The organism is Candidatus Limnocylindrales bacterium (genome assembly GCA_035571835.1).
Taxonomy (GTDB): domain Bacteria; phylum Desulfobacterota; class Binatia; order UBA1149; family CAITLU01; genus DATNBU01.
The window spans coordinates 1-230,686 of sequence record DATNBU010000008.1 but is presented as its reverse complement, the minus strand read 5'-3'; the positions used below and the strand labels follow the sequence as shown (position 1 = coordinate 230,686).

Genomic DNA, 230,686 nt, shown 5'->3' with positions numbered 1-230,686 from the left:
GCACCTTCATTGCGGTTGTCGCGCAGGTCGAGTCGGCTGACTCGCGCGAGCGCAACAGCTTCGGTCGCCACGAGTCCGACGCCGAAGCCCGTGACGATGCCGTGGCGCGGAGCCGGTGAGCCGATCACCAGCGCGCCGTCGCTTCCGCCGTCTGCCACGCGAATGCCGATGCCGACTCCGCTGCCGTGAAGCTCGAGACCGTCGAGCTCGAGCCGTATCGATTCGGCCATCGCGGCGGCGCGGATTGTCAATCCGTCTAGGGTGCAGCGCGTCGTAACGACGGGATCGTCCGGCAGCAGGCGCGTGTCGGAGACGACCGTATCGCCGCAGCGACAGGCGATGCGCTTTCCATCGACGTCGCCTCCGCACGGAGCAGCGAGAGCGAACGTCGGAGAGGCGAGGATTGTGAAGATACAGAGAAAAACGAATCGCGCCCCGCCCATGCGGCGCAACGTATCGGAGCGGCTCGAGCTGCGTCAACCGGGCGATGCGCGATTCCCTGGTCTTCGCTCATCGAGCGTCCGATGCACTGCTGCTCCCGGCAGACAGCGTAGTCGCTGGTACGGAGCCTTCCTTACGGCCGTGCCGGTAGACCGCGCCTTAGCTCATTACGTAGCGAATCGGCAGCCGCTTCGGCCCGCCGACGAATGTTGCCAGCGTGAACTCCGGATCGCCGTCGAGCTCGACCGACTCGAGACGCGGCAGCAGCTCGCGAAGGAATCCGCGAAGCTCCATGCGCGACAGGTGCGCACCGAGGCAGAAGTGCACTCCGATTCCGAACGCGAGATGCTCGCCGGCGTTCTTTCGCGTCACGTCGAATGCGAACGGATCCTCGAAGACCGACTCGTCGCGATTCGCCGACAGGTACGACATCAGCAGGCCGTCGCCCTTGCGGATCGGTTTGCCGCCGAGCTCATAGTCGACCTGCGCGTAGCGCATGAAGTGCCGCACCGGCGTCGCGATGCGGATCATCTCGTCGACCGCATTGTCGATGAGTGACGGATCATCTTTCAGCAGGCGCAGCTGCTCGGGGTGGCGGGCAAGCAATAGCAGGCCGGTCGCGAGCGCGCTCGACGTGGTATCGTGCCCCGCCGTCGCGACGATCGTGTAGTAGCCGGCCGTTTCGAGCTCGCCGAGCGGCTCGCCGGAAATCTTTCCGTTGGCGATCGTTGTCGCGAGGTCGCTCGTCGGATGCGCGCGGCGGTCGGCCGTCATCGCTGCGAAGTACGTCGCGAAATCCATGAGCGCCTCGATCAGCGCCCGCGTGCGGTCGTCGCCGGCAAATTCGACGTCTTCGTTGCCGAACAGCTGCTGCGTGAGCTGCAGCATGCGCGGCTCGTCGGTGTCCGGAACGCCGAGAATGCTCATGATCACGCGCAGCGGGTAATACAGCGCAATGTCGCGTGCGAAGTCGCAGCGGCTGCCTCGTTCGGCCATGCGGCCGACGAACTCGCGCGAGAGCTCGGCGATGCGCTCCTCGAACAGGCGCTTCAGATTGGCCGGCTTGAACCAGTCGTTGGTCACCGCGCGGTACGCGCGGTGCTCGGCGCCGTCCATGTGAACCAGCGTCTTGATCTCGACGCCGATAGCAGCCCGCTCCTCGAGCGACACGCGCGGGAACAGCACCGACTCCATCGTGTTCCAGAACTTGTCGTGCTGGCGCTCGATCTCGGCGACGTGCTCGTGACGGGTGACCGCCCAGAACGGATCGAAGCCCGGCTCCTCGACGCGGTGCACGGGATCTTCGCGGCGAATCCGCGCCGCCGCTTCGTGCCAGCGTTTCTCGTCGGCATACGCCGTCGGGTCGACGAAAATCCGGCCGGGCCGTTCGGTAAGGTTCGTTGTCATCGCAGTGCGCGACAGAATCATGAAAGCCGGGCTCAGTCGATCCATGGACCGGCACGCGAACGCCTGTGGGAAGTCCGGCGATCTTCGGGTAGAACAACTGACACTTCACTGCCACGCAGTGCGTACGGGAGATACGGAATGGGAAATCGGGGTTTGTCGCTGCTCGCGATTCTGGCCGTCGTTGCATTTGGCCCATCGGCCGGGGCCCAGGTCTGCGGAGACGTCAACGAGACCAATACGGTGACGACCGCGGACGCGCTGAGCGTCCTCAAGTTTGCCGTCGGACAGCCCGTCAGTCTCGTCTGCGGAGGCGAGTGTGCGACGCTCGAGCCGCGCGTCCAGGAGCTCGAGGAAACGCTCGCCAGCACACAGGCGAGTCTTGCCGAGCTGCAGGACGTGGTCGGCGACCTGCAGGCGCTTCTCGCCGGAGTTTCGCGAGCCACCGACACGATCGTGTTCTCGGGTGTCAACGTACAGGTCGTCGACGGAAGCGGCTCGACCGGCGGCACCACCAACGGACTCGGCAATCTCGTCGTCGGATACAACGAGGCGTCGTCGGGCCAGGATCACACCGGTTCGCACAATCTCGTCGTCGGCGAGCAGCACGAGTACACGAGCTTTGGCGGCATCGTGGCCGGCGAACGCAACACGATCTCCAACCGCGCCGCGTGCGTGCTCGGAGGCAAGGACAACGTCGCCTCGGGCCTGAACTCTGCGGTCTGCGGGGGCTCGCAGAACGTTGCGAGCGGCCAGTATGCAAGCGTCGGCGCCGGCTTCGGCAACACCGCGAGCGGCATCAATTCCACCGTGTCCGGCGGATGCGAGAACACCGCGAGCAATACGTTCGCGGCCGTCAGCGGCGGACAGGGCGCGCTTGCGAGCGGTCAGTGGTCGTCAGTCACCGGCGGTTTCACGAACAAGGCGACGGGAACCCATTCCGCCGTCAGCGGCGGCTCGACGCACACCGCGAGCGGCCCGTTCAACTGGAAAGCCGGATCGCTGAGTGAAGACCAGTAACCTCGCGCTCATGTCGTTGACGCTGCTTGCGTGCGCAGGTGCTGCGCACGCCGGGTCCACGACGCTCACTGGTGATTCGACGCTGGCCGAATGGACCGCTGCCAGTGCGGCCGAGCGTTCCGAGGTTGCCGTCGCGCTCGCGAAGAACCGGCTCGCGCCGGATGCGAGCAAGCTCGACGTTGCAAAGACTGCGATGGAAATCAGCGGGTGCCTGTCGGCGACGGCGAAGGATTCGCGCCTGGGCGGGTGGAAGGTCGCGCCGACGGCGACGACCTGCCTTACCGCGCCCGAGCGCGAATCGAAGTAGTCCTCTCAAGCCGCGCTCAGAGCGTGCCTGCCTCGTACCTCGAGGACCAGAACTCGCACTCGGCCTTCTTGTATTCCGAGAGCTGTGCCAGCGGAGCGTCGAGGCGCAGCATCTTCCAGCTCTTCTCCTTGAACTTGGGCCATTTGAAGCGGCCCGCGTTCTTCGGCTTGCCGGTGGTCGCAAGCGACGACCAGTACTGCTGTACGCTCGCCGACAGGATCTTGTCGGTCGCGCCGAAGTCGTCGATCGAGTTGAACACGAAGCCGATCTCGATTCCGTGGAACACGCCGAGATTGAGCGAATCGATCAGGCCGAGGGGCGGCTTGCGGTCAAAGTTGTAAACGAACGTCCGCGCCTTGTTGGCCTTGATGCGCGAGTAGCGCTTCGCCGTATCGTACGTCGAACAGACCAGCGCGGCGTCGCCGAACACGTGGATGAGAGCATCGCGCGGTGAATCGTAGTTCGACGCCGGATACATCGCCTCGACTGCCGCTGCGTCGGTGTCGAACCGGCTGATCAGCTCTGCGGTGTACTCTTCGGGCGTCAGCTCGGGGCTGTTGACGAAGAACAGAGTTCCTTCGTCGGTGTTCGAACCGAGGATGTACGGCTTTCTCGGGATCAGCGTGGTGTCTTCGACGGCGTCGTCGAACAGGTTGATCGGTAGATCCGTGAGGAATCCGCCGTCGACCGAAATCGCCAGATTGGTTCCTTCTCCGACCAGCGCGACGAGCGGCCCGGCATCGAGCAGGTCTCCGGTCGATACGCCGCGCAGGCACGCGAGCCGGTCCTCGGCGTCACCGCAGCCGACGGCGTCGGCAATCACATCGGCCTGATCGATCGACTCCTGATTCGTGTTGACGCCGACGGTGCAGCCGCCGCTCTCGCTGATCGCCTTCTGGAACAGCGGCTGGCTGCCGGCCGAGACGACGTGCGCGCAGACGTCGAACGAACCAGCCGACTCGCCGTAGATCGTCACGTTCGCCGGATCGCCGCCGAAGGCCGCGATGTTGTCGTGGACCCACTGCATGCCTTTGCGCTGGTCGAGAAGTCCCTGGTTGCCGGCGTACGGATAGCCTGGATCCTCGGCGGCAATCTCGGTCAGCCCGAAGAACCCGAAGACGTTCAGGCGATAGTTCACGCTGACGACGATCACGTTGTTGTCCCGCGCCATCCTGTGACCGTCGTAGAACTGGCCGGTGTGACCGGGGAACGGAACCGGATCGCCGGTCGATCCGGACGTGTTCGAGCCGCCGTGGATCCAGAACATGACCGGAAGCGGCGTCGTCGGTGCCGGGTTCGGCGTCCACACATTCAGGTACAGACAGTCTTCGTTCTCGATGCGCGTGTTGTTGTTGGTCAGGGTCGGGAGCTGCGAGCATGCCGGCGGGTAGGCCGTCGCATCGAGCGTGACCACCCACGGCGTCGGATCCTGCGGCGGCTTGAAGCGAAGCGGGCCGACCGGCGGCGCGGCATACGGAATGCCGAGGAACTCGCGAGCGCCGTCGGTGACTTGCCCCTGCACGTTGCCGTCGGCGGTCGCGATCAGCGTCTGCGCCGAGGCGAGCGCCGGCAGTCCGAATGCAGCCGACAGAATGAGCGCGGCAGCGGCAGTTTGCCGCGATACGAAACGTTTCATGATTGGGTCTCCTCCCCTGGTCATCCGGAATGGATGGTCGAAGCGTCGAAGTTGGCCATGGGCAGCAGCCGATGCAACCGCACTCGATCGAGCACTGCGGTTCGACTCCATCGGCGCGCTCGATTACGAGCCACCGGAGGCCTGGCAGGCCGGCACACCGCGGCGACGATCCGGACGCCGGCCGGCATCGCAGCGGGAACGAGCCGACCGCCGAAGCCAACCAGAGCATGCAGACCATGCGTCCGTCCGAATACAAGACCGCGAAAGATGCCGGGAAGGAAGCGGGAATCGACGGCGAGCTCGTCGATTTCGCCGTTCTTTCGGACTGGATGGATCGCGAGGGCCTGCCGGGCGGCCAGATCACCGGCATCCGGCTGCTGGCCGGGGGCACGCAGAACGTGCTCGTGCGGTTTTCCCGCGGCGGCCGCGAATACGTGCTTCGCCGCCCGCCCCGCCACCTTCGTCCGAAGAGCAACGATTCACTGCGACGCGAGGGCCGCGTGCTGGCCGCGCTCGCCGGCAGCGACGTGCCGCACCCCGGTTTCATCGCCGGCTGCTTCGACGAAGCGGTGATGGGCGGCGCCGTGTTCTACCTGATGGAGCCCGTCGATGGCTTCAATGCGACGACGGAGCTTCCGGCGCTTCATGCCGGCGATGCCGGCGTTCGCCATGAAATGGGACTCGAATCCGCGCGCGCGCTGTCGCGACTGTCGCGTCTGGATCCCGCCGCGATCGGCCTTTCCGACTTCGGAAAGCCGCAGGGCTTTCTCGAGCGCCAGGTATCGAGGTGGCTGTCCGAGCTCGAGTCGTACTCGCGGCATCAGGGCTATCCCGGGCCTCGCATTCCCGGCATCGAGCGCATCGCCGCGTGGCTCGAGCGCAATCGTCCCGAGCAGGGAGCGACCGGCATTCTTCACGGCGACTATCATCTCGCCAACGTGATGTACGACCCGGCGAGCGCGCGGCTGGTGGCCATCGTCGACTGGGAGATGTCGACGCTCGGAGATCCGCTGCTCGATCTCGGCTGGCTGCTCGCGACGTGGCCCGACGCCGAAGACGTCTCGGTCGGCGCGGCGTCGCTCTACGTGCAGGCCGGTGGTCTGCCGCGGCGCGACGAGCTCGTGCGGAGCTATGCCGAGGGCTGCAGTCGCGCGCTCGATTCGCTCGACTGGTACGTCGCAATGGCGTGCTTCAAGCTCGGCATCGTCCTCGAAGGAACCCACGCCCGCGCTTTCGCCGGCAAGGCACCGGTCGAAATCGGCGACATGCTGCACGCAATCACGCTCGGACTTTTCCGGCGCGCCGACCGGATCGTAGCGGGCAGCTGAATGCGCATCCTCAGAATATTTGTTGCGCTGGTGGCCGGGCTTCTCGTCGTGGCAGGAACCTGGCTTGCGTGGCAGTGGAACCTGCGGCCGTCCGTTTATGGTTACGCGTCCGAGCTCGCGATCGCGCCTGCGGATTCTGCGGCCGGCGCCGACGGTCTGCGCGTGACGTTCCTCGGCGTGTCCACGCTCCTGTTTCGTGATGCGAAGACCGCCGTGATGACCGATGGATTTTTCACGCGTCCGGGCCTCGTGCGCACCGCGCTCGGCAGGATCGAACCGGATGCGGAGCGGATCGACGCCGCGCTGAAGATGGCCGGGATCGAGCATCTGGACGCCATCGTCACCGGGCACTCGCACTACGATCATGCGATGGACACGGCCGATGTCGCGTCACGGACCGGCGCCGTGATCGTCGGCTCCGAGAGCACGGCCAATACCGCACGTGGGCGCGATTTTCCGGAAAGTCGCATCCATGTGGTGCGCGGCACCGAGACGCTGAGCTTTGGTGATCTTACGGTCACTGTGGTTCCGTCGCGCCACTTTCCCCACGGACAGGGCATGGGCGAGATCACCAGGCCGCTCGCCACTCCCGCACGTGTCACGGAGTATCTCGAAGGCGGAAGCTTCTCGATCTTCGTCGAACGCGCGGGCCGCACTGCGCTGGTCCAGTCGAGCGCCGGCTATGTCGAAGGTGCGCTTGCAGGACGCAAGGCCGACGTCGTGTTTCTCGGAATCGGCCTTCTCGGGACCAAGGACGATGCGTACCGCGATGCGTACTGGCGCGAGACCGTCGCTGCCGTCGGTGCAAAGCGGGTGATTCCGATCCACTGGGACGATTTTACGCGCGGCCTCGAGCAGCCGCTCGTTGCACTTCCGTTCCTGCTCGACAGGGTCGACGTCGCAATGGCGTTCGTGCGCGAGCGCGCCGGCCGCGACAGGATCGACGTTCGCTGGCCGGCCGTCGCCGAGCCGTTCGATCCGTTCGAAGGGCTGGCCGCTGCAGCAAGCAGCGGGAACCCGCCGTGACGTTTCGCGCCAGCCGGCGCGCCGACGCGCTCGTCTTCGCGCTGGTGTTGCTGAGTGCCGGCTATTTCCACCAGGGCGGAGGCTGGAACCAGAACGCGCGCTTTGCGCTGGTGCGCTCGATCGTCGAAGCGCACACGTTCTTCATCGATTCGTATCTCGTCTACGAACGCGATCCGGCGGCGACCGATGCGTTCGTCCGCGTGCCCGTCCGCAGTGGAAACGTTGCGCATGCCGGATCCGAGGTTGCGCTCGCGTGGAGGGGAACCTCCGGGCGCATGCTCGCGATCGATCCCGCCGCCGCCGGCGCACGCAAGCTCGCTGCCGTCGACGACGTGGCCGCCACCGGCGACGTCGCGTACTTCGACGGACACTTTCATCCGAACAAGGCACCAGGCACTTCGTTTGCTGCGGTTCCCGGCTACGCGCTGGTGCGGCTCGTCGGGAGCGTTTTCGGGGCCAATCCGGATTCCTCGGGCGCATTGCGTATCGGCGCATGGCTCGCATCCGTACTGAGCGCCGGCCTCGCGACTGCATTCGCGGCCGTGCTCATCCTGAGAATCGCCCGCTGGCTCGCCTCCGAAGCCGCGGCCCGCGCGGCCGCCCTGGTGTTCGCATTTGCGACGATGGGCTGGACGTACGGAACGATGCTGTTCGAGCACAACCTGATTGCCGCCGCTCTTGTCGCCAGCGTGTATTTCGTCGAGAAGGAGGCTCGCCGACGCGAGGGTGCGACCGACGCGGACGCGACAGCATTTTCGCCGGCGCTCGCTGCCGCCGGTTTTTTCGCCGGTTACGCGGCGATCACCAACTATACGATGGCGCTCGTCGTGCCGGTGTTCGCGCTGTTCCTCTACACGCGGCTGCGGTCGGTGCGCGGCCTCGTCTGGTTCGGAGCCGGCGTTTTCATGCCGCTCGCCGTCATCTGTGCATACAACCAGGCGTGCTTCGGTACGCCGTTCACGACCAACTATGCCTACGAGAGCAAGCTGTTCGTCGGCAGCACCGGCAAACTGTTCGGCATCTTTGCGCTGCCGCAGCTCGACGTCGCGAGCGCGCTTCTGTTTTCGCCGTTTCGCGGCTTGTTCTTTACGTCCCCGGTGCTGCTGGTTTCGGTCGCTGCGCTCGGGCTCCTGTGGCGGGAACGCACGCTGCGGCCGCTGGCCATGCTCGTCGCCGCAGTCGCGGTGTTTCTGCTCATCGTCAACGCGAGCTTCAACGGCTGGGATGGCGGCTGGTGCGCGGTTCCGCGCTATCTCGCGCCGGGCATGGCGCTCCTGGCCATCCCGGTTGCGGCAGGCTTCGACCGCTGGCGGCTGATGACGATCGGGCTTGCCGCCGTATCATTCGTGATCCAGTTCCTTCTCGTCGCCGTCGATCCGCAGGTGCCGATCGGCGACGTCGGAATCTCCGGAATGTCCGTCTCGAGCGTGTTCCTGATCGATCCGATGACGCGCTACGTGGTGCCGCTTTTCACGAGCGGCCGTCCGTGGCCGCTGCTCGAGGACGCCATCGAGCAGAACGTCCAGCAGTCGATGCGCCAGGCTCTCGCACGCGGCGATGCGAAGGCCGACGTCGAGCGCAAGGCGGACCAGCTCCGGCGTGAGCTTCGCGCTCGCATCGAAAGCGGCGAGCGCACGCCGTTCGAGCTTGCCGGCGTCGTCGGACCTGTCTCGGCCAATCCGATCGGCGTGTACGAGGGCTACTACTTCCAGAAATTTCCCGCCGGCAGCGACGAAGCGGCGTGGAACTCGTTCAATGCAGGCGAGTATGTGTTTCCGCGCAGCCGGCTGAGCCTTCTTCCGCTGCTGCTGATCGCCGGCGGCCTGCTTGCCCTTCTGTTCCAATCGGACGACGAAGACACCAGCGAGCCGAGGCCGGTGCGAGCGCCCGCTCCTGCTCCTGCACCGCCTTCGGCCGCATCAGGGCGGCGCACCGAGCCACGACGCACGCGGAGGAAAAAATGAACGTACCCGAACGCAGCGAGCCCGAAGCTCACGGCCAGGTGCAAGGCCACGTCGAACCCGGTTTCGAGCGCGTGCGAGACGCTTTCGAAACCAACTTCGCCGAGGGCCGCGAGGTCGGCGCATCGTTCGCCGTCGAGCTCGACGGCAAGCTGGTCGTCGATTTGTGGGGAGGATTCGCCGACCGCGGCCGCTCGCGGCCGTGGGAGACGGATACGCTTGCGAATGTGTGGTCGACGACCAAGGGATTCAGCTCGCTGTGCATCGCGATGCTGGTCGACCGCGGCCGGCTCTCGTACGAGCAGACCGTCGCGAGCGTGTGGCCGGAATTTGCCGCTGCCGGAAAGGAGCACCTGACGGTAGGTCAGGTCATGAGTCATCAGGGCGGACTTTCCGGTGCAACCACAAAGCTTTCCGCTCGCGACTACGCCGACCATGACGCCATGGCCGAGCGGCTGGCCGCGCAGGCGCCAATGTTCGAGCCCGGACAGTCGGGCTACCACGCCGTCACGCACGGGTTTCTTGCCGGCGAGCTGGTGCGCCGCACCGTCGGGCGTTCGCTCGGGCGTTTCTTTGCGGAGTCGGTTGCCGTTCCGCTCGGCGCCGATGCCTGGATCGGGCTTCCGGAAAGCGAGGACGGCCGCGTTTGCGAGATGCTTCGTGCGCACGTCCTGGCCGGCACGCTGCAGCCAGCGCTTCCGCCGCATCCGGCCGCGCGCGCCGCGCTCGCGAATCCGCCGCTCGACGGCGAATTGCCGAACGAGCGCTGGTGGCGTGCAGCCGAGATTCCTGCTGCCAATGCGCAGACCAATGCGCGCGCGATCGCAAAGATCTACGCGATGATCGCGCGCGGCGGCGAGTCGGGCGGCCGGCGCTATCTGTCGGCCGAAACGATTGCCGAGGCTACGCGCGAGCGGGTGGCCTCGACCGATCTCGTGCTCGGATTCCCGATGCGCTGGGGCGCCGGCTTCCTGCTGAACGACGGCGTGATCTACGGGCCGAACCCGCGGTCGTTCGGGCATTCGGGCTGGGGCGGATCGTTCGGCTGCGCGGATCCGGACGCGAAGCTCGGCATCGGCTACGCAATGAACCAGATGTTTGCCAACGTGCGCGGCGATCCGCGGTCGCTCGGCCTTCTCCAGGCCGTCTACGAGTCGCTCTAGAAGCCGCCGCGCACCGCGCGAACGTAGTTCTGGATCGTCTTGCCGGTCGCGTAGGTATCGCCGTCGTCGAAGTACACGGTCCATGCCGACGATTCGTCGAGCTGATAGGTCGTCGACGACCAGTACGCATCGGAAACCGTGCAGCTGCAGGTCAGGACCGTGCAGCCTGCGCTGCATCCCGTGTTGAAGATCGGAAATACGGCCGGGCTCGTCTCACCCAGGCTGCGAATCGTCTCGAGCTCGTTCTCGTTCGGAAGACGCCAGTCGTTGTGACCGGCGAAGCTCGACGAATTCAATGTGGCGATCTTCTGCGTGAACGCACTTTGCCAGTCGTAGAGACCTTCGTCGAAGTCGTGGATGCTGTCGTCGTCCGAGAGCTTTTCCCACATCAGGCCGGTGTTGTCGTCGGAGATCGTACCATCGCCGTTGTCGGTGAAGCTCTGTGCGACGCCTTTCTTCAGAGCGGCGTCCTGGCCGGTACCCGTGCATGAAATCGCTTCGCCGCCCTGGTCGTAGCAGAGCGTCTGTCCGGTCTCGAGAGTAGTCGCCGCTGCCGGGCACTGGAGTGTCACCGGTTGTCCGACCGCTTTCTTCAACACCGAAAGCGCATCGCTGCTGGTGACCGTACCGCTGGCGTTGACGTCACCGCAGGTATCGGCGGCCTGAGCGCTTGCAGCCAGCACCACAAGAATCGACACGGAGAAGATGTTTCGCAGCATAGTGCTGCGAACGATAGCGCGGCACCGGCAGAGGTACAGCGGCGTTCGCCTCAACGTGGTGCAACCTGAGCGACAAATGTCACTCGCCTGCGGCAAAAAAATTGCTGTGCGCGAGCGAGTCCGGCACGACGCGTGCGCGCTTGGCCGGTTCGATCCGTGGTCAGCGTGGAAACGGCGCGGTTCGTCCAATCAAGAGAACGTGGCGTCCGCCCTTGCCGCTGTCGTGACGCGACGGAAGCTGGACCGACTCGGCGCGAAATCCGGCGCGGGCAAGGGCCTTCTCGAAAGGCTTGCTCGCCGAGGCCGACCACACCGCAAACGTGCCGCCGGGGCGCAGTGCCCTGGCAACCGTCGCAAGCCCGGACGGCGAATAGATTCCGCGGTTGCCGGGCGTCACCAGTGCGTCCGGGCCGTTGTCGACGTCGAGAAGAATGGCGTCGAAGCCATCACCGGGCGATCGCAGGACCTGCTGCACGTCCTTGACCTCGAGGCGCACGCGCCGGTCGCCGAGTGCGTCGTTCGTCAGTGCGGCGAGCGGCCCCCGATTCCACTCCACCACGCACTCGAAGAGCTCGGCCACGACCACCTCGGCGTTCGCAGGCAGAATGTCGAGCGTCGCGCGCAGCGTGTATCCCATGCCGAGACCGCCGATCAGTACCCGCGGCCGGCGGCTGCGCAGCGCAGCATCGAGACTGCGGGCGGCCATCGCCTGTTCGCTTCCGTGAAGCCGGCTCGACATGAGCACTTCGTTGCCGATGCGCACGACGAAGCCGGCGCCTTCTTCGTGCAGCGTAAGCAGCGCGCCGCCCGGCATGACGCCGGATCCGAGGAGTTTACGGGCCTGCAAGCGGGCACAATGGCGGAAAGCGCTCGAGGTAGCGAAGCGGGAGGCAGCAGTGCCGTGGAGCGTGCAGCGTCCGATGGTGCTCGCTGGCCGAAACTGCAAAAAACGCCGGATGGAAGCTCCGGAGGTTTTCTCGTGACCGAGTGTCCTTGTGGTTCAGGTATCGCGCTTGCCGGCTGCTGCGACCGTTTCCTGACCGGAAAGCAGGTGCCCGAGACGGCCGAGCAGCTGATGCGTGCGCGCTACACCGCCTACACGCGGGGTCAGGTTCCGTTCCTGATGGACACGCTGCATTCGACCAACCGGAATGAAGGCGACGAGGAATCGGCGAAGCGCTGGGCTGCCGATTCCGAGTGGCTGGGGCTGGAAATCGTAGACACCGACGGCGGCACTGCCGCGGACTCCGAAGGCACCGTCGAGTTCATCGCGCGTTTTCGCGACAAGAAGGGCGACCTGCAGACGCATCACGAAGTCAGCACCTTCGTGAAGGAAGACGGCCGCTGGCTCTTCAAGGAAGGCCATACGCCCGAGCCGGCCACGGTGCGACGGTCCGCACCCAAGACGGGCCGCAACGATCCGTGCCCGTGCGGCAGCGGAAAGAAGTTCAAGAAGTGCTGCGAGAAAAAAAGCTGAAGCGGCCCGCAGCGCCTCGCCGCATTACGGCATGATGAACGTCCACCCGATGAGCGACGACGGCGACTGCAGCGCGCATACCCGCGTCGTCATGTTGCACAGGTAGCACGCCCAGGTGGTCTGACTGAGCGAGGTCTGACTGAGGCCGTCGCTGCTTCGCAGCACGGTGCCTGCGAGCAGTGTCGTGCAACCATAGTTGGTCGACACACCACCGCCACCCCCTCTGACCGGTTTCTTCGCATCGGCGGTGCCGCCGGCAAGTACGACGGCCAGGGCCGCCAGGATCAGCGTCTTCTTCATATTCATCTCGCTTGGTTCCTTCCGGACGACTCGTCCCGCGAAATCGTCACGGCTGAATGAAATTGAATCGCCGCAGCGTAACGGAGCTGCGTTACCGTGAGCCAGTCACTATCTGACTACAGCAACACACCCATCTGATGGGTCGCGATTTAAATGCTCGACACTACGGCGAATTGTGATGCCGTTCGTCTCCATGGTTCGAAGTTAACCATGAAAGACGACGGTTCCCGCCGTGCGCGTCGAAACCTTCTCGATCAGGTGGTAGTCGATTCGCGCGACGGCACGATGTCGCGCGCAAGGCGACTCGCGCCATCGACAACTGCGGCTTCGAGTGCTCTGGCGAGCACGTCGCTGAGATGTCGTCCGGACGGACTCGTCAGCAGCTGCGCATAGCGCTCGAGCTGCGCGTCGGTAATTTCCCGATAGGCGCTTGCGTACATCTCGACGAGCGCGGGATAGAGGCTTTCTTCCATTCGTGAGCGTGCGGCTTCGAGTCTGTCGCGCAGCTCGCTTTCGCCGGTAGCGGCAAGTCCGGGTTCGACCGGTGAAGCGCCGCGAGCACCGCGAGCGACGAGCGGATCGTAATGTTCGTCGTGACTTCTGCCGAGCGCGATGCTGCAAGGATGGCATCGAGAAGGTCTCTCCTCGTTTTCGGCATCTTCTCGAGCAGCACGATCCCTTCTTTCTTGAGCTTCTCGATTCCTTCGCGCGTGCCCGGCGCGGCGATCTCCGCCTTCGTGACGGCTTTGCCGTCCGGGCTCGCGAACCATTCCCGCAGCGCAGCAACGTGCTGTTCGTTGGTCTGCTTCTCGACGACATCCCTTGCGACGCTGCGAAGCCGTTCGGAGGAGAACGCCGTGTCGATGAGGTGTTCGAGGCGCGCGATCTCGGAGCGTTCCGGTTTCTTCGGGCTCTGTTCGATGAATCCGTGAAGTCCGGATCGGACTTCGTCGGCCACCTCGCCGAGATCCTGCCACAGGCCGCTTTCGCGCATCAGCTCTTCGGCGGTCTTCGGGTCGGTCGACGCAAGCGACAGTGCAAAGGTTGCAGCCACCACGGCTGGAATCACCGCGAGAACGAGCCGAGCTCTGGTGGTCAGGTTGCGCATCGTCGCCCCAGCATCGTATTGCCGCGCCGCCTGGCGGCGCGGGCGGGAATCACGCCGGTTTGTTCTCCTGGAAAAGCCAGCGCATCGCTTCGTCGCGGTCCGAGAAGACGGCGATCTCGTAGTGCGCATTGCTGCCCATCATCGCGTACATCCGGGCCATGCCGTAGGCCGCGGATTGTCTGGGCGCGAGCACCGCTGCCCGCGCACCGTTCAGGCGCTCTTCCATATACAAAGGGAGAGCCCGCATGCGCTGCACGCCGGCGCGGGTCAGGTCCACGACTTCGGCTGTCGTAAGGTCGATCAGGCTGCGCCAGCCCGAGCCGTACCTGGTGTTCGCGAGCATGTGCGCCAGGTAGTCGAACAGGTCGGTATCGCCGACCTCACCTTCGAACGTCGCCACCACAAAACGCCTGCTTTCATCGATGCTGTATCGATACATGCTGCCCCGCCTCCGGGGATCCGGCTTCCATGTGCATGCCGGTTCGAGACCAAAGAGAGATCCACAAACAGCGCAAACCTATAGAATGCCGTAAGAAAAAGCGCTCCGGCCACTTCCGGGCCGAAGCCCGTCCGCTCAGGGGTGCAGGCTATGCGACCACGTCGCGGACGCGCTGGTGTCCCCTGCCCAGGGTTTGGAAAAGCTCACTGTTGTATCGCCCTTCTTCCCGATATCTTGCTGGTGCCCAACCCCGGCGACCGGCCCGCGGTCATAAGGCGACCGGGGGAACGGTACGAAGTGAGGATCTCGAAATGACACGAACTGATTGGCCGGCAGGCACAGCGCGCCGGCGACCGACGCTGGCTGCGGCCTGCATGCTGGTTCTCGCGACCGCGCAATGGGCCGGGGCCGGAGCCTGCGGCGACAGCGTAGACGGAAAGCGCGTGGCCTGCGCCTGCGGCGACAACGTCGTAACCGACACCGTGCTCTGGCCCACCGACCCCGTGGTCACCGAACCCTGTTCGGACGACGGGCTCACGGTGTTCGCGTCGGGCAACGTCGACAGTCTCACACTCAATCTCGGCGGACAGAGCATCGTCGGCCGCGGCCACGGCGCCGGTATTCGCGTTGCCCGCGGCGGTCGTCTCGGCGCGATCATCGTCGGCGGCGATCCGGGCGACACGAGAGCCGAGATCGCGCGCTTCGGAACGGGCATCCGCGCCTCGGGGCGCGACGTACTTCGCGAGGTCCGCTCGATTGACGTTCACGACAATGCCGCCGACGGTCTTTCCATTCACGCCAGCGGCGTAAAGCTCGACGACGTCCGCAGCGAGGGCAACGGACGCGACGGCGCGCGGCTGACCGGCCACGGCAATCAGGTTTCGGGAGTAACGGCCCGCGGCAACGCGCGCGACGGTCTCAAGCTTCACGGCAGCGCCGCCATCGTTGCCGCAGAGACCGCCGATAACCGCGGCAACGGGGCTGTCATCGGCGGTCGCGGCAACCGCGTGGAACACATCGTGACGCAGGGCAACGGCGGAGCCGGCGTCATGGCAACCGGCACCGATCACGAGGTGAGCGGGATCCAGGCTTCGGGTAACGCCGGCGGCGATGTCGCCGGACGCGCGGGAGCTGCCAAGTGAAGCCGCGTAACATTCGGACTGCACCGTTTGCCGCTCGCGCACTCGCGGCAGCCGCGATCGCGATCGCGTTCGCCGCGAGCGCAGCCTCGGCGGGAACTCCCGCGACCACCGCCAATGACGTCTGCCCGAGCAACGCCGACCCGTGCAACGTGACCAGCGTCTTCGACGTCACCGCCAACGCGGTGCTCGACTTCGGTACGCGCGCCGTAAACGTGACCGGTGCCGGCGAGTTCGACTTCGGGACCAACAGCGGAAGGATCACGTGTGGCGCTTTCTCGGCGTCAACGACGAGCCCATTCCTCAATGCGGCCGGGCCGGCGAGCTCGGGAACCAACAGCGGATCGGTGCTGCTGCTCGCGCGTCGCCGCTGCACCTCTTCGAACCCCCTGGTTCCCTGCCTCGACATCGGCGACTGCGAGCTCGGGCCGTGCGGTGTCCGGCGATGCTCGAAGAAGAGCACGAGAACGTGCGGGGCCGACGCCGACTGCCAGCTCGGAACCTGCAGCGCGCTGCACCGGTGCTCCGGCTCGACGACGTTCGTGCGCTGCACCACCAACGCCGACTGCGACTACGGCAGCTGCCCCGCGCAGATCACGTGCACCGGTCGCGGCGATAACCCGCTCAACTGCTCGAGCAACAGCGATTGCTCGTTCGGTACCTGCACGGTCGGCACCGCGTCCGTCAACATCGCCGGACCGATTTCAGGAAGCTCCGACAGTCCGGCGACGATCGTCATCCGCGCCGCTGATTCGGTCTCCATCTCCAAGCCGATCACTCTGAACAGCTCGGCGCTCGATTCCGACGGCGGCAGCCTTTCGGTGGACGCGCGAGCGGGCTCGATCACGCTGACCAACAAGATCAACGCGACCGGAGGCGGCAGCTCGCAGGGCGGCTCGGTCGAGTTCAACGCGGGCACCGACATCGTCGTCCAGGATGACATCAGCGTGATCGGCGGAGACTTCGACGGCGGAACGGTCGACCTGACGTCGGGTCGCGACATCACGATCGGGCGCAGCCTGATCGCAAACTCCGCCTCGGGCGCGGGCTTCGGCGGCGAGATCACCATCTCCGCGGGACGCGACCTGTTCTTCAACGGCGTCTCGGCCTCCAACAAGAGCACGATGGAGACCAGCGGCCATACCGACATCGAGAACTTCGCCGGCGACGGCGGCAGCCAGGAGCTCTACGCGGATCGCAATCTGTTGCTCGATGCGAACACCCGGCTGATCGGAAACGGATCTGCGCCGGATGGCTCCGGAGCCGACATTTCGGTGGAGTCGGGCGCCGACCTCACGATCGACGGCGATGTGACTGCGAAGGCCAGCGGGACTCAGGGCGGCGGCGGCTTTGTCGACGCGACTGCCGACGGCGGAGCGGCCAGCATGGGCTCCACTTCCAGCTTCGACGTCACCGGAGGCAGCAGCGGCGGCGGATCCCTCGACATCGACTCCCTCACCGGAGATCTCACCTTCAACGGCAGCGGCGATGTCAGCGGCGGCAGCGGAGGCAGTGGCGGCAGCGCACTCCTGATGGCGAAGCAGAGCGCGAGCGTGGCAGGAACCCTCGTTCTGTCCGGCGTCAGCGGCGGCGACCTGGGAGTCGACGCATGCCGCGTGACGCTCGCGTCGGGCGGACGCCTCGACAGCACCGGAAGCGGCAGCAGCAACACGATGGTCACCCACGACATGATGCAGCTTCTGTCCGGGAGCACGATGAAGGCCTCGTCGGGCGGCACCAACACCCTGCGGTACCGAACCGCTTCCAAGCCGCCTGTGGTGCAGGGAAGCGTCACTCCGACCGCCAGCCTCGTCGTCGATCCTTCGCTGTCGCCGTGCCCGCTGTGCGGCAATCGCACGATCGATGCCGGCGAATCCTGCGACGATGGAAACATGTCGAATGGCGACGGATGCAACACGGAATGCCAGAACGAGAAGTGCATCGCGCAGACGATCTCGCCTGGCTATCCGACCGTCGCGCTGTGCGAGGACGGAGACGTCTGCACGGACGACGTCTGCAACACGGCACTCAGCGGCGGCACGTGCCAGCATCCGCCCAAGAACTGCAGCGATTCGATCTCGTGCACGATCGACTCGTGCGATGCTGCCGACGGAACGTGCCGGCACAGCGCCAGCGATTCGATGTGCAACGACAGCAACGCCTGCACCGACGATTTCTGCTCGCTGACGACCGGCTGCTCGAACACGGCCAACAGCAGTCCGTGCGACGACACCAACCGCTGCACCGAGAACGACGTCTGCGCCAACAAGGCCTGCCACGGCACGCGGATCAACGGCTGCCTGTTCTGCGGCGACGAGTTCGTCAACGGCCTCGCCGGTGAGCAGTGCGACGACGGCAACAACACCGACGGCGACTGCTGCTCGGCGACCTGTCACTACGAAGTCGCCAACAGTCCCTGCGAGGACGGCCAGTTCTGCACAATCAACGACAAGTGCAACGCCACCGGCACGTGCATCACTGGCATTCCGAACACCTGCGCCGATACCGACGCGTGCACCGCGGACTCGTGCAGCGAGGAAATGGCCCTTTGCGTGAACGCGCCGACGCCAAGGGATGCATCCACCTGCCTGGCCGCGCCGGCGACGAAGCTCCTGGTCAAGAACTCGGCAAAGACCGGCAAGGACAAACTGTCCTGGCAATGGTCGGGCGGCGACGGCTTCGACCCTGCAGACCTCGGCGCGCCGACCACTGCGACGTCCTATACATTGTGCGTCTACGACGAGAGCTCCGGGACCTCCTCCATCAAAGCGTCGATCGACATCGCTCCCTCGGCTACGCGGTGGCAGAGCAACGACCCGAGCGTCGTCCAGTACAAGGACAAGGACGGCCTTTCCGAAGGCGTCGTCAAAGCCCAGCTGCGGGCCGGGGACACAGGCAACACGCGGGTCAAAATCGGCGCCGGCGGTGCCAACCTCGCCCTGCCCGCTCCGGCCGGTGCGTCGTTCTTCAGCGAAGACCCGAACGTGATCGTCCAGCTCATCAACGGCGACGGAATGTGCTGGACCAGTCAGTTCTCGCTCGGCGATACCAAGACGAATACGGACAAGCTGTTCAATGCAGCAACCAAGTAGGAAGCACGACGGGCGCGGCACGCTCGGGATGGAGTGCCCGCGCCGGACGGACACGGGCCGTAGAAGCGGGAGGAGAGATCTCTCATGAAGACATCGATGAAAACGTGGAACGCAGCTTTGGCGGCAGCGGTCGTTCTGACTGCGGGCACTGCGCTGGCCACCCCGTCGGCAGCCGACAAGTGCAAGGCGAGCAAGAACAAGGTCGCCGGAGCATATTACGCGTGTCGCGAAAAGCTCGAGGCCAAAGCGGTCGCCAAAGGCGGTACTCCCGACTACAGCACCTGCACGTCCAAATTTACCGACAAGTGGACGGATGCCGAGACAGAAGGAACCGCGGACTGTCCCGACAACGTTGCGCTGCCCGCAAGCGCCGCCTCGTACATCGCAGGTCAGGCCACCAACACCGCCGGCGTTCTTGCCGGCAACGGCTTCCCGAGCTGCGGCGATGGCGTGATCAATACGGTCGGCGAGCACTGTGACGGCAGCGACCTCGACGGACACACCTGCGCATCGTTCGGCTTTTACGGGACGCTCGCCTGCACGGCGGGCTGCGACTTCAACGTAAGCGCGTGCACCACGACTCCTTCTCCGGCCGTGGCGCCTGCGCAGCAGGCGTCGGCTACAGCCGTGAGCAACGGCGACAAATGCCGCGCCGGGAAGAACAAGGCCGCAGGGGCCTACTACGCATGCCGGAAGAAGGCCGACGCGACGGCACTCAGCAAAGGCGGCGCGCCGGACTACACCAAGTGCGATACGAAGTTCAGCGAAAAATGGAATGCAGCCGAAGAAGTCGGACAGGGAACGTGCCCCGACAACATGACCGGACTGGATGTCGGAAATTACATCTCGGCCCAGGCGACCGAGGTCACGGAGATCGTCGCCGGAAGCACGGACATTCCGGTCTGCGGCGACGGCGTGGTCAATGCCGCCGGCGAGCAATGCGACGGAGCGGCGCTCGACGGGTACACCTGTTCGTCCTTCAACATGAGCGGCACGCTCGCATGCACCGTGGATTGCGACTTCAACGTGAGCGGATGCTCGACGTGTCCGCCTTCCGGCGTCACGTTCGGCGGCGGATGCTGGCTGCTCGGCGCGGCCGCGGCCGACTGCAACAGCACCTGCGCAGCGTTCGGAATGGTTTATGACGACAAGACCAAAACCGTGGCCGGCAGCGCCGGCACGGATTCGAACTGTATCTCGATCCTCGATGCCCTCGGCACCACCGGCGACGTGCTCGACAACCCGGGAGGATCCTGCACGACCGGCCTCGGCTGCGGTGTGAACCTGGAGTACGGATATCGTGCGCGCTGCGGAACTCCCGACACGGATGCGACGAGCGTCTTCTCGGATGTCCATCGCGCGTGCGCGTGCAAGTAATCGGCGGGAGAACCGGGCGTACGGATCGTCCGCCCCTCCACGCGTAAATCATCGATTCGCGAGTGACGGCCCGGGCCGCGCACGTGAGCCCGATCCAGCCGGCCGCCGGGATTTCCGAAAGAAGCGCCGCTTTGCTGATGGCGTGAAACCGGGGATAACCGGCGCGTGCCGCAATCCACGCAAATCCAGGTCTCCCGCCGGTCCTATCCGCTCGTTCTGTTCGTGCTTCTGGTGCTGATCACGATAGTCCTCGGAATCTCGCCGCACGACCGCGCGGACTGGCTTCTCGAGAACGCCCTGATGCTTGGCGGCGTCGCCATCCTGGTCGCCACCAGCCGGTCGTTCCCGCTGTCGAAAGTTTCGTACACGCTGATCTTCGCGTTCCTTTGCCTGCATTCCGTCGGCGCTCACTACACCTACGCGCTGGTGCCGTATCACGACTGGCTCGAGGCGCTCGGCGCCGCACCGGCCGCCGAAGGCCGCAACCATTACGACCGCTTCGTACACCTCTGCTACGGTCTGCTGCTCGCCTACCCCGTGCGCGAAGTCTTCGTGCGCGTGGCCGACGCCAAAGGTTTCTGGGGCTATTACCTGCCGCTCGACGTCGTCATGGCGACGTCGATGCTCTACGAGCTCATCGAGTGGGGCGCTGCCGAATTCTTCGGCGGAGATCTCGGCGTCGCCTATCTCGGATCTCAGGGCGATCCGTGGGACGCGCAGAAAGACATGGCGCTGGCCGCGCTCGGAGCCATCGTCGCAGTGCTCGTCACCGCGGCGATCAACTGGCATTTCCAGCAGGACTTTGCGCGCGCCTGGGCCGAGAGCCTTCGCGTCAAGCACCGCGAGCCGCTCGGCGAGATATCGCTCGCCCGAAACCTCGAGGCGCGCGAACGCTGAAGAATTAACGCAGCGTCACGTGCAGCTTCGGGCTCCCGTCGTAAGGCAATCCATCGATGCCGGTCGCGTCGAGAAGATGAATCCTGAAATCGCGCGCCTCCGGTGGGCTGTGGCGCGAAAAATGGAACGTGCAGGACATAATCTCGGCCGGCCCCTTGAAGCCGTTCAGCGAGATGCTTCCGACCATCAGGTCTGCCGTCTCCGGTGCACCGGCCGCGGAAAAAACGCCCAGCAGGTGGCTGCTGCAATCGTTTCGTCCGTGGTCGTCCCGGAACGTACCGAGCTCGGGCGGGAAGCTGACGGCGAACTGCATTGATCCGAACGTGCTCCGGTCATCGAAAGAAAAGGCGACCGTCGTGGAAGCATCGGCCACCGGCGCACAGGTGCGATGCGGCAGTCCCTGCACGGCAACCCTGAGCGCCATCTGCGCATCGATCACCGTAACCGTTCCATTGCCGTTCAGGTCACAGACGGCGATCGAACACTCGTTGGCGAGGCCCACCGCACAACGAAGGACAGTCAGCGCATCCGACGCCGAGTACGAGGACTGAAACTGGTCATCGTCGCAAAGAGGTACGAACCGGCAGTCGTTCTGACACGGATGGAACGGAATCGGCGGCCTGGCCGGGTCGCATTCTTCCACGCCGAGCGACACGTAGCCGTCGCCGCAAGTCGCAAGGCGGCAACCCGCGACGCAGCCGTCGTAGTCGCTGGTGTTCTGATCGTCGCACTCTTCGTGACCACTCCACAGAAAACCGTCACCGCAGCGCGCCGGCCGGCAGCCGGTCGTACAGCCGTCGTCGTTAGAGGAATTCCCATCGTCGCAGGACTCGATGCCTGCCTCGACGTAGCCGTCGCCGCACTGGGCGCGGACGCAGCCGGGCAGACACGGGCCGTCGAACGTCGTGGCACCGTTGTCGCAGGACTCGACGAACGGAAGCCGGAATCCGTCGCCGCACGTCGCGATGCGGCAGCCTTCGACGCATTCGTCATCGGACAGGTCGTTGCCGTCGTCGCATTCCTCGCCGTCGTTGAGGATGCCGTTGCCGCAGCCGCTGACCGTGCAGTTGCTGTCGCAACCGTCGCCGCTGATGTCATTTCCGTCGTCGCACTCTTCGGCTTGGTCGACGTTGCCGTCGCCGCAGTGGAAGTCCGCGGCGGCGAGCATCAGATTGCGCTCCGTCCATCGGGGCGGCTCTGCGTATTGAGAGACAAACTCGTGGCTCTGCCACATCGCAAGCCACGCACCGTTTTGACCCGCGGCGACGAGGGGCGAATCCTCGATCGCCGAATCGGCGGACGCTCCGGCGTTGACCGCTGCCGGCCAGCTCCAGGTTGCTCCTGCGTCCGTCGAAGTCGCGCGAAGAATATCCGCGTCGGTGCCGATGCGGCCTCCGAGAGAGTCGTAGGATCTCCACACGACCATCGCCTCGCCGGCAGCATCGATGGCAAGCGAGGGACTGTCGTCGGTGGCGCCGTCGGTACCTGCATAGCCGTTGACGGCCAGCGGCTGGGACCAGCTCACACCGTCGTCCTCGGATCGCAGCACGAAAATGTCACCGTCGGCATCGTCGGAAGAGACCGACCTGCTCGCGAAAGAGATCAGCCAGCGGTCAGCGTCGGCATGGCGTAGATCCAGTGATCCCACGGGCACATTCGGACTGAAGTCGAACCACGTGCGGTCGTAGTACCCCAATCCTTCGAGCTGAAGCAGACGCTCGGGGGCCTCCCACGTACGACTCGTGCTCGTCGTTCGAGCGGACCAGATCGCATGGTTCTCGACGGTCTGCCATGCGACGACCCACGTGCCTTGGCCGTTGGTATCGACGCTGATGTCGACGCCGGTCTCCGATTTGCCGAGCCAGATCTGCTGCCCCGGGCTCCAGCTCGCTCCGTTGTCGTTGCTGAAAGCGGCAAACACGGCTTGCTCCTGCAGTCGTGGCCAGTCGCCGCGCTGACTCGCGGACACCACCCATGCGACCGCCCACGTCCCTGAACCGTCGGTCGCGATCGCGCTCTGGCTCGACCAGAAAGAAAACTCTGCGAACGACCACGGAAGCGATGCGGGGACTGCGTACGTCTCGTGGTCCCAGTCAACTCCGCTGCTGCTCGAGATGACCACGCGCACGTTCCCCTCTCCTCTCGCTTCGGAAATCATCGTTGTGCCGTCCGGCGCTGCCGCCATCTCCTGGCCGCTCATATCCAGACTCGCGGGGTTGCCGGGGACCCAGTGACGGCCGTTGTCTCTCGAGCGTGCGAATACGAAGTATCCGTCCAGATGGTCGTCATACGAATGGAAGAACAAAAGCGAGCGGCGCAGCCAATTGCCGGCGCCGTCGGAGGTCAGCAGATCTTTTCCCGCGGGAGCCAACTCGATTCCGATCTTGCGCTCTGGACCGAACTGCGGCGCATCGTCGCTCGGCGGCAGCGTCGTTGTCGTCGTTGGCGGTGCAATCGCGTCGGGATCGACGCTGATGACCCGCCCGACGCGACCTCCCTGCAGCGGCGAATACCAGTACACCGTGAAAAGTCCGGGAGTCTCGTTCGTCGTCGTTCCTGCCTCGTACGTCTCCGCAGCGAATCCGTCGCTTACATCGATCACGGGGCCGAGTACGCTGCCGGCCACGTCGATCATCCGCGCCTTTACGGGTCCGTTACCCCAGTTTTCCGGATCGTTGACGATCCACGTGACGAGCACGTTGCCCGCTTCGTCGATTGCGGGCATTTGCGGCCACGTGCGTCGGTCGTACGGATTGGTCAGACGAACAGCGGAGGTGCGCGGCTCACCGTCGTAGTCGAGCCACTGTCCGGTAACGAGGTCTCCGTCGTCGCCGGTCGTCCATTCGATCGCGAACAGGCCGGCGGTCGCATGCACGGCCATGGTGAAGGTCAGCTGATTCGGCCGGGTCGTGAAGTCTCCGAGTTGCTGTCCGGCTGCATCGAAAGTCCGGATCCGCGCAGTCGTACGGCTGTAGTCCGGCAGCTCCTGTCCGACGAGGAACGTTCCCGCGCGCGTGCAGCGGATCCACGTGCTCCAGACTTCCGAGTCGAGCGGAATCGACGGCAGTGAAGTCCCGGTCGAATCGGTTCGTTCGACGAAAATACGAGCCGGATCACCCGCAGTCTCCGCCGGAATCGAACGCAGGCGATTGGTCGTTCCGTTTCCATCGCGACAGAGCGCGAACGCCTCCTGCGAATCCGGAAGCACGACGTTGCCGGCCAGGAACTCGTCGCCGACCGGTCCGGGTTCGGCTGCGCCCGATGGGCTCGCGGCACCGAGACAAGCAAGAAGCAGGAGCGAATAGTAGGACGACCAAAGTTTCATAGGTTACCGCGTGAGGTGTTTCGCAGCGGACAAAGTCGCGCTTTGTACTACGGCGTCACGCGTCGTCACAAGAGCAACGCCACCCGTGCCGCATTCCCGAACCTGCACGCACGAACTCCTGCCAGCCTCGGTCCGACCGGCAAGTGATCTCGTGCTCAGGCGATCGCAGCCCGGATGGTAGCGATCGACATCATCGACGGACCAAGGATCTCGCCGGGAGCATCGCGCGAGCCCGGCACCACGCGGCAGAAGTCGAGGCCGAGGTCGCGAAGCCGTTCGAAGCGCTCTCGCGCGGCTTCTGCCGGCCCGACGATCGCGAAATTGTCGATGAACTCGTCGCTGAGCTTTTGTGCGTGGTCGGCGTCGGCGCGGCCGTGCCCGCGATGATCGTAACTGCGGCCGAGGTGCTCGGCGGCTTCGCGCAGCGTCGGGTCCATCGACTCGGTCTTCATCCCGCTCATTCCGGAAAAGTGCGCGAACACGGAAAGTCCTCCGCGCACGGCGTCGCGCGCCGCGACGATGTCGTCGTGCACGACGGAGTTGATCCACGCTCCGAGCTCAAGCTCGCCGGGATCGCGTCCCGCGGCAGCTGCCGCGGCTCTTGCGGTCTCGATCGCACGCGGCAGCCGGACTTCGTCGGCGCCGAGCGCAAATACGATGCGGTCGGCATGGCGCGCGGCCATCTCGATGACTTTCCTGCCGGTCGCTGCGACTTCGATCGGAACCTTCGGGACTTTCGCATCCGCGAACCATTCGAGACGGCTCGGCGTGCCGTCGCGGTCGACTTCTTCGCCGCGCAGGTAGGCCTGCAGACGCCGGACGTAGAGCTCGAGCTCGGCAACCGGCACCGGCTCGCGTCCGATCTTGGCGAGCGAGGAGTCACCGCGCCCGATCGCGCACATTGCACGACCGCCGCTCTCGACCTGCAGCGCGAGCGCGGCCGACGCGGTCACTGCAGCATCGCGAGTTCCCGGATTGGTTACGCCGGTACCGAGCTCGATGCGGCTCGTATCGCGCGCGGCCAGCATGAGCTGGCCCCAGACTTCCGGCGTAAGGTTCTGCGTGTCGGCAAAGACGAGGCTGTCGAAGCCGAGACCTTCGACCATCTGCGCGAGCTGGGAGGACGCGCCGGGAGCGGGAAACAGAAGAACGCCGAGTTTCATGGCGGGACTCCAGGGCCGGATGAGGCCGTCGTTCCTAGCATCCGCTCGCGTTGCTGGCGACTGCACAATGGCCCGGCGTCGAAGTCCCGGATGACAGAAGCCTGGCCGCCCTGTACACGCTCATCCCGGAGGGCCGCCATGTCGCACGATGATCGCCCGCTCGGCAACGTCGCCAACAAACTGCTGTTCGAGAACGAGCACGTTCGCGTGTGGGAGATGACGCTCGCGCCCGGCGAATGCTCGGACCGTCACCATCACGATCTCCCGTACCTGCTATGCGTGCTCGAAGGCTCACGGCTCGATGCCGAGATCGACAACGTCGGCCGCGTCGAGATCCCCGTGCAGCGCGGAAGCGTGTTCTTCGTGCCGCCCGGAGCCACGGAGACGGCGATCAATGCCAGCGACGATTTCTTTCGCGAGATCCTGATCGAGCTCAAGCAGGCGACCGGCGGCGAGGCGGAGTACGCGGTGGCGAATGCACCGGAGCCGGGCTCACGCCCGTAGGCAGACGCTGGCAGACGCAATCAACTCCGCGGGCCGTTCGACGATCCGTACACGAAGCAGCGCATGCTCTCCCGCAACGCGAGAGCGCCGTGCATGTATAATCCTGCGAGCCACAGCGGCGCGTGAAAAACGTCGGTGTGACGGTACGCGGCCAGTCCCGTCGCGCCGACGAGGCCCTCCCCGACCATTCCTCCGATTCCCATCAGCAGCGCCAGCAGCAGCAGCCATGCCCGCTCGTAGCTGACGATCCAACGCGCAAGGAATGTCGCGTAGAAGATCCAGCACAGAAACACCGGCTCGCGACTTGCGAATCCGCTGATCAGGTAGAGGCACGCGAACAGCACGAGCGATTCGACAAAGGGCCGCACGCTTCCGGCAGACTGGCTCCGCTGCGTCGGCATGGCCCGCGAGACGCGTGAGGCAAGCAGTATGTATCCGGCCACCATCGCGAGAAACGTCAGAATGAATTCCGGAAACACCCACCATGCCTGGCCGAAGAGCCACGGGTCGCGGTAGGAGATCGTCCCGGTACGGACATGATTGGCATCGCAGAGCGTTGCGACGGTCGCGCCGATCAGGACGACGACGGCAATGCCGGTGCTTCGGGCCATAGATCTCGTCACGCGACCAGTACGCCGATCAGTACGGCGGAGCCTTGCGCTGCCGCTGCGCTTTGGCGGCCTCGATCCACCATACGAGATCGTCGGCGAAGCGCGGGAACGCATGCTCGAGCGACTTGCCGCCGTCGCCGAGCGGTTCGCCTTCAGCGGACAGGCTTTGCGCAATGGGGCCAACCGCGATCGTGCTCGAGATTACGATCATCCCCATCTCCGACAGCGTACCGTGCCAGGCGGTTGCGGCGCGCGCTCCGGCGAAACGACCAGCCGAGTAGCTTGCGATCGCAGCCGGGCGCCAGAACCACTCTTCCAGGAAATGATCCGTCAGGTTTTTCAGTCCGGGCTGCACGCCCCAGTTGTATTCGCCGGTGACGAAGACGAACCCGTCGGCCGAACGGATCTTGTTCGCGAGCTGCTCGAGGGCCGGCGGTGCTTCGCCTTTCGGATACTCCTTGTACATGCGGTCGAGCATCGGCAGGTTGATCGCCTTGGCGTCGATCAGCTCGACATCCTCGCCGCGACGGCGCAGCCCCCGGACCACGAAGTCCGCAAGCCGGATTCCCATCCGGTCGGAGCGGTACGAACCGTAGAAAACCAGAATTCGGTTACTCATGGCAGATGCCCGGTGGCCGCGATTGCGATCGCGTGCGGTTCAGCGGCCGCCGTTGAATCGTACGCGTGCAGTTTCCTATTGCGGCAACGGCTTGCCGGCCTGCTCGTGAACGATGTATTCGGCATACCATTCCGGCCAGTTTGCATCGCGCTTGCCGGTCCTCTTCTCGTGCTCGCCATGCGCTGCCTCGGCGCGCCGAAGCGTGGCCGCCAGGTCGGCCACCGATGCAAAGGTCGTATCCCCGTCCACGCGGCCGGCCAGCCGTTCGGTTACCTCCTGCAGCAGCCAGCCGTTGCCGTCCGGATCGCTGAACGACGCGTACGTGCGGTAGCTGCGACGCCCGGTATCGGGCCCGGCGATCCGGATCCTTCCGAAGAGGTAGGGCTCGTCGTTGCCCGCGTACGCATTGTCTGCGCCGTGAAACGGATCGCTGACCTTCGCGCCGCGCGACAGCAGATCCTTACGCGCAGCCTCGATGTCGGAGACGATCAGGTACAGCCCTCTCGCAGAACCAGGCACGGCCGCAGTCACGTTCGTGCCGAAGATGATCGAGGCGCCCGAGCCTGGCGGCGTAAACTGAATCACGCGCCAGTCGTTGCCGGACACAAAGTCCGCATCGAGTCTCCAGCCGAGGCCGGCGTAGAACGCCTTGGCACGCTCGACGTCCGAAACGGGAATGACGACGACCTCGAGCTTCATGTCGATCGAGCTCGCCGCCGCGGGATTGGTTGGAGTTGTCATGGTTCGCTCCTCTGGTTGGCCCCCGCCCCGGAAGAACAATTGCCTCCCGACCGCCAGACTTCAAGCAGGCGTGCCCCGGGGGCTAGTGAAGCAACAGTTTCGCGCGGTCGATGGTGTAGCCATGGCCGACGCGCCGCAATTCCCGGTTGAAGTCCATGCCTGCGAGCGAAAGTTCATCGACACCCTTGATGGTGTAGAACTGGATCGCGTCCGATTCCGGCACGTACGGCGCTTCGTAGAGCTTCAGGCCCTTGTACGTTTTCCCCTCGCGCGGCTTGCGATCGACGAACTTGCCGTCGCAGACCTCCGGAAAGGTCACCGAACCGATCGGGCCGAAGCTCATCTCGTCGCTGTAGAGCCAGCGGTAGAAATCCTCTCGGTTGTTCTGCGCCCAGATCTGGTTGGCCACGCGTGCGCCCGTGTGGCGAAACGCAATGTAGTACTGGACACCCATGATCTGGTCGTTGCCGTCGCCTTTCGGATCGAACACGTCGTAGCAGTGCGACACGTTGCGGTACGTGACGATGCCCTTCATGCCGTCGGACGTCGACGGCAGCAGCTCGCGCAGCTCGGTCAGATGCCCGTTGCCGATGCGCGTGCACCCGTGCGAGACCGGACCACGGCTGGTCATCGAGACGCGCGTGAAGGGCTTGCCGCTTCGGCTTCCTTCGGTGACCGTCCGCCATTCCTTGGGCAGCAGCGCATGTCCGCCGATCCAGTTGCTGATGCCGGTGTTGTGGATCGCGTTGTACTCGATGCCGCCCACGTACTGGTACGGCAGCATCGGCATGAGCCCGTAGTAGGGCTCCGACGAGATGTAGTCGATCATCCCGAGAAAGCCCTTGCCGTGCATGCGCGGGATCAGCGGCCAGATGCCGCCCGTGGTGATCTCGGGGATGATGTGGCCCTTGTACGTCGTGGTCTTGTCGTAGGTTCCCGCCGGATAGATGACCGTGTACTCGTAGTAGTCGAGCTTGCCGTCGTGCACGGCGTAGATCCCGCCCGTGATGTCGTCGAAGAAAGCCTGCGCCTTCGGGCGGAAGCCGGCCTTGTCATCGGCCTTCGCGAGCCCGACGAGCTCGCCGAGCGCCGCATCCTGCGCCGGCGTCAGACGGTCTACAAACACCCGGTGCGGAAAGATTGCGTTGGCGAGGTCGAGTTTGGCATCGATGCTCGCGGGCGGCTCGCTTGCCTTCAGCAGCGCGGCGAAGTCGTCGAGCATGCGCGTAAAGTCTTTCTGGATGTGAAAGAGCCGGTCCGGCGACATCTGTGCGAGCGTGCGCAGATTCAGCTCCCGCCATTCCTGGGCAGGAAGCGTCGCTTTCTTGCGCGCATGCTCGGTAAAACCCGCCTCGGCAAATCGCTTGTCGTAGGTCTCCCACGAGGTGTTCGTCGTCAGCGTGATGACCTTGGCGTCGATGACCTCCTTGTAGAGATCGTGGCGGGCCACCTGGTCCGGAATGTAGTTGTCGATGGTTGCATCCGAGAGCACGAGCCGCAGGCGCAGCTGGTTGCCGCGCCCGAGATGGATCTTGATCCGGCCTGCCTGCTGCTCACGCGGAACGAAACCGGTGTAGAAGTTGGGCTGGTAGTCGTTGAAGAACACACCGTAGGGCGTGCCGTTCGTCCACCGGTCGCTGCTCAGCGCCTGGGCGTTACCGGCGGAGAGAGCTACCGAAAGAATTGCGACGCTTCCTGCGAGAGTTCCGATGATCGATCGTTTGCTGAGCATGCGTGGGTTCTCCCCGGGATGGCCTGAAATGCCAACTGGGCCGAGCCAGGGCAAGTTCGCGGAAGTTCATAGCGGGCGGACTCGTTACACCAGCATGCCCGACGTCTGCGACTTCCCGAACCGGTCCTCCCGTGCGCCGGCATGTCTGTATCCGTCGTCAAGGAAAGATCGATCGCACCGCCGCCGAATCGAGGTATTCGTAGAGCCGCTCGATCCTGCCTTCGGCGAAGTGCACGACGAGGCATGCCGGAAGCTCGAGCTTCTCTCCGCTCGCGCTCGTCCCGTGCAGAAGATGGCGCTGCACGAAGCCGCCCGCGAAGAACTCGCGCGACTGGATCTCGTAGCGGCGGTCCGTAACGCGCGCGATGAACAGCCCGAGCAGCCGTAGGTTCTCGTCGCGCGTCTGCGTTCTCCGGGTCACGTTGTGCCAGATCTGCGCGTCCGGCGCGTAGATGTCCCGGACCGACTCGAGGTCCCCTCGTTCGATGGCCGCAAAGAATTCCGAAGCGATACGGTCGAATTGTTCTTTCATACGACTCCAGGGCGACGCCCGAAGGAACGTACCAGCGGCGATGCTCCGACACCCGTCGAAAACGGCATCACGGCTCGATCCAGCCACGTGCAGCGCCGGGCCTGCCATCGGCAAATTCAAGAGCGATTCAAGATCTTCTCAAAGTCTCCTGGGCCTCCTGCGGGCAAGCTGTCCTCATCGACAACACCCTTTGGCCCTCTCCTCGAGGGCGGGGAACACGTCCGCCCAAGGAGAAAAGCCAATGAAGTCCCATCGAATGATCCAGACGACCACCATCGCGACGGCTCTCGCGGTCATCACGTTCGCGGCGAGCACTTCGCTGGCCGGCCCGAGCGCCGAGGACAAATGCCAGGCCGGGAAGAGCAAACTCGCCGGTTCTTACCTCGCGTGCCGCGAGAAGGCCGAAGCGGCGGCGGTCATCAAAGGAGGCGCGCCGGACTTCAGCAAGTGCACGGGTACGTTCGGCGAGAAATGGGACGACGCCGAAAACAAGGTGGTCGCAGCCTGCCCGGACAACGTGACGACTACGCCGATGCAGGCATATCTCGACGCGAAGGCGACCGAGGTTGCCGCCATCATCTCGGGCGCGCAGGGCATTCCCACGTGCGGCGACGGCGTGGTCAACGCGGTCGGCGAGCACTGCGACGGAACCGACACGGACGGCTATACGTGCGCGGACTTCGGCTTCGCGGCCGGCACGCTCCTGTGCACGGCCGGTTGCGACTTCAACCGCGTCGCATGCAACCAGTGCACCGGTCTCATGTATTCGGGCAAGTGCTTCTTCTTCGGCGACTACGGACAGAGTTGCGATCAGGCCTGCGCAGCGCAAGGCAAAGTCTACGACGCTGCTACGCTGACGACGGCCGGCAGCGGCGCCGGCGACAACGGGACGAACTGCTCGGACCTTCTCGACCAGCTCAATGCTCCCGGGCCGAGCGATGCGACGGCGACGACGTGCGCGTCCGGTTTTGGCTGCGCAGTAAACCTGACCACTCCCCTCTGGTGTAACAGTCCAGCGACGACGTCGACGGCATCCAATGCCAACGTCGCGCGGGTCTGTGCGTGCCATTGAGTTGATCAGCGAGCTTCGTACTCGCCAACGCGCCGCGAGTCGGTGCGCAACGAACCGCACGCCCGCCACTACCGGCGGGCGTGCGGCGTTACGAGTGGGAAAGTCGCTACGAAACTTCAGCGCGCCATCAGGCCGCGTCCGGTCACGAGCGGCAGATCGAGCGCCGACAACAGGCCCGGCCGCGCGGCGCAGACCGCCGGAATCGCATTGACCAGCCGCGTCGCCGTCACGACCACACCGCCGACCGCGTGGTCGCCCCGCTCGTCTTCGAATTCGAATTCGAGCCGGAGCGCAGGATTGCCTTTGATGAGCACGCGGTAGCTGCCGCGGCCGGTCGGCCACTCCGGCGCAAGATCGTCGTCGATGCGTGTCACGTGCTCGACGACGAGGCGCGCAACCCCGTCCACCATGCCGCTCACTTCGAATCGAAGCGCCCCCATCGTTCCCGTCTCGACCGTGCGCGCGCCGATCGTGACCGGTCGAATGGCCGGTAGCCTTTCGAAGCTCTGCGTCACTTCGTCGAGCTCGACGCCGAGTCCTTCGGCGAGAAGACGAACCGTGCCTCCCCACGCAAACGCGAGCGTTCCGGGCGTGAGCAGGATCGGCGTTGCATCCATCGGCTGCCCGAAGCCCATCGTATCGAACAGGACCTGCGGCTGGTCGTAGGTGGCGTAGTTGATGATTTCCTGGATGCGAATTTCTTCCCAGCTGCCGCACACTCCCGAGAGCACGAGCGGAAGCACGTCATTCGCAAAACCGGGATCGACGCCCGAGGTCAGAAACGACACGCCGCCCTTCTCGCACGCCCCGGCAAGCCGGTCGCGCACCTCCGGAAAGAACGACGCCGGATGGACAAGGGGCACGACCGAGCTCGACACGACGTTCTTGCCCGACTCAAGGATGCGGCAGATGTCCTCGATGGCTTCGAACGGCCGAAGATCGGCTGTGGCGGTGTAGCAGACGCAGTCGGCATCGCTCGCGAGCAGCGAGTCGGCGTCGTTGGTTGCAGCTACCCCGGTCGTGCCGCGACCGCAGAAGCTGCCGGCGTCGCGCCCCGCCTTCGCGTCGCTGTGAACCCACAGGCCGGAGAGCTCGAGGCCCGGATGATCGATGATGTGCCGCAGCGCGTACGCGCCGACGTTACCGCTGCTCCACTGGATGACTTTGATGCTCATGATGTCTGCCTCGAACTTGAACACGCTGCCTAACCGCTAGGCATCGCGGCTGCAAAAAGCTTCGGCACGAAGGCCGTGCCGCGCCTCCGTACCCGCAACTGCCGGGAATTCCAGCATGCGCAGCGCTCTGCACAGCCGCGCGTAATCTGGCATTCCCGTTGCTTTCGCGTCTGCGAACTCTGACCGGGGCCACTGGCTTCAGGTTCAGCAAGCCAGCCGCACCTGCTCGCAAGCGGGGCGCAAAAAAGGAGTAGACCATGAGACATCCATTTCGTTTCCCCCTTGGCCGTCTGCTCGGCGTTGCCGGCATCGCGGCGATGATGGCAATGCTCGCGGCCGCACCGGCGTTCGCCGACGAAGCCGCACCGGTCATCGACAGCGGCGATACCGCGTGGGTCCTCGTCTCGTCGGCCCTCGTGCTGATGATGACTCTGCCCGGCCTCGCGCTGTTCTATGGCGGTCTCGTCCGCTCGAAGAACGTTCTGAACGTGCTGATGCAATGCTTCCTGTCGGCCGGCATCGTCGGCGTGCTGTGGATCCTCATCGGTTACAGCCTCGCGTTCGGAACCGGCAATGCGTGGATCGGCGACCTTTCCAAAGTCGGTCTTGCCGGCGTCTCGCTGGACTCGGTTACCGCCAACTTCGCGACGCCGCCGCGCAACATCCCGGAATACGTGTTCATCATGTTCCAGGCGATGTTCGCGATCATCACGCCCGCACTGATCCTCGGCGCGATTGCCGAGCGCATGAAGTTCAGCGCATGGTGCGTCTTCATCTCGGTCTGGCTGCTGGCGGTCTACTGCCCGATCGCGCACATGGTCTGGGGCAGCGAAGGCTGGCTCTTCAAGGCCGGCGCGATCGACTTTGCCGGCGGCCTCGTCGTGCACATGTCGAGCGGATTCTCGGCGATCGTGGCCGCGATGATGCTCGGCAAGCGCAAAGGCTTCGGCACGTCGCCGATGCCGCCGCACAGCCTTCCGCTGTGCATGATCGGCGCGGGCCTGCTGTGGACGGGCTGGTTCGGGTTCAATGCCGGCAGCGCGCTTTCGGCGAGCCCGCTGGCGGGCCTCGCATTCCTCAACACGAGTACCGCAACTTCGACGGCAGTGGTCGTCTGGGCGCTCATCGAATGGATTCACCGCGGCAAGCCGACCGCGCTCGGCGGCGCGACCGCTGCAGTGGCGGGCCTGGTTGCGATCACGCCGGCGTGCGGCAACGTCTCGCCGCTCGGATCGATGGCGGTCGGCGCCGGTGTGTGCGTGGTTTCCTACCTTGCCTGCACGTTCCTGAAGCCGGCGCTCGGCTATGACGACTCGCTCGACGTGTTCGGAGTGCACGCGCTCGGTGGAGCATGGGGTGCGCTCGCATCCGGCGTCTTCGCGGTCACGCTCGGCTCGGGCGTCGAGACCAACGCGCAGCAGATCCTGATCCAGCTCAAGGGAATCGGATTCGTCATCGTGTTCGCACCGGTGATGACGTTCGGCATTCTTACGGCGATGAAGCTTGCGTTCGGATCGCTGCGCGTCGGCGAGGAAGACGAGTCGACCGGCCTCGACCTGTCGGAGCATTCCGAGAGCGCGTACGCGCTTGCCGGGCTCAGCCTCTCGTCGATTGCGGAACACGAGTACGAGACGGCCGAGCCGGTGCGCGTGCGGACGCAGCAGCTCGCGTAACCGGCAACGAGAACGCACGCCCCCGACTATTGCTCGGGGAAATGACGGGCCGGCGGAGAGATGCGCCGGCCCGTTTTTTTGATTGCTGCGCCGCGCCTCCCGTCACGCGATCGAAGACATGATTCGCAGTCCCCCGGCCGAGCGTCAATGCTCGCGATTCGCTGTTTATGTATTGAGAAAGCGATGATGAACCGTTAGTTGGGCGCCCCGAAATGCGAAGCACGCGAGCTTCGCATTTACGCATCGTGTCGTGGCTGGACGCAGCCACCGGGGGCCGCATGAAACAATCCTTCGTACGCATCACAAGTGCGGCGGTTGCAATCGTCGCGATTGCGACCGTCTCGTTGTCTTCGTTTGAGAGCTGGACGATCGAGAGCGCATCCGCGGCCGCTGGCTGCGCGCCTTCTCCGCTCGGAGCCTGCAACGGCATCGACGGGACGAAGAGCTCGGCGCTGCTCGACATCAGCGCGGCAACCGACGGCAGCGCGTTCATCGCCGGCAAAGGCAAACTCAAGCTGAAGATCAAAGGCCTCGTCGACGCGAGTCTCGAAAGCCTCGGTGCACCCGGCGGCACCAGTTCGGCAGACGCGACGATGACCGACGATCTGGAGGCCTGCATCTACGACCAGGGCGTGCTCGCGCTCGACATTCCGATCGACGCCGGTGCGTCTGGCTGGAGCTGCGTCAAAGACAAAAAATGCAGCTTCAAAGGCACCGAGCCGTCGGGGCTCGCCGGCGTCAGCCTCCTGGCCGATACCAAAGCCGACGACAACGAGAAGTCGGCGATCCAGATTGCTCTATCTTCCAAGGATGCGCCGGGCGGAAGCTCGCTGATCGAAACGCAGAATCCATGGAGCGTCGGCGCGAGCTCCGACGTCTTCGATGGCGTCGCCGGTGACCTCATCGTCCAGGTCGTCAATACGTCGAGCGGCGCGTGCTGGTCCGTCAACGTCGGCGGCAACGGTGCCGGCGTCGATTCGTCCAAGAGCAAGAACACGGGGATCGCGAGCAAAAAGCCGCACCTCAGCGCTAAGGTCAAGATCGTGCCGGGCCTGTGCAGCAATCCGTCCGATCCGCAGTGCCTGCAGTGCCCGGCCGGCTCGCGTCGGGACGGCGCGATCTGCGTAGACTGCACGGCGGTTCCAGGATGCGCGTCGGTGACCTGCACCAGTGGTTCCGATTCGGCCTGCGGCCAATGCCAGGCGGGCTATTACCTGTCCGATGGCAGCTGCCCTGCGTGCACGGATGTCGCGCACTGCATGGGCGCAGAAACCTGCACATCGGCAGACAATTCGCGCTGCAGCCAGTGCCAGAACGGTTACTGGAACGATTCGAGCGGAACGTCCGACTCGTGCCAGCTATGCACGGCGATCGACTACTGTACGAGCCAGATCACGTGTACGGACGCGCTGACGTCGAGATGCGACGCTTGTTCTTCCGGACACTACCTCGACACGACCGCGCGACCCGCATCGGACAGCTGTCCCGCCTGCACGGATATCACCGGATGCACCAGCCAGGAATCCTGCTCGAACGGATCCGATTCCCAGTGCGCGAGCTGCACCGCGGGTAGGTACCTCGACGAATCCGGAACAGCCGACACGTGCCCTGGCTGTTCGCAGATCGCGCACTGCCTGGACGCTTTGATCACCTGCGACAGCAGCACGAGCTCGATGTGCAGCAGCTGCCAGTCGGGCTACTACCGCTTCCAGCAACCGGGCGCGTCCGATGAGTGCCGCGCGTGCACGGCTTCTCCGCATTGCGTCTCGGCCGTGACATGTACGAACGCGTCCGACTCGAACTGCGTCCAGTGTGCAGCGGGCTATTACGTTTCGAACGGGAGCTGCGTCGCGTGTATGGACGTCGCGTCGTGCGCAGTCCAGGAAACCTGCACGTCGGCGACCGATTCGCAGTGCCAGCAGTGCCTGTCCGGCTATTGGCTCGACGGTTCGGGCTCAGCGGACACGTGCACGCAATGCAGCGGCGTCAGTCACTGCACCAGCCCGCTCACCTGCAGCACTGCCGCCGATTCGACATGCACATCGTGCGAGTCGGGCTACTACCTGACAAGCTCCGGCGGAGCATCGGTCTGCGCGGCGTGCACCGCGATTCCTGGTTGCGTGGGGTTCGTCACCTGTACGAACGCATCGGATTCGGTGTGTCACTGATTCGAAACGGGGACAGGCACTGATTTCGGACATCGGGAGCTGTCCCCGATGTTCAGACGGCAGGGTTTGACGACAGCGGCGGTCCCGGGTTACAGGCCGCGCATGGGCGAATACGAAAAGCAGTACCGCCAGTCGCTTGCAGACCCTGAGCGCTTCTGGGCCGACGCCGCGCGCGACGTCCACTGGGACACCCCGTACTCTCAGGTACTCGACAGCAAGGACGCACCGCTCTACCGCTGGTTCGCGGGCGGTACTCTCAACACCTGCTACAACGCTTTGGACGTGCACGTCGAGCGCGGTCGCGGCGAACAGCCCGCGCTGATCTACGACAGCCCGGTCACGGGCGTGAAGCGCACGCTGAGCTACCGCGAGCTGCAGGACAAGGTCGCGCGCTTTGCGGGAGGCCTGCAGGGTCTGGGCGTCGGCCGCGGCGACCGCGTGCTCATCTACATGCCGATGGTCCCCGAGGCTGTGATCGGCATGCTCGCGTGCGCGCGGCTTGGCGCGATTCATTCGGTGGTGTTCGGCGGTTTCGCGCCCGCCGAGCTGGCCAAGCGCATCAAGGATGCGAGTCCGCGCGTGATCCTCTCGGCCTCGTGCGGAATCGAACCAGGCCGCGTGCTCGCGTACAAGCCGCTGCTCGACGAGGCGATCACCCTTTCCGGCGCAGCGCTGGAGCACTGCGTGATCCTGCAACGCGAGCAGCTGCATGCCGAGCTCGGCGCCCGCGACGTGCCGTGGGAACGAGTGGCCGAGGCCGAGCCCGCGCCATGTACGCGCGTCGCTGCGACCGATCCGCTCTATGTGCTGTACACCTCCGGTACGACCGGCGTACCGAAAGGCGTCGTACGCGACAACGGCGGTCACGCGGTCGCGCTCAAATGGAGCCTCCGCCACGTGTACGGCATGCAGCCCGGCGAAGTATTCTGGGCGGCATCCGACATCGGCTGGGTCGTCGGCCACTCGTACATCGTCTACGCGCCGCTGCTGCTCGGCTGCACCACACTCCTTTATGAAGGCAAGCCGGTCGGAACGCCGGACGCCGGAGCGTTCTGGCGCGTGATCGCCGAACACGGCGTGCGAACGCTGTTCACCGCGCCGACTGCCTTCCGCGCGATCCGCAAGGAAGACCCGCACGGCGAGCTGATGCGGCGTTACGACCTTTCCGGTCTGCGCGCGCTTTTCCTGGCCGGTGAGCGCGGAGATCCTGCGACCATCGCGTGGGCGGAGGACAAGCTGAAGATTCCGGTCGTCGATCACTACTGGCAGACGGAGACCGGCTGGCCGGTTGCCGCCAACTGCCTCGGCATCGAGGAGCTTCCGGTCAAGCACGGCTCGCCGACCAAGGCAGTTCCGGGCTACGACATCCGCGTACTCGACGAGGAAGGCGACGAAGTCGCGCGCGGTGAGACCGGCGCGATCGTGATCAAGCTTCCGCTGCCGCCCGGCTGCATGCCGACGCAATGGCGTAACGACGAAGGCTTCAAGAAGTCGTACCTGAGCCACTTCCCGGGCTATTACGAAACTGCCGACGCCGGGTTCATCGATGACGACGGTTACGTGTTCGTAATGGCGCGCACCGATGACATCATCAACGTGGCCGGACATCGGCTGTCGACCGGCGGCATGGAAGAGATCCTCGCATCGCACCCGGACGTCGCCGAATGCGCGGTGATCGGTGTTGCCGACAAGCTCAAGGGCCAGGTGCCAGTCGGCCTCGCAGTGCTCAGCGCAGGCGTTGCGCGCGGCGCCGACGTGATCACATCCGAGTTGGTGCAGCTCGTGCGCGACAAACTCGGGGCGGTCGCGTCCTTGCGGCAGGTGCTGATCGTCAATCGTCTGCCGAAGACGCGCTCGGGCAAGGTGCTGCGCAAGACGATGCGCATGATCGCCGACGGAGAGACCCCGGCCGTGCCGGCCACGATCGACGATCCGGCGATCGTCGGCGAGATTGCCGACGCGCTGAAGGCGGCCGGTTATCCGCAACGCTGACTTTCCCCGGCAGCACGCAGCGGCGCGATGAGCTCGCTTCTGCGCCCGGTTGAAGTCCGGTACCGGGGACGAGCGCTCGCACGCTTACTCCGCGTTCAGACGTCGACTCGCGAGTCACTCGCAACTCGTGCGATGGCGCCTCGCCTTCTCGAAGAGTCGTTGACACAACTCGGACGGCGATGTTAGCGGTGGTTCGCCAAGGCGCACGAGAGCGCACCGCGGGTTGTCGGGAGGAGTAGATGTTGAACAATTCCAATTGCGTCCGGCGTCACATTCTTCTGGTCCTCGTGCCGGTTGTCGCCGTTCTCGCGGGATCCGGCAACGTGGCGCACGCCGCCGACCCGTGCACGAGCACAGCCGTCTCGGCAATCCTGTCCGCGTATCTGCAGCCGCTGGAGCTGGATCTGGACTGTGCGGTTTCGAGCTTTACGCACCCCGACCCGCAATGTGCCACGGACGCGGAATACCAGGCGCTGTACGATGCATTCGCTGCCGGGATCGCCGGCTCGTGCAGCGCCGAAGCCGATCAGTACTGCGCTGGCCGGGCATACTCTCAGTACGCGGATACGAGCAGACTCGCCATCACGATCGGGACGGCTTACGACAAGGCCGTCCTCAAGTGTCGCAAGGCCATGGCCGTCGGCAGCGTGAAGCTCGCAAAAAAGAGCACCGCGATACTGCAGGAATGCAACGAGAGAGCGCTGGCCGGCGAGACTGGCTACGGTCCGAACGGTGCGTCTTGTACCGACTCCCACGGTACGCCGCAGTCGAAAATCGCATCCGCCGAGGAAAAACTGCGCAAACGCATCATCAAAGGGTGCAGTGGTGCCGATCATGCCGTAGGTGGCGGCGATGATGTCAACGCGGTCGGCGACACATGCGCGTACAATCAGGAATGTTCGGCTGTGATCGACGATCTCGGCGATGCTGCCGATTGCGTGGTCTGCAACGTGGGACAGGACGTCGACCAGGCGGTAACCGGCGCGTTCGCGCTCCCGTTACCGGCGTTGACCGCCTGCAGGATCGACCTCGCCAGAAAGTACACGGGTCTTGCGCGAAAGAGCATCCAGTGGAAGTCCGATTGCCAGCACGACGTCATCTTTGACGGGGACGCGCCGCCTTGCCCGACGGTCGAGGTCCTCGCCAACGTGTCGGAGGAAGAAACGAACGTCGCGAGCTTCGTGGGAACGTCGTGCGCCGGCCTCGACCCTCAGGATGACCTCGGATTTCCTGAATCGTGTCCGGCCGTTGGGGACTGTGGCAGCATCGATGCCGCGACACTGTCCGGAACGCTCGATTGCCTGCGCTGCGTCACGTCCGAACGCACCGATGAGCTCGTTTCGAGCGCGTATGCCGCTGCGACGTTCGAAGCAACGTCTGAGCGAAAATACTGCAGGCGGGCCATCGGCGACCTCGCCGACGATTTCGCCCGCAGAAAATTAAGCTTACTCGAGCTGTGCGAAAGCGACCACACATGCGGCCAGACGTCGGCATCCTGCCCCGACGACTTGACGACGAGCGATATCGCCGACGAACGCGCGTACGGCAGCGAAAGCATTGTGGACGCGTGTACAGCGAGCGATCCGCAGGATCTCGGCTTCCCGACCTCGTGCCCGGACGTTGCGGGTTGCGGCGGCATGCCCACGGAAACCAGGGACGAGCTCATCACGTGCCTGACGTGCATCAGTGACAACGTCGTGGACGAGCTTCGCGCACTGTACGTTCCTTAGCAGGCGCGAAGCTCACGCATTTGAGCGTGGCCGCGCAGACGCCGTCCGCGTTCGGCCCGGCCGAACAAAAGACGGCCCGCCTCTTTCCGGAGCGCGGGCCGTTTCTTCACGAGCAGATTATCGCGCGGTGTACAGCGCCGGATCGAGGCGATACGCGCGCGCGGCCGTTGCCGCAAAAAGCTCGCGTTTCTCGTCCGCCGAGTATCCGGCGGCGGTGCGTTTGAGCGCATTCCAGAGCACGCGATAACTGCACGTGTAGCCGTCGACCGGATAGTTGCTTTCGAACATTCCCCTCGCCGGCCCGAACGCTTCGATGCACTCGTCGATGTACGGCTTCCATGCTGCCGCCAGTTCCTCGGAGCTTTTGGGCCGGTTGCCGTACGACCACGGGAAGCCGGCGAACGGCATCGCGAGCCCGCCGAGCTTGACGAAAACGTTTTCGCAGGCCGCGAGCGCGCGCATGCTCTGTTTCCACTCGCCGAATCGCTCGTCGAGTCGCCCGCGATACGCGCCGATGCCGAGCGGTGTTCCGACGTGGTCGAGCACGATGGTGGTGGTGGGAAATGCTCGCGCGAGATCGACGAGATCGGCCAGCTGCGGCTCGAGCAACCAGGCATCGAACGAAAGGCCGAGCTTCGTCAGCGCTGCAAAGCCTTCGCGGAATTTCGCGTCGCGATAGAGTCCGTCCGGCGCGCGGCCGGCAAGCGGCCCGAGGACTGCAAAGTCTTCGTCGAACGACGCACTCTGGCGGATTCCGCGAAAACGCGCGGGAGCTGCGTTGATGTGTGCCTGCAGCACTTCCTCGACTCGCGATCCCATTGTGAGGTCGGCGTGGCCGATGATCGCTGCACACGCGCGCACCGGACCATAGATTCCGCTGGCCGTCATGGCCGCGACGCCGTTTACGAACTCGGTCTCCCCGATGCACTGCAGCTCCGCCGGCCCGTCCGCCCGGTACATCGCTCCGCACTCCAGGTAGACTGTCGCGCGAATGTCGTGGCCGCTTCGCAGGTCGGCGAGCAGCTCGTCGAAGAGATAGCGCGGCACTTCGCGCACGATGTCCATGAACGGATGCTCCATCGGCGGCAGGCTTTTCAGCAGCTCCTCGGGGCGATCCCACAGATGATGGTGCGGGTCGATGATCGCGAGATCGGGCTCGAGGATGGGTTCTTCGTCGTGCATCTGGCTCATCGGTGACTGGTTATCAGGCACCGAACGCGTGGCCAACGACGCTACGCCGGATAAGGCCGGCCTCGAGACAGGCCGACGAGCGCTTTAACTTTAATAAGGGAGCTCCGATGCAGGGACGCGGATGCGTGCGATTTTTTCGTCGAGGCCGGTCGCCAGCGCGGCGCGGCGGTTCTATTCGGGCGCCGGCTTCTCGCGAGCCGCTTCGCTTCCGCGCAGCGGCTCCATTCTGGCGTTCGCATCACTCTGAGGATTTTCGACGCGGCTCTCTACCCTGCTTACGAAGTCGCTGACCGCCGGGCTGGAGTAGACTCCGAATGCATCGGTCAGAGTTCCGCGGACGCCACTACGAGTCTCGATCGCGTACACGATCGACATATCGTCCGGGTCGGAAGCGCCTTCGAATCGCTCGACGCGCCGGATGATGACTTCGCTGGCGTCGAAATGCGCGCCGCTCTCCAGTCCGACGAGCTCTTTGCCGCGTACTGCGAAATGTTCCGTGAAACCCTGTTCGTCGAACGCCGCAATCACGTTCGACAGATTGCCTTCGCCGGCTGCTGTCGATGTTGCCATGGCAATCAGCCTTGCACCGCTGTCGGGCTGGAACCAGCATGCCACGCGACAAAGGGACTCGCTCGAGTCCGATCGCGACAGCGGGGTTAACGCCTGACTAGTGGCACGCGCAGAAACGCGAGAACGAGCTGTTCGTGGCGTCGCCGAGCGTCGGGTTCGTGTCGCGATAGATATGGGGCGGGGCGCCGTTGACCAGACTGCAGCCTACTCCGGTGGAAGTGAACGAGGTGTAGCTCCATGGAGTGGGCGCGGGTGGTGACGTATAGGAGGAGAAGATCGCCTGGGCCAGAGCCGAGCAGTTCTCGGCCGTACCGTCTGATCCGGCAAACGTCTTCGTCGCGGAGTCGTACGACATGCCCACGTTCGCGCACGTGTCCGTGCACGATGCGCCCTGGGCGCCGAATCGCCAGCAGGAACCGCCGAAGTTCTTCCCCGGGCACGCGAAACAGCTGGACGTGCTGGACGTGCAGCCCGCGCCGCACGATACCGTTCCATAGGGCGCCGCACCGGCGGTGGCGCCGTCGCAGGTCTGATCGCCGGGCGCGCCAAAGTCACAGTCCTCGTCCGCATCGATGATGCCGTTGCCGCAGCTGCCCGTAACGAGCTCGCCGCCTGCGAGAGCCGTGGCGATATTGCTCGTATGGCGATCGATCACCGACTTGTAGTCACTGGCGGCAAGTGCCGCGTCGGTGCAGGTCACGCCGGCACTCGATGCACTGTCGATCGCCTTCTGCCACGCTTCCGCGAATTTCGTTTCGCATTTGGCGATGGCGGCGTCGTACTTCGCCGTGTCGCCGGTTGAAACGACGCCTTTCCGGGCGGCCTGGCGACATGCGGCGTATTTTCCAGCGGCGGAATTCTTCGCCGCTTCGCACTTTTTCTCTGCAGTCGGGCCGGCGAGCGCTACGGTCGCGGTCAGTACCATCGCGGCAATTGCCGCCGCCATAATCGGCTTTCGCATTGGGAGCCCCGTTGCATGTGACCGGCCGCTCGGAAGAATTTTTCCGCGGCCACCGAAGCGCCCCATGCATTTCAGGCACCCGACCAGGAAGTGGTACCGAAGATGACGGTTCGCACGCGCGAAAGCGAGTGGAAAATCAGGCGCATCGCGAATCGACGACGGACACGTGCCGCGCTTAGGGACTCGAAGTACCGGCCACAGCTTCGTTATCCCGCCGCTGCCATCTTCTGACGCGCTGCTCTGTCCTCGGCAGGTGTCGCCGGATGGTCGAGCATCGCGGCGACGTCCGCATCGCTCCTGCGCAGCATTGCTTCGCCCATTGCGCGCATCTCATCTGGAAACAGCAGCCCCTCACGCGCTGTACGTATTGCGTGCCCCAAGCGACGCGCGTCCCTACTGAACAGCCGAAGCCGAAGCGCACGGACCTCCGGCCGCCGTCCCCGAAAAGTGGAAGAATGTGCTCGGCGCGAGGATGTGTTCGTAAGAGAACGTGCCGCCGGACAGCGAGGGCTACGGAATTTCGATCTGGCCGATCTGGGCGGGGCCCGGACCTGGGATGACCGCGCTGCCCGCCGAGGATGCATCCGCTGCGGCGGCATCGACGCGATCGGCCGAGCGTGCGTCGTCGTGGTGGATCGCAGCCGGCACGTGCGCTCATTCGCAACAGCGCCGCGATTATTGACACAAATATGGACTTCGATACCGTCGGCTTCACGACTCCGCTTGCGCTTCATTCCGTAGAGACATTCGCGATTATCATTCGTCCATACAGCACGCAGAGTCAGGGGAGGACACACCATGAACAAGGCATTCGTCATCGTCTCTCTCGGCATCGCACTGATGATCGGAAGCGGCGCGAGCGCGCTGGCGGGCAAGCGCGACGGCACGTCGTGCCGTAACAGCAAGAGCTGCAGCAGCAAGATCTGTCAGATCCCGCCGGGGCAGAAGGCCGGTACGTGCTGCGTCCGCCAGGACTGCGCTGCGCAAGCGGCGCAGTGCGGAGTCGTCGACGACGGCTGCGCGGCGCAGATCGACTGCGGAAGCTGCGGCCCGAACTTCGACTGCGTTTCCAACACCTGCCCCGGAACGATGTGCGGTGGATGGCCCGTCATCTCCGGTGCCTATCCGGACGGCAGTTACAAGAACTCCTGCGACAGTTGCAGCGTGGAAAACTGCTTTCTCAGCTGCACTTGTTACGACTTTTCCAGTCAAGGCCACCTTACAACTGTCGACGTCGCCGACTGCCCTGCCGCGACCAGCGACATCTCCAATGAAAACGGAGTGCTCACCTGCAAACCGGATAGCTCAGGCCCATGCCCTTCCGGCATGGTGATCTCCGGCGACCATTGCTGGACGCTCTCGGATGCCTACCAGAGTTGCACCGAAGCTTGTACGGCAAAAAGTTTGACGTGCGACGAGACCGCCGTCCAGGCCGTCGGTTCTTCGGGCACAAATGCGGACTGCAGCGACATTATCGATGTGCTCGTCCCGTCCGGAGCGCCGTGGACGGCCGATGCATACGACCTGACCGGTTGCGGAGACCCGGAGAGGAATTCGATCGGCTGCGTGATCCAGCCGAGCTTTCCCTTCGTGAAGCGAGTGCTGCACTCGATCGCGACCACGTGCAATGCCGACAACGGCGACGCCGGCTGTCTGCTCGGCGGACTTCCGCAGAGAGCGTGTCCGTGCAGCGTGCCGGCGCCGTGACGAAGCGGCTGTTCGGGTAGAGAAGCGCGGCAGGATCCGAGCGGCTCGTGCCGACTCGGGTCACTGCCACGCATCGGGCGGCAGCGACAACGAGTCGAACGACAGCATCGTTGCCGCCTCGGCCGATGGAACCTCTCTCGCCCCAGCGTCATCGACGACGAAGTAGCGCTTCGTCGTCGCGCCCGGCTCGTGCGCCGGCGATTCGACAGTGAAGTGAATCGCCGAGGGCAATGTCCTCACGCGAAGCACAGCGCGCGGCGGCGCCTCCGGCCCCATCTCCTGAGCAATCCGCACGAGCCGCGCAGACCGCACGTCGGGAAGCTCGCGAAGGCGGCGAACGACATAAAGGAGATTGACCGTCGGCGAGAACCCGAGCGACACGGCTGTGTTGCGATCCGGATCGAGAACGACCGTGCAACCGCAGACCTCGTGGCAGAGCTGCTCGAGCCCGGGACTGACGGGAATCGGAAGTTTCTCGATGCGATCGTCGACGAGCTCGAGCGCGTCGATTCTCGACTGAAGCTCCGGAGCGAACTCGACGGCTACCGTCCGCGGGACGTACTCGAAGCTCCAGTCGCTCCCGACTTCCCCGAAAGCGGAGCGCAGTCGCGTACGCGCGTCGAACAGTCGCAGCGCGAGCGCACGCTGCATGTCGTACGGCCACCTCGGACCCGCGGCATCGCGCATGAGCAGGTCCGAGGCTTTCCACATGTCGGGGTCCATGTCGGCGTACGGAGACCATCTGCGCGCGAGCCAGAGCGGGGAGTCGCCGGATGGCTCGCAGTCGTACGGGTCCTGGCGCGCGTTCGCCGAAGGCGCGTCCGGCTCGACGGTTCCGACGGCGTGCCCCCGTTCCCTGCACTCGATTCGCTGCACGTCCATCGCGACGTCCGGAAAGACCGACCAGCCGATCCTCTGGAAATCGAGGATGCCGGTTGCGGCAACATCGCAGGCGCCGAAGTCCGATGGCGCGAAATCTCCGCGAAGCAGAACCTCGCCGGCTTCGGTTGCCGGGGCGTCGCCCGGGTACTGGGAGCGGCGCAGCAACGATATCGGGTTGTCGAGGTGTAGGACCGAAACGGTGAGCTCCTGATCCAGGAAACTCCGCTTTTCGACGGAGAGGTGGCCCGTGAGCCGGGCGTTCGCTCCGACGTAATGAGCCGCTGCGGCCGCGAATGCGCGGGCGCCGGTCACGAGCATCATCGCCGCGGCGAGCAGGCCGGCGGCGCAGGCTTGCCGGCCTTTCGCCGGCACGACGGGACGAGACATCCTGCTACTATTTCTGCGTCAGTCCGGCGGTGCCAGTCGAGGTTGCGCGGCGAGCGAGGAAATCGATTCGCGGCCGTACAGCTACCCAGTTCTTCAGCCTCGCCCCCCGTGTATCCTATCCCCGTGCCGTCTCTCCCAAACTTGCCATTCGTCACGCTAAGAAAGACCTTCCTTAAGTCGGCTGTCCTTCTCGGCCTGCTTCTCTTCGCTCACACGGCAACCGCTGGCGATCTCTGCGTCAACTATCTGTCCGAAGTCAGTTTCCGACCTCGCCAATGGTCTTTCACGTCCTTCAACCCTCGAACCAAAGAATCTGTTGTCGTAGCGAGCATCGATTCGCCTCCGTATGAAGTGAAGTGGGACAAGAACTTTGCCGCACTTACATACACAGCGGCGGGCGGGACGTATCGACTCAACTGGAAGAAGGCTGCTGCTCCAACTCGCATTTCTCGAAAAGTTCAGACGCTCTCAGTACCCGACAAGCCACCACAGCTAGGAAAAGTTTGGGATGCCGATGGGCCGGGTTCCAGCTTCGATGCACCGGGTTCCCACTTCGATGCGCCTGCTCACCGCAAGATCGATGTGGGGTTCGTGGAGGGGTGCAATTACGGACACTTCGGCACCCCGGCAACTTGGGAGAATACCGAAACCGGAGAGAAGAAAGTTTTATATGACGAAGCGGATGGCGATTACTTGAACGGAACGACCCAGCTTCAGATATCGACAGCAGACTCTTTCATACTAATGAGCGTCGAGTACGTAGGTAACGACGCTATCCTCGCAGACATGAATACGGGAGAGATCGTGTTGAAAGCCGGAACGCCAGAGCATCGATCCATGGCGGTGGGCTGGGGACAATGTCCATCAGTAGCTAGCGACCTGAGACTTCCGAAAGCCACAGAAAAGAACCGATGAAACGCCTCGTTGCAATGGCACTGCTCTTGATCGCCAGTACCGCAACGGCTGGCGAACTCTGCGTGAACTACGTTTCTGAGGTCCACGATTGGCGTCCTATAGAAATGGCCTTCGTGTCCTTCAATCCACGGAGTCGAGAATCCCTGACCATCGCCAAGATCAATTTCTTGCCCGCTGTAGTCGCTTGGCACACGCAGTTCGGAGCGGTGACATACAAAGACCCGGCTTATAACACGGCTTTCAAGCTGGAATGGAAGTCAGGCGCTGTTCCTACCCTACTCTCTCGCACCAGCCGCTGGGTTCCGTCGCCCGCAAAGCCAGAACAGGAAGTTGAAAACTGGGACTATGATTCACCGAAAGCGGTCTGCAATGGAAAGAATGGCGCCGACCCTCCGTGTCTGACCGCTCCCGATGTGCCCAATCACGTAGAAATCCATTTTGGAGAAGCCGGAGGCTGTTTGGAACCACTTTCGTTCTCAGGTCCGGTAACCTGGATGAACACGCAGACCGGAGAGAAGAAAAACTTGTACCCAGATGTTGTGGGTCAGATATCGACTGCCGACAACTTCATGCTGATCGCAGGTACCGAGCCGGTCGTTGCAGACTTAAATACGGGGGAGATAGTCCTGAAAGCCGGAACTCCAGAGCATCGTTCACTGTGGGCTGCTTGGGGAAGCTGCCCTACAAAGTGATTCCGTCATCCTCGTCATCCAATTGCCGTCCGGGCGCTTGCTGACGAGACAGTAGCCCCGTCCGTACGCGCCATAGCAATTGCTATCGGACTCGACGACGACGCAGCACGAATCGATGCTGCCACCGGCCGAGAAGGCGCGTCTTTCGTGCCCGCAGGACCGCGGCCGGGCCGGCGCCGGCATCGGTAAACGTGTAAGGAACGTGTAGGTTCGGTGAGGACTCCGGGACGGCCGAGGCGGTAGCTTGCGAACATCCAGACGCACAACGGTGCGTTTTCAAAAGGAGTTCGCCATGAGCCAGCACCCGAGCCTCTCCACCATCACAACCGCCACCGTTTTCGGCAGCATGGACCTTGTGCGGGCCTTCTCGCGCCGGTCTTCCGTCGTCCGAGCCGCGCTCCTGGTCCTTTCGTGCGCCGTCTCCTTCCCGCCTGTCGCGTTCGCCAAGACCACCGAAGTTCCGCCGGGAGCAGGAACCCTGCAGGCGGCCATCGATGCTGCGGCGCCGGGCGATCGTCTCGTCCTCGCGACGTTCGGTCTCTACTCCCCCGGCATCGTCATCGACAAGCCACTCAGGATCCAAGGCAACGGCGCGACAATCGACGCAGAGTGCACGTCGGCGGTCGGAATCGACATCGCATCCGACCGGGTGAAGCTGTCGAAGCTCGGCACCACTCGTGCAACTCAGACCGGGATCCGCATCGTCGACCACACGCGGATCAGCCTGGACTTCGTCAGTGTGTCGCTCTTTACGATCAGGGAAGACTACGCATGCGGAACCGAAGAGACGGCGATCGAGATCGCCGGTTCCGTAGACGACGTGAAGCTTTCCGGCGTCGTGGTCACCGAGGATCAGTCGGCCTTCGAGATCGGGCTCCATCTGCACGACATCCCGGTCGACTCGACAATCCTGCTCAAAGGGAAGGGTCGAGCAATCAACTGGTTCGACGGCACCGAGGCTGGAGTCCTGATCGAGAACTGCGGGGCCGGATCGGCGGTCGGCGGCAGCGGCATTCTCATGCAGCGGAGCGGCCTCCCCGGCGACACGGACGCGCTTCGACTCGTGAACACGGACGGCGTGCTGGTCAAGAGAAACATCTTCTTCGGCGGTGGGGTCTCAATCGATGCGAACAGCGACCTCAACCGGTTCGAAAACAACGACTCCGACACGTCCGTGCCGCTGGACGACCTGGGAACCGGAAACTGCGGCCGAGAAAACCCGTTCACGATGTCGACCTGCAACTAGGCCCCCGGCCGCCGCGCGCGTCGAAGGAGAGACCTCCGTGGGCAGGCGCTTCGCACACCTGCTGCACGCCGAGGCGATCGCGGACCTCGTCGATGCGCGCATGGCGGCCGGCGCAAAAAAACCCGTGGCATCAGCTCCAGGGTCGCGCTTTCCTGCGAGCTCGACGCCCTGCGCAGCGCCATGATCGCCGTGCTCTCGCGGAAAAAAGCGCGCCCGGCTGGATTCGAACCAGCGACCACCGGCTTAGAAGTAAGTTTGAGGGGGATGAGGAACCAGAACAGTAACGAGAGCTTCCAAACGAGACCGCGCGGATAGCTACCCAGCACTTTCCATGGGTTTAGATCAGATACCGCCCGTTTCAATGGCTAACTGACACCGGAATGGATACCGCCCGTTCCCGCTAGATTGAGCCGAGATCAGCGTGGTAATGACAGTCGCCGTGGAATCGGATCGGCGTCACATGGTCAGCATACCGACCCGTGTTCTGCATTACGCCGCCGTCGGCCTTCTGGCGGTGCAGCCGGTTTGCTCCGTCCGCAATGCCCACGCAGCGAACATGGCATCCCTGGATTGCTTCCAGAACGGATACCGCCTCGGGTCGGCCATCAACTCTCTCCCTGCCGAACCTTGGTCCTCCGACGAGCGTCTAGTATACGACGCTCTGGCGACGTCGTCTTCAATCACACAGCTAACCCAACCCGAACTCGATAAGTTCCGCGACGACCTCCTCATGGCGCAGTCGCGCCTAGGCGTCGCTTTTCCAGAAACCCTCAGGTCAGTCGTGCGTCTGGAGTACGAAACGACCAGACTGGTCGTCCACTTCTCCGACTCGGTGCAACAGACGATCAATGCCAGAGGCCCACGCACTAACTTTCCAGTTCCATTCTCGGAACGACTCGAAGCGGTCTGCCGCGAACTTTGCCAGTGCTGGATAGAACCGGCGCGGGACGTCGATAGGACGAACCACGTCTACTTCGGTCGGGGAACCAATCTGCTTTTCGCTGCTCGTGGACTACGAACGGTTCCAGAGGTCATCGCGGCCGGTCTCTCGCGAGGCGTCTACTATCAGCCAGATTACGGTCGCGAAGCAGATCCGTCGCAACGATTGTCGGCTCGCATCACATCGGGCGGATTTCTATTTCAGCTTTCAACAACCGGCACCGCAGCGGCGCCCGGCAGCACCTACTACGAGGTCACCGTCGAGCGAGTGCACCGCCTATCCGCGGCGGAGGTCACAAAAAGGAAGATCGCGAAGCTCTTCGCGATCCCTGATGATGCATGGGCCCCGCCGACGGAGCCCCGAGATACAACGATACCCTGTTCGCCAACTACTGGAGCATCCTCCATTCGACGTTGAACACGTGATGCCCGACGAGTTGATTCAGGGGCGCATCGGAAGGCGATGAGAATTGTCGCGGTCGGGATGGACTGGATGGTTGGCCTCACAACCCTCGGGGGTAGTGCTCTGGCAAACCTCATATGTCCCTTCGGAGGTGTCGCCTTCGTTCAGGAAGTAGGCGCCCTCCCCGCTCGTGCTGCCGGGCATGGAGCACGCCGTCCGCTTACCGGCGCGCACGTCGATCATCGCCGTGGAAACGATGACGTTCCCGCCGTCAGGAACACGATCGAACAGATAGCTGCCAATCCATGATTTCCACAACTCGCCGGTGTTGTCGTACAGATCGGACGAGACGATTCGATACGTCTCCCGGTCCAGATAGATCACTCGCTTCGAGTACACATACGCCGAATCACGAGGTTTCCCTTCGATCATCCAGACCGGGCGGGGCTCCCACGCGGCGTCTACGAAGTAGTTCACTGGTTCGGAACTCCAACGCACTGGGATTGCATCCACGCGAAAAGGAGCGAGCACGGACTTCTCACCGAGCAGTTTCCATTCGAACGTGGCAACCTGACCAGCGAACCCGCCGAAGCTGTCCAGGTCGATGTCCTGTCCAAGCTGCGCCTCCGATCTTTCCGCCGAAGACAGCCTGCGAACTCGACGCAGTTGCGGAAGATATAGCCACGTGTCGGACGCCTTGTCTGCGGCCAGATAGTGGAACGCGTAAATCCCGGTTCCTTTCTGGTCGAACGGTTCGATGAGCGGATACAAGGCCTCCTTGTACCACACTCCATCAGTGTTCGACGACAGCGTCGGTTTCTTGTCAGTGTAGAGACGACCTGTGAAGTTAAGTCGCTGATAGTGCCTTAGCAGGTAGTGGCGATCTGATCGTGCCTGATCCTTTTCATGCAGAAGCGTACCGGTGTCGCATTCAATTCCCGTAACGTCCATGTCATCAACGACGTTGGCTCGCTCAAAGTTGAGCATCAGCTTGGTTGCCGCGAGGAGATCCGATGTCTCGACCGTCGCGAACGGAAGCCCGGCGACGTAGTTCTCCAGCCCGAGCGTCGGCGCAAGTTTCACGGCCCCCGAGTACCGCGCCGTCGCTTCGTCCGTCAGCCTCGGCAGCGTCGCCTTGCGATAGGTGCCGACGTTCAGTTCTCCGCCGTGTCGAACAACCCACGACAAGGAAGGAGTAAGGTGGGCTTCGAAGCGGCTTTCATTCGATTTGCCGACGATGGTGCCGGCCGTCGGCGTCTCGGCCTCTGCCAGGACGATGCGCTCTGACATGAGCCATAGGGCACACATGGCGAACGTCTGGACATATCGCATGCGGCTCTCCGGCATCACGGAGTCAGCTCACTCTCTCGCAGCCGAACGGTGCGGCAAAGACTTTCGAAAACGCACCCGCCGGATTCGAACCAGTGATCACGGAGGCGAGGACCCAGACACCCGGTTTTCACGAAGATCACCGCCAAACGTCGCCGGGAACCGGGAGCGGTTCGAAAGCTCGCTTGGCCTCCGCATCGTCCGGATACACCTCCTGAGCCCGCTGGTCATCCACCACGAAATACCTCTTCGTCGTTTTCGACTCGAGGTCCGTGGATTCGACCGTGAAGTGAAATCCAGACGGTAGCGATTTCACATGGAGCACGCTCTTACCCCTCAAGTCCGTGTATCGTGGTGGACGTCTCACGAGGCGTGCCATTTTGACGTCGGGAAGCTCGCGTAAATGACGGACCATATAGAACAGGTTCGTTGTCCGCGGGACTGACATGGGAACGACGCCGTCTCTCTTCTGGCCCGGCACAACCGTGCATCCACAGACCGACTCGCAGAGCGTTTCAAGCCCGGAGTCGAGTGGAGTCGGCAATCCCTGCGTACGGTTGTAGGGCACCGCGACTGCGTCGAACTGGACCTGAACTCGCGGAGAAAACTGCACTTCCAGCATCTCCGAGTAGTAATCAGGGTCCCACCGGGCGTACGTAACATCGAAAGTAGCAAAAAGACGGGTCTTCGCGTCGGCGAGCCTCTTCCAGAGGTGATCGAGCGAGTAGTCGGACCACCGCGGAGATACGCCTGATCGCATCAGCAGATCGGCGGCGACCCACCTCTCTTCGTCCATATTACCGAACGGGAGTTGACCCGCTGATCCAGCGATATGAATCGCAGAATATCGCGACGACGGTGCACACGTGTCGAACGCCGACCTCCAAGACTGCGGGTCGGACGTAAGGCTAGCGCTCTTCCCGGTCTCCTTACATTCGATTCGCTGCACCCACATCCCTACATCAGCAAGGATAATCCAACTAGCTCTTCCGGAACTATGGAGGGTACCAGTCGCGATGGTCGTACACGACACATACTCCGAGAAGTCGAGATCACCGAGGAGATGAATCTCTGTCGTTTCTTCAGGTCGGGCATCACCCGGATACTTCGACGGGTAGATCAAGGAGATCGGAGCTTCGAAATGAAGGATGGGGACACGGTGACTTGTGCCGATGTACTCACGGTCCTCCATCACGATTCGGCCGGTCACGCTGGTGGTGGCTCCCCATTCGTGATTTTCAGCAGCGGCTGCCAACCCTGCGTAGGAGAACGCAACCGCGGCGGCAAAAATTCCACCAGCCGTCGCCCGAATGCGAACACGGGCTCTCTGACCAATGTCCGCTTTCTTGCTGGCGTTCACACAACCACCTGTTCGCCCATACCATCACGAGTGTCGGCTTACCGTCGCCTCTAAAGTCATACGCCCTCTAAGCGGATAGCCGAATGGATCATTGGCGAGGAATGATCACGGGCCAGTACGAACCGCGCGAGCGTAATAGTCCCCAGCTTTGTTGCCGAGGAACTGGCCGCCGTAGCCCGTACCTGCGATCCATGCATTGAAAGGCCCAGCCACGACAGTCGATGAAGACCAGTAACCACCTCCGGCGTCACAACTGCACGCCGAACTGGTAAGGTCGGTGCAATTGGTCGCGCAGGCCTCCCCGTGAAATGCCACATTGAGCGCCGGTTCGTAGACGCCCAAGTCGATAATACTCACCAGTTCCGTAATGGTCGGTAGCCGCCAATCACGGTGTCCTGCAAAGCCGCAGGGACCGCCCGTGGTGCCGCAGTCGGCATTGGTCGCGCACGCAATCGCTGAGTTACCGCTGCACCTGCTGTTGAGTTGCTCAAGGAAGATTGTCTTCACGGTGCCATTGTAATCGGACGACGGCGACGCGTTCGCCGTCCATGTATAGACGTTGTTCACATAGTGAGGATCGGAACAGATACCCGATTCATCGTTGCAGGAATTCCAAGGAAACCCAGATTGAGCCTTCTTCTTTTCCCACACTAACCCCGTATTGATGTCGGTGATCGTTCCGTCGTGGCTATCGACGAACGCCTGCAATCTTCCGGGCCGGAGATCGCCGTCGTCGCCGTTTCCGTATGACGTAGTCTGGCCAGTCTGAACCGGAGTTGACGGCGCAGGGCACTTCAAGGGGGTCACCTGACCTACCGCGGCTTTCAATACCGCCTGGGCATCGCTGGCCGTCAGGGTGCCGCTCGCATTTACGTCACCGCAAACCGGATCCGCTGCATTCGCCGGCATCCGAAAGAAGAAGAGAACCGTCATAGCTGCGGCCGCCGCAATGCTTCTGATCATGATCGGTAAACCTCGAACGTGTCCGACCTTCGGATTCGACGGATCGGTTCTTGATTGAGAATCACCCCGGCGTCGCGTTAGAGGGTTTCGGGGCGACGATCGTCTCGCACCGATAGTATTGTCGATTTGTGACGTTGTTTCGCGCGAAACAACGCTTGTAGCGGAGACCGCCGTCCGCCAGTGGCTCAACCTCCGTAACAAACGGACCAACCGCCGCCGTCCCGCAGCCAGTAACGACAAGCAATCCGCACACGACAGCGAAAATTCTTGTGGTCATAGCTCACCGTTGATTGTCGGCGGAGCTGACACAAGCTGTGAACGCGTGCCACATCCGCACCGCCCAGCGACTTTGACGATCGAATCTGTTCGGAAGGAGGTAACGCGATGAAGGTGATTCACACCGCAAGGTCGCGACGTGCTCCCACTGCGATGGCGCTATTCCAACGAGCTCAAGCTGGGAATGGAAGGCCGCAGAGGTAACGATGGCGCTTTCCAGGAGTTCGATCACGTGCGGTCAGTTCGATACTCAACTGACACCACCGCGGACACCGTCAGGCTTCTTGGGGGAGTTGATCTGAGAACCGCTCAATACGGAGGCATACACGGCTTACCTTCGTACTCCCAACGCTGCTCCGAATAGCTCTGTCCGTCCGAGCGCTCGACATCTGAACAGGCTCCCGCTTCGTCCCGCTCGCACAAAAGGCGAACCATACTTGCGCGCACGGCGAGATCGACGACTACGCCGTCAACAGTCGTCAAAGGTCCTCCGGCTCAAGGCCGCTATGCTTTGCGATTCGAGCCAGCATCCGCGGCCCGAGCTCTTCCCGTTCGTGAAACGCAAAGACGAAATCGGGCCACCCTTCCCGTTGCAAAGTCTTGTGGGAACCAGACTGGCGCTTGACGCTCCAGCCGATACGAAAGAGGGCCGCAAGGACACGGTTGGCCCGCGCCGACGGCCAATGACTCATGCGACGGCGGGAACGGTGATGCTGATGTCCACAGGCCGAGCCTCGCCGTGTTCCAGGCGTTCGGCCAGCACGCGAAGGGCAAGGACTTCAGCCTTGGACATGGCTTCTTCGGCCGTGGCCGCATAAGCCAATACGCCAGGCAACTCCGGGACCTCCGCGATCCATCGTCCGTCCTCTTCGCGCTCACAATCAATGTTGTATTTCATGCGGGTTTCCCAAGGTGCGGTCGCAAGTGGAATGTAGCGGACGGCCTGCCGAGCGTCCAGCAAGTCATTTACCGGGACGAGACTCGCGGCGGCCCTGCTTGAGCAGCGACCCGAGCAAAAAAAGCGCGCCCGGCTGGATTCGAACCAGCGACCACCGGCTTAGAAGTGCGAGTGACGACGATGATGAAACGCTGGTGTGACAGGCTGTTACGAATGAACACGCGCACTTAGCGATTCGCAGACTTCCACTGGCTTCGATCACGTTTGATCAGTTTCGACCACCAACCGGCACTAGAACCGGCACCAGCCTCAAGCACGGCAGCGCCACCAACGGAGAACGTGTGGAAGTGGCCTCGGCCGCAGCTGGAAGCAACTCCACCTGACAGACGAGGCGACGGGTGCCCGTGCGGCTATTCGAGCGAGCGAACCCGCCTCAGGCCCCTGCCCCTACCCCGGCACCGCCCCCAGCGATTCCGTGTCTGATGCTGAAGCCCCTCGGGTAATCGCGCAGCAAGATTTTGCGCGGAGTTACAGACTCAACATTTGTAATGTTTGTGACTACGGGGATCGTCAGGGCTTCGGCAGCGAGGAACAGCAACGTACGGAATCAGTGGGAAACGTCGCTGCTGGTTCCGTTCGGTCGCGCCACAGCGCACCGCTTTGCAGCGAATCGGGGGCAGAACTGGGTCGGTCGGATAAGTGAGAGTCGCTGATCACTCACTGCTCCCGTTACTGCCTCCGCCACCTTGTGTCTGCGATGCGGGCTGCGCGGGCTGCTGCTGCTGAGTTGACGATTGCGAAGTTGGTTGCGTGGCTACCGGTTGCGTGGGAGCCAGTGATGCCGCGCCGTTGAAGCTTCTCTCGGAGTTCGATGCGGCACTTGGCCTCAGGGCGTTTGCGCCGTGGAACGCCTCGTCCAGTGTTTGTCGGGACCTTACAGGTTCTTTCGCCATCGATCTTTCCTCCATATTCAATTTTTTAGCGCCTGCCACAATTCCAACCGTCAGCGCGAGAACGAGCCCAAGTGCAAAACCACCTACGGCTAGTCTATCGAGCCATTGCAACGCGCGATCGTCGGGTTCCTCGGGCTTCCGCAACAACTGTACGATGTAATCGCTATTTCTCTGAAGCACAGTGATACCGGCCACAATTGCCGTCATAAAGGCAAAGCTATCCAGGATATAAAGCACGAACTCGGTGTCCGTCATCGGCGACCGCGACGTCAGCAGTGTAACGAGGACGCCGACACCTCCCGCTGAGAGGGCGATGATAGTGCGGTCCCGCTCCATGCGGGTTGAAAACCAAGCCTGCACTAACGCACCGTAGTACGCAGCCTCCTTTGCTTCTAACAGCCGCAGATCATGTAGCTGCGCTGTTGCCTCGTCGCTACCAGCGGCCATTTTCGAGCCTTGTATTACGCCCCAGCCCGGTGCAATGGACTGGAACCTAGCCTTTTGCAGTTATGCACACATGACGTATGCGAACGTTCCGCTTGTCGAGGGATTGTCTATCTCCTCCGCCGCAACTTTCCCTGTGATCTTCGCTATCTGCGCGCAAGTGGCTCAGTTTACCCAGCCGCTGTCTTTACGTGGAGCAGTCACTTCTTACTGCCGAACATCGCAAGCAGTACAACCAGACCAATGAAGAGGAAAATGATGGTGCAGCCCGCGTTGAGTGTCTGGAGAAATATGCCTTCCTTTGAAGCCTCACGCTTCCGACCTCTCCACGCTTTCGGGAATATGCCGACTATCGGGTTTCCGCAGCCAGGGCATTCCAACGCCTTGTCGGAGATCTCTCGGCCGCATTCGTCACAAAGAATCAATGCCACAAGCTCAAGCATCATTGTTGGACGCAGTTCACGCAAAGGTTACCCGTGACCGGTCCTATTTGCCTAGGCGACGCGCCCCGGTCGCCTGAGACTGATCCTTACGTCTCTCTGAGAATCGCGCAGTAGGCGCGAGGTGGTCTTTGCAGACGGGAATAGTGCGCGCTGGCGTCAACTCGGGCTGGGGAAGAGTATGCCGCTATGCGGCGGATGCACACATGGGCAATGGGTGCAGCATTCTTACTGACTGCTCGTATTGCGCTACCGGCAGCCCCGGTCTGCGGTGACGTAGATGACAGCGGTTCCGTCACGACCTCGGATGCGTTGTCGGTTCTGAAGAAGGCCGTCGGCCAGTCAGTCGCCTTACTCTGCTCCTTCTTCGGGCAGCCTCTCAGGACTGGCCAGACGACGAGCTTCGGCGCGGGTGACGACGGCGACCTTCAAACCGGCTTGCCGTTTGCCGTCACTGACAATGCAGACGGAACAGTCACCGACAAAAACACAGGCCTGATGTGGGAGAAAAAGATCGGCTTCGTTACCCTTCCTCCGGTGCAATGCGCCGTGGAGGCTGGCAACTCTTGCGCAAATCCGCACGACCCCAGAAATCAATACAGTTGGTCAAGTGGGCCTACTGCGTTCGACGGCTCAGCGCATTCAGTCTTTCTTAACCAGCTGAACAATCGATGTGATCGGAACACTATCTTGAGTTGCACTAAGGATCTTGATTGCCGGCTAGTGGGAGGACGTTGCGGTTTTGCCGGACATCGTGACTGGCGACTGCCGAACATCCGAGAACTGCTTACCATCGTAGACTACAGCAGGTCAGACCCGGGGCCGGGTCCCGCCGTAGCGGGCGCGTTCGACAGTGGCGATAATTGTTCCCTCGTGTGCACAGAGAGCTGCTCCATCGTCTGTACAGACATCTCGGATCCGACATGTAGCTGCGACGCCTCGTCGGGCTACTGGTCCACCACTACGACCAGGAATGGGTCGTCGCGTGCATGGGGTGTTTACACGGATAATGGGCGTACCTACTACGACTACAAGATTGCGTTCCACTCTACCCGCGCTGTTCGCACCGGCTCGTGACAAGATCTCGCAGAGAAGACGATGTCGCACCGCATTAGACAATCGCGGACCCGAATTGGCCGGCAAGGCGCGTCGGTGCGTCTGTTTCTCGCGTGTATCCGTGACTCATCATCGTGAGGCAGCGTGCTCTTTAGCGATCTCGTATCGGACGTCGATTCACTTCTCGCACTCGAGGCTGAGGAATTAGCTGGCTTGGTGTTGCAGTACCTCGCTTCGCCGAAGGTCAAAGCAAACGAATTGCATCGTCAAAACTTCGGTCGCAGCAATGCATTGCAGGGATACCCGCAAGAAAGGCACGATGAGATTTCCCGTGCGATCATGGAGGCTTGGGTGTGGCTGCTTCGCGAGGGCCTTCTGGCACCTACCGCGGAAAGCAGTGGCGACCTTGTCTTCGTCACGCGTCGCGGAAAAGAAGCGGCAACTCCGGCAGGAATTGTAGCGTACAGACATGCAAACCTACTTCCTAAGGGACTGCTCCACCCTGCGCTCGTTCAGAAAGTGTACGCCCCGTTTCTTAGGGGAGATTACGACGTCGCCGTCTTCCAGAGCTTTAAGATCTTGGAAGTTCATATTCGGCAGCAAGCCGGACTTTCCGACACGGACATTGGCGTTACGCTCGTTCGCCTCGCCTTCAAACCAACCACTGGGCCCCTCGCGGACAAACATGCTCTCGTCGCAGAACAAGAAGCACTTGCCAACTTAATGGCCGGGGCAGTGGGTTCTTACAAAAATCCACATAGTCACCGACAAGTAGTGGTCGAGGCACAGGAGGCCGTCGAGATGATCATCCTCGCGAGCCACCTGCTGTTTATCGTCGACAAGCGCCGGGCTGAGTAGACCTGCTTCTTTACAAGTCCATCCACTCAGCAATTCCTGCCAGTATCTCTTTTCCGTCCGAGTCGTGGAATGCCGAAAAGAGCATCTGGAGAATCTGGCGAATTCCGCTCCAGTCAGTTAATTTAACCCTGTCCGGATCTCTTAGACACGCGTCCAAGCGGCTATCGAAACGTTCTCGAATTCTATCTTTAAATAAAACTTCGCCTTGATATTTTTGTAGTGCTGGCTCGTACCCGGTCCACTGTACCGGCAGCAACTCTCCGTTTTCGTCTCGAAGTACGTCTGCACCTAGATAAAGTTCAATACTGGCCGCTCGGCCGTTCACATTCATGGGCGTCGCACCCGACGGTCCAATCGTAGGATACGTCAACAGAAATTCACTGTCGGGTAGTCGTAGGACGCGAATACTATCCGGCAGAGTAACACTCCGAAGGGTAAGCATTGCGGCGTCGCCCGCGGTGTCATTGTCAAAAATTGCGATGGTTTTGTTTACTATTCCGGCACCGGCGAACGCCTTGACCAGATTCGCAAGGTTTCCCGCGCCACCACTTACGCGCGCGTTCTCGAAATCCATGAAACTGAAGTATTCCGCGAGATGTGGGTACAATAATTTCAGCGATTCACTGATGAATCGACTATCGGTTCGACCTTCAGTTAGAATTATCGTCTTCGCGCTCGAAGCGTAACTGCTCGACATCAACCCATCAACATAAGCAACGTAATCTTCCTCGTCCTCCGCGGACGCCTCAGTCCGCACGAGATCGGTGATGTCGTAAATCAACTCGGCGTCTGGCTCGCAAACCTCTAACGCGAGACGAATTCCGACGAAAGGATCGGGGCCTGAACCAAGCCAATCGTGACTAAGCATATAGCCGAGTAGCGAATTGTCAGCCGCGTGTTTTTGCCTACTTGACTGAAGATCTTTGTCATGGATTTCGCGCAGAGCGGAAAACCAAGCAGCGACGGTGGCGTTTTCGAGAGTTGCAACCAATGGTAAAAATATTTCGCCTCGCTCGCATTCACTCCAGTTCTTCGCTCGTACCGCTTCGGCTTGGAGATTTGCAACCAGTGCCGCAGTCGCCAATTCGAGTGTATAGCCCTTTAGCTCTAGACGCTCCCGAATAGTTACAGCTGGAGCACGATAGAAGACGACAGAAACCTCCTCGCCTTCCGGGAGATCGTCACACCAGCGGTGCATCTGAATCGGTATCGCGGAACGGTCTCCGCGGACGGCGACCTTATCTCCAGCCCTTACGAGCTGCATCAGACGCGGGTCTACGTCGTTCTTCGTTGAGCCGACATAAAACGATCCCAGCCAGCACTCTGCGTAACTTCCCACCGATCCTACTCCGGCATTTCAGTCTGCGCCGTCGGGCTTTGCGCGACGCGCTAAGGAATTTGATACTCTACGACAATGTCTTCGAACCTCGTAAGCTATCGGTGGCCGAAACACCACGAATGGTGCGTCGAACAGTGCGCCGCGCTGCACGTCACCACCGTCCTTTCTGTCGTAGACGCCGCCACTCTGGGCCGGCACCGCCCGTGGATCTTCCCCGAGCTGCCCTTCATTCGTCTCATTGCCCGTCCAGGCGGCGCATGCGTTCGTTGGTGGTTTCTATGCCCAGGGTGCGGAGCACGCTGCGAAAGTCTGTATCGCCCCCCGACAGCCACAGCCTTGGAATGGCGCTGCCGTCACTGCCACAGCCTCGTTTACGCTTCTCAGCGGTACGGCTACCGGCACCCACTGCGTAAGGATGCCCGGAACTGGACGCATCGGAAGCGACGGACGGCCCAGCATCGATTGGCGCGCAGCGAGCGCTGGCTCCGGGCCCATCAAGACAGACTACGTCGGGAGCACCAGGCCACCTTGCCCCCGATTACATCGGACGTAGATGTTTCCGTGATGGCGACGGCGATCAAACAGACTCTGGATATACCGTGAGAATCAGGCCTGCGAAGGGAAAGGTAGGCCGACCTCCGGGGCTTCGGATCCTCGACCACGACGGCAATCTCCAAACGGTGCCGAGCGAGGAACTTGCCGATGACTACAATTTTATTCGCTGGAAGATCGCTGCAAGATCCAAGGACGATCCGCGGTACGGCAATCCGCTTCCCAGGGTACAGTCCGCACCACCACTCACACCGGAACTGGTAGGCCGAATCGCCAGTGCAAGTGACGAACTTCTGAACTTCTTCGTTACCAGCTGGGACAGCAAGACGGAGGCGGTTTTTCTACAGCCACGCGCGGCCATGCCCTACCCAAATTTCGTGAAACACATTGACTGGCGGCTGGCACTTGAGCGCTTCTACGGCGACGAGGGGTTCCGCCAGAAGCGTCGTGGTCGCGATGAACGATGGGCGCTTTTTCTTCTGAGCGCACTTGCCGACTCTACGCCGTCGGCGGTCCTACACCAAATAAAAGGGAAAGCGTCCCCGAAGACGTAGTGCACCTTCCGGCAACCGCTCAAATGCGCGAGCCGTAGAACGCTTCCGATTTTGCGATCGCAATATTTGGTCGCAACGTCGAATTTTTGGTCGCACTCCTCCCATCCAGACTATTGCGCGCAATCTCCGCCGCCGCGAAACTCAGACGTGGCGGTACGCGGCAACATCGCCGGAAACCGCGCTGACAGCGATGGAGAATACGCCATGCAGCAGACGCTGCTCACAGTTCAGGACGTCATCGAAGCTACCCGACTTAGCCGAACGGTTGTGTACGAATTGCTGAAGCACGGGGAATTGCCCGCATTGCGCGTCGGTCGCGCGATCCGCGTTCGCAATGAGGACATGCAGAGCTGGATCGAGAAGCAACGCGCGGACACAGCAGCAAATATCAGTGGGGCCCACGCCGGTCCTGGAATCGCCAGCGAGGCATAACTGGATAGGAGGTACTGGAACTCAGCGGGCTTCCGTCACAGCCGTTCGGGAAAGCCCGCCGAGCACAACGAATCATGGACAGACTAACGGACAATCTTGTCGCCGTAAACGACAAAGCCCGGGTAGCGAATGCCCCGGCGGTAATCTACTCGGGACTTGTCGGGCGCGTCGTAGCCGTGTTCGAGCCTCACACTGAGGCGGACCCGCTCGGAATAGCCGCGCAGTTCCTCGTCGCGTTCGGCAGCGCTGTGGGTTCGGGGCCGCATGTCCACGTCGGCGAGACTACCCACTACTGCAACGAATTCCTCGCGCTCGTCGGTGCTTCGGCACATGGGCGTAAGGGCGATGGCCTACGAGTCGCACTGCGTGCAATCGCTGACGCCGACCCCGGCTGGAGATCGGACCGAGTGCTCGCTGGGCTATCCACCGGCGAAGGGCTCATCAACGCCGTGCGAAACTCCGGACCGAGTTCGGAATCAGAGTGGGACCCCGGGGTGGACGACAAGCGCGTACTGGTCACCGAAGCCGAGTTTGCGAAGGTCCTCATACAGGCGACGCGGCTGAACAACATACTATCCGCAACGCTCCGAGAAGCCTGGGACCATCAAGACCTCGGCGTCTTGACCCGCAAGGACGCGCTGCGCGCCACGGCTCCGCACGTCAGCGTAATCGCCCATTCCACGACCGCCGACCTGCTGGCGCACCTCACAAAAACGGATGCTGCCAACGGCTTCGGTAATCGCTTCATATTCCTCGCGGTGGGGCGTGCGAAGCTTCTTTCGAGCCCGGGACGAGCGGATTCTGCTGCCCTCAGCGTGCTTGTGGCTGATGTCCAACGATCACTCGAATTCGCCCAGGCCTGCGGGGAGATGACGCGATCGGATGACGCCACCGCTTTGTGGGACGCGGTTTACCCAGAACTGACGCGCGACTTCCCCGGAATCATTGGCCAGCTGCTAGCGCGGGCCGAGGCGCACGTCCTTCGCCTTTCCATGCTTTACGCGCTTTGCGCGCAGTCGAAGAGAATCGAGGAACACCACCTTCGATGCGCTCTGGCGCTGTGGGAACAAGCCGAACAATCAGTCTTAGAAATATTCGGAGCGACAACCGGCAATATTCTGGCAGATACCCTGCTTGCATGGTTGCCCGAAGACGGCACCGCACTCACGACGACCACAGTCCGAACAGAGATCTTCTCCAACCACATCACTGCCAAGGAACTGAGCACCGCCATTGCGGACCTCAAAGCCATCGGCGCTGTTACGGTGGAGACGGTAAAGACTCGCGGACGCCCCGTGCAATACATCAGCCGGACGAGTTCCGACAATTCTTCTGGCTCCCTCCGGCCTGTCCAGTGGTGCGCGGAAAGCGCGGAAAGCGCGATTACGAGTCTGCCCTGTCAGCACCAGTCGCCCGTTGATGGCGAGTTAGGCGGGGGCGCAAGGACGTCGCTCGCGCGCGCGTCAGGCGCACCACAAAACAACTACGCAGAACCGCCTTCCCTCGCCTCATTCGCAGCCTCGGCGGAAGGAGAGTCATAGCATGCCGCATCGTCCGCATATCCTTGTCGAAGGCCGTCTACTTACCGACGCCGCGGTGGAGCGTTTCAAGGATGCCGAGCGGAACGGCTTTACGTCCTGCGACCCAAGGTGTCATTTCGGCCTGCAAAGCGCTTGGTTTCAGCGCTGCAAACGCATGCGGCGGCCCCGCATCGAAGTCGTACGCCGGAAGGCGACCGCAGACATCCGAATTGACGTTTTCCTGGCGACCGATTCCGAATTCCCGGTCTGGCTTCAAGATCGGATCCTCATGGAGCTGAGGGACGCCGGGGCGCGCTGGTTCTTCATTGGCCAGCAAGGCGCTCTTGGACTGCATGTTCCGCTTTCCACGGCCGACGCGGTGGCGGCCCAGCTCGTGCGGCTCATCCATCACTGGCTCGGCATGGAGTGTCGCGAGGCGGTGCACAGTGCCTGATAAGCTTCTCACTGTCGCGCAGGCCGCCGAGCGCTTAGGTGTCCGGGTGAGCACCATCTACGCGTGGGCATACGAGCGGCGCATTCCGGCCGTGAAGCTGTTTGGCCGTGCGCTACGATTCAAAGAATCGGACATCGACAAACTCATCCGCCAGCACGAACGTCCCGCGCGTAGAACGAATCAGCAACAATGATGCTCGCGCTGGTGGCGTAGGCTGACGGCATTCGTCAAGAACGTAAGACCCAGAATGAAGACACAAACAGGGCCGAATGCCCTTGGCGACAGGCGCAGAGCTTGCGATACTCATCAGGTTCCAAGCCAATGACAAAGCGCACCACCAACGAGAGCACCACAAAGCGAACGGGCTCGGATCGCGGCGTCTTCGAGCGCCCGAAAGGCTCCGGCGTGTGGTGGGTGCGCTACCACGATGAAAGCGGTCGCGAACACCGCGAAAAGATCGGACCGAAAGCACTCGCAAAAAAAGTTTACGCAAAGCGCAAAACCGAAGTTACCGAACGCCGTTTCTTCCCAGAAAGCATCGGCCGCCGCGACACCCTGCTCGCCGACCATATCGACGACGTGATGAAGCGGGCGAAGGGCCGCATTCGCGCATTCTCCGACTACGAGCGCTATGGCCGATACTGGAAGGAAGCTTTTCCGGGCCGCACTCTCGCGCAGATCTCGCCCGGCGACGTCGAGCGCTACCAAGCTGAGCGCATCAAAACATCCGCACCAGCCACAGTGAACCGCGAGGTAAAATTCCTAAAAAGGGTCTTCAACATTGCGATTGCCGACGGGCTGATCGCAACCAACCCGACGAACCGGGTGAAGCTGCACCGGGAAAACAACGAACGCGTGCGGTTCCTGAGCGCGGACGAGGAGACGAAGCTACGCGAAGCCATGAAGCCCGCCGACTGGCCGCTGGTCGCCTTCGCGATCCACACCGGGCTGCGCCAGGGCGAGCAGTTCAACCTTCGCTGGGACAACGTCGACTTCGCCACGGGCATGATCACCATTCCGCGGGCCAAAAGCGGCAAGCTGCGCCGGGTGCCAATGAATGACACCGTGCGGGCGATCCTGCGGGAGCTGCCGAGCCGCGCCCGGTCCGAGCTGGTGTTTCCTTCCAAAGCGGTGGAACTCAAGAACGGCGAGACGGTAGGCGGCGAGAGTCCACGCGATGCCCGCAACTTCCTGCACCGCGCCTACGCGCCCGCACTCAAAAAGGCCAAGATCGAAGGCATGCGCTGGCACGATCTCCGGCACACGTTCGCGAGCCGTCTGGTGATGGCTGGAGTGGACATCCGCACGGTACAAGAGCTGATGGGCCACCAGTCGATCACGATGACGCTGCGTTACTCGCACCTGTCACCAGCTCACCAACTCGATGCTGTGCAACGGCTTAACGCCGCAACCGGCACCTCTACCGGCACCGAGCCAATGACCGCTAGCGAAGCGAAGGAAGTGCCCGCGCAAGCTGTCGGAATGGATAGGAAAAAAAGCGCGCCCGGCTGGATTCGAACCAGCGACCACCGGCTTAGAAGGCCGGTGCTCTATCCGACTGAGCTACGGGCGCGTATCGAGTGCGGACCGGCGTCGCTCGAAGACTGGGAAACCGGGAGCGTCCCGGTTTTCTGAAGCGACGCGGAGCGGTCCGCGAAAGTGGTCGGGGTGAGAGGATTTGAACCTCCGACACCCTGCTCCCAAAGCAGGTGCGCTACCAGACTGCGCCACACCCCGAGTTCCGGGATTCTTTCGCGCTGCGGCGGCGGTTTCAATCGGTCGCACGATGGCAGTCGTCGCCGGTTCGACGAACGCTTCGAAATTGCCTCCGAACGCACCTCCGAAGAACGACTATCGACTATTCGGAACGCCCCCGGTAAAAGAATCCCCGGCCGTTCGGAGGCCTTGGGCTCGAGTCCGAGCCATGCCATCTCCCGTTGCTTTTGCTGAAACGTCGCGCGACGCCGACACGGCCGTCCGACAGGTGCCGCTCGACCGCGCGGAAGCCGACCACAACATTCTGCTGCCGGGGCTGCGCCAGCGAGTCCGCGAGTGCCTGTGGTTCCTCGCCCTCTCGCAGACGATCTACTTTGCGATGCTGCCGTTCTCGGTGAGCGAATCGTTCGAGCTGCGCTTCGCGCTCTGCGGCTTCCGCCTGGTCGTTCTCTATAGCTGCATCTATGCGCTTCGTGGCGCCGGCTCGCGCCGGCAGACGCTCGTCCTCATCACCGTCGGCCTGTTTACCCAGCTCGCCGTCGGCGTCGGGATGTCGGCGGTGCGCCGCGACGTGATGCCGATGGCGCTTCTGACGATCGCGCTCACGTACATCGCATCGGCCCTGATTCCATGGGGCGCCAGGGCCCAGGCCGTTCTCGCAGGCGCTTCGGCGGCCGGAATCGGGCTCGCAACGGCGGCAATGTACTGGCTTTCCGCGCCGGTTCTCGGCCTCGACAACGCCCTCACGCTGCTGACGGGATTCGCCGTCACCATCTACATCGCGCATTCGCTCGAAGGCGCCCGCAGCCGCGTCGAGCAGCATCTGCAGGACGCGCGCCACACCGACGCCGAGCTCGCCGAGCTTCGCGCGCAGCTCGAGCGGCGCGTCGTCGAGCGCACCGCCGAGCTCGAGATGGCCAACCGCGAGCTCGAAAGCTTCAGCCATACCGTGTCGCACGATCTTCGCTCACCGCTGCGCGCGATCGCCGGATTCAGCCAGATGATCGTCGACGAGAGCGGCGAGAAGCTCGACGAAGACGTGCACACGCATCTCGGAAAGATCCGCGCCGCGAGCCGGCGCATGGACGGGCTGATCGACGACATGCTGCGGCTGTCGCGCGTCAGCCGCAGCGCGCTTCGCTATGAAGCGGTCGATCTCGCGGCGGTCGCACGCTCGGTCGCGGAGAATCTGGCGGCCGAGGATCCGCACCGCAAAGTCGAGTTCACGATCGGCGGCGTCCCTAAGGTGAGCGGAGATCTCGGGCTGCTGCATATCGCGGTCGAGAACCTGATGCGCAACGCGTGGAAGTTCACCGGCACGCGCGAAACCGGACACATCACGGTGTCGGGCATCGCCGGGGGCGACGACATCGTCGTCACGATCGAAGACGACGGCATCGGATTCGATCCGCGCTTCCGGCAGAAGCTGTTCCTGCCGTTCGAGCGGATCCACGATCATCCGCACTTTCCAGGCACCGGCGTCGGGCTCGCGACCGTAGCGCGTATCGTCCGGCGGCACGGCGGAAGCGTGGACGCGGTCGGCGCCCCGGACCACGGAGCGAAGTTCTCGATACGGCTTCCGCGCCAGCGCCCGGCCGCTTCGTAAAACGCCGGAGTCTTGCGCTTCACAAGTCGCCGGAGTGTTGCGCTTCGCAAGTCGGCCGGCGACCGGCGCTTCGCAGGGCCCCGTCAGCGCCCGAGCACTTCCGCCACCGACTCGATGACCGCATCGATCACCGTGCGCACCTGCTCGTCGGTCAGGTTGTAGAACACAGGAAGCGAGATCTCGCGCGAGTAGTTGCCGTACGTGACCGGATAGTTCGCCATGTCGTAGCCGAGCGAACGGTAGAAGCTCATCGACGGCACCGGAATGAAGTGCACGTTGACCGAAACGTCGCGATCGAAGATTGCCTGGATGATCGCATCGCGCGCCGGTTCGTCGATGCCGCGGATGCGAAGCGGGAACAGGTGGAACGACGACGTCCGGCCGTCGCGGTCGAACACCGGCAGCTCGGCCCACGCGTGCTTGCCGAGCGCATCGGCGTACGACTCGACGATCCGTCGCCGCTTGACGAGCGTGTCGCTGTCGTAACGCGCGAGCTCGACGAGGCCGATCGACGCGACGATGTCGGTCATGTTCGCCTTGTAGCCGGCTTCGACGATGTCGTAGCGCCAGTTTCCCTTCTGCGTTTTCGCGAGCGCGTCCTTGTTCTGGCCGTGCAGCGTCTTGACGCACAGCCGGCTGTAGATCTCCTCGTTCGAAAACGGCGCGGGAAGGTTGAACGCCACCGCCCCGCCTTCGGCGGTCGTCAGGTTCTTGACGGCATGGAACGAAAACACGGTCACGTCGGTAAGCGCGCCGGTGCGGCGGCCCTTGTACCTGGCGCCGATCGAATGCGCCGAGTCGGCCAGAACGAGGATCCGGCCGAGCTTCCTCTGCTCGTCGGTCGCCGGAACGAATTCCGCGGCGCGCTCGCGCACGAGGTCGTTCAGCTCGTCGTACTCGCAGGGCCACCCGCCGAAATCGACCGGCATCACGACCTTGGTCCGCGGCGTGATCGCGGCAGCGACGGCTGCGATCGAGATGTTGAAGTCTTCCGCGTTGACGTCGACGAACACGGGCGTCGCGCCGCAATGCACGACCACGTTGGCCGTGGCCGCATATGTGCACGCCGGCACGATCACCTCGTCGCCGGGGCCGACGCCGAACCAGCGCAGCATGACCTCGAGCCCTGCCGTGGCGGAGTTCACACAAAGGACAGCCGGAGCGCTGCAGTACGCAGCCAGCTCTTTCTCGAAGCGCTTGGTCTTCGGGCCGGTCGTGATCCAGCCGGAACGCAGCGTATCGACGACTTCGTCGATGATCTTCTGGTCGATTCGTGGAGGAGAGAACGGAATCATTCTTACGGGGTCCTTTTTTTGCCTTTGCATCGGGCGACGCGGAACAGGCACGGATTCCCTTGGGAAACCTGAGCCTGCCAGCGGCGTCGCCAACTTTTGCGGAGCCGGGAGACTAGGACGAACCCGCCGTCGATGGGAGACGCGGGTGCGGAGAACGGCGCTCCTAGTCTGGTGCGCTGCGTCGCAAATCGGGGACAGGCCCCGATTTCCTGAAATCAGTGTCTGTCCCCGATTTCGCTAAATCAGTGTCTGTCCCCGATTTCTGCGTCGGCGGCGCAACGCCGAGATTCGCAACGGTTTTCTTGCTTCGGCTCGGAACGCGGCGGAGAGTCCGGGTTTCACCCGCCATGGACAGAGGCTCGAGATCCTTCGGACTGTTTGCCAACGACGGCCTGTCCGCCGACGCGCTGCGTATCCTGGCCACGATCGCCAGCGTGGCGGGCGCGATCACGCTCGCGATCGGGGTCGCCGGCGTGGCCGGCTGGATCTTCGACATCCCGATCCTGCGCCATTTCATCAATGGGTTCCCGGCGATCCGGCCGCTTTCGGCCGTCTGCCTCGGGCTTCTCGGCGGCGCGCTGTGGGTTTCTCCGAGCAGGCCGGCCCTGTCCGCGACGCTCGCAACGCTGGCCGCAGCGACCGGATCCCTGTCGCTGTTCGGCAGCATGTCGGACACCGAAGTCTTCCTTCGGCAGCTGATCGTCAGCAACCAGCTTCTCGGCGCCGATGCACCGGAGATCGCCGAGCGGCTCGGCGTCACGACGCCGCTCGCCGCGCTCGGCTACGTCTGCCTGGCGTTCGCGCTGCTGCTCGGGCGCTACCCGGAGCTGGTCAGCGCGGCGCAGACGCTCGCCATCAGCGTGATGTTCACAGCCCTCGTCCCGGTGCTCGGCTTCGTCTACCGGATCGACTCCCTCAGCTCTCCGCTTCTTTCGTCGACGCCGTCGCTTCACGGGTCGGTCGGGATCGCCCTGCTCGCCGTCGGCATCCTCTGCACGTATCCGGAGCGCGGCGCGATCGGCCTGCTGGCGGGGAATTCGGCCGCCAGCCGGGCAGCACGCCGCATTCTTCTGTTCGCATTCGGAGTGCCCGTCGTCTTCGGCGGCCTGTTCGTCTACGCCCGTCAGATCGGATCGCTCGACGTCGATGCCGCGGTTCCGGTGTTCGTCTGCGCGCTCGCGGCTACGCTGTGCGGATCGGTGCTGCTGGTGGCGCGCGCCGACGCGCGAATGGAGATCCTGCACCGGCGCGGCGAGCAGCAGCTCAAGTCTGCGGCCGACGCGTCGCCGCTGATCATGTGGATGGCCGACGAGCGCGGCAACGGCACGCATGCCAACGCGGCGCTGCTCGATTTCGTCGGCTTCACGCCCGAACAGGTCCTCGGAGACGGATGGACGAAATACACCCATCCCGACGATGTCTCGGTCGTCCAGGGCGAGATCGCGATGGCGTTCGCCGCCAAGCGTCCGTTTTCGGTCGAGCTTCGCGTGCGCCACACCGACGGCTCGTGGCGATGGGTGCTCAGCACGGGCATGCCGCGGTTTACGCCGACCCACGAGCTCAGCGGCTACACCGGAACGTGGGTCGACGTAACCGCGCGCAAGGATGCCGAGGAAGCGCTCCACCGCTTCGCGGCAAGGCTCGAGCAGAGGGTTGCCGAACGCACGGCTGCGCTCACCGAGTCCAAGGAAGAGCTCGCGCGGCAGACGTTCCTGCTCGAATCCATCGTCAAGAGCATGGGTGACGGCGTGCTGGCCATGGCGACCGACGGCGAGATCCTGCTGTCGAACGATGCGGCCATCCGCCTGTTCGGCGCCTCCACGGCCGACGCGCACACCAACGCCCGGCTGACGGAATTCGGATTCTTCCTGGCGGACGGCGTAACGCCGTTTCCCACGGAACAGATGCCGATGATCCGCGCTCTCAGCGGCGAGAACGTCGACAATGTGATGATGGTCGCACGTCACGTGACGGCGCCCGAAGGCCTTTACGTACGTATCACCGGCCGGGCGATCCGCGACCGCGACGGCGAGATCATCGGCTCGATCATCGTCGGTCGCGACGTGACCGAGTTCGAGCACGCGCTCGAAGCCACCCGCCGCCTGGCAGCCGTCGTTGAATCCTCCGGCGATGCGATTCTGTCGGTTTCGCTCGACGGCGTCATTTCCACATGGAATCGGGGCGCCGAGCGGATGTATGGTTACTCGGCCGACGAGGCGATCGGATCGCCGCTTGCTCGGGTTGATCCGTCGACAGGCACGCAAGGCATCGCGACGATGATCGAAAATCTCAAGCAAGGAGCGCTCGTGATCCGGCGCGACGCCGTCGGACGGCGGCGCGACGGCACGCCGGTCGACATCGCAGCGACGATGTCGCCGATTCACGACGAAGCCGGCCACGTGCACGCGATTTCGGTCGTCCATCACGACGTGACCCATCTCAAGGCCGCCGAGCGTCGCATCCAGGCGCTCAACGACGAGCTCGAAGAGCGCGTGCGCGACCGTACGGCCGCGCTCATCGCCGCCAACCACGATCTCGAGAACTACGCGTCGTCGGTCGCCCACGATCTGCGTACTCCGCTGCGGGCGATCGCCGGCTTCGCGCGCGTCCTCGAGGAAGACTACGCCGAGATCGTCGGGCAGGAAGGCCAGCGCGTGATCGGCGTCGTGCGCAAGAACGCGCAGGACATGGGCCAGTTCATCGATGCGCTGCTTTCTTTTTCCGCGGTCGACCGCCAGCCGCCGAACAAGATCAAGGTCGACGTCTCCGAGGTCGTCCGCGAGTGTCTCGATTCACTCGGCGCGGACTGCGCCGATCGCGAAATTGCATTCCACGTCGGCGACTTGCCGCCTTGCCGGGCCGACCGCGCGTCGCTGAAACAGGTGTTCCTCAACCTGCTCGCCAATGCGGTCAAGTTTACACGCCGCGTCGACAATGCCCGCATCGACGTCGGCAGCCGGATCGAGCCGGGCGGCGCCACGTCGTATTTCGTTCGGGACAACGGCGTCGGTTTTGATATGTCGAATACGCGGCGTCTGTTCGGTATCTTTCAGCGCCTGCACGCACCGGCCGACTTCGAGGGGACCGGGCTCGGCCTGGCCAACGTCGCGCGAATCGTCGCGGCGCATGGCGGGCGGGTCTGGGCGGAGGCCGAACCCGGAAAAGGTGCGATGTTCCAGTTCATCATCGAGCAGCAGCGTGAAGAGCAGCAGCGCGAGCAGCTGCACGAGGGGGAATCATGATCGTCGACGGAATCCATGCAGTGGACATCCTTCTGGCGGATGACAACGACAACGACATCGAGCTGACGATCCGGGCATTCAACAAGCACCGCATCGTCAACAGCATCCACGTCGTGCACGACGGGCGCGAGGCTCTCGAGTATCTGTTCTGCACCGATCGCTATGCGCACCGGTCGATCGCCGACCTGCCGAAGGTGGTGCTGCTCGACGTCAAGATGCCGTTCGTCGACGGCATCGAGGTGCTGCGGCGGATTCGCACCGACCCCCGTACGCACGAGCTGCCGGTCGTGATGCTGACGTCGTCGAGTCTCGATCGCGACGCAATCGAGTGTTACAACCTCGGCGTCAACAGCTACATCGTAAAACCCGTCGACTTCGAGCAGTTCCACGAAGCGGCGCGCATCATCGGGTTCTACTGGCTGTTCCTCAACAAGGCCCGCCCCCACGAAGACGCCGCCGTCTGAGCGCTGCCCACGCCCTCAAAAAATCGGGGTCAGACTCCGATTTCCGGAAATCGGTGTCTGACCCCGATTTCCCACCGAAAACGCACAGCGATTTTTTGCAATTCGGGATCGGTACGGGTTTCGCACTAGTGCGAAACCCGTACCGGTTTGAGAGTGCCGTCGGCCCACCCCGCGAATGCAAAGCGTCCGGCCGAGGGCACAAGGCCGGCGAAGAGAGCACGCACGGCCGTCGCATTTCTTGGCCGCCACGGTTTCGCGGCAGCGAACTGCCTTGATGGCACGTCGGCCGCGGGCCTAACGTCCGCATGTCGGCGCGCCCCAAATCCCGCGCCGCCTGGCGGTTTCCATGAACGGACATCCTGCACATCCGGATCGCCCCACAATCGAGCGCATCGAGGAAGCGCTGCTCGCAGCCAGACACGACCTCGTGCGCGAACGCGCAGACGCCGAACACGGGCTCGACGACATCTCCGCCGAGCGTGAGATCGAGTGGGAAGAGATGGCCCAGGAGGAGCAGAGCGCCGACGTGCTGACGAGGCTCAGTGCCCAGCAGTATGCACGGCTGCGGCAGATCGACGGCGCGCTCGAGCGCATCGACCGCGGCGAATACGGAACGTGCATGAGCTGCGGTCAGGTGATCGACGTCGCCCGTCTGAACGCACAGCCGTGGACCCCGTGGTGCCCTGCGTGCGCCGCCGAGCGCGAAGCGGCGCCGGCATCGCCGTCCGGACGTGCGTCCGACCGTCCGCAGGATCACGACGAGGACATTCCCGACTCTGCTCCCGATGAAGAGGAAGGAGGCGCCGGAAGCCCGCTCGCCCCCGAGCTGAGCGCACTCGACGACGCGGAAGTGGCGGAAACAATCCGTGAGGCTTTTCAGACGGAGGTCGGCGAAGCGCTCGATACGGTTCGCGTGCTCTGTCGAGACGGCGTCGTGATTCTCGCCGGAGAGGTCGCCAACGAAACGCTGCCGGAGATTGCGCGCCGCATCGTGGAAGACGAGGCGGGCTATCGGGTGATCGACCGGCTGCTGGTGACCGATGTCGCAGGTGGGCCTTCCTTTGAACGCAAACGCATTGCGCGTGCGCATCAGCTTCCCGCAACTGCGGTCGACGACGACGAAAGCGACCTGTCCGAAGATGTGCTCGAAGCGGAGGAGGACGGATTGACCTTTGTCCCTCCGACGCGGCCCGTCACCGAACGTTGATGCCGTTCACACGCGGATGCGCCGCGCATCCGCGTCACAATGTCGCTCGCCATCGCGTGCCTACTGGCGGACGTCCGGAAATTTTCTCTAAACTGTTTGCTCGCCGCACCGTCGAACGCGCGTGCAACGAGCGTCCTCCATGTATGTCGTGGCGAAATCCTGGGTGCTCCAAACGAGGCCTCGATGGCTGGGCGTCGCCGGATGCCTGCTGACCGTATCGTGTTCGAAGTACCTGCCGCCGACGCGTCGCGCACCGGATCAGACAAGTAAGCCGGCTGTGGCCGCGACCGCGCCGCGGCCGGAGTATCACCCCGGCGACATCCACGACGACGGCCAGTGGACGATGCCCGCGAAGGACTACTCGAGCACGCGCTTCAGCGCTCTCGACCAGATCACCGCGGCCAACGTCAAGCAGATGCAGGTCGCGTGGACGTTCTCGACCGGCCTCAATCGCGGCGCCGAGGCAGCGCCGATCGTTGCCGGCGACACGATGTACATCACCACACCGTACCCGAACACGCTTTTTGCGCTCGATCTGTCGAAGCCCGGTGCACCACTCAAATGGAAGTACGATCCCGAACCGAAGAGTGCTTCGCAGGGGGTCGCGTGCTGCGACGTCGTCAATCGCGGCGGCGTCTATTCGAACGGGCGTTTCTTCTACAACACGCTCGACGGCAACGCCGTCGCCGTCGACGCCGCGACCGGACGCGAAGTCTGGAAGACGAGCCTCGGAGACATCAACAACGGCGAGACGATCACGATGGCGCCGCTGGTGGTCAAGGACAAGGTCCTCATCGGAAACAGCGGCGGCGAGATGGGCGTGCGCGGATGGCTGACGGCCCTCTACACCAGCGACGGCAAGGTCGCATGGCGAGCATACAACACCGGTCCGGATTCGGATTGCCTGATCGGCGCCGACTTCCATCCGTTCTACGCAAAGGATCGCGGCAAGGATCTCGGCGTCAGCACGTGGCCGCCCGATGCGTGGAAGATCGGCGGCGGCACGGTGTGGGGATGGATCTCATACGATCCCGAAACCAACGCGATCTTCTACGGCACCGGCAACGGCGGTCCGTGGAATCCCGACCAGAGACCGGGTGACAACAAGTGGACATGCGGCCTGTGGGCGCGCGATCTCGACAGCGGCCAGGCGCGCTGGTTCTACCAGTTCAGCCCGCACGACCTGTACGACTGGGACGCGATCAACGAGCAGATCCTGACCGAGCTCGAGATCGGCGGTACCAAACGCAAGGTCCTCATCCGGCCGGAGCGCAACGGCTACATCTACGTGATGGATCGCGCGACCGGCGAGCTCCTGTCGGCGACGGGATTCGTCCACAACACCGCGACCAAGGGCGTCGACCTCAAAACCGGCGAGCTGCTGCACATCGACGAAATGAAACCGGTCATGGGCAAGGTCGTGCGCGACATCTGCCCGGCCGCGCCCGGAGCGAAAGACTGGAATCCATCGGCGTACTCGCCGAAGACCGGGCTGCTTTACCTGCCGCACAACAACCTCTGCATGGACTTCGAAGGCATGTCGGCCAACTACATTGCCGGCACGCCGTACGTCGGCGCCGAAGTGCGCATGCATGCGGGGCCCGAGGGAAACCGCGGCCTGTTTACCGCGTGGGATCCGGTCGGTGCGAAGGTCGTGTGGCAGATCAAGGAAGATCTGCCGGTGTGGAGCGGCGCGCTCGTGACGGCAGGCGACATCGTTTTCTACGGAACGATGGAAGGCTGGTTCAAGGCGCTCGATGCGCGCACCGGCGAGCTTCTGTGGCAGTTCAAGACCGGCTCCGGAATCATCGGACAGCCGATCACTTACCGCGCACCCGACGGTCGCCAGTACGTTGCTGTACTTTCGGGAGTCGGCGGCTGGTCCGGTGCGATCGTCGCCGGCGACCTCGATCCGCGCGATCAGTCGGCCGCGCTCGGTTTCGTCGGCGCGGTGCCCGACCTCCTCGACAAAAGCACAAAAGGAGGCACGCTCTATGCGTTTGCGCTTCCATAGCCGCGACTCGCGTGCCGCGGCCGGCTGCGACGCACAGTGCATGCTCAGCGGCGCGCTGCTCGCGGCAATGCTTCTGTTCATCCAGGGATGTCCGGCCGAGCCCGACCAGCCGTCGCCTCCCAAACCGCCATCCGTATCGGTCAAGCGCGAGCACCTTCGCGTCTGCGCCGATCCGAACAATCTTCCGTTTTCGAACGAGCGCGAGGAAGGCTTCGAGAACCGCATCGCGCGGCTGATCGCGGCCGACCTCGGCATCGACGTCCAGTACACGTGGTGGGCGCAGCGCCGCGGGTTCCTGCGCAACACACTCAAGGCCGGACTCTGCGACGTGGTGATCGGAGTGCCGTCGGCGCTCGACATGGTGCTCGCAACCGCGCCGTATTACCGGTCGATCTATGTCTTCGTCTCGCGCGCCGACCGCGGTCTCGACATCCGCTCGTTCGACGATCCGAGGCTTCATGCGCTTCGCGTCGGCGTGCAGCTGATCGGCGACGACGGCAACAACTCGCCGCCGGCACACGCACTGGCCAGGCGCAACGTCATCGACAACATCGTCGGCTACACCGTCTACGGCAACTACGCCGAGCCGAATCCGTCGGCGCGCATCGTGCGCGCAGTCGCTGCTTCGGACGTCGATGTCGCGGTGGTCTGGGGGCCGCTCGCCGGTTATTTCGCAAAGACCGCTTCGGTTCCGCTGGCGCTCGCCCCCGTCTCTCCGCAGGTCGACCAGCCGTTCCTGCCGTTCGCGTACGACATCTCGATGGGCGTGCGCCGCGGTGAGGAGCCGCTGCGCGACGAGCTCGACCGGATCCTCGTGCGCGAGCGCGGTGCGATCGGTCGCATCCTCGACGATTACGGCGTGCCGCGCGCACCGGCGCCTGTCGCGCCCTCTCCGACCGGCGCCGATCTTCTCGTCCGCGATCATGCGGTCAATGCGGACCACCCGGGGAGCGGAGGCGGCACATGAGGACCTGCGGAGGCGCGGCGATCGCGATCTGCCTCGTGCTCTGCGCGGCATGTAAGCGCGAGGAGCGCTCGTTCCGCGTCGAGCCGCCCGACGCCGCGCGCATCGACGCGAAAAGGCTTTCCGAGCTGCATCCCGGCTCACCGCCGCCGCCCACGCCCGTCCACAACGACTACGAAGACAACGCGTTCGCGATGAGCGAGGGCAAACGGCTTTTCAACTGGATGAACTGTTCGGGCTGCCACGCGCAGGGCGGCGGCGGCATGGGACCGCCGCTGATGGACGACAAGTGGATCTACGGCGCGGCGCCCGAGCAGGTCTTCGCGACCATCGTCGAAGGCCGTCCGAACGGTATGCCGTCGTTCAAAGGAAAGATCCCCGACAACCAGGTCTGGGAGCTGGTCGCCTACGTACGGTCGCTCAGCGGCAATGTTTCGCGCAATGCGGCGCCGACGCGCGATGACCACATCAACGTCAAGCAGCAGGAGCAGTCCACGCCGGTGCAGCCTCCGGTCGCGAGCGCGCCGCCGCCGCCGCCGGCGGGGAAATGACGATGCGCTGCGCGATCCGACATGGCCTGGGCATCGCGTGGTCGGCTGCTTTCACTGCCCTCTCGGTGCGGACATCTGCGGCGGCGTCATCCGTTCTGGAACCGGCCGGTGCAGGGGCGCGCCTCGCGTCGAAGCTGTGGTGGTGGATCGGCGGCACGCTGTCGGTTCTCTATGTTCTGATCGGCGCGCTGCTCGTCTTCGTCATCGTGCGGCGCGCGACTCGCGTGGCGGACGGCTTCAGCATCCCGCCGCCGGATGAGCCGCGCGAGCGCCGGCTCGCAAAGATCGTCGCCGTAAATGCCGTGCTGACCACTCTGCTTCTCGTGGTGTTCCTGGCGGTCAGCCTTTCGGTCGGGCACGCCGTCGTCGCGCTGTCGTCCAATGTCGACGTCCGCATGAAGGTGACCGGTCACCAGTGGTGGTGGGAGATCGAGTACGAAGATCCGGTCGCGTCCAACACCTTCGTGACTGCCAACGAGTTTCACGTGCCGGTCGGAAAGACGGTGGACCTGCATCTCGTCTCGGCGGACGTGATCCACAGCTTCTGGATCCCGAATCTCACAGGGAAACGCGACCTGATTCCGGGCCGCAACAACCACGTGGTGATCCGCGCCGAGCGTGCCGGCGAATATGTCGGGCAGTGCGCGGAATTCTGCGGCCTCCAGCACGCGCACATGCGCATCGTCGTCGTTGCCGAGAGCGACGAGGACTTCGCGCGCTGGCTCGTCCACGAACGCGAGCCGGCGCCGGAGCCGACCGGAGAAAAGGAGATCCACGGACGCCAAGTCTTCACATCCGGCCCGTGCGTCATGTGCCACACGGTGCGCGGCACGATGGCCGCAAGCCGCGCCGGGCCGGAGCTCACCCATCTTGCAAGCCGCCGCACGCTCGGCGCCGGAACCATCCCGAACACGCGCGCGCACCTGTTCGCGTGGATCACCGACTCGCAGTCGGTCAAGCCCGGAAACAGGATGCCGCAGGTGCCGATGCAAGGCGCCGATCTCGACGACCTCGCCGCGTGGCTGGAGACACTGCGATGAGCGCCGCAGCCGCCGAACCGCTGGTCGAATTCGACGAGGCCGAGCTCGAGCGTACGTGGCGCCGGCCGCCGGGCCTGTGGGGCTGGCTGACTACGGTCGATCACAAGGAGATCGGGATGCGCTTCATCGTGACCGCGCTCGTCTTCTTCGCGCTCGGCGGCGTGCTGGCGCTGATGATGCGCATCCAGCTCGCGCGCCCCGACAACCATTTCGTCGGCCCCGACCTCTACGATCAGATCTTCACGATGCACGGCACGACGATGATGTTCCTGTTTGCCATACCGGTCATGGAAGCGATGGGCCTTTACCTGGTGCCGCTGATGATCGGCACGCGCAACGTCGCATTCCCGCGCCTTGCCGCATTCAGCTACTGGCTGTTCCTGTTCGGCGGGATCACGCTGTTCACGTTCTTCCTGCTCAATATCGGGCCGGACGCGGGCTGGTTCATGTACGTGCCGCTGGCCGGGCCTGCGTTCTCACCTGGCAAGCGCGTCGACATCTGGTCGCAGCTCATCAATTTTACCGAGATCTCGGCGCTGGCCGCGTCGATCGAGCTGATCGTCACGACGTTCAAGATGCGCGCACCGGGAATGTCGCTCGGCCGCATCCCGATCTTCGTGTGGGCGATGGTCATCACGTCGTTCATGGTCGTGTTCGCGATGCCCGCCGTCATGACGTGCAGCCTTTTCCTTACGACCGACCGCCTCGTCGCGACGCACTTCTACAATCAGGCCGAGGGCGGAGACCCTCTCTTGTGGCAGCACCTGTTCTGGTTCTTCGCGCATCCGGAGGTCTACATCGTCTTCATTCCGGCCACCGGGTTCGTCGCCGCCATGCTGCCGGCATTCACTCGACGTCCGGTGTTCGGATACCCCGCGATCGTGAGCGCCGCATCCGCCGTCGCTTTTCTCGGCTTCGGCCTGTGGGTGCACCACATGTTCGCAACCGGGCTGCCGCAGCTCGGAACGAGCTTCTTTTCGGCATCCACGATGGCGATCGCCGTGCCGAGCGGGGTGCAGGTGTTCTGCTGGACCGCAACGCTCTGGAGCGGTCGCATCGTGCCGCGGGTTCCGATGCTGTTCGTGCTCGGCTTCCTGTTCCTGTTCATCCTCGGCGGTTTTACCGGCGTGATGCAGGCCAGCGAGCCGCTCGATCTGCAGCTGCACGACACCTATTTCGTCGTCGCGCACTTCCACTACGTGCTGATCGGCGGCTCGATGTTCCCGCTGTTCGGCGCGCTCTACTACTGGTTCCCGAAGATGACCGGCCGGCTCACGAACGAGACGCTCGGAGTGACGAGCTTCGTGCTGCTGTTCGCGGGCTTCAACCTGACGTTCTTTCCGATGCACCTGCTCGGCCTTCACGGCATGCCCCGCCGCGTCTACACGTATCTCCCCGAAACCGGCTGGGGCACCGACAACCTGATCGCTACGATCGGCGCGACAATCCTTGCGGCCGGCGTGCTGGCGATGGTCTTCAACATGCTGTGGAGCCTGCGGCGCGGCGCGCCCGCGGGCGACAATCCATGGATGGCCGACTCGCTCGAATGGTCGGTGCCGTCGCCGCCGCCCGTGTACAACTTCGCATACCTGCCGTACGTGGGCTCGCGCGCGCCGCTGTGGACGAGGCGTGACGACGACCCGGTAGTGACGGGCCTGCGCACCGATTGCCGCGAGGTCCTGCTGACGCACACCAGCGACGCCAGCCCCGACAGCGTCTCGCTGCTGCCGGAGCCGAGCATCTGGCCGATGATGCTCGCGCTGTCGGCTACCGTCACGTTCATCCTGAGCTGCTTTACGCCGTGGGCCGTGCCGCTCGGCGCGGTGCTCGTCTTCATTTCCCTCGTCGGATGGGCTTCGCCGGGAGGCAGCGAAGGGCGGTGCCGCATGAAACCGGTCGCCCGCATGACGCGCGAGGAGCTCGCGCGGCTGAGCGAGATCGCGGCATGAACGGCGCGCGCGACATCGACGTCTCGCGCCTGACGCGCGTCGCCTTCGACAGCCGGAGCCTGTTCTGGTGGGGCATCCTCGGCTTTCTCGCGATCGAAACGACGATGCTCGTGATCTGCCTCGTCAGCTACTTCTACTTCCGCAGCAACGAGGTCCACTGGCCTCCGCCGCCGACTGCACCGCCGAACCTCGACGCCGCAACCGTCACGCTCGGACTCCTGCTGCTCAGTGTCCCGGCCATGATCTTCACCGAACGGGCCGCACGCCGGTTCGACCTTCGCCGGACGCTGGCCGGACATGTCGTCTGCGACGTGCTGGGCATCGCATTCGTCATCTCGCGCTGGATCGAGCTCGACCGGCTCAACGTGCGCTGGGACGCCAACGCGTACGGTTCGGTGGTGTGGGTGATCATCGGGCTGCACACGTCGCATCTTTTCGCCGAAGTCGTCGAGACCGTCTACTTCACGTACTTCCTCGCGCGCCATCCGCGGCCGAATTACTTCACGGACGCTACCGACAACGCACTCTACTGGTACTTCATCGTCGCGATCTGGGTCCCGTGCTACGTGACGCTCTATCTCGTTCCGAGGATGGGCTGAGCGATGACGTCGCTGCGCCGCATCGCCTGCCTCGGACCTGCCGCGCTGATGCTGCCCGCTGTCGCAGCCGCGCACGGAGACGTCGACGAGCACGCGGCGCATCTGTCCGACCTTCCGTGGAGCAGCGAGTGGTGGATCTGGATCCCGCTTCTCGCGAGCCTCGCCCTCTACATTGCGGGTATGCGCCAGGTGTGGTCGACGGCATCTGCGCCTCGCCTTCCGGCTCATCGAAAGGAGGTTGCCGCGTACATGCTCGGTTGGCTCGCGCTCGCGGTCGCACTGGTCTCGCCGCTTCATCCGTGGGGACGCCTGCTGTTCTCCGCACACATGGCGCAGCACGAAATCCTCATGGTGGTTGCGGCGCCGCTGCTCGTGCTCGGCCGGCCGCTGGTTCCGTTCTCGCGTGCGCTGTCGCCAGCGATCCTTCGCGGCCTGGCAGCGTTCGTACGCTCGCGGCCGCTCGGTGCAGTGCGACGCCTGTGGGCGTGGCTGACGCTGCCGCTCGTCGCATGGGTCGTTCACGCGGCTGCGCTGTGGATCTGGCACGTTCCGCGCCTGTTCGAATCGACGATCGACAACGAGTGGATCCACTTCCTGCAGCACGCCAGCTTCTTCGGGACCGCGCTGCTGTTCTGGTGGGCGATCGTCCGTGAACGTCCGGGCACGGCAGGATACGGCGCGGCGGTCCTCTACCTGTTCACGACTGCTGCACACAGCGGAGCACTCGGCGCGCTGCTGTCGCTCGCGCGGCGCAGCCTCTATCCGGCGTACGCAGGCACCACTGCAGCGTGGGGCCTGACGCCGCTCGAAGACCAGCAGCTCGGAGGCCTGATCATGTGGGTGCCGGCGGGTGCGATTTATGCGGCGGCGGCGCTCGCGCTGCTGCTGGCGTGGCTGCGCGACTCCGAGCAACGCATGGCTGCGCGCGAACGTCTCGCGGCCGCAGCAGCCGATGCTTCCGCGGAGGCGCAGGTATCATGACCGGCATGACCGGATCGGCCTCCATGCGTCTGCTGTCATGGGCAGTGCTGCTGCTGTGCGGCTGCCACGCGGCGCCCGCAGGTCCGCTCGTATTCGTAACCAACGAACGCGACGGAACCGTCTCGGTCATCGACGCGGCGACCGACCGCGTCGCGGAAACGCTCGACGTCGGCTCGCGGCCGCGCGGTGTCGGCCTCGCCGCCGACGGGCGCAGCTTCTGCATCGCTCTCAGCAAGACGGCGACCGCCCGCACCGGCAGCGAAGAAATCCTGTGCCTCGACGCCCGCTCCTTCCGGCCGGTGGCGCACTACCCCGCGGGCACCGACCCCGAGTGCTTCGCGCTCGGGCGCGACGGCCGGCGGCTCTACGTCGCCAACGAAGACGCCGGCACCGCATCGATCATGGACCTTGCGACAGGACGGGCGGTGACGCGCTGGATCGGCCTCGAGCCCGAGGGCGTCACCGTCAGCCCCGACGGCCGCTGGGTCTACGTGACGTCGGAATCGAGCAGCACAGTCTCGGTCATCGACACCACCAGCGACGAAGTCGTCAAGTCGTTCCTGGTCGGCGCCCGGCCGCGCGAGAGCGCATTCAGCCCGGACGGTGCGTTCGCGTTCGTCAGCGCGGAAAACGGTGCGTCCGTCTCGATCGTCGATACCCGTACTCACAGCGTCGTCGATACGATCGCGCTCGATGGCGCCGATTCACAGGCGCAAGGCGTTCTGGTGCGACCGAAAGGCGTCGCGTGCTCGCCCGACGGGAAGCGTCTTTATGTAGCCACCGGACGCGGCAACAGCGTTGCGGTCGTCGATCTCGATGCCCGCCGCGTGCGTTCGCAGATTGCGGTCGGCCAGCGTCCGTGGGGCATCGCGCTCACGCGCGACGGCAGCAAGCTCTATACGGCCAACGGCCTTTCGAACGACGTTTCGGTCATCGATACGAAGAACGAAACGGTCGTAGCCACGATCAAGGCTGGCGACGGTCCGTGGGGAATAGTGGTAGCGGAGTAGCCCGATGCACCAGATTCCACATGCGACCAGAACGATCCTTCGCTCCGTCGCCGTCCTCGCGGTCGGAGCCGGCGTGTGGTCGCTCGCCGCCGGCGCCGGCGGGCGCGAACAGAAGATCGCCATTGCGACACGTGAGATTGAAAGCGCTGCACACGAAGAGTGCGCGCTGGCCGGTCTTGCAGGCGAAGGCCGCCTGACGCGAGACTTTCATGCGACCGAGGCGCGCCTCCTCGATGAGAAGATCACGGATGCATCCGGGCGCGTGCGCAAGCAGGACCCCGACGGCCATGCGCTGAAAAAAGCCCTGGCCGAACGGCGCTGCGCCGGCGGTGAGCGACCGCGGTGAGCAAGTTCCTCGAAATTTTCCTCGGCATCCTGACGGCGATGGGCGGATTCGTCGAAGTCGGCGAGCTCGTGTTTTCGGTGCAGGCCGGTGCGAAATTCGGCTACAGCCTGCTGTGGGTCGTGCTCCTCGGCACGATCGGCATCATCGTCTACGGCGAGATGGCCGGGCGCATCGCGGCCGTGACCAAACAGCCCGTCATGTCGATCATCCGTGCGCGCACCGGGTTTCCGGTCGGCATCGTCGTGCTCGTCGCGGCAAATCTCGTGAGCCTGCTGACGTGCACCGCCGAGATCGGCGGCATGGCGATGGTGCTGTCGCTTCTCGTCGCGTGGCCGCACGCGCTGCTGCTGGTGCTGTCGGTGCTGGCGCTGCTCGCGTCGGTCTGGCTGCTTTCGCTGCAATGGATCGAACGCGTCTTCGGTCTGCTCGGCCTGCTGCTGATCGCTTACATGGTGACCGCCGTGCGTCTCGATCCCGACTGGACCAAGCTTCTCGCAAGCTTCGCTCCGAACATTCCACAGCTCGGCCCGGGGCACAGCGGCATCACCTACGCGTATTTCGTCGTCGCACTCGCGAGCTCGATCATGCTTCCGTACGAGACGTACTTCTATGCGTCCGGTGCCATCGAGGACGGCTGGAAACCCGAAGACGTCACCACCAACCGCATGGTCGCCGGCATCGGCTTCGTGCTCGGGTCGGTGCTTGCCGTGGCGCTCGTCATCGTCGGCGCGGACTTCCTCGCACCGAAAGGTATCGATCCGGAGCTGCCCGGCGCTGCTGCACTGGCGCCGGCATCGTTCTATGGGCAAGCGGGCCTTCTGACGGCTCTTCTCGGGATGCTGTTCGCGTTCGCCGGCGCGGCCATCGAGAACGCGCTCACCGTTGCATACAACCTTGCGCAGTTCTTCGGCTGGCCGTGGGGCAAGGAACAGCGTCCGCAGCAGGCTGCCCGCTTCACGTCGACGTGGATCGCCGTCTTCGTGATCGCCGGTCTCGTCATGCTGACCGGCGTCGATCCGATCAGCCTCGTCGAGTATTCGATCGTGTTCGCGGTCGTCATCCTGCCGCTCACGTATCTGCCGGTACTGATGTTCGCGCGCGACCGCAGGGTGATGGGTTCGCACGTCAACGGCCGCCTCGCCAGCGGGCTCGGATGGTTTTACCTGGCGGTAGTGTCGCTTGCCGCGCTGGCGGCCATTCCGCTTCTCATTCTCAGCCATGGAGGTGCCGTATGAGCCTCGATCTGGTTCGCATGGTGCTCGATCACCAGCTCGTCGACGTCGATGGAATCGATTGCGGCAAGGTCGACGACCTCGAGCTCGAACAAGCGGGCGGAAAGCTCCGCGTGCGCGCAATCGTTGCCGGGCCCGGAAGCGCCGCAACCGAGCTCTGGCCGTTCGGCGGCTGGATCATCCGCAAGCTCTTCGGCACGGCCGCCACGAAGATTCCGTGGCACGAGGTGGTCACCGTCGATTGCAAGGTCGAGCTGCGGCTTCACGCGGAGTCCTTCGGACTTCTCGCAGCAGAACGAAGAGCGGCGCGCTGGATCTCGCGGCTGCCGCTTTCGGAGTGAGCAGTGCGATGCGGCTGAACGAAATCGCGGGATCGGAAGTCGTCGACGAAAGCGGCCGCCATCTGGGCCGTCTGGTCGATCTGCGCTGTCGCGGCGAGCACGGCCCATCTCCGATGGTCGTCGACGAGCTCGTCTTCGGCGAAGCGGGATGGCTCGAGCGGCTAGGTTTCCGCGCGGTGCATGAGCGAACCTGCCCCTGGTCGTCGGTGCGATCGTTCAAGACGGGGCGGATCGTAGTCGCCGCGTAACGCTGCGGTCGTCAGTCGCGAAGGCGAGCGAGCAGCTCGCGCACCGCCGCTGCCCGGTGGCTGCGCGCATTCTTCTCGGCCGGCGACGCCTCGCCGAACGTGCAGCCGAGATCCTCTCGGAAGAAGATCGCGTCGTAGCCGAAACCGTTCGCGCCGCGCTCCTCGTATGCGATCGTGCCTTCGCAGCGGCCTTCGACGACCGTCTCCGAGCCGTCGGGAAGCACCAGCGCAAGCACCACGACGAATGCCGCACGGCGATCGGAAACGCCGTTCATGCGCTCGAGCACCTTGAGATTGTTCGCGTGGTCGTCGCACGGCTCGCCCGCGTAGCGCGCCGACCGTACGCCCGGCTCGCCGCCGAGCGCGTCCACGACGAGACCCGAATCGTCGGCCAGCACCGCCCGATCCGGCAGCGCGGCCGCAAACGCCCGGGCCTTGATCAGCGCGTTTTCGATAAACGTGGATCCGGTCTCTTCGACGTCGAGCGAGACGCCGTAGTCTTCGGGGAGCTCCACGCCGACGCCCGAGCCTTCGAGCAGCAGCCGGAAGTCCCGCAGCTTTCCTTTGTTGCTGGTGGCGAGCACGAGCGATGCGATCTTCATCGGCGCCACTTGCAACGGACACGTCCTCCAAGCAAGAGCACGCGATGCCTGCAGCGCGCGCAGTCGGTCTCCTCGTCGCGCTGGCGTTCGTTCTGCGAGTTGCCGCGAACCTGTGGCTGACGATTCCGACTCCGGTCCTTCATGCCGACGCGCTGTGGTACCACCTGACGGCTGCGAACCTCGCCGCCGGCTACGGCTACATCCATCATTTCACCGGAAAACCGACAGCCGCGTGGCCGCCCGGTTATCCTTTTCTCCTTTCGGTGCTGTACCGGACGCTCTCGCCGGATCCGGCATGGGGATTCGCGCTCAATGCGGTTGCCGGAACGATCACGTGCTGGCTGACCGGGCTCATTGCGAGATCGCTGTTCTCGACGCGTGCGCAGGTCGTGGCGACTGCGCTGATCGCCGTCGCACCGAGCCAGATCCTGTTCTCGTCGCTGCTGCTGACCGAGACGATCTTCACGACGATGATGACGGCGCTCGTGCTTGGCGCGATCGTCCTGCTCGACCCATCGAGGCAGCGCTCGCCGGTGCTGTGGATTCTGTGGGGCGCCGCGGTCGGCCTTGCCGGCCTGCTGCGCGCCGAAGCGGTGTTGCTGCTGTTTGCGCCGGTGCTGGTGCTGCTCACGCAGCGCATGCGGCGAACGGCCGCGATCGCGGTGCTTGGGTGCGCCGTCGCCGGCGCCGTTGCCTGTCAGACGCCGTGGCTGGTCCGCAATGCGCGCGTGTTCGGGCGCATCGTGCCTGCGTCAACCAGCTTCGGGCGCACGCTTCTGATCGGACACAATCCGGTCGCCGACGGCGGCATGAATCTTTACAGCCCCGACCCTGCCGCCGACCAGCGCGATCTCATCGCCGGCGGGCCCGAGCGCGAGCTCGCCGTCGACAACCGGCTTCGCGATGCCGGCGTGCGCTTTGCGCTCGAAAATCCGCGCGCGGAGCTCGGACTGGTCTTCCGGCGGCTCTATCGGATGTATCACGGCGATCGCGTCTGGAATGAGTGGTACGCCGAGCCTTCGGCTTCTGCTGGCGGCTCTGCACCGCATCCGCCGATCGGAGAAGCTGCGATGGAGATGCTCGGTCGCGCGAGCAATCTCTTTTACTGGCTGTTGCTGCTGGCCGCCGCTCCGGCGGCGATGGGCCTGGTGAGCACGGATCGCTCGTCGCAGAACGGCCCGCGCAGCGGTTACTGGCTCGTCCTGAGCGTTCTTGTGCTCTGGAGCGCTTTCTACGGAGTCGTTCTCTACGGCTCGGAGCGCTTTCACTTCGCGCTCATTCCGCTTGCGTGCGTGCTGGCGTCGGCGACGATTTCGGCGGGCGTCGAGAGGATGCGGTCAGATGGACTGCGCTAACCGACCGATTGGCTAGCCGCTGCAGGCGGTTCCAGCCGACACACCTTGCTCATTCTTTTTAGTCCTGTTGTGCGCTGTATCTCGTTCGTTCACACGCAACACGTTTCTCAGTAATCGAACACAGGGTGTTTGCGACTCGCCGTCGCTGCCGCAGGAAAACGGTCAGAAGAGTGACGGTTGTCACGTCCCAAGGCTGGGATGTCGATCGTGCCGAGTAATGCAGATTGTAGCGACGAGGTTCACCATGCTATCGACGCACGAGTTCTTCGGCCAGCCGGCTTTACTAAGAACAAGGAGGATGAATATGCCGCGTCTTGTCTGGATCGCGACGATCGTCGCATTCGTTCTTGTGGCGGAGCAAGGGATCGCAAAATTCCACGCGTTTACTCTGTCGAGTAACATAAAAGAGGGCCTCGTCATTCCGCCGAGTGGATGGAAGATCGCGATCCCAAAAGGCTGGATCGGCTCGGCTCCCGATCCGAATCCGGACGAAAACGAGCCGGACATGAGTGCATGGAAGCTCTTCGCAGAGATCAACAAGACTTCCCCGTCGCAACATCAGGTGGGACCGTCAAAGGCTACGACCAATGATGCGATCTGGGAAACCTGGGCTGACAACGAGCTTACATTCCCGGCGTCGCCAGACCCATTACATCCGCCGAAATGGCCGAGTGATGCCAAAAATTTCCCTTTGAAACGTTTGGCACCACCCGCTCAGAATCTGTTGAGACAGCATCTCCAGAGCGGCCAGCCGTTTGACCGGAAAATTCTGCGCGCACCATCGAATAGCAGGACGTTACTCGGTGGCGAAGGCGACAAGACGATACATATGCTTTCCAGCGTCGGCGGTACGGAGGAGGTCCGACGCAACAAGAAGGATTTCGAATTCATTGCCGACAACAAGCTGTTCTATCAGGAGGGCCTGGCGGCGGCGTTTGCAGCGGCGAAGCCACTGGTGTTTCCGGTGGAGTCGATCGAGATCAAGGCTCGATGGAAGCCTATTCAGGAATCCGACAAAGCAAACTATCACTGGAACTACGATCGGAACGGCGACCTGTTCGGTCTCGTTGCGCTCCACATCATGAGCAAACGGCTTCCCAACTGGACCTGGGCGACATGGGAATGGGTCGGTAATGCTGGCCGTTGCGACTACACGGGATGTCGAGACGAGTTCGGCGTAACTCCCCACGAGGTCCAGGCGAATACACCGCTCGGCGGTGTCTATCCGCCAGAAACGTTGACGTCAGCCCTGATCTCGCTCTTTTCGAGCGCAGGGCTTTCTGACGAATGGAAGAACTACCGACTCAAAGGCACGCAGACGCTGTTCACGGATACGACCGGCCAGCCGACGCTTCTCGGGAACTCCGTTACTGAAAACGGCTTTGTGCAGAGCTCTTCTTGTATCACGTGTCACGGGCAGGCATCTGTGGACAGTGGTGGAAATCCCAATCCTTCCGTCGGATTTACCACGAGTAAACAGAGTACGAATGGCCCGCTTCTACCCACCATGTTCTCGAAAAACGGCAAATTGCAGTATTTTCCAATAGATTTTATCTGGTCGATCCTGGAGGCACAGCCAGCATCCTGAAGTGAGAATACTTCGCTCACGAAGCAGACCAACTCCGTGGTTACAAAAATGGGGGCTGGTGAGAGATCTCACCAGCCCCCGTTTTAATTCCGTCTCATGGGTCCTGACGCACTTCCCGCAAGCCAGGTGGTGCGGTAAAGGCTCGCACGTATCCAGTCACTGAACAGAACAGTTTCGACTGAGAAACTCCCTACACTTTCGCTTCGGCGAAGCTTCCGGGACCCTACGGAGCTCAGGGCATGGCCAAGACGTACAAGGTTCACCCTTCCATCGGCATCGCGCGACTCGGCCGAAGTCCCGAATGGTTTCCCGGGCCAACGACTCCGGGAATGATTGCCGATACGGGTCGAACGCGGGCCGGCAACATGACTTACCGGGACGCCAGTCAGCGGCTTCTCTCCCAGGCGGCAGAGTTCTGGGTATTTGAGTACGACGATCAGGACCCGACAGCAGAACCGGTGCTCGTCCAGCTCGGCGGCCAGCAGGGCGTAGCGAGCATCGAATGGACAGTACACCTCGCGAACAAGAAGGCGTACTGGTTCAAGTTCGCGGGCGTGACGGGTTCTGCCGATATCACGAATCCGCCTGGGTTTGGCTATGCCCCGGCTCCTGCGTCTCTGCGAAACAATCACATCACGAGCTCAGCTCAGCGGCGCAGCAAGCTGATCGTGGATTTCGGACCGCGAACGGTTGCGGCTCCTGGTGGCAATGCGGACGTCAGTCGCGCGTCATCTGCCGGATATCCATTCACCGGCCCTGCAGCCGGAACCTTGAGCAACGCCGTCGGTCCCGCCGACATCGACGCACTGGGATCGCTCATAGGACAGCCCGATGGCTCGCTTACCGTCGTGCCTGCGCCTGGTGTGTCGGCAAGCGTGGGGGGCATCGCGATTCAGAGTTTTGCCAACAACAAGGACTGGTTCGACAGCACCTCCGACGGGCCGGTACGTGCCGTCCTTGTCTTCGCCGATGGATCGAGACGCGAGGTCGACTCGCCGGCGTGGGTAGTCATTGCACCGCCGGATTTTGCGCCGGCTGTCACGAACATCGTGACGCTGTACGACGTGTTCCTCGATACTGCGATCCGCCACATGGGATTACGTCCGGACATTTTCCTCGGACCGAGTCCCGTCACGCTCGACGATTTCACTTCCGACTCGCCTCCGTTCAACCCTGCGTACGCGCCATCCTATCGGGATGAGATTTATCCGATCATCTCGAGACCCGGCATGTATCGATGGGTTCAAAAGCGCGTTGCGAGGCGGCACGGCTGGAGCTTCGATGCGCTGGCACAGACTCCTTTCGTGCGGCCGGATCCCGCGCACCCGACTCCTGCGGAAATCTTTGACCGGCTTCGTCGACCGGAGGACTGGAACAACTCCGACGACACGTTCATGCCGGTGCTGCTCGGCGATCTGGACAATCCAACGTGGCTGACGCTGACGCCTACGCAGTATCACCTTCTGCGACAATGGACTCTCGGAAATTTTGATGCTGCAGGTTGGGTCTGGCCGCCGGTCGCGCCGGCACCGGATATTCCTCTGCGTGCGCACGGGCTGGACAGGGCCTCGCTCGAAGCAACCGCTGGCGGTGGCTTCTATCCAGGCATCGAAATCGGCTGGATCGCGCGCGAGCCGCGTGTCCTCATGGAACCCTTTCGATTCCGATGCGCACCGTTAGGGGCGAATGATCCTCTAGGGCTCGACCCTGGAGCGGTGCCCGACGCTCTCTACCCTGGAGATGTGAGCAAACGCATGGCTTGCCCGTGGCAAGCCGATTTTTTCAAGTGCAACACCAATTGGTGGCCTGCGCAGCGGCCCGACGAAGTCGTGCTCAATCCTGCGACGATGACCAGGGCGAGTTGGGGGCGCGGTGTCGCATCTCATGACCAGCTCGCGGTCGACTGGGATCGCCTCGGCGTGGTCAGCGAAGCACCGGGGCTCAGTGGAATTTACATAGAAATCGATCGGGAGCTCTAGCACTTGTCGGCATCCGCGTGCGAAGTGCTGGTCGTCGGCTGCGGGCCGGCGGGTGCCGCGGCGGCCATCGAGTTGGCTACAGCCGGCTTGCGGGTGACCGTTCTCGAAAAGTCCTCGTTCGATCGCCGCAGAATCGGCGAGACTCTGGCACCGGATGTGAGTCCGTGGCTCGCAAGGCTGCGAGTGATGGATCGCATTCGGAGAATCGATGGAATCGATTCTCCTGGCGTGGTTTCGTCGTGGGGTGGTCGCACCACCGTCGAGACGGACTTTTTCTTCAACCCGTACGGCTCCGGACGTCACATCGTTCGAAAACAATTCGATGAGGTGATGGCTGGAGCCGCCTCGGAAGCAGGAGCACGGGTCGTTCTTGCAGCTACCGTCCACGCGATCTCAAGAGACGAGAACGGATGGTTGGTGCACGCCAGACTGAGAGGGAAGTACACGCAGCTTCGCGCAACGTGGCTTGTCGACGCGACCGGGAGGCGCGCATCCCTGGTTCGTCAATTGCATGGCCGGCCCGCGGCGCAAGACAGGCTCGTCGCGATCGTCGCAACCGTTACAAATGCAGGCCGGGAGGATCGGCTCTCCATCGAAGCCGCAGCCAATGGATGGTGGTACTTCGCGCCGCTGCCGCACCAGAAAGCGATCGTCGCGTTTCTGACGGATGGTGATCTGTTGGGCGAGAGCCGCAACCGTCACTCCTCGTTCGAATTGTCGCGGTCGTCGACGCGGCTCATGCGTCGTCTTTGTCTCGGATCCGCCGAACGCCTCATCACCTGCGATGCGTCGATGAGATGGTCGGGCAAGGTTGCCGGGACCGGCTGGATCGCGACCGGAGACGCCGCGATTTCACTCGACCCGCTCTCCGGCTGCGGCATCTGGCGAGCGTTGGAGTCCGGCTGCTTCGCTGCGCAGACCATTCGTCGAGCAAACGATGGCGACGTCAGCGCGCTGCCGGAATACCAGGATCGCATGCAGACGCAGTTCGCGACGCAGCTCGCTCAACAACTCGGAATCTACGCCCTCGTTCCCGACTGGTCCGACGAGATTTTCTGGTCCCGCCGGGCGACCGATCTCTCCGTGCCGAGCAATCCCGGACGCGGCCGGCTGGCCGCGACAGTAGAAGCTGGAGAACATGGAGAACATGCATGACACGAACCGCGCTTGTCTCAGGAGTCTTCGTCGCACTGTGGGTGATGGGGTCGGACGTTGCGCAAGCCGCGCCGGCGCCAACGGTCAGCTCCGTGCTCCCCGATGACGTCGCCATCCCGAACGGTTTCGGCGGAAATCCGATCGAATTCTTCGACGACTTCTCGTGGAGGAGTTTCATCGCATTGAACTGGCCGGCGCAGACTCCCGGGCCCGCGGGTGCCACGAGGGGTGTGGCCGATGCAGCAGCCGCCTTCGGCGATACGACGAAGCCTCTTCTATGGGAGAGCTGGAAAACGGACTGGGAGATGATTCCGGGGGCGAATTGCCTGGGTGATGCCGCAGGCTGCGCGATCCGTCCCTGGAACGAAATGGGAGAGAATCCGTGCGGTACGCCCAGTAGTCCGGACACCAAAGTGCTGGCCGCTTTCTCGACCTTCGAGAATCTCGCTCAAGCAGGATTCGGAAATCTCGAGGGGCCGATCGTCGACCAGGGAAAACACTACGCGCGCTTTGAGATTCACGTGAATCGTCCAACCTTCGAGCCGATCTTTCAACGCAAGCTCTTCCTGCGTGCGAATCTGCCGACTCCTGCAAATCCGGTGGTCTTCGCTGACGGAGCAGGCGGCAACCCGCACAGCGTTCTGGTCAAGGCGGCTTGGCGGGATCTGACCGGACTCGCGCCAGAGAAGCGTGCGCGCTTCCTGGTTCGATCGGCACTCGTCTTCGATCCTGTGGCGCTGACTTGCGCGCAACGGGACGTAGGCCTGGTCGGGTTTCACATCCTCCAGAAGACGATCAGTCGTCCGCAATGGATCTGGTCGACATTCGAACACGTCGACAACATACCGGAGTCATCAGCCTCTGCGCCGGGGGAAGTAAAAGGTGAGGCGCCGTTTTCTTTCAATGATGGAGCCGGATCGCCCAAATCGCCCAAGACGACGCCGCTATCCGCGACGAATCTTCCCGTGGACCAACCCAACCCCACACAGATTCTGCGTGAGAAGAAGATTCACGCATCGACCGGCGGAACCAATGCGCTGTATCAGAATGCACCCGGGGTCAGCACAACCGTCTTCCGCTTTTACAGGCTCGTGATGACGCAATGGCCGGTAGTCGTGAAAAATCCGGACGGGACCGAAGCCCGCGGCGTACCTGCGAATACGTTTCCGGGAGCTGGCAGCGATCAGACAGCATTCTCGAACAGCGTCATCGAGACATTTCGCCAGAAGCCGATCGTGAACGGCTGCATGAACTGTCACGATCTGGCGACGCAGGATGCCTCGAGCGACTTCGTCTGGTTCCTCACAACCCGGGCAATTCCCGCCGTCGGATCACCGGCCCCAGCGCCGCCCGCAGTGGCTGGCGGGACGCTCGGCCTGGCTCCAGCGGTCGTCGAGGAGCCGCGCCTCGACGGTCTCGAAAAGCTGATGAAGGAACACTGACGCGTCCGGATGACCGTCTATGCTGTCGATGCGCAGGGTCGCGGTCCGCGACGACGCAACCTCATTCATTTCGATGGGCCGCTCGCGCCGGCGCCAGCGTGAACGAGATCGTCGTCCCCTTCTCCACCTTCGCGTCCGCCCATACCCGCCCGCCATGGCGCCGCACGATGCGCTCGACGGTCGCTAGCCCGATGCCGGTGCCTTCGAACTCAGAGACCAGATGCAGCCGCTGGAACGGATGGAACAGCTTGCCGACGTATTCCATGTCGAAACCGGCGCCGTCGTCGCGCACGAAGTAGACCAGCTCGGTCCCTTCCAGCCTTACACCGAACTCGATCCGCGCGGTGGCGTGCTTGCTCGTGTACTTCCACGCATTTCCGAGCAGGTTTTCCATGAGGATGCGCACCATCGACGGGTCGCCGGCCGCCGGCGCCGCTGCGGCAATGACGAACTCGACGTTGCGCTCCGGCTGCGACCTCCGAAGGTCGTCCGCGACCAGGTGCGCGATCGCCGCAAGATCCACGTTGCGGCGCTGGATCGCGTTGCGCGTGATGCGCGACAGGTTGAGCAGGTCCTGGATGAGCTGCGCCATGCGGTGGCTGCTCGCACGCACGCCTTCGACGTAATCGCGCCCGGTTGCCGTCAGCGTCGCGCCGAACTCGTCGAGCAGCAGCCGTCCGAAGCCTTCGATCACGCGCAGCGGCCCACGCAGGTCATGCGAGACCGAATAGCCGAACGCCTCGAGCTCCTTGTTGGCGGCTTCGAGCTCGGCGGTGCGCTCCTTCACGCGCTGCTCGAGCTCTTCGTTGAGCAGGCGGATCTCTTCGGCTGCGCGCCTGCGCTCGGTCACGTCGCGGGCAACGCCCTGCACGGCAACCGGCACGCCGTCGCGCAGCACCGGCCGCGCGCTGATCTCCAGCGTGAGGCGCCGGCCGTCCTTGGTGATGATGTCCGACTCCATCGCCGACGGCGGCTCGAAGCCGGCCATCACGCGCATCATCTGTTCGACGGCGCGCGGCAGGTCTTCGGGAGCGACGATGTCGCCGAGATTCTTCTGCAGGGCTTCGTCGCGCATGTAACCGGTGGTCTGTTCCGCAGCCCGGTTGATGGCGAGGAAACGGCCCGTCAGGTCGTGCACGTAGACGAGGTCATTGGCGTTCTCGATGAGCTCCCGGTAGCGCTCTTCGCTTTCGGCAAGGGCACGCGCGGCGCGATTGTGCTCGGTCAGATCGTGCATGACGACCTGCACCGAATCGCGGCCTCCGTACATGATCGGCATCGCGATGATCTCGACTTCGCGCGTCATCCCGTCGAGACGCACGAGACGACCTTCGACCTGTTCGATGGTCCGCTCCTCGAGCACCCTTCGCAGTCGCTCCTCCAGGCGGGCGTTGTCGCCGGCATGCATGAAGCGAAGGCTCGGCTGTCCGAGAATTTCGCTGGCGTCGGCCGCGCCCACCAGGCGCACTCCGGCGCTGTTGACGAAGACGATGCGGCGATCCGAATGTACAGCGATCCCGTCGGGCGAGAATTCGACGAGCTGGCGGTAACGCCCTTCGCTCTCGAGCAGCGCCAGCTCGGCCGCCTTGCTCTCGCTGATGTCGGTCAGCGATCCGGTAATTCCCGCCGCGCGGCCGTCGACCACGTGCCTGCGGCTCGAGCTGCGCACCCAGCGGATCTCGCCGTTCTTCGCGAAGACGCGGAATTCAATCGGCTCGCGCGTACTTTCGAGCACGCGCGCGAAGCTTGTCCGCAGATGGTCGAGATCGTCCGGATGGATGAACGCGGCGAACGGCCGGCCGATCAGCTCCTCGGGGGAATGTCCTGTCAGCCGTGCGACCGCCGGGCTGATGTAGGTGACGATTCCGCCGGTGCCGAGCGTAAAGACCACGTCGTTCATGTTCTCGACGAGCGAACGGTAACGCTCCTGGCTCTGGCGCAGCTCTTCGGCGATCTGGCGGCGCTCGGAGTTTTCACGCTGCAGGTCAGCGGCCCGGCGCCGCGCTTCCTCGAGAAGAAGCGCGCTGCGAAGTGCGCTTGCGGCATGTGCGGCGAACATCGACAGCAGCCGCACGTCGGCGTCCGAATAGGTCCTGCCGGTGGTGTACTCGCTGACGCCGAGCGCACCGACGAGCTCGCCGCCGCACATCATCGGCACCATCAGCACCGCACGAACTCCGGTCGCCGCGAGCTCGGGAATACGATGCTCCCAGTTCTGGTAGTCGTTGACGACGATCGGCTGGCGCGAGCGCGCCATGCGGCCGGTCATGCCCTGGTCGAGCGCGAAGCGTTGACCGACGTTGAGGGTGCTGTAGCTGGTCGCAGCCACCTCCACCTCACCCGCCTTCATATCGTAGAGAAACACACTCGCCGACGAGCATTGGAGCAGCCTGATCACGCGTTCCATCAGCGTGCGGAACAGGGACTCCAGATCGGGCTGTACGGAAAGGTCGCGGGAGGCTTCGTAGAGGGCCGAATATTCTTCGGCACGCCGTTTCAGATCATCGGTCGGGATGTCGCGGGCCTGCTGCTGGGTCCAAGAGGTCATTTCCGGCGTCCCGCCTCCCGGAACTGCGGTTCACCTGCTGCGGCGCTCCCTGCGGGAGCTGCCGCCGAGGCACGACGGGTTATGCCACGCGACCCGGGCTCACGGAAGGCCGCCATTCCTCCGGGGTCGGCTACTGGGCCTCGCCGAGCATCTTCATCAGCGCGGCGGGAGCAACCGGTTTGACCAGGTGCAGGTCGAAGCCGGCCTCCATCGACTTGCGGCGGTCGTCGTCCTGGCCCCAACCGGTCAGCGCGATCATCGTGATGGCGCTTCCCCACGGTTGTTTGCGGATCTCCCGACACGCGTCGTAGCCGTCCATCTTCGGAAGGCCGATATCGAGCAGGATTACGTCCGGCCGGAACCTGGCAGCCTTCTCGATCGCGTCGAGGCCGTCGTGCGCCAGCTCGGTCTCGCTTCCTTTCATCTTGAGCAGCATTGCAAGGGTCATGGCGGCATCTTCGTTGTCGTCGACGACGAGGATGCGGCGGGCGGGTCGGGTCGAATCTTCCATGAGCGGTACCTCTTCGTGCTGTTTTTGTGCCTGCGCCGTAGCGGCTTCCGCAAGCGGGAGTCGCACGGTGAAGGTGCTTCCGCGCCCCGGCCCGGCGCTCGTCGCCGAAACGCTGCCCCCATGCAGCCCGACGAGACGCTGGACGATCGCGAGCCCGATGCCGAGCCCGCCCTGGGATTGTACCAGCGAATGATCGATCTGCGTGAACATCTCGAACACGTGCGGGAGCTTGTCCGCTGGAATCCCGACGCCGTCGTCGCGTACGACGGCGACGGCCTCATTTCCGTCGCGGCGCACCTCGAACGCGATCGTTCCGCCGTGACCGGTGTACTTGCTCGCGTTCGTCAGCAGGTTTCCGAACACCTGCGCAAGGCGGACGGCGTCGCCGTCGAGAACCATTGGTTCCGCGGGCATCGAAACCTCGAACGTCTGGCCGGCCTGATCGAAAAGCGGCCGGCTGGTCTCGGCTGCCTGCTCGACGACAGACGCAAGCTCGAGCCGCTCGCGGCGAAGGTCGAGCTTGTCGCGCGTGATGCGGCTTACGTCGAGCAGGTCGTCGATCAGCCGTACGAGATGCGCCACCTGACGTTCCATCAGCGTGCGCGCGTTCTCAAGCATGGCGGCATCGCTGCCGGCGAGCCTCATGATGTCGAGAGCGTTGCGCACCGGTGCCAGCGGGTTGCGCAGCTCGTGGGCGAGCGTCGCGAGGAACTGGTCCTTGTTGCGATCGGCTTGCTTGAGCGCCTCTTCGGCATTCCTGCGTTCGGTGATGTCGATGTTGATGCCGAGCATTCGCAGCGGTTTGCCGTTCTTGTCGAAGAACGCCGATCCGCGCCCCGCAACCCAGTGGACGCTGCCGTCCGGCCACAGGATGCGCCATTCATGCTCGAACTGTCCGGTAGTCATCGATTCGACAGTCTTGCGGATAACTTCATCGCGATCGTCCGGATGCACGACGTCATGCCATACGAAGCCTTTGCCCGAGATATCCGCGGTCGTGCGTCCGTACATCGCCGCAAGCTCGTCCGTCCATTGGTACTCGTTGGCCTCGATGTCCCATTCGAACGTGCCGATGCGGGCAATGCCCTGCGCGAGCCGCAGGCGCTCCTCGCTGCGTCGCAGCACCTCGAGCGCCTGGCGCGACAACGTTCGCGCGCGCCGCATCGCCTGGCCGAACCCGATGATGATCGCGCACGTGGCGAGGTAGAGCAGCAGGCCGATGAAGTTCGCCGCGCTGCCGAAAGCCAGACCGCCGCGCGGCTCGATGAAAAGACAGGAGGCGGCAAGATAGCCGACGATCGCGACGGTGATGGATTCGAGCCGCCCACCGGCCCAGACCGCCATCGCCACCGCCCCGAACACCGTGATGAAAGGAAACGAGGTGCCCAGGACCGGATCGAGCAGCAGGCGAACCGCCACGGCCAGCGACAGGGCGACGAGCGATATCGCCCAGGAATTCGCGGTGCCAAGCTGCGCCGTGCGGTGTGGCTGATCCATTGTGACTGCTCGCGTGACTGCTCGCGTAACTGCTCGCCGGAACTTCTCGCCGGACTCTTTGCAGGATGCCTGCACGGCCCGCGATGCGTGCGGGCAACGACGCTACCCGGTCGAGGAGTAACGTGTCGATCCGGCAGGTGGCGCGACCGGACTTGAAGCTGCATACCGATGCTCGTCGGTAACCGCCTTGCAGCTACGGGTCAACTCAATTCCTGCCGGTTCTGGCGAGCCGCTTCAGGTCGTCTCCTGGAGCACCCGCTGCTGCGCGTCGAGGAGCCGGCGAATGCCCTTCCATGCAAGATCGGCCAACTCGTCGAGCTGTGACCTTCGAAACGTGCCGCCCTCGCCCGTTCCCTGCAATTCGACGTACTCGCCGTCGTTCGTCATGACGACGTTCATATCGACGTCCGCGCGAGAGTCTTCGTCGTAGGCAAGGTCGAGCAGCGCCCGGCCGTCGATGATGCCGACACTGACGGCCGCAATCGCCTTGACGACCGGGCTGCGTTCGACGAGCCCCTCGCGCTCGAGCTTCCTGCACGCAAGCGCGAGCGCAACCCATGCGCCGGTGATCGACGCCGTACGCGTGCCGCCATCGGCCTGGATCACGTCGCAATCCAGCTTGACGGTGCGCTCTCCGAGCGCGTGCATGTCCATCGCGGCGCGAATGCTGCGGCCGACCAGGCGCTGGATCTCCATCGTGCGGCCGCCGAGCTTTCCGCGCGCCGCTTCGCGGTCGTTGCGGGTATGGGTCGAGCGCGGGAGCATTCCATATTCGGCGGTCACCCAGCCCGTGCCCCGTCCTTTCAAAAAGCCCGGCACGCCCTCTTCCACGCTCGCCGTGCAGATCACGCGGGTTCGGCCCATTTCGATCAGGACCGAGCCCTCGGCGTGCTCGATGAAGCCCGGATGGATGTGGAGCGGGCGCAGCGCCTCGTCGCTTCGGCCGTCGCTTCGGCCCGTGGCTGCTGTGGAATCAGTGGTCGCGGTCGATGACATTGTTTTTTCCTTGCACGCCTCGGTGCTTTTACGTTGGCAGTCGGCCACGCGGGGGTGTTACAAACCCGCCTGGCTTTCAGCAGCCCGCCCACGGCCCGACCGACTCGCAATCTTCGGTTCCGGGGGGAACCCGGAAATCGGGGACAGCCACAGCTCTCGTGCTCGAAAACTGTACCTGTCCCCGATTTTCGTCACTCGCTCAAAAACCTTAAAACCCGACCGTTTACGTCATCCGGCTTCTCGCAATGGACGAAGTGTCCTGCGCCGTCGATGACCGCCATCGAGAATCCTCGAAGGAACGAGCCCTCCATTCCTTCGGCAACCTCGACGCCCATGCAGCCGTCGCCTCTTCCGTGAATGTACAGGGTCGGTACGTCGATCGGCTCGAGGCCGATCCGCATCTGGTCGGACGCGAGCGACGGGTCCTGCAGCGCCGGATTGAACGTGCAGCGGTAGTAGCCGAGCGCCGCTTCGAGGACGCCTGGCGCCGAAAGCGTTTCGAGCACCGGCGCGATGTCGGCTTCGGTGAACTTCCACTCCGGCGACCAGTCGTGCCAGAGGTTGCGGATGAAGCGCAGGTCGTCATGGACGACCGCCATTTCGGCCAGGAACGTCTGGAAGAAGAACATGTACCACGAGCGTTTCTGCTGCGCGTAGCTGGTCGTGAACGCCATCTGGACCTGCGGGCCGTACGGAACCGCGGCCGTGATCAGCTTGCGGATGCGCCCGGGCGCGAGCAGCGCTCCGCCGTACGCGGCCAGAGCGCCCCAGTCGTGCCCGAAGACCACCGCCTGGCCGTCCGGCGACAGCGCTTCGATGAGCGCAGCGACGTCATGGCCGAGCGCCGCCGTCTGGTACGTGCCGGTCGGCGACGCCGATGTCGGCGCATAGCCGCGCATGAACGGCGCAACGACGCGGTAGCCGGCCTTCGCGAACACCGGCATCTGGTGGCGCCACGTGCGTGCGTCGTCGGGAAAGCCGTGCAGGCACAGCAGCAGCGGCCCCTCGCCCATCGCAAGCGCGCAGAAGTGGATGCCGTTGGCGTCCAGCTCGATCCTGGTCGGCTCGGTCATTGGTTCCCTCCCGTTCCACCTGCTCCGGCTTTCATGCGCGCGGCGGCGGCACGAAGCGCGGGGTTCAGGCGCTGGTCGTTGTACGTTTTCATCTGACGGTAGAGCTTGAAGTGGCGGCGGCCGGCCGCGAAGTCGTCGAGCAGCCGCGCGAGGCACGCGGCAAGATCGCTGCGCTGCCCGCGCAGCACCTTCGCCTTTGCGCGGCATTCGAGCTCGACCTCGCGATCGGCGTCGGCCGACGCCGCCGAAGCAACCGCGTCGAGGTTGTGAATCCTGAGCGCAAGGATGCTCAAGCGATCGATCATCATCCCCGCGGTTTCCGAATGAAGCTCGGAGCTTCGCAGGTCGACGTTCGCGTAGCCCGCGAGGATCTCCGCATCGATCGCTTCCATCAGATCGTTGCGCCGCTGGTTCCACGGATCGATCGCGCGCTTGATCGCGGCAATGCGCGCATCATCCACGTCGCGGCGGCGTGCCTGGTCTTCGAGATGCCAGATCGCGCAGTTGGCGGCATGCCCGGCCTCGACGAGCGCGCGAAGATCGCCCGACGGGAGCACATCCGCAGGCGCCGCAGCAATGGCGTCCGACGACTGAGGACTCTGGCGGGCGGGCGCGAGGTCGTGCAGCGCAACAATGTCGGACGCCGAAAGCTCCATCGAAAAATCCGGCCGGACCCTACGGCAGGAACACTGACCGCGCGAGCGGGAAGGTCAGATGACCGCGCGAGCGGGAAGACCAGATGACCGCGCGAGCGGGAAGTCCAGATGCCACGCGCGAGCGGGAAGCCGGGATGGTAGCGCGCGAGCGGGAAGGATTACGGGGCGAGCAACTTCAATGCAGCGGCCACGACTTCGTCCACCTCGACTCCTTCGATCGCGCGTTGTGCCGCCGTTCCCCGAAGCTTGCGCGAAGGCTCGGCCCCACCGGCCGACAGCATGATCGACGGCACCGGCGCGAGCGGCCGATCGGTGCGCCACGGCCGGCCGCCGACCAGCACGACCGACGCAACCTTCTGCATCCAGGCCATGTGAAGCGCCGCCGTATTGCTTCCCACGTACAGCCGGAAGTGTCCGAGCAGGGCCATCATCTCGGCGAGCGTCGTCGGCGGTGCGACCGCGCACCCGCCGGTCCCGCCGGCGATCGCGCCGGCCATCTCCATCTCGCCCGGGCCCCAGAGGACCATCGACCGCACGTTCGCATCGGCGAGGCGGCTGGCGACGTCGCGCCAGCGTTCGGCCGGCCAGCGGTCGTACGATCGCGCTCCGCTGGTGGCTGCAAAGATCGCGACCTCGGGTCGGCCGGCCTCCTCATAGATGCGGGCGCCAACTGCCGCGGCGGCCGGCGGTATCCATAGGGCGGCCTCGATGCCGGTCGCGCGCGGACTGCATTCGAGCCCCAGCGGGACCAGGAGCCGCTGAAATCGCAGCACTCGATTTTCGTAGTGGTCCTCAAGCCTTACGTGCTCATTGGTAAACAGAAAGTTTGCTTCTCCACCGGACTTTCGGTCGAAGCCGATCCGGCGCGGCGCGCGGCTGGCGAACGCAAGCACCCCGCTTTTCAGCCGCGTGTGAAAGTCGATCGCGACGTCGTAGCGCACGGCCGCGAGCTCGCCGCCCACGCGCCGCAACTCGCCGAGTGCCGCCAGCGGGCCGCCCTTCATTTCATGCCTGCGCACGACGTGGAGCCGGTCGATTGCCGGGTGACCTTCGAAAAGCGGCCGCGCAAGGTCCCCGATGACCCAGCCGATTTCCGCATCGGGAAACGCGGCGCGCAGGCGGACGACGGCGGGAAGAACCCTCAGGCAGTCGCCGATTGCACCGAGCCTTGCGACCAGGATCCGTTTGGGTGTCGGCATGCGCATGCGAGGCAGTTCACTCGGGGACCAAGCGGCAGGCGGGCCCCTCTTGACGGGCCAACTAGCGAACGGCGCTCCGCAACGCTATTGGAACGGCAGCTATCGCGAGTCCGGCCGTGCGACGCGAGTCGAACGAACGAAAGCGCGGTCCGGCGGGGGGCACGGAGACGCTCGGTGCTGGCGGTGCACGACAGGCGTGCTTCGGTCCTCCATGGAAAGAAGAGCCCGCGCGAAAGAAAAGCCCGCGATGGAAGAGCCCGGCCTGTGCGGGCGCAATCTTGGCAAAGGGAGCATCGGATACGTGAGGCCGAACGTGGCAGGAACCTTTGCGCAGATTGCCCTGCTCGCCGCGCTCGTGGCGGTTGCCGGCTGTTCGGCCGGCCGCCCGGGCGCCGGTACGCAGGACAACGCGAACCTGTCGCCGGCCGATCTCGCCCGCGCGTCGCTCAGTGCCGGTAATCTCGTTCCCGCCGAAACCATTCTTGGCGAGGCGCTGAAGCCGCGCGCCGGCACCAGAAAGACGGCGGCTCAGACACCGGAGACGGCAGAGCTGCTGCTGCTGCGCGCCGAGCTGCGCATCCGGCAGGGCCGTTATCCCGAAGCCGAATCCGATGCGCTGACCGCGATGGCGCTGGTGCCCGCAACTCCCGACGTCGAACCAGCGCCCGCATCGGCGCCGGCGCCGCCAGCCGGCGCAAAACCGGCAACGCCGCCACCGCCGGCGAAGCCACCGCTCACGCAGCGCGCAATCCATCTTCGCATGGCGAAGCTTTACGAAGACGTCGGTCGCGATCCGTTCGCCGAGCATCACATCCAGTCGGCGCGCGATCTTTGCCTTGCCGACGCTGCGCTCGTCGAGAAACGCGAATGCGAGCGCGAACGCGAAGCACTGGTGCGCATCCGCATCGCCCGCGGGCGCTGGGCCGACGCCGAGCCGCTCGTGCTTGCCAACATCGCCGAGGTGCAGTCGCGCTACGGCCCCGAAGACATCCGGCTTTCGGTTGCGCTGTGCGAGGCCGCGCGTTTTTACGCGCGCCAGGGAAGCTACGCGTTGTCGGGACCTCTGTTCGCGCGCAGCTTCAGCCTCTGGAAGGTTTCGCACGAAGAAGCTCTGGCCGAGCATCGCCAGGCCATCGCGCAAGGTCAGCCGAGCCCGTTCGACGCCGAGTTCCTGCGGCCGCGCGCGGGCAACATCGTGTTCGCGGCGCCATGCGGCCTGCAGGAACAGCCCGGCATCCTCTACAAGCTGGGGCTGGCCACCGCGGCTGCCGACGCTGCGCGCTACGAACAGCACCTGTGGGCCGTCGACACGGCCGGCGCCGAGATCGCGGTACGCAACCTCGACGCGCTCGTCGCCCGCAATGCCAGCCCGTTCGAGATGGCCCCGACGCGAAACGCAATCGCTTTCGTCGCCCGCAAAAAAGGCGACCTGACGCGCGCCGAGCAGGAGCTGCGCCTCGCCACCGAAGCGTACGCCGCCGCGTGGCCGACTCTTCCGATCTCCGAACGCCGATACGTCGCCCCGGATTACCTCGAGGCGCTCGAAAGCCTGGTCGAGATCCTGCGCGGTTCGCAGCGTTTTCCCGAGGCAATCGAGCTCGGGGAGCGCGCGATCGAAGTCGCGGCGGCCGCCGTCGATGCGTACGACTCGCTGCGTCTCGACACGCTTCTGTCGCAGGCCATCACGTACCGCGAAATGCGCGACGCGGAGCGGGCCGAAACCGCGGCCGGCGTCTATCTTGATGCCGTACGAAAAGCGCGGGGCGACCAGTCGGCCGACTACGCGTGGGCTCTTCGAACGATTTCGTTCGCGTACCTGCTGCGAGAGGAGCTTGATGCATCCCAGAGAATGGAGATGCAGGCCAAGGCGATATGGGCTAAACAGGGCGCCGTCGCGCCCGAGTTTTCCGAGGGACAGGAAGTGCCGAGGGCACCGAGGCCTTCTCCAGAACAAAGGCGCACGACGACCAGCAGCAGCCGGGGACGGGCTGCGCGGCGTTAGGCAGCGGATCGAGACCTACGCGGCGGTCAGGGGAAGGACCATCGCGCACGGACAGAACAGGGGAGACGGCTTTCGCGATTCGTGACACGGGTTCATGGATCGCGGGGATCGATCTGGGGGCAGTGAAAGGGGATCGCGGTGAGCGAACAGTCGACCAAGATTGGTCACGTCATATCCGTTGCGGGCTCGAAGGTTTCTGCGCTTCTTGTCTACGCGACTCCGAACGCCGTCACGGCGGCGGCCGAGGCCGCGAGCACGGCGAGCAACAACGGCGTCGCGCGCTCGGCCGTGCAGGTCGGCGCGATCGCACGCATCCAGACCGGGCACTCGACGGTCTTCGGAATGATCTCGAGCCTTCGCACCGAGAATCCTTCGTTCCCGCCGGTTGCCGACGAAAAACACTTCTTCGAGATGGAGCTGCTCGGCGAGGCGATGCTCGACGTGGGCACCGGAAGCGAAGGCACGTTCCAGCGCGGCGTGTCGGTCTATCCCGGCCTCGGCTCGGAGATCTACACGGCAACGCGCGCCGACCTCGAGCGCGTATACGCGCGGCCGGCCGCTTCGAACGTACGCGTCGGAGCGATTCACCAGGACCGCAGCCTGCCGGCGTTCGTAACCACCGATCACCTGGTCGGAAAACATTTCGCCGTGCTCGGAACGTCCGGTTCCGGAAAGTCGTGCACGGTGGCCCTGCTCCTGCGCGCGATCCTCGACCAGAACACGTGCGGCCACATCGTGCTTCTCGATCCGCACAACGAGTACCGCCAGGCATTCGGCGAGCGCGCCGAGGTCGTCTCGCCGCAGAACATGGAGATGCCGTACTGGCTGCTCAACTTCGAGGAGACCGTCGAGCTGCTGATCGGAAAAGACGGCATGAGCCAGGAGACCGAGGTCGGCATCCTCAAGGGCGCGATCCTCGAGGCCAAGCGCCGCTACGTGGGCGAGGGCCGCGACACCAGCTACATCACCGTCGATACGCCCGTGCCGTACCGCATGGCGACGCTGCTGCAGTATCTCGACCGCCAGATGGGCCGGCTCGACAAGCCCGATTCGGCTGCGCCGTACCTGCGCATGAAGGATCGCATCGAGACGCTCAACGCCGACAGCCGCTACAGCTTCATGTTCTCGGGCATGTTCATCTCCGACAACATGGCCAAGATCCTGAGCCGCATCCTGCGCATTCCGGTGGCGGGAAAACCGATCACGATCGTCGATCTTTCGGGCGTGCCGTCGGAGATCGTCGAGGTGCTGGTCTCGATGCTCTCGCGCATGATCTTCGATTTCGCGCTGTGGTCCGAGCGCAGCAAATCGGTGCCGGTGCTGCTCGTCTGCGAGGAAGCCCACCGCTACGTGCCGAAGGGCGAAGCCGCGTTCCCGTCGGCCAGAAAAGCGCTCGCGCGCGTCGCCAAGGAAGGCCGCAAGTACGGCGTCGCGCTGTGCCTGATCACGCAGCGCCCGTCGGAGATCAGCCCCGAGGTGCTCTCGCAGTGCAACACGCTGTTCGCGCTGCGCATGAGCAACTTCCCCGACCAGGAATTCATCGCCAAGACGCTGCCCGACAGCGCCGGCGGACTGATCAACGCGCTGCCGGCGCTTCGCACGCAGGAAGCGATCGTGGTCGGCGAAGGCGTCAACGTTCCCGTGCGCCTTACGATGGACAATCTTGCCGAAGAGTTCCGGCCGAGAAGCGGATCGGCGAAGTTCGCCGCCGCGTGGAAGCAGGAGACGACCGCGCAGGGATTCGTCGAGGCGACGATCGAGCGCTGGCGCCGGCAGCAGCGCGAGTAAGCGCGCGTCGCGCTACTTCGGAATGAACCCGAAGCGCCCGAAGATCGCCTTCGCTTCGGACGAAAGCAGGAAGTCGCGAACCGCCCTCGCCTCCGGCCGGTCATGGCCGGCGACGATCGCAAGCGGATAGATGATCGGCCGGTGACTCGTCTCCGGCAGAAGACCCACCACCACGACCTTCTTCGAAGCCAGCGCATCGGTCGAGTAGACGACTCCGGCGCGGGCTTCGCCGCTCTCGACGAGCTCGAGCGAAGCGTGCGCGTCGGCTGCGCGAATCAATTTTGGCTCGACGGCCTGCCAGACGCCGAGGCTTGTCAGAGCTTCCTTTCCGTAGCGGCCGACCGGCACCGAGTCGGGATCGCCCATCGCGAGCTTGCTGTCGTCCAGAAGCTCGGCCAGCGGCAGCCCCGGCTTCATCTCCATCTCAAAAGGCCGCGCCGCCACCGCCACGAGCGCGAGCTGATTTGCGAGAAAGTCGACGCGGCTGCCGAACCCGACGCGGCCGTGCGCGACGAGGGTATCCATCGACTGCTCGTCGGCGGAGATGAACAGATCGGCCGGCGCGCCGCCGTCGATCTGCTTTGCCAGGAGAGATGACGCGCCGAACGTAAGGCTCGGACGCTGCCTGGCATGGGCTGCATACGCGTCCGCGGCCGCCGTCAGCGAAGCCTGAAGGCTCGCCGCCGCAAAGATGATCGCGGGAGCTTCCGCGGCAAGCTCCGGTGATGCTCCGTCGTTCTGCCCGCGTGCAGTCTCAGGCGCACACGCCAGAACGACGACGAGCGCGGATACGATGATCCGTGGAATAAGCGACAACTGCCCTCCTCCGACCGCTGTCACGGCGCCGATATGGCCCACCGGATATATCGGAAATGAGACTCTGTCCACAAAAATAGTGACTGGTCAGGTGTCACTAGTTGTGGAAATACTTGCGCCCGGATGGTCACGCTTCGAATCAAGACCCAGATCTACGATGGCGACGAGATCGCAATCGGCCCGGGCAAAGCCGATCTGCTGACGGCGATTGCAGCCACGGGCTCGATTGCCGGCGGCGCACGGGAGATGGGCATGAGCTACCGGCGCGCGTGGCTGCATGTGCTGACGATGAACGATCTGTTCCGCACGCCGCTCGTCGACGTCGTGCGCGGCGGATCGGGGCGCGGCGGAGCAACGCTCACATTGCTCGGGACCAGGGTGCTTGCCCGCTACCGCGCGCTGCAGGCTGCGGCCGAGAAAACCGCGGCGCCGCACTTCCGGAAGATCTCGTCCGAGATGGCTGCGCGCAAGTAGCCGCGCGCTTCAGCCGCAGTCTGCGAAAATCTCCGCGAGCGGAATCTCGAAGTCGGAAAGAACGGACGAGCGGACCGAGCCGCTGACGATGTCGAGCGGGCTCGTAAAGCGTCCGTCGACCAGGCGCAGCACGCTCACGTGCCGCGTCTTCGGGTAGATGAGCCAGTATTCGGCGACTCCGTTCTTTTCGTAAATGCGTCTCTTCTCGACGGTGTCGCGGCGTGCGCCTGTCTTCGAGACGATCTCTACCACCAGATCCGGAACGATCCGGAAGAAGCTGCCAGGTTCCGGCTTGCGACCGGCCTTGAGCGTATCGGCAGTGACAAAGGAAACATCCGGCTCGACCGTATCGCCACTCGGCAATTCGTACCCTGCGGTCGCATCGCTCACGAGACCGAGGCGTAGCGTACGCACGTGCTGAAGAAGCGCCGCCGAGATACGCACGCCGATCATCGAATGCGGGTATCCCGCCGGCGGCGTCATGACGATGTGCCGGTCAAGCAGCTCGTAGTGGTGGATATCGGACGACGGCCGCGCCGCGAGCCATTTGAAGAACTCGGCCTGCGTGAACTTCTGTTCGGAACGGAATGCCGTCTCCATCGCCATCGTCCTCCGATTCTAGCGTCCGGCATGACCGAGACAAGTTACCGCTGCGCCACTCGGCATCGCGACGACAGCAGTGGAATAAAGCGAGGTCGCCGCGTCCGATGCCGTTGCAATACTGGTATGTCCGCACAGCCTCGAAATGACATCCACGCGATTGAGACTCGTCATCGGACAGTCCTACGGGTGCTGCGCCGCCAGGCGCTGCGGAGGTGACACATGACGAAGCCGTTGCGCTCGCCCGCCTCCCCCGCTAACTAGCCGCCATTCGCAACGTCCCGTCCTCGCTCAAAGGAGACAGCCCATGGCCACAACCACCCTTCGCGGAAACCCCGTCACTCTTTCCGGCACCATGCCGAAAGTCGGCGACAGCGCGCCCGACTTCAACCTTACCGGTGCCGACATGGCGCCGATCACCAAGCAGTCGCTGGCCGGCAAGAAGAAGGTGATCGTCACGCTTCCGAGCGTCGATACGCCGGTGTGCCAGACCGAGACGAGGACATTCAACCAGAAGGCCACGTCGCTCGGCGACAACGTCGTCGTCGTGATCGCGAGCTCCGACCTTCCGTTTGCCGGCAAGCGCTTCTGCGCCGCCGAAGGCCTCGACCGCGTAAAGACCGGAAGCGACCTTCGCGACCGCGACTTCGGCAAGCGCTGGGGCGTCGCGATCGCCGACGGTCCGCTGCAGGGCGTGACCGCGCGCGCGGTCTTCGTGGTCGACGAGAACGACAAGATCACCTACGCCGAGATGGTGCCCGACATTGCGCAGGAGCCGAACTACGATGCGGCGCTTGCGGCGCTCAAAAGCTGACGCGGAAACCTTTCGCGATCGAAATGGCCTCGCTGCGCATTCGTGCAGCGAGGCTTTTTCTTTGGATCTGCGTGATTCGTGTGGGTCCCTGTTTCGGGGGTTTCGATCAAACGGGGTCCGTCAGATTGGCGACGGCATCATCGTCAGCAACTTCAGCCTCTCTCCTCGTCAAGTATACCAACATTCCGCGGGGAATGTCGGTGATGGGGACTGTTCATTCTGCACGAAAATCCCCGGAGAGCATTTCGGTGATGGCGACGGGTCATGCTGCAGGAACATTCCCCGGCGAATGTCGGCGATGGCGAGTGTCATGCTGCACGAACATTCCGCGGGGAATGCCGACGATGGTGACGGGTCCGAAAAGTTTCGTCGGATAACACGCGCGCGGCGCGTCGGGCGCGGACCGCGGCCAGCTATGCTACTTTTGTTATGGAAGCGCCGTCGCGATGTCGATTTCGCTTGACGCGATATTTCGCCGTTTGACGTCGCGTATGGCGAAGCGAAACGGAGCGTGCCGCTTTTTTCGCGACTTCGCGCGTTACGCCGCTCGGATCTCGCGGCTTGTCGCGACAGGCGCATGTCTCTGAGCGGTCGCGTCCTTGCGGCGAACCACGCCTGAAAAACCCGTGTTACAAGGGTCGTCATGACGACATCCTTCGATAGCATTGCAAGACTCTCCGAAAAGGAACTGCTCGATCACTTCGAGTGCCTCGTCGCCCACGACCGTCGTACGACCGCGGCGCTTCTCGTCGCGATCGCCGAGATCGACGAGCGCAAGCTCTGGGCCAGGCATGCCTGCTCCTCCATGTTCAGCTTCTGCATGGAGCGCTTCCACATGTCGGAGCAGGTAACGGCCAAGCGGCTTTGGGCTGCGCGCACGGCGCGCCGCTTTCCGGTCGTGCTGGACCTGGTCGCACGCGGCGAGCTGCATCTCAGCGCGATCCATCTGCGAGGCATCTGACCACCGAGAACCACCTGCGAGTGCTCGAGCGCGCCAGGCACAGGAGCTCGCGCGAGGTCGAGCGTCTGGTTGCCGAGCTCGCGCCGCGAGCGGATGTGGCGTCGCGTGTTCGTGCGATGCCCGGAGCTCGCGGTGCGAACGCGGCAAACAATGGACCGGCGGTGCCGGCTGACGCGACTTCTTGCTCGAGTAATCGGCCGGCCTCCACGGCCTCGCCGGCCTCCGATGTCGTCGGCCTCGCGATCGCTCCACGGTCAGCGCCGCCGGTAACGGTGACCAAGCCGATCGTTCCGCTCAGCCCGCGCCGCTACAAGATTGAGATCACCGTAGACGAAGAAACGCACGACAAGCTTCGGTCGCTGCAGGATCTGCTGGGCCGCTCGGCGACGGGTCGCGACGCGGCCGCGATCATCAGTCGTGCGATCGACGTGCTGCTCGTCCGGACACTCGCGCGCAAGGCAGGCTGCACCGATCGACCGAGGTCGACGACGCCGACGAAAGAAAAATGCACCGATCGGCCGAAGCCGACCACGTCGACGAACGCGGAATGCACCGATCGACCCGCCGCAACGCCCACCGCCGATACGACGGAATCGCAGCGAGGACAGCGATCCCGCACCATCCCGGCGGCCGTGCGACGCGAGGTATGGCGGCGCGACTCGGGACGCTGCTGCTACGTAGACGCACGAGGACGTCGCTGCCGCGAAACGGGCAACATCGAGTTCCACCACAAAGCTCCGTTCGCGATGGGCGGACCTCCTACGCCCGAAAACATCGAGCTGCGCTGCGCGGCACACAACCAGTATCAGGCGGACCTCGACTTTGGCCGCGCCTTCATGGATGCGAGGCGCGGCAATCTCGCCAATGCGCGAACATTCCCCGGGGAATGTCGGGGGATGGCGGCCGCGCCGTGAAGGCGTCGTCGGAGCTCGACTCTTGTCGATGCGGATGGTCCTCGTCTGGGCCGGAATCAGGCGGGTGCGCGCGGCTCAGAACCCCGAAGCACCCACACAAACCCGAGAAGAGAGCCTTTCTTTAGCAGCGCGATCCGCTCTTCGATCCCCGGCCGTCGTGGATTCGTCATTTTATGCGACGCTTCCGCAAGGGCGCCTCGTCGCCAAGGCCTGCCAGGAACAGGTCGAGGCCGCTGCGAAACTCCGATTCGGGTTTGCTCGTGGTCGCCGCCTTGGCGATTTCGCGAAGACGCGCATAGCGATCCTCGGGCAGCGCGCGCACGCGTGCGATCACCTCTTTGGCCTTCTCTTTCCTGCCGGTAATGAGCGGCGCCGCCAGCTCGACCTGCGCGAAGCCGGTGACGATCGCGGTCAGCGCGCGAAACGCGATCAGCAGCTGGCGACCCGAGCGGCCGCTTCGCGCGAGCGCAGCAAGCAGCGCCTCGGACAAATCGAGCACCGCCGGTGAGCTGCTCCGGCGTGTGAGGATCAGCGGAATCGTTGCCGGATGCGCGCGCACTGCGCGCCACATCGCGATTGCGATCTGCCGAACGTCGTCGCGCCAGTCGTCGTGCTCTACGCCCTTCCAACGCGTGCCGGCGATGACGGCCTCGACCACCAGCATCTCGAGATCCTCGCGATGCTCGACGTGGTTGTAGAGCGTCATCGCGCCGGTGCCGAGCTCGGCCGCGAGCGAACGCATCGAAAGGCTCTCGAGCCCGTCCCTGTCGACAAGCGCGAGGGCCGCCGCCTGGAGCTGCTCACGCGAAAACTTTGCCGGCCTTCCCATGAAACCTCTTGACCTTTGCTTGCATCGGACTATTTAAGTACACCGTACCTAAACGCTCGGCGCGATGCCAGCGTTGCCATGAAAAAACCCCCGGCAGTCGGGGCATGCGAGACGACGGAGTCGAATGATGAACGGAACTTCCGCAGGTTTTCTGGCGATCGCGCTCGTCCTTGGCCCTGGCGTCCGCTGGCTCTGGTTGATGCAGCGCGTGCGGATTCCGAAAGACCGCACGGCCTATATCGCGCCGAGCGTTGCCGGCGCGCTTGTCGGGGTCTTCGCGCTGAGCGCGCACCCTTCCCTTGCGGCCGGCATCTCAGCAGGCCTTGCCGTCGTATCCGGATCGGTGTTCGCGCTGCTGTGCGCGGCGAGCCGCCAGGCACCGAATGTGCCCGCCGTCACCGTCGGTCGCCCGATTGTCGACTTCACGGCGCTCGACGATGAAGGCCGCCCGTTCGACCTCGCGAGCCTTCGCGGCCGGCCGTTCCTGCTCAAGTTCTTTCGCGGCCACTGGTGCCCGTACTGCGTCGCCGAGCTCAGGCGGTGGAACGAGCTCGAGCCCGAGCTCGACGCGCACGGGATCCGGATCGTCACGGTTTGCTCGGACAGCGCCGAGCAGATCCGCAAGGGCCGCACGAAGCACCGCCTGAAAGCGAACATGCTGCCCGACCCGGACCTTGCGATCACCGACCGCTACAACCTGCGCAATCCGAAGAACTTCGCGCCGAAGCCGGGCGTGGTCATTCCACTGCCGATTCCGACGACGATTCTCGTCGATGCGAGCGGCATCGTGCGCTGGATCGATCAGTCGACGGATTACATGCAGCGGTCGGATCCGGAGACGGTGCGGACGGCCATCGCGCAGACGCTTGGCACGCGCCAGGCATCAGGATCGGCCTCAGCGTCCGCGGCGCTCATGCCGGCTTGAACGCGCGAAGGTGCGGCGTCACTCGCGACGCCGGTTCGCGCGGAGCGATTGCAAAGGCCACCGGATCACTGGCTGATGACCGCATGACAGATCAGCCCGCCGCGACAAAGCCTGCGGACAAGCAACCCATGACGGCTGGGCAGCGCATCATCATCACGATGACCGTGCTCGGGCTTTGCGGGATGATCCTCTTCTTCCTCGGCCACAAATCGGTAATCCACGGCACGCGGACCGCCGCTGGCCAGCCGATGAATGCGACGGTGGACAACAGCTTCCTCGGTCTCATCCCTCTGGGGCAGAACGATTTCCCCGGATTGAAGAAGGCATCGCTCGGCGTGACTCATGGCGGCAGGAACAACACGGTCAGCTACAATACCTGGGTCGACTGCGATCGCGGCTATGTGGCGCTGATCTCGGTATCCGGCGGCAGTGAGGATTCGCACCTCGCATTGATCCGGGAAATCAATGCGGCCGTTGACGACCCGGTGGTTCTTGCCTTCTCGGCGGTCTACGGTCCGCATCCGCTGTTCAACCTCGCCCTGATCCTCGTGGCCAGCGGCGTGATCGTATCCGCAGTGGTGATGCGGCGGACGACCGGGATCGGATCGTAGCAATCAGTCATTCGGCGAACCGTGGACCGCAATTCCCAGACAGGTTGGACAAGGAAGTCGCTCCTTCGCGCGGCGGCGTTCGCCATCGGTCTCCTCACCGTTGTTCTGATTGCCCATGCGCCCATCCTGAAAGACCTGATCCACTTCCTCCGCCTTCCCGAGCTGTCGTCCGCTGCCACCGACACGGCCACGCACTACCTGCGCGTCCGGGACGCTCGCGACCTTTATCTTCCTTCGGGACACCGGCTCGGCTGGGACCCGTACTGGTTTCAGGGCTACGTCCCGTTCCTCCTCTACCCTCACCTTACTTATGTGCTGCTCGCGCTGTGCAGCATGGCCGTCCCTGTCGACCTCGCGCGCCTGTTCAATGCCTATGCCGTTGTCACCTACTTCGCGCTGCCGATTCTCGTCGCTGTCGCCGTCCGGCGATCCATCGGCTGGTCTGCTGCGCTTGTCGTCGCGGCGTGGCTTTCGGTGCTGTCGACGTTCGGCGCGGGCTTGAAGGGAGTGTTCGTGATCGGTCTGCTCTCGCAGCAGGTCGGGACGCTGGTCTTCGCTGCGCTCGCGCATGACCTGATCATCGCGCGCCGCATCGATCGCGCGGCGATCTGGCTCGGTCTCATTCCGCTGATCCACGTGCACACCGCACTGATAGCCGCCGTTGCGTGGCTCGGCGCCGGTCTTCTGGCGCTCGTCGACGGGAACGGGAGGCGCAAGGAACTCGCAGGCTGGTTCATGAGCAGCGTAATCGCGCTGCTGATCGCATCGCCCACGCTTCTTACCGCCGTACAAGGTTGGGGACAGGTAGGAAGCTCCACGTCCTTCGGAGCACTTGACGATCCGATCTGGCGGCTGGTGTCGGGCACGCTCGTGGCGCCGTGGCCCACGCTGCTGGCCATCATTCTGTGCATCGGGATCGCTGTGTTCAGGACTCCGGGCACGGAACGGAAGCGCTTCGCAGTCTGGTGCGGAGTCGGATCGCTGCTCGTCGCCGTCTCGGTACACAAGTGGACCATCGACGTGCCGGCAATCGACCGTGTGATGGTGTCCATGATCTACCTGCGAACCTTGCCTTTTGCGTTCGTGTGGACGGCTCTCCTCGGCGTTGCGATGTGGAATCGCCTTCCATCGCTGGCGAGGGGTGTCGTAGTTGCTTTCACGGTCGCCGGAATCGTCGGTGCGTGGCCGATGCAGAAAGCGCCCGCGGAGAGAATTCGATCGACGTGGGAAGAAGACTGGTCTGCAAAAGACCTGTCCGTCGAGGACTATCGCTCCGCTCTGGACTGGGTTGCGTCGGACGTCGACGATCAGGTTACGACCCTTGCCATTTCGGCGCCGCGGCCACACGCGCGTGCGCTCGTTGCCGCCATCGAGTTGCTTCGACTTCCGCTGATCGGCGGTCATGGGGCGGAGCTGGCCAGCGTGCACAACGGTCGCCTCGTGGAAAATGTCGTTGACCTCCCGTGCGAGAATCTGCGTCGACAGACCAGGGACTATGCGGTCGGATACATGGTCGGCGTCGACGGCGAAGACGCCCGGCACGTCGAGGAGTGCCTCGGAAATCCTCCCGCCGCGCAGTACGGCGACTGGTGGGTGTTCGCGACCGGCTATCGCTGGGGAACGATTGCCGGCGGAGCGATCTCATTCGTGAAAAACGAGACCTGGACGGAACTGAGCTGGAGGTTTCAGAAGCGGCCGAGCCCGGCACGAGTCCGGCTGCCTGTTGCCAACTCCGCTCCGTGGACGGCAGAGGTCGACGGTACGCCGGTAGCAATTTCTTCGACCGCCGATCGAATGATGACCGTCACGATCCCGGCCGGCGCAAAGCAGTTGAAACTCCGCTACGACGGATATGCAGGCGAATGGGCGAGCGTCGCGCTGGCGCTTACGGCGCTGATGTATGCGGGCTTCCGTTCGTACCGCCACACGCTGCCTGAGCTTGCGAGTCGAGGTGACAGCGGCTGACCACTACGTGCGGAATTACCGCGGCGCACTCGGAATCAGCACTTCCTTCAAATACCCGTCGATCGTCTCCTTGCTCGGCGCGAGCGGCTCGAGCATCCCTTCGCTCAGCTTGCTCGCGCAATTGCCCGCCGTCAGCGCCACAGGCGCAAGCCCTGCGTCGTCTTTCAGCGTGCGGACTTCGACGGTTCCGTCGAGCGAACAGATCGCATCGACTTTGGTGTCGCCCCACAGCGTCGTGCCGCGCACACCGGCTACGGCGTTCGGCGTCGTGATCTCGTAGCTGCTCGGCCCTTTCTTCCACTGCGTGACGTGCAGCCAGAATTTTCCGATCGCGACCGACAAGCGGCCGGTGCGGCTTCCGTCGGCGTCGAGCAGCAGCGACGAAACCTCGATCGTCGTGCCGCCGCCGATCGCGACGACCGAGTGATCGACGAGCGTGACCTGGACCTTTCCACCCTCGCCGGTCTCGAGCCTGTCACCGGCCATGACCGGATAGCCGGCCGTCGCTGCGATGCGCTGGTCGCCATGAATCAGCACGGCTTTGCCGTCGAGCGCATCGATCCTGCCAATGCGGACGGCTGCTGGATTGGCATCGTTGCCGCCTGTTTTCGCCTTACCGCGATCTGGCGGCGGAAAGCAGCCGGTGACCACCAGCGCGAATACAGCCGCAGACAGACCGAGCCTCGAACATCGACGCGAACGCACGATACGGATTCCCCTCGGCGAAGACCGCCGCCACCGTTAAAGCACGCAGATGTTCGTGACGCGAAGGCGGACGTTCGTGACCATCCCTTCCAGGACTTCGACTTTCCGCCTCGAACCCTCCCAGCAGGAGAAGTCGCCTTGCTCGCGGATGCGGGCCTTTACGCGGTAGAGGCCTGGCGCGACCTCGATGCCGAAGTGTCCGTCTTTCGGGAACAGTCTCGCGACGAGCGTGCGCTCAGGAAGCTTCTTGATGATCACGACGAGGTTGTCGCCTTCGTATACGGGAAAGGGTTTCGGCGGGATGCTGCACGGGCCCGGACAGGTGGCATTCAGCACCACGCCGGAAATGCCGCTGGCCGTGGTGCCGGCGTACGCCACGGATGCGATCAGCATCGCGGCCAGCATTGCAGCGGGGATCTTTGAGCGCGTCATCGCGGACAACTGTACGCCCGTTCGGCTGACGCGGGCAATGCCCACCAGGCTCAAAGCGACGCGTATACCGCCCGGATCAGGTTCCGGTTGGTCGGATTGTTGTAGCGCGGCCCCATCCGGTTCATCACGTAGCCGAAACCGATGCCCGCATCCGGATCGGCAAAGCCGAGCGCGCCACCGGCGCCGAAGTGCAGCACGGCCGACGGACTGGGTATGACAGGCTTTTCCGGCAGCGTGAGCTGAAAACCGAGACCGAAGCGCGACGGACGCCCGAGCACGGCATCGATTCCCGACGAATGCTCGCGGCACGCTTCGGCGACGACGTCGTGGCCGATCAGGTTCCTGCCTTTGAGCGTGCCGCCCGCCGCAACGATGTCGTACAGACGCGCAACTCCGAGCGCCGTCCCATGACCGTTGGTCGACGGATACTCGGCGCGCCGCCACTCGACGCGGTTGACGGTACCGTGTCCGGACGCGCCCGCAGGATTGAAGTACGACTGGAACACCATCAGCTCGTCTTCGGTGAGCCTGGCGGGATCGATCCTCGGAACCTCGGCAAGCTCGGGCAGCCAGACGAACTCCGCCACGCGCGCGTCGTCTTCCGGCGCGACCCCGATGTGAAAGTCCGCCGCGAGCGGTCCGGCAAGCTCTTCGCGAAGGAACGTGCCGATGCTCGCACCGCTCACGCGGCGAACGATCTCGCCGACGAGAAACCCGAACGTGTTGATGTGGTATCCGTGGCGCGTGCCGGGCTTCCACCACGGCCGTGTACGAGCGAGCGCGCCGGTCATGAAGTCCCAGTCGAACATTGCGTCGGCGGCGAGCGCTTCGCGTACGGCCGGAAGGCCGGCCTGGTGGCTGAGCACCTGGCGAACGGTGATGAAGTCCTTGTCGCCTTCGGAAAATTCGGGCCAGTAGTACGAAACCGGCAGATCGAGGTCGACGAGGCCGCGGTCGACGAGCACGAGCAGACACAGCGCCGTGATTCCCTTGCCCACGCTGAACGCATTGACGAGCGTGTCGTGCTGCCACGGCCGGCGGCGCGCTTCGTCGGCGTATCCGCCCCACAGGTTGACGACCTCGCGGCCGTCGACCGTCACGGCAACCGCCGCGCCGAGCTCGTCGTGCTTGGCGAAGTTGGCGGCGAAAGCGTTTCGTACCGGCTCGAAACGCGCGTCGCAGCGGCCTTCGATGCGGATCTCCGTCACCGCGGCGCTTCTACTGCATTCCGGTGCGGCGCCAAACGCCCGTCAGAACGGCGTTGCGCTCTCGAAGCGGATCGTCTCACCCGTTGCCGGATGCACGAGCTCGAGCGATTCGGCGTGAAGCTTGAGGCGCTCGCCCTCGCGGCCGTACAGGCGATCGCCGGCAATCGGATGGCCGATGCCGAGAGGATGCGACGCGTGCACGCGAAGCTGATGCGTCCTGCCGGTTCTCGGGAACATCGCGAGCCGCGAGCCGCCAGGCTCGTGCGCGAGCAGCTGCCATTCGGTAACGGCGCTGCGGCCGTGCACCGGGTCGTGGATCTGGCGCGGCCGGTCGGTGAGGTCGACGCGGATCGCAAGATCGATCCGGCCCGACCGTTCGTGAACGACACCGTCGACGACGGCGATGTATCGCTTCTTTACGCTGCGGCTGCGGAACTGCTCCTGAAGGGCTTTGTACGTCACCGGGTCACGCGCGGCGACGACGATGCCCGATGTATCGAGGTCGAGACGATGCACGAGCGTGAGGCCCGGCTCCCCGTAGCGCGCACGGAGCCGCGCCTCGACCGAATCGGAATTGCCGGGTGATCGCGTGCCGCCGGTGTCTCGTGCAGGTACCGACAGCAGCCCGGAGGGTTTGTCGACGACGACCATCCACCGGTCCTCGTACAGCACTCGAAGCTCGAGCGCCGCGGCATCCGGCCGCGTGAACAGGTGCGGCTCGCGCACGTCGAGGCCGGCCAGCATGAAGCCCAGCAGCGGATCGCACTTGTCGCGGCACGCCGGATAGAAATTGCCGTGGACGCGCCCGCCGCCGGGCGGCGGTGCGCCCCACCAGAATTCGGCGAGCGCGAGCGGTGTAAGCGCGTTCGCGTAAGCAAAGGCGAGCAGCTTCGGCGCTGCGCAGTCGCCGGCTCCCGATGGCGGCTCGGCGTCCGGAAACAGCGAGCGCAGCGCACGCAGCTCGCCGCGAGCATTGACGACGCTATAGGTGTCGTGAATCTGCCGCATGAGGCTGCGCGAAACCATCGCACAGAGGCGCGCATGGGCGGCGAGCTTCGCGGTCGTGCGCGCAAGTGCAGCCTCCGGGCCGCGTCGTTCGTCGCGATGAGCGGCTTCGAGATCGCGGCGCTCGCGCTTGTCGCGACGGCTCTCGGCGGCAAGCTCTTCGAGCATCCGTTCGCGAGCGTCGGCGTTCATCTCGGACTGCAGCCGCCGGGCACGACGCATCTTCCGGCGAGTTGCGTGCTCGCGGCGGAGAGCTTCGAGCTCGCGTCGATGGCGTTCGGCAACCGCAGCCGCCTCGGCGCGGATCCGTGCGACCTCGGACGATGCGGCGTACGCGGCGGCACGCAACGTCAGCCGTTTTACGACGCGCTCTCCGGGCGTCTCGATGGCCAGCCTGGCGTCGCGATCGAAGATCGGCGGGACAAAGCCCGGAACGTCAAAATGCCCGCCGAGCGTTCCCGAGAACGCGCGCAGAAAAACGATCGTTCCGTCGGGCGAGCGCGCGACCAGCACGCCGAACATCTTGCCGCCGCCCGGAAGGTCGAGCTTCGCGCCGACGGCATCGAGCTCGCGCTGCAGCATTTCGGCGGCGCGGCGCGCCAGCGGATGCGGCCCAGGCTCATCGAACGGGCTCGGGAAACGATCGGGAACGTCCTCGGCATCGTCGAGCACGCTCCAGAGCGCGGCCGACGGATCGCCGGGGCCGTCCGTCAATCGAGCCGTTCGCGATGCTGCCACAAAAGGTATGCCGCGCCGCTCGAGACTCCGACGGCGCTCAGGATGTACGGAAGCGCAAAGATGAGGGGCGCATCAGCGCCCTCGGGCTTGCGGAAGTTCCACAGCACCAGATTCGCGATGACGTAGATCGCATAACCGATCCCCAGCATCAGCGCGAGGCGCTTCTCGTTCCAGATGCTGACCGCATACGCGGCAAGAAGCCCGGAGAACACGAGCGCAACGATCGTGTTCGCGCTGCCGGCCAGCCGCTGTCCGAAGAAAACGAATCCGACCTCCGGCGTATACGCAAAGGGCTTGAGCAGATCCGACAGCGCCATGAGCGCGAACAGCAGCGCGAACGAGCGCAGCAGGATGCGGCCGGGAGCGCGCTCGAGATTGCCGAGACCGCTTCGGACCATCACGGCGACCGCTCCCCACGCGCCGCCGAGCGCGAAGATCATGTAAAGGGCGCCGAAGAGCCGCGCGTTTCCGGTCGGCGCAGGCTGGCGGAGCGTGAACAGAAAGAGATTGGCGCTCACGTAGCACGCGTAGGCGATCCCGAGCGGAAGAGCGGAGGCCCGCTCGCGCCACAGCGACAATGCGTACCATGAAAGGAATACGCCGAACGCGACGCCGGCGATCAGGTTCGGCGTCTCGGCAAGCCGCCTGCCGAGAAATACGAATCCCGTGTGCTCGTCGGCGGTGATCGGCTTGAGGAAGTTCGAGGCAGCGAGCAGTCCGAAGAGGACGGCGAAGGCGCGAAGCGGTTTCATCCTGCGGTTCTAACCTGCGGATGGCGTCCGGAAAAGCCCGGCGCGCGAAACTGCCTCCCGAGCCGCGAAGCGACGTGTGTGGACTTCCATGGTCGCTCCGGCACCATGAGCGCACATCATGCGCTCCCATTCGACGATCCCCCTGCGAATCTTTGCGGCGCTGGCCGCGACCGTCTGTTTTCCGCTGGCAGCCCGCGCGTTCTCCCTCGACGACGTCACCGTACGGGCCAAGGCCCTGTCGGTCGAGGAATACCGCGACCATCGCCACGAGGTTCCCAAATGGATGCTGGCGCCGGATCGCGGCGGCGCGACCACGTACGACCAGTGGCGCGACATCCGCTTCGACCCGGCGAAGTCGTTGTGGCGCGGCGAGAATCTCCCGTTCGAAGTCCAGTTCTTTCATCCGGGCCTCTACTACGACCGGACCGTCGGCATCAGCACATTCGACAAATCGGGCGCGCGGCCGGTGCCGTTCGACATCAAATCGTTTGATTACGGCAAGAACGATTTCGCGTCGCGCATTCCGGCCGACATCGGTTACGCCGGAATTCGCGTCCATGCGCCGATGCGCAGCAAGCAGTACTACGACGAGCTGATCGTCTTTCTCGGTGCCACGTACTTCCGTGCGCTCGGGCGCGACAACGTCTACGGTCTTTCGGCGCGCGGCATCGCGATCAACACCGTCGAGCCGGCGGGCGAGGAGTTCCCGCACTTCGCCGAGTTCTGGCTGGAGAAGCCGGCGCCGAACGCGGACCACCTGACGGTCCTCGCATTGATGGAAGGGCCGAGCATCACCGGATCGTACAGGTTCGACATCCGGCCGGGGGCGCGCACCGTGGTCGACGTCGAATCGCATCTTTTCGCGCGGCGCCCGATCGGCAAGCTCGGCATCGCGCCGCTGACGAGCATGTTCTTCTTCGGCGAGAACTCGCGCCGGCATTTCGACGATTTTCGTCCGGAGGTGCACGACTCGGACGGGCTGCTGCTGCGTTTCGACGCCGGCGAGTGGCTGTGGCGTCCGCTCGACAACCCGGCGACGATCAGCGCGAGCGGGATGCAGATGCACAATCCGCGCGGCTTCGGCCTGCTTCAGCGCGATCGTGCGTTCGCGAATTACCAGGACCTCGAGACGCATTCGGAGCTGCGCCCGAGCACGTGGGTCGAGCCGCACGGCGACTGGGGCGACGGTCGCGTCGAGCTCGACCAGATTCCGTCCGACAGCGAGCTCGTCGACAACATCGTCGCGTACTGGGTGCCCGCGACGGCCGTGCAGCCCGGCCAGAAGCTCGACTTCTCGTATTCGGTTTCGTTCTACACCGACGATCCGCAGACGCCGCCCGGCGCGCGCGTCGTGGCAACGCGGCAGGACAGCGGTCCGAAAGGAACAAGCCGCCGTTTCGTGCTCGATTTTTCCGGAAAGGAGCTCAACGCCCTGCCCGACTCGGCGCCGCCGGTTCCGGTCATCACGACGTCACCACCGCAGTCGGCCGAGCTTCTCGACTACCACGTGGTGCGCAATCCGGACACCGGAGGATGGCGCCTCGCCTTTCAGATCAAGCCGACCATCGCACCGCCGATCGAGCTGCGCGCGTTCCTCAAGAACGACAAGTCGGTGCTGAGCGAGACGTGGTCGTACGCGGTGCTGAAGTAGGCGAACGCGGCTGCCGGCGCGCTAACCGTTTCGACCGGCGCGCGAGCGGCTCCGACCAGGATGCGGGACGTCGCGGCTAGCTCGGAAGCCGCCGCGAAAAGATCTCGAGCGAATCGAAAAGGCCCGCGTGCTCGCGCGTCTCGCCGTTGTCGTCCTGGAAGCGGCAGCGCACGATGCCGAACGTCCAGCGCGACGCCTGCCCCTGGCCGAGCGGCCGCCACACCGGCACGCGCGCGACGATTTCGGCTTCGCGAAACGGCAACTCCGGCACTCGCGCCCGGATCGTGCCGAATGCCGCGTGATCGCGGTCGAGCTCCAGCATGTCCGTCCGTTCGTCGCTGCGCGCAATCGTGACTTCCTGCGCGGACGTCGCAACCAGGATGCGAAGCCGTTCGCGGGGCGGCTCGCTGCGCCGGCTTCCACGATCGAAGAACGCGACTGTCTCCACCACCAGATCGATGTCGCCGGCGCGAACCGTGCCGCGAAGAGTGCCGTGCTCGCCCGACGTTGCCTCGAAGACGAGGTCGATGTCGCCGTAGGCGAGCTCGGATCCGGACAGGCCGCGCTCGAGATCCAGATATGCCTCGTGCGTCCGGTAACGAATGACCGGCGCACGAACGCGGATCGTCATGCGCGTGCCGCCGTCGCCGGCGTGCCACGAGAATCCGTCGAGCTCGTAGCGCCCTCGCGCACCGGTCCAGCTTCCTTCGGCCACGAGCAGCATCATCGAGCCGTCGGTCGACACGAGCGAGAAGCGCACCACCATCGAATGAGGGCCGGTCGCTTCGACGCCGCAGAACGTTGCGACATTTCCGTCCGGATCCAGGACAGCCTGCAGGGAATAACCCGGCTCGAGGCCGTCGGGATGTTCGTCGCCGGCGGTCGCCGGCAGATCCCAGCCTGAGCGTACCGCTGCTTTTTCAACGCGCGTTTTTGCGTCGCGCGCCATTGCATCGTCTGCTTTCGCTTCGCTCGGCAAGCTCGCGCCGGGTTCCGGGGGTGGAGTCGCATCGGGCTCCCGCGGCAATGCCGGCGACGCCGCGCCGAGAGCTGCGACAAGCCCGTCGATCAGCGCATCCCGCAGCGGCCCCGGCCAGCGCAGCGAGATTCCGAGCTCGAGCTGAGCGGCATCGACGCGGCCTGCCGCCGACAGCATGCCGAGCTCGGCGACGACCGGGTTCTCGCTCGCCGAGTGCCGTCCGCTGAAGAGCTGCGCAGCGTTGTCGCGCCCGCTCGCTGCGTAGCGCCGCCCGATATCGGCAGAAAGTCCGCGCGCCGAAAGCTCGCGCTCGATGCCGGCGATCGTCGTCTCGAGGCGCGTCCGGCTGAGCGTCGGAAAGCGGCCGGTGAGCCTTCCTGCAGGCCGGCGAAGCCCGATGCCGATGTCGCAGCACGACGTGACCATGTTCCAGCCGTGCACGAAGACGACGATCGGTACCAGGCCGCTGCGTGATGCGTGTCCGATCGACGACAGCAGGAGCGAAAGAAACTCCGGCGCGCGCGTGGTGAGATGCTCGATGCGGTTGAGGTCGATGTCGTTGCGATCCAGCGCGTGATTGACGATCGCGTGCGCGTCGAGGCGTTCGGCAAGCTCCCACGCGATCGCGGCGGTATGAAGGTCGTTGACGCTGTCGCCGGGGCGGATCGGACGCATGCGGCGGCCGCCGTGCGGTGCAACCACGATGACCGCAACGTTCCCCTCGCGCAGCGCAAGAAACTCCGGCACGGGGATGTCTTCGGCCCAGCGCGGAATCGCCGTGCGCGACCACGGCGCGTGCTGCGCTTCCTGTGCGGGTTCCTGCTGCAGTTGCTGCTGCCGTCCTTGCGCAGAGCCGGACTCGGGATCCTCGATCCGCATCGTCATTGCAGCGCAGCAGGAGTTCGTGCGCGGATGATGCGCTCGGCAACCCACGCACCGATGGCCGCGGCGACCGCAAAGACCAGCGGAATCATGAGCGCGATGCGGAGGCTGCCGGTGCGATCGGAAAGCCAGCCCACGAGGAACGGGCCGAGCGCAGCGCCGATCCCCGACAGAAACAGCACGTGCACGGCGCACGTCAATCCGAGCCGGCGCACGGGAACGATCTCGGCGACCATCGTCTGAAGATTCGGGAACGACGCGAAGATTGCGAACGGCCCGAGCACCGCTGCGCCGAGCAGGATGGCATTGGGAACGTCGTCGACCAGCGCAACGCCGACCAGCGGCGCCGTAACGAGCGCCGTCACGGCGGCCACCGTCATCTGCCCGGCGAAGCGGCGCCGTCGGAACACGTCGCCGAGATATCCGCCGAGCAGGCTTCCGGCGACTCCTCCGAAGAGCTGCGCGATGCCGAAGACGACGCCGATCTCACGCACGTCGAAGTGCAGGTCGCGCTCGAAGTAGCTCGGCGCCCACGTGATCCAACCGGTTGCTGCGGCGATCAGCAGCGCGCCGGTCGTCCAGATCGCGAGCAGCCGCACGTCGCCGAGCGCTCCCGCAACGATACGCAAGGCCGGCTCGTGCACGATGTCGGCCTTCGGCGTGTCGCGCTCAGGCTCGCGCAGCAGCAGCAGGAGCGGCAGCACCAGCAGCCCCGCCGAGCCGTAGAGGAAAAACACGTTGCGCCAGCCGAGCCAGCTGACGAGCGCTCCGCCGAGCCCGATTCCAAGTCCGCCGCCGAGCGCCGTCGACGCACCGAACAGGCCGATCGCGCGCCCGCGACGTTCGGCCGTGAACGCATCGGTCAGTAGCGACATCGCACACGGATAAAGAGACGCCTCGCCGAGGCCGGTGAAAAAACGCGCGGTGAACAGCCCGGCAAAATCGTTGGCGAAGCCGCTGGCGAGCGTGGCGACGCTCCAGCAGACGAGGCCGAACAGCACGACGTTGCGACGCGAGCTCCTGTCGGCGAGAAAGCCGAACACGAACGCGGAGACCGCGTAGATCAGCGAGAACGCGATTCCGCTGATGATGCCGATCTCGGTATCGGAAAGACCGAGCTCGTTCTTGATCTGGGGCACCAGGATCGGAACCACCTGGCGGTCGGCCCAGTTGATGGTGTTGACGAGCGTCAGCGTGACGAGCAGGAACACCGGCCCGCCGCGCCAGGATGCGGTCATCGGTAGAACTTTCCGCGGTCGGGCTTCTCCCTCGCGCCGAACGCGCGGCCAAGCTCCTTGCTTTCTTCGCTGCGGTAGTAGTTGGGCGTCAGCAGGTCGAGCGATACGCGCGACAGTCCGGCTACGCCGCTGTGTCGTGCGTGAAACGAGGACTTGACGGCGGCCAGCGCCTGCGGCCCGCGGTCGGCAAGCTCGTCGCAGACCGAGATGACGTGCTCGCGAAGTTTGTCCGGCGCGACGACTTCGTTGATCAGGCCCATCGCGAGCGCGTCGGCAGCCGGATACTTGCGATTGAGCATCCAGATCTCCTTGGCCTTCTTGCGGCCGACGGCTTCCTCGAGGTACCAGGTGCCGAAGCCCGCATCGAAGCTGCCCATCATCGGGCCGACCTGGCGGAACGTCGCGGTCGACGACGCGATCGTAAGATCGCACATCAGCGCGAGCACGTTGCCTCCGCCGACGGCAAATCCGTTCACCATTGCGATGACCGGCTTCGGAGTCTTGTCGATCAGGTCGTACAGGTCGACGACGGGGAAGATGTTGCCGTAGTGGATGCGGTCGTCGTGCGGCTCGCCGGAATGGTCGTGATCGCCGCCGATCGAGAAGAAGCGCGCACCGGCACCGGTAAGAACGACGGTGCGGACATCGGCGTCGCGGCGCGCGACCTCGAGCGCATCGATCATCTCGTGCAGCGTGCGCACGCGAAACGCGTTGCCTTTGTCTTCGCGGTTGATCGTGATCCACGCCGTGCCTTCGGCATGCTCGACCAGGATGTCTTCGTAGCTCATGCCGCGTCCTCTCGCACGAACGCTCCCGCAGGACAAAATCGGGGACAGACACTGATTACGGGAAATCGGGGACAGACACCGATTTCGGGCGACAGACACCGGGTTCGGGAAATCGGGGTCTGACCTTGATCTCCTCAGTCGAAGCGCGGAGTGCCGGTGCGGGCGTTGACGCCGCCGTCGGCGACGACCACTGCACCGGTCACGTACGAAGCCTCGTCGGAAGCCAGGAACGTCGCGACGGAGGCGATCTCTTCCGGCTCGCCGATGCGGCGGGCGGGAATCTGTTTCGCGAACAGCTCGGCGCCGCCGGGAATCGCGCCGAGCCACGCCGCCAGCGGAGGCGTCGCGATCGGTCCCGGACAGATGCAGTTGACGCGCACGCCGCTCGCCGCGTTCTCGACCGCCGCCGTCTTGGTTAGGTTGATGACAGCCGCCTTGGCCGCGCCGTACGCACCGAGCATGACTTCGCCGCCGAGACCGGCACCCGAAGAGATGTTGAGGATGCTGCCCGATCCCTGCGCGATCATGCACCTGAGCGCCGCGCGCACTCCGTAGAACACGCCGTCGAGCGTCACCGACATCACGCGCCGCCAGTCGGCGTCGGTAGTATCGGCGACCGCTGCGCCGTGCGGAGCCGCGGCGTTGTTCATCATGATGTCGAGACGCCCGAACTCGCGCACCGCAGCGCGGACCAGTGCGTCGACTTCGGACGCGACCGATACGTCGACCGTCTTTGCGACGGCATGACTGCCGCCGTCGCGGATCAGTCTGGCAACGTTGGCGACGTGCGTCTCGTCGATGTCGGCGACGACCACGGCTGCTCCTTCGCGGGCGAATCGGAGCGCGGTCGCTTTTCCGATCCCCGACGCCGCGCCCGTTACAACCGCCACCTTTCCTGTCAGCCGCCCTTCCATCGTTTGCCTCCCTTAAGGATCCGGAACCGGGAACAGCCCCGGGGTTCAACGTGAAGTCCCGCGAAAAGCGCGGACTGTGCCGCTTCGTCCGCGACAGACCCGATCGCGGCATCCTAGCCGCACGGACGTGCCCTTGCACGGACAATGGAACACGTTCTATATGGGGCCGAACCGCGCTTCCTGGCGGGCGAGATCGTCGCCTGCCGCCCGGGGCGACAGCTTCGCCACTGGAAAGGAAAAGCGCGTCGACTTCGCCCTGCGTCAGGAGGTCCGCCATGCCCAGATTTCCGTTCGGAATCCCCAACAGCTGGTACGAGGTCTGCTATTCGGACGAGCTCGCCAAGGGCGAGGTCAAGACCGTGCACTATCTCGGCCGCGACATCGTGCTGTTCCGGGGCCATGACGGCAACGTCGGCGCGCTCGAACCGTTCTGCCCGCACATCGGCGCGCACTTCGGCTACGGCGGCAAGGTCGAAGGCAACAACATCGCGTGTCCGTTCCACAGCTGGCAGTTCGACAGCACCGGCACCTGCAAGCACATCCCGTACACCGACAAGATCCCGGCCAAGGCCAAGGCCGGCGCGTATCCGGTGCTCGAGCGCAACGGTCTCATCTTCGTCTGGTATCACGAGCAGGGACTCGCGCCCGATTTCGAGATCCCGGTGATCCCGCAGTTCGGCGCCGACGACTGGACGTCGAGCTACGACAAGTACTCGTGGGATGTCCGCACGCATCCGCAGGACATCATGGAGAACGCGATCGACTGGCCGCACTTCAACTTCGTGCATCTGATGGACGCACCGAAGAACCGCAGCCACGAGTTCCACGACCGCATGTTCAAGTGGGCGATCTGGACCCGCAAGGACGTGCAGACGATGGGCGGCGTCAGCGACGAGTTCAGCATCCAGGCCGAAAACTGGGGCCTCGGATTCGACTGGCTGCTCTACACCGGGATGTTCACGACCGTGATCGTGGCCGGACTCACCCCGATCGACGACACGACGACGCGCATCCATTTCGGCGTGATCGGCAAGAAGGACGGCCGAACCGAGGAAGAAACCCGCGCGCTGCTCAAGGCTTACATGGACGACCAGTCGCTGGCGATCCAGCAGGATTTCGGCATCTGGGAGCACAAGGGATTCCAGATCCGTCCCGCGCTCTGCGAGTCGGACGGCCCGATCGGCGAGTACCGCAAGTGGACCAAGCAGTTCTATTCGAAGGACTGGGCGGCCGCCGCAGCCTGACAGCATCGTGAGCACCGACAATCGTGACGACAGTGGCACCGGCCGCGCCGGACGCCGGGTTTCGCGCCGCGAGTTCCTGCGCCTTGCCGGCGTAGCCGCAGCCGCAGCGGGAGCGACCACACTTCCCGGCGTTCGCGATGCGCGCGCCGAGGACGCGCCGAAGTTCGACATGGAAGTCGACGTCGTCGTCGTCGGCAGCGGCGCCGCCGGTTCGGTGGCCGCGATCTTCGCGCACGAAGCCGGAGCCAAGGTTGCGCTCGTCGAAAAAGCGCTCCTGTTCGGCGGCACCACGTCCAAGTCGGGCGGCGTCTACTGGATTCCGAACAACCGTTTCCTGCGCGAGCGCGGCGTCGAAGGTCCACGCGAACAGACGATCGCCAAGATGGCGCGCTTTTCGTACCCGACGCGCTTTCGCGAAGGCGATGCACCGTTCGGCCTCGCCCAGCACGAGTACGATCTGCTCGCCGCGCTCTACGACAACGGCCCGACGATGGTCGACGAGCTCGAGCGCCTCGGCGCGCTCGTCTCGATGCCGGCCGACAAGCCGTTCGGCGCAATGCCCGACTACTTCGACGAATCGGTCGACGACAAGGAGCCGATCGACCGCCGCATGTGGTCGAAGAAGCCCGACGGCTCGTTCGGCCTCGGCGCCGAGATGGTCCGCCAGCTGAAGGAAGCCATCGACAAGCGCCAGATCCCCGTGCTGATGGGCCATCGCGTGGTGGCCGTGCTTCGCAACTCGCACGGCGAAGTCGTCGGCGTCGAAGCCGAAAAGATCGACAAGTCGACGATCCGCATCCGCGCGAGCCGCGGCGTGATCTTCGGAAGCGGCGGCTTCACGCAGAATCCGGACCTCGTCGAGCAGTTCCAGCCGGGACCGGTCTTCGGCGGCTGCGCGGTGCCGACCAACGAAGGCGACTTCGTCTACATCGCTGCGGCCGCGGGTGCGCGCCTCGGCAACATGAGCTCGGCGTGGCGCGCGCAGATCGTGCTCGAGCAGGCCCTGCAGTTCTCGAGCACGCCGGACGACGTCTTCATGCCGCCCGGCGACTCGACGATCCTCGTCAATCGCCTCGGCCGCCGCGTCGTCAACGAAACCGCAAACTACAACGAACGCACGCGCATCCACTTCGCGTGGGATCCGTCCCGCCACGAATGGATCAACATGCTGCTGTTCATGATTTACGACCAGCGCGGCGCCGAGCTCTACGGCGGGCGCTTCCCGATCCCGGCTCCGGGAACGCAGGCGCCGTACGTCGTCACCGGCGCCAACGCGAACGAGCTCGAGGTCGCGATCAACCAGCGTCTTGCGAAACTGGCGCCGAAAATCGGTCACGTGCAGCTCGAAGAGAACTTCGCCGGCTCGCTGTCGACGACGGTCAAGCGATTCAACGAATTCGCCGCGCGCGGCGCCGACGTGGACTTTCATCGCGGCGAAAAGCTCTACGACCGGCTGTGGCATTCGCACGTGTGGTCGTACCCGAATCCCGGCACCACCCACGCGCTCGGCAAGACGCCCAATCCGACCATGCATCCGCTCGATCCGGCAAGCCGCCTGTACGCGATCATCCTCGCGTCGGGAACGCTCGACACCAACGGCGGTCCGATGATCAGTGCGCTCGGCGAAGTGCTTTCGACCGACGGCAAGCCGATTCCGGGCCTTTACGGCGCGGGCAACTGCATCTCGTCGCCGACCGGTCATTACTACTACGGCGGCGGCGGCACGCTCGGCCCGGCGATGACGTATGCATATCTCGCCGCAAAGAGCGCAGCCGCGGCGCCGGTCAAGGAACTCGACTGAACACTTCCCGGATGGCCGAATCCGCGATCGATGACACAGGCGACTCCTGTTCGCTCGTGACCGCACGGGTAGACGGAGCTTGCGGTGCGCGGCTGCCGCTCGTGGTTGCGCTTCACGCCCGCGGCGGTGACGCCGCTTCCGAGACCGAACGCGTGCGGCTCCGCTTCGGCGCGGGGCCCGACATCGTCGCGCTCGGCGCCGCACGCCCGTGCAATCCGATGCAGAGCAACCTGCGCTCGGTCGCGGCCTACGCGGGCTTCTCGTGGTATCTCGGCGACGATCCGGCGCGGCCCGAGGCCGCGAGCTTCGGCGACGCGCTCGCACAGGTCGAGGCGTTCGTGCGCGGGATCGGACGGCCGTTCGTCCTTGCCGGCGACGAACAGGGCGCCGTGCTGGCGATCGTGCTTTCGCTGTTCACGCCCGACGGTCTGGTCGGGGCTCACACGGTGCGCCTGTCGTCTCCGACGATCGACGGCTGGACGCCGCCGTTCGCGCGCATGGATGGAATCCACATCGTGATCGAGGACTCCGGCGATACGTCGAGGATCGGACTCGAGCTCGAACGACGCGGCGCCGTCGTCGATGTGCGCGATCGGCATGCAGGGCTCGAGCGCTGGCTCGAGTCGCTGCCGGCGGACGAAGATGCGCGTGACTGAGCCGCGGAACGAGTCGATGCCGATGCGTGCGCGCCTGCTCGCGCCGCATGCGCTCGCCGTTGCCGTGGCCGCCATCATCACGTTCTCGGCTGTGCAATCGTTCGCAGCGTCCGCGGGCCCGCAGCCTGCAACCACCGGCGTGCCTGCGTTCGGAAGCGAGCCGGCCGAAGGCCTTTGCATCCAGTGTCACAACTCGTTTGCGCTCGATCCCGACGCGACCGGAGCTCTGGCGGTCGAAGGCGTACCGGCCGAGTACGAGCCGGGTCATTCGTACACGCTGACCGTCAAGCTCGCGTCGACGGACAAGACGGTGCTTCGCTGGGGATTTCAGATGACCGCCGTCTCAATGAAGGACGGCGCCGGCGCCGGGGAGTTCGTCGTCACGGATCCGCAGAAGACGCAGGTGATTTCGGCGATGACCGGCACGCGTTCGTACATCGAGCACAGCTACGGCGGCACTGCGATCGGACAGGCCGGCGGCACGTCGTGGAGCTTCGACTGGAAAGCTCCGGCGGCTTCGGCTGGCGCAATCGGTTTCTTCGCAGCCGGCAACACCGCCAACGCCGACGGCTCGAACCAGGGCGACCGGATCTACTCGCGCTCGCCGGCGCCGCTCGCGCAGACGATGCCTGCGCACTGAGCGCGGATCGATCGCGAACAGCGCACTGGCGCGCAGCGCTTCCCGCTCACGCCGCCTGCGATGCGAGCGACAGATTCTGGAATTCCGCTTCGTCGGTCACTTCGCGCACGACGAACGGCGTGAGCCAGTCGGGAATGCCGACTTCCTGATCCGCCGAGGACAGCTCGACTTCCGCGAGCACGAGGTCGCGATCGGCGAATCGATCGATCTCCCAGACAAGATCGCCTTCGCAAACGCGGTAGCGACGCTTCGCGATCCGGCAGCCTCGGGTCAGCGGCCACATGGCTGCGAACACCTCCGCAGTCGTCTCGTCTTCGATCTCGATGCGTTCGATGCCGGAGCCCAGCTTGACGGTGCGGAAATAGCGTTCGCCGCCGTCGTCGCGCATTCGCCGGATGCGTTCGCGGAGCTGTTTTCCCGGGAGCCAGCCCTGCTCGATCTCTGCGGACGGCGACTCGGACGCGAGCGGCGGCAACGTCGAAAGCAGGTACTTTCGTTCGCGCTCGACCGGCAGCTTCTCGTCCCCCGAGTCAGCAGAAGCGAGCGCATCGGCAAAGCGATTGACCTCGTGAAGCACGTCCTTTGCGCGCCTCGCCAGCCACTGCTTCTCGAGCACGCCGAAGAGCTCGTCGCGCTGCGTGCGCGCCCTGGCTGCAAGCGACACGAGCCCGAGCCGCTCATCGCGGCGCCGTTCGCGCTGCAGGACCGACTTGTCGCCGGCGAACGCGAGCTGGCGAAGGTGCGCCGCCTTCTCTCGCGACGCTTCGTCGAGCGCCGTCTCGAGCGTTGCCTCGAGGACGTGCACGTCGTGCAGCTCGCCGAGAAGGTCCTGGATCGCCTTGAAGCTGCGAACCAGAGCCTTCGCGTCCGCAGTTTCGCGGCGGAGCGGTTCGAGGAGATAGCGCAGGCGCTTCGCACAGATTCTCGCTTCGTGAACGGACTTCTTGTCGCCCGGCGAACGGATGGACCCGAGTCGCTTCGCGAGATCGTGGGCATGCTCGCGGAGAAGCGCGGCAAGCGGCGCCCGCAGCGGGGGCGAGTCGCCGGACATCTCTGCGAGACGCGCACGCAGAGTTTCCGCCGTGCGTTCGAAACTCTCGCGAACGTCCTGGCGCGCCGACGCGTACGCATTGCGGCGGGTTTCGCGCAGACGCCGGACGATCCAGTTGAGCCCGGAGCGCTCTCCTCGCGACAGAGATCCGCGGGCGACTTCGAGCCACGCGATCTGAATCTCCGCGTCGCGCGCGGTGTTGGTCGCGTCGCCGATGTCGCGAAGGCCGTGGCGGATCTTTCGGCTGGCCGCGCTGCGCAGCCACGGCCGGTATGCGCGCAGGCTGCTGCGAAGGCGGCGAATGGCGACGCGGAAATCGTGCATCGCCTCGGTGTCGCGCCGATCGGCGAGGCGGGCGATCGCGCGAGCGGCGTCGTCCAGCAGATCGCACGCGAGGCCGGCAACGACGGTCGATGCGGGAAGCTCGAGGAGCGGGGGCCCGGCGCTCATCGATTATGCCGCACCGCGCGATGACTGTGATCGAACGTTCATGTTGATCCGGCGCCGGCCCAGCCGGCGCCGCCGCAGCGACCTTACGGTCTTTCGTGCGCTGAAGGAACGCCGCGCGCCGGGCCGCAACAGCCGGGAAACTCGACGCATCTCGCGTGCAGGTCGACCGCCGCCGGCCTTGGAATCCGCGACGCACGAAGCCCGCGAACTGGTGAACGTAATGCGCTGAATTCATCCATAAAAAAATATGAATCGCTGTCAGTGACAGTCGCGTTGACAGTGCCTGCACGGTGCATCAAAAGGCAGCTCGCATTGACGCAGATGGGGGCCGCCGGGACGCGGTTCCGGCTGTCGAAAAGGGGACCCAATGAAACTTTCCAGACCAACCAGCTCGACCGCCCTCGCCGCGGCCTGCTTCTCGCTTCTTTGTGCCTTCGCGGGCGTGCCGGGGCGCGCAAATGCCGCCGTCTCGTGCGAGGTCAGTTTCGTTCTCCAGACCAACACGACGCTCGGATCCCTTCAGTTCGACGCCGACTATTCGGCGACGTCGGGACATTTCGTCGGGTTGGGCGGAAACGTCGACTGCACGACGGACGTCGACCAGTCCGTTTCCGAGCAGAACGACGAGGGCGGTCCCAAGGTCCTGCACTGGGGCATCTTCAATAGTGCGATCGGGATCGACGGCCCGACGAGCATCGGTCACTGCAGCTACAGTGGTCCTGACGTTCCGGTGGCGAGTGACTTCGTCGTGACCGAAACGGATTCCACAACTTTCGGAACCGGTGCTGGTCTTAATGCGAACCTGTGCGGCGCGCCGACGACGGGCACGTCTCCGCCGTACTCGCGGGACGCCTGGGTCATCATGCGCAAAGCCCTCGACCCGTCGGTAATCTGCCAGCCGTGTGAATGCGACACCGACAACAACGGACTCATCACGTCCACTGACGCACTCAGCGCCCTTCGCCGCGCCATCGGTCTCAGCGGCACAAACTCCTGTCCTGCCTGCGTCGGACCGCCGGTACCGCACGCGCCGTTCACGACGGGCGTCTCCCTGCAGGCCGTCGTCGATTGCGCGGGTCCGTGCCAGCCGACCGCCGATCCGAGCTGCGGCACCGGCACGAAATCGTCGGTGATCGTCGCCGACAGCGCCGACGACTTCAACGACTCGATCAAATGGAAGCTCGGCGGCGGACCGGAAACGACGCAGATCGACCTTGGTGATCCCGAGTTCTCGAACACCACGTACTATCTCTGCGTGTACGACACTTCTGGCGGAGGTCAGTTCCTGGCGACGCAGCTTACGATTCCCGCAAGCGAGAACTGGTCGAACAAGGATCCCAAGGGCCTTGGCTACAAGGACTCCGAAGGACTGTCCGACGGCGTGACCAAGATCGGCATCAAGACCGGCGCGGCCGGCTCTTCCAAGATCCAGGTCATTGCAAAGGGCCTGAGCCTTCCGATGCCCGCGCCCGCGAGCGGCACGGCATTCTTCAACGCGGCAGGTCCGATCGTCATGGAGCTTCGCAGCACCGCGTCGCCGGCCTGCTGGTCGGCGTCGTTCCCGACCCCCACGGTCAACTCGGTGACGAAGTACAGCGCGAAGACGCCGTAACAGACCGGCGAGCGCTCGCGCCCGGACAGCATCAGCCGGCCACGCCTCGCGGCATGTTCCGGCAGGCTTCGGCAATTCGTTCGAGCGCATCGGCCGAAAGACACGTCTGCGCAGTTTCGAAGACCTCGCGCTCTTCGTACCGTACGTGCGCGTCGAGCAGGATGCCGAATCGCTCCACCTCGCCGGCGCTCGCAAACGCGATGCCGGCAAGATCCCGCAGTGCCGCATGCTCGACGCGGATCCTGTCGACCAGCGGCTGCTGGCCGGCCTGCTCGAGCGCGGGAAGCAGGCAGGCTTCCTCGATCTGAAAATGCGGCTCGAGATCTCTCGCGAACACTACGCGAACCTGCTCCCAGACCTCGTGCGTACGCTGTTCGTTTGCGGCGGAAGCGGACACCCTGCAACGCCGCGCGAGCACGAGAGCATGATGATGGTCGTGCGAAAGCGACTGGAGCTGGGAGATACGCTGCATTGGAACGAAACGGGCCGCGGCAACCGGTAGTCAGGCCGCCGGCCCCTGATACACCTCGAAGAAGCGCCCGAACATCTCCTGCGGGATCGAAAGATTCGCGTCGCGGTCACTGCGGATGCAGACGACGCTGGGCCCGTCCGCGCCACGAGACGCCGTGAGAGCCGGCGCGAGGTCTTCGATCTTCTCCACGTACGATGCTGCGCAGCCGAGGCCTTCGGCGACTTTGTCCCAGCGGACGGTTCCCATCGCCGTGCCGAACGTCCGCCCGTAGAGCATGCGCTCGTTCGGCTCCTCCATCGTCCACGAGCCTTCGGCGAACACGATCGTCGTGATCTTCAGATTCTCGCGCGCAGCCGACTGCATTTCCATGAAATGGAAGCCTGCGGCTCCGTCGCCGGTCACGCACACCACATCCCGCGCCGGCGCTGCGAGCTTCGCTCCGATCGCCGAGGGAATGCCCGTCCCAAGCATGCCGAGCTCGAGGATGCTGTGGTACGAGCGCGGTCCGGTCGCAGGCAGGATCGAGTGAGCCCACAGCGAAGTGTTGCCCCCGTCGGTCACGTAGACCGCGTCCCGGCCGAACGCCTCGCCGATCGCGAGCATCGCGTGCGCGGGATGGATGCCCGGCCCCTGCCAGCCTGCGATGGAAACCATCTGCTGCTGCCGCCACTCGTCCTGCACGCTGTGGTAGCGGTGCATGTCGGCCGATCCGTTCGGCTTGCTGCGCAGCGCACGCAGCTCGTCGAGCAGCGCCGGAGCCGCGCCGGCGAGATCGCCGACGATCGAGAGCTCGACCGGGCGCGACACACCGACGCTGCGCTGGTCGATGTCGATGTGGATGAGCTTTTGCGTGGCGGGATCGCCCCAGTATTTGTCGTACGGAAGATCGAGGTTGCCGACGCGCGAGCCGAGCACGGCAATCACGTCGGCTTCTTTGCGCGCGAGATCGCCCGCCGGTCCGTAGCCGTGCAGCCAGTTCGCATGATCGACGGGGAACGACGCGCGTCCGGCCATCGTCGTAAGCACCGGACAACCGAGAAGCTCGGCGATCGCAAGCACCGCCGCATTGGCACCGGCGCGATCGACGCCACTGCCGGCAACGAGAACCGGACGGCGCGCTTCGTGAAGAAGCCGGGCCGCGTGGCGAAGCCGCGACTCGGGAGCCTCCGGACCCGCAGCGCGTGTGGCAGACGGCGGAAGAATTCGTGCGGACGATTCCTCGCCCGTCGCGTACATGACCGGCGCCGGGATCTCGAGCTGAACCGGCCCCGGCCGCCCGCACCACATCTCGCGGAACGCGAGCGCAGTCAGCTCGGGAATGCGGCCCCACTCGAAGATCGGACCGCCCCACTTCACCGCGGGCTTGAAGACGTCGAGCTGGTCCTGCCCCTGGAACGTCGCGGGCGTCGACGGATAGACGATGCCGAGGCGGTGCTGGGCCGTCAGAACCAGCACCGGAACGCCTTCGTGACGCGCAGTGATCACGCCCGGCAGCAGGTTGGCTGAACCCGGGCCGGGATTGCCGAGCACGACGGCAACCTGCCCCGTTGTCTTGTACAGCCCCTCGGCCATGTGCACGCCGGCCGCCTCATGGCGAACCGGAACGAGCCGGATGCCGTGGGCTTCGAGCGCCGCCAGGATCGGATCCACCTCCGGACATGGCAGGCCGAAAACGAAACGAATGCCTTCATTGGCGAGGCACCGGACGAGAAGCTCTCCACCAGTAATCTGACTCATTGGTTTTCCTCGATTCGAGCCGGGCTTCGAACGGAATCACGCGTTGATGTCATGGTGCCGACCAGCGCTGATGCCGAGCAATGTTCAGGCCATGGCAACTCGGCGCGGACAAGTGCGGAAGCATGGCGCTTCTCGACGTCGGCTGGCGCGAGCTTTCCCGTCGCTGCGAAAAACGGGTCGTCCGGCTCCCGATTCGGGAACCGCGAACACGCGGCGTGCCGTAAACACGCGGGATTCTCCGCATGTCCGAGCCGGAATACGAGCGATCGCAACAGGCAAGCATCTTGCATTCGCAGACTCCGAAAAGGCGAACGACATGCATGTGACGAATCTCGAGACCCCAGCCAGCCCTGGAGGCCATCCGCATGGCGGCGGCCATCCTTGTGGACATCCTTCTGGACATGTTGGCGGCCATCCGTCGGACCAGGCCGAAGCGCGCACGCGCTACGACGACTCGCCGCGGCGCGTGTACTGGGAGCTCACGCGCGCATGCGCCCTGGCGTGCAGGCATTGTCGCGCCGAGGCCGTGCATCATCGCTCGCCGGACGAGCTGACCACCGACGAAGCGTTTGCGGTGCTGCGCTCGCTCGCGGCGGCTCGCCCTGCGCCGGTTGTCGTGCTGACCGGAGGAGATCCTCTCGAGCGACCCGACTTCTGGGAAATCCTCGATCACGCGCGCGCGCTCGGTCTTCACGTCGACGTCGCGCCCAGTGCGACACCGAAGCTCAGCCGCGAAGTGATCCTTCGGCTCGCTGCGCGAGGCGTCGGAGCGATGTCGCTCAGCCTCGACGGCTCCAACGCTCGCCGGCATGACGGCATGCGCGGCATCGCTGGCTGCTTCGATCGTACGATGGAAGCAGCCCGGCATGTCTCCGAAGCCGGCATCGCCCTGCAGGTGAATACGCTGGTCACCGCCGACACGTTGTCGGACATGCCGGCCATCTGCGATTGCGTCGGTACGATGCACGCGCGGCGCTGGAGCCTGTTCTTTCTGGTCACGACGGGCCGCGGGAGCACGCTGCCGCAGATCACTGCGAAACAGGCCGAAACGCTCCTGCGATGGGCCGTGCGGCTTGGCCGAAGCAAAGGCTTCGTCGTCGCAGCGACCGAAGCCCCGATGTATCGGCGCGTGCTGCTGCAGATGCGCGGCCTTGGTCCGGACGCGCCGGTTCCCGGCGCCGGAATGCGCGACGGCAACGGCATCCTGTTCCTGTCCGCGCGCGGCGATGCGATGCCGTCGGGTTTCCTGCCGATCGTGATCGGCAACGTGCGCGAAACCGACGCGCTCTCGCTCTATCGCGAGTCGCCGCTGATGCGCGACCTTCGCCGGCCGGAGTCTTTCGGTGGACGCTGTGGTGCGTGCGAGTATCGCGAAGTCTGCGGCGGGTCGCGCGGGCGTGCGTTTGCAGCGACGGGCGATCCGCTCGGCGAAGATCCGCTTTGCGTCTACAGGCCATGATGCGCGTGCAGCCCGCCCTCCACGAAGAAAACCCCGGCCGGAGATGATCCGGCCGGGGCTTTTGACGAACCCACCAGCACTGATCCGAAAGGTCTGCCTTACGGAGTTGCCGGGTTCTTCGTCGACAGCGCCCATCCCATGCGCTCGTGGCCGTACTGGTTCCAGATCGGGTTCTTGCCGCCGGTAAACGACGTGTAGCGCGCAGCGCCGGTTCCCGTCGTGCCGCCGAACAGACCGGCCGTCACCGTCCCGCCGTTGTAGGTGGGATGCGTATCGTCGGACTGGATGTAGTCATAGCTGGTCGAGGAGGTCGCGAAGTGCGTGTTGGCGTCGCGCAGCGTCGACTTCAGCGTGGACGTGATGCGCGTGACGTACGAGGACTCGCTCTCGCCGGGCACGTACTGGAGCGCGGCCGAATCGATCTGGCCGTCGCCGTTGCTGTCGTAGTCGGCACCCATGTACTCGGCGAAGTCGTCCACGCAGGCGAAACCGTAGCTGGCCGCCGTGTTGCAGGCCCGCCAGTTCATCTTCGCGATGTACGGCAGGAACTTGTCCCTGAGGTTCACTTTTGCGCCCGTCGTGGCGTCGGTGCACGAGCTGAGCACGTTGTCGGCGTTGTAGCCGGGATAGTACAGATTCGCGACGACCTTCAGCGTGGTTCCCGCGTACGCATTCGCATTGATGTAGGACATCGCTGCGTTCTGGTATGTCGTGCAGTTGTTCAGCGCCGTATCCATGACGCCGTAGTTGCAGGTTCCGGTCTGGCCCTTGAAGCTGCTGCGCGCCTGGAGGCCGTCGTTGCCGCACATTTCGAACGTGACGACGCGAGTGTTCGTCGACTGCATGTAGGAACGCTCGGAGACGATCTTGTTGTTGTAGATGTCCGAGGCGATCGCGCCGGATTTGCAGCGACGGACGTTTTCGATGTCCGCGTTCCACAGGGCAGACAGGTACTCGGCATCGACGGTGGTCGCGGCGTTCTTCGCGGCGCTGGTGATCGAGCCGTTGTATCCGGCATAGATCGAGTCGCCGTACGCCGTGATGCGGTACTTGGTGGTCGTACCCGAGCGATCGATGGTCCACGAGACGTTCTGCGTCAGAGTGCTGGCCATGGCCTGCGATGCGACGAGGACGCCGACGATCGAAAAGAGCGCGACGCGCCTTTTCAGAGCGAACTGATTGGTCATTTCCTTTCCCTCCGCCAGGTTTTGAGTTGCAGTGAGCAGCCGACGAATCGTTTTTCGCGGCGGCGGCAACTTAGCATCGTGCGGGCGAAACCGACGTAACCCACGTGGGGCAAATCCGCACATTTATCTTCCGATTTCTGCTACGACGGAGCGCGTCGTGAATGACAAGGGAGTTTAACCCGGCGCATATGCGTGGGCATTGCGCTCAACGAGAGCCCGTTCCGAGCCGGACGCCGCGCTATGTCGGAAGTGAAATCAAGGAGCCGCGAATGCCGAGCGCCACAATCGTCAGCTTCAACATCGGCGACCTTCCGTGGCCATTTAAGAAACCCGAGCTCGCGGCGATTCCGGATCGCATCGAAAAAATACGCGCCGGGCTCGTTGCTTACGACTATCGACTCATCCAGGAGGACTGGTTCCAGCGCATCGACGGTCACGCGTGCGGACACTGGTACTGGCTGCCGAGCGGTCTCACGCTCGGCGCACCGGCTGCGCATCCGCTCGCGAACGATTCGTGCACCCGCCACCGCCATGCGGGCTTTACCTCGGGCGACGTGCTGGCGCGCAAGGGGTGGCAGATGGCCACTTCGCAGGGCGTGTTCTTCGCGCACACGCATCTCGATGCCAGCGATGCCGACTGGTCGTATCGGCAGGAGCAGGCGCAGGACATCCGCAACTCGCTCCCTGCCGCAGGGCCGCTCGTGCTGGGCGGCGACTTCAATACCGAGAACAAGGTCGAGCGCGCGTGGATGGACTCGAAATTTGCGGAGATCGGGATGGCGCGCATCCCGATCGTCACGAACAAGGGAAAAGATCACCTGTACACGCGCGGGCTGACCACGCTCGCGTTCGGCGAGGACGCTGCGCTGAGCGTGCTGAGCGATCACCCGGCCGTCTGGGCCAGCGTGGAGTGGATGTAGGGTCTGGCGGCTCGACGCGAATGCGTACCGCATTCTCGCGACGGCCCTAGGGCACGAACTGTTCCTTCAGGATCCGCTCCTCGAGCCCGTGCTCCGGATCGAACAGCATCTGGAGCGCAATGCTCTTGTTCTCGCGCACGGTCACCTCGGCGATCGAGCGGGCTTCGGTGGTGTCGGCCGTCGCGCTCACCGGCCGGCGGGTCGGCTCGAGAACCTCGAACTTCACTTCGGCTTCGCGCGGAAGGATCGCGCCGCGCCAGCGGCGCGGCCGGAACGCGCTGATCGGCGTCAGCGCGACGACATTCGAGCTGACCGGCAGGATCGGGCCGTGCGCCGAAAGGTTGTAGGCCGTGCTTCCGGCCGCCGTCGCGAGCAGCACGCCGTCGCAGACCAGCTCGTCGAGGCGCACGCGTCCGTCGATCGAGACGCGGATCTTCGCCGCCTGCCGGCTCTGGCGCAGCAGCGCGACTTCGTTGATCGCGACCGCTTCGACGCTGACGCCGTTGGTGCAGACCGCGTGCATCGCCAGCGGATGGATCGAAGCCGGGATCGCGCCGCGGATCCGTTCGAGGAGGCCGTCCTCGGCGTAGTCGTTCATCAGGAACCCGACGGTTCCCTTGTTCATCCCGTAGATCGGCACCGGCCGCGTGATGTGCGTATGCAGCGTCTCGAGCATGAAACCGTCGCCGCCGAGCGCGACGATCACATCGGCTTCGCCGGCGGGAACCGACGGGTAGCGCGCGCGGAGCCGCTCGAGAGCTTCCTTCGCCTCCGGTGCCTCCGACGCAGCAAATGCCAGTTTCTCGCGAGCCATCGGGCGACCATAGCCGCCGAGCGCGACGATGGCCACACGCGCGCCGGTTTGGAAACCTCGCGGCTCGTGGCAACATCCGCCGCCACTGCGCGACCGGCATGCGCTCGCGGCAGGGTTCACATCGCGATGGCCGTTCTCGAATTCTTCTACGACTGCTCGAGCCCGTGGACCTACCTTGCATTCCACCGCATCGAGGACCTGGCGCGCCGCTGCAACGCGACGCTGGTCTGGCGGCCGTTTCTCGTCGGCGGCGTCTTCAACACCGTCAACGGCAGCGTCTACGAGCAGCGCGCGAATCCGGTGATGCCGAAGCTTCGCTGGTACGTGAAAGACCTGCAGGACTGGGCAGCGTTCTACGGTATCCGCATCGGACAGCCGCCCGTGTTTCCGGTCAACAGCGTCAAGGCCATGCGCGCCGCGCTGGTCGTCGAGCCCGACGGCCTGCTGCCCACCTGGTCGCGGCGGGTGTTCGAAGCCTACTGGGGCGAGCTTCGCGACATTTCGCAGGACGACGTGCTGCGATCGATCGCCGTCGACGTTGGGGTCGATGCGGACGAGCTGCTCAAAGCGATCGCGGAGCCTGCGGTCAAGGACCGGCTTCGCGCGAACACCGAAGAGCTGATCGCGCGCGGCGGCTTCGGCTCGCCGACGATGTTCATCGACAAGGACGACATGTATTTCGGCAACGACCGGCTCGTGCTCGTCGAGCACGCACTGACCCGCCGCAGCGGCAGCAAGGACCAGACAACGTGAAGAACCTGTTTTCGGTAGAAGGAAAGACCGCGCTCGTGACCGGCGGCTCGCGCGGCATCGGCCTGATGATCGCGCGCGGCTACGTCGAAGGCGGTGCACGCGTGTACGTCGCGTCGCGTAAACAGCAGGCCTGCGACGAGACCGCGGAAGAGCTTTGCAGGATCGGCGGCGAAGGTAGCTGCGTTTCCCTGCCGGGCGACATCAGCACCGAAGACGGCGTCAAGGCGCTCGCGTCCGACCTCGCGGCGAAGGAAGGCAAGCTCGACATCCTCGTCAACAACGCCGGGACGAACTGGGGCGCGCCGCTCGCCGACTACACCGACGATGCGTTCCAGAAGGTCCTCGCCACCAACGTCAAGTCGGTCTTCAACCTGACGCGCGAGCTTCTGCCGATGCTGCGCGCCGCCGCGAGCAAGGACGACCCGGCGCGCGTCATCAATATCGGCTCGATCGACGGGCTGCACGTGCCGGTGCTCGAGACGTACGCGTACTCGGCGAGCAAGGCGGCCGTGCATCACCTGACGCGCGCGCTCGCCAAGCAGCTCGCGTCCGACCACGTCACCGTCAACGCCGTCGCGCCCGGTCCGTTCCAGAGCAAGATGATGAAGGAGACGCTCGAGCGTTTCGGCGACATGATCGTCGCGCAGGTCCCGCGCGGCCGCATCGGCGAGCCCGAAGACATGGCCGGCATCGCGATCTTCCTGGCGTCGCGCGCCGGAGCGTACATCACCGGCGCCGTGATTCCGGTCGACGGCGGGATGTCGACCTGCGTCTGACGCGGAAGCGTTGCGCCTCAGTCTTTCTTCGGATGCTTTTCCCAGTAGGTCGCGGCGCCGCGCGTCCATGCGGGGCCGTTTCCCCAGTTGTTGCGCGTGCACTTTTTGCGATGCTCGGGATCGAGCTGCTTGCGCAGCGTCTCGTACTGCTCGGTCGTCTGCGTCGCGGCCGGCACGGCCCAGAAGTCTTCTTCCTTCGACCACTTTCCGCCGCCGGCGTACTGAAGAATCGTGATGCCCGGGAAATCGAGCGTCCCCTCGCCGCCCGGACGATCGCGGCGATTCTGCATGTAGACGATCGCGCGACCCGACGGCTCGACCATGTGCCACTCGTAGACCGTGTACAGCTCGCCGTACTGGGCCATGATCGGCTTGATCCACGCGCGGATCTCTTCGCGTCCGTGGAGGTTGCCGAGGACGTGCTCGACGTAGAGCGCGTCTTCGGTGAACAGGTCCGCCCACGCGTCCCAGTTCTCGCCGACCGCGCCGGTCTGCCAGTACGTGCGAAACGCGGATTCCACTTCGTCGATCGGAAAGGTCGTCATGGGCGCGACTTCTACGGTCCCGCGCGTGCCGATTCCAGCCGCACGGGCGTGGTTGCCTGCGTCCCTCGGCGGTGAGAGGACGCCTCGGGCGATGCTGCGGCTTTTCCTTCTGCTCGTGAAGTTGTCGCTCGGGCTGGCCGGCGCCGCAGTGATCGCGGTCGCTCTGCTTTCGTTCGTGCCGCCGCCGACGAGCGCGTTCATGATCGAAGCCTCGATCGCCCGCGGCGGCCTCGTCGAGTACGACTGGAGCGCGGAGGTCTCTCCCGACCTTCTCGTCGCCGTCGTCGCAGCCGAGGACCAGAGATTTGCCGAGCACGCGGGCTTCGACTTCGATGCGATCGAGGAAGCTGCGAAGCACAACCGGCACGGCGGAAGCATCCGCGGCGCGAGCACGATCTCGCAGCAGGTCGCGAAAAACCTGTTCCTGTGGCCAGGGCGAAGCTGGCTGCGCAAGGGCATCGAAGCCGCCCTCACAGTGACGATCGAAAAACTGTGGACGAAAAGGCGGATTCTCGACGTCTACGTCAACATTGCCGAATTCGGCGACGGCATCTTCGGCGCCGAGGCCGCCGCGCGACGCTTCTTCGGCAAGCCGGCCGCGTCGCTTTCGGCTTCGGAATCCGCGCTGCTGGCCGCCGCGCTTCCCGATCCGCACGACCTTCGCGTGGATACGCCATCGCCCTACATGCGGCGCCGCCAGCAATGGATCCTGCGGCAGATGTCGGCGATCGGCGGAGAGATCTTCCTGCGGCGCCTGCACTGAACAAAGCGACGTCTTCCACCGAGCGCTGGCGACCCGTTCGATTTTAGGCAGCTCTCTCCCGAGCGCGGCGACGTCTCAACGCATCGATGCCGGCGTCTGGCGCTCCATGACGTCCGCAGCCACGCACACCGTCACGGTTCGCGGCAGGAAGCGGTTGACGTTCGCACGAAGCAGGTTGAACCATCCGGTGACGACCGACGGCTGCTTGCCGAGTGCGTCGAGCGCGGTCTCGACGACCGACTGCGGGCTCTCGTCGGCGGAAGGATCCGGACGCGTCTCGCCGGCAATCGCCTCGAACTCGGTCGCGACCGGACCGGGCTGAACGACCAGCACATCGACGCCGCGATCGCGCACTTCGGCCCACAGCGCCTCGCCGAACAGAAGCTCGAAGCCCTTGGTCGCCGAGTACAGACCGTGCATCGGAATCGGCTGCCGGCCGGCGACCGATCCGATGATCAGGATCGCGCCGCGCCGGCGCGCAAGCATGCCCGGAAGCATGCGTGAGACGAGCGTGACGTTGGCCGTGCAGTTGAGCGCGACCATCTGCTTGAGGCGCGCGAGATCCTGCTTGTCGAAGCGCCCCGCGTAGCCGACGCCCGCATTGCTGACGAGCATTCCGATTTCGAGATCGTCGACCGCGTCGGCAAGCGTTTCCGGCCCGTCGTCGGCCGCAAGATCGACGGTGACGGTGCGGGTGCGGACTCCGTGCTGGGACTCGAGCTCTTCGGCGACGGCCGCGAGCCGGTCACTGCGGCGCGCGGCCAGCACGCACGAGACGCCGCGCGCCGCGAGCGCACGCGCGAACTCGAGGCCGATCCCCGCTGTCGCACCGGTGATGATCGCCCACTCTCCGTAGCGCTTCGTGTATTCGGGCGGTGCTTCGCGAAAGGCATCCCTCGCCCGCCAGATCGCGAGCGCGAGCGCACCAAAGAAGCCGCCGGAGACCAGGCCCATCAGCCAGCCGCGAAATCCGCCGAAATGCGCGATCGGCCACACGAACATCGAGAATGCCATCTGCGCGACATAAAGCGCCGCCCACGGCCGCATCCAGCGACGCATCCGCCAGAACCCGTAGAGCCCGATCGCATAGACGACGAGATGAAGGACGTCACCGATCTTCGCCGCCCAGCCGGTCAGGGTGATGCCGAACCAGATATCCTGGTCGGTCGCGACCGGCTTCACGAGGATGTCCCACGGCGAGTAGACGAAGACCTGGAACGCGGCGAAGACCATCAGCGCGTTCATCCATGCAGGGCGCGCGGAGAAGCGATGACGGAGCCAGCTGGCAAAACGATTCATTCGGAGCCCCCTGTCGGCGAACGGAACATGCCGGACGAGCATGGACCGGCCGAAGCCGGCGCACCTTAACACAGCATCCGCCGCAGACACGAAAGCTCAGTGCCGGCTCTTGACGATGCTGCGCGCGAGCAGCCGCATCTCGTCGGCGCGAGACGATCCGCGGCGCCAGACCAGACCGATCCTTCGCCGCGGCGCCGGCTTCCGGAACGGCCGCACTTCAACGCCGCTTCCCTTGCCGGCCATCGATCGCACGGCAATCCCGGGCAGGAGCGTGACGCCGTCGCCGCCGGAAACCATCGGAACCAGCGTGGCGAGGCTCGTCGCCCGAAGATCCGCGTTCTCGTCGGCGCCGGCGCGGTTGCACACGGCGAGCGCCTGGTCGCGCAGGCAGTGTCCGTCTTCGAGCAGCAGCACGCGTTCGCCTTCGAGGTCGCTCTCGCTCACCTGCTTCTTCTTCGCCAGCGGATGGCTGCGGGCCATCGCGAGCACGAACTCGTCCTCGAACAGAGGCTCGCAGTCGAGCCGGTCGGTGGCGGTGTCGAGCGCGAGCAGCGCAACGTCGAGCGTGCCCTTCTCGAGCATCGACACGAGCACGTCGGTTTTCTCCTCGCGCAGCGTGAGCCGGAGCTCCGGGTAATCGCGCCGCACCATCGCAAGCGACGACGGCAGCAGGTACGGCGCGATCGTCGGGATCACTCCCATGCGGAGACGCCCGACCAGCGGGCGTGCACGGTGGCGCGCGGCCTCGACGAGGTCGCGCGCCGATTCGAGCAGCGTGCGCGAGCGGCGGACGATCTCGTCGCCGGCCTCCGTCACGAGCACGCCGCGCCGGTCGCGTTCGAAGATGCGGACGCCGAGCAGCCGCTCGACTTCGGCAACCTGGAGACTCAGGCCCGGCTGCGACACGTGACAGCGCGCCGCCGCGCCGCCGAAGCTGCGCTCATCGGCGACGGCCACCACGTACTCGAGCTGCCTCAGCGTCGGAAGCGAGGTCCCGGACGGAAGTTTCATAATCACAGGCTATGCAAGATAACAGAAGGATCAATTTGTTCAATGCTGACGACCGGTCCAGTATCCTTCCCAAGGAGAACAACACCGATGCTGTCCAATCGAGAAAACCAGAGAGTACCCGACGTCACGTTCCGCACCCGCGAGGGCGGCGAATGGAAGGACGTGACCACCCGCGAGCTGTTCGGCGGCCGCACCGTCGTCGTTTTCGCGCTGCCGGGCGCATTCACGCCGACGTGCTCGGCCAGCCATCTGCCCCGCTACGAGGAGCTCGTGCCCGCGTTCCGCAGCGCCGGCGTCGACGAGGTGGTCTGCATCTCCGTCAACGACGGCTTCATCATGGAGGCGTGGCGACGCGACCAGAACATCGAGCATGTCCGGCTGATCGCAGACGGAAACGGCGACTTCAGCCGCCAGATGGGCATGCTGGTCGACAAGCGTGACCTCGGCTTCGGCGAGCGCTCGTGGCGCTATTCGATGCTGGTTCGCGACGGAGTCATCGAAAAGATGTTCATCGAGCCGGAAGTGGCCGGCGATCCGTACGAGGTCTCCGACGCCGACACGATGCTCCGCTATGTGGCGCCCGCACGGTCGACCGCAAACGTCGTCGTGTTTTCAAAGACGGGTTGCCCGCACTGCGCACGCGCGAAGAGCCTGCTCGATGCCGAGGGCATGCCGTTCCATGAGATCGAGATTTCAACGGCCGGCGGTCTCGGTGCGCTTCGCGCCGTGAGCGGCGCGGTCACCGTGCCGCAGGTCTTCATCGACGGCGTGCACGTCGGAAGCGCCGATGATCTCGAGCGGCACGTCGCGAAGGCCAGGTCCCAGGCGGCCGGTTCCCGCGAGATCGAGCCGCCGGACCACGCCGCGTAAGCACGCCGACTCTGGACTCCGTCCCGCTTCGCCTCTACAACGCCCGCTCGCCGAAGCCTTCTCGCTTCGGCGGGCGCATCGTTCGGAGCATCGCCACACGCGGTGAGCACGATAGCAGGAGGAGTTTCGATGGCAGGACGTCTCGACGGAAAGGTCGCCGTGATCACCGGCGGCGGAAGCGGCATCGGCCGCGACAGCGTGCTTCGCTTTCTCGCCGAAGGCGCGAAGGTCGTCGCGAGCGACATCAACGAGCGCACCGGCAGGGAGACGCTCGATCTTGCCGCAGCGCAGGGCCTCGGCGCCAACGTCGTCTTCCAGAGAACCGACGTATCCGACGAAGCGCAGGTCGCCGCGATGATCGATCGCGCAAGAAGCGAGTTCGGCCGTCTCGACGTCGTCTTCAACAACGCCGGCTACCCCGGTGCGCTCGGCAAGGTCGACAAGATCGACACGGACGCATGGGACAAGACGTTCCAGGTACTGGTGCGCGGCGTATTCCTCGGCATGAAGCACGGCGCGCGCGTACTGCTCGAGCAGGGCGACGGCGGCTGCTTCATCAACACCGGCTCGGTCGCCGGTCTGAGCGGCGGATGCGGACCGATCGCCTACACCGCGTGCAAGGCCGCCGTCGTCAACATGACGCGCGCGGTCGCCGTGCAGATGGCCAGGCACAACATCCGCGCGAACACCGTCTGTCCGGGCGGAATCAACACCCCGCTCGTGCACCGCGGCAACGAAGAATCGATGGACGGCGTGATGGCCAACGCGCAGCCAATGAAGACCGCCGGGCGCGGCACCGACATCGCCGCAGCCGCCGTCTACCTCGCGAGCGACGACGCCCGCTTCGTCACCGGCATCGAGCTGGTCGTCGACGGCGGCCTGATGGCAGCCGGCCCGCACGCCTACAAAGGCGAGTTCGAAGCCGCCTTCCCGAGCGGCATGGACATCGGCACCTCCGAGATGTGAACCCGCCTGCGTGCCCGCGTGCGAGTCGTCATCCGCCAACCCGCGGGCGGTGTGGGCATGCCGGCGGGCGAGTCGTTCCGCAGCGAAGCGAGGACTAAAGCGAGCGCGCCGGCATGCCCATGCCGGACGCGCGCTCGAGCATTACCCGACCTTCCGCCAACCCGCGTCCGGCGTGGGCGTGCCCGCGGGCGAGTCGTTCCGCAGCGAAGCGAGGACTAAAGCGAGCACGCCGGCATGCCCATGCCGGACGCGCGCTCGAGCATTACCCGACCTTCCGCCAACCCGCGTCCGGCGTGGGCGTGCCCGCGTGCGAGTCGTTCCGCAGCGAAGCGAGGACTAAAGCGAGCGCGCGGGCATGCCTATGTCGGACGCGCGCTCTACCGGAAGTCGTTACATAGCGTCCGCGAGCGCACGCAGAGCATTCGGATCCTGCGTTCCCGCGAGCAGCTTGGTCACCGGACTTTTCTTCCACGCGTCGAGCCGTTCACGAATCCGCCCCGGCGGACCCACGAGCGAGATCTCGTCCGCCAGCTGGTTCGGCACCGCGTCGGCGGCTTCCGCGCGCTTGCCTTCGAGGAACAGGCGCTGGACCTCGGCCACTTCCCGCTCGAAGCCCATGCGACCCATGATGTTCACGTGGAAGTTCTTGTCCTTCGCGCCCATTCCGCCGATGTAGAACGCCAGCATCCACTTGACCGGGATCAGGCACGATTCGACGTCGTCGCCCACGACGACCTGCACGGTGCACGCGACTTCGAACCCCGGCCGGATCAGCGCGAGCGACTCGGCATAGACGTCCGTGCGATACGGCGAGAAGAACAGCGGCAGCCAGCCGTCGCCGATCTCCGTCGCAAGCTTGACGTTCTTCGGACCTTCGGCGCCGAGATAGATCGGAATGTGTTCGCGCAGCGGATGCGTGATCAGTTTCAGCGGCTTGCCGAGACCGACCGATCCGGGGCCGTTGTACGGGAGCTGGTAGTACTTGCCGTCGTAGCGGACCGGCCCTTCGCGCTTCCAGATCTGTCTGAGGATCTCGATGAACTCGCGCGTACGCGTGAACGGCTTGGCAAACGGCACGCCGTACCAGCCTTCGACCACCTGCGGGCCGGAGACGCCGATCCCGAGGATCAGCCGTCCGTTCGACATGTGATCGATGGTCGCGGCCGTCATCGCCACGCACGCCGGCGTGCGCGCCGAGATCTGCGTAACTCCGGTTCCGAGCTTGATGCGTGAGGTCTGTGCGCCGATCCAGCACAGCGGAGAAAACGCATCCGAGCCGTACGCCTCGGCGGTCCACACCGACTCGAAGCCCAGGCTTTCCGCCTGTTGCGCAAGCGAGACGAAATCCCACGGCCCGCCGCCCTGCCAGTATCCGACCATCAATCCGAGTTGCATGCGCTGTTCTCCGTGCGGGCTGTTTCCCGCTGGTTCACCGAGGCACCGTCACTTCGGCTTCCACCGGCGGGCTCTCATGGCGTCGCGGCTCAACGGAGGCAAGCGCGCGCCCGGAACGATCGCCGTTTCCGCCCGGCACGTAATTTTCGGACGGAATGTCCTTGTTCACGCGGCCGGCCGGACGAAAATGCTCGCAATGCCGGCCGGAAGTCAGACCTGGCCTCGCCGCATCGCGGCGACGGCCGCCCTTTACGCAGTTTGCGCCGGACTCCTCACGCTCATCGGTTGGGCCGCCGAAATTCAGCGGCTGACGGCCTGGAAGAACGACGGGATCTCCATGTTCCCGAATACCGCGTTCTGCGGCGTAGCCATCGGGCTCGCGCTGCTCGCGATACACTGGCGGCGGGAACCGGGCGTCCTCGTGTCTCGCGTGCTGTCCGCGCTCGTCGTCACCGTCGGCCTGCTCACGCTGGTCGAGCACCTCACCGACCTGAATTTCGGCATCGACACGCTGCTGTTCGACCGGCCATGGGGACAGTCCGCGGCCGCTGCTCCGATGCGCATGGGACCGCCGGCATCGTTTTCGTTCGCGCTGCTCGGCCTGGCCATGCTGTTGCTGCCGTTGCGATCGAAGTCACGCAGCGCGGCCGTCGTGCTCGGCATTGCCGCGGCATCGATCGCCATGCTCTCTCTGATCGGCCACCTCTACGGCGCGACGCAGATGTTCATGCTGCCGCACCTGACGGGTATCGCGATGCAGACGGCGTCGGTGATCTTCGCGCTCGGCCTCGGCGTGGTGGCGAGCATCCCCGAACGCGAGCCGATGCGGACGATTCTCGAGGACAGCGCAGCAGGCATTCTCGCAAGACGGTCGCTGCCGGTGGTGGTCGTGCTGGCGCTGTCGCTCGGATGGATTCGGGTCCGGCTGCAGCACCATGGCATCGTCGATACCGCGTTCGGGACTGCTCTTCGTACGCTCGTCGAAATCGTCCTCCTCACCGGGCTGTTGTGGCGCGCGCTCTCGATGATCCGCGTCCATGAGACGGCGCTGCACGAGAGCGAGAACGAGGTGCGCCGACAGGCCGGTCAGCTCGGAGGATTCCTCGAAACCGCGGCGATCGCGCTGCATCGCGTCGCCGAAGACGGAACGATCCTTTGGGCGAACGATGCCGAGCTGAAAATGCTCGGTTACACGCGTGAAGAGTATTTCGGCCATAACATCGTCGATTTCCACGCGGACCGCGCCGCCATCGAAGGCATGATGAACCGCCTGCGGGCCGGAGAACGCCTCCTCGCGCAGCCGGCGCAGATGATCTGCAGGGACGGCTCGATCAAGCACGTCCTGATCGACTCGAGCGTGCTGCGCGACGAGGGGCGTTTCCTTCACACGCAATGCTTTACGCGCGATGTCACCGACCAGCGGCGAAATGAGGAGGCCCGCGCGCTGCTCGCGTCGATCGTCCGAGCCTCCGACGACGCCATCGTCAGTAAGACCCTCGATGGCATCATCACCAGCTGGAACCGCGGCGCGGAGCGCATGTTCGGATATTCGGAAGCGGAGGCAGTCGGCCGGTCGGTCGAGATGCTGATTCCGCCGGAGGGGATCGCCGCGGAACGCGCCATTCTGGCGCGGCTCCGCCGCGGCGAAGGCATCGAGCACTACGAGACCGTGCGGCTTACGAAAACCGGAAAACGCATCGACATCTCGCTTACGGTCTCGCCGATTCGTGACGTGGCCGGCAACCCGGTCGCTGCTTCGTCGAGCTCGCGCAACATCTCGGACCGCAAGCAGGCCGAAGCCGAGCGCGAGGAAGCCAGCCGCCGCAAGGACGAATTCATCGCGATCCTCGCGCACGAGCTGCGCAACCCGCTCGCTCCCGTCCGCAACGCAGCTTACTTCCTCAAGAGCATTCCGAATCCCGAGATCCAGCGACCGGTCGAAATGATCGAAAGGCAGGTTGCGCAGATGTCGCGACTGATCGACGACCTGCTCGACGTCTCGCGCATCTCGCGCGGCGTGCTCGAGCTTCGCAAGGAGCGGGTCGCCTGCGGAGAGATCGTCGACGCCGCGGTCGAGGCCTGCCGCGAGGAGCTCCAGGCCAAGAAGCACAAGCTGCAGATCGACGTTCCGAGCCCGTCGCTCACGTTCGAAGCCGACCGCGAGCGGCTCGTCCAGGTGCTGTCGAATCTTCTCGGCAATGCCGCAAAGTACACTCCGCCCGGCGGAAACCTCCGGCTGACCGTCGGCACGTCACGCGGCATGTTCGAGATGTCGGTCAAGGACGACGGCATCGGAATCCCGCCCGAGAAACTGTCGCAGATCTTCGAGCTGTTCGTACGGGTCGACCAGTCGCTCGAACGCCAGGGTGGGCTCGGCATTGGCCTTACGCTCGCCCGCCAGATCGTCGAGCTGCACGGCGGAACGATCGAAGCGCGCAGCCGCGGCGTCGGTCGCGGCAGCGAGTTCATCGTGCGACTCCCGATCGTGGCAGCCGTACCGGCGTCGGTCGCTTCGCACGAGGGCAACGGCTCGATGCGTGTGATTCCGCGCCGCGTGCTGATCGCCGACGACAACCAGGACGCGGCCGAGAGCCTCGCAATGCTGCTCCAGTTCGAAGGACACGACGTGCACACGGCGTTCGACGGCGAAGCGGCGCTGCGGTCGGCCGAGCGGCTGCTGCCGGACGTCGCGCTGATCGACATCGGCATGCCCAAGGCCAACGGCTACGAAGTCGCCCAGCGCATCCGCGAGGAGTCGTGGGGCAGCAGGATCTATCTGGTGGCGCTCACCGGCTGGGGCCAGGAAGCCGATCGCCAGCGTGCAAAAGACGCAGGCTTCGACCTTCACATGCTGAAGCCGGTTTCGCCGGAAGCCATCGAAGAGCTTCTGACGACGCTGCCCGACACATAGGCGCTTCGCCGCAAAGCCCGCCTCGCGGCCGTCACTCCCGGCAGACGATGCGCATCAGCAATTCGCGATGGCGGCCGAATCCCATGCGCTCGTAAAGCTCGAGCGCGCGCGTGTTGAAGCTCATCACGTGAAGGAACGGCACGAGGCCGCGCCCGATCTGCAGCCGGATGAGCCTGTGCATCAGGCCGCGCGCAAGGCCGCGCCCCTGCGCTTCCGGACGCGTGCAGACGCCGCTGATCTCGCGCAGGCATCCGGCCTCCATGCGTTCGCCGGCCATCGCGACCAGCTTTCCGTCCTCGAAGACCCCGAAGTAGTCGCCGAGCTCGATCGTGCGCGGCCCGAACGGACCTGGCTGCGTGAGCGCAACGAGCTCGAGCATCGCATCGACATGCGCGTCCGTTAGCGCGATCGCATGCGGCGCCGCATCGTCTTCCGGAACTCCGCCGTTCCAGACCATCTGTACGGCCGGCACTTCGGCATCGACGCGCCATCCGGCCGGCGGAGCGCCGGTCCATGCTCCGCAGAACAGGTGCTCGCCGATATCGGCATGCGCGGCGAGCGCGTCAAAATCCGGGCGCGCGGGATCGGCAAACCCGGTGAGCGGGCTGAGCCCGCGCGCGTAGCGCCGCGCGGTTTCGCTTCCTGCAGCGAATCGGCGCTGCGGTCCGGAAAGGCTGTGCCAGACGATGTTGTCGAGCAGATCGAGGGACGCGGCGGCGGGCATCAATACTGGAGCTTCGGATACCAGCCGGTGCCGCGACCGCCCGGCGTAAGATCGAGCACCTGCCACAGCGGCCACAGCAGGTCGATGTGGCGCGCATCCTTGCCGGCATCGTTCTTCGCGAACAGCAGCTCGGTTGCGTAGAAATGCCGGATCGCTCCGTCGTCTTTGACGAACACGTTGAGCATCGGAAGCTGCGAGCCGTCGGGCGCCTCGCCGAGGTAATCGCGGTTGTAGTCGTTGTCGTGCGACGAGAGCAGCGTCAGGTCCGACCATCCGCGCCGGCCGGCGTGCTCCATGATGCGTGCGATCGGCGACTTCGCGATGACCACGAGGCTTACGTGCTCGCGAATGTGCGGCGCTTCCCCGTCGAGGCCGTCGAGCATCGACGTGCACAGCGGGCACGCGTGCTCCATGTTCGGGCCGTACATGAAGCTGTAGGCAACGAGCGTGTCGCCGCGCGTGAAAAGCTCCGAAAGGCGAACCGGGCCGCCGGCTCCCTCGAAGACATAATCTTCCGGCACCTTGCCACCGAGCGGAAGCTTGCGGCGAAGCTCGGCGACGCTTTCCATCTGGCGGCGCAGCGCGACCTCGGCCTCGAGCAGACGCTCGCGCGCCGCGCGGTACTCGCTGGTTTCATTCGGGAGACGGCTTGCGGTCGACATCGCAGGGAAACCTCCGTGCGTTCAGCCCTTCTTGCGCAGCAGGGAGAGCCCGTCGCCGATCGTCAGCATGACGGCTTCGACGCGCGGGTCGTTCGCGACGAAATCGTTGAACTTGCGGATCGACACCACGTCCTCGCCCGTTGCCGCCGGATCGGCCACGGTCCCCATCCACAGCACGTTGTCGACGAGGATCACGCCGTTCGGACGAAGCCTCTTGAGGATCTCCTCGTAGTACGCAAGGTACCCGCCCTTGTCGGCGTCGATGAATGCCATGTCCCAGACCGGATCGGCGGGCAGGGCCGAGAGCGTCTCGACCGCCGGTGCAATGCGCAGGTCGATGCGGTCGGCGACTCCCGCCTTCTCCCAGTGGCGCCGTCCGATCGACGTCCATTCCTCGCTGATGTCGCAGCACAGCAGCTTGCCGTCCTTCGGCAGCGCGCGCGCAAAGCACAGCGCCGAATAACCGGTGAACGTGCCGACCTCGATGATGCGCTTCGCGCCAAGCAGGCGCGCCAGCTGCTCCATGAACGCTCCCTGCTCGGGCGAGATCTGCATGATGGAGATGAAGCCGAGCTGCTCCGTCTCGGCGATGAGGGCCTGCTGCACGGCGTCGATCGGGGCGCTGTGCTCGACCACGTAACGCTGGATTTCGGGCGTCAGGTGAAAGGCCTTCGGCATGTCCGACATGGTGTGCTGCTCCCGATCGCCGGTTCGAGGGGTTTTTGCGGCCCCGGCGAGGCCTAGAACGTGTTCTTGCTTAAAGTTGCGTGTCGAGGGTAGCATCGGCGTTCGTCCAAACCAGCCGGTCCCCGGTCCTCACCACGCGCAGCACTTCAAGGAGAATCCGCAGACGATGGGAGCCTCGCCCGAAGCCAACAAGAAACTCATTCGCGACTACTTCGATGCCGTACGGAGCGGCGCGTCCGACAAGGTCGTGGCCGCGTTTGCCGACGACGTGGTGTGGTGGGTTCCGCCGTCGTCGCCGATGGCCGGCACGTACCGGGGCAAGGAAGCGGTGCTCGGCATGTTCGCCAAGGGCGTCTCGCTGTACGCGCCCGAGCCGATGAAGATCGAGATCCTCGGCATGGTTGCCGACGACAGCAAGGTTGCCGCAGAGATCCACATCACCGCGACTACCGCCAAAGGCGCCGAGTACTCGAACTACTACCATTTCCTGTTCGAGATCGCCGGCGGCAAGATCGCCGGCGTCAAGGAATACGTGGACACGCTTTACGCCCAGAGGACCCTGTTCGCATGAAGTCGATGAACTCCTGGTTCCATCTGAGCAAAGGCCAGGTTTCCCGGCAGGCGCATGTCAGCGTCCCGGGCGGGCTCAAGGAAGAAGAGATCGGCCGCGGCGGCTTCCAGGGACGCGTTGCCGAGATGTACCGTCGCAACGAGCCGACCGGATGGCTGCGCGTCGAAGGCGACTTCGCGCCGCTCGATCTCGACGGCCAGCAGATCGGTGCGTCGGACGAGACGAACGTGCGCGGGCTTCCGACCCGCTGCTTCTACAACGACGATCTCGTCATCTCGGTCAGCCGGCGCAGCGAGCCGATGCCGTACTGGTACCGCAACGCCGACGCCGACGAGATCTGGTTCACGCATCGCGGCGCCGGCGTCATCGAGACCGAGTTCGGCCCGCTCGACTTCAAGGCCGGCGACTACGTGGTGCTGCCGAAAGGCGTCACGTTCCGCGTGGTTCCGTCGACCCGCGACAACTACTTCCTGCACATCGAGAGCACCGGCGAGATCTCGCTCGCCGAGCACACGCTGCTCGGTCGGCACAACCCGTACGACCCTACCCTTCTGATGATTCCGGAGCCCGCGGCATACGAGAACGACGGACGCCCGGAGTACGAGGTGCGCGTCAAGCGCGCCGGATCGTTCACGTCGTTTTTCTATGCGACGCATCCGCTCGACGTGGTCGGCTGGAAAGGCGACCTGTTTCCGTTCCGTTTCCACAATCTCGACTTCCGGGCTGTCGTCAGCGACCGCAACCACGTCCCGCCGACGGCGTTCGCGCTGTTCCAGGGTCCGGGCTGGATCATCTGCAACTTCGTGCCGCGGCCGGCCGAGATGGAGCGCGGCACTGCGCGGCTCCCGTACTACCACCGCAACATGGACTACGACGAGATCGGGTTCCTGCACGGAGGCACGATGATGGGCGCGCCGATGCACAAGGCGACGTTCATGGTGCATCCCCGCGGCGCAGTCCACGGTCCCGGCGAGGATGCGCGCGCGATGGCCGAGCAGCACTGGGACGCGATCTCGTATTACGACCTCGAGGCGGTCAACATCGACGCGCTTCGTCCCCTCACCATCACTGCCGAGGCCCGCGCCACGGCGCGCAGCGCGGTTCAGCTGATCAATCCGAACCGGCCGGACGAGTCCGGCCTGATGCCGAACCGGCCGGACGAGTCCGGCCTGATGCCGGACCGGCCGGACGAGTCCGGCCTGATGCCGGACCGGCCGGACAATAGCCCGGCCTGATGGGCGGATAACCGATGGCAATCCAGCTTCTTCGCTATCCGCAGCTCGGCCCCAGCCTGTGGTCGTTCGATACGCTTCCGGCCGGAGTCCGCACCGAGAACATGCCGCTCGTCGCCGAAGACCGCGGCGAGTCACACGGCGTGCTCTACACGCGCGGCGGCGAGCGCACTGTCGTCTGCATGATGCATCCGCGCGGCGACATGAGCCGCCACTACGCGATTCCGGCACTGCTCGAGGCCGGTTACGCGGCGTTCGGCCAGGCCGGGCGCTGGCTCAACAACGACGTCGGCCTCATCCACGAAATGCTGATCGTCGACGTGGCCGCGTCGATGAAGGAGCTGAGGAAGCGCTTCGAGAACGTCGTGCTGCTCGGCAACAGCGGAGGCGGCGCGCTCTACACGTTCTACCAGTCGCAGGCCACGACGAAGCCGCCGGGGCGACTGACGACCACCGCGGCCGGCGATCCGTACGACCTCAACGCATTCGAGATGCCGGAGGCGGACGGGATCGTTCAGCTCGCGACGCATCTCGGCCAGGGCGTGCTGATGCTCGGCTGCATCGATCCGTCGGTCGTGCGCGAAGACGACGCGCTGTCGATCGATCCGTCGCTCGACATGTTCAATCCGGAGAACGGCTTTGCCGAGCCTCCTGCATCGAGCAGCTACAGCGCCGAGTTCCTGCAGATGTATCGCGCGGCGCAGCGCGGACGGGTCGCCCGGCTCGATGCCATCGCCAGGAACTGCATCGTCGTGCAGCGCCATCACCAGCGGGAGATGGCGGACGAGGCGTTCGAAGACCTGACGTTCAAGCAGAAGCAGTTCGTCTGGCGGCGGGCGTTTCTCGGCCGCTACATGGAGATCCATCGCACCGAGGCCAACCCGGCGTACTGCGACCTTTCGATCTATCCGTCGAAACGCGATTACGGATCGTTCTTTTCTCCGCGGCCCGACATCTTCAATTCGATCGAGGCCGGGTTCGGAAAGCTGCATACGCCGCGCGCGTGGCTTTCGACGTGGTCTGGGCTGAGCTCGCGCGCCTCCACGCTCGAATGCATCCCGAAGATCCGGCAGCCGACGCTGGTCATCAGCTATACCGGCGACAACGTCGTCTGGATCCCGGACCTCGAGGCGATCCATCAGGCGTCGGGAGCCTCCGACAAGCAGATTCACTACGTCGACGGCGATCACCTCGGCCTTCCGCCGAAGTGCAATCCGAACGCTCCGGGGCGTGACGGCGCGATGAAGATCGTCACGTCGTGGCTGCGCGAACGCTTCGCGGCGGCGTAAAGGGCCGGCGATGTCCGTCATCCGCTTCGGCCACCTCGGCATCTGCGTGTCGAGTCTTGCGAAATCCGTTCCGTTCTACCGTGACCTTCTCGGCTTTCGCGCGCTCACCGAAGTCGAGGTTCGCGGAGCGGATGCCGACCGCCTGCTCGGCCTTTCGGGCGTCGACCAGACCACGGTGTTCCTCGAGCGTGACGGCGTGCGCCTGGCGCTGTTCGAGTTCCGCTCGCCGAAACGCGAGGGCGCGTGGCGGCCCAGGGCGTTGAACGTTCCCGGCATGGCCGCGATCATGCTGCGCGTGGACAACCTCGATGCGACCCTCGCGAAGATGCGCGAAGCCCGCGTCACCGTGCTCGACGATACGCGCACCGATTATCCCGAATACAACTCGCGGCTGGTCTTCCTGACCGATCCCGACGGAACGATGATCGAGCTCGTGGAGATTCCGGGCGACCCGTACGCGCCGTTCGGCAAGCCGTACTCCGGCGCCTGATCCCCGCGCCGATGCCGGCGCCGCTGGAATTGCCCGCGGCGGGCTTGTAGAACACGTTTCAGTCCGCTACGAAAGTCGCTTGCCGGCGCCGGATTTGCGCCGGAGCGGCCCGCAGCCACTGGCCTGGCCGCGCCGCCCGCAGAAAGGAGACCAACTTGAAGCTCGACCTCTTCGCGATGCCCACCATCCCCTCCACGAACGAAGAACGGGCGCAGCTTCGTCCGATCGGTCGCAGCACCGAGCGCTACCAGATGATGCTCGACGAGCTGAGGCAGCTCGTCATTCTCGCCGATGAGCTCGGCGTCGATGCGTTCTCGACGACCGAGCACCACTTTCATACCGAAGGCGGCGAGGTCTCGGTCAACCCGGTGCTGCTCTATGCGGACTTTGCGGCGCGCACCAAGCGCATCACGTTCGCGCCGATGTCGATCGTGCTTCCGACCGCCGACCCGATTCGCGTCGCCGAAGACATCGCGATTCTCGACCAGCTCACCAAAGGCCGCGTCGCCGTCGCGTTCGCGCGCGGCTACCAGAAGAAATGGATGAAGGTGCTCGGCCAGGGCGCCGAATCGGCGACCGGCCAGGGCGACAAGGGCGATTCGGCCAACCGCGACATCTACGACGAGAAGCTCGAGATCGTACAAAAGGCATGGACCGAAGACTGCTTCTCGTACAACGGCCATCACTACAAGGTGCCGTTCCCGTACGAAGGCATCGACGGCTGGGCGGCGCCGGAGTGGACGCGAAACTACGGCGCTCGCGGCGAGATCGACGACGCCGGAGTCATTCGCAAAATCGGCGTCGTGCCGAGGCCGTACCAGCAGCCGCATCCGCCGATCTGGGCGCCGTTCACGCTGTCGGAAAAGTCGCTGATCGACTGCGCGCATCGCGGGATCATGCCGTGGGTGTTCGAATCGTCGCCGGAAGGCTTCCTGAAGTGGGCCAATCTTTATCAGAACGAAGCCGCAAAGGGCGGCCACAAGCTGAAGCTCGGCCAGCGTCTCGGCGCGGTGCGGGCGATCACGATCGGCAAGACGCGCGAGGAAGCGTTCGAGCTGGCCGCGAAGACGACCGGTTACGAGTACCACCACTACTTCAACCTGTTCGGTTTCGGTGAGGTGTTCCGTTCCCCGGAGGACGATACTTCGATGCGCCCGCTCAAGTTCAAGGACGAGCATGTGGCGACGCAGCGGATGATCGACAAGGGCTACCAGCTGTGCGGCACGATCGACGACGTAAAGCGGCAGCTGGCTGCGCTCGTCAAGTGCCACGGCGACGGCGATCTCGAATGGATCTCGTGGAACTTCTTCTACCAGGGCACGGTGCCGTGGCAGGTGCAGGCCGACCAGCTCGAGCTGTTCGTCACAAAAGTCCTCCCCGAATTTCACTACTGATTTTAAATGGGGACAGGTACATTTTTTCTGCGCAGGCTGATTTCTCTGCGGAAAATTAAATGTACCTGTCCCCTTTTTGTTTCCTGAGGCAGAACGCATGGAGCGGGTACGCGAGATCGCGGCGAAGGTTTCGAACTGGGGGCGGTGGGGGGCGGAGGATGAGCGCGGGACGCTCAACCTGATCACGCCGGAGGTCGTGCGGCGCGCGACGGCGTGCGTGCGGCGCGGCGACATCTTCAGTCTTGGCCTTTCGCTCGGTGCCGACGGTCCGCAGAGCGGAACGGTGATCGGCCGCTTCAATCCGCAGCACTACATGACGGCAATCGGCACGCTGATCGGCGAGGATCCGCGCGGCTTCTGCTACTCGGACGACGTGCTGACGCTTCCGCTGCAGTGCTCGACGCAGTGGGACAGCCTCGCGCACGTTCACTACGACGGGAAGCTCTACAACGGCTATCCGGTCTCCGACCATCTCGGCGTCGGGGGCGCGACCAGGAACGGCATCGACAAGCTGGCCGAAGGCGGGATTCTGTCGCGCGGCGTGCTCGTCGACCTCGCGCGGCACCGCGGCGTCGAACGACTGGCCCCGGGAAGCGCGATTCGTCCGTCCGAGCTCGACGACGCGCTCGCAAAGCAGGGATCGAAGCTGCTGCCGGGCGACATCCTCGTGCTGCGCACGGGCCATCTTTCGGTGTTCACGAAGGACGGCGACCGCGAGACGTATCTGTGGCAGGGCCCGGGCCTCGGCATCGACGCGGCGGAATGGATTCACGCGCACGACCTCGCAGCGGTCTGTTCGGATACAACGGCCGTCGAAGTGATGCCGTGCGAAGACCCGTCGCTTCTCTACCCGCTGCACCTGCTCGCGATCCGCGACATGGGCATGCCGTTCGGCGAGATGTTCCAGCTCGACGCGTTCGCCGAAGACTGCGCGGCCGACGGCTGCTGGGAGTTCCTGCTGACGGCGCCGCCGCTCAAGGTGACCGGCGGCATCGGCTCGCCGGTCAACCCGCTCGCCGTCAAGTAGTGCGATCTATTTCGGCTCCGCAGCCTTCGCCGCGGGCGGCGCGAACGTTCCCGTACCGGACAGGTAGTGCGAGATCAGCGCGCTCAGCCAGCGGCGGAAACGCTCCTCGACGCCGGTGTCGTCTTCGATCCCGCAGCTGAAGCGCATCGCTTCGCCGGCAACACCCGAGCCGAGCGCCGCCGTGCCGACGAGCATGATCGTGAACAGCATGTCCTCGAACTCGAAATGCCGTCCCTCGGTCCAGCCTCCGGAAATCATGCGCACGTGCGCGGCTTCGGCGAGCGCACGCATCAGGCGCGACTCGTCGCGCGAGTTCTTTCCTTCGAGGATCAGCCAGGCGACCAGGCGGGCGTGACCGCGTTCCGCGAGGATCCCGAAGACGGCGTCGAGAATGGACGGAATATCCACTTCGCGACGCATGTGCTGGCGAACCTGGTCGAGCGTCGAGTCGCGAAGCGTATCGAGCGCACGCCGCACCACGGCTTCGACGAGGCCGTCGCGGCTGCCGAAGTGATGCAGGATCGCCGGATGGGAAACGCCGACGTCGGCCGCCAGCTCCTGCAGCTTGATTCCGGCCGGCCCGAGCTCGCGCAGCCGGCGTTCGGCCGCGTCGAGGATCATCACCTTGGCTTCTTCGGCGGTGCGCCGGACGCGCTTCGGCTTTTTGTTTGGCACCCTCAGCTCCTGAACTTCGAGATCACGTCGTCGGCAAAACGCTTGAGCGAATCTTTCTTCTCTTCGAGCGAGTTCGGATCTGCACCGTAAAGGACCCACGGAGCGGTCGTCAAGGTGGTTGCGCCCAGGTCCTCGATACGGCGATAGCCGTCGACATCGAAGACATCCGTGCACGCCACCACGGCCTCGAACGGTTTTGCGTCGGTTCCGAATTCCTTGCGCAGCGCGCCGAGCTTTCCGAGCAGCTCGCGAAGCTCTTCGGTCGAGTGCTGGACCGCGATCCAGCCGTCGCCGGTGCGCGCCGCGCGCCGCAGCGCTGCGTCGCTGACGCCTCCGACCAGGATCGGAACCGGCTCTTTCGGTACGGGGCTCATCTCGAGACGATCGAAGTTGTAGTGCTTGCCGTGATACTCGACCATCCCTCCCCGCCACAATGTGCGAAGTATATCGATCTCCTCGTCCATGCGTTTTCCACGTGTGTGGAAATTCACTTCGAGCAGCTCGAATTCTTCCTTCATCCATCCGGTGCCGATGCCGAGCGCGACGCGTCCGCCCGACATGTACGCGACGGTCGCGATCTGCTTCGCGATCAGCACCGGATTGCGCACCGGCAGGATGTAGATGTTGGTCATGAAGCGCAGCCGCTTCGTGACGGCGGCCATCGCCGCGATCGCCGTCCACGGATCGGGCCACGGAGTCGACGTCGACCAGTACGGCTTGCCGTCCTTGGCGTACGGGTAGGCGCTGTCGAGCTTCTCCGGGAATACCAGGTGGTCGGAGACGGCGAACCAGTCCCAGCCGCATTCGTCCGCGGTGCGGGCCATCTCGGCAAAATGGAGCGGATCGTTGAAGGCCAGTGCGGTCGCGAATTTCACGTCGGGAGTCCTCCGGGATTGCGGGAGCCGGGACCGGGAAATCGGGGACAGACCCCGATTTTCGGAAATCGGTGTCTGTCCCCGATTTCTCGGCGGGGCGGCCAACCCACGGTCTTTTCTGTCAAAAACGGCAAGCTGAGCGAAGCGCGGCGTCAGGATTCGCGCAACGAAAGCGCAGCCTCTGCACGGGCCACGACGAGCCCTGAAATTGCCGTGTCCGGACCGAGGCACGCCGTCACGACGAATCCGATCCCGGAGTGACGGCCGGCGGCCTCGGCAGCGAGCCTCGGAACATCGATTTCCGAATGCCGCCCGGGCGCGAGGAAGTAGAGCGCGACGACGACGAGCGAAGCGCCCGCTGCCGCCGCGCGATCGAAGGCTTCGGCGATCGTCGGGCTCGCGAGGTCCATGTGCGCGGGAAGCACGGCAATGTAGCGATCGCCGGCGAGGGCCGCGATCTCGCGGACCGCGGCGTCGAGGCTTGCATTGGAAGCCTCGTTGCGGCTGCCGTGGTCGACGACGATCAGAGCGATCCGCGACCGGTTCCCGGCCCGGGTCTCCGGCGGTTTGCTGTCGCGCTCCGCGGTCACCGTGCGCGAGACTGCCAGCAGCGGCGCGCCCGAACCACCACGAGCTGCGCCCGCGTGGTCTTTGGCTGCGCGCAATCGGCACGTTAAGAGGACCGGCATGAGCCTGGATCTTCGAGGACACGTCGCGCTGGTGACGGGCGGAAACGGTGGAATCGGCCTCGGCATGGCCAGCGGCCTCGCGAAGGCCGGCGCGGCAATCGCGATCTGGGGCCGCAATTCCGTCAAAAACGACGAGGCGAAGGCCGCGCTCGAGCGGCTCGGCGCCAAGGCCCGCGCGTATGTCGTCGACGTGACGAGCGAGGAGCAGGTCGCGGAGGCGATGAAGCGCGCCGTCGGCGACCTGGGGCGGGTCGACTCGTGCTTCGCGAACGCCGGGGTCGGAAAGGCCGCGGCCTTTCCGGAGATGACGCTCGCGGACTGGAATGCGGTCGTCGACATCAACCTGGTCGGCGCGTTCCTGACGTTCCGCGAGGCGTCGCGCCACATGATCGAGCGCGGCGGCGGCGGCAAGCTCGTCGGCATCGCTTCGATCGGCTCGATCCACGGAATGCCGCGCCAGGCCCAGTACTCGGCCAGCAAGGCCGGCCTGACGGCGATGGTCCGGTCGCTGGCCGTCGAGCTCGCCCGCCACGGGATCCAGGCGAACACGATCCTGCCGGGCTGGATCGAAACCGACATGACCGAAGGCGCGCGGTCCTGGGACAAGCTTCGGGAAACGGTCGTTCACCGGACGCCGGCGCGGCGCTGGGGCACGCCGGCCGATTTCGAAGGGATTGCGGTCTATCTCGCGTCCAGGGCGTCGGATTTCCATACCGGCGATACGATCCGGATCGACGGCGGCTACGCGGTGTTCTGATTTTCACATCACCGGCGCCGTCCGGATCGGCAGTCGTTACGCCGGATTCTCATGGTTTCCTGCGACCTTGGCTGCCGGGCGCGGCGCGGTACTGGTGGCGCCATCCATAGTGTCGGGGAGACGCCCGGCTGCCCGGTACTCCTGTCCAATTGGTAACAACGACCTTGCTGCCACGTCCGGCTCGACCCCGAGCCTCCCGCCGTCCTGCTCGGCCGTCTCCCGTCGTGGCCGAAATCAATTCTTTGACGCAGCGGCACACGCGGCATCTTGATCGCTGAGTCAGCCTTAAGACGCACAAAAACCGTAATTTTCCTTTGCATCCGAGGGTATTTCCGGGGACTTTGTGCGCGGGGAGTCAGGTCGCCTTCTGCAAGGGAAGGCGGGAACGGCTTTGCGGCAGACGTCGCAAAGTAAGGGGACAGTCGATGAAATTCGTGTCGTTCGGTGGCACTGCCGCCAGGATCGCTGCGTTCGTCTTTGCTGCCGTGACTTTTGTCACGCCGGGTGTCGCAAGTGCCGCACCGCAACTGACGATCAACATGCTGACGTGGAACATCGTCGGCCTCGACAGCAACAACCCGCTGAATCAGGGGCCGTACGAATTCCTGTCCGGTGCCCGTGTCTGCAACACGGGCACGAGCGCGGCAAACGACATCTCTGTCAATTACACGTTCGACACGGCGAACCAGTACATCAACATCTCGCCGCGCGGCACCAGCGTCGAGACCGACCCATTGCTGCTGGCCGGCGACTGCAACGACTACTACTTCCTGATCCGCGTGACGCGCACCCCGCTCGCGTACAACACGACCCGCAAATTCCACATCACTGCCAGCGCCAGCAACACGGCGAGCGTCAGCACCCCGCTCAATCGCGAGCTCTACGTCGAGCACCTGATCTCGCAGAACCGCAACGACGTGATCAGCGTGGACGGCCCGAGCAGCGTGTACGTGGGCCAGACCGTCAACTACGTGGTTCACTCGAACACCGCGACGCAGGGATACGAGCAGCTCTCGTCGTTCCTCGATTTCCCGAACCTTCTGTTCCGCGTGATGTCGGTGTCCGCGACCTATTCGACCGGCGGCACCAACGACCGGGTCTATTCGGATGCCTGCACGTGGGATCCGGTCATCGGCCCGACGCCTCCGACCGGCACCTACCGCTCGTGCCTCTCGACCGGGAAACAGGGCAACGAGGTCGTCACGACCTACAGCGTCCGCTTCATGTCGGCCGGCTCGTCGTCCCTGATCGAGACGATCTACGACTTCTCCGGGTCGAGCTACCACTACAATGCCGACATCGGGCTCAACAGCGTCAACATCACGACCCAGGACCAGCTGGCGACCGTCAAGCTCAACAAGCACTGCCAGCCGGCGCCGGCGACTCCCGGCTCCGCGATCACGTGCACGATCGAGTACGCCAACACGAGCACGACGACCACGTACACCGGCGTCGAGATCCGGGAGACGTACGATCCGCGCATGATCTACGTGTCGGCGGCGCCCGCACCGACGACGAGCAACAATGTCTGGTCGATCGGGAACCTCGCGCCCGGCGCGCACGGCGTCATCACGGTGTCGCTCACTGTCGCGAACACCGGCGTCGTCGATGGCGATAACCTCGTCAATCACGTCGAGATGACCGACACCGTCGCGCGCGCCAACGATTCGCAAGGCGACCCGGCCGGCATGTTCGCAGTCGCTGAGGACACCCTTCCGATCGCGGTGCAGGTCGCCAACACCGCGCTGCTGCGCGTGACGAAGACCGGCGCGCCCGATCCTGACGTCGCGTCCGGCGGCACGATCGTCTACACGATCAACTACCAGAACCTCGGTCCGGCAACTTCGTACAACACGGTGCTGACCGACACGCTGCCGTCGGGCTTGACGTTCTTCTCGTCGTCGCCGGCGCCGACGACATCGGCCGCACCGGTCTACACGTGGAACGTAGGCAACCTCGCGTCGGGTGCGTCCGGCAGCATCACGATGACCGTGACGACCGGCTCGTCGCTGCCGACGGGAACGATCCTGACCAACTACGCCGCGCTTCAGGGCCAGACCGGCGCCGGCACCATCTCGAGCGCCGGCCTGTTCGCGGATGTCGAAGAGTCGCAGTTCGCAATCGGCGGTGCGCAGGCCCAGGCCGACATTTCCGTCACGAAGACCGATTCGGATCCGGTCGGCGGCGTACCGCAGGGCGGCATCCTGACGTACACGATGTCCGTCCAGAACGCCGGCCCGAACGTCGCCACGAACGTGGTGTTCACCGATACGCTCGGCGCCAACAAGACCTTCACGTCGTCCTCGCTTGGAACGGCCTGTACGAACGTTTCGGGCACCGTCACGTGCTCGCTCGGCACGATGGCGGTCGGCGCGTCGACGACCTTCACCATCAACGTCGTCGTAAGCCCATCGGCGCCCACCGCCGGCACGCGGGATACCAACACCCTGCCGTGCAACGGGACCGAAGACATCTGCAACAACGTCTCCGTGACCGCCGATCAGTCCGATCCCAACACGGCGAACAACACCGCCGACGAACCGACCAACGTCGTCGCGGTGGCCAGCGTCTGCGATCTCAGCATGACGAAGACGCATGCCGGAGGGACTTACGCGCCGGGTGCGACGATCACGTACAACCTCTCGCTGGCGAACGCGGGACCGCAGGCGACGGGCAGCTCGACGACGAGCTTCGTCGACAAGCTCCCGACCGGCGTGACGTACGTCAGCAGCAGCTTCACCGGCGGCGGCAGTTGCGGGGTGCCCGACGCGAGCAACACCATCATCTGCAGCTTCAACGGCAACGTTCCGAGCGGCGGCAACCGCACCGGAACGATCACGGTCTCGGTCAATGCCAACGCGCCGAGCGCCAACTCCCAGACGACGGGGGCCTGCACCGGCAGCGAAGACCTCTGCAACCAGATCGTCTCGATGGGCAGCACCGGCTGCAGGGACACGAACCAGGCCAACAATACGACGAGTGTCGCGGCCGACGTGGCACGGCCGTCGGCCAACCTCGGCCTGACGAAAACCGACAGCCCCGATTCGATCGCGCAGGGCGACACGCTGACCTACACGCTGAACGTCACCAATGCGGGTCCGGCTGCGGCCACCAACGTGGACGTCGTCGATACGCTGCCTTCCAACGTCACTTACGTCAGCAGCACGGCGTCGGGCGGATGCACGCTCGTCGGCAGCGCGCTTACGTGCCGGGTCGCCGATCTTGCGAACGGCGGCTCGACGAGCTTCACGATCACGACTCGCGTCAATTCGACCGCCAGCACCATTCTCACACCGGGCACCGGCGCCGTGACCGGTGCGTGCACGCCCGCCAGCGCGGACTTGTGCAACTCGGCGACGGTCAGCAGCTACGCGACCGATCCGACTCCGGCCAACAACACCGCCACGCAACCGACGAACGTGACCGCCACCGTGGCGGACCTGTCGCTGACGAAGACCGACAGCGGCGACCCGCTGCTCGAAGGCGGCGTGCTCGTTTACACGATGACCGTGAGCAATCTCGGCACCGGCACGGCTCGCAACGTGACCGTCGTCGACACGCTCGGCGCCGGCGAATACTACCTCGAGAGCACCGCGTCCGGCGGCTGCGTCGAATCACCCGCCGGCACCCTGACGTGCTCGCTCGCCGACATTGCGAACCTCGGATCGACGAGCTTTACCGTCACCGTGTTCGTGCCGACCGGCGCACCCACGGCCGGTACGACCCAGAACGATCCGTGCACGGGAAGCCCGACCACCGACATCTGCAACACAGCCGTCGTTTCGTCGTCCACACCGGACCCGAGCTCGGCCAACAATACTGCGGTCGAGCCGACCAACATCCTGCCGGCGTCGGCCGACGTGCAGATCACGAAAAACGACACCGGTTCGGATCCCGCGGCGCTCAGCGGCACCGTGACGTACAACGTCCACGTCGCGAACCCGGGCCCGCAGGACGCGCAGGACGTGACGATCACCGACGTGCTCGACTCCGACACCACGTACGTCAGCGACACGTTCGGTTGCGTGCAGGGTCCGGCCCATACGCTCACGTGCGATATCGGCGCGCTGCTCGTCGGCCAGAGCTACGACTTCACGGTCACCGTGACGGTGAACTCGAACGCTCCGACCACCAGCACGCAGATGACCGGCGCGTGCGCGGGCAGCGAAGACATCTGCAACAACATCAGCGTCTCCTCGAGCACGTCGGATCCGACTCCGGCAAACAACAGCGCCCAGGTGCCGACCAACGTGCTGCCGAACGTCGCCGACCTGTCGGTCGTCAAGTCGGATGCAGGCTTCGATCCGGTGCTGCGCGGCGGCACGCTGACGTACGGCGTCACGGTCACGAACAACGGACCGAACACGGCGACCAGCGTCGTGGTGACCGACAACCTGTCGGCGAGCACGACGTACGTGAGCAATACCGGCGGATGCTCGCACTCGGCCGGCGTGCTCACGTGCAACCTCGGCTCGCTCGCGAGCGGCGCATCGACCTCGTTCACGGTGACGACGACCGTTTCGGCCAGCGCGCCGATGAACGGCACGCTGTCGTCGGGCAACTGCAACGGCAGCGAGGACATCTGCAACAGCGTGTCGGTGACCGCCGCCGAGTCGGACCCGACTCCGGCGAACAACAGCGACAGCGAGCCAACCGACGTGACGCCGAACGCGGACGTGGCCGTCGACAAGACGGGCCCTGCGTCCGTCGTGCCCGGCAACAACGTCGTCTACACCGTGACCGTCACGAACAACGGTCCGGGCAATGCGACCAGTGTGAGCGTGGCCGACCCGACTCCGAGCGGTCTCACGTTCGTGTCGAACAGCGGCGACTGCACGACCGCGTACCCGTGCTCGCTCGGCACGCTCGCGAGCGGCGCCACGCGCACGATCACGTCGACGTATTCGGTACCGGCCACGTACACGACGCCGACGCCGGTCGTGAACACCGCGACGGTGTCGACGACGTCGAACGACACCAACCTCGCCAACAACAGCGACGGTCACTCGGCTCCGGTCGCGCCGCAGGCGGACCTGCGCATGTCGAAGGACGACGGCACGGCAACGTACGCGCCGGGCGGAAACCTCACGTACACGATCACCGCGTCCAACTTCGGCCCGAGCAACGTGACGGGCGCGACCGTGACCGACACGTTCCCGGCCGCGCTCGACAGCATTTCATGGACCTGCTCGGGCACCGGCGGCGGCACCTGCCCCGCTTCGGGAACCGGCGATATCAGCACGTCGTCCGTGAACCTCCCGGTCGGTGCGACCGTGACGTTCCTCGTGAGCGTGGACATCATCGCGGGCACGAGCGTCAATCCGCTCATCAACAGCGCGACCGTCTCGGTGCCATCGGGCACGACCGACCCGACGCCGGGCAACAACACCGACGACGATCAGGATGCGCCGGCCGCTGCGGCTTCGAGCATCGGCGACCGTGTCTGGCTCGACGAAGACGGCGACGGTGTGCAGGACGCGGGCGAAGACGGAATCGCCGGCGCAACGGTGCAGCTGTACGACTCCACCGGAACGATCCTGCTGGCGTCGACGACGACCGACACCGACGGCCGCTACATCTTCACGGGCCGCGCGGCCGGCACCTACGTCGTGCGCATCCTCAGCACCTCGCTGCCGGCCGGGCTGTATGCGAACCCGACCTACGACTACGACAGCGGCACGACGACGCCGAACGCCTCGACGACGATCACCGTCGCAGCAGGCGTGAACGAAGACCGCATCGACTTCGGCTTCAACTGGGTTGCGCCGGCGACCACCTCGAACCCGGCGCTGAACGCGACCGGCACCATCGGCGACCGCATCTGGAACGACGCGGACTCCGACGGCGTGCAGGATTTCGGCGAAGCGGGAATCGCGGGCGTCCAGGTGCGGCTGCTCGTCGATACCAACGGCGACGGCACGTTCGGCGGTGCGGGCGATGCCGCGGCGGTCACGACGACCACCGATGCGTCCGGTCACTACATTTTCGACGGCATCGCGCCGGGCGCGTACGTGATCAACGTGAACACGGCGACTCTGCCTGCCGGCTTCACGACCACGCCGACCGGCGATCCGGACGGCGACTTCAACAACACGACGAACCCGATTCTCGTGGCGCCGGGCGACGTGTTCGTGAACGCCGACTTCGGCTATCCGCTCCCGACCGGGCACACGATCGGCGATACGATCTACGTCGATGCGGACGCCGACGGCGTGCGCGACGGCGGCGAAGTCGGCATGCCGGGCGTGACGGTTTCCCTGCTGGACAACGGCGGCCAGATCGTCGCGTCGACGATTACCGACGCGAACGGCAACTTCCTCTTCCCGGGCCTGGCGAACGGCACGTACTCGGTGGTCGTGACCGACGTGTTCAACGTCCTCGCGAACACGCCGACCAACACCGGCGATCCGGACGGCGGCTTCGATCGCATCAGCACGGTGGTGCTCGCGGGCGCCGACAACCTAGTCCAGGACTTCGGCTTCGCACCGGGCGGACACGAGCCGGGCGACGGCCTGATCGGCGACACGATCTATCTCGACCGCGACAACGACGCCGTCTTCGACGCCGGTGAAGGCCTCGAGGGCGTGACCGTCAACCTGTACGCCGCCAACGGCACGACACTCGTCGCAACGGTCTACACCGACATCAACGGTCGCTATCTGTTCGGCGGCCTCGACGCGACGAAGACGTACGTCGTGCGCGTCGATACCACGACACTGCCCGGCGGCGGCGCCGGCATGACCAACACCGTCGATCCGGACGGCGGGATCGCGAGCCAGTCGATCGTCGACCTGACGCTGTTCGCGGGCGCAACGACGTTCACGCAGGACTTCGGCTACCGCCCGAACACGCCGAACACGATCAGCGGCACGGTGTTCAACGACGCCAACGGCAACGGCACCAAAGGCGCCGGCGAGACGACCGGCTACGCAGGCGTGACGGTGATCCTGCGCGATGCGAACGGCAACATCGTGGCCACCACGACGACCGACGCATCGGGCAACTACTCGTTCGCCGGCATTCCGAACGGCACGTACACGGTCGACGTCTCCGAGACCGCGAACGTGCTCGGCGGCAAGACCAAGTCCGAGGGCCCGAACCCCGGCGCCGACAACAACAGCCAGGTCCGGGGCTACAGCGTCACGGTGACCGGCGGCCAGACCAACACGACCGCGGACTTCGGCTACTACACGCCGGTGTCGGTCGTCGGCGACTTCGTCTTCAACGACACCGACAACGACGGCATCCAGGACGCCGGCGAGGTCGGCATCGCGAACGCAGTCGTCACGCTGACGATCACGTATCCGAACGGAAACGTCGTGACCGAATCGACGGTGACCAGCGGCACGGGCGCGTACTCGTTTACGAACTTGAGGCTCGACGAGAGCTACGACGTGACGGGTGCGACCCAGCCGACGTACTCGATCACTGTTGCGACGCCCGCCAACTTCACGCCGAGCCCGATCGCACAGGGCGGCAACGTCGCCCTCGATTCGAACAATCCTGCGGGAGCGGGCTTCACGCCTACGCAAGGCGCGACGGACGCGACGGTCGACTTCGGCTTCACGCCGGTGACCAACCTCGTCGTCGACAAGGCGGGCCCGGGCGCGGTGACGCCGGGCAACAACGTGGCCTACACGATCACGGTTTCGAACGGCGCTTCCCCGGCACTGGGCGTCGTGCTGGCCGATCCGACGCCGGCCGGCCTGACGTTCGTTTCGGCCAGCGCGCCGTGCGCCGGCGGCTTCCCGTGCGCGATCGGCACGATCGCGGCGAACAGCTCGGTCGTCGTCACGGCCACGTTCAACGTGCCGGGCGGCTACACGACGCCCGATCCGATCGTCAACACCGCGTCGGCGACGACGACCACTTCGGAGACGAGCCTCGCCGACAACAGCGACAGCGCTTCGACCGCGCTTTCGTTCACCGCGGCGGACATCCTCATCACGAAGACCGGACCGGCGTCGGCCGTTCCGGGCCAGAACGTCGTATTTACGCTGCACGTGCAGAACAACGGCCCCGACAACGCGACCAACGTCGTGGTGAGCGACGTGACTCCCGGCGGCATCAGCTTCGTGAGCGTTTCGGGCGGCGGCTGCTCGGCCCTGCCCTGCACGATCCCGAGCCTGCTCAACGGCGGCTTCGTGAACCTGACGCTGACGTACGCGGTACCGGCCGGCTACACGGCGCCGAACCCGATCAGCAATACAGCGAACGCGTTCTCCAACGACCAGGGAGATCCGAACCCGGCCAACAATTCGGACACCGAAACCGTGCCGCTCGCTCCGTCCGCCGACCTCGAGCTGACCAAGACCGGTCCGGCTTCGGCCGTGCCGGGCACCAACGTCGCGTTCACGATCACCGTGACGAACCACGGTCCTTCCGATGCGCAGAACGTGAGCGTTGCCGATCCGACGCCGGCCGGCCTCGGCTTCGTGTCGAACTCGGGCGCGTGCGCGACCGCATATCCGTGCTCGCTCGGCACGCTCGCATCGGGAGCATCGGCCACGATCACGACGATGTATTCGGTGCCTGCCGGTTACACGGCGCCGAATCCGATCAGCAACACCGCGACCGCAAGCTCGACGACGCCGGATCCGGGCGTGTTCCCGAACAGCGACACCGAGAACGTGCCGCTCGTACCGTCCGCCGATCTCGAGCTGTTCAAGTCCGGTCCCGCCTCGGCAGTGCCCGGCAATAACGCCACGTTCACGATCACCGTGATCAACCACGGTCCGTCGGACGCGCAGAACGTGAGCCTGGCCGATCCGACTCCGAGTGGTCTCGGCTTCGTCTCGGCGACCGCGCCGTGCGCCGGTGGATTCCCGTGCTCGCTCGGCACGATCGCGTCGGCCGGCTCGGCGGTGGTCACGGTGACCTACTCGGTGCCGAGCGGCTACACGTCGCCCGACCCGATCAGCAACACCGCAACCGCGAGCTCGACGACGCCGGATCCGGGCGTGTTCCCGAACAGCGACACGGCGAACGTGCCGCTCGCTCCGTCGGCCGATCTCGAGCTGACGAAAACTGCTCCCGCATCGGTCACGCCCGGCAGCAATGCGGTGTTTACGGTGACGCTCACGAACCACGGGCCGTCGGCCGCGCAGAACGTGAGCATCGCCGATCCGACTCCGTCCGGCCTGACGTTCGTCTCGGCGACGGCGCCGTGTGCCGCCGGCTTCCCGTGCTCGATCGGCACTCTCGCCGCAAGCGCAACCGCAACGATCAACGTCACGTACTCGGTGCCGTCCGGCTACACCGCGCCGAATCCGGTCAGCAACACCGCAACCGCGAGCTCGACGACGCCGGATCCGGGCGTGTTCCCGAATGCCGACACCGCGACGTCGCCGGTCACGCCGACCGCCGATCTGTCGATCACCAAGGATGACGGCAGCGCCGTCTACGTGCCGGGCGGAAGCCTCACCTACACGATCACCGTTTCGAACGCCGGACCCAGCAACGCGACCGGTGCGAGCGTGAGCGACGTGTTCCCGCCGCAGATCTCGGCGATCGCGTGGACGTGCTCTGGCACCGGCGGCGGCTCGTGCAGCGCATCCGGAAACGGCGACATCGCCGACACGGTCAATCTGCCTGTCGGAGCGAGCGTCACGTATCTCGCCAGCGTGGACATCGTGCCGGGCGCAACGGTAGACCCGCTCGTCAACATCGCCACGGTGACTGCGCCTCCAGGAGTCACCGATCCGGTGCCGGCAAACAACAGCGACGACGACCAGGATGCGCGCGCCGCAGCCCCGTCGTTCATCGGCGACCGCCTGTGGCTCGACGAAGACGGCGACGGCGTGCAGGACGCCGGCGAGGACGGCCTCGCGGGCGTCATCGTCCGTCTCTACGATGCGACGGGCACCGTGCTGATCACGGCGACCACCACCGACACCGACGGGCGCTACATCTTCGCCGACCTGGCCGCGGGCACTTACGTCGTGCGAGTCGATACGACGACGCTGCCGGCAGGGCTTGCCGCGAACCCGACCTACGACCTCGACGACGGCACGACAGCGCCGGACGGCGAGACGTCGATCACCGTGGCCGCGGGCGTGTTCAACGACAGCGGCGACTTCGGCTTCAACTGGGTTGCGCCGGGCACGTCGACGAACCCGGCGCCGGGCGCGACGGGCATGATCGGCGATCGCATCTGGAACGACGCGGACATGGATGGCGTCGAGGATTTCGGCGAAGCCGGAATCGCGGACGTGACGGTGCGGCTGCTGAGTGACGACAACGGCGACGGCGTGTACGGCGGTGCGGGCGACAACGCCGCGCTCACCACGACGACGGATGCTGCCGGTCACTACTACTTCGACGGCCTCGCTGCGGGCGCGTACGTGATCGACGTGGTCACGTCGACGCTGCCGGCCGGCTACAGTTCCACGCCGACCGGTGATCCGGATAGCGACGGCGACACTACGTCGAACCCGATCGTGCTCGCACCGGGCGACGTCTACGTGACCGGCGATTTCGGCTTCCCGCTGCCGGGCGGCCACACGATCGGCAACACGATCTACCTCGATGCCGACGCCGACGGCGTGCGCGATCCGGGCGAGCCGGGCATCGCGAACGTGACGATCGTCCTCGTCGACGCGAGCGGCAACGTCGTCGCGTCCACCGTGACCGACGCCAACGGCGAGTACACGTTCCCGGGCCTCGCCGACGGCATCTACTCGGTGGTCGTGACGGATTCGGCCAACATCCTCGCCGGCGCCTCGGCCAACACCGGCGATCCGGACGGTGGCAACGACCGCCTGAGCACGGTCGTGCTCGCGGGCGCAGACAACCTGACGCAGGACTTCGGCTTCGCACCGGCGGGCCACGATCCGGGCGACGGCCTGATCGGCGACACGATCTTCCTCGACCGCGACAACGACGGCATCGCCGACGCGGGCGAAGGCATCGAAGGCGTTACGGTAAACCTGTACGCGTCCGACGGCACGACGCTGATCGCGAGCGCCGTGACCAACGCGAACGGCCAGTACGTGTTCGGCGGTCTCGATTCGACTGCGACGTACGTCGTCGCAGTCGATCACGCGACGCTGCCTAACGGCGGCGCCGGCATGACGAACAGCGTCGATCCGGACGGCGGCTTCGACGAGGAAGCAACCGTCGATCTGACGGCCTTCGCAAACGGAGTCACGTTCGATCAGGACTTCGCGTATGAAGCCGCCACGCCGAACACGATCGGCGGAACGATCTTCAACGACGCGAACGGCAACGGCACGCGCGGCGGCGGCGAAACCGGCGGATACGCCGGCATCACCGTGATCCTGCGCGATCAGGACGGCAACGTCGTCGGCACGACGACGACCGACGCGTCGGGCAACTACAGCTTCGGCGGGCTTCCGGACGGCACCTATACCGTCGAAGTGTCCGAGGCCGGCAACGTGCTCGGCGGCCTCGTCAAATCCACCGGGCCGAACCCCGGCGCCGACAACAACAGCCAGGTCGCCGGCTACTCGGTGACGGTAAGCGGCGGAGCAACGAATACGACGGGCGACTTCGGCTACTTCGCGCCGGGCGCGGCGTTCGGCAACTTCGTCTTCAACGACACCGATGGCGACGGCATCCAGGATCCGTCCGAGACGGGCATTGCGGGCGTCGCCGTCACGCTGACGATCACGTATCCGAACGGCGACGTGACGACCGTCGTCACCGTGACCGACGCGCAGGGCGCGTACTCGTTCGGCAACCTGCTGCTCGACGAGAGTTTCGACGGCGTCGGCGCCGGCGAGCCCACGTACGAGGTCACGGTCGCGACTCCGGCCGATTTCGTCGCAAGCCCGGTCGGAGCCGGCGGCAATCCGCAGCTCGACTCGAACGATCCGTCCGGCGCGCCGGTAACGCCCATGCAGGGCGTGACCGACACGACGGACGATGCGCTTGCCACGAGCGGCATCGACTTCGGCTTCGTGCCGGTGACGAACCTCGTCCTCGACAAGACCGGACCGGGCGCGGTGACGCCGGGAAGCAACATCGTCTACACGATCACCGTGACCAACGGCGCGCAGCCTGCCGCGAACGTGGTCATCACCGATCCCACGCCGACCGGCCTCACGTTCGTGTCGGCGTCGGCGCCGTGCGCTTCCGGATTCCCGTGCTCGGTGGGAACCATCGCGGCCAGCGGCTCGGTCGCGATCACGGCCACGTACTCGGTGCCGGGCGGCTACACGACGCCGGACCCGATCGTGAACACGGCATCGGTCTCGACCTCGACGCTCGAGACCAGCCTCGCAGACAACAGCGACGGCCAGTCGACGAACATCTCGTTCGTGCAGGCCGACCTGTCGATCGTCAAATCCGGGCCCGCTTCGGCGATGCCCGGGCAGAATGTGGTCTTCACGCTGCACATCGCGAACGCGGGACCCGCCGTCGCGACCAACGACGTCGTCACGGATCCTACGCCGGGCGGGCTCACGCTGGTCTCCGTCACCGGCGGCGGCTGCTCGACGCTGCCGTGCACGATCGCGAGCCTCGCGGTCGGCGGATCGGTCGACCTCACGGTGACGTACTCGGTGCCGTCGTCGTACACGTCGCCCGATCCGATCAGCAATACCGCGAGCGTGTTCTCCAACGACGTGGCGGATCCCGATCCGTCGGACAACACGGATACGGCCACCGTGCCGATCAGCCCGACGGCAGACGTAGAGATCGTCAAGAGCGGTCCGGCGCAGGCCGTAGCGGGTGCGAACGTGGTGTTTACGGTCGTCGTGACGAACCACGGACCGTCGAACGCACAGAACGTGGTCGTCGCCGATCCGACTCCGTCCGGTCTGCTGTTCGCGAGCAACTCAGGCGCTTGCGCAACGGCGTATCCGTGCTCGCTCGGCACGCTCGCCTCGGGAGCGACGCGCACGATCACGTCGACGTACACGGTTCCGGCCGGATACACGTCGCCGGATCCGATCGTCAATACGGCGACCGTCTCGTCGACGACGCCGGATCCCGTCCCGGGCAACAACAGCGACGATGCGTCGGTGCCGCTTGCCGCCACGGCCGACCTCGCGGTCACCAAGAGCGACGCCGGCGCGACCGTCGCGCGCGGCAGCAGCGTCACCTACACGATCAACGTGACCAACAACGGGCCGCGTACGGCGACCAACGTGACGGCCGTCGACACGCTCGATCCGAACACCACGTACGTGTCCGACAGCGCGGGCTGCACGCAGAGCCCGGTCGGCAGGCTCACGTGCAACGTCGGATCGATTGCGTCGGGTGCCTCGGCAAGCTTCACGGTCACGGTCCTCGTCGGGCCGACTGCGCCGTCGAGCGGCACGCGTGAGAACGGCACGTGCACCGGTGCGGAGGATCTCTGCAACCGCGTGACGGTCAGCTCCGACCAGGTCGATCCGGTGCCGTCGAACAACTCCGACAGCGAGCCGACCGACGTCGCGACCGTCGACCTGCGCCTCGTCAAGAGCGACGCCGGTACCGGCGTCAACCTGAACGAGGACTTCGCGTACACGCTGATGGTCGCCAACGACGGCTCCGGCACCGCGACCAACGTGACGGTCGTCGACGTGCTCGACTCCGATACGTCCTACGTGAGCGACGATCTCGGCTGCACCGAGACGCAGCCGAACACGCTCACGTGCCCGATCGGCTCTCTCGCGCCGGGCGCCTCGCTGACGTTCCACGTGATCGTCCATACCAGCGGCACGGCGCAGACGTCGCGCTCGCGCGAGAACGGCGTGTGCAACGGCAGCGAGGACCTCTGCAACAACGCAACCGTTGCCGCGACCGAAACTGACGCGTTCCCGTCGAACAACAGTGACAGCGAGCCGACCAACGTGCGCACGATTGCGACCGATCCGGCCGACCTGTCGATCACGAAGACCGACGTGTCGAGCCCGGTCCAGGCCGGAGCGTTTGCGACGTACACGATCAGCGTCACCAACAACGGCCCGGATGCCGCCACCGGCGTCCAGGTCGTCGACACGCTCGACGCGTACATGACGTACGTCGGCGGCACGCTCGCGTGCACCGAAGCTCCGACCGGCATGCTGACGTGCCCGATCGGCGACATGGCTGCCGGTGAGACCGTCGCGTTCGACATCGTCGTGCGCGTCGATCCGTCGGCGCCGACGGCGAGCTCCGCCTCGGGCGTGCCGTGCTCGGGCGCCGAGGACATGTGCAACCGCGCATCGGTCAGCGCCGACCAGACCGACCCGGATCCGTCGAACAACGTCGCCGACGTCTCGACCGACGTCGTCACGACCACGACGTCGTCGGCACTGTCGCTCGTCAAGAGCGATCTGGCCGTCGAGCCGGTGCAGCCGGGCGATGCGGTCACGTACCAGATCGTCGTCAGCAACGCCGGACCGGATGCCGCGACCGGCGTCGTCGTCTACGACCTGCTCGATCCGGAAATGACATACGTCAGCGACGATGCGGGATGCACGGTACGCTCATCGAGCATCGGCACGTCGCTGACGTGCCCGGTCGGCACGATCGCGAACGCCGGCTCGGCGACCGTGAACGTCGTCGTCACCATCGCTGCCGACGCACCGGTCGACTCGACGAGGCAGGACGGCGACTGCGACGATCTCGAGGACGTCTGCAACGATGCGTTCGTGGCCTCTGCATCGGCCGATGCCGTGGTCTCGGACAATTTCGACAGCGAGCCTACGGACGTGAGCGCGAGCGCCACGTGCGAAAACGGTATCGTCGACGCCGGCGAAGACTGCGATCCGCCCGATGCCGAGATCTGCAACAACGGCATCGACGACGACGGCAACCTCGCAGTCGACTGCGCCGATCCGGCCTGCCAGGTCAGCGGATTCCAGAGCTGCGACGGCAACTGCCAGCTCGCTCCGGCGTGCGTCGCGATCCTCAACGACCCGGCCCGGATCAGCAACACCCGGATCAAGATCCACGGGCGCTTCATCCCGTCGACGGACGCGAATCCGACCGACGACGGCATCAAGTTCACACTGTCGAACTCGACGGGCCTCATCTACTCGGTCGAGCTCGATCCGGGCGTGATGGTCGAAGGCGTGCGCGGTGAGCTGAAGCGCTGGGTCTACAAGGACACGACCGTGAAGAATCAGCCGTCTCCGTACGGCATCTACCGTCTCGGCATCCACCAGCGCATCGAGAAGGACGGCGCGACGTCGTACCCGTTCACGATCATCACGTACGGTGACCTGACGGTGGCGACCGAGGCGACGATGACGTCGCAGATCTACATCGGCGACGACACCGCGTACCTGACCGCCGACTGGCTCGGCAAGCCCGGCGCGTGGTACCTGACGATGCAGCAGGCGTACGGGCAGTAGCGAAGCGTCTCAGCGCGTCTCGACGACGAGGGTCGGCAGCGGATCGAGCGCCGATCCCGTCGACGAGGTCGCATGCTGCACGGTCAGCTGGAAGTCGCGCAGCGACGGGCCGGAGACCGGATCGTACGAGCACTCGACGAGCGTCGCCGGTCCCTGCACGCCGACGACCGAGACGATGGAGACCGCCACGACCTCGTGCCGGTCGTCCCATCCGATGGCGGAAAGCGTCGGTGCACCGACCTTGATCGTACACCGCGGCTTGCCATCGCCCTTCGCGGGAATGAATCCGGCCGCGTCGGCGAAGCGCAGGGAAAACTCGACGGCGCCGAGCTTCTCGTCCGACGTCATTCGCACGACGAGGCCGGTCGGCAGCGAGCAGCCCTCGGCGAACAGGCCGACGGCGGAGCGAAGCGCGGCGAGCGCATCGCTGGCGGTCACGCGATCGTCGCCGTTGCGATCGCAGTTTCGCAGCGGGCAGCGCGTCGCGAGACCCGTCGCCCGCTTGAGCACCTTGAGCGCATCCGTTGCCGTCACACGCAGGCCGGAGCGGCTGAAGAACCCGCAATCCGGATCGAGCACGCACCGGCTCGTGCAGCCGTCGCCGTCGGCGAGGTTGCCGTCGTCGCATTCCTCGGGACCGATCTCGACGTAGCCGTCGCCGCAGACCGGAAGGCTGCAGTCGGACAGGCACGAGTCGTTGTTGCCGCTGGTATCGCCGTCGTCGCACGTCTCGACGCCGGCGCGAACCACGGCATCGCCGCACCTGGCCACCCGGCAGTCGTTCAGGCAGCCGTCACCATCGACATCGTTCGCGTCGTCGCATTCCTCGTGTCCGGCTTCGACGAATCCGTCGCCGCAGAAGGCGTCGCGGCAATCGACGCACGAGTCGGTGTCGGTCGTGTTGCCGTCGTCGCATTGCTCATCGCCGGTCACGACAAAGCTGCCGCATCCCGTCGGGCGGCAGGTGCGATCGCATCCGTCGGCGTCTACGTCGTTGCCGTCGTCGCACTGCTCGGGCTCGTCGGGCTCGCCGTTGCCGCAGCTTCCGCGCGTTCTCGCGAACCGGATCACGTTGCTCGACGACTCTCGCGCACGCCACGCGACGCCCCATGCTTCGCCCGCGCGGACCAGCTCCGGATTGAGATCCTTGGCCGGATCCTCGCGCGCCTCCGGATCGACCAGCCGCGGGCCCGTCCAGGACGCTGCGCCATCGTGCGAGAACGATGCGACGATATCCGCATCGAGGCCCGCGCCGGCCGAATGCGACGACCACGCGAGGCCGAACAGTCCGTCGCCGGCGGCCTCGAGCGAAGGATAGAGGTCGCGCACGGGAGTCTCGCCGTTCCACGGTGCGATGCCGGCAGGATCGCTCCATTCCCCGCCGCCGCTGTCGCGCCGGGAAACATAAATGTTGGAGTTCAGCGAGGCGGTCACCTCATCCCAGTCGGCGCGTGCGAATGCGATGACCCATTGGTCTTCGTCGGCCGCGACCGAAAGAGCGCGCTGAGGCAGGCGTACGTCTGCAGCTATGACTTCCTGCTCCGACCAGGTTTGTCCGTTGTCGGACGACCACGCTCCGGCGACCGAGTCGGGTCCATCCCAATGCCAGTCTCTCCAGATCGCGAGCCACTGGCCGTCTTTGTCGGTCGCGACGGCGAGGTCGCGCTCGCCGCACACGCCGGCGGCTATCGTCGTCGCTTCGGTCCATGACGATCCCGCATCGAACGAGCGTGCCGAACGCAGCGCGCAGATGAGCACTTTGTCCTTGTAGTCGATGCAGCCGGGATCCTCCCAGCAGGACACGTACTCGACGACGGCTTCGCTCCACGTCGCGAGCCAGACGCCGTCGCCGCCAGGGGTCAGCGCGATGTCGGAGATCCCGACGTACCCGCCGAAGAAGCCCTCGACGAAGCCGACCCCGGCGTACAGAACCGAATCCTCGCTCCACGTCTGACCACCGTCGGCCGACTGGCGCAGCAGGATCGCACCATCCCGGCGCGGCCATGCGGCAAGCGCCACGCTGTCGCCGTCGGTCGCGATCGTTGCGCCGAGCCGAGAATCGTAAGGGTCGAAATGAAACGTTTCGGAAAGGGACCATTGCAACGCGCCGTCGCGCGAGCTCGCGATGCTGGTTTCCATCTCATCGTATTCGTCGGCTGGGCTGTAATCCGGCCATGTCGCTGCCCACCGGCCGTGCACGTCGCCGATCAGTCCGGGCCGCGCCAGGAAGTACGTGTCGTCGCCGGCTGGCGTCGTACCGAGCGAGATCGGCTTTTCGAAGACCTCGGCGTCGGGCTCGAGCGTGGTCGTCGTCGTGCTCGTGGTCGTCACCGGGGCATCGCCCGACACGATTCGGCGTGCAACCCAGCCGGCCTGCTCCGCAACGTTCTGCCATGCAACGATGCTGCGATCGCCGTCTTCGCGAACGAGCACGAGTGGAGCAACCTGATCCAGATATGGAAATTCGCTTGCGGGAACCGGCGGATCGGCCGTTCCGCCCGGATGCACCAGCATCGCGGAGACTGCCGAGGTGCCCTCGCGCCATGCGACGACGATGCTGCCGTCCGATTGAAGAAGGCCGTTGGCCGCCAGCAGGACGGACAGGCGGTCCTGCTTGAAAAGAAGACGTGGCGCAGTCGTCGCCACGCCGTCACCGCCGAACGAACGCCCGACCAGGCCGCGGGTGTAGTCGCTCCACATCACGAAAAACCCGTCGTTCGTCGCGGTCAGCGCGAACGGTCCCCAGCAAGGGCCGCCGCCACAGATCGCAGTGGAAACTTCGAGGAAGCCGTTGCGGTCGATCAATCGAAGATAGCCTTCTCGCAGCACCACGATCCGGCCGTCCGCAGCGCAGTCGTACGGAATCCCGGACGAGCCGTACACCATTCCGATCTCGATCGGTTCCGCGACGGCGTTGCCGTCGGCCGAACGCCATGTGGCAAACAGTGTTCCAATGTTCGGATCGGCGCAGTGCCCGGGCTGCGATTCCTGGCAACGGAACTCGACGAAGCCGGTGGTGCCGTCTCCGGCCGGACATGCGAACTCGCGCGTGCGCTCGTCGGTCGTCGGCCGGAATTCATGACCGATGGCACGGAGCGCGGCGTGCGAAACGCACGGAGCGAGTGCAGCAACCAGGCCGGCAATGAACGCCGAACGTCTTCGCGTAAGCGTGCGCAACGAGGCGACCATGCCTGACGTCGATGCGCCGGTCCAGAGCCGAATGCCGGCAACCGTCGCTTCGGATTGCGTCGACGACTCACGATGTAGCTTCGCTCACACATCGATGAGCGCGCCATGCGTACCGCGCTGGACGATCTCGACCGAAACATGGCGCCGTAGAGGAACGCGAACGTCGACGAGCGGGCGTCGGTCGCCGGTGACCAAAAGCGCGTGCCGGCTCAACGTCGTTTGCGAAAGCAGCCCGGAATCGCGGGCGGCGGCCAGGATTTCGCCTGGACTGCGTCACGGGGGACAGGCGGCCTTGTCTGTCCAGGTAGAACGTGTTCTCTTCTGGCCCTGGCGGGCCGGTTTTTCCCGGCTTCGGCGCGGCCGGCATGCGCGGAGAAGGGCAGTAGCCGGGCGCAACGACGCTGACCGGGCCAGCCCGGCTGCGGTCGCGGAAGGCCGAAGACCCGCCGCGACCGAAGGAGTCACGCGATGACCGAGCTCGACTACCTCAGCTTCGACGGCGACAACCACTACTACGAGACGCGTGACGCGTTCACGCGTCACATCGAGCCGAAGTATCGCGACCGCGCGGTCCGGTGCGTCCAGACCAGCGACGGCGCCGAATCGATCCTGATCGGCGAGCGCCCGTTCACGTTCCTGTCCGACATGGAGCTCAACTACGACGTGACGCTGCGGCCGGGCTCGCTGCGCGATTATCTCCGCTACCTGACCGGCGAGAACGCGGCCAGCGACGACGGCGTCAAGCAGCCTGTCGAGCCGGCGTTCGTGCATCGCGATGCGCGTCTCAAGCGGATGGACGAGCAGAAGCTCGAGAGCGCCCTGCTCTTCCCGACGCTCGCCGTCTGTGTCGAGCACTTCATGAAGGACGACGTCGAGCTCAGCTATGCGAACATTCGCGCGTTCAACCGCTGGCTCGACGAGGACTGGGGTTTTGCATTCAAGGATCGCATCTTCGCCGCACCGATCCTGTCGCTGCTCGACCCGGTCGAAGCGGTAAAGGATCTCGAGTGGGCGCTTTCGCGCGGCGCGCGCATCATCGGCATGCGCCCCGGGCCGCAAGGCGGCAAGTCACCGGCCGATCCGGTCTTCGATGCGTTCTGGTCGCGCGTCAACGAAGCGAAGCTCGCGGTCGCGTTCCACGTCGGCGAGTCGGGTTACAACGAGATGATGTCGGTCGCGTGGGGCGAGCAGGCCAATCCGAGCTCGCACAGCCAGTCGGCGTTCCAGTGGTGCAACTTCTACGGTGACCGTCCGATCATGGACACGATGTCGGCGCTCATCTTCCACAACCTGTTCGGACGTTTTCCTGATGTGCGCGTGGTCAGCGTGGAAAACGGCTGCCTGTGGGTGCCGTACCTGCTGAAAGCGATGGACAAGATGAAAGGCATGGGGCGCAACGGCCCGTGGATCGGCGGACGCTGGTCGGGGCGGCCGAGCGAGGTATTCCGCCGGCACATCTACGTGTCGCCGTACCATGAGGAAGACATCCCGCATCTGGCGAGCCTGATCGGTACCGAGCACGTCGTATTCGGCTCGGACTATCCGCATCCCGAGGGCCTGGCCGATCCGGTCGACTTCGCGCACGGCTGCGAACCGCTCGGTCCCGCCGCAACGCGGATGATCATGCGCGACAACCAGCGGCGGCTCGTCGGCCTCGACGCGTAGCGGGCAGAGAACACCGGCAACACCAGGCGCGCCGATCCGGGATCGGCCACGCTCCACGACCATCGCGATCATGCGGATGCCAGGACAATCCCTGATCGGCCAGATGCAAAGACCGACCGCGAAAAGGAATCCATGCCGAAAGACTTCGTGAACAAAGTTGCGCTCGTGACCGGCGGTGCCGGCGCCGGGATCGGAAGCCACGCGGCGCGCAGGATCGCCGAGGAAGGCGGAGCGGTCGCCATCGTCGACATCCACGAGAAGCGCTGCCGCCTTGTTGCGGAAGAAATCGCGCGTGATACCGGCGCGCGCGTCGAAGCGTTTCCCGGCGACATTGCCGATCGCGCGCGCATGCAGGCCGTGATCGGCGAGATCGAGGGCTCGCTCGGACCGATCGACGTGCTCGTCAACAACGCCGCCGAGAACGTCCTCGCACCGATCCGCGAGTTCACGATGAAGGACTGGGACCGCGTGATCGACGTCGACATCACCGCCGCGTTCCACCTCGTGCGGCTGATCCTTCCCGGCATGATCGAGCGCCGCCGCGGCGCGATCGTGAACATTTCGTCGATCGCCGGCTGGCTCGGCGATGCGAACGAGGGCCGCGAGGCGCCGTATGCGTGCGCAAAGGCCGCGCTGTTCGGTCTCACGCGAAGCGTCGCGTTCGAAGGCGGGCCGTTCGGCGTGCGCTGCAACGCGATCGCGCCCGGGCTGATCTGGAGCAAGTTCGTCGCGCGCTACGCCGACCAGTTCCAGCCCGAGGTCGACCGCACGCCGCTGCGCCGCTTCGGCCAGCCGGAAGAAGTGGCCGAGCTCGTCGCTTTCCTCGGTTCGGATCGCTCGGCGTTCATCACCGGCGAGGCGATCAACATCAGCGGCGGCTGGTACATGCGGCCGTGAGCACGCACGGAACGCCGGCTTGAGCGATCTCGGTCCGCAGAACGCGAGCAGCGCGTCGCGGGACTTCTGGCGCGAGCTCGAACGCGAGCATCATCTCGTCGCCTCCGCGCGCCCTGCGATACCCGGCAACGGTCCGCAGAACGTCGCGGAGATTCTCGCTGGGCCACTCGCGCGCTGCCCTGACCGCGTCGCGCTCGTCGGCCGTCACGCTCGCTACACATATCGTGAGCTCGACGACGCCGTCGCACGCGCTGCCGGCGCCCTGGCCGCGCTCGGCATCGGTCGCGGTGATCGCGTGGCGGCCTGCACGCCCAATCATCCGGACATCGTCATCGCGTACCTCGCCACGATGCGGCTCGGCGCGATCTGGGTCGGCATCGCGCGTGCGCTCGCGGCCGTCGAAAAAGCCGCGCTGCTCCGCGACGCCGGCGCGTCGGTTTTCATCGGCGACCGCGCCGCGTGTGCACAGATCCAAGCCAACCCGGTCGCAACGCTGCGGCACACTCTTGTTAGCGAGGCCGGCGACGCAAGCTGTTCGTGGGCATGCGCAGTCGCCGCGGCAAAGACGGACGCCGCCGCGCGCGTCGAGATCGATCCGTACGCACCGGCGGCCATCGCGTACACGAGCGGCACGACGGGATTTCCGAAAGGCGCCGTGCACAGCCAGCACAACCTGCTTCTGCCCGGCGCCGTGGCTGCCGCGACCGGCGCGTATCCGAACGGACAGGTCCAGGGCGTACTGCTGCCGCTTACGGTCCTCAACCTGATGGTGCTTGTGCCGACGCTGGTGTTCCAGATCGACGGCACGTGCGTCTGCATCGACCGCGTCGATGCGCTCGGGATTGCAGAATGGGTGCGCACCGAGCGCGTCGCGCATTTCGCGGCCGTGCCGGCGATCTACCACGATCTTCTTACGCATCCGGAAGTGCGCGGTGAGGATCTCGCGTCGCTTGCGACGCCGGAAGTCGGCGGCGCCGAATGTCCGCCGTCGTTCCTTCGGCTCTATCGCGAGCGTTTCGGAAAGAACGTCGCGATCGGTTACGGAATGACCGAAGCGCCGACCGCCGTCACGCGTTCGCTCGGCGATCGCGAGCCGGAGCCCGGACTGATCGGCCAGCCGCTGCCGCAGATCGCCATCGATCTGATCGACGAGGATGGGCGCAGGGTTGCCGACGGTGAAGTCGGCGAGATCTGCGTCGCCGCAGCACATGACGGCGCGTTCGCCGGCGTCTACACGCCGATGCTCGGCTACTGGGACAAACCGGATGAGACCGCCAGGGCGCTGCGCGGCGGCATGCTCCACACCGGCGATCTCGGCATGCGCGATCCGGCAAGCGGCCAGCTCTACATCCGCGGCCGCAGGGGCGACCTGATTCTTCGCGGCGGCGCCAACGTGTATCCGGCCGAGATCGAGCGTGTGCTGCACGGCGATCCGCGAGTCGCCGCGTGTGCCGTGCTCGGCATACCGGACGAGCGGCTTGGCGAACGCGTGATCGCGGCGGTGCAGCTTGCGGACGGCGCCGATGTCGCAGAAGACGAGCTCAAGGAAATCTGCGCGGCAAATCTCGCGCGCTACAAGATTCCGGAACGATTCCATTTCGTCGCGAGCATTCCGCGCAACTCGATGGGAAAGATCGTCAAGCGCGAGCTTCGCGCACAGCTCGGCCTCGACGACTGACGGGAACGGTCGAAATCTTGCCGACCATACCGTAGGCAACCTACGCATTAGTCGTGCAGTTGGTGCCCCAGGTCGCCCAACGCCGATTTCGCCTCACGGCTCCGGATACGCCATTCGATAGAGGGAGCTCGCCGTCGTGACGTACAGCGTTCGTTGCAAGCCGTCACCGGCGACGGCGCAATTGGTGACTGGCTCCGGCAGGGCGACGGTTGCCCATTTCACCGCTTGCCACGAGATGGCGACGAGGCCGTCCGGCATACCGACGAACAGCGTTCCCGAAGCCGGATCGCTGCAGATGCCCGACGCACCGGAGTAGCCGGCGTACCCGCGTTCCAGGTACGAAAAGAGCGGCTCTTCGATGTGATAGCGACGCAGCAACGCGTTTGCCGGATCCGCGACGAACAGATGGGTGCCTCCACGGGTCAGCTCGATCCCCACGGGTTGTTCGGGAGAACGGAACGAATCGATCCGTTCCAGCGTCCCGTCGACCTCCAGGCGATAGACCTGATTGAAGAACTGTTCGCGGTCGGCATCAGCAACGCCAAAAGACGGGTCGCTGAAGTACACATGGCCGGCGCCGTCCGTGGCGACGTCGTGTGGCGAATTCAGCCGCAGGTCCTGATAACGATCGGCGAGCACGGTCGTCGTTCCGTCGGCTTCGGCGCGCACGAGGTCGCGTGCGCCATACTCGGCGGCGAGCAGCCGTCCGTCGGGATCGAGCGCAAGGCCTGCGGCACCGTTGAGCCCGAGCGCCAGCGAAGAGATCGTCTGCGCAATGGGGTCGAATTCGTAGACCGCGTCGTTCGCGTGATCGGTCAGGAGAAGCGTCTGCGTCGTGTCGCGCCAAAGCGGGCCATCGGCGGCAACAAAACCGGATGCGACCACTTCGGCCGGCCCCAACCGATCGAGCGGATTGCGGGCGCTCTGCACCGCGATGTCTTCGAGATAGACTATGCCGGCCTCGGCGCCATTGTCCGGCGTAAGCGAGCTGAACGATTCGAATGCGATCCCGTCCGTAACCTGGAGGCCCGCCGACGAGTCGAGGGCGTCGACCTGCCACGAATCCGGTTCGTAATTTCCCGGCATGAACGAGCTTGCCTGAAGCCTCGCTGCGCCGTGCTCGGTCGAGATGCGGAAGCGCGCCCACTCGTGGGCATCGTTCCACAACTGCAGCTCGATTCCGGCAAAAGAGGCGAGATCGGTGACGACCCCGCCGAGAACCCGCTGCAACCGGAGCACCGGCACGCCACCTTCTTTGCGCAGCTGCACCCGGTACGCGTTGCCTGCGCCGTCGTCGCGCAGGCTCAGTCGCCATCCCTGGGTTTCTGCGTCGGTGACGCGAAAATGGATGCGCACATCCACGTCGCGTCCGATGTTTGCCGCATACATCCGCGCTTCTGACGGATGAGCGAGGCGCGGCTCGAGCCTTGCTGCGTCCTCGCCGGTGTCGGCGAGTGCAGGTTCGGCGGCTGCGACCCACGGCGATGGCCACGCATCCTGCGGCAGGCCGTCGAAATCCTCGGCGTAAAGGACGCGCGCACTGCCATCGCCTCCGCAAGCGGCGTCGAGCGGACCCGCCCAGGGAGCGGCGATCTGCATTCCGCAGTCGACCATCGATTCGGTGACGCACGACGCGCAGCTGACCAGATCGGAGACGCTGGCGACCGTCCGGTAACAGCGCCCGGTGACGGGACTCTCGACACCGATGCACGTGGCCGGCATGCCGATTTCGCCTGCCGCAATGTCGTCGCTGCCTCCCGACCCCGCGACACCGCCAGCTAGGCCGTCGCAGCTTCCATCGGGCCCGCCGCATGCGCCACAGACCTTCTTCACGAAGCTCGTGCGGTACTTGTCGAGCAACGTCGAGAGGCTCGAGCCGGGACTCGCACGACATTCGGATACCAGAGGCCCGTCGACCGATTGTCGCAGGCATTTCTCGATCGCCTTCGATCGCTTCTGCAAGTACTTGTTCGATGCGCTCGCGAGAACCTGCTGGCAGCGCGCTACGCCGCCATCGGGAGGCTGGTTGACGAAGTTTCTGTAGAACAGAGACGAGAGGATCCAGCCCTGCGATTCACCCTGGCACTGCGCACACGTGCCGATCCAGCCGGCCGCAGGCAGCAGGATGCCACGCGTCCAGTCGGCGTAGTACTCGAAATCGCACGCGCCATGGATGGACGCGTTGCACGAAAAATCGGTCGACCCGAAATCGTAGATGGTCGCGGCTTCGCTGCCGGTCGTCGTGGAATCATCCCACGGGCATGAGTCCGTACGGAGCTTTTCGAAATCGTCGTAGACCTTCGAAAATGCGTCGTAGTAGTCGAAGCTGTTGCAGACAGATCCGACCGTGCCGTTCTCTTCCTGCTCGCGCTGCAGGCATTCGGTCCAGACCTGGTTCGACCCGCGCAAGAACTGCGCACTCGCCTTGAGAAGCCCGGCACGGCACGAGCGCGCGACGGCAGCGTGCGGAAACATGGACACTGCTGCAGTCACAGCAGCAACACACGACAAATTGACGAAGCGTTTCAAGATCCACCCCCGGCTTTGAAGCGGCGGAATATAAGGGGCGTCCGGACTAGCGGCAACAGCGACAACCCGGTCAACTCGCCTTCTGGCAAGCCCCCGATATTGCGGCCTTTTGCGGCGGGGTGCGCCTGCGGTGGACACGGCCCGGCCGGCGCCTATAATGCGCGACTGGAACACGTTCTAGCTGCCGCCCGAAGCGAATGCGCAGCGGTTACAGCGGAAATCCGCGAACCAGGAGACCATATGACGCCCCAGCAGACCGCGACTCCCGCACCGAGCACCCCGCGCATCTCCCTGCCGCCGTTTCCGAACGGCTGGTTCAACGTCTGCTATTCGCACGAAGTCCAGGCGGGCGAGGTCAAGGCGGTGCACGCGATCGGCCGCGACTTCGTCGTGTTTCGCGGCGACGGCGGAGCGGCGCACGTGCTCGACGCGTACTGCCCGCATCTCGGAGCGCATCTCGGCGTCGGCGGAAAAGTCGAAGGCGACAACATCCGCTGTCCGTTCCACAACTGGTGCTGGAGCGGCGAGACCGGCGCGTGCGTCGACGTTCCGTACGCGAAGCGGATTCCGGCGAAGGCGCAGATCGGCAAGCCCGTCGTTCGCGAGCAGAACGGGTTCATCCTCATCTGGCATCACGCCGAAGGCATCGCGCCGGAGTGGACGCCCGAGATCGTTCCCGAAACACTCTCGGACGACTACTACGTGCATGGCCGCCGCCAGTGGGAGCTGACGGCCCATCCGCAGGAGCTGTACGAGAACGGCTTCGACGTCGCGCATTTCGGAACGCTGCACGGAATGAAAGTGCGCGGCGTCGTCTACGACACCGAAGGCCCGATCTGCAAGCTTCATCTCGACTTCGAGCGCGATTCGGTGCAGTCGAGCGCCGAAGGCATGGCGACGATCCGCTCGTTCATGTTCGGCCCGGGGCTCTCGCTGACGCGCGTCAGCGGCATGATCGACGGGGTTTCGGTGCAGTCGCTGACGCCGCTCGACCCCGAGCGCATGGTGCTGACGCACAACTACTATGTGCATCGCGACTCCAACAAGGAAGCGGTCGCCGATTTCTTCGACTACTACGCGAAGGACTGGGAGCTCGACATGCCGCTGTGGAACAACAAGCTGTTCCGCGAAAAGCCGAACCTTGCCGAAGGCGACGGCGACATCTCGCGATTCCGCCGCTGGTACAAGCAGTTCTATTCGACGCCGGTCGAAGTCGCGTTCTGAACCGGGGTGAATTCATCAAGATCAGCATCCGTGATCCGGAAGGTCTTTTGTTCGCGGTTCCCGCAGGCGCAACGACACCGTGAGAGCCTGCTCGAGAATCATTTTTCTGGCCGCCGCTCTTCTCGGAGCCGGTCTGCCTGCATGGTGCCTGGCCGATTCCGACCTCGCGGTGCGCGTGGAACCCGCGGCACCGTCGTCGTTCGAGCCCGTCGCCATCGTGATCGATGCGGTCTCGCCGGATCTCTGTGTTCCGCAGCTCTCCAGCGTGAATAGAACGGGGAGCGGGATCGACATCGTCCTTTCGGAGCCGCTCGCCCCGTGCGCGGCAGTCGTGACCCCGTGGAAGGTGCGCGCAGAGCTCGGTCTCCTCGCTCCGGGATCGTACTCCGCCAGCGTGCGCCTGGAACACCCACCGCAAATCCCGCCGCAGCCGCTCGGCGACATCGCATTTGCTGTCATCGACCGGCTTGGCGGCTCGCTTCATGGAGCAGACCTGCGCCGGACCGTCTGCAGGAACCGCACGACCGGGCAGCGGGTCTCCGTTGCCGGCAACGCCAGCTCGGCGAACTGTGAGGCCGCCGGACTGATTGTCCGGGACGGCGACCGGATCGCAATTCGTTTGCTTGGACGAATGCCGCGCTACGAAATGTGTGCCGGCATCGCAGGCCTGGAGTGCTCCGCCGGCAACTGCGTGGACGATCCGCGCGACGATTGCGAGCCGGACATCAGCGCCGACTGCCCGGGAATCTGCGTCGGCGCGCCGCCGAAGTAGCGACGTCCGGGAAACCCTGCGGCTACGAGCGCCGGAGCAGCTCGACGTGCAAAAAGCTTCCGACCCTGGCCTCTTACCGTTCTGAGCAGCTCTCGATTTCCGCCCTGCACGTTTCGCGCAGGCACGTAAGAAGCAACGGCCCGGTGCACGGCGTACACGAGCCGCCTACGACCGCGGGGCAGACGAATGAACAGCACGAGTGCAGGCAAGCGATCGTTTCGTCATACTCGATTCGGTCGACGTCGCAGAGATCCTCGGGATGAGCCAGCCCGATCAGAGCGTCCGCACACGGCGCGCAGGTTTCCAGCGTGGTCGTTGTCGAATCGCACGGCGGGCACGCGAGCTCGCCTTGTCCTCCGATGGCAACGCGAAGACAGCGAAGTGCATCGGAAATCTCTATCGAACCTGACCCGTTGACGTCGCAGACACATTCGCTGCACGGCCTTGATCCTATGCTGGCCCTGGCGATGTAGAGACAGTCGGCGATAGCCGGTTTGTCTCCGTCGGTGATCGGCCGGGCGCACGCATCAGCCGCAGCCGCGGGCGAGACGAGCGCAAGGGCAAACCCCAAAGACCAGATCGCGCGGGCCACCATGGAAGTCATGGAGGCATCCTCACCCGCCGACGCGGCAATCGTCAAGTGCGGAGCGCCGGTATCGCAATTGGCGGCCACAGCGGGATAGCACGTACCGTTGCAATCCTGGGATTGGAGGCAGCAATTCGCGCACGCTGCAATCTCGTTGACGCCTACGGCTCTTCGGCGAGAAACGGATCCGTGTCGACCGGGCCTGTCACATGGCTCTGCGGATCCATCGTGCACCAGTAGTTGTTCTCGGCCTTGACGGTCGCGGTCGTCACGTTGTGCACTTCGCGGCTCGTGCCTTGCGGGCTCACGTTGTCGCACAGCACGTTGCGACCGGGGCTCGTGACGAGCTGGCCGTCGATGGTGAGGCTGCCGCCTCCGAGATCGAGCTCGGCCGTATCGGAAACACCGACGCCGCCAAGACCGGCCTCCGAAGTCGCGAGCCCGCCGTTTCCGCGCACGATGTTGTCCCACATCGACACGCGCGCATTCGATGTCGCGAGCAGCCCGCGGAACTCGTTGTTGACGAGCGTATTGCCCCAGACCAGAGCCTCGACGTTGCCGCCGACGCGCACGCCGTTGTCGCAGCCGTCGAGCTCGCATCCGGTCATGTGAACGACCTGAGTATCCCCGGCACTGGTGCTGAAGCGCGGACCGAGGCAGCGGAAGATTCCCGACGCGTAAAAGCCCTCCATTCGCGTGTATTCGATGCGGTAGCGTCCGGCATTGGTCATGCGGATCGGCTGCTGGCAATCGGTGAACAGACTGTCGCGCACGATCGCGTTGTAATGGTCGCGCAGCTTCGGATCGGCCGCGGTTGCCGAGATGACGCCGTAGTTCTGCATGCATTTGCCGCAGGCTGTCCGGGCATGGATGCCGGTGTAGAGATTGCCGACGCCGGCCGTATTGCCGGTCGCCTCGTCGCAGACGCGCTCGAAGTCGACGTTCTCGACGGTGTTGTCGTTGCCGCCGGTCTTGATGCCGTCGAAGAAGTAACGCACGGCAAGGTTGCGCACCGTCATGTTGTTGCCGTTGAGGGCAAGGAAGAGCGTGCCGCTGTTGACGTCCGGACACGAGCACGTGCCGTCCGCATCGAGCGCCACGCGGCACTGGTCGGCCGGGATCGCGCGGCCCCAGCACTTCGGGTTCATTTCGAACGTGATGCCGCGATTCATCCCGTCGATCACCAGATTGTTGCAGCTCGTCTGGCGCGGACCGTTGCTGGCGTCCGAGATGAGAATCGTCGTGTCGGTGCAGTTGAACGTGATCGCACGGCCCGGGCCGCCGCAGCTCTGCAGTGCCGCGTGGAAGGCAGCCTCGGTGCATGCGATCGGGCAGGAGTACGTGCCGGGCAGGTTGTCGCACGGATTTGCGCCGCACGGGTTCGCCGCGCACTCGTCGATGTCGAGGCAGGTCGATCCGGCGAGCGTGTATCCGGCATTGCATACGCACGCCGAGTACGCGGCGTTAGGGCTGGAGCCAATCGGGCAGTACAGGCATTTCGCCGTGCCGGCGACCAGGCCGCAGGTCTCGCGATTGCACACGGGCGAGCAGCCGTCGCCCGCGATGGTATTGCCGTCGTCGCATTCCTCGATCGTCTGACGCCGGCCGTCGCCGCAGTCCTGAAGCTGGCAGCTCGCATCGCAGCCGTCGCCGGCCTGGGTGTTGCCGTCGTCGCACTGCTCGCCGGCCGTCACGTTGACGACTCCGTCGCCGCAAGCGGCCGCAGTGCAATCGCCATTGCAGAACGTTGTCTCGCCGCGGCCGTCGCATTCCTCGCCGGCAAGTTCGTTGAGCGTTCCATCGCCGCAGACAGCGCGCCGGCAGCTCGCTTCGCATGAGGCCGACTGGCCGGACGCGTCGCACTGTTCTCCCGCCGCAAAGTTGACGAGCCCGTCGCCGCACGCAACGGCGGTGCAGTCTTCGTCGCAACCCGCGGTCTGTCCGCCGTCGTCGCATGCCTCACCGGACTGCACGACGTCGTTTCCACACTCTTCGAAGATGCAGGCCCCGTCGCAGTCGTCGCCTCCCAGCAGATTGCCGTCGTCGCACTGTTCGAAGCCCGCACGGATGCCATCACCGCAGGCGACATGCAGCAGTGCAGCCTGGGAGCGAATGGCCTGTTCGAGGCTTGCAACCACGGAGGAGAAGTCGTCCGACGTGCACGGCACGACGAGCGAGGCTTTCGTCCACCCGTCGGCGAATTTGGTACGCGCCCGCTCCGCACACGCATCGAGCTCCTGCACGGAAATTCCGAACCCGCGCCGCACGCAGGAGGCGTACTTCGTCGCATACTTCGACAGCGCGCGTGCGCGCTTCTGTACGCAGACATTCGGCAGCGCGTTTGCCTGGAAGATTGCCGACGACACGAGCGTGTCCTGCCACGGCGACGTTCCGTCGAGAGCGAGACTCTGCAGATCACCGGGGCAGTCGAAACCGGAGTGGGCGACACTCGCATCCGCCGACTGGATGCGCGAATCGGCGCCGCCTGCTGCGGCGGCAATACACCCATCGAACTCCGAAACGGGACCGCCTTTGGCAAGACCACCGTGACAGCGCCCTAGGCTCTTCGCGTGATAGACCGACGCTCCCATCTTGCCGGCGTAACACGCAAGCTCCTCGCTCGTCTGCGCGACGACCGAAGTCGCACCGGCGAGTGCGAGCACGCTGTGAACAGCAATGCTCGCGAACAGTACCTGCCGGTACCGCCGCGCTATGCGTATCCCGCGTTCGAACATCGTCCCCCCAGGCTGTGGTTTACGCGTGATCGCCGCTGGCGACAACGCAAGAAAACCGGAATCGGCATGAAAAGGGGCACGTGTCGCAGTGCGTAACGAGCGGCGCGCATATTCTGCCGGCGCCGATTGCTGCAGATCTCAGTCGTCGAGCAGCGGTCGAGCTGCGCGCTCTAGCAACTCCGCGCAGCGTTCCGGGTCGAGCTCGCGAACGGTGCGCAGATGTTCCCACGCTCCAAACGACAGAATGGCCGACAGCATCTCCCCGCGCAGGAGTCCTTTTTCGCCGGAAAGCTCGTCGGGAAAAGTGGCCGTAAGGTGTGCGCGCAGCACAGACTCGAGCTCCTTGCGGTCCGCGCGTGCGCGCGCAGCTCCTCCACGCTCGCCGATCGGAGTCGCGCGCATGCCGGGCATCACGATCTCGAAGACTTCCCGCCGGCACGCGACGACCGCCCGCAATCGCTGCTCGCGCGAGCCCGTGGACGGCGGTGACTGCAGGATCGGAAGAATCCGGCCGAGAATGTGCTCCCGCATCGCATGCGAAAGTCTCGGGATGTCGCCGAAGTGGCGGCGGATCGTGCTGAGGCTCACGCCGGCTCGCGCCGCGATGTGTTCCGGGGTCACGTCGAGGTCCGCATCCGCGAAGACCTCATAGATCGCGTCGAGCACGCGGGCCCGGCTGCGGCTGGACCGCTGGCGGCGGCCGTCGGCGGTCTGGTCATCCTCGTGCACGGATTTCGTTGACATCAGTGCCCCATTCCGGGTAATTGAACTATTGGAACCCGAAACACCAATATATTGCTCCGGAGATTATTATGCGAATGGCCCTGGCCACACTCTCGATTCTGCTCTTCGGCCACACTGCCGATGCCGCCTATCTGCTCGAGGTCCGCGAGCTGACCGCGGAGAACCCGCCGTTCTCGCGAAACGTCTACGTCTGCAAACCCGAGTGCACTCTGGAGCAGTTCGAAGCGGTCACGCCTCCGCCCGGGTTCGAAAAGGCGCCGGCAAAGCTTTTCCTGCCGACGGAAGTGACCGCGAACCTGCCGACTGCTCCGCCTGGAGTAGCCCAGTCTCTCGACCTTATCCCGGAAGTGCCCGGCGACGATTTCGTCTTTGTTGCCCAGCTCGTCTCCGCCACCGTGGTCGGTAACGATCCGACGTTCGGCATCTTCGCGGTCGCGAGCATTGCGCGCGACACGCGATATCGATTCGCCGCAGGCGAGGTCATTCACGTCGTGACCGACACGCGGGGCGATCGCTACGTGCTGCAGGCCATCGCCGTCAGTCTGCTCGGGCAGTACGATCCCACCGTCGTCGGCGGACTTGCCGGCAGCCCGCTGCCGGATGGCTGGACTTATTCGAGCGAGCTGCTCTCCACCGATCTCGTCGCGGAATCGGAAGGCCTGGCGACGGTCTTCGCCCAAGGTCAATACGCGACCTGGCAGCGACTGCCGCGACATTCCGTCTGCACTCCGACGCCCGCCGACTGCCGCAACCCGCTGCAGGCAGGGAAGTCTCGTCTGGTTTTGATCGACGATGCCGACGACCTCTCCGACCGGCTTTCGTGGAGCTGGCGAACGGGACCGGTGTCACCACGCGACGATTTCGGCGATCCGACCGCAACCGACGGTTACCGGCTGTGTGTTTATGAGGACGGCACCCTGCTCGACAGCTTTCCGATCCCTCAAAGCAATCGTTACTGGACGAGCAGGAACGACGGATTCGCGTACGACAATCCGGGAGGCTCGACGGGTGGGATCACGTCACTGCGGCTGAAAGAGGGCGTGGTCGACGGCAAGGCGCGCATCAGCATGAAAGGCAGCGGCGAATCTCTGGCACTTCCCGATCTGTCGCAGATCAGCGGCGTTGTCGACGTGCAACTGCGCAACGATGACGACATCTGCTGGGGAGCCGTTTTCTCGCCGCCGTTTCAAAGACAGCGATCCGGACGACTCGCGGCCATCTCGGATGAAACGCTGCCCTGAACTTCCGCCCGGGCCGGTCGGCGCGCTTGCGGATCGCTCAATGCGTCGGCGATCGGCACGGCGCCCGCGCTCAGTAATCGTTGCGGTCGCTGACCTCGAGATCTACCGTCGTCGTGTTGCCTTCGGAATTCGCTCCATCATCCACGGCGGGATCGGTGTCGAGCGCGACCACGGAAACGTCGAACGAGCAACGATACGGGTTGTGCGAGTCGACCGTGGTCACGTTCTGGAGCTTCATCGTCGCGACCAGCGACGCGCTCATGTAGCCGCCGAGGTCGACCGCTGCAGTAGCCTGCAGGCCGTCGGTGCGCGTGTCGGCATCCACCTGGGAGACGACACCACCGCCACAGCTGCCGCTGGTGGTCGTGATCCGATAGGACCGCGACGGCGGCGCGCCGGCGCCGAACTCGGTGTTGGTGATCTTGAACGTCAGGCGTCGCGAGCCCGCGAAATCGCCTGGCGAAATCGTAATCCTTGCGGGCCTGGCGGCCGCGATTCGAAGGTCGGGGCCTTCGGCGCGTGTGGTCGCGATTCCGTCGGCGCCCGAATTCACGACGACATCGGTTGCCGCACAGGGCATGCCCACGGCCGTGACCTGCACGTCGTCGCCGGCGCCTGCATTGTTGGCCGACGTGTCGACGACGAGATTGGGCCCGCACAGCACGACCGCGGTGTTGGGAGCGGCGCCTCCGGCAGCGAGAACCTGCGAATCATCGCCCAGCGGTGCCGTCGTTTGCGCAACTCCGTCGGCACCGGTCATCACGCAGGCCTGATTGGCCGGTGAGACGCCGACCACGATCGTCTGCGTGTCGTCGCCGGCGGCGGTCGTGTCCGCGATCCCATCGTCGCCGGTATCGATGATTGCGGTCGTGGTGTTCTTGCAGGCAGCTCCGAGCGCGATCAGCTGCACGTCGTCGCCGATGGCCAGCGTTTCGACGACCTGGTTGGTCCCGCAGCGGATCTCGGTGCGATTGGGGCTTCCGCTGCCGACAGCGGCGAACTGCAGGTCTCCGTCGGCTGCAGTCGTGTTGCAGATGCCGTCGGCGCCGGTGTCGATCACGACCGAGTTCTGCTGCCCGGTTCCGGGCGCGATCTGCTGTTCGTCGCCTTGCGCCGTGACGACGCTCGCGACGATCGATCCCGTGATCAACCAGATCTTCACAACATGAGGATTTCGCATGGAAGCTCCTTGCGGCGCCAGGAGAATTCGGCGCCGTCGTCCTGCAGTCCGAATTGTCGGCGCTCGCGTCCTCCTCAGCAAGAGCTTCCGGGCAAGACCTTCTGTCGCCGGTCGCGCAGGAACGATGCTCGCCGATGATCTGCGCGATTCGGGTCCCGGATGCGCCACTGCGTCGACGTTCGCCCGCGGAAACCAGCGGAAACATCCGCCGAGACCCTGGGCTCCCTGACGAAAAAAAGGCGGGGACCGATGTCGCCATCCGTCCCCGCCTTGCAACGCCGATTCGGCGTCAGCGTGGCGGCATTCTCAGCGCACCGTCGAGCCGGATCGTCTCGCCATTCAGATACGGATTCTCGATGATCGCGCACGCGAGCTGTCCGTATTCCTTCGGCTTGCCGAGGCGCTGCGGGAACGGAATGCCTGCGCCGAGTGCCTTGCGATTCTCTTCCGGGAGCAGCGCGAGCATCGGCGTGTCGAATGTGCCGGGTGCGATCGTGCAGCAGCGGATGCCGTCGCGCGAAAGGTCGCGTGCGATCGGGAGCGTCATGCCCACGACGCCGGCCTTGGATGCGGTGTAGGCCACCTGCCCGATCTGCCCGTCGAACGCGGCGACCGATGCGGTGTTGATGATGACGCCGCGTTCGCCTTCGTCGTTCGGATCGTTGCTGAGCATGCGCGTGGCCGCGAGGCGCAGCACGTTGAACGTACCGATCAGGTTGATCTCGATCGTCTTCGCGAACAGCGCGAGCGGAAACGGGCCGCCCTTGCCGGTCGTCTTCATCGCGGTGCCGATGCCGGCACAATTGATCGCCGCGTTGATCTTGCCGAATGCGGCGATCGCCGCATCGAGAGCCTTGTTCACGTCGTCCTCGCTGGCGACGTCGGCGGGCGTGAAGATCGCATGATCGCCGAGCCCGGCAGCCACCTCGACGCCGTTCGAGCGTTCGAGATCGAGAATCGCGACGCGGCCCCCGCCGGCAAGAATCGCCTCGGCCGTGGCAAGCCCGAGCCCGGATGCACCGCCGGTCACGACGGCGACTGTTTCGGAAAGACGCATGATAAGATCCTCCTTGGAGTTGCTTGAAGCTGCTTGAAGATGGGGTGCCGGTGTCCGGCGCGCCGCGCGTACTTACCAATCAGCGCACCCGGCGCAAGCGCGAGCAGTCGCTTCGTGCCTGCAGTGACCCGCCGCGTTCCGGGGAGCGATCGGCATGATCCGTCAAAGCGCAGCGACGGGAACCGCCGGAGCGCTGGATGGCGGATCGAGGCATTGATAGCAGGTCGCCGTGCCCGTGTTTCTGCTCGCCATCCTGCTGTCGCTGACGGCCTCGTGCTCGACGCTCGGCGATCGCGACGTCGCCAACAGCCCCACGCCCACGGCGGATACGGCCGACCTCGGCGCGACATCGACGCCGATCGCACGACGCACCGGATTCGCGAAAGCCGACGACGGCACCCGCATCTACTACGAAGTCTGCGGCAGCGGACCGGCGATCGTTTTCGTGCACGGCCTTGGCGGCAATCATGCGGTCTGGTTCCAGCAGGTCGCTTCGTTCGCCCGCAGGTACACGGTCGTTACGCTGAGCCAGCGCGGCTTCGCACCGTCGGGCGAGAGCGGCGGATTCGATTCGCGGCGACTCGCCCGCGACGTCGTCTCCGTGATGGACGCCGCGCAGGTGCCGACTGCCGTGCTGGTCGGCCAGTCGATGGGCGGCTGGACTGCGCTGCGCACGGCGCTCGATGCGCCCGCCCGCGTGTCCGGCCTGGTGCTCGCCGATACGACCGGCGGCATCAGCGACCGGCAGATTGCTGCGCATCTTCGCACGATGACGGCGCAAGCCGAGAAACTGCGGGCAGCGCCGCCACCGCTCGGAATCCATCCGGCGCTCGATCCGTCGTTCAGCCGCGAGCATCCGGACCTCGCGTACCTTTACCAGACGCTGTCGACGTTCGGCTCGCCGGCTCCCGACGCGATCGCGAAGCAGCTTGCCGCGCAGACGGTGCCGTTCTCCGAGCTGAAAGGCCTTCGCGCGCCTGCCATGTTCATTGTCGGCCAGCACGACCACCTGTTTCCGCCGGACCTCGTTCGTCACGCGGCTTCGGGAGTGCGCAAGGTCGAGGTTTCCGAGCTCGGCGGCACGGGCCACTCCGGATACTACGAAAACCCCGGGCTCTGGAATGCCGTGGTCGGCGGCTTCATCCGGCGACGAGTGCACTGACATGACCGAAATCGCGCGACAGACGGTATCGGCCGTCGCAGACGACGGCGTCCGCATCTACTACGAGTCGTGCGGCAGCGGGCCGGCAATCGTTCTGGTGCACGGTCTCGGCGGAAACCATGCCGTGTGGTTCCACCAGGTCGCGCATTTTGCGCGCAGCCACACGGTGATCACGCCGAGTCAGCGCGGGTTCGCACCGTCGGGCGGCGATCAGCACCGCTACGACGTCGCAGTCGTCGTTCGCGATCTCGAAGCGGTCTTGAACGCAGCATCCGTGACCAAGGCCGTGGTCGTCGGGCAATCGATGGGCGGCTGGACCGCGCTCGGAACGGCAATGCGCGCGCCGGAGCGCGTCTCCGCGCTGGTGCTCGCCGATACGCTCGGCGGCATCAGCGACGATGCGATCGGTGCGCACATGCGGGAAGTGTCGGCGGCAGTCGCGAGCCTTCGCGGTGCGCCGCCCGCGCTCGGCGTCCACCCTGCCCTGTCGAAAGGTTTCTCCGACCAGCATCCGGAGCTCGGCTATCTGTATCAGACGCTCGCGACGTTCGGCTCGCCGCCGCCGGACGGGATGGCGCGGCAGCTCGGCGCCGCGCGCGTTGCGGGCGAGTCGCTGAAGGACCTGCGCGTGCCGACGCTGTTCGTGGTCGGCACGGAGGACCGGCTTTTTCCGCCGGCGATTGTGCGCAAGGCGTCCGCGTACATTGCCGGATCGGAGGTCGCCGAGATCGCGAACGCCGGTCACTCGCCGTACTTCGAAAATCCCGACGCGTGGAACGCGGCGGTTTCACAGTTCATCGAACGCCACTGATCCGTCGAGCCTGGAGCGAGCCGTACGCCAGAAAAAGGCCGTTGCGCGAAGCCGCCGGCTCGAACGCACGGCGGCCCGTCAGGCGTGCGTCGCTTCGTCGCGCTGCCGTTCGCGCTCCCTGCCGATCAGCACCGGCGCCGTCACGGTCGTGTGCGACGGAGCACGCTCACCGCGCGCATAGACGCTGAACTGCATCAGCCGGAGACGCACGACGGCACCGACCACGAAGGCCGGCACGTCGTGGTGCAGGTGCGGCAGATCGACGTTGAGGGCTACGCGGTCGGATGTCGTTTCAACGCTTGCCCGCACGACCGGGCCGGTACGCTGAATGCCGGTCACGCGAACTTCGACGCCCGCACTGCCGCGGTCCGCGAGTCGCAGATCGCCCGGTCTTACGTAGACGTCGACGAGGCCACTTGGATGAATGCTGTCGGTCGAGATCGGCTGATCGGAACCTGGCAGGAAAACGCTTCGGCCGCGCACCGCGGCCGCAAGCACGTTGGTCTCTCCGAGAAAATCGAACACGAACGGCGTCGCCGGCCGCTCGTAGAGATCCTCGGTCGAGCCGATCTGCTCGATGCGTCCCTTGTTCATCACGACGATGCGGTCGGCCAGCTCCATCGCTTCTTCCTGGTCGTGCGTGACGAAGATGCTGGTCACGTGCAGCTCGTCGTGCAGCTTGCGCAGCCATTGCCTGAGCTCCTGGCGCACCTTCGCATCGAGCGCACCGAACGGCTCGTCGAGAAGCAGGACCTTCGGCTCGGCGGCGAGCGCACGCGCCAGCGCGACGCGCTGGCGCTGGCCACCGGACAGCTGCGCCGGATAACGCGCGCCGAGTCCTTCGAGCCGGACCAGGTTGAGAAGCTCTTCTGCGCGAGCGCGACGCTTCGCTTTCGCGACGCCGCGCACCCGCAGGCCGTAAGCGACGTTGTCGGCCACCGTCATGTGGCGAAACAGCGCGTAGTGCTGGAAGACGAAGCCGACGTTGCGCTCGCGCGCGGACTGCTCGGTGATGTCGTCGCCCTGCAGCAGCACCGTGCCCGAATCGGCGATTTCCAGTCCGGCGATGATCCGAAGCAGGGTCGTCTTTCCGGAGCCCGACGGGCCGAGCAGCGCGAGCAGGTCGCCGTCCGGAACCTCGAGGCTCACGTTGTCGAGCGCAGCAAAGCTGCCGAACGCTTTGGAAACGTTTTCGATGAGAATGCTCATGCTTCGATTTTCTCCAGCGCCGGCTCGAGGCTCGTCATCGACGGCGCCTTTCGCTCGAGCCTGTACTTTGCGACCAGCGTGACCATGGCGAGCAGCGTCAGCACCGATGCCACGGCGAACGATCCGGCCATGTTGTATTCCTGGAACAGCTTTTCGATCCGCAGCGGCATCGTATCGGTCAGTCCGGCGATGTGCCCGGAGACGACGTAGACCGCGCCGAATTCTCCAACCGCGCGCGCGTTGCAGAGGATGATCCCATAGACGAGACCCCATTTGATGTTCGGCACGGTGACGTGCCAGAACATCTGCCAGCCGCTCGCGCCGAGGCTGACGGCCGCCATGTCCTCGTCGGGCCCGACCGCTTCCATCACCGGGATGAGCTCCCTCGCGACGAACGGAAACGTGACGAACGCCGTCGCGAGCACGAGCCCGGGAAGAGCGAAGATGATCTTCAGGCTCTGGTTGTGCGGCCACACGTCGAAGTGCAGCTGCACGAACACGAGCAGCGCAAACACGAGCGCGCTACCTGCCGACACCACCGGCCACGGATGATTCCACAGCGCATGCCGCGCCTTCGATCCACTCGGACGAAGCAGGAAGAACATCAGGATGAAGACCACCCCGGCCAGACCCGCGATCAGCCACGGCATGATGGAATAACCATCGTCGCGCAGGAACTGGCCGAGGTAACCCTGCAGTCCGAAGATCAGCACGAACATCAGTCCCGCGACCACCGGCGATACCGCAAACGGAAGGTCGATCAGTGCGATCAGAAGAGTCCGCCCGCGGAAATCGAAGCGCGCGACAGCCCACGCCGCGGCGACGCCGAAAATGATGTTGGCAACCAGCGCGATCGGAACCACCGTCAGCGTCAGGATCATCGACTGGCGCGTGTCGGGGTCGGCAAACAGGTTCTGCAGATACACGCCGAGACCCGGGGTCAGCGCCTGGACGAAAATGTTGACGACTGGAATCACGATCAGTACGCCGACCACGAGCAGCACGAACGCGGTCAGGCCCCACCGCACCCAGGCCGGATCCTGCTGTGCCTTGCGGAATCTTCGCGGCGGCAGCACCGCGGCGGTCGCCGAAACTTCAGTGCTCATGGCGCATGCTCCAGCGTTCCAGCCGGTTGGTCAGGATCAGCAGCGCAAACGAGACGACGAGCAGCACGACCGCGATCGCGGTAGCCTCCCCGTACGCAAACTCTTCGAGCCGCGCGACGATCAGGATGGGGGCGATCTCGGTCTTGTACGGCATGTTGCCCGAGACGAAGACGACCGAGCCGTACTCGCCGATGCCGCGGGCGAACGCGAGAGCGAAGCCCGTGATCAGCGCAGGCAGCACGGTCGGAAAGATCACGTGGCGGAATGCCTGCCAGCGCGTTCCCCCGAGGGAAGCGGCGGCCTCTTCGCACTCCGGATCGAGATCTTCGAGAATCGGCTGCACGGTGCGCACGACGAACGGCAGCCCGACGAAGACGAGCACGAGAATGATCGCAAAGCGGCTGTATGCGCCGTAGATTCCGACGGGCACCAGGTACTGGCCGAGCCATCCTTTCGGCACGTACAGCGCGGAGTAGACCAGGCCCGCCACTGCCGTCGGCAGCGCGAGCGGAAGATCGACGAGCGAATCGACGATCCGCTTTCCCGGGAACGTGTAGCGCACCAGCACCCACGCAAGCACGAGTCCGAGCAACGCGTTGACGAGCGCGGCGACGAACGCTGCGCCGAAAGTAAGGGCGTAGGCAGCGCGCGCGCGCTCGGTCCAGACCGCGCCCCAGAACTCATCGAAGCTGAGCGAGCCCGCCTTGACGAAGCACGCGGCGATCGGAATCAGCACGAGGACGCCGAGGTAAAAAATCGTATAGCCGAGGCTTACGTGGAACCCCGGCAATACCCGCCGACTTACCGTTGCCATGACTGCGTAGCCTCCCCCCGAAACGTGATGGTGCGCAGCCGCCGTGCTTCGCGCGCGACGCGGCCGCTGCGCTCGTCGAGATTCATTTCGGTTTGTAGATGGAGTCGAACACGCCGCCGTCGGCGATCAGCTGCTTGTGCGCGTCGGGAAAGTCTTTCGCGATATCCGTGATCGGGAAGAGCCGGATGTCCGGGAAGTTTGCCTTGTACTTCTGCAGCACGGCTTCGCTCACCGGCCGATAGAAATGCTTCGCGATGATGTCCTGCGCCTCGTCGGTATACAGGTACTTGAGGTAGGCTTCGGCAGCCGGTCCAGTGCCTTTGCGTGCCACGTTGATGTTCACGACGGCCACATGCGGCTCGGCGCGGATGCTGATCGGAGGATAGACGAGCTCGAGATCGCCGCCGGCTTCCTCCACTTCGAGCCGTGCTTCGTTCTCCCATGCGAGGTGAACGTCGCCGATTCCCTTCTGCACGAACGTGGTGGTCGCGCCGCGCGCGCCGGAATCGAGAACGGGGACCTGGCCGTAGAGTTTGGTGACGAAGTCGATCGCGTCCTGCCGCGACCCGCCGCGCAGGATCACCGAGCCCCACGCGCTGAAGAAGCTCAGGTATCCGTTGCCCGACGTCTTCGGATTCGGCGTGACGATCTCGAGACCTGGCTTGACCAGATCGGGCCAGTCCTTGATGCCCTTGGGATTTCCCTTGCGCACGACGAAGATCACCGTCGACGTGTAGGGAAGCGAGCGGTTCGGGAGTGCGTCGACCCAGCCTTCCTTGATCAGCCCTTTCTTCGCGATCGCGTCGGTGTCGAGAAACGATGCGAGCGTGACAACATCGGCATCGAGCCCGTCGATGACCGCTCGCGCCTGCGAGCTCGATCCGCCGTGCGACTGGTTGATCGTCAGCTTGTTGCCGGTCTCTTTTTCGTACGCGGGAATGAAGTGGCTGTTGATGTCCTTCCACAGCTCTCGCGTCGGATCGTAAGACACGTTGAGGAGCGTGATGTCCCCGGCCATCGCCAGCCGCGAGACGGCGGCGGCGGCGATCAGCAATGCAGAGACAAGCAGCACACTGGGCTTCATGGGAGCAGCTCCTGGGAGTGCCGCTCGAGCTGGAGCCCGGCGACGATCTCGCGGGCGGCATTGAGCAACCCACGTGCCAGCAGCTATCTCATTGAAAAACCAGTCTTTGCGTAGGGCCCCGTGATCGCAGCCGTCAAATACGACGGGCCCGCGTCAGCGAAACCGTGATATTGCCGGGACCAGCAAGTCTGCCGGAAGCGTCGGACCGGCCCGCACCCGGTCGTTGCCCGGCGTCCCCGGCCCTCAGTCTCCCGAAGCTGCGCCGCGGAACTTTCGCCAGTCGATGCCGAGCTTTCGCATGCGCGCGCGCAACGTATGCGGATTGATGCCGAGCCGCTCGGCGGTTCCGCCGTGCCCTTCGATGCGCCCGCGGCACGAGCGCAGCATCGACTCGATATGCTTGCGCATCGCTTCATCGAGAGCCGCCGATCCGCGTGATGCGTCCGGTGCTGCCGGCGCCGACGTACCGCGCCGGTGAAGTCTCGGATCGGGACTGCCGAGTGCGGCCGCCAGCTCGAGGCGCTCGCCTTCGCCGAGGATCGCCGCGCGGTCGATCACCGAGATGAGCTCGCGCACATTGCCCGGCCAGTCGTACTCCGTCAGCAACTCGACGTCTTCGGCAGCAAGACGCGTCGGACGCAGGCCGAAATGCCGGGCGGCACGCGCGGCAAAATGCGCGGCCAGCGCCGGAGTATCCTCGCGGCGCTCGCGCAGCGGCGGTAGCACGATCGGAAACCCCGCGATCCGATACCACAGGTCCTGGCGGAACTCGCCGTTCTGGATCATCGCCGGCAGATCGCGATGCGTGGATGCCACGATGCGCACGTCGACGTTCACGCTGCGCTCGCCGCCGACGCGCTCGAAGCTTCCTTCCTGAAGCACACGCAGGAGCCGGACCTGCGCGGGCAGCGGCAGCTCGCCGACTTCGTCGAGCAGCAGCGTGCCGTTGTCGGCGCGCTCGAACCATCCGCGACGCGACGACGTGGCGCCGGTAAATGCGCCTTTTTCGTGGCCGAACAGCTCGGAATCGATGAGCTCCGGCGGGATGGCGCCGCAGTTCACGCGGATGAAAGGTCCGCGGCTTCGCGACGACGCTTCGTGGATCGTGCGCGCAATGACTTCCTTTCCGGTTCCGGTCTCGCCGAGCAGCAGCACCGGAACGTCGAGGCGCGCAACGAGGTTCACCCGCTCCATCACCTGCCGCAGGCCGGCATCGGCTCCGATGATCGTGTCGCGCAGGTCGTCGCGTCCGAGGCGTGCGAGAGCCGAGCGCTTGTCGGCCTCGGCTGCCTCGCGAAGTGCGGCCAGCTCGTGAAGACGGCGGTCATTCTCGAGCGCAGCCGAGAGCGGTTCGAGCAGGGCTTCGAGCATCCGCTCGTGCGTCACATCGAAATCGGCGTCGGGCTTTGCGCGCAGCACGACGACGCCGGTCGGACCATCGTCGCTGCGAAGCGCGCCGATCATCCAGCTCGCATCCGAATGCGACGGCAGCAGCAGCTCGTGGATATGCGTATCGGAGGCGGAGGATGCGGAGGCCGCAGCGGCACTTCGGTGCAGCACGCGCGAGCTGCGCGCCCAGCTGAGCAGCAGTGCTTTCTCGGCGTCGCTGAGATTTCGGTCGAGCGCCGCCGGGCGACCGCCGTCGCCCAGCCCGCCGGCGCGCTGCTGAACGCGGGCCCGGTTCCAGTCGATCGCGAGCACGCCGATGTGGTCGATCGGAAGACGCGTCGAGACGAGGTCCGCGATCGTCGCGGTCGACGTTGCGATGTCGGTGTGGCGACAGGCTTCGCGCCACACTTCCAGCAAAAGGGCTCGGAACTCGTCCATGCGGCCTCCACAGGCCCGTGATGGCCTGAACCCGTCAAATATAAAGGCCGGCCGTGAAAACAAACGAGGTGTTTCCAGCAATGTTCACGGCGCAAAGCTAAAAGCAGCGCGGGTTACCAACAAAAACTTCATGAAATCGAGGCGTTAGTGGATGCCGGCCCGTGAGGCACGGCCATTGCTCAGGCAGCGGAGTCCGAAATCGGTCCAGTCGACGTGCCGGATGGAAGCATCCGCCCACAAAAGGAGAAAGAACCGCCATGAAGCCGCCAGGAACCATCTACCGAGCTCGAGCGTCGCTTGCCGCCATCGCAGTCGCCTGCGCGTGTGGCCTGATGCCCGCGAGCGCGCTGGCGGCATCGCCGACCAAGGAGACAACCAACGCTGCGCTTCTCGAGCGCATCGATGCGCTCGAAGAGGAGATCAAGCAGCTCAAGAAGGATACGCGCGTGCTCGAGGTCTCCGACGAGAACCGCACGAAGGCGAAGCCGGTCGCCGGCTACCAGGACGGATTCTTCGTCGGTACGGCCGACGGCAAGTACAAGCTGAAGGTCGGCGGCTACGTGCACGCCGACAGCCGCTGGGCCACGGACCACGCGGACAACCCGACCGTCGATTCGTTCACGATCCGCCGCGCGCGGCTCGACATTCGAGGCACGCTCGCCGAGCGGTTCGAGTTCCGCCTGATGCCCGACTTTGCCGGCAGCTCGCTCGTGCTCCAGGATGCGTATCTCGATACCAGGTTCGCGCCGTGGGCCGTGCTGCGCACCGGCAAGTTCAAGACGCCGTTCGGCCTCGAGCGACTGCAGTCCGCGACCAATCTTCTGTTCATCGAACGCTCGCTCGTCGACAACCTGGTGCCGAACCGCGATCTCGGCGTTCAGGTCTACGGAGACGTCCAGCAGGGACTGCTCGGCTACCAGGTCGCGGTGCTGAACGGTGTCGTCGACGGCGGAAGCACCGACGCCGACGTGAACGACGCCGTCGACGTTGCAGCGCGGGTGTTCTCGCATCCGTTCATCAACACGTCGATCGTGCCGCTGCGCGGGCTCGGGATCGGTGTTGCGGCAACCTACGGTGAGGAACAGGGTTCGGCTTCTTCGCCGCAGCTTCCGCAGTTCCGTACGTCGTCGCGTAACACGTACTTCCGCTACTCGGCCGACAACCCGTCGACTCCAGGCGGAACGACCATCGCCGACGGCACGCACTGGCGCGTCTCGCCGCAGGCGTACTACTACTTCGGGCCGTTCGGCTCGATGTTCGAGTACGCGTACTCCTCACAGGACGTCAAGAAGGATCCCGTCGAGGGAACGGTCGATAACAGCGCATGGCAGGTGCGCGCGTCGTACCTCGTGACCGGCGAAGCTGCCAACTACAAGCAGATCGTGCCGAACAACAACTTCGGGTTCGGAACAGGCGGCTGGGGCGCGTGGGAGCTGGCGCTTCGCTACGCGAGCCTGGACGTCGACAACGATGTCTTCGACAAAGGCTTTGCCGACAAGACCAGATCCGTCACCGCGATGGATTCGCTCACGGCGGCCGTCAACTGGTATCTCAACAAGAACGTGATGTGGGCGCTCAACTTCGAGCACTCGACGTTCGCAGGCGGCGACAAGGACGGCGGGGATCGCCATGACGAGGATGTCTTCCTGACGAGGGTGCAGTTCGTATTCTGATGGGCCTTGCCGACCGGCTGCGAGACCAACCGGGCGGACGCATCCCGCGCGTCCGTCCGGCTCGAAGCCGGCATTCGGGATGCATCGCGCGCTGCGACACTCCTCCGCAGCGCGCGATGCATCTCTGTTTTGGCTTCGCGGGTTGGTGTGCGTCCTTCGAGGTCCTGAGCCGCGCGCAATACAGATCACTTTCAGCGCTGATGCAGGGACGAGACCTGCATCACATTCCGCGCGGAATGCTCGTGCACCAGGGATGCCGCCGCCAATCTGACGGATCCCGTTCGATCAAAAAACCCCGAAACAGGGGCCCACACGAACCCACGAAGTCCCTTTCGGAGACACGTCGTGACGAGATGGTCAGGCGGTGCCGACCCGTCTCGGTCGCAGCCGAAGATCAGAACATCGCGCGCGGCAATCTCTACCAGGTATTCATCCGAAGCGCGTTGTCGATGCGCCCGAGCGATCGCAGCTGGTTCGATGCTCCGCTGTACGCACCGTTGCTGTTGGTGCAGCGAGTGCCGAAGTCGCCGCAGCCGGGAAGCAGGCACGATCCGCAGCAGCCGTATTTGAATGCGGTTCCGCTTCCATTGCCGTCCTGGCGAAAGACGTCGGTATCCGCCGGACCCACGCCCTTGCCGGCGTTGAAGTATTCCTCGTGCCCGTAGCCCGGATTCGCATAAACGGCCTTGTGGTCGGCGCCGTTCCACGTCGAGCTTTCCGGCGAGACGATATCTCCGGTGAGACCATGGCACTTGATTTCGAACCCGCCGATCGCGGTCCAGTCGGTTCCGCCGGTGCCCGCCGGATGGCTGGACAGTGACGTCAGGAAGGTGCTGCCGACCGCCATCTGGCTGGTCTGGAAATCGTCGCAATCCCAGCCGTTCAGCGTCGGATTGATTCCTCCATGCGGCGTCGAAACGGTCACGACGTCTTCGATCATCAGCGATGGCGGGAAGTCCGCGTGGCCGGCCTGCACTTGCTGTAGCGCGTAACGAATGACGAGGCCTCCCATCGAATGTGCCACGACGTCGACGGATTCCCCGTTCGATGTGTACTTGTTGTAGATGGCCCAAGCGACGTGGTACGCGAGATGCCGGATGTCGCACTTGCCCGTATGCGACCAGTCGGCGTCGCCTGACCACTTCACGTGGCAGCCTGTCCGGTCGAAATGCAGATTATGGTTGCTCGTATTTCCGCTCGCGCTGCCCTTCCAGTGCTTGAGCGCCCACACGTCATAGTTGCTGGCGCCGTTGACGGTATACGTGTCCGAGTAGTAACCCATCTTGATGACGCTGATGCCGCTGCCGCTCCAGCCGAGCGACTCCAGCGTCGAGTCCGCATTGCGCCACCAGTCGGTCTGCATGTGGTTCTTGTCGTTCGACGTGTAGTTGGCGTGGCATTGCCGCCCGTGAAGCAGAAGCACCTTGCTGTCGCGGCCCGCTGTGTAGGCGGAACTGTCGCCGGGCAGCGCGACGACGCCGAGCGCCACGGCGATCGAAGCCCAGACGCGAAATGTACCCTTGGTCATCGGGATCCCTCCTTCCGGGAGACATCCTTATAGCCCGGTTTCCGACTCGCGGTCCTTACGAAGGGATTACGGAAGCGCCGCACGCCGCAGGAGACGAGTGCCCGCGGTCCAGTCCAAAGGTCGGCGCGACGAAGCCCCACCTCTCGCCTCGCCTCGAACGCATTTCCCGTTCGGCCCGAGCGCCAGCGGCAGCACACGTGAAGCGGGTCACCGCGAACCGCACGCGTGGAAGGAGCTCCGCAGTCTTGGCCGGCCCGCCTCTCCGGCCGCTGCCGCGTGCCGGCCACAGATGCGGGCGGATGGTGCCGGCCGGTGCTTCGCAACTCTCGGCGACGTGGCGCCGGCAGACCCCGGCGTGCGAGAGCTCGACCGGAAGAGCCGAGACCGTCGGCGCGACCCTGCGCATCCATCGGTTTGGCCGCGTACCAGACGTTCGTCGCCTGACTCGAAGATGCAAACTTGCACGATTTTCGTTGAGCGCGATTTCCTGACTCACGGAAGTCGATATCCGCACGACGGTCTTTTACTCGCGCGAAATACCCAGCACACTCCGCATCTTGAAGGGAGCAGGCGCGATCCGAACTGCACCGGAATCCCGACGGCGATCGTGCAACATCGCACGACTCCAGCAAGGAGAGAGACAATGACAAGCCCAGAGCAGACTAGTGAATTCCAGGACGATCAGCGCTTTGCCCGCATGAATGCGCTGTACGACGCATACCTTGGTAACGCAGCTTCGGACCGACCGGCCGTGTCGGATGAGATGAACCAGGACCTCATCGAGGTCGCATGTGAGCTCGCGCCCTCGGTGCGCCGCCGAACGCGACGCGTCTCGCACTGATGTCGCAATCGCGTCAGCCAGGCGGCTTGTGCGTCGGCGGCTGACGCACCGGCGTGGCATCGCCATCGCCACATGCGCCGTGGCCTGATGAGCCGGCCTGGGCCGACCGCGAAACTGCAGAGGCTGCGTCCCCGCCCGAGCCGTTGCGGCGAGCATCCGCGGCACGCGTCGCGCTACCACACGGCGGTTTTTATCGAGCTCCGTGCGGCCCAACGTTATCCCACATCGCAGAAGCGAAATGCGCCCTTTCGCTGTTTTCGGAGCGCGGCAAGAATTGACTTGTGAGCGATCGATGCGCGTCGAGCGCATCCAATTGTAAGCGGGCGACTCTGGTTCGCGCGGAGCTGCGGTTGCACGGAGCGCGTCCGCCTCCGCACAGCGCGGAGGCGGACGCGCACGCTGCGTCAGTGTTTCAGATCTTCCTTGGCATCGTGGGCGGCGTCCTTGATGTCGCGTTTTGCGTCATGCGCTGCGTCTTTCACGTCGTGGGCGGCGTCATCGATTTTCTCGCCGACGCGTTCGGCGGGACCATCGTGGTGCCGCTCGCAGGCGGTTACTCCCAGACCAAGTGTGAGTGCGAAAAGCAGGGCGCTGAGGGTTCGGGTAATCAACATCGTGTTCTCCTGGCGAGTCGGGAATGGTCATCCCGGCGGCTCGTGCTGCCGGTGCCTCCCGAATTGCTCGCGAGCATGACCCGCCTCCGCCCGATCAGCCACGCCCCGGCGTGCTTTTCCGCCGCGAATGCGCCGTTCTTCCGCCACATCCGTAGAAGGTGGGCGCGAGCGCCCGGTCCTTGACTGCCCGCATCTCGCGTTGGAAGGTGCGCGGGCTGCGTCGCCCCGTCGAGTTGACGATGCTGCGAGCGGCAAAAGCACCTGCGAAACGCGGCCGTCGCCGCGTCGCAAGCTCAGAGTCAGCAAGTTCAGAGTCAGGGGGATCGGTTCACTGGAAAAGCTCGACAAGCCGTCGTCCGACCGGCGTCCCGGGTCGTTCGATCAATCCGGCGAGGAATCCGTCGCGCCGCAGGGCAAGCGCTGCCCGCACTGCGGAGCCACTGTTCGAAGGAATGCGGTTACGTGCGATGCGTGCCGCACGTCCCTGATCGGACGCGGCAAGAAAACCGCCTTCGCAGCGATCGTCCTCGTGTTCGTGCTCGGCACGGTCGAGCTCGTGCTGCGCGCATACTTCGCAACGCTGCTGGGACCGAGCGTGTTCTGGTTCGGCACGAGCGTCCAGCGCCTTCAGATCGGCGGCTCCGTCGAGAGCTCTCCGCTACTGCTCAGCCTCTACCAGAGGCGCCTGCGCGGCAGCGACGACGAATACCACAACGTACGCCAGCACACCTTCGTCGCCGGCAACTACACCAAGTACTTTCCGAACGAATCGCGATTCACGTACGACGCGGACACCGGCGAGGTCTATCGCGCGACGATCAACGCGCGCGGATTCCGCGGCCCGGAAATCGTCGAGGCCAAGCCGTCGGGCACCATCCGCGTCGTGACCCTCGGCGCGTCGTCGACGTTCGGCTACCACGATCCCGACGACGGCACGTACCCGGCCACGCTCGAGCGCGTTCTGAACCAGCGCTGCTCCGCCGGCACTCGCTACGAAGTGGTCAACCTCGGCATCCCGCACCTGACTTCGAGCGAGATCGCTTCGCTGTTCGTTGCCGAAGGTCTGCCGCTCACGCCGGACGTCGTCACGTTCTACGAAGGCATCAACGACAGCTCCGAGGGCGTCGAGGGCGACCAGTCCGCCGCGACCAAACAGCGCAGCGTGACGAGCGAGATCAAGCACTGGGCGCGCGAGCATTTCCTGATCTCGTTCCTGTACCACGAGATGGTCACGGACCCCGCCGAGAGCTTCGATGCCGCACACGTCGAGAAGGTCGCAGCCGGCCGTCCCGAGCATTTCGTGGAGAATCTGGCGCGGGTTCGCGACGAGTGCCGGAAGCGCGGCATCCTGCTCGTGGTCGGCAAACAGCAGGCGCGGTCCCTGCTGGTTCCGCGCGAGAAGATCAAGGGCGTGACGTACGCGGACGAGATTGCGCGCGTACGCGAGAAGCTTTCACGCGAAGGTCACGTGAGCCGGATGGAGATGAACTTCCTGATCCACGAGCGCGTGCTTGCAGCCGAGGAACGCTGGGCGCGCGAGAACGGAGTTCCTGTGGCCGATATCGTCTCCGCGCTGGATCACGATCGCGACCTGCTCGTCAGCTGGGTGCACCTCAATCCGCGCGGCAACGCGATCGTTGCCGACACGTACGCACGCGAGATTCTCGGACGAACGTGTCCGGCTTCCGGTCAGGGCACGTCGTAGTCTTTCTGCCTGAGGACCCAGTGGCCGGGCTCGCCGGTCCATAACGCCGTCACGTAGCCGACGTCGTCGCCGAAGTAGACCTGCGTCGTCATCAGCGCGAGCGTGGCCCGCGAGAAATCGCCGATTGCCCGGACACGGAACGCGTAGCCGACCTGGCCGCCGTAGGTGCGTTGCTGAATGCTGAGCTTTGCGATCCCGCCGTCTCTTGCCACAGCGCCGAGATCGGTCGCGTAGTACCGGAACCGCTTTCCGTCCGCCCGCAGGCGGCTCGGATCCAGCTCGGCACGGTAGATCACGCCGTTGTCGTTCGAGAGCGTGAGGACGAAGCGCTCGCGGAGCGGATCGATCTCCGTGGTCGGAATCAGCCTTGCGTGGAAACTGAACTGGCCCGGGGGGCCGGCCGACCGTTCGCCGCTTCCGTCGGAGCTTTCGGACGTCGCCTCGGTGCCGCCGAAGGAAATCAGGGCAGGATCGTTTCGCAGCGGCTGGCACGGCGGAACCGGATGGCAATTGTTGTCGCAGGTCTCGAAGACAAGGTTCGCACAGTCCGGATCCGCGCAGTCGATGAGGCCGTCGTGGTCGTCATCGATGTCGTTGTTGCAGATCTCGCCCGTGACCGGACCGTCGTCGCAGACTTCTCCGCAGACGCCGTCGATCACGCCGTTGCCGCAAAGCGTGCCGTTGGGCTCATGAACGCAGCGGTCGATCGTTTCGTTGCAGGAATCATCCGTGCAGACGAGCACGTCGGCGCAGATCGGAGGCGTACCGGGCTGGCAGCCGGTTAACGGGTTGCAGACCTCGACGCCGTCGCAGAACTGACCGTCGGTGCAGAGCTGGTTGTTCGGCTGGTGCACGCAGGCGTTCTGGTCCTCCGAACAGAAGTCCGTCGTGCACGCAATGGTGTCCGCGCAGTCCGGCGGCGTTCCGAACGTGCATCCGAGCGTCGGGTTGCAGACTTCGGAGCCGTCGCAGAACAGGCCGTTGCTGCACGGAAAGTCGTTCGGCATGTGCGCGCAGGTGTCGGTTTCCTCGACGCACACGTCGACCGTGCACGGGATGGCATCGGCGCAGTTCGGCGGCGTTCCGTGGTGGCAACCGATCAGGATGTCGCAGATTTCCGGCCCGTCGCAGAACTGGCCGTTGCTGCAGGCCGTGTCATTCGGAGTATGGCTGCAACCGTGCGTGGCCTCGATGCACTGGTCGGTCGTGCACGGGATGTTGTCGGCGCAACTCGGCGGCGTCCCCGGCTGGCACCCGAGCGTCGGGCTGCAGACTTCGACACCGTCGCAGAAGATGTTGTTGCTGCAGTTGCTGTCGCGCGGCGTGTGCTCGCACGAATCGGTGGTCTCGACGCATCGGTCGCTCGTGCAGGTGACATTGTCGCTGCAGTTGGGCGGCGTTCCCGGCTGGCAGCCCTGCGTGGGACTGCAGATCTCGACGCCGTCGCAGAACAGTCCGTCGCTGCACGGAGCATTGCTCGTCGTATGCGAGCAGACGTCGTTGGTCTCATCGCACGCGTCGGCCGTACAGAGCACGTTGTCGTTGCAGTTGGGAGGCGTTCCGGGACGGCAGCCCTGCGTCGGGCTGCACGTCTCGACGCCGTCGCAGAACAGTCCGTCGCTGCACAAGGCGTTGTTCGCGACGTGCGAGCACGTGTCGTGCGCCTCGTCGCACGAGTCGGCCGTGCACGGGATGTTGTCGTTGCAGTTCGGCAGTGTCACCGGCCGGCAACCGGAGGCCGGATCGCACGTCGAGGTGCCGTCGCAGAACAGGCCGTTGTTGCACACGGAATCGTTCGGCGTGTGCGCGCAGACGTCGTGCGCCTCGTCGCAGAAATCGGTCGTGCAATCGACCTTGTCGCCGCACTTCGGCGGAGTTCCGTCGATGCAGCCGCGAGTGGCGTCGCAGATTTCCTTTCCGTCGCAGAACAGGCCGTTGCTGCACAGGGAATTGTGCCTGGTGTGCGTGCAGCCGAGCTGCGCATCGCACTGGTCGCCGGTGCACGCGATGTCGTCGTCGCAGTCGGGAGGCGGTGCGTCCCGGCAGCCGTGCGCGTGCAGGCAGAACTCGACGCCGTTGCAGAAATTTCCGTCGTCGCACTTGCCGTCGTTCGGAATCAGCACGCAGCCGATGTTGTCGGCGTCCGGATCTCCCGGCCTGCAGATGCCGTCGTCGCACGGTGTCCGGCCCGGATCGCACTGCGCCGCGCGGCCCGCGCAATCCTGGTTGTTCGAACAGGTGAAGTTCGCCCGTGCAGTCCCCGGCCAGGCGGCAGCGCAGAGCGCTGTGGTCAACGTCGCTGACAGGAACCCGGACCGAAACAGAATCGAACCTTTCCAATGCGCTATCGCGGTCATCGCTTCCCTACCCTTACAGCGGCGTGATCATCCCTGGCTTGCCCGGCTTGCCCGGCTTGCCCGGCATGGCATCGCAGCGCAGCCCCGCTGCTGCACTGCGAACGAACTTCGACATTTCAGTCGGACCATAGAGGAAAGATGGCTCTGTGAATAGCGCTAACGCGGCGCGCCAGAAGCTGTGCACGCCTTGCTGTCGCCGGCGCGGGCCGAAAAACATCCCTGTCGTCAATCCGGCGCATTCCATAGGAAACGCACGTGACGAGTCTTCGCACGGATGTGGTCGTGGTCGGTGCAGGCCTGGCCGGCCTCGCGGCCGCGCGGGCACTTCGAAAAGCCGGATGCGACGTCGTCGTGCTCGAAGCGCGCGATCGAGTCGGCGGAAGGATCTGGAACCGCATGCTCGAAGACGGGACCGTGCTTTCGGCCGGCGGTACCTGGCTCGGTGCCGGGCAGCATCGCATGTTCGCGCTCTGCGACGAGCTCGGCCTCGAGACGTACCCGCACTCCCACGCCGGAAGCAAGATTCTTCGCATCGGCGGCAGGAACCATCGTTACGCGGGCCTGCCGCCGGGCATTGGCGCGTTCGCGCTCGTTTCGCTCGGCGTCGCGCTCAAGCGCCTCGAGCGCATGGCGATGAGCCTGCCGCTCGACCGTCCGTGGGATGCACCAAAGGCGCATCGCCTCGACTCGCAGACCCTCGGCGCGTGGATCGACGCGCGTCGCAACGTGCCGTCGCGCGCGGCGCGCGAGCTTCTGGCAACCACAATGACGCTTCTGTTCAGCGTCGATCCGCGCGAGGTTTCTCTGCTTGGCGCGCTGGTGCTCGCCCGCGGCGGCAACGGCTTCGACTACTACATCGAAAGCACGAAGACCGAGACGCACCTCGTCGACGGCGGCGTGCCCGAAGTGGCGACGCGCATGGGCGCAGCTCTCGAAGGCTCGCTGCACGTCGGCTGTCCGGTGCACCGCATCCGTCAGGACGGCGGCGGCGTCGAAGTCTGCTCCGGAAATGTCCGCGTGACGGCCGCACGCGTTATCGTGGCGGCACCGCCGCCGCTGGCCGCGCGTATCGATTTCGAGCCCGCGCTGCCGCCCGCGCATTCGGCGCTGCTTGCGCGCATGCTTCCCGGCACGATGATCCGCGTGCAGACGGTCTATACCGAACCGTTCTGGCGCGCCGACGGCCTCAGCGGCGAAGCGGCATCGGTCGGCTCGCTGCTTCCCGTCACGATCGACCAGACGCCGCGCGCGGGACGTCCCGGCGTGCTCAGCAGCTATGCGTTCGGACCGGGTGCGGTCCGTGCCGCCGCGATGAGCGCGGACGCACGCCGGCGCTCGTTCCTCGCCGCGCTCGCCGACTGCTTCGGTGCGCGTGCGGCCGAGCCGGTGCATTACCTCGAGACCGACTGGCAGGCCGAGCCGTGGTCGCTCGGAGGCATGATCGGCCATTTCGTTCCTGGTGCGCTGACCTCGTTCGGCGAGGCGCTGCGCGAGCCCGCCGGGCGCGTTTACTGGGCCGGAGCTGAGCGAGCGACCGAAATGCACGGGCTGATGGAGGGCGCGGTCCGGTCCGGCGAACGGACGGCCGCCGAGGTGCTCGCGGCCGGCTGAAAATCGGGGACAGACACCGATTTCCGGAAATCGGTGTCTGTCCCCGATTTCCGCTACGCGAACCTGCAGCAAACCCGGGCGAAAAACCGGATTGCCGGTTGACTGAGCGGGGTCCCGCCGGGATACAAGTGTGTTCCAGCCATGACCGGATCGTCGCGGTGTGGGACCGCAAGTGTCCGGCCGCGCTCAACAACGCATCCTCGGGGGATCGGACTTGAAACGCATTTTTACCGCTCATCGCGGGCTCTCGCTTCTGGCCGCGCTGTCACTCTTTTCCATTGCCACGCCGTCATCGGCCGTCGTGGAGATGATCAACGGGTACGACCACGGCCTGCCGATCAAGCTGTTCGACGAGCACATGGTCCTGCAGCGCGACGCGAACGATCCGGTGTGGGGCACGGCGGCTCCCGGCGAACACGTCACCGTCACCATCGCCTCCCAGACCAAAGAGACGGATGCGGCCCCGAACGGAACCTGGCGGGTCGTCCTCGATCCGGTTTCGGCCGGCGGGCCCTACGAGATGGTCGTTGCCGGAGCCAGCAATACGCTGACGTTCGGCGACATCCTGTTCGGCGACGTCTGGCTCATGGCCGGCCAGTCGAACCTGATGATCCACCGCCCGTTTCCGGGCGTGATGGCCGACAATCCCGATTCGCGCGTGTTCAAGCGCACGTGGTTCGACCGCGTCGGCGGCATCCCGTTCCACTTCGCAAGGTCGATGACCGAAGAGCTCGGCATTCCCGTTGCCGTGCTGCAATGCACCGCGCGCGGTTCGTCGGGCCTTGCCCGCACGTGGATCGCCCCGGAGGGAGCCGACCTGGGCGATCAGGTCATCGCCGACATCATTGCGACCGGGAACTTCGGGCAGAGCTACGAAGCCTCCGTCGTTCGCGACGAAGGTTTCAAGATCAAGGGATTCATCTGGTGGCAGGGCGAGAGCGATACGCGAAGCCGCAACGATCCGGGCGAAGAGTACGCCCACGTGCTGCCTGCCGTCGTCCAGTCGTGGCGGCACATGTGGCAGGACGACACGCTTCCGTTCCTTTTCATGATGGAGCCGGTCGGCGGCGGCATGCTTGCCGAGCAGACCGTGCCCGATCCGCTGCCGGATCCGAACTACACTCCGCAGCAGTCCGCGCACATGCGGCAGGCGTTCATCCGCGCGCTACGGATCCCGAACACGCAGGTCATCACCAACGCCGACCTGGTCGCCGGGCTGCACCCGAGAGATCGCGAGGGCTACCTGCAGCGCATCGTCGACGCGGTCATGGGCTTCGTCTACGGCGCGCCGATCATCTTCGCAGGTCCGACGTATCAGGGCATGTCGATCGAATCCGGGAACCATGTGCGGATCCGTTTCCGCCCCGGCACCGCGACCGGGCTGCAGGCTCGCGGCGGGCCGCTTCAGGGCTTCTCGATCTCGGGAGACGGCGTGACGTTCACGTGGGCGACGAATGCGCAGATCGAAGGAGAGGAGGTCGTCGTGTGGAGCGATGACGTTCCGTCACCGACGATCGTGCGTTACGGCTACCACAAGGAATACGGGTTCGCGAATCTTGCGAACGGCGCCGGCATGGGCGCACCGACGTTCACGACCGACGCAGAACCGTACGAGTAGACTCAGGCGTGAAGCAGAGATGCGGACTGCGGCCGCGTGCAATTGCCTCCGCGCAATTGCATGAGCAGCAGCCGCATCGGCTTCAGTGAACGGTCGAACGGGTTCAGCACCAACGCAAGGCTCTCCAGCGTCACTGCGCCGACCAGGGCCACGTCTCCCGCTTCTCCGAGGATGACCGGCGACGGAGCCTCGATCCCTTCGTAACAGAACCGGCAATCCGAAATTGCACGCGCGATGACCGTGCCGTCGGCGAGCGCGAACTCGCACGTGCGACTCGGTTTCAGGCCGAGCGCTTTCCAGTCCACCTCCGGCAGTAGCGACCAGACCGCACCCGAATCGACGAGCATGCGTACGGTGCGGCTGCGTCCGCGCGTGCCCTTGACGAGCATCGGCACGTGCACGAGTCCCATTGCGAAAGGTTCTGCCACCACCCCGGAATCAGGACAAGACTCGACAAGCCATAAACGGGCAACGCGTCAGTCGCCGCGATGGAACGGCAGCTCGACGGCCTCGGTCAGAAATTCCATGAACGGCGCCAGCGCCTCGAACGACTTCGCGACTTCGCGCACGAAGTCCTTCGACTGGATCACGTCGGGCTTCACCGTCTGGACTGCGAAAAAGCTCGTACGCTTGAGATCTTCGATGGCCGGATGGTCCGGATCGAAGCCCTGCGGCGGCCTCTTCAGGCTGTCGCCTTCGACGGCTCCGAAGCGGCGGCGGAACGCCGGCGCGCGCGTGATGCTGTTCCAGCGTTCGGGATCGGCCGCGATCGCCTCGCGCACCTGACGAAGCTGCGGTCCCGGCGGACGCCAGATGCCGCCGCCGAAGAAGACTTCCTTCGGCTCGAAGTGCACGTAAAAGCCGGGCGCGTGCGCGTCCTTGCCGGCTTCATGCCGGAACTGGCACGCAGCGTGTTCCTTGTAAGGCTTCGCCTCATGGAAGCGCATGTCGTTGTAGATGCGGAAGATCGAGCGCGTGTCCGCAACGAAACAGTCGGCGAACCTGCCGAGCGGCACGTCCATGGCGATGACGAACGAACGCAGCGGGGCCTGGATCGAATCGAGATAGCGCTGCTTGTTGGCGGCAAACCACGTCCGCTCGTTGTTCTTCGCGAGCTCGCGGAAGAACGCGAGGAAGTCTTTCGGGAACCCGGCGAACGGCGGCGCGGCGACGTTGCCTGCCTTTCGCGGCGCCGCCGGTTTGCCGGGCTTTCGCGGCGCGGCGGCCGCCGGCTGCAGCTTCTTCTGTTCTGACTTCTTCGCAGGCGTCCGGGCGGGCTTCTTCGAGGGTTTGTGTGCCGGCTTCGCGGGCATCGTCGCTTCTCCTATTTCCCCTGGTTCGTATGGTCGGTATCGCCGCGCGCGAACAGCCGGTAGGCGGGATTTCGTGTCTCCTCGAAATACTCGAATCCGAGATCGTCGAGGCGACGCCGGAACGCCTCGTGGCTGCCCGCCGCGCCGACCTGCACGCCGACCAGCACGCGGCCGTAGTCCGCGCCGTGATTGCGATAGTGAAAGAGCGAGATGTTGCAGCCCTGGCTGACGGCCTCGAGGAAGCGCGCGAGCGCGCCGGGCCGCTCCGGGAACTCGAAACGATAGAGGACTTCGTCGGGCACCACGGCGCGGCCTCCGACCATGTGACGGATGTGCAGCTTGCTCGTCTCGTCGTCGGAAAGATCGAGCGCCGGCAGGCCGGCGCGATGCAGCATCGCGACCAGCGCGGATCGTTCGCTGCCGTCGCTGATCTCGACACCGACGAACACGTGGGCCTCGCCGGGATCCGAGAACCGGTAGTTGAACTCGGTGATGCGGCGTTTGCCGAGCAGCGTGCAGAACGCACGGAAGCTGCCGGGCTTTTCCGGAATCGTCACGGCGAACAGCGCCTCGCGCTGCTCGCCGACGTCGGCGCGCTCGGCGACGTGGCGGAGCCGGTCGAAGTTCATGTTCGCGCCCGACGCAATCGCGACGAGGCGCCGTCCGCGCACGCCTTCGCGATCCGCCCACACCTTGAGCCCGGCAATCGAAAGCGCACCGGCGGGCTCGAGCACCGTGCGCGTGTCCTCGAATACGTCCTTGATCGCAGCGCAGATCGCATCGTTGCCGACGACGACCACATCGTCGAGGACTTCGCGGCAGATCCGGAACGTCTCTTCGCCGACCTGGCGCACGGCGACGCCGTCGGCGAACAGGCCGACCTGGTCGAGCACGACCCGCTTTCCTTCGCGGATCGAGCGCGCCATCGAATCCGCATCGTCGGGCTCGACGCCGATCACGCGCACGTCGGGCCGCAGGCGCTTGACGACGGCACCGACGCCGGCCGCGAGGCCGCCGCCGCCGATCGGAATGAACACGGCATCGAGACGCCGTCCGGCTTGGCGAAGGATCTCGAGCCCGATCGTTCCCTGACCGGCGATCACGTCGGGATCGTCGTACGGATGCACGAACGTGAGTCCGCGCTCGGTGGCCATCACGAGCGCATGGGCAGCGGCGTCTGCATACGTCTCACCGACGAGCTCGGCATTCGCGCCGCGTGCGCGCACGGCGTCGATCTTGATCGTCGGCGTCGTCACCGGCATCACGATCCACGCCGGGCATCCGAGCCGCTGCGCAGCCAGCGCAACGCCCTGCGCATGATTTCCTGCCGACGCGGCAACCACGCCGCGCGCGAGCGCCTCGGGCGAAAGCCGCACCATCTTGTTGTACGCGCCGCGAACCTTGAACGAGAAGACCGGCTGCGTGTCCTCGCGCTTGAGCAGGACTTCGGAGCCGGCGCGCACCGACAGCCTGGTCAGAGGCTCGAGCGCGGTCTCGATCGCGACGTCGTAGACGGCCGCGTTCAGGCTGCGCTCGAGGTAGTCGGAGAGCGAAGCGCTCATGCCACTCGGAAATCCAGCGGCGCCTGCACGACGGTCGCCCAGTTTTCGGGGTCGTGGCCGTAGACCATCGTCGCGCCGGCCGCGCGCAGCGCCGCGAGCTTCTCGAGCGACGCGGTCATCTGCCGCTTGCTGAAGACCACGCTCGGCAGCATCATCTCGTCGAGGTTGCGCTTGAGATAACAGGCGTCCGAGCACAGCACGACGTCCGTGCCGTCGTCCATGCGGATGCGCAGCGACTGATGTCCCGGCGTATGCCCGTGCGTCGGAATGCAGACGACGCGACCGTCGCCGAACACGTCGTGCTCGCCGTCGACGAGCTCGACGTCGTGGCCGAGGTCGTAGTCCTTGCGATCGAAGCCGCAGCGCGCGGCAAGATCGGCGTCGCCGCCGGCTTCCCACTCGCGGCGCTGCACGACGAGGCGCGCATTGGGCAGCAGCTCGACGCCGCCGGCGTGATCGAAGTGCAGGTGCGAAAGAATCACGCGGTCGACGCGCGCGGCGTCGACGTCGAGCGCCGCCAGGCGCGACGCGACGTTCTCGTCCTCGCCGAAGAACACGTCGAACATCGGCGACAGCGCGCCGAGACGCGTGTCGGGGTCGGTGCCGGCCGCCGGATGCATGCCGGTATCGAACAGCACGCGGCCTTTCGGATGGTCGATCAGGAATGCCGGCACGGGCACCTTGACGCGGCCTGGAGCTCCCGCGACGAATCCGGCCATGTCGCTTGCCAGCCAGCCGCACGAAAATGCGTAAACATGCATGCGGTCGGATCCGTGCGCCCTCGTCGCCTTGCTCGCACTGTCGGACATCTCCATCACGCTTCTCCTTTTCCGTTGCTGGTGCCGCTGCCGGGCAGTCCGGCACCGGATGCGGTGTTCGCACCGGCATCCGGCCGCAGCAACCCAGCCTCGGCGAGCCGCTCCTCGAGCAGCGGCATCCGGTCGTGGCCCCAGAACGGCTCGCCGCGAAACACGAAGATCGGAACGCCGAAGATGTGGTCGCCCGCAGCCTCCTGCTGGCAGGCCTCGAACTCGGCGGGCCCGCTGCCGGCGAGATACTCGCGATACCCGGCGCCGCTCTGGCCGAGCTCGTCGATCAGCGCAGCCACGTCGTCCGGCCGATCGATCTCGAGCCGTCGGTCAAAGAACCGGGAGTAAACCTCGTCGGTGTAGCGGCGGAAGAAACCGTGGCGCATCGCGAAGAGGCCGCCGATCAGCGACGGCACCGAGTCGTAGATCTTGAGCGGCCCCTTGATCGGGAACCCTCCGCGGCGATTCGCCCAGCGCCGCGCGTCCAGGTACGAGTAGCGCGCCTTGTACTCGGAATAGATGCTGCGCTCGCCCTTGCCCTTGATCCTCAGGATGAACGGGATCCAGCGCACGGCCAGCTCGAAGCGATTTGCCAGCTCGAACGCAGGATCCTTTGCGAGATAGGCAAATGGACTCTTGTAATCAAAGTATAACTTTACCTCTTCCACGGATCCCTCCGGCGGCGCGGGAGTACAGCAGAGGTCGATCGGAGAGAAAACCGGCACGCTCCGGGATCGCGTAGAATCCTCGCTCCACAGGGCCGGCGTGAGTTCGTTTCTCCCGTCCCAATGTTACGAACCCTTGACCAGCAGTTAGCAGTTTCGTAAGGTTCGGCCACGTGAAACCGCGGCCGAAAAGCGTTGTCCTCGACCTGCTCTCGACCCTGCGAGGGCGCTCGGCACCGGTACGCTTCCTCGTCGCCGCCGCCGAGATCTTCGACATCGATTCCAATGCAACGCGGGTCGCGATCACGCGCCTGCTTTCCTGCGGGTTGATCGAGCGTGACGAGCGCGGCGCGTACCGAACCGGCGCCGCCGCCGCTCCGATCCTTCGCCGCCTCACCTCCTGGCGCAGCATCGAGAAGCGCACGCGCGACTGGGACGGCACGTGGATCGGCGCAACGCCCGATGCCTGCTGCTGCTCGAAGGATGCCCGGGCTGCCAGCGTGCGCGCGCTCGAGTTCACCGGAATGCGCGAGTTCTCGAACGGCCTGTGGATCCGGCCGGACAACCTGGACGGCGGCCTCGTGGCCGCACGGGAAGCGCTGCAGGGTCTGCGCCTTCCCGAAGGATGCCCGGTCTTCCGGATCGAAGACTTCGACGAAGCCGGCGAAGCCCGCGCCCGCGCGCTGTGGGACGCCCGCCGGATCTGCGAATCCTACCGCTCGCTCGCCGAAGAGCTCGAAAAGAGCGCCGCCGCGCTCCCCGGCATGGACGAGCGCCGTGCGATGTCCGAAAGCTTTCTGCTCGGCGGCGAGGCCATCCGCCGCATCGTTCTCGATCCTCTTCTTCCCGACGCGATCGTCCCGACCGGTGAGCGCGACGCGCTGATCCGCGTGATGAGCGCGTACGACGAAGTCGGGCGGCGCTGCTGGGCGCCGTTCCTCAACCGTTTCGGGGTGCTCGTCACCGAATCCCCGATGGACCGGCAGATCTGGCGAAGCGCCGCTGCCGTCAGCTATGTCACGCGCTCCGGAGAACCGTCATGACAACTTTGTTGCGGCCAGCAGCCCTGCAGCCGACTGCCGACGATACGGCGAGCCCGAACGAATCCACGACGACGAGCGACGGCGCGCGCGTCGAACGCACTGTCGCCGCCGAGCGCTGGCTCGACCGCTTCACGCGCGCCGAGATCGTCGAGCTGCTTCAGTTCGAAGACCGGCATTCGTGGGCCGCGTTCGCGGTCAACTGGGGCCTGGTCTTCGCGTCGATGGCGCTGGTTGCGCGCTGGCCGAATCCGCTGACGATCGTCTTCGCGCTGTTCGTGATTGCCGGCCGCCAGCTCGGCATGTCGATCCTGATGCACGAGGCCTCGCACCGCACGCTGTTCAAGGACCGTCGGCTGAACGACTTCATGGGAAACTGGCTGGCCGCTTATCCGGTCTGGTCCGATCTTGCGCCGTATCGCCCGTACCATCTCAAGCACCACGCCAAGAACTGGTCCAAGGACGATCCCGACCTCGACCTCGCGACGCCGTTTCCGATCACGCGCGCGAGCCTCCGGCGCAAGATCTGGCGGGATCTTTCCGGACAGACCGGATGGAAGAGGTTCAAGGCGCTGCTGCGGCGCGACCTTGGAATGAGCGCCGGAAAGAGCAAGCGCCAGGCGACGAGCGCAAGCGAAGCCCTGCGCGGAGTCATCGTCAGCAACCTCGTGCTGCTGGCGATCCTCACGGCCTTCGGGCATCCGGCGCTGTATCTTCTGTGGTTCGGAGCGTGGATGACGACGTACAGCCTGGTGCTTCGCATCCGCGCGATCGCCGAGCATGCGATGCCGAAGGACCCATCTGATCCTTTTCACAATGCGCGCACGACCATGGCGAGCTGGTGGGAACGTTTGTTTCTGGCACCGAACTACGTCAATTTTCACCTGGAACATCACCTGCTGATGACCGTACCGCACTACAAATTGCCGACGTTTCACCGCATGCTTCGCGATCGTGGCCTGCTCGCCAACGCGAACGTTGCGCACGGCTATCTCGGCGTCCTGCGGGTCGCTTCTTCGAAGGCCGAAACCTGAACAACAGCGTCAAGATGCTCAGCGGCTGGGGTCGCTACCCTGTCGCGAGCGCCACCGAGCTCGAAGATCCCGACCTCGAAAAAATTACCGACGGGGCCGTGCTGACGCGCGGCCTCGGACGTTCGTACGGCGATGCATCGCTGCCACCGGCGGGCCGCGGACCGGTTGCATCGAGCCTTCGTGCCGATCGAGTCCTCTCGTTCGACGAACGCTCCGGCGTGCTGCGCGCCGAGGCCGGCCTTCGCCTGGACCGCCTCATCGAGATGTTCCTTCCGCGCGGCTTCTTTGTTCCGGTCACTCCCGGCACGCGCTACGTGACCCTCGGAGGCATGGTTGCCGCCGACGTGCACGGCAAGAACCATCACGCTGCGGGCACCATCGGCGCGCACGTGCGGTCGATTCGCATGCGGTTTCCCGACGGCCGCGTCGAGGACGTCACGGGAGAGACGCATCCGGAGATCTTCTGGGCAACTCTCGGCGGAATGGGGCTTACCGGTCACATCCTCGACGTGACGCTGGTTCTCGAGCGTGTGCCGTCGAGCTCGATCATCGGCACCTCGCGGACGTTCGTCGACCTCGAGTCACTGATCGATGCGCTCGAGGATGCGAGCCACCGATGGCCGTTCACGGTCGCGTGGTCGGACCTGATGGCGCGAGGCGGGTCCTTCGGTCGCGGCATCCTGTTCTACGGCCGCTGGGCAAGCCCTGAGCAAGCGGCTCTGATTCACCACCGGGAGCTGCCGCGTGTCGTGGTTCCGCGCCGGGTGCCCGCCACGTTTCTGAGCAACGCGACGATCCGCGCCTACAATGCGCTCCGCTACAATCTCGCGCGCCAGTCGCACGCGCGCGATGGCGCGGACGGCACCGTCGGCAGCGCGTTGTCGTTCTTCTATCCGCTCGACATCGTGGAGAACTGGAATGTGCTCTACGGGCGCGGCGGGCTGACGCAGTATCAATGCGTGCTGCCGCGCGACGCAACGATGCGCAGCTACCGCCGGATCGTCGACATCGCCGGTAGCGGAGGCCCGGGCCCGTTCCTGGCGGTGATCAAGGATTACGGCGCCGAGGGCAAAGGCATGCTGTCGTTTCCGATGCCTGGCATTTCCTTTGCGCTCGACTTCCCGATCCACGCCGGGACGGCGGCGCTCGTTTCGCGTCTGAACGAAGCGGTGATCGATGCGGGCGGCCGCATCTATCTGGCGAAGGATGCCTTCACGACCGCCGAACAGTTCGCACGAATGGAGTCGAGACTGGAGCGCTTCCTCGATGTGCGCCGCCGGATCGATCCGGACGGCACGATCGCGAGCGGTCTTTCCCAGCGCCTGTTTCCCGACCGACGCGCTAGCTGAACCGCTGCCTCACGAAAAACGGCGCAGGATCGCGAGCACGCCCTGCTTGATCGCCGACTTGTGCGGCGACGCGGTGCTGTCGGCGAGCACTTCGGCTTTGTGCCGGATGTACCAGTCGTAAGACTCGCAGATCATCTCTTCGTTCGACCACCGCGACTTCCAGTCGAGCTCGCGCTGCGCGCGGCTGGTGTCGAACCACAGGCTGCGTCCGTACATCATCGAATGATACGGTCCGAGAGGCGACAGCCCGAGCATGCTCGTCACCTGCATCGCGGCCACCGCGAGCCCCATCGGTACCGAATAGACCTTGCTGCCGGTGCCTGCGTGGCGGCAGAGCGCCTCCAGGATCTCGCGCATCGTTCCGAAACGTTCGGCTCCGATGTTGTAGACCGCAAAGCCCGGCCGTCCGCCCGCGCGGATGCAGGCGTCGGCAAGGTCATCGGCGTGCACGAACTGGTAGAGGTTGTCGCCCTTGCCGAGGACCGGAATGTTGCGGCCTTCCTCGATCCAGTTGAACAGGATCTGGAAAATGCCGAGGCGGCCGTGGCCGACGATCGTGCGCGGGCGAATGATCGTCGCGTCGATGCCGTGCTCGGCCACGTGACGGCGCACGAGATTCTCGGCCGCGAGCTTGGCCTTGCCGTACTGCTCCATCGGCGTCGGTTCGGTCGACTCGTCGACGGGATTTTTCTTCGGCACGCCGAATATCGCGCTCGACGACGTGTTGACGATCTTCGCGACGCCGGCCGTGCGCGCCGCGTTCAGCAGATTCTCGGTGCCGCCGAAATTGACGGACCAGAACGCCTCGCGGTCCTTGGCGAGCGGCACCTGCGCAACGTTATGGTAGACGACGTCGACGTCTTCGCAGGCCCGTGCGATCGCACCCGTGTCGCGAATGTCGCCCTGGATGAATTCGACCGACGCGGGCCGGTCCTCGACGTCGACGAGATCGAACACGCGCACCGTCTCGCCACGCTCGACCAGACGGTCGCGCAGAAGGCAGCCGAAGTAACCGGAGCCTCCGGTGATGAGCGACAGGCGAGCCCTTGATGGTTGTTTGTCCTGGTTCATATCCGTTGGCCGTTGGCGAGGCACCACTCGATCGACGCACGCATGCCGCCCTGCAGCTCGTAATTCGGCTCGTATCCGAGCTCGGCACGCGCCTTGTCGATCGAGCAGGCAATCGACTGGTGCATCTCGCCGAGCACGTGAAATTTCTGATGGTAAAGCCCGACGCTCTGCAGAGCTGCGTCGATGACGCGCGCAGTTTCCCCGACGATGGCGGGAAGGCGGACCTGCGATCCCTTGCAGTGGAAGCCGAACGACTCGAGGACTTCGGTCACGGTCGCGACGACCTCGTTGATCGAGTACGGGCGCGCATCCGCGATCCAGTACGTTTCGCCGTTCGCCTTCGGGCTGGACGCGGCGAGCAGCAGGCCCTGGCAGATGTTGTCGACGTAGGCCATCGAGCGCTTCTGATTGCCGTCGCCGAGAATCGGGAACCGTCCGTCCTTGATCATCGTGAAGAACAGCGTCTGACGCGGCGGCTGGTGCGGCCCGTAAAACCACGGCGGCCGGATGATGACCGTCTCCATCCGGCCGCTCGCCTGCACGTCGTGCACGAGAGCCTCGGCACGGGCCTTGGAACGGCCGTAGCCCATGTACGGATTGTACGGTGATCGCTCGTCGAACAGGTGATCCGGAGACGGATTGCAGCCGATCGGCGAATTGGACGAGACGACGACCACGCGCCGCACGCCGGCTTCCTGTGCCGCAGCAAGAAGATTGCGCGTGCCTTCGAAGTTGACGCGATCGAAGTCGCGAACGAAGCGCTCGGGATGAATGAGCCCTGCCGAATGGAACAGCGTTCCGCCTTCGGCGCCGCGGCAGAACTCGCGCAGCGACGCAGGATCGGTGAGGTCGCCGGCCGCGATCTCGAGGTTGTCCGAAAGTCCGGCGAGTGACGACGGGTCGTCGGACGGTCGCACCAGACAGCGCACCGTGCGCTCTGCCGGGCCCGCCAGGTTCGCGCTGCCCGGCGACTGCGCAGCCGACGAATCGTCCATGCCGCGGACAAGGACCTCGACCAGGCGCGTGCCGAGCCAGCCGGGCGCGCCGGTGACGAGCACGTCGGCACGACCCGGAGGTTTTGCGACCGTGCGCGGCATCGTCCTCTGCTTTGCTTCCATGAAGTGCTCCGCGTTGCGGAACGCAATCGCCATCGTCGTGCCCTGCGGGTTGACGCCCGGTGCATCGGGAATCAGGCTGGCGTCGTTGACGAAGAGATTGCGGAATCCGTACACTTTTCCATACGAGTCGGTCGCACAAATGTCGAGATTCTCACCCATCGGACACGTGCTGAACGCGTGCACGTTCGAAAGACTCATCGACGTGATGGGAATCTGCTGCTGGCCGAGCCCGCGACACTCGTCGGCCGAGTGCAGGATCGGTGAGCCGGCGACGGACGGATACACCGCCTTCGCGCCCGCAGCGAACAGGAGCTCACCGAGCCTTGCGAGACCTGTCGTGAGATTGCGCTCGTCGGCCGCCGACGGTTCGTAGCGAATGACGACTCCGTCCTCGACGCCGGGCACCGCGCGAATCGACCCGCGTCCCATGCTGCGCGTCGTCGCGTAGTAGAGCGCCATGCGTGTCCAGTCCTGCATGGCGTGCTGATACGGTGTCCAGTTGTCCGACAGCGTCATCGCGAGAAAACCAGGGCTGAACACCGCGCCGCCGAGCGAGATCGTCGGCCAGAACTCCTTGACCTGGTAGACCGGCAGCGCGGCGTCGTGGGCCTCGACCTCTTCGTCGAACAGCGCGGCCGCCTTGATCATCGGATGAATGCAGAGCCTGTCGCCGACGTTTTTCCGGATTCCGCTGCGCCGGAGCAGTGCCGGCGTCTGAATCGCACCGCAGCACAGAAAGACGGCGTCGGCGCGTACTTCGAAGCGCCGCCGGGTGCCGTCGGTATTCTGCGTGACCTCCACGCCGCGCACGTATCCGTTCTCGTGGACGATTCGCGTCGCCTTGCAGTCGGCAAGCAGGCGCGCTCCGGCCGCGATCGCTCGTGGAATGTACGTGCGCTGCATCGACTGCTTCGCGCCCGGAGCGAACTGGCTGCCGGACTCCTTCTGGCAGCGCGGCACCTCGACGTACTTCCAGCCGAGTCGCTCGGCGCCTTCACGAAACAGCACGGAGCTGCGCGGAATCTGTTCCGGCCGCATGTGGGAAACCGACAGGTCCGCTTCTATGCGCTCGAAGTACGGCGTCATGATCTCCGCCGTGAAATCGGCAAGCAGCTCGTTGGCTTTCCACCGCAGGTACGTGTCTTCCGGCAGACGGTGCCAGAAGCCGCTGTTGATCTCGGTCGACCCGCCGACGCAGCGTCCTTCGACGAATGCGGTCGACTGGCGGCCAAGCATCGGCGTCATTCCACCGTTGCGATAGAGAAGCGAGATGGCGTCCGTCGAGTTGGACGCGATACGCGAGGTATCTACGTTCGGGCCTTCCTCCAGGATCAGCACTTCGCAGCCGGCTTCGGCCAGGGCGGTCGCCGTCGCAGCGCCGCCCGCGCCCGAGCCCACGATGAGGATCTGCGTCGTCATCGCGGCGCCTGCATCGCTTCGCTTCATGCGGGTTCTCCGATGCTTTCCCGGGAACCTTCTCCGCCGGCTTCGGCTTCCAATGCCTCGAGCAGGAGCGGGTGGTCGTAGTACGCAAGCAACGCGCAACCGCGAATGAGCTTGACGAAGTTCCGCATCGCGCCCACCGGCGAGTCGCTCCAGAGCGCGATCCAGGCGGCTTGCCTGGCCGCGTCGAGCGCCGTGAACGGCCGGCCCCACCGGACGACGGCGAGCCATTCAAAACCGCTCAGCGCCATTTTGTATGGAGGTCGCAGGAAATCCGGCAGTGCCTCGATCTGCGATGCGACGAACCGGGTGACATCGGCGAAGACGACCGTGCGCTTGCCGGAATCGAGCGGCGGGAATGTCGGAGTGATGGACTCGACAATTCTCGCGACGGTGGCTTTGTGTCGCGCGCCGAGCCGGCGTGGTGCAGTCATCGACCCTGGTACTTCGCTGCTCGAGTTAATCGGGCGCGCCGGTTCGAGCGCGATCGAAGCGAATAGCTACCACAGGAGATAGCAGGATTCGATCGCACTGCGGTGCCGATGCCGGTGGTTGCGGGCCCGATTGACGCGCCGGGCAATGAGGACGCCGGCTTGCGGCACGGAGAAATCGTCGGTAAAGCGTGGCTGACCCGATTCCCACCTTGCGGTCCGCATCGAGCGCTTTGGCAATGATTTCACGCCCCATCTCGACCTCCGCCGAGCCGCCGCTCTGTGTCGACATGGACGGAACGCTCGTCAGGACAGACACACTGTTTGAGTCCGTCCTTCTTCTGCTCAAGGCGAATCCGCTCCTGATCGCGGCGTTGCCGATCTGGCTGGCCGGAGGCAAGGCCAACCTGAAGCGCCAGATCTCGAGAAGAGTCGAGCTCGACCCTTCGACACTTCCGTATCATCAGGAGTTCGTCGCCTTCCTGCGCGACGAGCATGCCGCGGGTCGCAGGATCGTGCTCGTATCTGCGGCCGACGAGGCCATCGTGCGGCCCGTCGCAGACTACGTCGGCGTATTCCACGAGGTCATTGCGAGCAACGGCACGAACAACCTGAAGGGCGCAAACAAGCGCGCCGAGCTCTGCGAACGCTTCGGCGCCGGCGGCTACGATTATGCAGGCGACCATGTTGCGGACCTCGACGTCTGGTCGAGCGCGCGCAACGCAATCGTCGTCAGCTCCGACGCTCGCCTTGCCGGTCGCGCCGGCGAGCGCGTCACGCGCACATTCCCGTCGCCGCCGTGGAGCTTTCGCACGCTGGCACGCGCGCTGCGAGTTCAGCAGTGGGTCAAGAACCTGCTCGTCTTCGTTGCGCTGCTGATGGCACCGGAAGCGCGCGATCCGGAACTTTTCGTGAACGCATTCCTTGCATTCGTCGCATTCAACCTGTGCGCGTCCTCGGTCTACCTCGCCAACGATCTGCTCGATCTGGCGGCCGACCGCAGGCATGCCACGAAGTGCAGGAGACCGTTCGCCTCGGGCGACCTTCCGCTGGTGGCCGGATTCGCCATGGGGCCCGTCTGCCTGCTTTCCGGCCTCGCTGTGGCTGCGCTGCTGCCGCCGTCGTTCCTGGTGGTGCTGCTGATCTACCTCGCCGCCACGACGGCGTACTCGTTTCGTTTGAAGCACGTGCCGCTCATCGATGTGCTCCTGCTCGCCATGTTGTACACGGGACGCGTCATCGCGGGCGGCGCGGCGACCGGAATCGTTCCGTCTCCATGGCTTCTCGGGTTCTCGCTGTTCTTTTTTCTGAGCCTGGCGTTCGTCAAGCGCTACTCGGAGCTCTACGGAGTACGGCAACAGCAGCAGCCGGACGGGCTGAAGGTGCGCGGCTATTACCATTCGGACCTGGAGCTGATCGCAACCAACGGCGCCGTCAGCGGCTATATTTCGGTGCTGGTTGCCGCCCTCTACATCAACAGCGACCGCGTCGTCGGACTTTACGCGCATCCCGCGGCGCTCTGGCTCATCTGTCCGATGCTGCTCTACTGGATCAGCCGCATCTGGCTGCTCGCGCATCGCGGCGTGCTGAAAGACGATCCAGTGCTCTTCGCCATCAAGGATCCGTCCAGTTATGTCGTAGGCGCGACCATCGCAGTTCTGCTGCTTGCCGCTCGCCTGTAACCGCGTCCTGCGAGAACCTGGATGCCACGGCGTCGATTGTGGACCCCCGGATGCACGGGTATGAATCCGATATGGATTTCTTAGCGCCCGGGCAGGATCCGTCGTGACGCCCGGAAGCGATCGCGTCAAAGAATTTGCGATGCTCGGCCTGCTGGCGGCCGTCGTCGTAACGTTCGCGACCGGACTGGCCGGCCGCAACGCATTCCCGTCCTTCGACGTATACGCAGCGCACTATCCCAACATCCTCTATGCGCTCAACGCGCTCCGCGACGGGCATGGCCTGCTCTGGAACGCATTGCAGAATTGCGGCCAGCCGTTTCTCCCGAGCACCCTGCTCGGGATGTTCTATCCGCTCAACTGGCCTCTTTTCTTCATCGACCTCGATTTCGGGTTTCGCCTGCTCGCCGTCGTTCACATGGCGATCGGCGCGGTCGGAGCCTATCTGTTATGCCGGCAGCTGGGTGCTGGCCGCGTCGGAGCACTGGTCGGCGGTCTGTGCTTCGGAGTCGGTGGGCCGATGGTGGAGCTGGCCATGTGGCAATCCACCAACATCCTCGGGATCTACGTCTGGACACCGTGGGCACTCTGGCGGTGCGAACGCATCCTCGCCGCTCCGACTGTCGGAAATGGTGTCGTGCTCGGCCTCGTACTGACGCTGCAACTCTTCGGCGCATACCCGCAGATCCTGTTGTTCACTTGCCAGGTCATCGGCCTTCGGGTGCTGTGGGAGCTCGCCACCGGTCACCTGACGCGGCCGCTGCGCACGTTCGGGGTGCTGGCGCTCGCCGTAACGATCTGCGTCTGTCTCGGCGCGATTCAACTGCTTCCGATGGCAGAATTCGCTCACTTCTCGGTTCGCAGCGGACCGCTGGAGAACGCGGATATACGAGTCGAGAAGTGGGACTGGCCCATCTTTCGCGACCATGTCACCCGGCAGGTCACGGGCCGCGGCACCCCGATCCCGCTGCTGCCTCTTGGACTGCTCGTGGCGGTCGTTGCATCGCGTCAGCGCCGAATGGGCTTGTTCTACGCGCTGGTGGCCATGCTGTATCTCGCGCTGAACTTCGACAACTTTCTGTATACCGCCTACCAGGCGCTGCCGGCGGGGAAGTTATTCCGCGAGCCCAACCGTTTTATCTGGGTGTCGAGCTTCGCCGGCAGCATTGCCGCAGGGCTCGGCGTGGGCGCACTCGTCGACGCGCCTCCCGGGAAGTGGAGCCGATTGACGGCGTTCGTCGCAATCGGGATCGGCGTGGCCGCGCTGCACATGGTGACACTCACCGGCCTGCGGGTATGGGAGTGGCAGCTCGCCGGTGCGATCGGCGCGGTCGCCGCCGTCTCCATGCTGCCCGCCGGCGCACGGATCGCCGCAACGATCCTGCCCGTACTCGTGCTCGTGAACCTGGTCGCCGTGAACTCCACACCGTTCCTC

At 64.9% G+C, this 230,686-nt stretch carries 184 protein-coding genes and 2 tRNA genes (1 of these 186 cut by a window edge); 96 read left to right on the top strand and 90 right to left on the bottom strand.

The window, feature by feature from the left end; translation table 11 throughout:
* Both VN634_02695 and VN634_02690 read right to left on the bottom strand, forming a co-directional pair.
* Positions 1 to 443 carry the 5' portion of a hypothetical protein gene (locus VN634_02695; protein HXC49771.1) on the bottom strand. It extends 373 nt beyond the left edge of the window, so the window shows 443 of its 816 coding nt (coding positions 1-443); the start codon lies at positions 441 to 443; the stop codon falls past the left edge of the window.
* 157 nt (positions 444 to 600) lie between these two features.
* Entirely contained in the window at positions 601 to 1,848 is a 1,248-nt protein-coding gene (locus tag VN634_02690; GenBank protein ID HXC49770.1) for a cytochrome P450, read from the bottom strand.
* Between the two features lie 138 nt (positions 1,849 to 1,986).
* Here VN634_02690 and VN634_02685 point away from each other — a divergent pair, with 138 nt between their 5' ends.
* Both VN634_02685 and VN634_02680 read left to right on the top strand, forming a co-directional pair.
* Positions 1,987 to 2,865 carry a hypothetical protein gene (locus VN634_02685; protein ID HXC49769.1) on the top strand — a complete coding sequence of 293 codons (879 nt, stop codon included), beginning with the start codon at positions 1,987 to 1,989 and terminating at the stop codon, positions 2,863 to 2,865.
* Complete coding sequence (locus VN634_02680) at positions 2,852 to 3,172, top strand: hypothetical protein (GenBank protein HXC49768.1); 321 nt, start codon at positions 2,852 to 2,854, stop codon at positions 3,170 to 3,172. The genes VN634_02685 and VN634_02680 overlap by 14 nt, the downstream gene beginning before the upstream one ends.
* A gap of 16 nt (positions 3,173 to 3,188) precedes the next feature.
* Here the strand turns inward: VN634_02680 and VN634_02675 are convergent, their stop codons facing one another.
* Entirely contained in the window at positions 3,189 to 4,808 is a 1,620-nt protein-coding gene (locus tag VN634_02675; protein ID HXC49767.1) for a carboxylesterase family protein, read from the bottom strand.
* 71 nt (positions 4,809 to 4,879) lie between these two features.
* Here VN634_02675 and VN634_02670 point away from each other — a divergent pair, with 71 nt between their 5' ends.
* Genes VN634_02670 through VN634_02655 form a run of 4 tightly spaced genes read left to right on the top strand, consistent with a single transcriptional unit; the run spans position 4,880 to position 10,286 of the window.
* On the top strand, positions 4,880 to 6,136 hold the full coding sequence (locus tag VN634_02670) for a phosphotransferase family protein (protein HXC49766.1): 1,257 nt from the start codon (positions 4,880 to 4,882) through the stop codon (positions 6,134 to 6,136).
* Positions 6,137 to 7,162 carry an MBL fold metallo-hydrolase gene (locus VN634_02665; GenBank protein HXC49765.1) on the top strand — a complete coding sequence of 342 codons (1,026 nt, stop codon included), beginning with the start codon at positions 6,137 to 6,139 and terminating at the stop codon, positions 7,160 to 7,162.
* Positions 7,159 to 9,126, top strand: coding sequence for a hypothetical protein (locus VN634_02660; protein HXC49764.1), 1,968 nt, complete (start codon positions 7,159 to 7,161; stop codon positions 9,124 to 9,126). Before VN634_02665 ends, VN634_02660 begins: the two co-directional genes overlap by 4 nt.
* Positions 9,123 to 10,286, top strand: coding sequence for a serine hydrolase domain-containing protein (locus tag VN634_02655; protein ID HXC49763.1), 1,164 nt, complete (start codon positions 9,123 to 9,125; stop codon positions 10,284 to 10,286). Before VN634_02660 ends, VN634_02655 begins: the two co-directional genes overlap by 4 nt.
* On the opposite strand, the gene VN634_02650 is transcribed toward VN634_02655, so the two are convergent.
* Together VN634_02650 and VN634_02645 are read right to left on the bottom strand one after the other, a co-directional pair.
* Positions 10,283 to 10,984, bottom strand: a complete 702-nt coding sequence (locus tag VN634_02650; GenBank protein ID HXC49762.1) for a DUF1566 domain-containing protein — start codon at positions 10,982 to 10,984, stop codon at positions 10,283 to 10,285. The two genes, VN634_02655 and VN634_02650, sit on opposite strands and share 4 nt — an antisense overlap.
* A gap of 181 nt (positions 10,985 to 11,165) precedes the next feature.
* Positions 11,166 to 11,819 carry a hypothetical protein gene (locus tag VN634_02645; protein HXC49761.1) on the bottom strand — a complete coding sequence of 218 codons (654 nt, stop codon included), beginning with the start codon at positions 11,817 to 11,819 and terminating at the stop codon, positions 11,166 to 11,168.
* Between the two features lie 165 nt (positions 11,820 to 11,984).
* On the opposite strand from VN634_02645, the gene VN634_02640 reads away from it, so the two are divergent.
* Positions 11,985 to 12,482, top strand: a complete 498-nt coding sequence (locus VN634_02640) for a YchJ family protein (GenBank protein ID HXC49760.1) — start codon at positions 11,985 to 11,987, stop codon at positions 12,480 to 12,482.
* Between the two features lie 24 nt (positions 12,483 to 12,506).
* Here VN634_02640 and VN634_02635 read toward each other — a convergent pair whose 3' ends face one another.
* The 3 genes from VN634_02635 to VN634_02625 form a co-directional block, all read right to left on the bottom strand.
* Positions 12,507 to 12,788 carry a hypothetical protein gene (locus VN634_02635; protein ID HXC49759.1) on the bottom strand — a complete coding sequence of 94 codons (282 nt, stop codon included), beginning with the start codon at positions 12,786 to 12,788 and terminating at the stop codon, positions 12,507 to 12,509.
* 370 nt (positions 12,789 to 13,158) lie between these two features.
* The gene (locus VN634_02630; protein HXC49758.1) at positions 13,159 to 13,890 is read right to left on the bottom strand and encodes a hypothetical protein; all 732 of its coding nucleotides are present in this window, start codon (positions 13,888 to 13,890) and stop codon (positions 13,159 to 13,161) included.
* 49 nt (positions 13,891 to 13,939) lie between these two features.
* A complete protein-coding gene (locus tag VN634_02625) occupies positions 13,940 to 14,329 on the bottom strand; it encodes a hypothetical protein (protein HXC49757.1) in 390 nt (129 codons plus the stop codon).
* A 311-nt stretch (positions 14,330 to 14,640) separates the two neighbouring features.
* Here VN634_02625 and VN634_02620 point away from each other — a divergent pair, with 311 nt between their 5' ends.
* The 4 genes from VN634_02620 to VN634_02605 all read left to right on the top strand — a co-directional run bounded on the left by VN634_02620 (position 14,641) and on the right by VN634_02605 (position 20,834).
* Positions 14,641 to 15,471, top strand: a complete 831-nt coding sequence (locus tag VN634_02620; GenBank protein HXC49756.1) for a hypothetical protein — start codon at positions 14,641 to 14,643, stop codon at positions 15,469 to 15,471.
* Positions 15,468 to 18,560, top strand: a complete 3,093-nt coding sequence (locus VN634_02615) for a hypothetical protein (protein ID HXC49755.1) — start codon at positions 15,468 to 15,470, stop codon at positions 18,558 to 18,560. Before VN634_02620 ends, VN634_02615 begins: the two co-directional genes overlap by 4 nt.
* 84 nt (positions 18,561 to 18,644) lie before the next feature.
* Positions 18,645 to 19,937, top strand: a complete 1,293-nt coding sequence (locus VN634_02610; GenBank protein ID HXC49754.1) for a hypothetical protein — start codon at positions 18,645 to 18,647, stop codon at positions 19,935 to 19,937.
* Between the two features lie 165 nt (positions 19,938 to 20,102).
* Positions 20,103 to 20,834, top strand: a complete 732-nt coding sequence (locus VN634_02605) for a DUF2238 domain-containing protein (GenBank protein HXC49753.1) — start codon at positions 20,103 to 20,105, stop codon at positions 20,832 to 20,834.
* Between the two features lie 4 nt (positions 20,835 to 20,838).
* On the opposite strand, the gene VN634_02600 is transcribed toward VN634_02605, so the two are convergent.
* Together VN634_02600 and VN634_02595 are read right to left on the bottom strand one after the other, a co-directional pair.
* A complete protein-coding gene (locus VN634_02600) occupies positions 20,839 to 24,159 on the bottom strand; it encodes a DUF4215 domain-containing protein (GenBank protein HXC49752.1) in 3,321 nt (1,106 codons plus the stop codon).
* A gap of 155 nt (positions 24,160 to 24,314) precedes the next feature.
* Positions 24,315 to 25,322: an LLM class flavin-dependent oxidoreductase gene (locus tag VN634_02595; protein HXC49751.1), complete on the bottom strand. Its 1,008-nt coding sequence runs from the start codon at positions 25,320 to 25,322 to the stop codon at positions 24,315 to 24,317.
* Between the two features lie 138 nt (positions 25,323 to 25,460).
* On the opposite strand from VN634_02595, the gene VN634_02590 reads away from it, so the two are divergent.
* Positions 25,461 to 25,826, top strand: coding sequence for a hypothetical protein (locus tag VN634_02590; protein ID HXC49750.1), 366 nt, complete (start codon positions 25,461 to 25,463; stop codon positions 25,824 to 25,826).
* Between the two features lie 20 nt (positions 25,827 to 25,846).
* Here VN634_02590 and VN634_02585 read toward each other — a convergent pair whose 3' ends face one another.
* The 5 genes from VN634_02585 to VN634_02565 all read right to left on the bottom strand — a co-directional run bounded on the left by VN634_02585 (position 25,847) and on the right by VN634_02565 (position 30,061).
* Positions 25,847 to 26,437: a hypothetical protein gene (locus tag VN634_02585; protein ID HXC49749.1), complete on the bottom strand. Its 591-nt coding sequence runs from the start codon at positions 26,435 to 26,437 to the stop codon at positions 25,847 to 25,849.
* 28 nt (positions 26,438 to 26,465) lie between these two features.
* Positions 26,466 to 27,056 carry an NAD(P)H-dependent oxidoreductase gene (locus VN634_02580; GenBank protein ID HXC49748.1) on the bottom strand — a complete coding sequence of 197 codons (591 nt, stop codon included), beginning with the start codon at positions 27,054 to 27,056 and terminating at the stop codon, positions 26,466 to 26,468.
* A 75-nt stretch (positions 27,057 to 27,131) separates the two neighbouring features.
* Positions 27,132 to 27,797: a VOC family protein gene (locus tag VN634_02575; GenBank protein ID HXC49747.1), complete on the bottom strand. Its 666-nt coding sequence runs from the start codon at positions 27,795 to 27,797 to the stop codon at positions 27,132 to 27,134.
* Between the two features lie 82 nt (positions 27,798 to 27,879).
* Positions 27,880 to 29,529 carry a hypothetical protein gene (locus tag VN634_02570; GenBank protein ID HXC49746.1) on the bottom strand — a complete coding sequence of 550 codons (1,650 nt, stop codon included), beginning with the start codon at positions 29,527 to 29,529 and terminating at the stop codon, positions 27,880 to 27,882.
* Between the two features lie 157 nt (positions 29,530 to 29,686).
* Entirely contained in the window at positions 29,687 to 30,061 is a 375-nt protein-coding gene (locus VN634_02565) for a nuclear transport factor 2 family protein (GenBank protein HXC49745.1), read from the bottom strand.
* Positions 30,062 to 30,302: 241 nt separating this feature from the next.
* Between VN634_02565 and VN634_02560 the strand changes: the two genes are divergently transcribed.
* Positions 30,303 to 31,133 carry a hypothetical protein gene (locus tag VN634_02560; GenBank protein ID HXC49744.1) on the top strand — a complete coding sequence of 277 codons (831 nt, stop codon included), beginning with the start codon at positions 30,303 to 30,305 and terminating at the stop codon, positions 31,131 to 31,133.
* Positions 31,134 to 31,249: 116 nt separating this feature from the next.
* Here VN634_02560 and VN634_02555 read toward each other — a convergent pair whose 3' ends face one another.
* A complete protein-coding gene (locus VN634_02555) occupies positions 31,250 to 32,308 on the bottom strand; it encodes a hypothetical protein (GenBank protein ID HXC49743.1) in 1,059 nt (352 codons plus the stop codon).
* Between the two features lie 257 nt (positions 32,309 to 32,565).
* On the opposite strand from VN634_02555, the gene VN634_02550 reads away from it, so the two are divergent.
* The 4 genes from VN634_02550 to VN634_02535 all read left to right on the top strand — a co-directional run bounded on the left by VN634_02550 (position 32,566) and on the right by VN634_02535 (position 39,871).
* Complete coding sequence (locus VN634_02550; protein ID HXC49742.1) at positions 32,566 to 33,981, top strand: ammonium transporter; 1,416 nt, start codon at positions 32,566 to 32,568, stop codon at positions 33,979 to 33,981.
* 278 nt (positions 33,982 to 34,259) lie between these two features.
* Complete coding sequence (locus VN634_02545) at positions 34,260 to 36,149, top strand: hypothetical protein (GenBank protein HXC49741.1); 1,890 nt, start codon at positions 34,260 to 34,262, stop codon at positions 36,147 to 36,149.
* Between the two features lie 102 nt (positions 36,150 to 36,251).
* On the top strand, positions 36,252 to 38,141 hold the full coding sequence (locus tag VN634_02540; protein ID HXC49740.1) for a propionyl-CoA synthetase: 1,890 nt from the start codon (positions 36,252 to 36,254) through the stop codon (positions 38,139 to 38,141).
* Between the two features lie 242 nt (positions 38,142 to 38,383).
* A complete protein-coding gene (locus tag VN634_02535; protein ID HXC49739.1) occupies positions 38,384 to 39,871 on the top strand; it encodes a hypothetical protein in 1,488 nt (495 codons plus the stop codon).
* A 117-nt stretch (positions 39,872 to 39,988) separates the two neighbouring features.
* On the opposite strand, the gene VN634_02530 is transcribed toward VN634_02535, so the two are convergent.
* The 4 genes from VN634_02530 to VN634_02515 form a co-directional block, all read right to left on the bottom strand.
* Positions 39,989 to 41,062, bottom strand: a complete 1,074-nt coding sequence (locus VN634_02530) for an amidohydrolase family protein (GenBank protein HXC49738.1) — start codon at positions 41,060 to 41,062, stop codon at positions 39,989 to 39,991.
* A gap of 171 nt (positions 41,063 to 41,233) precedes the next feature.
* Positions 41,234 to 41,632, bottom strand: a complete 399-nt coding sequence (locus VN634_02525) for a hypothetical protein (GenBank protein HXC49737.1) — start codon at positions 41,630 to 41,632, stop codon at positions 41,234 to 41,236.
* 97 nt (positions 41,633 to 41,729) lie between these two features.
* The gene (locus VN634_02520; protein HXC49736.1) at positions 41,730 to 42,593 is read right to left on the bottom strand and encodes a hypothetical protein; all 864 of its coding nucleotides are present in this window, start codon (positions 42,591 to 42,593) and stop codon (positions 41,730 to 41,732) included.
* Positions 42,594 to 43,103: 510 nt separating this feature from the next.
* A complete protein-coding gene (locus VN634_02515) occupies positions 43,104 to 43,241 on the bottom strand; it encodes a hypothetical protein (protein HXC49735.1) in 138 nt (45 codons plus the stop codon).
* A gap of 150 nt (positions 43,242 to 43,391) precedes the next feature.
* Between VN634_02515 and VN634_02510 the strand changes: the two genes are divergently transcribed.
* Positions 43,392 to 44,300, top strand: a complete 909-nt coding sequence (locus VN634_02510; GenBank protein HXC49734.1) for a hypothetical protein — start codon at positions 43,392 to 43,394, stop codon at positions 44,298 to 44,300.
* Between the two features lie 60 nt (positions 44,301 to 44,360).
* Here VN634_02510 and VN634_02505 read toward each other — a convergent pair whose 3' ends face one another.
* Positions 44,361 to 45,569 carry a hypothetical protein gene (locus VN634_02505; protein ID HXC49733.1) on the bottom strand — a complete coding sequence of 403 codons (1,209 nt, stop codon included), beginning with the start codon at positions 45,567 to 45,569 and terminating at the stop codon, positions 44,361 to 44,363.
* A 123-nt stretch (positions 45,570 to 45,692) separates the two neighbouring features.
* Here VN634_02505 and VN634_02500 point away from each other — a divergent pair, with 123 nt between their 5' ends.
* The 3 genes from VN634_02500 (at position 45,693) to VN634_02490 (ending at position 48,422) form a co-directional block, all read left to right on the top strand.
* Positions 45,693 to 46,484 carry a hypothetical protein gene (locus VN634_02500; GenBank protein HXC49732.1) on the top strand — a complete coding sequence of 264 codons (792 nt, stop codon included), beginning with the start codon at positions 45,693 to 45,695 and terminating at the stop codon, positions 46,482 to 46,484.
* A complete protein-coding gene (locus tag VN634_02495) occupies positions 46,481 to 47,176 on the top strand; it encodes a hypothetical protein (protein ID HXC49731.1) in 696 nt (231 codons plus the stop codon). The genes VN634_02500 and VN634_02495 overlap by 4 nt, the downstream gene beginning before the upstream one ends.
* Before the next feature lie 292 nt (positions 47,177 to 47,468).
* A complete protein-coding gene (locus tag VN634_02490) occupies positions 47,469 to 48,422 on the top strand; it encodes a hypothetical protein (protein HXC49730.1) in 954 nt (317 codons plus the stop codon).
* Between the two features lie 1,381 nt (positions 48,423 to 49,803).
* On the opposite strand, the gene VN634_02485 is transcribed toward VN634_02490, so the two are convergent.
* The 6 genes from VN634_02485 to VN634_02460 form a co-directional block, all read right to left on the bottom strand.
* On the bottom strand, positions 49,804 to 51,096 hold the full coding sequence (locus tag VN634_02485; protein HXC49729.1) for a DUF1329 domain-containing protein: 1,293 nt from the start codon (positions 51,094 to 51,096) through the stop codon (positions 49,804 to 49,806).
* 136 nt (positions 51,097 to 51,232) lie between these two features.
* On the bottom strand, positions 51,233 to 52,453 hold the full coding sequence (locus tag VN634_02480; protein ID HXC49728.1) for a hypothetical protein: 1,221 nt from the start codon (positions 52,451 to 52,453) through the stop codon (positions 51,233 to 51,235).
* Positions 52,454 to 52,558: 105 nt separating this feature from the next.
* Positions 52,559 to 53,416 carry a DUF1566 domain-containing protein gene (locus VN634_02475; protein HXC49727.1) on the bottom strand — a complete coding sequence of 286 codons (858 nt, stop codon included), beginning with the start codon at positions 53,414 to 53,416 and terminating at the stop codon, positions 52,559 to 52,561.
* Positions 53,417 to 54,171: 755 nt separating this feature from the next.
* Positions 54,172 to 54,384 (bottom strand): type II toxin-antitoxin system HicA family toxin, encoded by a 213-nt coding sequence (locus tag VN634_02470; protein ID HXC49726.1) that lies wholly within the window; start codon positions 54,382 to 54,384, stop codon positions 54,172 to 54,174.
* On the bottom strand, positions 54,381 to 54,590 hold the full coding sequence (locus VN634_02465; GenBank protein HXC49725.1) for a type II toxin-antitoxin system HicB family antitoxin: 210 nt from the start codon (positions 54,588 to 54,590) through the stop codon (positions 54,381 to 54,383). Before VN634_02465 ends, VN634_02470 begins: the two co-directional genes overlap by 4 nt.
* A gap of 713 nt (positions 54,591 to 55,303) precedes the next feature.
* The gene (locus tag VN634_02460; protein ID HXC49724.1) at positions 55,304 to 55,990 is read right to left on the bottom strand and encodes a hypothetical protein; all 687 of its coding nucleotides are present in this window, start codon (positions 55,988 to 55,990) and stop codon (positions 55,304 to 55,306) included.
* A gap of 1,637 nt (positions 55,991 to 57,627) precedes the next feature.
* On the opposite strand from VN634_02460, the gene VN634_02455 reads away from it, so the two are divergent.
* Entirely contained in the window at positions 57,628 to 58,341 is a 714-nt protein-coding gene (locus VN634_02455) for a TIGR02391 family protein (GenBank protein ID HXC49723.1), read from the top strand.
* 10 nt (positions 58,342 to 58,351) lie between these two features.
* Here the strand turns inward: VN634_02455 and VN634_02450 are convergent, their stop codons facing one another.
* Positions 58,352 to 59,680: a HEPN/Toprim-associated domain-containing protein gene (locus VN634_02450; protein ID HXC49722.1), complete on the bottom strand. Its 1,329-nt coding sequence runs from the start codon at positions 59,678 to 59,680 to the stop codon at positions 58,352 to 58,354.
* A gap of 599 nt (positions 59,681 to 60,279) precedes the next feature.
* Between VN634_02450 and VN634_02445 the strand changes: the two genes are divergently transcribed.
* From VN634_02445 to VN634_02425, 5 genes are all read left to right on the top strand, one after another.
* A complete protein-coding gene (locus VN634_02445; GenBank protein ID HXC49721.1) occupies positions 60,280 to 60,786 on the top strand; it encodes a hypothetical protein in 507 nt (168 codons plus the stop codon).
* A 147-nt stretch (positions 60,787 to 60,933) separates the two neighbouring features.
* Entirely contained in the window at positions 60,934 to 61,218 is a 285-nt protein-coding gene (locus tag VN634_02440) for a helix-turn-helix domain-containing protein (GenBank protein ID HXC49720.1), read from the top strand.
* 494 nt (positions 61,219 to 61,712) lie between these two features.
* Positions 61,713 to 62,759 (top strand): hypothetical protein, encoded by a 1,047-nt coding sequence (locus VN634_02435; protein HXC49719.1) that lies wholly within the window; start codon positions 61,713 to 61,715, stop codon positions 62,757 to 62,759.
* 1 nt (position 62,760) lies between these two features.
* Positions 62,761 to 63,192 carry a hypothetical protein gene (locus tag VN634_02430; protein HXC49718.1) on the top strand — a complete coding sequence of 144 codons (432 nt, stop codon included), beginning with the start codon at positions 62,761 to 62,763 and terminating at the stop codon, positions 63,190 to 63,192.
* Entirely contained in the window at positions 63,185 to 63,385 is a 201-nt protein-coding gene (locus VN634_02425) for a helix-turn-helix domain-containing protein (GenBank protein ID HXC49717.1), read from the top strand. The genes VN634_02430 and VN634_02425 overlap by 8 nt, the downstream gene beginning before the upstream one ends.
* Before the next feature lie 113 nt (positions 63,386 to 63,498).
* Here the strand turns inward: VN634_02425 and VN634_02420 are convergent, their stop codons facing one another.
* The 4 genes from VN634_02420 to VN634_02405 form a co-directional block, all read right to left on the bottom strand.
* Positions 63,499 to 63,900 (bottom strand): hypothetical protein, encoded by a 402-nt coding sequence (locus VN634_02420; protein ID HXC49716.1) that lies wholly within the window; start codon positions 63,898 to 63,900, stop codon positions 63,499 to 63,501.
* A gap of 180 nt (positions 63,901 to 64,080) precedes the next feature.
* A complete protein-coding gene (locus tag VN634_02415; protein HXC49715.1) occupies positions 64,081 to 64,521 on the bottom strand; it encodes a hypothetical protein in 441 nt (146 codons plus the stop codon).
* A gap of 170 nt (positions 64,522 to 64,691) precedes the next feature.
* Positions 64,692 to 64,765 (bottom strand) — tRNA-Arg (locus VN634_02410).
* Between the two features lie 87 nt (positions 64,766 to 64,852).
* Positions 64,853 to 64,929: transfer RNA gene (locus tag VN634_02405), tRNA-Pro, on the bottom strand.
* 187 nt (positions 64,930 to 65,116) lie between these two features.
* On the opposite strand from VN634_02405, the gene VN634_02400 reads away from it, so the two are divergent.
* Entirely contained in the window at positions 65,117 to 66,514 is a 1,398-nt protein-coding gene (locus VN634_02400) for a HAMP domain-containing sensor histidine kinase (protein HXC49714.1), read from the top strand.
* 83 nt (positions 66,515 to 66,597) lie between these two features.
* On the opposite strand, the gene VN634_02395 is transcribed toward VN634_02400, so the two are convergent.
* Positions 66,598 to 67,809 carry a DegT/DnrJ/EryC1/StrS aminotransferase family protein gene (locus VN634_02395; GenBank protein ID HXC49713.1) on the bottom strand — a complete coding sequence of 404 codons (1,212 nt, stop codon included), beginning with the start codon at positions 67,807 to 67,809 and terminating at the stop codon, positions 66,598 to 66,600.
* 347 nt (positions 67,810 to 68,156) lie between these two features.
* Between VN634_02395 and VN634_02390 the strand changes: the two genes are divergently transcribed.
* From VN634_02390 to VN634_02320, 15 genes are all read left to right on the top strand, one after another.
* Positions 68,157 to 71,051, top strand: coding sequence for a PAS domain S-box protein (locus VN634_02390; protein ID HXC49712.1), 2,895 nt, complete (start codon positions 68,157 to 68,159; stop codon positions 71,049 to 71,051).
* Positions 71,048 to 71,515: a response regulator gene (locus VN634_02385; GenBank protein ID HXC49711.1), complete on the top strand. Its 468-nt coding sequence runs from the start codon at positions 71,048 to 71,050 to the stop codon at positions 71,513 to 71,515. Before VN634_02390 ends, VN634_02385 begins: the two co-directional genes overlap by 4 nt.
* A 346-nt stretch (positions 71,516 to 71,861) precedes the next feature.
* Complete coding sequence (locus VN634_02380) at positions 71,862 to 72,722, top strand: TraR/DksA C4-type zinc finger protein (GenBank protein ID HXC49710.1); 861 nt, start codon at positions 71,862 to 71,864, stop codon at positions 72,720 to 72,722.
* 277 nt (positions 72,723 to 72,999) lie between these two features.
* The gene (locus VN634_02375; GenBank protein HXC49709.1) at positions 73,000 to 74,736 is read left to right on the top strand and encodes a methanol/ethanol family PQQ-dependent dehydrogenase; all 1,737 of its coding nucleotides are present in this window, start codon (positions 73,000 to 73,002) and stop codon (positions 74,734 to 74,736) included.
* Complete coding sequence (locus tag VN634_02370; GenBank protein ID HXC49708.1) at positions 74,717 to 75,703, top strand: substrate-binding domain-containing protein; 987 nt, start codon at positions 74,717 to 74,719, stop codon at positions 75,701 to 75,703. The genes VN634_02375 and VN634_02370 overlap by 20 nt, the downstream gene beginning before the upstream one ends.
* A complete protein-coding gene (locus VN634_02365; GenBank protein HXC49707.1) occupies positions 75,700 to 76,251 on the top strand; it encodes a c-type cytochrome in 552 nt (183 codons plus the stop codon). The genes VN634_02370 and VN634_02365 overlap by 4 nt, the downstream gene beginning before the upstream one ends.
* Before the next feature lie 2 nt (positions 76,252 to 76,253).
* The gene (gene coxB, locus VN634_02360; GenBank protein HXC49706.1) at positions 76,254 to 77,291 is read left to right on the top strand and encodes a cytochrome c oxidase subunit II; all 1,038 of its coding nucleotides are present in this window, start codon (positions 76,254 to 76,256) and stop codon (positions 77,289 to 77,291) included.
* Positions 77,288 to 79,240, top strand: a complete 1,953-nt coding sequence (ctaD, locus tag VN634_02355) for a cytochrome c oxidase subunit I (protein ID HXC49705.1) — start codon at positions 77,288 to 77,290, stop codon at positions 79,238 to 79,240. Before coxB ends, ctaD begins: the two co-directional genes overlap by 4 nt.
* A complete protein-coding gene (locus tag VN634_02350) occupies positions 79,237 to 79,839 on the top strand; it encodes a cytochrome c oxidase subunit 3 (protein ID HXC49704.1) in 603 nt (200 codons plus the stop codon). The genes ctaD and VN634_02350 overlap by 4 nt, the downstream gene beginning before the upstream one ends.
* Positions 79,840 to 79,842: 3 nt before the next feature.
* Positions 79,843 to 80,820 carry a cytochrome c oxidase assembly protein gene (locus VN634_02345; GenBank protein ID HXC49703.1) on the top strand — a complete coding sequence of 326 codons (978 nt, stop codon included), beginning with the start codon at positions 79,843 to 79,845 and terminating at the stop codon, positions 80,818 to 80,820.
* On the top strand, positions 80,817 to 81,830 hold the full coding sequence (locus VN634_02340) for a beta-propeller fold lactonase family protein (protein HXC49702.1): 1,014 nt from the start codon (positions 80,817 to 80,819) through the stop codon (positions 81,828 to 81,830). The genes VN634_02345 and VN634_02340 overlap by 4 nt, the downstream gene beginning before the upstream one ends.
* A gap of 4 nt (positions 81,831 to 81,834) precedes the next feature.
* Entirely contained in the window at positions 81,835 to 82,176 is a 342-nt protein-coding gene (locus tag VN634_02335) for a hypothetical protein (protein ID HXC49701.1), read from the top strand.
* A complete protein-coding gene (locus VN634_02330) occupies positions 82,173 to 83,411 on the top strand; it encodes a divalent metal cation transporter (GenBank protein HXC49700.1) in 1,239 nt (412 codons plus the stop codon). The genes VN634_02335 and VN634_02330 overlap by 4 nt, the downstream gene beginning before the upstream one ends.
* Positions 83,408 to 83,749 carry a hypothetical protein gene (locus VN634_02325; protein ID HXC49699.1) on the top strand — a complete coding sequence of 114 codons (342 nt, stop codon included), beginning with the start codon at positions 83,408 to 83,410 and terminating at the stop codon, positions 83,747 to 83,749. The genes VN634_02330 and VN634_02325 overlap by 4 nt, the downstream gene beginning before the upstream one ends.
* Before the next feature lie 8 nt (positions 83,750 to 83,757).
* The gene (locus VN634_02320) at positions 83,758 to 83,997 is read left to right on the top strand and encodes a hypothetical protein (GenBank protein HXC49698.1); all 240 of its coding nucleotides are present in this window, start codon (positions 83,758 to 83,760) and stop codon (positions 83,995 to 83,997) included.
* A gap of 11 nt (positions 83,998 to 84,008) precedes the next feature.
* Here the strand turns inward: VN634_02320 and rdgB are convergent, their stop codons facing one another.
* Positions 84,009 to 84,599 carry an RdgB/HAM1 family non-canonical purine NTP pyrophosphatase gene (gene rdgB / locus VN634_02315; GenBank protein ID HXC49697.1) on the bottom strand — a complete coding sequence of 197 codons (591 nt, stop codon included), beginning with the start codon at positions 84,597 to 84,599 and terminating at the stop codon, positions 84,009 to 84,011.
* A gap of 44 nt (positions 84,600 to 84,643) precedes the next feature.
* Here rdgB and VN634_02310 point away from each other — a divergent pair, with 44 nt between their 5' ends.
* The 5 genes from VN634_02310 to VN634_02290 all read left to right on the top strand — a co-directional run bounded on the left by VN634_02310 (position 84,644) and on the right by VN634_02290 (position 92,118).
* Positions 84,644 to 85,954 carry a glycosyltransferase family 39 protein gene (locus VN634_02310; protein HXC49696.1) on the top strand — a complete coding sequence of 437 codons (1,311 nt, stop codon included), beginning with the start codon at positions 84,644 to 84,646 and terminating at the stop codon, positions 85,952 to 85,954.
* Between the two features lie 304 nt (positions 85,955 to 86,258).
* A complete protein-coding gene (locus VN634_02305) occupies positions 86,259 to 87,542 on the top strand; it encodes a hypothetical protein (protein HXC49695.1) in 1,284 nt (427 codons plus the stop codon).
* A 239-nt stretch (positions 87,543 to 87,781) separates the two neighbouring features.
* Positions 87,782 to 89,521 carry a LodA/GoxA family CTQ-dependent oxidase gene (locus VN634_02300; protein HXC49694.1) on the top strand — a complete coding sequence of 580 codons (1,740 nt, stop codon included), beginning with the start codon at positions 87,782 to 87,784 and terminating at the stop codon, positions 89,519 to 89,521.
* 3 nt (positions 89,522 to 89,524) lie between these two features.
* Positions 89,525 to 90,676 carry an FAD-dependent monooxygenase gene (locus VN634_02295; GenBank protein HXC49693.1) on the top strand — a complete coding sequence of 384 codons (1,152 nt, stop codon included), beginning with the start codon at positions 89,525 to 89,527 and terminating at the stop codon, positions 90,674 to 90,676.
* A 92-nt stretch (positions 90,677 to 90,768) separates the two neighbouring features.
* Positions 90,769 to 92,118 (top strand): hypothetical protein, encoded by a 1,350-nt coding sequence (locus VN634_02290; GenBank protein ID HXC49692.1) that lies wholly within the window; start codon positions 90,769 to 90,771, stop codon positions 92,116 to 92,118.
* A 61-nt stretch (positions 92,119 to 92,179) separates the two neighbouring features.
* Here the strand turns inward: VN634_02290 and VN634_02285 are convergent, their stop codons facing one another.
* The 6 genes from VN634_02285 to VN634_02260 form a co-directional block, all read right to left on the bottom strand.
* The gene (locus tag VN634_02285) at positions 92,180 to 94,666 is read right to left on the bottom strand and encodes a PAS domain S-box protein (GenBank protein HXC49691.1); all 2,487 of its coding nucleotides are present in this window, start codon (positions 94,664 to 94,666) and stop codon (positions 92,180 to 92,182) included.
* 130 nt (positions 94,667 to 94,796) lie between these two features.
* Entirely contained in the window at positions 94,797 to 96,674 is a 1,878-nt protein-coding gene (locus VN634_02280; protein HXC49690.1) for an ATP-binding protein, read from the bottom strand.
* A gap of 234 nt (positions 96,675 to 96,908) precedes the next feature.
* Positions 96,909 to 97,670: a ribonuclease PH gene (gene rph / locus VN634_02275; protein ID HXC49689.1), complete on the bottom strand. Its 762-nt coding sequence runs from the start codon at positions 97,668 to 97,670 to the stop codon at positions 96,909 to 96,911.
* 191 nt (positions 97,671 to 97,861) lie between these two features.
* Complete coding sequence (locus VN634_02270; GenBank protein ID HXC49688.1) at positions 97,862 to 98,743, bottom strand: alpha/beta hydrolase; 882 nt, start codon at positions 98,741 to 98,743, stop codon at positions 97,862 to 97,864.
* Positions 98,740 to 99,399, bottom strand: coding sequence for a DUF4254 domain-containing protein (locus VN634_02265; protein ID HXC49687.1), 660 nt, complete (start codon positions 99,397 to 99,399; stop codon positions 98,740 to 98,742). Before VN634_02265 ends, VN634_02270 begins: the two co-directional genes overlap by 4 nt.
* Before the next feature lie 158 nt (positions 99,400 to 99,557).
* On the bottom strand, positions 99,558 to 100,598 hold the full coding sequence (locus VN634_02260) for a glycosyltransferase family 9 protein (protein ID HXC49686.1): 1,041 nt from the start codon (positions 100,596 to 100,598) through the stop codon (positions 99,558 to 99,560).
* 247 nt (positions 100,599 to 100,845) lie between these two features.
* On the opposite strand from VN634_02260, the gene VN634_02255 reads away from it, so the two are divergent.
* Positions 100,846 to 102,600 carry a hypothetical protein gene (locus VN634_02255; protein ID HXC49685.1) on the top strand — a complete coding sequence of 585 codons (1,755 nt, stop codon included), beginning with the start codon at positions 100,846 to 100,848 and terminating at the stop codon, positions 102,598 to 102,600.
* A gap of 138 nt (positions 102,601 to 102,738) precedes the next feature.
* On the top strand, positions 102,739 to 104,388 hold the full coding sequence (locus VN634_02250; GenBank protein HXC49684.1) for a DUF87 domain-containing protein: 1,650 nt from the start codon (positions 102,739 to 102,741) through the stop codon (positions 104,386 to 104,388).
* A gap of 12 nt (positions 104,389 to 104,400) precedes the next feature.
* Here VN634_02250 and modA read toward each other — a convergent pair whose 3' ends face one another.
* A complete protein-coding gene (gene modA / locus VN634_02245; protein ID HXC49683.1) occupies positions 104,401 to 105,204 on the bottom strand; it encodes a molybdate ABC transporter substrate-binding protein in 804 nt (267 codons plus the stop codon).
* A gap of 123 nt (positions 105,205 to 105,327) precedes the next feature.
* Between modA and VN634_02240 the strand changes: the two genes are divergently transcribed.
* Positions 105,328 to 105,678 (top strand): hypothetical protein, encoded by a 351-nt coding sequence (locus VN634_02240; GenBank protein ID HXC49682.1) that lies wholly within the window; start codon positions 105,328 to 105,330, stop codon positions 105,676 to 105,678.
* A 9-nt stretch (positions 105,679 to 105,687) separates the two neighbouring features.
* On the opposite strand, the gene VN634_02235 is transcribed toward VN634_02240, so the two are convergent.
* On the bottom strand, positions 105,688 to 106,278 hold the full coding sequence (locus VN634_02235; protein HXC49681.1) for a Uma2 family endonuclease: 591 nt from the start codon (positions 106,276 to 106,278) through the stop codon (positions 105,688 to 105,690).
* Positions 106,279 to 106,585: 307 nt separating this feature from the next.
* On the opposite strand from VN634_02235, the gene tpx reads away from it, so the two are divergent.
* From tpx to VN634_02220, 3 genes are all read left to right on the top strand, one after another.
* Positions 106,586 to 107,092: a thiol peroxidase gene (tpx, locus tag VN634_02230; protein HXC49680.1), complete on the top strand. Its 507-nt coding sequence runs from the start codon at positions 106,586 to 106,588 to the stop codon at positions 107,090 to 107,092.
* Between the two features lie 643 nt (positions 107,093 to 107,735).
* Positions 107,736 to 108,053, top strand: coding sequence for a hypothetical protein (locus tag VN634_02225; protein ID HXC49679.1), 318 nt, complete (start codon positions 107,736 to 107,738; stop codon positions 108,051 to 108,053).
* A gap of 20 nt (positions 108,054 to 108,073) precedes the next feature.
* Positions 108,074 to 108,967 (top strand): hypothetical protein, encoded by an 894-nt coding sequence (locus tag VN634_02220; protein HXC49678.1) that lies wholly within the window; start codon positions 108,074 to 108,076, stop codon positions 108,965 to 108,967.
* A gap of 166 nt (positions 108,968 to 109,133) precedes the next feature.
* Here the strand turns inward: VN634_02220 and VN634_02215 are convergent, their stop codons facing one another.
* The gene (locus VN634_02215; GenBank protein ID HXC49677.1) at positions 109,134 to 109,796 is read right to left on the bottom strand and encodes a TetR/AcrR family transcriptional regulator C-terminal domain-containing protein; all 663 of its coding nucleotides are present in this window, start codon (positions 109,794 to 109,796) and stop codon (positions 109,134 to 109,136) included.
* Between the two features lie 127 nt (positions 109,797 to 109,923).
* Between VN634_02215 and VN634_02210 the strand changes: the two genes are divergently transcribed.
* The 3 genes from VN634_02210 (at position 109,924) to VN634_02200 (ending at position 113,297) form a co-directional block, all read left to right on the top strand.
* Positions 109,924 to 110,721, top strand: coding sequence for a peroxiredoxin family protein (locus VN634_02210; GenBank protein ID HXC49676.1), 798 nt, complete (start codon positions 109,924 to 109,926; stop codon positions 110,719 to 110,721).
* Between the two features lie 83 nt (positions 110,722 to 110,804).
* Positions 110,805 to 111,332: a hypothetical protein gene (locus VN634_02205; GenBank protein ID HXC49675.1), complete on the top strand. Its 528-nt coding sequence runs from the start codon at positions 110,805 to 110,807 to the stop codon at positions 111,330 to 111,332.
* A 21-nt stretch (positions 111,333 to 111,353) separates the two neighbouring features.
* Positions 111,354 to 113,297, top strand: a complete 1,944-nt coding sequence (locus VN634_02200) for a hypothetical protein (protein HXC49674.1) — start codon at positions 111,354 to 111,356, stop codon at positions 113,295 to 113,297.
* Between the two features lie 15 nt (positions 113,298 to 113,312).
* Here the strand turns inward: VN634_02200 and VN634_02195 are convergent, their stop codons facing one another.
* Genes VN634_02195 through VN634_02175 form a run of 5 tightly spaced genes read right to left on the bottom strand, consistent with a single transcriptional unit; the run spans position 113,313 to position 118,137 of the window.
* Positions 113,313 to 114,002 carry a FecR family protein gene (locus VN634_02195; protein ID HXC49673.1) on the bottom strand — a complete coding sequence of 230 codons (690 nt, stop codon included), beginning with the start codon at positions 114,000 to 114,002 and terminating at the stop codon, positions 113,313 to 113,315.
* Between the two features lie 36 nt (positions 114,003 to 114,038).
* Positions 114,039 to 114,434: a hypothetical protein gene (locus VN634_02190; protein HXC49672.1), complete on the bottom strand. Its 396-nt coding sequence runs from the start codon at positions 114,432 to 114,434 to the stop codon at positions 114,039 to 114,041.
* Positions 114,435 to 114,484: 50 nt separating this feature from the next.
* Positions 114,485 to 115,642 (bottom strand): serine hydrolase domain-containing protein, encoded by a 1,158-nt coding sequence (locus VN634_02185; protein HXC49671.1) that lies wholly within the window; start codon positions 115,640 to 115,642, stop codon positions 114,485 to 114,487.
* A 42-nt stretch (positions 115,643 to 115,684) separates the two neighbouring features.
* Positions 115,685 to 117,361, bottom strand: a complete 1,677-nt coding sequence (locus VN634_02180; protein ID HXC49670.1) for an RluA family pseudouridine synthase — start codon at positions 117,359 to 117,361, stop codon at positions 115,685 to 115,687.
* A complete protein-coding gene (locus VN634_02175; protein HXC49669.1) occupies positions 117,358 to 118,137 on the bottom strand; it encodes a hypothetical protein in 780 nt (259 codons plus the stop codon). The genes VN634_02180 and VN634_02175 overlap by 4 nt, the downstream gene beginning before the upstream one ends.
* Positions 118,138 to 118,255: 118 nt before the next feature.
* Here VN634_02175 and VN634_02170 point away from each other — a divergent pair, with 118 nt between their 5' ends.
* Positions 118,256 to 119,788, top strand: coding sequence for a glucan biosynthesis protein G (locus VN634_02170; protein HXC49668.1), 1,533 nt, complete (start codon positions 118,256 to 118,258; stop codon positions 119,786 to 119,788).
* A gap of 76 nt (positions 119,789 to 119,864) precedes the next feature.
* Here the strand turns inward: VN634_02170 and VN634_02165 are convergent, their stop codons facing one another.
* The 4 genes from VN634_02165 to VN634_02150 all read right to left on the bottom strand — a co-directional run bounded on the left by VN634_02165 (position 119,865) and on the right by VN634_02150 (position 124,589).
* Positions 119,865 to 121,652 carry a hypothetical protein gene (locus VN634_02165; GenBank protein HXC49667.1) on the bottom strand — a complete coding sequence of 596 codons (1,788 nt, stop codon included), beginning with the start codon at positions 121,650 to 121,652 and terminating at the stop codon, positions 119,865 to 119,867.
* Complete coding sequence (locus VN634_02160; protein HXC49666.1) at positions 121,649 to 122,887, bottom strand: MFS transporter; 1,239 nt, start codon at positions 122,885 to 122,887, stop codon at positions 121,649 to 121,651. Before VN634_02160 ends, VN634_02165 begins: the two co-directional genes overlap by 4 nt.
* Positions 122,884 to 123,675 carry an enoyl-CoA hydratase-related protein gene (locus VN634_02155; GenBank protein ID HXC49665.1) on the bottom strand — a complete coding sequence of 264 codons (792 nt, stop codon included), beginning with the start codon at positions 123,673 to 123,675 and terminating at the stop codon, positions 122,884 to 122,886. Before VN634_02155 ends, VN634_02160 begins: the two co-directional genes overlap by 4 nt.
* Positions 123,676 to 123,809: 134 nt before the next feature.
* On the bottom strand, positions 123,810 to 124,589 hold the full coding sequence (locus VN634_02150) for an SDR family NAD(P)-dependent oxidoreductase (GenBank protein ID HXC49664.1): 780 nt from the start codon (positions 124,587 to 124,589) through the stop codon (positions 123,810 to 123,812).
* 275 nt (positions 124,590 to 124,864) lie between these two features.
* On the opposite strand from VN634_02150, the gene VN634_02145 reads away from it, so the two are divergent.
* Genes VN634_02145 through VN634_02130 form a run of 4 tightly spaced genes read left to right on the top strand, consistent with a single transcriptional unit; the run spans position 124,865 to position 128,930 of the window.
* Entirely contained in the window at positions 124,865 to 125,833 is a 969-nt protein-coding gene (locus VN634_02145; GenBank protein ID HXC49663.1) for a Rieske 2Fe-2S domain-containing protein, read from the top strand.
* Between the two features lie 7 nt (positions 125,834 to 125,840).
* On the top strand, positions 125,841 to 127,634 hold the full coding sequence (locus VN634_02140) for an FAD-dependent oxidoreductase (protein ID HXC49662.1): 1,794 nt from the start codon (positions 125,841 to 125,843) through the stop codon (positions 127,632 to 127,634).
* Positions 127,635 to 127,645: 11 nt separating this feature from the next.
* On the top strand, positions 127,646 to 128,290 hold the full coding sequence (locus VN634_02135) for a hypothetical protein (GenBank protein ID HXC49661.1): 645 nt from the start codon (positions 127,646 to 127,648) through the stop codon (positions 128,288 to 128,290).
* A complete protein-coding gene (locus tag VN634_02130) occupies positions 128,283 to 128,930 on the top strand; it encodes a choice-of-anchor V domain-containing protein (GenBank protein HXC49660.1) in 648 nt (215 codons plus the stop codon). The genes VN634_02135 and VN634_02130 overlap by 8 nt, the downstream gene beginning before the upstream one ends.
* Positions 128,931 to 128,976: 46 nt before the next feature.
* On the opposite strand, the gene VN634_02125 is transcribed toward VN634_02130, so the two are convergent.
* Positions 128,977 to 130,431 carry a CHAD domain-containing protein gene (locus tag VN634_02125; protein ID HXC49659.1) on the bottom strand — a complete coding sequence of 485 codons (1,455 nt, stop codon included), beginning with the start codon at positions 130,429 to 130,431 and terminating at the stop codon, positions 128,977 to 128,979.
* A 367-nt stretch (positions 130,432 to 130,798) separates the two neighbouring features.
* Between VN634_02125 and VN634_02120 the strand changes: the two genes are divergently transcribed.
* Complete coding sequence (locus VN634_02120; GenBank protein ID HXC49658.1) at positions 130,799 to 132,043, top strand: hypothetical protein; 1,245 nt, start codon at positions 130,799 to 130,801, stop codon at positions 132,041 to 132,043.
* A 31-nt stretch (positions 132,044 to 132,074) separates the two neighbouring features.
* Here VN634_02120 and VN634_02115 read toward each other — a convergent pair whose 3' ends face one another.
* Together VN634_02115 and VN634_02110 are read right to left on the bottom strand one after the other, a co-directional pair.
* On the bottom strand, positions 132,075 to 132,515 hold the full coding sequence (locus VN634_02115; GenBank protein HXC49657.1) for a hemerythrin domain-containing protein: 441 nt from the start codon (positions 132,513 to 132,515) through the stop codon (positions 132,075 to 132,077).
* Between the two features lie 30 nt (positions 132,516 to 132,545).
* Entirely contained in the window at positions 132,546 to 134,252 is a 1,707-nt protein-coding gene (locus VN634_02110; GenBank protein ID HXC49656.1) for a thiamine pyrophosphate-binding protein, read from the bottom strand.
* Positions 134,253 to 134,568: 316 nt separating this feature from the next.
* On the opposite strand from VN634_02110, the gene VN634_02105 reads away from it, so the two are divergent.
* Positions 134,569 to 135,711 carry a TIGR04053 family radical SAM/SPASM domain-containing protein gene (locus tag VN634_02105; protein HXC49655.1) on the top strand — a complete coding sequence of 381 codons (1,143 nt, stop codon included), beginning with the start codon at positions 134,569 to 134,571 and terminating at the stop codon, positions 135,709 to 135,711.
* A 98-nt stretch (positions 135,712 to 135,809) separates the two neighbouring features.
* On the opposite strand, the gene VN634_02100 is transcribed toward VN634_02105, so the two are convergent.
* A complete protein-coding gene (locus VN634_02100; GenBank protein HXC49654.1) occupies positions 135,810 to 136,898 on the bottom strand; it encodes a hypothetical protein in 1,089 nt (362 codons plus the stop codon).
* Positions 136,899 to 137,167: 269 nt separating this feature from the next.
* Between VN634_02100 and VN634_02095 the strand changes: the two genes are divergently transcribed.
* Positions 137,168 to 137,818, top strand: coding sequence for a hypothetical protein (locus tag VN634_02095; protein HXC49653.1), 651 nt, complete (start codon positions 137,168 to 137,170; stop codon positions 137,816 to 137,818).
* A 46-nt stretch (positions 137,819 to 137,864) separates the two neighbouring features.
* On the opposite strand, the gene VN634_02090 is transcribed toward VN634_02095, so the two are convergent.
* The gene (locus VN634_02090; GenBank protein HXC49652.1) at positions 137,865 to 138,668 is read right to left on the bottom strand and encodes an NAD kinase; all 804 of its coding nucleotides are present in this window, start codon (positions 138,666 to 138,668) and stop codon (positions 137,865 to 137,867) included.
* Positions 138,669 to 138,758: 90 nt separating this feature from the next.
* On the opposite strand from VN634_02090, the gene VN634_02085 reads away from it, so the two are divergent.
* Both VN634_02085 and VN634_02080 read left to right on the top strand, forming a co-directional pair.
* Complete coding sequence (locus VN634_02085; protein ID HXC49651.1) at positions 138,759 to 139,385, top strand: 2-hydroxychromene-2-carboxylate isomerase; 627 nt, start codon at positions 138,759 to 138,761, stop codon at positions 139,383 to 139,385.
* Positions 139,382 to 140,161 carry a glucose 1-dehydrogenase gene (locus VN634_02080; GenBank protein ID HXC49650.1) on the top strand — a complete coding sequence of 260 codons (780 nt, stop codon included), beginning with the start codon at positions 139,382 to 139,384 and terminating at the stop codon, positions 140,159 to 140,161. Before VN634_02085 ends, VN634_02080 begins: the two co-directional genes overlap by 4 nt.
* A 17-nt stretch (positions 140,162 to 140,178) precedes the next feature.
* Here VN634_02080 and VN634_02075 read toward each other — a convergent pair whose 3' ends face one another.
* Entirely contained in the window at positions 140,179 to 140,706 is a 528-nt protein-coding gene (locus VN634_02075; protein HXC49649.1) for a nuclear transport factor 2 family protein, read from the bottom strand.
* A 91-nt stretch (positions 140,707 to 140,797) separates the two neighbouring features.
* On the opposite strand from VN634_02075, the gene mtgA reads away from it, so the two are divergent.
* Positions 140,798 to 141,469 (top strand): monofunctional biosynthetic peptidoglycan transglycosylase, encoded by a 672-nt coding sequence (gene mtgA / locus VN634_02070; GenBank protein ID HXC49648.1) that lies wholly within the window; start codon positions 140,798 to 140,800, stop codon positions 141,467 to 141,469.
* Between the two features lie 75 nt (positions 141,470 to 141,544).
* Here the strand turns inward: mtgA and VN634_02065 are convergent, their stop codons facing one another.
* Both VN634_02065 and VN634_02060 read right to left on the bottom strand, forming a co-directional pair.
* The gene (locus VN634_02065; GenBank protein HXC49647.1) at positions 141,545 to 142,768 is read right to left on the bottom strand and encodes an SDR family NAD(P)-dependent oxidoreductase; all 1,224 of its coding nucleotides are present in this window, start codon (positions 142,766 to 142,768) and stop codon (positions 141,545 to 141,547) included.
* 96 nt (positions 142,769 to 142,864) lie between these two features.
* Positions 142,865 to 143,779, bottom strand: coding sequence for a hydrogen peroxide-inducible genes activator (locus VN634_02060; GenBank protein ID HXC49646.1), 915 nt, complete (start codon positions 143,777 to 143,779; stop codon positions 142,865 to 142,867).
* A gap of 87 nt (positions 143,780 to 143,866) precedes the next feature.
* Between VN634_02060 and VN634_02055 the strand changes: the two genes are divergently transcribed.
* A complete protein-coding gene (locus tag VN634_02055; GenBank protein HXC49645.1) occupies positions 143,867 to 144,649 on the top strand; it encodes a glutathione peroxidase in 783 nt (260 codons plus the stop codon).
* Positions 144,650 to 144,778: 129 nt separating this feature from the next.
* Positions 144,779 to 145,615 (top strand): SDR family oxidoreductase, encoded by an 837-nt coding sequence (locus VN634_02050; GenBank protein HXC49644.1) that lies wholly within the window; start codon positions 144,779 to 144,781, stop codon positions 145,613 to 145,615.
* 390 nt (positions 145,616 to 146,005) lie between these two features.
* Here the strand turns inward: VN634_02050 and VN634_02045 are convergent, their stop codons facing one another.
* Positions 146,006 to 147,010 (bottom strand): LLM class F420-dependent oxidoreductase, encoded by a 1,005-nt coding sequence (locus tag VN634_02045; protein ID HXC49643.1) that lies wholly within the window; start codon positions 147,008 to 147,010, stop codon positions 146,006 to 146,008.
* A 196-nt stretch (positions 147,011 to 147,206) separates the two neighbouring features.
* Between VN634_02045 and VN634_02040 the strand changes: the two genes are divergently transcribed.
* The gene (locus VN634_02040; GenBank protein HXC49642.1) at positions 147,207 to 149,921 is read left to right on the top strand and encodes a PAS domain S-box protein; all 2,715 of its coding nucleotides are present in this window, start codon (positions 147,207 to 147,209) and stop codon (positions 149,919 to 149,921) included.
* A 31-nt stretch (positions 149,922 to 149,952) separates the two neighbouring features.
* Here VN634_02040 and VN634_02035 read toward each other — a convergent pair whose 3' ends face one another.
* Genes VN634_02035 through VN634_02025 form a run of 3 tightly spaced genes read right to left on the bottom strand, consistent with a single transcriptional unit; the run spans position 149,953 to position 151,994 of the window.
* A complete protein-coding gene (locus VN634_02035) occupies positions 149,953 to 150,645 on the bottom strand; it encodes a GNAT family N-acetyltransferase (protein ID HXC49641.1) in 693 nt (230 codons plus the stop codon).
* The gene (locus tag VN634_02030) at positions 150,645 to 151,307 is read right to left on the bottom strand and encodes a DUF899 family protein (GenBank protein ID HXC49640.1); all 663 of its coding nucleotides are present in this window, start codon (positions 151,305 to 151,307) and stop codon (positions 150,645 to 150,647) included. The genes VN634_02035 and VN634_02030 overlap by 1 nt, the downstream gene beginning before the upstream one ends.
* A 21-nt stretch (positions 151,308 to 151,328) precedes the next feature.
* The gene (locus VN634_02025; GenBank protein ID HXC49639.1) at positions 151,329 to 151,994 is read right to left on the bottom strand and encodes an O-methyltransferase; all 666 of its coding nucleotides are present in this window, start codon (positions 151,992 to 151,994) and stop codon (positions 151,329 to 151,331) included.
* Positions 151,995 to 152,160: 166 nt separating this feature from the next.
* On the opposite strand from VN634_02025, the gene VN634_02020 reads away from it, so the two are divergent.
* From VN634_02020 to VN634_01995, 6 genes are all read left to right on the top strand, one after another.
* Positions 152,161 to 152,565, top strand: coding sequence for a nuclear transport factor 2 family protein (locus VN634_02020; protein HXC49638.1), 405 nt, complete (start codon positions 152,161 to 152,163; stop codon positions 152,563 to 152,565).
* Entirely contained in the window at positions 152,562 to 153,800 is a 1,239-nt protein-coding gene (locus tag VN634_02015; GenBank protein HXC49637.1) for a homogentisate 1,2-dioxygenase, read from the top strand. Before VN634_02020 ends, VN634_02015 begins: the two co-directional genes overlap by 4 nt.
* Positions 153,801 to 153,814: 14 nt before the next feature.
* A complete protein-coding gene (locus VN634_02010; protein ID HXC49636.1) occupies positions 153,815 to 155,086 on the top strand; it encodes a hypothetical protein in 1,272 nt (423 codons plus the stop codon).
* A 10-nt stretch (positions 155,087 to 155,096) separates the two neighbouring features.
* Positions 155,097 to 155,576, top strand: coding sequence for a VOC family protein (locus tag VN634_02005; GenBank protein ID HXC49635.1), 480 nt, complete (start codon positions 155,097 to 155,099; stop codon positions 155,574 to 155,576).
* A 155-nt stretch (positions 155,577 to 155,731) separates the two neighbouring features.
* Positions 155,732 to 156,970, top strand: a complete 1,239-nt coding sequence (locus tag VN634_02000; GenBank protein HXC49634.1) for an LLM class flavin-dependent oxidoreductase — start codon at positions 155,732 to 155,734, stop codon at positions 156,968 to 156,970.
* Positions 156,971 to 157,067: 97 nt separating this feature from the next.
* A complete protein-coding gene (locus VN634_01995) occupies positions 157,068 to 157,997 on the top strand; it encodes a cyclase family protein (protein HXC49633.1) in 930 nt (309 codons plus the stop codon).
* 6 nt (positions 157,998 to 158,003) lie between these two features.
* On the opposite strand, the gene VN634_01990 is transcribed toward VN634_01995, so the two are convergent.
* The 3 genes from VN634_01990 to VN634_01980 all read right to left on the bottom strand — a co-directional run bounded on the left by VN634_01990 (position 158,004) and on the right by VN634_01980 (position 160,236).
* Positions 158,004 to 158,672, bottom strand: a complete 669-nt coding sequence (locus VN634_01990) for a TetR/AcrR family transcriptional regulator (protein ID HXC49632.1) — start codon at positions 158,670 to 158,672, stop codon at positions 158,004 to 158,006.
* A 2-nt stretch (positions 158,673 to 158,674) separates the two neighbouring features.
* Positions 158,675 to 159,547: an LLM class F420-dependent oxidoreductase gene (locus tag VN634_01985; GenBank protein ID HXC49631.1), complete on the bottom strand. Its 873-nt coding sequence runs from the start codon at positions 159,545 to 159,547 to the stop codon at positions 158,675 to 158,677.
* Positions 159,548 to 159,699: 152 nt separating this feature from the next.
* Positions 159,700 to 160,236, bottom strand: a complete 537-nt coding sequence (locus VN634_01980; protein ID HXC49630.1) for a CbiX/SirB N-terminal domain-containing protein — start codon at positions 160,234 to 160,236, stop codon at positions 159,700 to 159,702.
* Between VN634_01980 and VN634_01975 the strand changes: the two genes are divergently transcribed.
* Positions 160,235 to 160,993, top strand: coding sequence for an SDR family oxidoreductase (locus VN634_01975; protein ID HXC49629.1), 759 nt, complete (start codon positions 160,235 to 160,237; stop codon positions 160,991 to 160,993). The genes VN634_01980 and VN634_01975 overlap by 2 nt on opposite strands.
* A gap of 425 nt (positions 160,994 to 161,418) precedes the next feature.
* On the top strand, positions 161,419 to 176,280 hold the full coding sequence (locus tag VN634_01970; protein HXC49628.1) for an SdrD B-like domain-containing protein: 14,862 nt from the start codon (positions 161,419 to 161,421) through the stop codon (positions 176,278 to 176,280).
* A gap of 9 nt (positions 176,281 to 176,289) precedes the next feature.
* On the opposite strand, the gene VN634_01965 is transcribed toward VN634_01970, so the two are convergent.
* Positions 176,290 to 179,469: a DUF4215 domain-containing protein gene (locus VN634_01965; GenBank protein HXC49627.1), complete on the bottom strand. Its 3,180-nt coding sequence runs from the start codon at positions 179,467 to 179,469 to the stop codon at positions 176,290 to 176,292.
* Between the two features lie 468 nt (positions 179,470 to 179,937).
* On the opposite strand from VN634_01965, the gene VN634_01960 reads away from it, so the two are divergent.
* The 3 genes from VN634_01960 (at position 179,938) to VN634_01950 (ending at position 183,709) form a co-directional block, all read left to right on the top strand.
* Entirely contained in the window at positions 179,938 to 181,134 is a 1,197-nt protein-coding gene (locus VN634_01960; GenBank protein HXC49626.1) for an amidohydrolase family protein, read from the top strand.
* Between the two features lie 132 nt (positions 181,135 to 181,266).
* A complete protein-coding gene (locus VN634_01955) occupies positions 181,267 to 182,031 on the top strand; it encodes an SDR family NAD(P)-dependent oxidoreductase (protein ID HXC49625.1) in 765 nt (254 codons plus the stop codon).
* Positions 182,032 to 182,050: 19 nt separating this feature from the next.
* A complete protein-coding gene (locus VN634_01950) occupies positions 182,051 to 183,709 on the top strand; it encodes a class I adenylate-forming enzyme family protein (GenBank protein HXC49624.1) in 1,659 nt (552 codons plus the stop codon).
* Between the two features lie 93 nt (positions 183,710 to 183,802).
* Here the strand turns inward: VN634_01950 and VN634_01945 are convergent, their stop codons facing one another.
* Positions 183,803 to 186,184: an SMP-30/gluconolactonase/LRE family protein gene (locus tag VN634_01945; GenBank protein ID HXC49623.1), complete on the bottom strand. Its 2,382-nt coding sequence runs from the start codon at positions 186,182 to 186,184 to the stop codon at positions 183,803 to 183,805.
* A gap of 294 nt (positions 186,185 to 186,478) precedes the next feature.
* On the opposite strand from VN634_01945, the gene VN634_01940 reads away from it, so the two are divergent.
* The gene (locus VN634_01940) at positions 186,479 to 187,462 is read left to right on the top strand and encodes a Rieske 2Fe-2S domain-containing protein (protein ID HXC49622.1); all 984 of its coding nucleotides are present in this window, start codon (positions 186,479 to 186,481) and stop codon (positions 187,460 to 187,462) included.
* Positions 187,463 to 187,541: 79 nt separating this feature from the next.
* On the top strand, positions 187,542 to 188,234 hold the full coding sequence (locus VN634_01935) for a hypothetical protein (GenBank protein HXC49621.1): 693 nt from the start codon (positions 187,542 to 187,544) through the stop codon (positions 188,232 to 188,234).
* Positions 188,235 to 188,307: 73 nt separating this feature from the next.
* On the opposite strand, the gene VN634_01930 is transcribed toward VN634_01935, so the two are convergent.
* The 3 genes from VN634_01930 to VN634_01920 form a co-directional block, all read right to left on the bottom strand.
* A complete protein-coding gene (locus tag VN634_01930; protein HXC49620.1) occupies positions 188,308 to 188,838 on the bottom strand; it encodes a hypothetical protein in 531 nt (176 codons plus the stop codon).
* Positions 188,839 to 188,981: 143 nt separating this feature from the next.
* Complete coding sequence (locus VN634_01925) at positions 188,982 to 191,483, bottom strand: DUF4215 domain-containing protein (protein ID HXC49619.1); 2,502 nt, start codon at positions 191,481 to 191,483, stop codon at positions 188,982 to 188,984.
* 210 nt (positions 191,484 to 191,693) lie between these two features.
* A complete protein-coding gene (locus VN634_01920) occupies positions 191,694 to 192,299 on the bottom strand; it encodes a TetR/AcrR family transcriptional regulator (protein HXC49618.1) in 606 nt (201 codons plus the stop codon).
* 68 nt (positions 192,300 to 192,367) lie between these two features.
* Here VN634_01920 and VN634_01915 point away from each other — a divergent pair, with 68 nt between their 5' ends.
* On the top strand, positions 192,368 to 193,540 hold the full coding sequence (locus VN634_01915) for a hypothetical protein (protein ID HXC49617.1): 1,173 nt from the start codon (positions 192,368 to 192,370) through the stop codon (positions 193,538 to 193,540).
* A 70-nt stretch (positions 193,541 to 193,610) separates the two neighbouring features.
* Here the strand turns inward: VN634_01915 and VN634_01910 are convergent, their stop codons facing one another.
* Entirely contained in the window at positions 193,611 to 194,720 is a 1,110-nt protein-coding gene (locus VN634_01910; GenBank protein HXC49616.1) for a hypothetical protein, read from the bottom strand.
* A gap of 289 nt (positions 194,721 to 195,009) precedes the next feature.
* The gene (locus VN634_01905) at positions 195,010 to 195,777 is read right to left on the bottom strand and encodes a 3-hydroxyacyl-CoA dehydrogenase (protein ID HXC49615.1); all 768 of its coding nucleotides are present in this window, start codon (positions 195,775 to 195,777) and stop codon (positions 195,010 to 195,012) included.
* Between the two features lie 229 nt (positions 195,778 to 196,006).
* Between VN634_01905 and VN634_01900 the strand changes: the two genes are divergently transcribed.
* On the top strand, positions 196,007 to 196,939 hold the full coding sequence (locus VN634_01900; GenBank protein ID HXC49614.1) for an alpha/beta hydrolase: 933 nt from the start codon (positions 196,007 to 196,009) through the stop codon (positions 196,937 to 196,939).
* Between the two features lies 1 nt (position 196,940).
* Positions 196,941 to 197,750: an alpha/beta hydrolase gene (locus tag VN634_01895; protein ID HXC49613.1), complete on the top strand. Its 810-nt coding sequence runs from the start codon at positions 196,941 to 196,943 to the stop codon at positions 197,748 to 197,750.
* A gap of 78 nt (positions 197,751 to 197,828) precedes the next feature.
* On the opposite strand, the gene VN634_01890 is transcribed toward VN634_01895, so the two are convergent.
* The 5 genes from VN634_01890 to VN634_01870 form a co-directional block, all read right to left on the bottom strand.
* Positions 197,829 to 198,959: a sulfate/molybdate ABC transporter ATP-binding protein gene (locus VN634_01890; GenBank protein HXC49612.1), complete on the bottom strand. Its 1,131-nt coding sequence runs from the start codon at positions 198,957 to 198,959 to the stop codon at positions 197,829 to 197,831.
* The gene (locus VN634_01885; protein HXC49611.1) at positions 198,956 to 200,065 is read right to left on the bottom strand and encodes an ABC transporter permease subunit; all 1,110 of its coding nucleotides are present in this window, start codon (positions 200,063 to 200,065) and stop codon (positions 198,956 to 198,958) included. Before VN634_01885 ends, VN634_01890 begins: the two co-directional genes overlap by 4 nt.
* On the bottom strand, positions 200,055 to 200,879 hold the full coding sequence (gene cysT, locus VN634_01880) for a sulfate ABC transporter permease subunit CysT (GenBank protein ID HXC49610.1): 825 nt from the start codon (positions 200,877 to 200,879) through the stop codon (positions 200,055 to 200,057). The genes VN634_01885 and cysT overlap by 11 nt, the downstream gene beginning before the upstream one ends.
* 82 nt (positions 200,880 to 200,961) lie before the next feature.
* Positions 200,962 to 201,963, bottom strand: coding sequence for a sulfate ABC transporter substrate-binding protein (locus tag VN634_01875; GenBank protein HXC49609.1), 1,002 nt, complete (start codon positions 201,961 to 201,963; stop codon positions 200,962 to 200,964).
* Positions 201,964 to 202,206: 243 nt separating this feature from the next.
* The gene (locus VN634_01870; GenBank protein HXC49608.1) at positions 202,207 to 203,790 is read right to left on the bottom strand and encodes a sigma-54 dependent transcriptional regulator; all 1,584 of its coding nucleotides are present in this window, start codon (positions 203,788 to 203,790) and stop codon (positions 202,207 to 202,209) included.
* A gap of 257 nt (positions 203,791 to 204,047) precedes the next feature.
* On the opposite strand from VN634_01870, the gene VN634_01865 reads away from it, so the two are divergent.
* On the top strand, positions 204,048 to 205,463 hold the full coding sequence (locus VN634_01865) for a porin (GenBank protein ID HXC49607.1): 1,416 nt from the start codon (positions 204,048 to 204,050) through the stop codon (positions 205,461 to 205,463).
* Positions 205,464 to 205,881: 418 nt separating this feature from the next.
* Here VN634_01865 and VN634_01860 read toward each other — a convergent pair whose 3' ends face one another.
* On the bottom strand, positions 205,882 to 206,991 hold the full coding sequence (locus tag VN634_01860; protein HXC49606.1) for a hypothetical protein: 1,110 nt from the start codon (positions 206,989 to 206,991) through the stop codon (positions 205,882 to 205,884).
* Between the two features lie 1,245 nt (positions 206,992 to 208,236).
* Positions 208,237 to 208,446, bottom strand: coding sequence for a hypothetical protein (locus tag VN634_01855; GenBank protein ID HXC49605.1), 210 nt, complete (start codon positions 208,444 to 208,446; stop codon positions 208,237 to 208,239).
* A gap of 529 nt (positions 208,447 to 208,975) precedes the next feature.
* Between VN634_01855 and VN634_01850 the strand changes: the two genes are divergently transcribed.
* The gene (locus tag VN634_01850; protein ID HXC49604.1) at positions 208,976 to 210,151 is read left to right on the top strand and encodes a GDSL-type esterase/lipase family protein; all 1,176 of its coding nucleotides are present in this window, start codon (positions 208,976 to 208,978) and stop codon (positions 210,149 to 210,151) included.
* On the opposite strand, the gene VN634_01845 is transcribed toward VN634_01850, so the two are convergent.
* Positions 210,136 to 212,445 (bottom strand): hypothetical protein, encoded by a 2,310-nt coding sequence (locus VN634_01845; GenBank protein ID HXC49603.1) that lies wholly within the window; start codon positions 212,443 to 212,445, stop codon positions 210,136 to 210,138. The two genes, VN634_01850 and VN634_01845, sit on opposite strands and share 16 nt — an antisense overlap.
* Positions 212,446 to 212,763: 318 nt before the next feature.
* On the opposite strand from VN634_01845, the gene VN634_01840 reads away from it, so the two are divergent.
* Together VN634_01840 and VN634_01835 are read left to right on the top strand one after the other, a co-directional pair.
* A complete protein-coding gene (locus tag VN634_01840) occupies positions 212,764 to 214,119 on the top strand; it encodes an NAD(P)/FAD-dependent oxidoreductase (GenBank protein ID HXC49602.1) in 1,356 nt (451 codons plus the stop codon).
* A gap of 214 nt (positions 214,120 to 214,333) precedes the next feature.
* Entirely contained in the window at positions 214,334 to 215,737 is a 1,404-nt protein-coding gene (locus VN634_01835; GenBank protein HXC49601.1) for a sialate O-acetylesterase, read from the top strand.
* A gap of 2 nt (positions 215,738 to 215,739) precedes the next feature.
* Here the strand turns inward: VN634_01835 and VN634_01830 are convergent, their stop codons facing one another.
* The 5 genes from VN634_01830 to VN634_01810 are packed head-to-tail and all read right to left on the bottom strand — an operon-like array spanning position 215,740 to position 220,089.
* Complete coding sequence (locus VN634_01830) at positions 215,740 to 216,165, bottom strand: hypothetical protein (protein HXC49600.1); 426 nt, start codon at positions 216,163 to 216,165, stop codon at positions 215,740 to 215,742.
* A 48-nt stretch (positions 216,166 to 216,213) separates the two neighbouring features.
* Positions 216,214 to 217,050 (bottom strand): DUF2461 domain-containing protein, encoded by an 837-nt coding sequence (locus tag VN634_01825; protein ID HXC49599.1) that lies wholly within the window; start codon positions 217,048 to 217,050, stop codon positions 216,214 to 216,216.
* 11 nt (positions 217,051 to 217,061) lie between these two features.
* Entirely contained in the window at positions 217,062 to 218,612 is a 1,551-nt protein-coding gene (ilvA, locus tag VN634_01820; protein ID HXC49598.1) for a threonine ammonia-lyase, biosynthetic, read from the bottom strand.
* Complete coding sequence (locus tag VN634_01815) at positions 218,609 to 219,427, bottom strand: N-acyl homoserine lactonase family protein (GenBank protein HXC49597.1); 819 nt, start codon at positions 219,425 to 219,427, stop codon at positions 218,609 to 218,611. Before VN634_01815 ends, ilvA begins: the two co-directional genes overlap by 4 nt.
* Entirely contained in the window at positions 219,427 to 220,089 is a 663-nt protein-coding gene (locus VN634_01810; GenBank protein HXC49596.1) for a DsbA family protein, read from the bottom strand. The genes VN634_01815 and VN634_01810 overlap by 1 nt, the downstream gene beginning before the upstream one ends.
* A gap of 170 nt (positions 220,090 to 220,259) precedes the next feature.
* Between VN634_01810 and VN634_01805 the strand changes: the two genes are divergently transcribed.
* Genes VN634_01805 through VN634_01795 form a run of 3 tightly spaced genes read left to right on the top strand, consistent with a single transcriptional unit; the run spans position 220,260 to position 223,509 of the window.
* Positions 220,260 to 221,129 carry a hypothetical protein gene (locus tag VN634_01805; GenBank protein ID HXC49595.1) on the top strand — a complete coding sequence of 290 codons (870 nt, stop codon included), beginning with the start codon at positions 220,260 to 220,262 and terminating at the stop codon, positions 221,127 to 221,129.
* Complete coding sequence (locus VN634_01800; GenBank protein HXC49594.1) at positions 221,126 to 222,160, top strand: fatty acid desaturase family protein; 1,035 nt, start codon at positions 221,126 to 221,128, stop codon at positions 222,158 to 222,160. The genes VN634_01805 and VN634_01800 overlap by 4 nt, the downstream gene beginning before the upstream one ends.
* 14 nt (positions 222,161 to 222,174) lie before the next feature.
* Positions 222,175 to 223,509 carry an FAD-binding oxidoreductase gene (locus VN634_01795; protein ID HXC49593.1) on the top strand — a complete coding sequence of 445 codons (1,335 nt, stop codon included), beginning with the start codon at positions 222,175 to 222,177 and terminating at the stop codon, positions 223,507 to 223,509.
* A 9-nt stretch (positions 223,510 to 223,518) separates the two neighbouring features.
* Here VN634_01795 and VN634_01790 read toward each other — a convergent pair whose 3' ends face one another.
* The 3 genes from VN634_01790 to VN634_01780 are packed head-to-tail and all read right to left on the bottom strand — an operon-like array spanning position 223,519 to position 227,575.
* The gene (locus VN634_01790; protein HXC49592.1) at positions 223,519 to 224,580 is read right to left on the bottom strand and encodes an NAD-dependent epimerase/dehydratase family protein; all 1,062 of its coding nucleotides are present in this window, start codon (positions 224,578 to 224,580) and stop codon (positions 223,519 to 223,521) included.
* Positions 224,577 to 227,144 carry an FAD-dependent oxidoreductase gene (locus VN634_01785; GenBank protein ID HXC49591.1) on the bottom strand — a complete coding sequence of 856 codons (2,568 nt, stop codon included), beginning with the start codon at positions 227,142 to 227,144 and terminating at the stop codon, positions 224,577 to 224,579. The genes VN634_01790 and VN634_01785 overlap by 4 nt, the downstream gene beginning before the upstream one ends.
* Entirely contained in the window at positions 227,141 to 227,575 is a 435-nt protein-coding gene (locus VN634_01780) for a gluconate 2-dehydrogenase subunit 3 family protein (GenBank protein HXC49590.1), read from the bottom strand. Before VN634_01780 ends, VN634_01785 begins: the two co-directional genes overlap by 4 nt.
* Positions 227,576 to 227,811: 236 nt before the next feature.
* Between VN634_01780 and VN634_01775 the strand changes: the two genes are divergently transcribed.
* Positions 227,812 to 229,254 (top strand): UbiA family prenyltransferase, encoded by a 1,443-nt coding sequence (locus tag VN634_01775; GenBank protein HXC49589.1) that lies wholly within the window; start codon positions 227,812 to 227,814, stop codon positions 229,252 to 229,254.
* A 139-nt stretch (positions 229,255 to 229,393) separates the two neighbouring features.
* Positions 229,394 to 230,686 (top strand): hypothetical protein (locus tag VN634_01770; protein ID HXC49588.1); only part of this gene is annotated, 1,293 nt, incomplete at its 3' end.

Coding starts and splice junctions, on each gene's coding strand:
- VN634_02100 (HXC49654.1), bottom strand. CDS start 136,898: ATGACCAATCAGTTCGCTCTGAAAAGGCGCGTCGCGCTCTTTTCGATC.
- VN634_02495 (HXC49731.1), top strand. CDS start 46,481: ATGAAACGCCTCGTTGCAATGGCACTGCTCTTGATCGCCAGTACCGCA.
- VN634_02035 (HXC49641.1), bottom strand. CDS start 150,645: ATGCCCGCCGCCGCGTCCCTCGATCTGCTCGACAACATCGTCTGGCAC.
- VN634_02380 (HXC49710.1), top strand. CDS start 71,862: ATGAACGGACATCCTGCACATCCGGATCGCCCCACAATCGAGCGCATC.
- VN634_01930 (HXC49620.1), bottom strand. CDS start 188,838: ATGACTTCCATGGTGGCCCGCGCGATCTGGTCTTTGGGGTTTGCCCTT.
- VN634_02690 (HXC49770.1), bottom strand. CDS start 1,848: ATGACAACGAACCTTACCGAACGGCCCGGCCGGATTTTCGTCGACCCG.
- VN634_02590 (HXC49750.1), top strand. CDS start 25,461: ATGTCGCACGATGATCGCCCGCTCGGCAACGTCGCCAACAAACTGCTG.
- VN634_02125 (HXC49659.1), bottom strand. CDS start 130,431: ATGAGCGCCGGGCCCCCGCTCCTCGAGCTTCCCGCATCGACCGTCGTT.
- VN634_02115 (HXC49657.1), bottom strand. CDS start 132,515: ATGCAGCGTATCTCCCAGCTCCAGTCGCTTTCGCACGACCATCATCAT.
- VN634_02255 (HXC49685.1), top strand. CDS start 100,846: ATGGAAGAGCCCGGCCTGTGCGGGCGCAATCTTGGCAAAGGGAGCATC.
- VN634_01870 (HXC49608.1), bottom strand. CDS start 203,790: ATGGACGAGTTCCGAGCCCTTTTGCTGGAAGTGTGGCGCGAAGCCTGT.
- VN634_02670 (HXC49766.1), top strand. CDS start 4,880: ATGCAACCGCACTCGATCGAGCACTGCGGTTCGACTCCATCGGCGCGC.
- cysT (HXC49610.1), bottom strand. CDS start 200,879: ATGGCAACGGTAAGTCGGCGGGTATTGCCGGGGTTCCACGTAAGCCTC.
- VN634_02145 (HXC49663.1), top strand. CDS start 124,865: ATGCCCAGATTTCCGTTCGGAATCCCCAACAGCTGGTACGAGGTCTGC.
- VN634_01975 (HXC49629.1), top strand. CDS start 160,235: ATGAGCCTGGATCTTCGAGGACACGTCGCGCTGGTGACGGGCGGAAAC.
- VN634_02430 (HXC49718.1), top strand. CDS start 62,761: ATGCCGCATCGTCCGCATATCCTTGTCGAAGGCCGTCTACTTACCGAC.
- VN634_02655 (HXC49763.1), top strand. CDS start 9,123: ATGAACGTACCCGAACGCAGCGAGCCCGAAGCTCACGGCCAGGTGCAA.
- VN634_01970 (HXC49628.1), top strand. CDS start 161,419: ATGAAATTCGTGTCGTTCGGTGGCACTGCCGCCAGGATCGCTGCGTTC.
- VN634_02350 (HXC49704.1), top strand. CDS start 79,237: ATGAACGGCGCGCGCGACATCGACGTCTCGCGCCTGACGCGCGTCGCC.
- VN634_02345 (HXC49703.1), top strand. CDS start 79,843: ATGACGTCGCTGCGCCGCATCGCCTGCCTCGGACCTGCCGCGCTGATG.
- VN634_02030 (HXC49640.1), bottom strand. CDS start 151,307: ATGTCGACCGCAAGCCGTCTCCCGAATGAAACCAGCGAGTACCGCGCG.
- VN634_02570 (HXC49746.1), bottom strand. CDS start 29,529: ATGCTCAGCAAACGATCGATCATCGGAACTCTCGCAGGAAGCGTCGCA.
- VN634_02545 (HXC49741.1), top strand. CDS start 34,260: ATGAAACAATCCTTCGTACGCATCACAAGTGCGGCGGTTGCAATCGTC.
- VN634_02280 (HXC49690.1), bottom strand. CDS start 96,674: ATGGATCAGCCACACCGCACGGCGCAGCTTGGCACCGCGAATTCCTGG.
- VN634_01785 (HXC49591.1), bottom strand. CDS start 227,144: ATGAAGCGAAGCGATGCAGGCGCCGCGATGACGACGCAGATCCTCATC.
- VN634_01815 (HXC49597.1), bottom strand. CDS start 219,427: ATGGAGATGTCCGACAGTGCGAGCAAGGCGACGAGGGCGCACGGATCC.
- VN634_02635 (HXC49759.1), bottom strand. CDS start 12,788: ATGAATATGAAGAAGACGCTGATCCTGGCGGCCCTGGCCGTCGTACTT.
- VN634_01875 (HXC49609.1), bottom strand. CDS start 201,963: ATGAAGCCCAGTGTGCTGCTTGTCTCTGCATTGCTGATCGCCGCCGCC.
- VN634_02685 (HXC49769.1), top strand. CDS start 1,987: ATGGGAAATCGGGGTTTGTCGCTGCTCGCGATTCTGGCCGTCGTTGCA.
- VN634_02485 (HXC49729.1), bottom strand. CDS start 51,096: ATGCGATATGTCCAGACGTTCGCCATGTGTGCCCTATGGCTCATGTCA.
- VN634_02005 (HXC49635.1), top strand. CDS start 155,097: ATGTCCGTCATCCGCTTCGGCCACCTCGGCATCTGCGTGTCGAGTCTT.
- VN634_02475 (HXC49727.1), bottom strand. CDS start 53,416: ATGATCAGAAGCATTGCGGCGGCCGCAGCTATGACGGTTCTCTTCTTC.
- VN634_02505 (HXC49733.1), bottom strand. CDS start 45,569: ATGTCTCGTCCCGTCGTGCCGGCGAAAGGCCGGCAAGCCTGCGCCGCC.
- VN634_02120 (HXC49658.1), top strand. CDS start 130,799: ATGAAACTTTCCAGACCAACCAGCTCGACCGCCCTCGCCGCGGCCTGC.
- VN634_01865 (HXC49607.1), top strand. CDS start 204,048: ATGAAGCCGCCAGGAACCATCTACCGAGCTCGAGCGTCGCTTGCCGCC.
- rdgB (HXC49697.1), bottom strand. CDS start 84,599: ATGAAGATCGCATCGCTCGTGCTCGCCACCAGCAACAAAGGAAAGCTG.
- VN634_02385 (HXC49711.1), top strand. CDS start 71,048: ATGATCGTCGACGGAATCCATGCAGTGGACATCCTTCTGGCGGATGAC.
- VN634_02550 (HXC49742.1), top strand. CDS start 32,566: ATGAGACATCCATTTCGTTTCCCCCTTGGCCGTCTGCTCGGCGTTGCC.
- VN634_01910 (HXC49616.1), bottom strand. CDS start 194,720: ATGCGAAATCCTCATGTTGTGAAGATCTGGTTGATCACGGGATCGATC.
- tpx (HXC49680.1), top strand. CDS start 106,586: ATGGCCACAACCACCCTTCGCGGAAACCCCGTCACTCTTTCCGGCACC.
- VN634_02225 (HXC49679.1), top strand. CDS start 107,736: ATGACGACATCCTTCGATAGCATTGCAAGACTCTCCGAAAAGGAACTG.
- VN634_02560 (HXC49744.1), top strand. CDS start 30,303: ATGAAGTCCCATCGAATGATCCAGACGACCACCATCGCGACGGCTCTC.
- VN634_02525 (HXC49737.1), bottom strand. CDS start 41,632: ATGGCAACATCGACAGCAGCCGGCGAAGGCAATCTGTCGAACGTGATT.
- VN634_02465 (HXC49725.1), bottom strand. CDS start 54,590: ATGAAATACAACATTGATTGTGAGCGCGAAGAGGACGGACGATGGATC.
- VN634_02325 (HXC49699.1), top strand. CDS start 83,408: ATGAGCCTCGATCTGGTTCGCATGGTGCTCGATCACCAGCTCGTCGAC.
- VN634_02010 (HXC49636.1), top strand. CDS start 153,815: ATGGCAATCCAGCTTCTTCGCTATCCGCAGCTCGGCCCCAGCCTGTGG.
- VN634_02165 (HXC49667.1), bottom strand. CDS start 121,652: ATGACGATGCGGATCGAGGATCCCGAGTCCGGCTCTGCGCAAGGACGG.
- VN634_02215 (HXC49677.1), bottom strand. CDS start 109,796: ATGGGAAGGCCGGCAAAGTTTTCGCGTGAGCAGCTCCAGGCGGCGGCC.
- VN634_02595 (HXC49751.1), bottom strand. CDS start 25,322: ATGAAACTCGGCGTTCTTCTGTTTCCCGCTCCCGGCGCGTCCTCCCAG.
- VN634_02520 (HXC49736.1), bottom strand. CDS start 42,593: ATGCGAAAGCCGATTATGGCGGCGGCAATTGCCGCGATGGTACTGACC.
- VN634_02055 (HXC49645.1), top strand. CDS start 143,867: ATGCTGTCCAATCGAGAAAACCAGAGAGTACCCGACGTCACGTTCCGC.
- VN634_01780 (HXC49590.1), bottom strand. CDS start 227,575: ATGACTGCACCACGCCGGCTCGGCGCGCGACACAAAGCCACCGTCGCG.
- VN634_02015 (HXC49637.1), top strand. CDS start 152,562: ATGAAGTCGATGAACTCCTGGTTCCATCTGAGCAAAGGCCAGGTTTCC.
- VN634_02510 (HXC49734.1), top strand. CDS start 43,392: ATGAACAAGGCATTCGTCATCGTCTCTCTCGGCATCGCACTGATGATC.
- VN634_02665 (HXC49765.1), top strand. CDS start 6,137: ATGCGCATCCTCAGAATATTTGTTGCGCTGGTGGCCGGGCTTCTCGTC.
- VN634_02335 (HXC49701.1), top strand. CDS start 81,835: ATGCACCAGATTCCACATGCGACCAGAACGATCCTTCGCTCCGTCGCC.
- VN634_02210 (HXC49676.1), top strand. CDS start 109,924: ATGAACGGAACTTCCGCAGGTTTTCTGGCGATCGCGCTCGTCCTTGGC.
- rph (HXC49689.1), bottom strand. CDS start 97,670: ATGTCATCGACCGCGACCACTGATTCCACAGCAGCCACGGGCCGAAGC.
- VN634_02460 (HXC49724.1), bottom strand. CDS start 55,990: ATGGCCGCTGGTAGCGACGAGGCAACAGCGCAGCTACATGATCTGCGG.
- mtgA (HXC49648.1), top strand. CDS start 140,798: ATGCTGCGGCTTTTCCTTCTGCTCGTGAAGTTGTCGCTCGGGCTGGCC.
- VN634_01890 (HXC49612.1), bottom strand. CDS start 198,959: ATGAGCATTCTCATCGAAAACGTTTCCAAAGCGTTCGGCAGCTTTGCT.
- VN634_02155 (HXC49665.1), bottom strand. CDS start 123,675: ATGAGCTACGAAGACATCCTGGTCGAGCATGCCGAAGGCACGGCGTGG.
- VN634_01915 (HXC49617.1), top strand. CDS start 192,368: ATGCGAATGGCCCTGGCCACACTCTCGATTCTGCTCTTCGGCCACACT.
- VN634_02190 (HXC49672.1), bottom strand. CDS start 114,434: ATGACGCGCTCAAAGATCCCCGCTGCAATGCTGGCCGCGATGCTGATC.
- VN634_02365 (HXC49707.1), top strand. CDS start 75,700: ATGAGGACCTGCGGAGGCGCGGCGATCGCGATCTGCCTCGTGCTCTGC.
- VN634_02260 (HXC49686.1), bottom strand. CDS start 100,598: ATGCCGACACCCAAACGGATCCTGGTCGCAAGGCTCGGTGCAATCGGC.
- VN634_02095 (HXC49653.1), top strand. CDS start 137,168: ATGCCGAGCGCCACAATCGTCAGCTTCAACATCGGCGACCTTCCGTGG.
- VN634_02340 (HXC49702.1), top strand. CDS start 80,817: ATGACCGGCATGACCGGATCGGCCTCCATGCGTCTGCTGTCATGGGCA.
- VN634_01965 (HXC49627.1), bottom strand. CDS start 179,469: ATGGTCGCCTCGTTGCGCACGCTTACGCGAAGACGTTCGGCGTTCATT.
- VN634_02160 (HXC49666.1), bottom strand. CDS start 122,887: ATGACCGCATCCTGGCGCGGCGGGCCGGTGTTCCTGCTCGTCACGCTG.
- VN634_02390 (HXC49712.1), top strand. CDS start 68,157: ATGGACAGAGGCTCGAGATCCTTCGGACTGTTTGCCAACGACGGCCTG.
- VN634_01825 (HXC49599.1), bottom strand. CDS start 217,050: ATGCCCGCGAAGCCGGCACACAAACCCTCGAAGAAGCCCGCCCGGACG.
- coxB (HXC49706.1), top strand. CDS start 76,254: ATGCGCTGCGCGATCCGACATGGCCTGGGCATCGCGTGGTCGGCTGCT.
- VN634_01905 (HXC49615.1), bottom strand. CDS start 195,777: ATGCGTCTTTCCGAAACAGTCGCCGTCGTGACCGGCGGTGCATCCGGG.
- VN634_02105 (HXC49655.1), top strand. CDS start 134,569: ATGCATGTGACGAATCTCGAGACCCCAGCCAGCCCTGGAGGCCATCCG.
- VN634_02620 (HXC49756.1), top strand. CDS start 14,641: ATGACACGAACTGATTGGCCGGCAGGCACAGCGCGCCGGCGACCGACG.
- VN634_02585 (HXC49749.1), bottom strand. CDS start 26,437: ATGGCCCGAAGCACCGGCATTGCCGTCGTCGTCCTGATCGGCGCGACC.
- VN634_02240 (HXC49682.1), top strand. CDS start 105,328: ATGGTCACGCTTCGAATCAAGACCCAGATCTACGATGGCGACGAGATC.
- VN634_02205 (HXC49675.1), top strand. CDS start 110,805: ATGACAGATCAGCCCGCCGCGACAAAGCCTGCGGACAAGCAACCCATG.
- VN634_02060 (HXC49646.1), bottom strand. CDS start 143,779: ATGAAACTTCCGTCCGGGACCTCGCTTCCGACGCTGAGGCAGCTCGAG.
- VN634_02630 (HXC49758.1), bottom strand. CDS start 13,890: ATGCGCAACCTGACCACCAGAGCTCGGCTCGTTCTCGCGGTGATTCCA.
- VN634_02530 (HXC49738.1), bottom strand. CDS start 41,062: ATGAGCCAGATGCACGACGAAGAACCCATCCTCGAGCCCGATCTCGCG.
- VN634_02395 (HXC49713.1), bottom strand. CDS start 67,809: ATGATTCCGTTCTCTCCTCCACGAATCGACCAGAAGATCATCGACGAA.
- VN634_02300 (HXC49694.1), top strand. CDS start 87,782: ATGGCCAAGACGTACAAGGTTCACCCTTCCATCGGCATCGCGCGACTC.
- VN634_02320 (HXC49698.1), top strand. CDS start 83,758: ATGCGGCTGAACGAAATCGCGGGATCGGAAGTCGTCGACGAAAGCGGC.
- VN634_02645 (HXC49761.1), bottom strand. CDS start 11,819: ATGCCGGGCGGCGCGCTGCTTACGCTGCACGAAGAAGGCGCCGGCTTC.
- VN634_02270 (HXC49688.1), bottom strand. CDS start 98,743: ATGACCGAGCCGACCAGGATCGAGCTGGACGCCAACGGCATCCACTTC.
- VN634_02490 (HXC49730.1), top strand. CDS start 47,469: ATGAGCCAGCACCCGAGCCTCTCCACCATCACAACCGCCACCGTTTTC.
- VN634_02265 (HXC49687.1), bottom strand. CDS start 99,399: ATGGAGCTTTCGGCGTCCGACATTGTTGCGCTGCACGACCTCGCGCCC.
- VN634_02555 (HXC49743.1), bottom strand. CDS start 32,308: ATGAGCATCAAAGTCATCCAGTGGAGCAGCGGTAACGTCGGCGCGTAC.
- VN634_02075 (HXC49649.1), bottom strand. CDS start 140,706: ATGACGACCTTTCCGATCGACGAAGTGGAATCCGCGTTTCGCACGTAC.
- VN634_02470 (HXC49726.1), bottom strand. CDS start 54,384: ATGAGTCATTGGCCGTCGGCGCGGGCCAACCGTGTCCTTGCGGCCCTC.
- VN634_02285 (HXC49691.1), bottom strand. CDS start 94,666: ATGACCTCTTGGACCCAGCAGCAGGCCCGCGACATCCCGACCGATGAT.
- VN634_02565 (HXC49745.1), bottom strand. CDS start 30,061: ATGAAAGAACAATTCGACCGTATCGCTTCGGAATTCTTTGCGGCCATC.
- VN634_01920 (HXC49618.1), bottom strand. CDS start 192,299: ATGTCAACGAAATCCGTGCACGAGGATGACCAGACCGCCGACGGCCGC.
- VN634_01860 (HXC49606.1), bottom strand. CDS start 206,991: ATGACCAAGGGTACATTTCGCGTCTGGGCTTCGATCGCCGTGGCGCTC.
- VN634_01955 (HXC49625.1), top strand. CDS start 181,267: ATGCCGAAAGACTTCGTGAACAAAGTTGCGCTCGTGACCGGCGGTGCC.
- VN634_02625 (HXC49757.1), bottom strand. CDS start 14,329: ATGTATCGATACAGCATCGATGAAAGCAGGCGTTTTGTGGTGGCGACG.
- VN634_02575 (HXC49747.1), bottom strand. CDS start 27,797: ATGACAACTCCAACCAATCCCGCGGCGGCGAGCTCGATCGACATGAAG.
- VN634_02235 (HXC49681.1), bottom strand. CDS start 106,278: ATGGAGACGGCATTCCGTTCCGAACAGAAGTTCACGCAGGCCGAGTTC.
- ilvA (HXC49598.1), bottom strand. CDS start 218,612: ATGAGCGCTTCGCTCTCCGACTACCTCGAGCGCAGCCTGAACGCGGCC.
- VN634_02150 (HXC49664.1), bottom strand. CDS start 124,589: ATGGAAGGGCGGCTGACAGGAAAGGTGGCGGTTGTAACGGGCGCGGCG.
- VN634_02110 (HXC49656.1), bottom strand. CDS start 134,252: ATGAGTCAGATTACTGGTGGAGAGCTTCTCGTCCGGTGCCTCGCCAAT.
- VN634_02025 (HXC49639.1), bottom strand. CDS start 151,994: ATGTCGGACATGCCGAAGGCCTTTCACCTGACGCCCGAAATCCAGCGT.
- VN634_02020 (HXC49638.1), top strand. CDS start 152,161: ATGGGAGCCTCGCCCGAAGCCAACAAGAAACTCATTCGCGACTACTTC.
- VN634_01885 (HXC49611.1), bottom strand. CDS start 200,065: ATGAGCACTGAAGTTTCGGCGACCGCCGCGGTGCTGCCGCCGCGAAGA.
- VN634_02600 (HXC49752.1), bottom strand. CDS start 24,159: ATGAAACTTTGGTCGTCCTACTATTCGCTCCTGCTTCTTGCTTGTCTC.
- VN634_02085 (HXC49651.1), top strand. CDS start 138,759: ATGGCCGTTCTCGAATTCTTCTACGACTGCTCGAGCCCGTGGACCTAC.
- VN634_02610 (HXC49754.1), top strand. CDS start 18,645: ATGAAGACATCGATGAAAACGTGGAACGCAGCTTTGGCGGCAGCGGTC.
- VN634_02065 (HXC49647.1), bottom strand. CDS start 142,768: ATGAATCGTTTTGCCAGCTGGCTCCGTCATCGCTTCTCCGCGCGCCCT.
- VN634_01940 (HXC49622.1), top strand. CDS start 186,479: ATGACGCCCCAGCAGACCGCGACTCCCGCACCGAGCACCCCGCGCATC.
- VN634_01980 (HXC49630.1), bottom strand. CDS start 160,236: ATGCCGGTCCTCTTAACGTGCCGATTGCGCGCAGCCAAAGACCACGCG.
- VN634_02675 (HXC49767.1), bottom strand. CDS start 4,808: ATGAAACGTTTCGTATCGCGGCAAACTGCCGCTGCCGCGCTCATTCTG.
- VN634_02040 (HXC49642.1), top strand. CDS start 147,207: ATGCCGGCCGGAAGTCAGACCTGGCCTCGCCGCATCGCGGCGACGGCC.
- VN634_01790 (HXC49592.1), bottom strand. CDS start 224,580: ATGAACCAGGACAAACAACCATCAAGGGCTCGCCTGTCGCTCATCACC.
- VN634_01775 (HXC49589.1), top strand. CDS start 227,812: ATGATTTCACGCCCCATCTCGACCTCCGCCGAGCCGCCGCTCTGTGTC.
- ctaD (HXC49705.1), top strand. CDS start 77,288: ATGAGCGCCGCAGCCGCCGAACCGCTGGTCGAATTCGACGAGGCCGAG.
- VN634_01795 (HXC49593.1), top strand. CDS start 222,175: ATGCTCAGCGGCTGGGGTCGCTACCCTGTCGCGAGCGCCACCGAGCTC.
- VN634_02580 (HXC49748.1), bottom strand. CDS start 27,056: ATGAGTAACCGAATTCTGGTTTTCTACGGTTCGTACCGCTCCGACCGG.
- VN634_02045 (HXC49643.1), bottom strand. CDS start 147,010: ATGCAACTCGGATTGATGGTCGGATACTGGCAGGGCGGCGGGCCGTGG.
- VN634_01995 (HXC49633.1), top strand. CDS start 157,068: ATGGAGCGGGTACGCGAGATCGCGGCGAAGGTTTCGAACTGGGGGCGG.
- VN634_02370 (HXC49708.1), top strand. CDS start 74,717: ATGCGTTTGCGCTTCCATAGCCGCGACTCGCGTGCCGCGGCCGGCTGC.
- VN634_01945 (HXC49623.1), bottom strand. CDS start 186,184: ATGTTTCCGCACGCTGCCGTCGCGCGCTCGTGCCGTGCCGGGCTTCTC.
- VN634_01960 (HXC49626.1), top strand. CDS start 179,938: ATGACCGAGCTCGACTACCTCAGCTTCGACGGCGACAACCACTACTAC.
- VN634_01895 (HXC49613.1), top strand. CDS start 196,941: ATGACCGAAATCGCGCGACAGACGGTATCGGCCGTCGCAGACGACGGC.
- VN634_02540 (HXC49740.1), top strand. CDS start 36,252: ATGGGCGAATACGAAAAGCAGTACCGCCAGTCGCTTGCAGACCCTGAG.
- VN634_02310 (HXC49696.1), top strand. CDS start 84,644: ATGCCTGCAGCGCGCGCAGTCGGTCTCCTCGTCGCGCTGGCGTTCGTT.
- VN634_02170 (HXC49668.1), top strand. CDS start 118,256: ATGCGCTCCCATTCGACGATCCCCCTGCGAATCTTTGCGGCGCTGGCC.
- VN634_01800 (HXC49594.1), top strand. CDS start 221,126: ATGACAACTTTGTTGCGGCCAGCAGCCCTGCAGCCGACTGCCGACGAT.
- VN634_02305 (HXC49695.1), top strand. CDS start 86,259: ATGCCGCGTCTTGTCTGGATCGCGACGATCGTCGCATTCGTTCTTGTG.
- VN634_01855 (HXC49605.1), bottom strand. CDS start 208,446: ATGTTGATTACCCGAACCCTCAGCGCCCTGCTTTTCGCACTCACACTT.
- VN634_02135 (HXC49661.1), top strand. CDS start 127,646: ATGGCCGAATCCGCGATCGATGACACAGGCGACTCCTGTTCGCTCGTG.
- VN634_02400 (HXC49714.1), top strand. CDS start 65,117: ATGCCATCTCCCGTTGCTTTTGCTGAAACGTCGCGCGACGCCGACACG.
- VN634_02050 (HXC49644.1), top strand. CDS start 144,779: ATGGCAGGACGTCTCGACGGAAAGGTCGCCGTGATCACCGGCGGCGGA.
- VN634_02175 (HXC49669.1), bottom strand. CDS start 118,137: ATGAAACCGCTTCGCGCCTTCGCCGTCCTCTTCGGACTGCTCGCTGCC.